The sequence below is a fragment of the Acidobacteriota bacterium genome (genome assembly GCA_016196035.1).
GTDB lineage: Bacteria > Acidobacteriota > Blastocatellia > RBC074 > RBC074 > JACPYM01.
The window spans coordinates 1-218,785 of sequence record JACPYM010000022.1; the positions used below are offsets into that span (position 1 = coordinate 1).

161 protein-coding genes, 1 tRNA gene and 2 pseudogenes are annotated in these 218,785 nt (G+C 58.1%); 85 read left to right on the forward strand and 79 right to left on the reverse strand.

Annotation, left to right across the window (positions count from 1 at the left end):
• Together HY011_07095 and HY011_07100 are read left to right on the forward strand one after the other, a co-directional pair.
• Nucleotides 1-141: hypothetical protein (locus HY011_07095; protein MBI3422690.1), on the forward strand; the 141-nt coding region annotated here is incomplete at its 5' end.
• A 102-nt stretch (nucleotides 142-243) separates the two neighbouring features.
• Nucleotides 244-1,881 (forward strand): M20/M25/M40 family metallo-hydrolase, encoded by a 1,638-nt coding sequence (locus HY011_07100; GenBank protein MBI3422691.1) that lies wholly within the window; start codon nucleotides 244-246, stop codon nucleotides 1,879-1,881.
• 101 nt (nucleotides 1,882-1,982) lie between these two features.
• Here HY011_07100 and thiS read toward each other — a convergent pair whose 3' ends face one another.
• Nucleotides 1,983-2,183, reverse strand: a complete 201-nt coding sequence (gene thiS / locus HY011_07105; GenBank protein MBI3422692.1) for a sulfur carrier protein ThiS — start codon at nucleotides 2,181-2,183, stop codon at nucleotides 1,983-1,985.
• A gap of 26 nt (nucleotides 2,184-2,209) precedes the next feature.
• Complete coding sequence (locus tag HY011_07110; GenBank protein ID MBI3422693.1) at nucleotides 2,210-3,529, reverse strand: amidohydrolase; 1,320 nt, start codon at nucleotides 3,527-3,529, stop codon at nucleotides 2,210-2,212.
• Between the two features lie 991 nt (nucleotides 3,530-4,520).
• On the opposite strand from HY011_07110, the gene HY011_07115 reads away from it, so the two are divergent.
• From HY011_07115 to HY011_07160, 10 genes are all read left to right on the forward strand, one after another.
• Nucleotides 4,521-9,341, forward strand: a complete 4,821-nt coding sequence (locus HY011_07115) for a proprotein convertase P-domain-containing protein (GenBank protein ID MBI3422694.1) — start codon at nucleotides 4,521-4,523, stop codon at nucleotides 9,339-9,341.
• A gap of 232 nt (nucleotides 9,342-9,573) precedes the next feature.
• The gene (locus HY011_07120; GenBank protein ID MBI3422695.1) at nucleotides 9,574-10,134 is read left to right on the forward strand and encodes a hypothetical protein; all 561 of its coding nucleotides are present in this window, start codon (nucleotides 9,574-9,576) and stop codon (nucleotides 10,132-10,134) included.
• A gap of 63 nt (nucleotides 10,135-10,197) precedes the next feature.
• The gene (locus tag HY011_07125) at nucleotides 10,198-10,716 is read left to right on the forward strand and encodes a hypothetical protein (protein ID MBI3422696.1); all 519 of its coding nucleotides are present in this window, start codon (nucleotides 10,198-10,200) and stop codon (nucleotides 10,714-10,716) included.
• Between the two features lie 42 nt (nucleotides 10,717-10,758).
• On the forward strand, nucleotides 10,759-11,289 hold the full coding sequence (locus HY011_07130; GenBank protein MBI3422697.1) for a hypothetical protein: 531 nt from the start codon (nucleotides 10,759-10,761) through the stop codon (nucleotides 11,287-11,289).
• Between the two features lie 218 nt (nucleotides 11,290-11,507).
• Nucleotides 11,508-11,795: a hypothetical protein gene (locus tag HY011_07135; GenBank protein ID MBI3422698.1), complete on the forward strand. Its 288-nt coding sequence runs from the start codon at nucleotides 11,508-11,510 to the stop codon at nucleotides 11,793-11,795.
• Nucleotides 11,796-11,867: 72 nt separating this feature from the next.
• Nucleotides 11,868-12,515, forward strand: coding sequence for a porin family protein (locus HY011_07140; GenBank protein ID MBI3422699.1), 648 nt, complete (start codon nucleotides 11,868-11,870; stop codon nucleotides 12,513-12,515).
• A gap of 24 nt (nucleotides 12,516-12,539) precedes the next feature.
• The gene (locus tag HY011_07145; GenBank protein MBI3422700.1) at nucleotides 12,540-13,256 is read left to right on the forward strand and encodes an alpha/beta hydrolase; all 717 of its coding nucleotides are present in this window, start codon (nucleotides 12,540-12,542) and stop codon (nucleotides 13,254-13,256) included.
• A 169-nt stretch (nucleotides 13,257-13,425) separates the two neighbouring features.
• A complete protein-coding gene (locus HY011_07150) occupies nucleotides 13,426-13,857 on the forward strand; it encodes a hypothetical protein (GenBank protein MBI3422701.1) in 432 nt (143 codons plus the stop codon).
• 84 nt (nucleotides 13,858-13,941) lie between these two features.
• Nucleotides 13,942-14,607, forward strand: a complete 666-nt coding sequence (locus HY011_07155) for a DUF998 domain-containing protein (GenBank protein MBI3422702.1) — start codon at nucleotides 13,942-13,944, stop codon at nucleotides 14,605-14,607.
• Complete coding sequence (locus tag HY011_07160) at nucleotides 14,604-15,014, forward strand: hypothetical protein (protein MBI3422703.1); 411 nt, start codon at nucleotides 14,604-14,606, stop codon at nucleotides 15,012-15,014. The genes HY011_07155 and HY011_07160 overlap by 4 nt, the downstream gene beginning before the upstream one ends.
• A gap of 152 nt (nucleotides 15,015-15,166) precedes the next feature.
• Here the strand turns inward: HY011_07160 and HY011_07165 are convergent, their stop codons facing one another.
• The 8 genes from HY011_07165 to HY011_07200 all read right to left on the reverse strand — a co-directional run bounded on the left by HY011_07165 (nucleotide 15,167) and on the right by HY011_07200 (nucleotide 36,525).
• Nucleotides 15,167-17,602: an ABC transporter permease gene (locus HY011_07165; protein ID MBI3422704.1), complete on the reverse strand. Its 2,436-nt coding sequence runs from the start codon at nucleotides 17,600-17,602 to the stop codon at nucleotides 15,167-15,169.
• A 317-nt stretch (nucleotides 17,603-17,919) separates the two neighbouring features.
• Nucleotides 17,920-19,098, reverse strand: a complete 1,179-nt coding sequence (locus HY011_07170) for a SpoIIE family protein phosphatase (protein ID MBI3422705.1) — start codon at nucleotides 19,096-19,098, stop codon at nucleotides 17,920-17,922.
• Nucleotides 19,099-19,467: 369 nt separating this feature from the next.
• Entirely contained in the window at nucleotides 19,468-21,939 is a 2,472-nt protein-coding gene (locus tag HY011_07175; GenBank protein MBI3422706.1) for an ABC transporter permease, read from the reverse strand.
• Between the two features lie 131 nt (nucleotides 21,940-22,070).
• Nucleotides 22,071-24,515, reverse strand: coding sequence for an ABC transporter permease (locus HY011_07180; protein MBI3422707.1), 2,445 nt, complete (start codon nucleotides 24,513-24,515; stop codon nucleotides 22,071-22,073).
• Between the two features lie 251 nt (nucleotides 24,516-24,766).
• Nucleotides 24,767-25,447 carry an ABC transporter ATP-binding protein gene (locus HY011_07185; protein ID MBI3422708.1) on the reverse strand — a complete coding sequence of 227 codons (681 nt, stop codon included), beginning with the start codon at nucleotides 25,445-25,447 and terminating at the stop codon, nucleotides 24,767-24,769.
• Between the two features lie 124 nt (nucleotides 25,448-25,571).
• Nucleotides 25,572-26,831 (reverse strand): HlyD family efflux transporter periplasmic adaptor subunit, encoded by a 1,260-nt coding sequence (locus tag HY011_07190; protein MBI3422709.1) that lies wholly within the window; start codon nucleotides 26,829-26,831, stop codon nucleotides 25,572-25,574.
• A gap of 417 nt (nucleotides 26,832-27,248) precedes the next feature.
• Nucleotides 27,249-31,901, reverse strand: coding sequence for a choice-of-anchor J domain-containing protein (locus HY011_07195; GenBank protein ID MBI3422710.1), 4,653 nt, complete (start codon nucleotides 31,899-31,901; stop codon nucleotides 27,249-27,251).
• 160 nt (nucleotides 31,902-32,061) lie between these two features.
• Nucleotides 32,062-36,525: a hypothetical protein gene (locus HY011_07200; GenBank protein ID MBI3422711.1), complete on the reverse strand. Its 4,464-nt coding sequence runs from the start codon at nucleotides 36,523-36,525 to the stop codon at nucleotides 32,062-32,064.
• 877 nt (nucleotides 36,526-37,402) lie between these two features.
• On the opposite strand from HY011_07200, the gene HY011_07205 reads away from it, so the two are divergent.
• Complete coding sequence (locus tag HY011_07205) at nucleotides 37,403-38,071, forward strand: TlpA family protein disulfide reductase (protein ID MBI3422712.1); 669 nt, start codon at nucleotides 37,403-37,405, stop codon at nucleotides 38,069-38,071.
• 78 nt (nucleotides 38,072-38,149) lie between these two features.
• On the opposite strand, the gene HY011_07210 is transcribed toward HY011_07205, so the two are convergent.
• The gene (locus HY011_07210; protein MBI3422713.1) at nucleotides 38,150-38,782 is read right to left on the reverse strand and encodes an NUDIX hydrolase; all 633 of its coding nucleotides are present in this window, start codon (nucleotides 38,780-38,782) and stop codon (nucleotides 38,150-38,152) included.
• Nucleotides 38,783-38,786: 4 nt separating this feature from the next.
• Here HY011_07210 and HY011_07215 point away from each other — a divergent pair, with 4 nt between their 5' ends.
• The 6 genes and pseudogenes from HY011_07215 (at nucleotide 38,787) to HY011_07240 (ending at nucleotide 43,895) form a co-directional block, all read left to right on the forward strand.
• Nucleotides 38,787-39,200: a Smr/MutS family protein gene (locus HY011_07215; protein ID MBI3422714.1), complete on the forward strand. Its 414-nt coding sequence runs from the start codon at nucleotides 38,787-38,789 to the stop codon at nucleotides 39,198-39,200.
• Nucleotides 39,201-39,338: 138 nt separating this feature from the next.
• Nucleotides 39,339-39,788: pseudogene (locus HY011_07220) on the forward strand (formylglycine-generating enzyme family protein).
• A gap of 351 nt (nucleotides 39,789-40,139) precedes the next feature.
• A pseudogene (locus tag HY011_07225) lies at nucleotides 40,140-40,388 on the forward strand (formylglycine-generating enzyme family protein).
• Nucleotides 40,389-40,422: 34 nt separating this feature from the next.
• A complete protein-coding gene (gene pruA / locus HY011_07230; GenBank protein MBI3422715.1) occupies nucleotides 40,423-41,988 on the forward strand; it encodes an L-glutamate gamma-semialdehyde dehydrogenase in 1,566 nt (521 codons plus the stop codon).
• A 21-nt stretch (nucleotides 41,989-42,009) separates the two neighbouring features.
• Complete coding sequence (locus tag HY011_07235) at nucleotides 42,010-42,720, forward strand: Uma2 family endonuclease (GenBank protein MBI3422716.1); 711 nt, start codon at nucleotides 42,010-42,012, stop codon at nucleotides 42,718-42,720.
• A complete protein-coding gene (locus HY011_07240; GenBank protein ID MBI3422717.1) occupies nucleotides 42,717-43,895 on the forward strand; it encodes a redoxin domain-containing protein in 1,179 nt (392 codons plus the stop codon). Before HY011_07235 ends, HY011_07240 begins: the two co-directional genes overlap by 4 nt.
• Before the next feature lie 102 nt (nucleotides 43,896-43,997).
• Here the strand turns inward: HY011_07240 and HY011_07245 are convergent, their stop codons facing one another.
• From HY011_07245 to HY011_07265, 5 genes are all read right to left on the reverse strand, one after another.
• Nucleotides 43,998-52,208: a putative Ig domain-containing protein gene (locus HY011_07245; GenBank protein ID MBI3422718.1), complete on the reverse strand. Its 8,211-nt coding sequence runs from the start codon at nucleotides 52,206-52,208 to the stop codon at nucleotides 43,998-44,000.
• A gap of 66 nt (nucleotides 52,209-52,274) precedes the next feature.
• The gene (locus tag HY011_07250) at nucleotides 52,275-52,634 is read right to left on the reverse strand and encodes a response regulator transcription factor (GenBank protein MBI3422719.1); all 360 of its coding nucleotides are present in this window, start codon (nucleotides 52,632-52,634) and stop codon (nucleotides 52,275-52,277) included.
• A gap of 146 nt (nucleotides 52,635-52,780) precedes the next feature.
• Complete coding sequence (locus tag HY011_07255) at nucleotides 52,781-53,437, reverse strand: response regulator transcription factor (GenBank protein ID MBI3422720.1); 657 nt, start codon at nucleotides 53,435-53,437, stop codon at nucleotides 52,781-52,783.
• Entirely contained in the window at nucleotides 53,427-56,489 is a 3,063-nt protein-coding gene (locus HY011_07260; GenBank protein MBI3422721.1) for a hypothetical protein, read from the reverse strand. Before HY011_07260 ends, HY011_07255 begins: the two co-directional genes overlap by 11 nt.
• Before the next feature lie 165 nt (nucleotides 56,490-56,654).
• The gene (locus tag HY011_07265) at nucleotides 56,655-57,206 is read right to left on the reverse strand and encodes a hypothetical protein (protein MBI3422722.1); all 552 of its coding nucleotides are present in this window, start codon (nucleotides 57,204-57,206) and stop codon (nucleotides 56,655-56,657) included.
• 269 nt (nucleotides 57,207-57,475) lie between these two features.
• Here HY011_07265 and HY011_07270 point away from each other — a divergent pair, with 269 nt between their 5' ends.
• The 8 genes from HY011_07270 to HY011_07305 all read left to right on the forward strand — a co-directional run bounded on the left by HY011_07270 (nucleotide 57,476) and on the right by HY011_07305 (nucleotide 67,550).
• On the forward strand, nucleotides 57,476-58,057 hold the full coding sequence (locus HY011_07270) for a sigma-70 family RNA polymerase sigma factor (protein MBI3422723.1): 582 nt from the start codon (nucleotides 57,476-57,478) through the stop codon (nucleotides 58,055-58,057).
• A gap of 9 nt (nucleotides 58,058-58,066) precedes the next feature.
• Nucleotides 58,067-60,928 (forward strand): serine/threonine-protein kinase, encoded by a 2,862-nt coding sequence (locus HY011_07275; protein MBI3422724.1) that lies wholly within the window; start codon nucleotides 58,067-58,069, stop codon nucleotides 60,926-60,928.
• A gap of 414 nt (nucleotides 60,929-61,342) precedes the next feature.
• Entirely contained in the window at nucleotides 61,343-62,584 is a 1,242-nt protein-coding gene (locus HY011_07280) for a DUF1015 domain-containing protein (GenBank protein ID MBI3422725.1), read from the forward strand.
• Nucleotides 62,585-62,658: 74 nt separating this feature from the next.
• Entirely contained in the window at nucleotides 62,659-63,861 is a 1,203-nt protein-coding gene (locus HY011_07285) for a hydroxyacid dehydrogenase (protein ID MBI3422726.1), read from the forward strand.
• Nucleotides 63,862-63,935: 74 nt separating this feature from the next.
• Entirely contained in the window at nucleotides 63,936-64,961 is a 1,026-nt protein-coding gene (locus HY011_07290; GenBank protein ID MBI3422727.1) for a PD-(D/E)XK nuclease family protein, read from the forward strand.
• A gap of 192 nt (nucleotides 64,962-65,153) precedes the next feature.
• Nucleotides 65,154-65,927 carry a cytosolic protein gene (locus HY011_07295; protein ID MBI3422728.1) on the forward strand — a complete coding sequence of 258 codons (774 nt, stop codon included), beginning with the start codon at nucleotides 65,154-65,156 and terminating at the stop codon, nucleotides 65,925-65,927.
• Nucleotides 65,928-65,970: 43 nt separating this feature from the next.
• Nucleotides 65,971-67,059, forward strand: a complete 1,089-nt coding sequence (serC, locus tag HY011_07300) for a 3-phosphoserine/phosphohydroxythreonine transaminase (protein MBI3422729.1) — start codon at nucleotides 65,971-65,973, stop codon at nucleotides 67,057-67,059.
• Nucleotides 67,060-67,103: 44 nt separating this feature from the next.
• Nucleotides 67,104-67,550 carry a vitamin K epoxide reductase family protein gene (locus tag HY011_07305; GenBank protein ID MBI3422730.1) on the forward strand — a complete coding sequence of 149 codons (447 nt, stop codon included), beginning with the start codon at nucleotides 67,104-67,106 and terminating at the stop codon, nucleotides 67,548-67,550.
• 91 nt (nucleotides 67,551-67,641) lie between these two features.
• On the opposite strand, the gene HY011_07310 is transcribed toward HY011_07305, so the two are convergent.
• From HY011_07310 to HY011_07350, 9 genes are all read right to left on the reverse strand, one after another.
• Nucleotides 67,642-68,334: a thioredoxin domain-containing protein gene (locus HY011_07310; GenBank protein ID MBI3422731.1), complete on the reverse strand. Its 693-nt coding sequence runs from the start codon at nucleotides 68,332-68,334 to the stop codon at nucleotides 67,642-67,644.
• A gap of 515 nt (nucleotides 68,335-68,849) precedes the next feature.
• Nucleotides 68,850-71,993, reverse strand: a complete 3,144-nt coding sequence (locus tag HY011_07315; GenBank protein MBI3422732.1) for a sialidase — start codon at nucleotides 71,991-71,993, stop codon at nucleotides 68,850-68,852.
• Nucleotides 71,994-72,304: 311 nt separating this feature from the next.
• Entirely contained in the window at nucleotides 72,305-73,063 is a 759-nt protein-coding gene (locus HY011_07320) for a hypothetical protein (protein MBI3422733.1), read from the reverse strand.
• A gap of 555 nt (nucleotides 73,064-73,618) precedes the next feature.
• The gene (gene miaA, locus HY011_07325; protein ID MBI3422734.1) at nucleotides 73,619-74,575 is read right to left on the reverse strand and encodes a tRNA (adenosine(37)-N6)-dimethylallyltransferase MiaA; all 957 of its coding nucleotides are present in this window, start codon (nucleotides 74,573-74,575) and stop codon (nucleotides 73,619-73,621) included.
• A gap of 111 nt (nucleotides 74,576-74,686) precedes the next feature.
• A complete protein-coding gene (locus HY011_07330; protein MBI3422735.1) occupies nucleotides 74,687-76,762 on the reverse strand; it encodes a thioredoxin family protein in 2,076 nt (691 codons plus the stop codon).
• Nucleotides 76,763-76,929: 167 nt separating this feature from the next.
• Nucleotides 76,930-77,367 (reverse strand): hypothetical protein, encoded by a 438-nt coding sequence (locus HY011_07335; GenBank protein ID MBI3422736.1) that lies wholly within the window; start codon nucleotides 77,365-77,367, stop codon nucleotides 76,930-76,932.
• 29 nt (nucleotides 77,368-77,396) lie between these two features.
• On the reverse strand, nucleotides 77,397-77,648 hold the full coding sequence (locus HY011_07340) for a hypothetical protein (GenBank protein ID MBI3422737.1): 252 nt from the start codon (nucleotides 77,646-77,648) through the stop codon (nucleotides 77,397-77,399).
• Nucleotides 77,620-77,910: a BrnT family toxin gene (locus HY011_07345; GenBank protein ID MBI3422738.1), complete on the reverse strand. Its 291-nt coding sequence runs from the start codon at nucleotides 77,908-77,910 to the stop codon at nucleotides 77,620-77,622. The genes HY011_07340 and HY011_07345 overlap by 29 nt, the downstream gene beginning before the upstream one ends.
• A 17-nt stretch (nucleotides 77,911-77,927) precedes the next feature.
• Nucleotides 77,928-79,622: an electron transfer flavoprotein-ubiquinone oxidoreductase gene (locus HY011_07350; GenBank protein MBI3422739.1), complete on the reverse strand. Its 1,695-nt coding sequence runs from the start codon at nucleotides 79,620-79,622 to the stop codon at nucleotides 77,928-77,930.
• A gap of 105 nt (nucleotides 79,623-79,727) precedes the next feature.
• Here HY011_07350 and HY011_07355 point away from each other — a divergent pair, with 105 nt between their 5' ends.
• Nucleotides 79,728-79,985, forward strand: coding sequence for a hypothetical protein (locus tag HY011_07355; GenBank protein MBI3422740.1), 258 nt, complete (start codon nucleotides 79,728-79,730; stop codon nucleotides 79,983-79,985).
• Complete coding sequence (locus HY011_07360; GenBank protein MBI3422741.1) at nucleotides 79,979-80,410, forward strand: PIN domain-containing protein; 432 nt, start codon at nucleotides 79,979-79,981, stop codon at nucleotides 80,408-80,410. Before HY011_07355 ends, HY011_07360 begins: the two co-directional genes overlap by 7 nt.
• A 31-nt stretch (nucleotides 80,411-80,441) precedes the next feature.
• On the opposite strand, the gene HY011_07365 is transcribed toward HY011_07360, so the two are convergent.
• From HY011_07365 to HY011_07380, 4 genes are all read right to left on the reverse strand, one after another.
• A complete protein-coding gene (locus tag HY011_07365; GenBank protein ID MBI3422742.1) occupies nucleotides 80,442-82,544 on the reverse strand; it encodes a serine hydrolase in 2,103 nt (700 codons plus the stop codon).
• 109 nt (nucleotides 82,545-82,653) lie between these two features.
• Nucleotides 82,654-83,637: an electron transfer flavoprotein subunit alpha/FixB family protein gene (locus tag HY011_07370; protein MBI3422743.1), complete on the reverse strand. Its 984-nt coding sequence runs from the start codon at nucleotides 83,635-83,637 to the stop codon at nucleotides 82,654-82,656.
• Nucleotides 83,638-83,825: 188 nt separating this feature from the next.
• The gene (locus HY011_07375; protein MBI3422744.1) at nucleotides 83,826-84,605 is read right to left on the reverse strand and encodes an electron transfer flavoprotein subunit beta/FixA family protein; all 780 of its coding nucleotides are present in this window, start codon (nucleotides 84,603-84,605) and stop codon (nucleotides 83,826-83,828) included.
• Nucleotides 84,606-84,727: 122 nt separating this feature from the next.
• Nucleotides 84,728-87,274: a HEAT repeat domain-containing protein gene (locus HY011_07380; protein ID MBI3422745.1), complete on the reverse strand. Its 2,547-nt coding sequence runs from the start codon at nucleotides 87,272-87,274 to the stop codon at nucleotides 84,728-84,730.
• Between the two features lie 214 nt (nucleotides 87,275-87,488).
• On the opposite strand from HY011_07380, the gene HY011_07385 reads away from it, so the two are divergent.
• Nucleotides 87,489-88,166, forward strand: coding sequence for an alpha/beta fold hydrolase (locus HY011_07385; protein MBI3422746.1), 678 nt, complete (start codon nucleotides 87,489-87,491; stop codon nucleotides 88,164-88,166).
• A 108-nt stretch (nucleotides 88,167-88,274) separates the two neighbouring features.
• Here the strand turns inward: HY011_07385 and HY011_07390 are convergent, their stop codons facing one another.
• Both HY011_07390 and HY011_07395 read right to left on the reverse strand, forming a co-directional pair.
• Nucleotides 88,275-89,057 (reverse strand): alpha/beta hydrolase, encoded by a 783-nt coding sequence (locus HY011_07390; protein MBI3422747.1) that lies wholly within the window; start codon nucleotides 89,055-89,057, stop codon nucleotides 88,275-88,277.
• Nucleotides 89,058-89,071: 14 nt separating this feature from the next.
• Nucleotides 89,072-89,710 (reverse strand): nitroreductase family protein, encoded by a 639-nt coding sequence (locus HY011_07395; GenBank protein ID MBI3422748.1) that lies wholly within the window; start codon nucleotides 89,708-89,710, stop codon nucleotides 89,072-89,074.
• A gap of 165 nt (nucleotides 89,711-89,875) precedes the next feature.
• Between HY011_07395 and HY011_07400 the strand changes: the two genes are divergently transcribed.
• From HY011_07400 to HY011_07420, 5 genes are all read left to right on the forward strand, one after another.
• On the forward strand, nucleotides 89,876-90,526 hold the full coding sequence (locus HY011_07400; protein MBI3422749.1) for a queuosine precursor transporter: 651 nt from the start codon (nucleotides 89,876-89,878) through the stop codon (nucleotides 90,524-90,526).
• Nucleotides 90,527-90,638: 112 nt separating this feature from the next.
• Nucleotides 90,639-91,736: a hypothetical protein gene (locus tag HY011_07405; protein MBI3422750.1), complete on the forward strand. Its 1,098-nt coding sequence runs from the start codon at nucleotides 90,639-90,641 to the stop codon at nucleotides 91,734-91,736.
• Between the two features lie 34 nt (nucleotides 91,737-91,770).
• A complete protein-coding gene (locus HY011_07410; protein MBI3422751.1) occupies nucleotides 91,771-92,445 on the forward strand; it encodes a hypothetical protein in 675 nt (224 codons plus the stop codon).
• A 57-nt stretch (nucleotides 92,446-92,502) separates the two neighbouring features.
• A complete protein-coding gene (locus HY011_07415) occupies nucleotides 92,503-93,717 on the forward strand; it encodes a PQQ-like beta-propeller repeat protein (protein MBI3422752.1) in 1,215 nt (404 codons plus the stop codon).
• A gap of 808 nt (nucleotides 93,718-94,525) precedes the next feature.
• Nucleotides 94,526-95,299, forward strand: a complete 774-nt coding sequence (locus HY011_07420; protein MBI3422753.1) for a response regulator transcription factor — start codon at nucleotides 94,526-94,528, stop codon at nucleotides 95,297-95,299.
• A gap of 722 nt (nucleotides 95,300-96,021) precedes the next feature.
• Here HY011_07420 and HY011_07425 read toward each other — a convergent pair.
• The gene (locus tag HY011_07425) at nucleotides 96,022-96,312 is read right to left on the reverse strand and encodes a hypothetical protein (protein MBI3422754.1); all 291 of its coding nucleotides are present in this window, start codon (nucleotides 96,310-96,312) and stop codon (nucleotides 96,022-96,024) included.
• A gap of 231 nt (nucleotides 96,313-96,543) precedes the next feature.
• Here HY011_07425 and HY011_07430 point away from each other — a divergent pair, with 231 nt between their 5' ends.
• The 3 genes from HY011_07430 (at nucleotide 96,544) to HY011_07440 (ending at nucleotide 101,252) form a co-directional block, all read left to right on the forward strand.
• Complete coding sequence (locus HY011_07430) at nucleotides 96,544-98,034, forward strand: hypothetical protein (GenBank protein ID MBI3422755.1); 1,491 nt, start codon at nucleotides 96,544-96,546, stop codon at nucleotides 98,032-98,034.
• A gap of 87 nt (nucleotides 98,035-98,121) precedes the next feature.
• Nucleotides 98,122-99,831 carry an AAA family ATPase gene (locus HY011_07435; GenBank protein MBI3422756.1) on the forward strand — a complete coding sequence of 570 codons (1,710 nt, stop codon included), beginning with the start codon at nucleotides 98,122-98,124 and terminating at the stop codon, nucleotides 99,829-99,831.
• Between the two features lie 38 nt (nucleotides 99,832-99,869).
• Nucleotides 99,870-101,252 (forward strand): TIGR03013 family PEP-CTERM/XrtA system glycosyltransferase, encoded by a 1,383-nt coding sequence (locus HY011_07440; protein ID MBI3422757.1) that lies wholly within the window; start codon nucleotides 99,870-99,872, stop codon nucleotides 101,250-101,252.
• A gap of 69 nt (nucleotides 101,253-101,321) precedes the next feature.
• Here HY011_07440 and HY011_07445 read toward each other — a convergent pair whose 3' ends face one another.
• Nucleotides 101,322-101,735: a hypothetical protein gene (locus HY011_07445; protein ID MBI3422758.1), complete on the reverse strand. Its 414-nt coding sequence runs from the start codon at nucleotides 101,733-101,735 to the stop codon at nucleotides 101,322-101,324.
• A gap of 145 nt (nucleotides 101,736-101,880) precedes the next feature.
• Here HY011_07445 and HY011_07450 point away from each other — a divergent pair, with 145 nt between their 5' ends.
• From HY011_07450 to HY011_07575, 26 genes are all read left to right on the forward strand, one after another.
• Nucleotides 101,881-102,567 (forward strand): polysaccharide export protein, encoded by a 687-nt coding sequence (locus HY011_07450; GenBank protein ID MBI3422759.1) that lies wholly within the window; start codon nucleotides 101,881-101,883, stop codon nucleotides 102,565-102,567.
• A gap of 526 nt (nucleotides 102,568-103,093) precedes the next feature.
• On the forward strand, nucleotides 103,094-103,372 hold the full coding sequence (locus tag HY011_07455) for a helix-turn-helix domain-containing protein (GenBank protein ID MBI3422760.1): 279 nt from the start codon (nucleotides 103,094-103,096) through the stop codon (nucleotides 103,370-103,372).
• Nucleotides 103,373-103,565: 193 nt separating this feature from the next.
• Entirely contained in the window at nucleotides 103,566-104,642 is a 1,077-nt protein-coding gene (locus HY011_07460; protein MBI3422761.1) for a polysaccharide deacetylase family protein, read from the forward strand.
• Nucleotides 104,643-104,650: 8 nt separating this feature from the next.
• A complete protein-coding gene (locus HY011_07465; GenBank protein ID MBI3422762.1) occupies nucleotides 104,651-106,273 on the forward strand; it encodes a lipopolysaccharide biosynthesis protein in 1,623 nt (540 codons plus the stop codon).
• Between the two features lie 34 nt (nucleotides 106,274-106,307).
• Nucleotides 106,308-107,939 (forward strand): O-antigen ligase family protein, encoded by a 1,632-nt coding sequence (locus HY011_07470; protein MBI3422763.1) that lies wholly within the window; start codon nucleotides 106,308-106,310, stop codon nucleotides 107,937-107,939.
• A gap of 18 nt (nucleotides 107,940-107,957) precedes the next feature.
• Nucleotides 107,958-109,154 carry a glycosyltransferase family 2 protein gene (locus HY011_07475; GenBank protein MBI3422764.1) on the forward strand — a complete coding sequence of 399 codons (1,197 nt, stop codon included), beginning with the start codon at nucleotides 107,958-107,960 and terminating at the stop codon, nucleotides 109,152-109,154.
• 209 nt (nucleotides 109,155-109,363) lie between these two features.
• Nucleotides 109,364-111,313 carry an asparagine synthase (glutamine-hydrolyzing) gene (gene asnB, locus HY011_07480; GenBank protein ID MBI3422765.1) on the forward strand — a complete coding sequence of 650 codons (1,950 nt, stop codon included), beginning with the start codon at nucleotides 109,364-109,366 and terminating at the stop codon, nucleotides 111,311-111,313.
• A gap of 9 nt (nucleotides 111,314-111,322) precedes the next feature.
• Nucleotides 111,323-112,525 (forward strand): glycosyltransferase, encoded by a 1,203-nt coding sequence (locus tag HY011_07485; GenBank protein MBI3422766.1) that lies wholly within the window; start codon nucleotides 111,323-111,325, stop codon nucleotides 112,523-112,525.
• A 281-nt stretch (nucleotides 112,526-112,806) separates the two neighbouring features.
• A complete protein-coding gene (locus HY011_07490; protein ID MBI3422767.1) occupies nucleotides 112,807-113,940 on the forward strand; it encodes a glycosyltransferase family 4 protein in 1,134 nt (377 codons plus the stop codon).
• A gap of 397 nt (nucleotides 113,941-114,337) precedes the next feature.
• Nucleotides 114,338-115,498, forward strand: a complete 1,161-nt coding sequence (locus tag HY011_07495) for an acyltransferase (protein MBI3422768.1) — start codon at nucleotides 114,338-114,340, stop codon at nucleotides 115,496-115,498.
• 83 nt (nucleotides 115,499-115,581) lie between these two features.
• Nucleotides 115,582-115,923 (forward strand): hypothetical protein, encoded by a 342-nt coding sequence (locus HY011_07500; protein ID MBI3422769.1) that lies wholly within the window; start codon nucleotides 115,582-115,584, stop codon nucleotides 115,921-115,923.
• Nucleotides 115,920-118,046, forward strand: a complete 2,127-nt coding sequence (locus HY011_07505; protein ID MBI3422770.1) for an alginate lyase family protein — start codon at nucleotides 115,920-115,922, stop codon at nucleotides 118,044-118,046. The genes HY011_07500 and HY011_07505 overlap by 4 nt, the downstream gene beginning before the upstream one ends.
• A 170-nt stretch (nucleotides 118,047-118,216) precedes the next feature.
• The gene (locus HY011_07510; GenBank protein ID MBI3422771.1) at nucleotides 118,217-118,876 is read left to right on the forward strand and encodes a class I SAM-dependent methyltransferase; all 660 of its coding nucleotides are present in this window, start codon (nucleotides 118,217-118,219) and stop codon (nucleotides 118,874-118,876) included.
• Between the two features lie 111 nt (nucleotides 118,877-118,987).
• The gene (asnB, locus tag HY011_07515; protein MBI3422772.1) at nucleotides 118,988-120,955 is read left to right on the forward strand and encodes an asparagine synthase (glutamine-hydrolyzing); all 1,968 of its coding nucleotides are present in this window, start codon (nucleotides 118,988-118,990) and stop codon (nucleotides 120,953-120,955) included.
• Nucleotides 120,956-121,261: 306 nt separating this feature from the next.
• On the forward strand, nucleotides 121,262-121,942 hold the full coding sequence (locus HY011_07520; GenBank protein ID MBI3422773.1) for a class I SAM-dependent methyltransferase: 681 nt from the start codon (nucleotides 121,262-121,264) through the stop codon (nucleotides 121,940-121,942).
• A 2-nt stretch (nucleotides 121,943-121,944) separates the two neighbouring features.
• Entirely contained in the window at nucleotides 121,945-123,183 is a 1,239-nt protein-coding gene (locus HY011_07525) for a glycosyltransferase (GenBank protein ID MBI3422774.1), read from the forward strand.
• The gene (locus HY011_07530; protein MBI3422775.1) at nucleotides 123,180-124,451 is read left to right on the forward strand and encodes a hypothetical protein; all 1,272 of its coding nucleotides are present in this window, start codon (nucleotides 123,180-123,182) and stop codon (nucleotides 124,449-124,451) included. The genes HY011_07525 and HY011_07530 overlap by 4 nt, the downstream gene beginning before the upstream one ends.
• Nucleotides 124,452-124,467: 16 nt before the next feature.
• Nucleotides 124,468-125,274 carry a hypothetical protein gene (locus HY011_07535; GenBank protein MBI3422776.1) on the forward strand — a complete coding sequence of 269 codons (807 nt, stop codon included), beginning with the start codon at nucleotides 124,468-124,470 and terminating at the stop codon, nucleotides 125,272-125,274.
• A gap of 77 nt (nucleotides 125,275-125,351) precedes the next feature.
• Nucleotides 125,352-126,158, forward strand: coding sequence for a class I SAM-dependent methyltransferase (locus HY011_07540; protein ID MBI3422777.1), 807 nt, complete (start codon nucleotides 125,352-125,354; stop codon nucleotides 126,156-126,158).
• On the forward strand, nucleotides 126,158-126,994 hold the full coding sequence (locus HY011_07545; GenBank protein ID MBI3422778.1) for a polysaccharide deacetylase family protein: 837 nt from the start codon (nucleotides 126,158-126,160) through the stop codon (nucleotides 126,992-126,994). Before HY011_07540 ends, HY011_07545 begins: the two co-directional genes overlap by 1 nt.
• A gap of 12 nt (nucleotides 126,995-127,006) precedes the next feature.
• Nucleotides 127,007-128,320, forward strand: coding sequence for a UDP-glucose/GDP-mannose dehydrogenase family protein (locus HY011_07550; protein ID MBI3422779.1), 1,314 nt, complete (start codon nucleotides 127,007-127,009; stop codon nucleotides 128,318-128,320).
• 103 nt (nucleotides 128,321-128,423) lie between these two features.
• Nucleotides 128,424-130,430, forward strand: a complete 2,007-nt coding sequence (locus HY011_07555; protein ID MBI3422780.1) for a hypothetical protein — start codon at nucleotides 128,424-128,426, stop codon at nucleotides 130,428-130,430.
• A gap of 88 nt (nucleotides 130,431-130,518) precedes the next feature.
• A complete protein-coding gene (locus HY011_07560; protein MBI3422781.1) occupies nucleotides 130,519-131,739 on the forward strand; it encodes a hypothetical protein in 1,221 nt (406 codons plus the stop codon).
• 40 nt (nucleotides 131,740-131,779) lie between these two features.
• Nucleotides 131,780-132,970: a GNAT family N-acetyltransferase gene (locus HY011_07565; GenBank protein MBI3422782.1), complete on the forward strand. Its 1,191-nt coding sequence runs from the start codon at nucleotides 131,780-131,782 to the stop codon at nucleotides 132,968-132,970.
• A gap of 15 nt (nucleotides 132,971-132,985) precedes the next feature.
• Nucleotides 132,986-134,299 (forward strand): GNAT family N-acetyltransferase, encoded by a 1,314-nt coding sequence (locus HY011_07570; protein MBI3422783.1) that lies wholly within the window; start codon nucleotides 132,986-132,988, stop codon nucleotides 134,297-134,299.
• Nucleotides 134,300-134,327: 28 nt separating this feature from the next.
• The gene (locus HY011_07575; protein MBI3422784.1) at nucleotides 134,328-135,236 is read left to right on the forward strand and encodes a cupin-like domain-containing protein; all 909 of its coding nucleotides are present in this window, start codon (nucleotides 134,328-134,330) and stop codon (nucleotides 135,234-135,236) included.
• Between the two features lie 14 nt (nucleotides 135,237-135,250).
• On the opposite strand, the gene HY011_07580 is transcribed toward HY011_07575, so the two are convergent.
• From HY011_07580 to HY011_07625, 10 genes are all read right to left on the reverse strand, one after another.
• Nucleotides 135,251-136,702: an APC family permease gene (locus HY011_07580; protein MBI3422785.1), complete on the reverse strand. Its 1,452-nt coding sequence runs from the start codon at nucleotides 136,700-136,702 to the stop codon at nucleotides 135,251-135,253.
• A 49-nt stretch (nucleotides 136,703-136,751) separates the two neighbouring features.
• Complete coding sequence (locus HY011_07585) at nucleotides 136,752-136,964, reverse strand: type II toxin-antitoxin system HicA family toxin (GenBank protein MBI3422786.1); 213 nt, start codon at nucleotides 136,962-136,964, stop codon at nucleotides 136,752-136,754.
• Complete coding sequence (locus HY011_07590) at nucleotides 136,961-137,167, reverse strand: type II toxin-antitoxin system HicB family antitoxin (protein ID MBI3422787.1); 207 nt, start codon at nucleotides 137,165-137,167, stop codon at nucleotides 136,961-136,963. The genes HY011_07585 and HY011_07590 overlap by 4 nt, the downstream gene beginning before the upstream one ends.
• A 69-nt stretch (nucleotides 137,168-137,236) precedes the next feature.
• The gene (locus tag HY011_07595) at nucleotides 137,237-139,903 is read right to left on the reverse strand and encodes a M20/M25/M40 family metallo-hydrolase (protein ID MBI3422788.1); all 2,667 of its coding nucleotides are present in this window, start codon (nucleotides 139,901-139,903) and stop codon (nucleotides 137,237-137,239) included.
• A gap of 159 nt (nucleotides 139,904-140,062) precedes the next feature.
• A complete protein-coding gene (locus HY011_07600) occupies nucleotides 140,063-140,518 on the reverse strand; it encodes a hypothetical protein (protein MBI3422789.1) in 456 nt (151 codons plus the stop codon).
• Nucleotides 140,519-140,729: 211 nt separating this feature from the next.
• Complete coding sequence (pyk, locus tag HY011_07605) at nucleotides 140,730-142,163, reverse strand: pyruvate kinase (GenBank protein ID MBI3422790.1); 1,434 nt, start codon at nucleotides 142,161-142,163, stop codon at nucleotides 140,730-140,732.
• 150 nt (nucleotides 142,164-142,313) lie between these two features.
• Entirely contained in the window at nucleotides 142,314-142,889 is a 576-nt protein-coding gene (locus HY011_07610) for a TlpA family protein disulfide reductase (protein MBI3422791.1), read from the reverse strand.
• An 86-nt stretch (nucleotides 142,890-142,975) separates the two neighbouring features.
• The gene (locus HY011_07615; protein ID MBI3422792.1) at nucleotides 142,976-143,656 is read right to left on the reverse strand and encodes a TlpA family protein disulfide reductase; all 681 of its coding nucleotides are present in this window, start codon (nucleotides 143,654-143,656) and stop codon (nucleotides 142,976-142,978) included.
• Nucleotides 143,657-143,715: 59 nt separating this feature from the next.
• Nucleotides 143,716-144,354, reverse strand: a complete 639-nt coding sequence (locus HY011_07620; GenBank protein MBI3422793.1) for a TlpA family protein disulfide reductase — start codon at nucleotides 144,352-144,354, stop codon at nucleotides 143,716-143,718.
• Entirely contained in the window at nucleotides 144,335-144,553 is a 219-nt protein-coding gene (locus tag HY011_07625; GenBank protein ID MBI3422794.1) for a DNA gyrase inhibitor YacG, read from the reverse strand. The genes HY011_07620 and HY011_07625 overlap by 20 nt, the downstream gene beginning before the upstream one ends.
• A 158-nt stretch (nucleotides 144,554-144,711) precedes the next feature.
• Between HY011_07625 and HY011_07630 the strand changes: the two genes are divergently transcribed.
• A complete protein-coding gene (locus HY011_07630; protein MBI3422795.1) occupies nucleotides 144,712-145,938 on the forward strand; it encodes a hypothetical protein in 1,227 nt (408 codons plus the stop codon).
• 31 nt (nucleotides 145,939-145,969) lie between these two features.
• On the opposite strand, the gene HY011_07635 is transcribed toward HY011_07630, so the two are convergent.
• Nucleotides 145,970-146,043, reverse strand: a tRNA-Ala gene (locus HY011_07635).
• Between the two features lie 183 nt (nucleotides 146,044-146,226).
• Here HY011_07635 and HY011_07640 point away from each other — a divergent pair.
• The gene (locus HY011_07640; GenBank protein MBI3422796.1) at nucleotides 146,227-146,640 is read left to right on the forward strand and encodes a YjbQ family protein; all 414 of its coding nucleotides are present in this window, start codon (nucleotides 146,227-146,229) and stop codon (nucleotides 146,638-146,640) included.
• A gap of 28 nt (nucleotides 146,641-146,668) precedes the next feature.
• Nucleotides 146,669-147,877, forward strand: coding sequence for a sodium:calcium antiporter (locus tag HY011_07645; protein ID MBI3422797.1), 1,209 nt, complete (start codon nucleotides 146,669-146,671; stop codon nucleotides 147,875-147,877).
• 102 nt (nucleotides 147,878-147,979) lie between these two features.
• Here the strand turns inward: HY011_07645 and HY011_07650 are convergent, their stop codons facing one another.
• The 3 genes from HY011_07650 to HY011_07660 all read right to left on the reverse strand — a co-directional run bounded on the left by HY011_07650 (nucleotide 147,980) and on the right by HY011_07660 (nucleotide 151,382).
• Nucleotides 147,980-149,383 carry a pyridoxal-phosphate dependent enzyme gene (locus HY011_07650; protein ID MBI3422798.1) on the reverse strand — a complete coding sequence of 468 codons (1,404 nt, stop codon included), beginning with the start codon at nucleotides 149,381-149,383 and terminating at the stop codon, nucleotides 147,980-147,982.
• Between the two features lie 94 nt (nucleotides 149,384-149,477).
• Entirely contained in the window at nucleotides 149,478-150,890 is a 1,413-nt protein-coding gene (locus HY011_07655) for an oxidoreductase (GenBank protein ID MBI3422799.1), read from the reverse strand.
• A 63-nt stretch (nucleotides 150,891-150,953) separates the two neighbouring features.
• A complete protein-coding gene (locus HY011_07660) occupies nucleotides 150,954-151,382 on the reverse strand; it encodes a YkgJ family cysteine cluster protein (GenBank protein ID MBI3422800.1) in 429 nt (142 codons plus the stop codon).
• 262 nt (nucleotides 151,383-151,644) lie between these two features.
• Here HY011_07660 and HY011_07665 point away from each other — a divergent pair, with 262 nt between their 5' ends.
• The 8 genes from HY011_07665 to uppP all read left to right on the forward strand — a co-directional run bounded on the left by HY011_07665 (nucleotide 151,645) and on the right by uppP (nucleotide 163,226).
• Nucleotides 151,645-153,873 (forward strand): FdhF/YdeP family oxidoreductase, encoded by a 2,229-nt coding sequence (locus tag HY011_07665; GenBank protein ID MBI3422801.1) that lies wholly within the window; start codon nucleotides 151,645-151,647, stop codon nucleotides 153,871-153,873.
• A gap of 62 nt (nucleotides 153,874-153,935) precedes the next feature.
• Nucleotides 153,936-154,352, forward strand: coding sequence for a XisH family protein (locus HY011_07670; GenBank protein ID MBI3422802.1), 417 nt, complete (start codon nucleotides 153,936-153,938; stop codon nucleotides 154,350-154,352).
• On the forward strand, nucleotides 154,340-154,708 hold the full coding sequence (locus tag HY011_07675) for a XisI protein (protein ID MBI3422803.1): 369 nt from the start codon (nucleotides 154,340-154,342) through the stop codon (nucleotides 154,706-154,708). The genes HY011_07670 and HY011_07675 overlap by 13 nt, the downstream gene beginning before the upstream one ends.
• 95 nt (nucleotides 154,709-154,803) lie before the next feature.
• A complete protein-coding gene (locus tag HY011_07680; GenBank protein MBI3422804.1) occupies nucleotides 154,804-158,019 on the forward strand; it encodes a tetratricopeptide repeat protein in 3,216 nt (1,071 codons plus the stop codon).
• Nucleotides 158,020-158,291: 272 nt separating this feature from the next.
• Nucleotides 158,292-159,443: a galactose mutarotase gene (locus HY011_07685; protein MBI3422805.1), complete on the forward strand. Its 1,152-nt coding sequence runs from the start codon at nucleotides 158,292-158,294 to the stop codon at nucleotides 159,441-159,443.
• 237 nt (nucleotides 159,444-159,680) lie between these two features.
• Nucleotides 159,681-161,396, forward strand: a complete 1,716-nt coding sequence (gene glyS / locus HY011_07690; protein MBI3422806.1) for a glycine--tRNA ligase — start codon at nucleotides 159,681-159,683, stop codon at nucleotides 161,394-161,396.
• Nucleotides 161,397-161,599: 203 nt separating this feature from the next.
• Entirely contained in the window at nucleotides 161,600-162,226 is a 627-nt protein-coding gene (locus HY011_07695; GenBank protein ID MBI3422807.1) for a hypothetical protein, read from the forward strand.
• A gap of 145 nt (nucleotides 162,227-162,371) precedes the next feature.
• A complete protein-coding gene (uppP, locus tag HY011_07700) occupies nucleotides 162,372-163,226 on the forward strand; it encodes an undecaprenyl-diphosphatase UppP (GenBank protein MBI3422808.1) in 855 nt (284 codons plus the stop codon).
• 123 nt (nucleotides 163,227-163,349) lie between these two features.
• Here uppP and HY011_07705 read toward each other — a convergent pair whose 3' ends face one another.
• The 8 genes from HY011_07705 to HY011_07740 all read right to left on the reverse strand — a co-directional run bounded on the left by HY011_07705 (nucleotide 163,350) and on the right by HY011_07740 (nucleotide 172,136).
• Nucleotides 163,350-164,000 (reverse strand): NUDIX hydrolase, encoded by a 651-nt coding sequence (locus HY011_07705; protein MBI3422809.1) that lies wholly within the window; start codon nucleotides 163,998-164,000, stop codon nucleotides 163,350-163,352.
• Between the two features lie 40 nt (nucleotides 164,001-164,040).
• The gene (locus tag HY011_07710; protein ID MBI3422810.1) at nucleotides 164,041-164,652 is read right to left on the reverse strand and encodes an isochorismatase family protein; all 612 of its coding nucleotides are present in this window, start codon (nucleotides 164,650-164,652) and stop codon (nucleotides 164,041-164,043) included.
• Nucleotides 164,649-165,191 carry a macro domain-containing protein gene (locus HY011_07715; protein MBI3422811.1) on the reverse strand — a complete coding sequence of 181 codons (543 nt, stop codon included), beginning with the start codon at nucleotides 165,189-165,191 and terminating at the stop codon, nucleotides 164,649-164,651. Before HY011_07715 ends, HY011_07710 begins: the two co-directional genes overlap by 4 nt.
• An 8-nt stretch (nucleotides 165,192-165,199) precedes the next feature.
• The gene (locus HY011_07720; protein ID MBI3422812.1) at nucleotides 165,200-166,573 is read right to left on the reverse strand and encodes a nicotinate phosphoribosyltransferase; all 1,374 of its coding nucleotides are present in this window, start codon (nucleotides 166,571-166,573) and stop codon (nucleotides 165,200-165,202) included.
• Nucleotides 166,574-166,694: 121 nt separating this feature from the next.
• A complete protein-coding gene (locus HY011_07725; protein MBI3422813.1) occupies nucleotides 166,695-167,081 on the reverse strand; it encodes a HEPN domain-containing protein in 387 nt (128 codons plus the stop codon).
• Nucleotides 167,062-167,520, reverse strand: a complete 459-nt coding sequence (locus HY011_07730) for a nucleotidyltransferase domain-containing protein (GenBank protein ID MBI3422814.1) — start codon at nucleotides 167,518-167,520, stop codon at nucleotides 167,062-167,064. The genes HY011_07725 and HY011_07730 overlap by 20 nt, the downstream gene beginning before the upstream one ends.
• Before the next feature lie 267 nt (nucleotides 167,521-167,787).
• Nucleotides 167,788-171,294, reverse strand: a complete 3,507-nt coding sequence (locus HY011_07735; GenBank protein MBI3422815.1) for a hypothetical protein — start codon at nucleotides 171,292-171,294, stop codon at nucleotides 167,788-167,790.
• A gap of 455 nt (nucleotides 171,295-171,749) precedes the next feature.
• A complete protein-coding gene (locus tag HY011_07740) occupies nucleotides 171,750-172,136 on the reverse strand; it encodes a metalloregulator ArsR/SmtB family transcription factor (GenBank protein ID MBI3422816.1) in 387 nt (128 codons plus the stop codon).
• Nucleotides 172,137-172,343: 207 nt separating this feature from the next.
• Between HY011_07740 and HY011_07745 the strand changes: the two genes are divergently transcribed.
• From HY011_07745 to HY011_07755, 3 genes are all read left to right on the forward strand, one after another.
• Nucleotides 172,344-172,811 carry a VOC family protein gene (locus HY011_07745; GenBank protein ID MBI3422817.1) on the forward strand — a complete coding sequence of 156 codons (468 nt, stop codon included), beginning with the start codon at nucleotides 172,344-172,346 and terminating at the stop codon, nucleotides 172,809-172,811.
• Complete coding sequence (locus tag HY011_07750; protein ID MBI3422818.1) at nucleotides 172,808-173,257, forward strand: GNAT family N-acetyltransferase; 450 nt, start codon at nucleotides 172,808-172,810, stop codon at nucleotides 173,255-173,257. The genes HY011_07745 and HY011_07750 overlap by 4 nt, the downstream gene beginning before the upstream one ends.
• A 277-nt stretch (nucleotides 173,258-173,534) precedes the next feature.
• Nucleotides 173,535-174,383, forward strand: a complete 849-nt coding sequence (locus HY011_07755) for a hypothetical protein (protein ID MBI3422819.1) — start codon at nucleotides 173,535-173,537, stop codon at nucleotides 174,381-174,383.
• A gap of 193 nt (nucleotides 174,384-174,576) precedes the next feature.
• Here HY011_07755 and HY011_07760 read toward each other — a convergent pair whose 3' ends face one another.
• The 8 genes from HY011_07760 to HY011_07795 all read right to left on the reverse strand — a co-directional run bounded on the left by HY011_07760 (nucleotide 174,577) and on the right by HY011_07795 (nucleotide 184,795).
• Entirely contained in the window at nucleotides 174,577-177,537 is a 2,961-nt protein-coding gene (locus tag HY011_07760) for an MFS transporter (GenBank protein MBI3422820.1), read from the reverse strand.
• Nucleotides 177,538-177,662: 125 nt separating this feature from the next.
• On the reverse strand, nucleotides 177,663-179,096 hold the full coding sequence (locus tag HY011_07765; protein ID MBI3422821.1) for a hypothetical protein: 1,434 nt from the start codon (nucleotides 179,094-179,096) through the stop codon (nucleotides 177,663-177,665).
• Between the two features lie 145 nt (nucleotides 179,097-179,241).
• On the reverse strand, nucleotides 179,242-180,459 hold the full coding sequence (locus HY011_07770; protein MBI3422822.1) for a phytase: 1,218 nt from the start codon (nucleotides 180,457-180,459) through the stop codon (nucleotides 179,242-179,244).
• A gap of 237 nt (nucleotides 180,460-180,696) precedes the next feature.
• Nucleotides 180,697-181,545, reverse strand: a complete 849-nt coding sequence (locus HY011_07775) for a hypothetical protein (GenBank protein MBI3422823.1) — start codon at nucleotides 181,543-181,545, stop codon at nucleotides 180,697-180,699.
• A 206-nt stretch (nucleotides 181,546-181,751) separates the two neighbouring features.
• Nucleotides 181,752-182,135 carry a GxxExxY protein gene (locus tag HY011_07780; GenBank protein MBI3422824.1) on the reverse strand — a complete coding sequence of 128 codons (384 nt, stop codon included), beginning with the start codon at nucleotides 182,133-182,135 and terminating at the stop codon, nucleotides 181,752-181,754.
• Nucleotides 182,136-182,175: 40 nt separating this feature from the next.
• Entirely contained in the window at nucleotides 182,176-183,378 is a 1,203-nt protein-coding gene (locus HY011_07785) for an MFS transporter (protein ID MBI3422825.1), read from the reverse strand.
• A gap of 94 nt (nucleotides 183,379-183,472) precedes the next feature.
• Nucleotides 183,473-184,309, reverse strand: a complete 837-nt coding sequence (locus HY011_07790) for an ATP-grasp domain-containing protein (protein ID MBI3422826.1) — start codon at nucleotides 184,307-184,309, stop codon at nucleotides 183,473-183,475.
• Nucleotides 184,310-184,318: 9 nt separating this feature from the next.
• Nucleotides 184,319-184,795: a hypothetical protein gene (locus tag HY011_07795; protein MBI3422827.1), complete on the reverse strand. Its 477-nt coding sequence runs from the start codon at nucleotides 184,793-184,795 to the stop codon at nucleotides 184,319-184,321.
• A 55-nt stretch (nucleotides 184,796-184,850) separates the two neighbouring features.
• Here HY011_07795 and HY011_07800 point away from each other — a divergent pair, with 55 nt between their 5' ends.
• Together HY011_07800 and HY011_07805 are read left to right on the forward strand one after the other, a co-directional pair.
• Nucleotides 184,851-185,219, forward strand: a complete 369-nt coding sequence (locus HY011_07800) for a DUF433 domain-containing protein (GenBank protein ID MBI3422828.1) — start codon at nucleotides 184,851-184,853, stop codon at nucleotides 185,217-185,219.
• An 8-nt stretch (nucleotides 185,220-185,227) separates the two neighbouring features.
• Entirely contained in the window at nucleotides 185,228-185,578 is a 351-nt protein-coding gene (locus HY011_07805) for a DUF5615 family PIN-like protein (protein ID MBI3422829.1), read from the forward strand.
• On the opposite strand, the gene HY011_07810 is transcribed toward HY011_07805, so the two are convergent.
• From HY011_07810 to HY011_07825, 4 genes are all read right to left on the reverse strand, one after another.
• Entirely contained in the window at nucleotides 185,559-186,353 is a 795-nt protein-coding gene (locus tag HY011_07810; GenBank protein MBI3422830.1) for a hypothetical protein, read from the reverse strand. The genes HY011_07805 and HY011_07810 overlap by 20 nt on opposite strands.
• Before the next feature lie 339 nt (nucleotides 186,354-186,692).
• Nucleotides 186,693-187,070 (reverse strand): VOC family protein, encoded by a 378-nt coding sequence (locus HY011_07815; GenBank protein MBI3422831.1) that lies wholly within the window; start codon nucleotides 187,068-187,070, stop codon nucleotides 186,693-186,695.
• Nucleotides 187,071-187,280: 210 nt separating this feature from the next.
• Nucleotides 187,281-187,493 carry a type II toxin-antitoxin system HicB family antitoxin gene (locus tag HY011_07820; protein MBI3422832.1) on the reverse strand — a complete coding sequence of 71 codons (213 nt, stop codon included), beginning with the start codon at nucleotides 187,491-187,493 and terminating at the stop codon, nucleotides 187,281-187,283.
• A gap of 14 nt (nucleotides 187,494-187,507) precedes the next feature.
• Entirely contained in the window at nucleotides 187,508-188,329 is an 822-nt protein-coding gene (locus HY011_07825) for an ATP-grasp domain-containing protein (GenBank protein MBI3422833.1), read from the reverse strand.
• 749 nt (nucleotides 188,330-189,078) lie between these two features.
• On the opposite strand from HY011_07825, the gene HY011_07830 reads away from it, so the two are divergent.
• A complete protein-coding gene (locus HY011_07830; GenBank protein ID MBI3422834.1) occupies nucleotides 189,079-191,403 on the forward strand; it encodes a SpoIIE family protein phosphatase in 2,325 nt (774 codons plus the stop codon).
• A 5-nt stretch (nucleotides 191,404-191,408) separates the two neighbouring features.
• On the opposite strand, the gene HY011_07835 is transcribed toward HY011_07830, so the two are convergent.
• The 9 genes from HY011_07835 to HY011_07875 form a co-directional block, all read right to left on the reverse strand.
• Nucleotides 191,409-193,958 (reverse strand): peptidase M14, encoded by a 2,550-nt coding sequence (locus tag HY011_07835; protein MBI3422835.1) that lies wholly within the window; start codon nucleotides 193,956-193,958, stop codon nucleotides 191,409-191,411.
• An 11-nt stretch (nucleotides 193,959-193,969) separates the two neighbouring features.
• Entirely contained in the window at nucleotides 193,970-195,457 is a 1,488-nt protein-coding gene (locus HY011_07840; GenBank protein MBI3422836.1) for a glutamate--tRNA ligase, read from the reverse strand.
• A gap of 223 nt (nucleotides 195,458-195,680) precedes the next feature.
• Entirely contained in the window at nucleotides 195,681-197,309 is a 1,629-nt protein-coding gene (locus tag HY011_07845; protein ID MBI3422837.1) for an L-lactate permease, read from the reverse strand.
• Between the two features lie 163 nt (nucleotides 197,310-197,472).
• On the reverse strand, nucleotides 197,473-200,856 hold the full coding sequence (locus HY011_07850; GenBank protein ID MBI3422838.1) for a TonB-dependent receptor: 3,384 nt from the start codon (nucleotides 200,854-200,856) through the stop codon (nucleotides 197,473-197,475).
• Between the two features lie 18 nt (nucleotides 200,857-200,874).
• Entirely contained in the window at nucleotides 200,875-201,849 is a 975-nt protein-coding gene (locus tag HY011_07855) for an MBL fold metallo-hydrolase (protein ID MBI3422839.1), read from the reverse strand.
• A complete protein-coding gene (locus HY011_07860) occupies nucleotides 201,849-202,259 on the reverse strand; it encodes a hypothetical protein (protein ID MBI3422840.1) in 411 nt (136 codons plus the stop codon). The genes HY011_07855 and HY011_07860 overlap by 1 nt, the downstream gene beginning before the upstream one ends.
• A 24-nt stretch (nucleotides 202,260-202,283) precedes the next feature.
• Nucleotides 202,284-205,181 carry a carboxypeptidase regulatory-like domain-containing protein gene (locus HY011_07865; GenBank protein MBI3422841.1) on the reverse strand — a complete coding sequence of 966 codons (2,898 nt, stop codon included), beginning with the start codon at nucleotides 205,179-205,181 and terminating at the stop codon, nucleotides 202,284-202,286.
• A 21-nt stretch (nucleotides 205,182-205,202) separates the two neighbouring features.
• Nucleotides 205,203-207,101 (reverse strand): hypothetical protein, encoded by a 1,899-nt coding sequence (locus tag HY011_07870; protein ID MBI3422842.1) that lies wholly within the window; start codon nucleotides 207,099-207,101, stop codon nucleotides 205,203-205,205.
• An 82-nt stretch (nucleotides 207,102-207,183) separates the two neighbouring features.
• Entirely contained in the window at nucleotides 207,184-209,364 is a 2,181-nt protein-coding gene (locus HY011_07875; GenBank protein ID MBI3422843.1) for a beta-galactosidase trimerization domain-containing protein, read from the reverse strand.
• 248 nt (nucleotides 209,365-209,612) lie between these two features.
• Here HY011_07875 and HY011_07880 point away from each other — a divergent pair, with 248 nt between their 5' ends.
• Nucleotides 209,613-211,817, forward strand: coding sequence for a PD40 domain-containing protein (locus HY011_07880; protein MBI3422844.1), 2,205 nt, complete (start codon nucleotides 209,613-209,615; stop codon nucleotides 211,815-211,817).
• Nucleotides 211,818-211,859: 42 nt separating this feature from the next.
• A complete protein-coding gene (locus HY011_07885) occupies nucleotides 211,860-213,176 on the forward strand; it encodes a DUF4147 domain-containing protein (GenBank protein MBI3422845.1) in 1,317 nt (438 codons plus the stop codon).
• Nucleotides 213,177-213,304: 128 nt separating this feature from the next.
• Here the strand turns inward: HY011_07885 and HY011_07890 are convergent, their stop codons facing one another.
• A complete protein-coding gene (locus HY011_07890; protein ID MBI3422846.1) occupies nucleotides 213,305-214,258 on the reverse strand; it encodes an OmpA family protein in 954 nt (317 codons plus the stop codon).
• A gap of 190 nt (nucleotides 214,259-214,448) precedes the next feature.
• On the opposite strand from HY011_07890, the gene HY011_07895 reads away from it, so the two are divergent.
• Both HY011_07895 and HY011_07900 read left to right on the forward strand, forming a co-directional pair.
• On the forward strand, nucleotides 214,449-215,234 hold the full coding sequence (locus HY011_07895; GenBank protein ID MBI3422847.1) for an AraC family transcriptional regulator: 786 nt from the start codon (nucleotides 214,449-214,451) through the stop codon (nucleotides 215,232-215,234).
• 86 nt (nucleotides 215,235-215,320) lie between these two features.
• On the forward strand, nucleotides 215,321-216,325 hold the full coding sequence (locus tag HY011_07900; GenBank protein ID MBI3422848.1) for a hypothetical protein: 1,005 nt from the start codon (nucleotides 215,321-215,323) through the stop codon (nucleotides 216,323-216,325).
• A gap of 16 nt (nucleotides 216,326-216,341) precedes the next feature.
• On the opposite strand, the gene HY011_07905 is transcribed toward HY011_07900, so the two are convergent.
• A complete protein-coding gene (locus HY011_07905) occupies nucleotides 216,342-218,090 on the reverse strand; it encodes a glutamine--tRNA ligase/YqeY domain fusion protein (GenBank protein MBI3422849.1) in 1,749 nt (582 codons plus the stop codon).
• A gap of 472 nt (nucleotides 218,091-218,562) precedes the next feature.
• The coding region (locus HY011_07910) for a VCBS repeat-containing protein (GenBank protein ID MBI3422850.1) at nucleotides 218,563-218,785 on the reverse strand (223 nt) is incomplete at its 5' end.

Genomic DNA, 218,785 nt, shown 5'->3' on the forward strand with positions numbered 1-218,785 from the left:
ATTCTGGGTACGGTAATCAACTTCAACGCCAGTGCGAATGCACAAGCGAACGCCTTCAACGGTGGCCGCAACATGCACAAGCTGACGTTGACGACGGGCACGACCACCGTGACCCTGCCGGTCTTCCCACCGAGCTGCTAGCGCAAAGGCGATGGCCAAATCTAAAAGGGGCGAGCAATCGCCCCTTTTTTCTTTCCCTATGCCTACAGCGCTAACTTAAATTATCTCCACAGGCATTCCTATATGAACCAACCGAAAAGTTCTTCGCTACAATCGGGGATAGCGCTCAAAGTGTTTGGCGTTATTCTGCTTACAGCGTTTGTGGTCTATCCGCAAAACACGCCGGAGTCAGAAGTACAAAGCAGTATCCGTAAAGAGGGTTTGGAAAGATCGCAAATCATGCGCACGCTGCATTTTCTGACAGATGTGTATGGACCGCGCTTAACCGGTTCTCCCAATTTGAAAGCAGCCGGCGAGTGGGCGATTAAGCAAATGCAGAGTTGGGAGCTGGAAAATGGACATCTAGAACCCTGGGACTTTGGCCACACAGGCTGGCTCAATGAACGGGCTGCCGGCCACGTGCTTTCCCCCTTCAAAGAGCCGCTTGTTTTTGAGACGTTAGCCTGGACGCCCAGCACGAATGGCGCCATTACGGGCCAGGCTTATCATTTGGTTCCTCCTGATTCACCTACCGAAGACGACCTGAAGGCATTCCTGGAATCACAAAAGGAAAAAGTTAAGGGGAAAATGGTGCTGGTGGGAAAGCACATCCTTATCCCGGTCAGTTTTGATCCGCAAAATAAACGCACTGAGGATGCGCGTGCCAAAGAAATGTATAGCGGTAATGCGCCCGCCGGGCCGCCCGTCGGATTTAGACAACAGCAACAACAGGCCCCACAACCGGGACAAGCGCGCAAGCTCTCAGGGCGCGAGGTCAATCAACGCGTCGGTGAATGGCTGGCACAAAACGGCGCGTTGCTGATGTTGACCGATACGGCGGTGGAAGGGCGCATGGAACAGCGCCGCGTGCGCGCCTTCAACAATCGCAATTTTGACCCGGATAAATTCCCGCCTGCCGTTGTCTTGAGCAATGAGGATTATGGGCGCATCACGCGCGTGATGGCGGATGGCGCGCCGGTCGAACTGGAATTCAACATCGTCAACCGGCTCTACCCGGAGGGCAAAACCGCCTATAACACGGTGGCGGAAATTCCCGGCTCGGACAAAAAAGATGAAGTGATCATGCTCGGCGGGCACCTGGATTCATGGCATTCAGCGACTGGCGCGACAGACAACGCCATCGGCTGCACGATCATGATGGAAGCGGCGCGTATCCTCAAAGCCATTGGCGTCAAGCCACGCCGCACCATTCGTGTGGCTCTTTGGAGCGGCGAAGAGCAAGGCTTGCTTGGTTCGCAAGCTTACGTCAAAGAGCATTTCGGCTCAGTTGAAAATCCGAAACCGGACTTCGCCAAATTCGGGGGCTACTTCAACATTGATTCCGGCACGGGCCGCCCGCGCGGTTTTGGCGTGTTTGGCCCGCCAGAGGCCGCCGAAGTGCTGCACAAGGCGCTCACGGGCTTTGAAGATTTGGGCTTTTACGGCGCCCGCGCCTCTGGCAGCCGTTCGCTGGGCGGGTCTGACAATACTTCGTTTAGCAATGCCGGCCTGCCGGGCATTGGGGCGCAACAAGACCCCATCGAATACTTCAACATCACCTGGCATACCAATCAGGACACCTACGAACGCATTGTCGAAGACGATGTCAAAAAGGCTGCCGTGGTGATTGCGGCGGCGGTGTACCACTTGGCGATGCGCGATGAATTGCTGCCGCGCTTTAGCAAAGAACAAATGCCGCCTGTGCCTGCTAGCCGCAACTAACAAAACACCATAAGCAAAGCGGCGCGCAGGTGAATGCACTTCCCTGCGCGCCGCTTTGCTTTTCGCTTCTCCTCGTAGTCGCCAATTCCCCGTAGCGCTCCTTAGCCGCCACCCACAAAATGCACAATCTCCAGTTTGTCTCCCTGGCGTAATACAGTCTCGTGCCAACGCGGGCGCGGCACGATGTCCAGGTTCAATTCAATCGCCAGGCGCTCTTGCGCCAAGCCTAACTGGACGATGAATGCATTTAGCGTAGCCTCGGCGGCGATGCGTTGCGGTTCGCCGTTGACTTGAATTTCGATGCTGTTTTCAAGCGTTGCTGCTTCCACTACTGGCCGCCTCCTTTCACCGCTTCCCGATCCAGGTAATCGAGCAGGACGTTCGCCATCGCGCGCACGCCAATGACCAGGCTTTCCTCATCCGCATCAAATTCCGGCGTATGAATCATTCCGGTAATCCCTTTGGCCTTGTTGCCGACGCCCAAAAAGTAAAAGAAGCCCGGAATGACTTTCTGATACATCGAGAAATCCTCCGCGCCCATCTGCGGTTTCGGTTCAGAGAGGTTGGCTTCGCCCAGCACGCGGCGCAAGGTCGGCAAGGTGGCGGCCACCAGCTTCGGATCGTTGTACGTCACCGGATTGCCCACACCCACAAATTCCAGTTCGTAGCTTGCGCCGTAAGCTGAGGTAATGCCCTGCAAGGTTTGTTTCATCTGCGCGATGGCCTGCGCGCGCACGTCTTCGCTCAGTGTGCGCAGCGTGCCTTCCAGCTTCACTTCGTCAGCAATGATGTTGAAGCGATTGCCGCCGTGAATGCTGCCGAGCGTAAGCACGAGCGGTTCTTGTGTATTGATGCGGCGGCTGCGAATCGTTTGCAAGGCGGTGACGCATTCGGCAGCAACGACCACTGTGTCAATGCCGTCGTGCGGATAAGCGCCGTGCACTTTTTTGCCACGCACCGTGATGGTGAAACGATCTGATGACGCCATCGCCGAGCCAATGTTGTAACCGACTTGGCCGACCTGGATATTCGGCATCACGTGCAAGCCAAAGATCGCCGAGGGGCGCGGATTTTCAAGCGCGCCTTCATCAATCATCAACCGCGCGCCGCCTTTCTCGCCTGCGGGCGGGCCTTCTTCGGCAGGCTGGAAGATGAACTTGATCGTGCCATGAATCTGATCACGCATCTTGCTCAGAACTTCAGCCACGCCGAGTTGCACGGTCATGTGAACATCGTGGCCGCAAGCGTGTTTGACGCCGTCATTACGCGATTTATAGGGCACATCCAGCGTTTCCTGAATCGGCAGCGCGTCCATATCAGCGCGCACGGCGACGACATCGCCCGCCAATTTACCTTTGAGCAACGCGACTACGCCATAACGGCCCACGCCGGTTTTGACCTCGTCCAACCCCAGGGCGCGCAGCCTCTCGGCCACGACGCGCGCGGTGCGTTCTTCGCGGTTGGAAAGTTCGGGGTGGATATGAAAATCGCGGCGTTGCGCAATTAAGGCGGGGCGCAATTGTTCGGCGGCCTGTGCTAGCGCATCAGCCCGTTTGTCGGCTGACACAGACTGTGCGCCCACGCGCTGCCAACGCCAGGCAACGACGGCCAAGACCAACACGAGCGCCATTGCAGCTTTGTTTTTCATCAGAATCTCCGCTGGATCAGATTGGATATTTCAGGTGAACGGTGGCTGCACAGTACAAAAGATTGCCGCACACGGTCAACACAGCTAGGCCGCCGAACGTTGTTGACGCATTCAGGCAAAAAAAAGCGTGAACAGGACTCACGACCTGCTCACGCTTGTAACTGTCATCGCGTTAGAAATAACCCTGGGCGTCTTTCAATCAACGCCCCCGACAGGAGATGGTGAACACAATTGCTTGCGTTCACCAAACTGTTTACAAGTGCTATGCCGCGCTGCCGCTTTCAGCAGGCTTTAACCATGGGGCGCTTGGCTAACCAACCCAAGCGACAAGGCAAATCACAGCAGAATTGAGCTTGCGTCATTTTTGGCGGCATTGCACTGGCCTTGGCTGCCTGCCTAAATCAACCAAGTTCGCTTTGGCAGCCTCAATCACTCGACATAAGGGTTTCTTTGTGTTGTCGCATGCCGCCACACCGCTGTCGTGGAATGTCTCACCTCGCCTCGCAGTGGTTGGGGCTAGGGCTAGGCTTTTCCGGGGGACGCCCGTCAAAGTTTTGCGCCCACGCCGCCACAACCTGTTTGGCGATGGTCGCGCCGCCTGTTTTCCCTGGTATCGCAAACGCGCGCAAAACTTCTTTTGGTAAATAATTCGGAACCAAACGTTCAGAGTTCACGCTTCAGCCTGTTTGCGGGCCGCCACGCACACGCTGAAGCGTGAACTCTGAACTGCCGTCACCGAAAATTTACAGAAAGCAAAACTTTGACGCACACCCTCTCCGGGGCACTCTATTGACAGCCCGCGCGTGGCTGATTAATTATTGCGTCCGGCGCGAACCAGCAATCCCATTCAATCTTTAGTGCAAGCTCGTCGCAATGTGCAACGCAGGCGCGTTGGCAGGCGCAGCAGTGAAGCAAGCCCCATCCGCTGCGTTTCTTTTATTCTCTTCCAGCTTGTCGCGTTTTCCTGTTGGACTTCTTTCGGAGTTAAGTGATGCCCCTGTCCGGCCCCCAATTTCGTTCGCCAGGCTTCCACCGCCGCACGTTATGGTTAGGGTTCTTTGTTTTGAGCGTCTTGTGCATGCTGTTGGTGCTGGGGCCTGCCTTCTCTTCGCTGGCGCAACGCCGCGTGATGCGCCGGGCGGAAAGCGACCCAAAGCGCAAACCCGCGCCGCCTGCGCGTGCTGCCGGCAACCTGCGCAACCTGCTGCCCCAGCAGAAACTCGCTCCTGACGGTTCGCTCCTCGGCGAAACCTGGACGGGCGCGGAAGCTGTCAGCGAATCCACGGCGGAAATTATGGAGCGCGAACGGCAACGCGCCGCGCTGCCGCAACGCCAGGAACCCATAAACGAACTCGAACACGCGCGCCCCAATCGCCAAAACCTGCCGCAAAATCCGAATGCTTTGCCCGGCGAACAATGGCCGCCGTTGAGCGCCGAGGAAACCAAGCAACTCGCGCCGGCGCGCCATCTCGTCGCCGCGCCGGCTGCGCCTCAACCCGTCACGCTCAACTTCACCGGCGCCACGCTGGCCGATTCCGGAGCCTTTCCGCCCGACTCAATGGGCGCCGTCGGGCCGACGCAATTTCTGCTGGTCATCAATGGGCGCATCCGCGTGTTTGACAAAAATACCGGCGCGGTGGGGCCGCTCGATGCCGACACCAATACGTTTTTCAACTCGGTCAGAGCGAATGCGACAGTCTCTGATCCGCGCGTGCGTTATGACCGGCTGTCGTCGCGCTGGTTTGTCGTGATGATCAACGTTCCGGCGTCGCTGGCCAACAACAGCATTCTGCTGGCTGTCAGCGATAGCGCGACGATTACGCCGAATACGGTGTGGCGCTTCTTCGGCTTCCAACAGCAACAACCCGCTACGTCAGGCGACTCAGGTTGTTTTTCCGATTACCCGACGCTGGGCATTGACGCACAGGCGCTTTACATCGGGACGGATCAATTTTGCGGCGTTGATTTCGCTGGCACAGCCGCCTTTGTCATTCGCAAATCTTCGGTGCTCTTTACCGGCCCGCTGGTGGTCACGGCCTTTCGCAATTTGACGGGCACGCCCGATGGGCCGGGCCTTTATACGCCGCAGGGCGTGGACAATTACGACCCAGCCGCGACTGAAGGCTATTTCATCGGCGCGGATAACTCGACGCTGGGCCGTTTGGCCGTGCGGCGCGTTAGCAACCCGGGCGGCACACCGACGCTGTCGGCAAACATCTTCGTCAACGTGCTCTCGACCTCGGTGCCGCTTAAGATTCGCCACGCGGGCAACAATAACGGCACGAATGGCTTTCTCGATTCGATTGACGACCGGTTGTATGCCGCGCACATGCGCAATGGCCGCTTGTGGACGGCGCACAACATCGCCGTCACCAACACCGGCTCTACTGAAGGCAATCGCACGCGCACGGCAGCGCGTTGGTATGAACTCAGCGATTTGAACACCGACACGCCCAAGCCGGTGCAAGCCGGAACGCTCTTTGCCGAAAGCGCGACGAATAGTTTTAACGACCGCAACTATTTCATGCCTTCGATTGTGGTTTCAGGCCAGGGCCACGCGGCGCTGGGCGCATCCAGCGCTGGCGCGAACGAAGCAGCCAATGCCGTGACCGCTGGACGGCTGGCGAGCGATCCGCGCGGTGCTCTGCGCGCGCCGGTGCTGCTGACCAATTCCAGCGCGGCCTACAATCCCGCGCGGAATACGGGCAATGATGATGGCTTCCGGCGCTGGGGCGATTACTCCTACACCAGCGTAGACCCCTGCGATGACATGACGCTGTGGACGATTCAGGAATTTTGCAACGCGACCGATTCCTGGGGCGTGCAGATCGCCCGCTTACAAGCGCCGCCGCCCGCCACACCCGCTGGCGTCAATCCGCCCAGTGTGCCCGCCGGTTTGGCTTCGACGACGATCACCGTCACCGGCATTGCGGCGAATGGCGCGGGCTTTTTCGATCCGGGCACGGGCTTCAATTGCCGTTTGCAAGCCCAGGTCAGCGGCGGCGTCACCGTCAGCGCGGTAAGTTATGTCAACCCGGCCACGGTGCGCCTGACGATCTCAACGACCAATGCCAGCACGGGTTTGAAGAACATCACCATCATCAACCCCGACGGTCAGAGCATCACCGCGAATAACCTGCTGACGGTCGGCAATTGCGCCTATACCGTCGCGCCAACGCAGCAAAGCTTCACCGCGGCGGGCGGTAATAGCTCGGTCACTGTGACGGCGGCGGCTGGTTGCGGCTGGACGGCGGTCAGCAACGATGCGTTTATCACAGTCACTTCAACAAATCCTAGCAGCGGCAATGGCACGGTCACTTACACCGTCGCCCCGACGGTCGCGGGCGCGCGCAGCGGCACGCTGACGATTGCGGGACAGACCGTGACGATCACGCAAAACGCGGGCGCGGGTTGCAACTTCACGCTCGCGCCCGGCAATGCCCAATTCAAAGCCGGTGGCGGTTATGGCACATTCAACGTCAGCACGCCGGTGGATTGTGTCTGGACAGCGGGCACGGCGAGTTCGTTTGTGAACCTGCTGTTCAGCACCGCCGGGCAAGGCAATGGCGCGGTCAATTTTTATGTCGCGCCGAACGCCACGCCCATCGCGCGCACCGCGACCATTGCGGCGGGCGGCCAGAACTTCAACCTGACGCAGGAAGCCGCGCCGCTCGAAATCGCCGTGGATGATGGTTCGTTGGAAACCGCGACCGGTTTGGGCGCGGGCGGCACCTCGGTACGTGTCAATCGGCTGACGCCGCCGTTTTATCCGGCGACGGTGGGCGCGGTGGCGATTTATTTTCCCGACGCGCTCGGCGTCAACGTGGGCGATCCGTTCACCCTGCTGGCCGGGGCAAATTTGGATGGCGATGAAAATCTGGACGGCACGCCGTTTCAGGAAACCGCCGTCACAGTCAAGGCGCTGGGTGATTTCAACGTTTATACCCTGAGCACGCCGTTGACGATCAACAGCGGCGATTTCGTGCTGGGCATGCGCTTGAACCACGCGGAAGGTGTGCGGCCCTTCGCGCGTGACACCACGCTGCCCTCGCGCCGCCGTTCGTATCGGCAAGTAGACGGTGCGACGGCGTTTCAATTGATTGACGACCCGCCCGTCAATACGCCCGGCAATTACGGCATCCGCGCGCAACTGATTCGCCCGGCCAAACTGCTGGTCAAAGGCGGTGCAGTACTGACGGCGGAAAGCTGTTTGCCCGCCAACGGCGTGATTGATCCCGGCGAAACCGTCACTGTCAACCTGACGGTGCAAAACAACGGTTCGAGCAGCACCGATAACTTAAGCGCCGCGTTGCAACCGACCGGCGGCGTGACGACGGCGGGCGTGACGCAAAGTTTCGGCGCGATTGCACCAGGTTCGGCGGTCACGCGCCCCTTCACCTTTGTCGCGGCGGGCAATTGCGGCAACACGCTGACGCTGACGGTCAACCTCAGCGATGCGGGGCAATCTTTGGGCACGCAAAGTTACAACTTCAGGTTGGGCGCGCCAGCTGCCAACAGCTCGACCTTCAAATTTACCGGGCCGCCCGCCGCCATTCCCGACGGCGACGCGCGCGGGATTAACGTGACGATTCCAGTCAGCGGCTTCACCGGCCCGCTGGCGGATTTGAATGTGCGCTTTGACGGTTCGCAATGCACCACGGCGGCGGGCGCGACAACGGTCGGCCTCGCGCATGATTTCGTCGGCGATTTGGTCGTCAAATTGACTTCACCACAAGGCACCACCATCGTGCTGATGGATCGGCCCGGCAGTGCCGCCAATAGCGGGCGCAATTTCTGCCAAACAGTCTTGGATGACGACAGCGCCGGCGCCACTTCGATTCAGCAGATTTCGCCATTGCTCACCTCGCCGGTCGGGCCGCCCTATTCCAGCACCTTCAACCCCGCGAATCCGCTCGCCGCCTTTGACGGCGAAAACCCGAATGGCAACTGGACGCTCAATGTCGCCGATCTAAGCCCGGAAGACACCGGCACCGTGCGCGGCGTCTCGCTGGTCTTGAGCGGTTTTGCCTGTTGTCAGAGCGCGCAACCGCAATTCGCCTACGAAGGCGATGTCGCCCCGCGACCCAACGGCAACGGCGCGGCGACCGCCGCCGATTGGACGATGCTGGGCCGCATGATTATGGGATTGGTCACGCCCACGCCCGGCAGTGAATTTCAACGTGCCGATTGCGCGCCGCGCGAAACGCTGGGCAATGGAGCATTGACAGCGGCGGATTTCACGCAAGCGGGCCGCTACGTCGCGGGCCTCGATCCGCTGACGCCCGCAGGCGGGCCGCTCGCGCCCAATGTGCTGTTTGAAACACAGGCGCGTTATGTGGCGGAACCGGCGGCACCCGCGCTGACCATCCCCGCGCGCGGCCAAAGCACGCGCGGCTTCACACTCACGCTGGCGGCCACCGGCGCTGAAAATGCGCTGAGCACGACCTTGCGGTTTGATTCCACGCGCTGGCAATTCGTCGCAGCCACGACGCCGCAAGCCGCTACGTTACTCGTCAACGAAACTCGCACCGCAGATGGGTTGCTGGGATTGGTGCTCGCACTGCCCGCCAATCAAACCTTCGCGGCGAGCCAGGTGGACGTGGTGCAACTGACGTTTCAAGCGCGCGCCGGACACAGCGCTGAACCGCTCACGTTGCAATTCTGCGATGAGGTCATCGGGCGTGAACTGGCGGATGTGCAGGCGCGTGTGTTGAAAGCTGGCAATGAATTTGGGCTTGGCGTAAGCTTCGCGCGCTTTACGCTGCCGGAACGGCAATCTCGAAAACAACCGGCAGCGCGCTTACGACAGTAGCGTGCAACACCCCGCCCTGAAAGGGCGAAATTTAATAGCCGGGGGCAAGCAACGCGCCGCCCCGGGTGACCTTGCGATGAATGGATAAGCCCTGAAAGGGCGAAATTTGAAAGCAGATTACGCCCTTTCAGGGCTTATCTATTCTTTCGGCTTGTCCGTGGGCGTTGCCCACGGCTATTGAATTTCGCCCTTGCAGGGCTTGCATTGGAACGATCTTTAATTCGGAGTATCTATGAGCGAAGAACTCGATCAGGTCTTTGTCGGCCTCGTCAAAGAAAGCTGGAAGCATTACAACGAGACGGTCAACAACACGCGCATGGATGACCTGCTGGTCGGCGCGGTCGTCACCGCGATGGTCGAACAGGGTTATGCGCTGATTGATCTGAATTCGGATGGCACGAATCATTATCTGCGCTTCGAGTGGTTGCAGACGCGCCAGCGCGTGATCTTCCAACTGCACAATCTGGCCGAAGACCTGGTCACAGCCAAAGTGCTGGGTCGCAAAGCCCGCGTCACGATTGGCTACGGCGAAAACGTGCAGAACAGCCAGGCCGTCTGGTCGGCCTTGCGCGCCGAGGTCAAAAGCCAATACTTGGACACCACCGAACCCGGCGTCATCACCTGCGACGCCGATCTGACCAGCGGCTACATCTACGTCCAAGTCCCGCTGATTCTCGACCTCGATCAGTATTTCACCGCCGACTGGACGGTCAATTATCAACTGCTGCAACGGCATCTGTATGCGACGGTGCAGGCCTTGGCGAAGTATTTGCGCGGAAGGTTGAACGCTTAAACTTGAGCCAACGGAAGCACTGCTAAGGACTAACAAAAGCTTTGGAAAGGGGCAGGCAAGCACATGACCCAGGTCTTCCTAGCACTATTGATTTCGTTACTTTTATTTGCGTGTGGGCAAACTCCGAACGATTTGCAGATCATTCAAGAACTCGCCCAAGAGTGCGTCACCTCAACTATTGACGGCAACTTCAACCGGCTTGTTGATCTGACATATCCGAAAGCAGTTGAACTGATGGGCGGTCGGGAGAAGATGATTGCGTTAATGGAGAAAGAATCGAAGAGTGCTAAGGAAGATGGGTTTGCCCCCTTACCAACCACGGTAAGCGCCCCTACCGAGGTGATAAAAATTGGCGCGCAAAGGTTTGTAATAGTCACCTACCAACTGAAGATGAAGGTTCCTGGTGGAAGATTGAAACGAGACTCCTTTCTCATCGGCGTTATTGATAAGCCCGGAGTTACGTGGACTTTCGTTGATGGGACAACTATGGACGAAGCGATACTTAAACGGCTCTTTCCAGCCGCTGCTAACAAACTCCCGTTGCCCCCGCGCTCAGAACCGGTGTTTGAGAAAACGCCTTAGGTGACAATCTCATAGTAAATAACTCATCAGAGGAGTAATCACATGTTGTCTTTTCTATCTCAATTCAAACACTCGCAGGAAATGCGCGAGAGCAAAGACGAGATCATGATCGGCGAAGTCGTGCGCGCGATGTCGCGGCTGCAAATGCCGGCCAATGGTTTTTTTGCCAGCACGGGCGAACAGACGATTCGCTTCAAGCCGCTCAGCGATCCGCTGCTGCATTCGGTGCTGATCCGCCTTGACCGCAAGACGGGCGGCTCGGCCATCCAACAGGCCATCATCGGCAGCAAAGCCACGGTCACCGTGCAAGCCGAAGTCAAAAACTATCTGGCTGACCCGGATGATCTGGTGCATATGTATCGCACCGACATCGCGAACATTTTCAAAATCCCGATGCTCGGCGATGTGCGGCTCGATCATCAGTTGAATTCGATCCTCGCCACCAAAAAGGTGATGATTGATATTGACGATTACATCCTGAAAGGCGAAGAGAGTGCCCAACGCATCGCCCAACTCCTAAACGGCCTAATCGCCGAATTGCGCCAGAAACTCGCGCCGTATAAGAAGGCGTAAGTGATGGCGAGGCGACAGCAACGCGCGCACCTCTTTCTTCGCGGCTCCAACCTCTGTTGTTTGGCGAAACATTGTGCTTGTTCCCTGATGCCTGATTCCCGCTTCCTGATTCCTGACAAGCTGAAAATCTTCAGTAATTTTCCTGCTATCAGGAGTCAGGAATCAGGCATCAGGCATCAGTTTGGAACTTGCGTGCTCTGCTCTTTAGGTTATGCGCTATGAACTTTGCTGAATTTCAGTCCACGTTCGACCACGATCAACTGCCCAACGGGTTATCGCCCTATCTGGCCGCGCTCTGGCATGAGGCCCACGGCGATTGGGATGCCGCGCATAAAATCGTTCAGGAGATTGACACTGCTGAGGCCGCCTGGGTGCATGCCTATTTGCATCGCAAAGAAGGCGACGTGGGCAATGCGCGCTATTGGTATCGCACAGCCAACCAACCGTTCCCTGCCGGGCAACCGCTAGGCGCTGAATGGGCCGCGCTCGTGCGTCAACTGCTTTGACTCCGCTGCGGAAGCCCTGTACCTTCTGCCCGTACCTTCCCCCCGCAAACAATCAAATCTATAGGAGACCTTATGCCGTCGCACAGATGCCCCGTCGTGACGCTCATGCTCGTCTTGTTCACTTTGCTTTGCGCGCCTGCCTTACAGGCGCAAGACACACCCAAAGTCGAAGTCGGAATCCAGGTAACGGCGCTTAAGCTTGGCGATTTCAAACTCGCCGTGCCCGATTTGGGCGGCTCGCAACGCGGCGTCGGAGGCCGCGTTACCGTCAACCTCTCCGATCACATTTCCGTCGAAGGCGAATTCAATACCTTCCCCAACGACTTCCGCATCACCATTCCGCAAATCACCAATCTCGTCCGGCGCGACATCACGCGCGACCGCGTAGACCAGTTTCTGCTCGGCGTAAAACTCGGCGGACGCTCCGAACACTGGGGCATCTTCGGCAAGCTGCGCCCCGGTTATGTGCGCAGCGTGTTGCAGGATCAAACCACGGGCAATACCAATACCTCTCTCAATACGCTGTTTCGCACTACTTCCGGTTTCGCGTTGGATGTGGGCGGCGTGCTGGAGTTTTATCCCTCGCACCACACGATGCTGCGTTTCGATCTGGGCGACACGATCATCCGTTACGAAACGAAGCTGCAAAGCGGCACAACCTCAACGAAATTCGTAAATCACAATTTGCAGGTGAGCGCCGGGTTTGGCCTGCGATTTTAAGCAGCAACGGCCAAGGGCAATTCAATGAAGAACCTCTTTGTGATTCTCGCGCTCGCAATTATGGCGGCCGTGGTGGCTTTTGGGAATGAAGACCAAAAGTCACAAGCTGCGGCAACACCGCCAGAACTGGTTTCCTTTCCGACGCAGGACGGCGGGATCGTTTATGCCAACCTGTATGGCAAAGGCGCGCGGGGCGTCGTGCTGGCTCATGGGGGCCGGTTTAATAAGGAGAGTTGGGAGAAGCAGGCGCAGGTATTGGTGCAAGCCGGATTTCGCGTTTTGGCGATAGATTTCCGCGGGCGCGGCCAGTCGAAAGGCGGGCCGCAGACCAATCCCAATGACGACAGTGTGCGCTTCGACGTGCTGGCCGCCGTCCGCTACCTGCGAAAGACGGGCGCGAAGACCGTCTCGGTGGTCGGGGGAAGCTTTGGAGCCGATGCCGCCGCCGAAGCGTCGGTTGAGGCCAAGCCGGGCGAGATAGATCGCCTGGTGCTGCTGGCAGGCGGGGCAATAGACAAGCCCGAGCAGATGAAGGGGCGAAAGCTATTCATCGTAGCCCGCGACGACCTCGGCTCGCGCGACATCCCACGCTTACCCAAAATTCGCGAGCAGTACGAGAAAGCGTCGAAGCCTAAAGAGCTGGTGATCCTCGAAGGCTCTGCCCACGCGCAGTTTATTTTTGAGACGGATCAGGGCGAGCGGTTGATGCGCGAGATTCTGCGCTTCCTTTCTAAGCCATAACCCTCCGTAAGCGTCCGTTGATTCGAGAGACTAGACCGATGCAGGTTGAGCGAACCGCGTGCTGAAATGTTGCGTAAAGTAGTAGCTGCTGAACGAAATTTGTTTCCAACTCAACGAAAGCAGCGCAGAACAGCGCAACCAGACGACCCGCAAGCGGAGGAAATGAAAGATGCCGGAGTCACATTCCATCTCCAATCAAGGCCCGAACAGCGTGCTAAAGGGCTCTCGCTCGACGGCACTAAAGCCGATCATCTGGATGACCGGCATTCTTGCCCCGACCACTGTGGTGGCTATTTTTCTCCAACTATTTTTGGGCGTGCCGAAGTGGACGAGTATCTTCTTTTGCACCGCAACCGGCCTTTCTGTGCTTCTTTACGTAGTCGCGTATCTGTACTTTATGATTAACGATCAGAACGCTTTGCGGTCTGAAGAGTATCTATTGGAAAAACTGCCAATAGAGAGAACCACGATTGGCGACATTCACATTCAACTCCAGCCAGAACAGCAACCGCCACAACTTAGAGAGACGACCGACCCTCTTCTTGAGCGCCGAGTGAAAACCCCTTTGAGCATTACAGAGAGGACAGTTCCACTCGAATAGCGGGCACAGATGATTCTGGGACTAAGCAGACGTTGTCTGCCCGTAGCGGCGATAGAACATGGAATCAGGAAGGAAGAAAACCTATTGACCAGCGAAGATTTATTGTCAGCTCAACGCCCCGAAACTAAGCGTGCAATTCAACTCGGAGCAAGCATCTGGCTGCTGGCCGTCCAGTTCTTTATTGCCCAGGCCGTCGTGCAATCAGCGTGGACGACGCCGTTCAGCCTGTCGCAGAATTTCATCAGCGATCTAGGGAACACGACCTGCGCGCCGTATCCGCTGGATTCCACCTCGTATGTCTGTTCGCCGTGGCACGCCTGGATGAATGCATCGTTTATCGTGCTGGGGCTGACGATTTTGGCGGGCGGCGCGCTGGTGCGTGCGGCCTTCCCGCGCGGCTGGGCCAAGGTAGCTGGTCTGGCGATTCTGGCGCTGGCGGGCTTGGGCATTATTGCCGTCGGCATCTACCCTGAGAACGAAACCATCGCGTTGCATCGCCTCGGCGCAGTGGGCCATTTCGTGTTGGGCAACTTGGGGCTAGCCGTGCTGGGGATCGCGCTGTGGCAGGCGCGTGACAAACGCAGGTTAGCGGTTTATTCCATCGTCTCCGGCGCAGTGGGTTTAGTAGCGACGGCGCTCTTCATCACAGACCATTATCTGGGGTTGGGCATTGGCGGGATGGAACGTGTGGCCGCCTATCCGTTGCCGCTGTGGTTGATGTTCACGGGCTTTTCCATTTTCAGGTCATGACGATTCAAACACTCACCAAATCGTTCTACGGATTCGTTGGCACACTCTTGCTGCTGGCTGGAGGCACGGTCTTGCTGTTGCGAACCGGCTTGTTGCCAGAAGCGCTTCAGAGTCTCATTTTCAACGTCGGGCGCGGTGATCTGAATGCCGTGCACATCCTGCAAGAGTTCAGCGCGTTGCTGGTGTTCGCGGGGTTGATGACATTCTGGGCAATCCGCCATTACGAACAAAGCCGACCTTTTCACTGGGCGCTGACGACGTTCTGGGGATTACTCGCGCTAGTGCATTGGGTGGACGCCAGGGGTGATTTCAAGTCAGTTGCTGGGCCGCTGATTAACACGATTCCTTTTGCGTTGTTCGTCTTGGTGGGGTTGCTGCGGCAGCGAGTTGAGAAGCAGGTAGCTTGAAATTTCCCTAAAGGAATGCCGCAGCCTGGGTACGCACCGCTTCTAGCGTGCAGGTGTGGGATTGGACGAATTGATGCCGAAGGAAAACCCTCCGGAATTGTCACGTCCGATGCCACACCTGCACGCTAGAAGCGGTGCGTACCCAGGCTTTCCTATTCGTACCGCAGCGCAATCATCGGATCAATCTTCGTCGCCCGGCGAGCCGGGATATAACAAGCCACGAGCGCCACCACAGCTAATAACAAAGCAATGGCGGCAAAGGTCAGCGGATCAGCCGCGCTGACACCAAACAGCAGATTGCCCATCAAACGTGTGAGCGCACCCGCAGCCACCGCACCAAGCACGATACCAATTCCTGTTAATACCATACCGTGCCCGACGATCAGTTTCAGCACGTCGGCGGTTTGTGCGCCGAGCGCCATGCGAATGCCAATCTCTTGGGTGTGTTGCGCGACGGTGTAAGAAACGACGCCGTAAATGCCCGTCAAGGTCAGCAACAAACCAGTCACGCCGAACAAGGCGAACAGCAAAGTATAAAACCGCGTCTCTGCGACGGTGATGGCGATGGCTTCGGTCAAGGGTTGCACGTTGGTGAGCGGCACGGCTTTGTCACCGTTGCGGATTTGCTCGGTAAAGCTGCGCGCGAGCAACGCTGGGTCATTGGTTGTGCGCACAAAGAAACTGCCCCACGTCCAACTGTTCTGTTGATAGGGCAAATAGATTTCGGGCCTTGCCGGGTTGGTCAGAGTGGCATGGTGCACGTCACCCGTGACGCCGACGATTTGCCAGCGCTCGGGGTCGCCTTCGTTTTGATTGGCGCCGATGTTGGTGATGTATTTGCCGAGCGGGTCTTCATTCGAGAAATAACGTTTGGCGAACGTTTCGTTGATGATGGCGACGCCGGGGCCGCCGCGCTGATCCTGTTCGGTGAAGTAACGGCCTTGGCGCAGTGGAATTTTCATCGCCTGAAAATACTGCGGGGTAACGCTGCGGTTGCTGGCGGATGGTTCTTTTCCAGGTTCGGGTTTGGGGCGGCCTTCGATGCTGAAATCGCCGAACACATTGCCGCCGCTAAACGGCAGCGGCACGGCGAAGGCGGCGCTCTCGACGCCGGGCAAAGCTTTGAGCCGTTCGAGTGTTTGGTTGATGTATTGCACGCGCGCTTCGTGCGTTGCGTAATTCGTGCGGGCCATGCCGATGCGCCCGGTCAAGACGTTCCTGGCATCGAAGCCCGGGTTTACATTCATCAATTGCCCAAAGCTGCGGATCATCAAACCCGCGCCGATGAGCAAGACCAAACCCAGCGCAACTTCGGCCACGACCAGGGCATCGCGCCACCAACGCAACGAACCGGCGGCGGTCGCCGTTTTTGAACCGGCTTTGAGAACTTCGTTGAGATCAGGGCGGGAAGCTTTGAGAATCGGAAGCAGGCTGAACAGCACCGCCGCCAGCACCGACACCGACAGCGTAAACAGCAACACCGGCGCATTGATCTGCACTTCATCCAGCCGTGGCAATTGGTCAGCGCCTATGAATTTGAGCGCGCCCAGGCCCCAAGCCGCCAGCAGCAAGCCCGCGCCGCCAGACAGTACGGCGAGCAGCAAGCTTTCGGTCAATAGATGCCGCGCGATGCGCCAGGTATTCGCGCCCAAAGCCACGCGCAAAGCCAATTCTTTTTGGCGGCTGCTCGCCCGCACCAACAGCAGGTTGGTCAGATTGGTGCAAGCGATCAGCAAAATGAACCCGACCGCGCCCAGCAGCAACCACAACGCGCGCCGCATTTCAGGGCCAACGATTTGTTCGCCCACGCCCACAAAATAAGCAGCAGTGTCGCGGCTGTATTGCGGATATTGCCGCGCCAGATTTTCCATCACATTGTTCAACTGCGCCTGGGCTTGAGCGTAACTCACGCCCGGTTTCAAGCGGCCTAGCACCCGCAAAACTTGTGCGCCGCGCTGGTCTAGATTCCCGCCTTCGCCCGCGATGGTCGTCAGCAAGTCGGTGCTCTGTGCGGCCAGCGGAAACTCAAACGTAGGCGGCAAAATACCGATGATCGTGAACGCGGCGCCATTCAACGTCAGCGACTGACCTACCGCCGCGAGGTTCCCTCCCAAACGGTTTTGCCAATACTGGTGGCTGAGAATGACAACGGGTGGCGCGCCGCGCCGTTCTTCATCAGGTTGAAAATCGCGGCCCTGTTGCACGCCGACTTTGAGCAACGAAAGGAAATTCGCCGTGACACGCATGCCCAGAATGCGCTCGGCCTGGCCTGCGTTGAGGATGGTAAAGCCATCCAGCTTGTAGCCCGCGATGGCCTCGAAGCCCGAATGCTGTGCGCGCCAATCCTGCAATTCCAAATAGGAGAGATAGCCTTCGACGCGCTTGTCTTTAGGTGTCCGCCAGAGTGCAACGACGCGTTCGGGTTCGGCAAATTTGGGCGGACTCAACACGAGCGCCTGGATGACGCTAAAAATCGCGGTGTTCGCGCCAATGCCCAGCGCCAACGTGAAGACAGCCAGCAAGGTGAAGCCGGGCTTCTTTAACAGCATGCGCGCGCCGAAGCGCAGGTCTGAGAGTAAGGATGACATTTCAGGCCCTCCTAGATCGGTTTTCATTTGCGTGTACGGTAGCCGCGCAGCGGGACAGTACCGCGCGCGTGAGCAAGCGGGGCTTACGTCGTTGCGCCAGTCTGCCGTACTTGACGCGCCGCTTGCTCACGCGCGCGGTACTGTCCCGCTGCGCGGCTTTTTGCCCTACACCGAAGTGAAAAGGATCGGAATTCAAGTACGGATAAGGGGAAGTAAACACAGGGCCGGGGAAAGCCGCACGGCCTGTCAATGTTGGGGTTTCCCCGTGTCCCCTATGCTCCCCGTGGTTGGCGCCAGACATTCATTTGCAAACTGCTCTAAGCGACCGCCAAGACCAACAACGTCGCATCGTCTTGAAAATCGCCGCCGCAAAACTCTGTCGCGGCGGCCAGCAGGCGTTCTTGCAAGGACATGGCGCTCAGCTTGCGGTGCGCCCGCACGAACGCCAGCAAGCGGTCTTCGCCAAACTCTTCGCCCGCCGCATTGACGACTTCGGTAATGCCGTCGGTGTAAAGCAACACGCGGTCGCCCGCGCCGAGTTGCACTTCGCCCTGTTCAAACCGGCTCTCGCTGAAAAGGCCGAGCACGGTGCCGCCCTTTTGCAACGGCACACACGCGCCGTCGCGCCGCACCAACAAAGGCGCGTTGTGCCCCGCGTTGGTGTAACGCAGCTTGCGATTGGCGCTGTCATAACAGGCGTAAAAGAAGGTGACGAACTTGCCGCTGTTGAGCTGGACGCTGAGCGCACGATTGACCTGCGCGCACAAATCGCGCGGCTCGCATTGCGGCGAGGCGAAAGCTTTGATCAGCGCCTGTGCATTCGACATCACCAGCGCGGCGGGCATCCCCTTGCCCGACACGTCGCCGATGCAAAAGGCCAGCTTGCGTTCATCGAATTGCAGCACGTTGAAAAAATCGCCGCTCACCGAACGCACCGGCTGCCAAGCCGTCGCCAATTCGCAGCCACGTAACGTCGGGATGGTATGCGGTAAGAGGCTCTTTTGAATTTCGAGCGCGGCGGCGAGCTCCCTGGCCTGCGCTTCGTCGCGTTGCGTTTGTTGCTGACGTTCCAACCGGCGCTGGCGGCCCGCGTCGAGTTGCGCGCGCAAGGTCTGCAACAGGCGCGCATTGTCCCAGGGCTTCAAGATGAAATCGCCGACCCCGCGCCGCATGGCTTCAACGGCCAGTTCGATACTGCCCCAGGCGGTCATCGCCACGATGGGCAGCGTCTGATCAAACGCGCGAATCCGCGCCAGCAAATCCAGCCCCTCCGCACCCGACGTGGTATCGCGCGTGTAATTCAAATCCATCAGCACCAGATCGAACGAACGCTGCGTCAAGGCGTCCAACAACCGCGCCGGCGAACTCACGGCTTCGGTCTGAAAGCCCGCGTTTTTCAGCAACAGGCGCAACGCCGCCAATACATCCGGATGGTCATCGGCGATTAAAGCAAGTGGGGCGAGCGGCGCGGTGGCGGTTACGGCATTGGCATTCATGATTTACCTCTTTTACATACTGACAACGGGAGACGCAGACACAGAGCGATAACCAAGCGGCGTGCCAGTGCAAGGTGAAAGGCTAACTTTTGAATTGGGATGGGTTGAGAGAAGGCGTATGAAAATGAGCGGAACGCCAAGTGTCCGCTGGTGGGATAGCGCATTCCCAAAAGTAACCAACAACCAAGCACCACCAAGCCCGTTTTGTTTGTACCGAGCCGTGCAGTTCATGTAGCGCAACCCGCCGAGGTGGTGCGGTTTCAGCAACTACGAAAACGGTTTCCGTTGTGCTTCCGGCTGTAGCTGCTGAAACTGCGCAACCTCGGCGGGTTGCGTTACTTCGTCAGAGAGCTTGCGTATTCGCGACAGCTACTCGCACCGCAGCGCAATCAGCGGATCAACCTTGGTCGCCCGCCGCGCCGGAATCCAGCAGGCCAGCAAGGCCACCGACATCAGCAGCAGGGCGATCCCGGCGAACGTGAGCGGATCAGCCGTGCTCACGCCAAACAAGAGGCTTTTCAGCAAATGCGTTAAGGCGAAAGCGGCGGTCAGGCCAATGGCCAAACCGATCAGCACCAACGTCATTCCCTGCCGCACGACCAGGCGCAAGACCGCCCGCGCATCCGCGCCGAGCGCCATGCGAATGCCGATCTCGCGCGTGCGTTGGGCGACGGCATAGGCCATCACGCCATAAATGCCCGCAGCGGCCAGCAGCAAGGCGACCAAGCCGAAGATGCCCAGCACACTGCCCGCCAGCCGCGCCGGTAACAGGGCGATGCCCAGGTGCTGCCGCATCGTCTTCACGTCAAAGAGCGGCAGGCTTTTGTCCAGCGCGGCGACTTCGTTGCGGACGGTCGCCAACAAATCGGTCGGATTGCTTTGCGTGCGAATGATCAGCGTCGGCGCTGCGACGTAGCGTTGCGCCAGATTCAGATAGAGAAACGGCGTGGCTTCTTCGCCCAGCGAAGTGTATTTGCCGTCTTTGACGACGCCGACGACGGTCAGATAGGGCGCGTCATTTGCGCCATTCGGGCCGCCTCCCATCTGAATGCGTTTGCCGAGCGGCGGCTGGCCGGGCCAGTAACGGCGCGCAAAGGCTTCGTTGATCAACACGACGCCGGGCGCTTCAGGGCGATCTTGGGCTGCAAAGGTGCGGCCTTGTAACAGCGGAATCCGCAGCGTTTCAACATAGCCGGGCGCGACGGTGGAGGAATGGATTTCCATGTCTTCGCCCGCTTGCGCGGCATAGCCTTCGATGGTGACGCTGCGCCGCGAACCGCCCAGACCTAAAGGCAAGTCATCAGCCAAGCTGGCTGAAATGACGCCGGGCAAAGCACGCGTGCGGTCGAGCAATTGTTCGATAAAAATTTTCCCGCGCGTTTCGTCATAGCCCTGTTGCTGCAAGTCCATAGACATTGCCAGCAGGTTATCGGCGTCAAAGCCCGGATCAATCGAACTGGCGTTGCGCAGGCTGCGCAAAAAGAGGCCGGCGCAAATCAACAGCAACAAAGACAACGCCACTTGCACGACAACCAACGCCCCGCGCAAGCGTCCGCGCCCGCTACTTGCGCCGCTATCATCCTTGAGCGCATGGGTAACATCGGGCCGCGACGCCGCCAGCGCCGGCACCAGCCCGAACACAACGCCGGTCAGCAACGACAAGCCGAACATAAAACCGAAGACGCGCCAATCGCCGTGCAAATTGAGTTCAAGCGGAAAAGGCACCGGCGGTTTGAAGGCCATCAGCAAATCTGCGCCCCAGGTCGCCAGCGCCAACCCCGCGACGCCGCCCAGCAAGGCCAGCAGCACGCTCTCGGTCAGCAATTGCTGAATCAAGCGTCCGCGTCCCGCGCCTAACGATAGCCGGATGGCAATCTCTTTGCGCCGCGCCGCCGCCCGCGCTAGCAGCAGATTGGCGACGTTGGCACAGGCGATCAGCAACACCAAGCCGACGACGGTCATCAGCAGCGCCGTAAAAATTACGAGCGGCGTGCGCACGCCCGGCATCACGCGCGCTTCGCTTTCGGGTATCAGGGAAACCTTGCGCCCCTGGCGGCGGATGTTGTCCCATTGCTGCGGCCATTCTTGGTAAAGCTGGGCGGCGAGGTTGTTGAACTCGGCCTGCGCCTGCGCGACGGTGACGCCGGGTTTCAAGCGCCCCATAACGAATATCCCGCGATTGCCGCGTTCGGTCAGATTCCGGCTGCCGGGCACGAGTTGATCGGCCATCATTGCGGGTACCCACCAATCCACCGCCAGGCCGCGCAACAATCCGCCATAGTTTGCGGGCGCGACGCCGACAATGGTGAAGGGTTGCCCGTTGAGTTTGACGTTGCGCCCGACCGTGGCCGGATCGCTGTTGAAGCGCGTTTGCCAAAGCTTGTGACTGATGACGGCCACCGCTGCCGCGCCGGGCCGCAATTCTTCTTCCGGTAAAAAACCGCGCCCCAAGGCGAGCTTCAGGCCCAGCACCGTGAAGTAATTGCCGCTGACGATTTCGCCAAAGGCGCGCTCATTCGCCCCATCAACATTGAGGCTGAGCGGTTGCGGCTGATAGGACACCAACCCCGTGAAGCTCTGATTACGGGCGCGAAAATCCGCGTAATCGGGATAGGACGAACCGCCGAAATCGCCGCTGCTGAAATCGCTGGTGAAGACCGCCGCCAACTCTTGCGGCTGCTCGACCGGCAGCGGACGCAGCAGCAGCGCGTTGATGAGACTGAAAATGACGCCATTCGCGCCGATGCCTAAGGCCAGTGTCAGCACCGCAATCAAGGTGAAGCCAGGCTGTTTCAACAATACGCGCACGCCGTAGCGCAGGTCTTGCCAGAGTGTTTGCATCACTATCTCCTCAAAAGTTGGCGGTTGGCGGTTGGCGGTTGGCGGCACAAGACTGGTGGGGTGCCCTCTGCGCCATCGCTTTGTGGCCGAATACCCAGGTCGCTGCACTTCAACCGCCAACCGCCAACCGCCTATTCACAACGCAACGCGATCATCGGATCAACCCGCATCGCCCGCCGCGCCGGGAAATAACATGCCAGCAAGGCGACCAAGGCCAGCAAGAACGAAACGCCGGCGAAGGTCGTCAAGTCGAGCGTGTTGACGCCATAAAGCAGGCCGCTCATCAGCCGCGTGCCGGCAATCGCCACAGCCAAGCCAATTCCTAGCCCGCTGGCTGTCAGCGTCAGACCGTGCCCGACCACCAGCCGGAAGATGCCGGTGGCATTTGCGCCGAGCGCCATGCGAATGCCGATCTCGCGCGTGCGTTGGGTGACGGCGTAAGACATCACGCCGAAAATCCCAATGGCCGCCAGCAGCAGGGCCAACAGGCCGAACGCGCCCAGCAAGGTCGCCGCCACCCGCGCCGGGAAGAGCGGCACCGCCATGTGTTCGGTCAGCGTTTTCATGTTGTAGACGGGCAGGTTGCCATCCAATTGCTGAAACTCATGATGCAACGCGGTCAGCAACGCCGGCGAATCGCCTGCCCCACGCGCGACCAGCGTCAGGTAACTGCCGCTCTCGGCGCGCAAGTTGACGTAAACGAAAGCCTCCGGCGCTTCGCTCAAACTGAAATACTTGCCGTCTTGAATCAGGCCGATGACTTCTACCCAAGGCCCTGCCGCGCCCTCAAAACTGAAGCGTTTTCCCAGCGGCGCTTGGCCCGGCCAGAAGCGGCGCGCGAACGTTTCGTTGATGATGGCGACGCGCTGCTTGTTTTCAGTCTCCTGTTCGGTGAAATCGCGGCCTTGCAACAAGGGCGTACCCAACGCCTGCAAGAAACCGGGCGTGGCGCGCGAAGTCATCGCCATCGGCACGTTCCCGCCCTTTTGCTCAGGCCGGCCTTCGACGTGAATCCCGTTGTTGTTCATGTTCATGCTCAGCGGAATGAAGTCGGTCAGCCCCACCGACTGCACGCCCGGCAAGGCGCGCGTCCGCGCCAGGATTTGCTCTTTGAACTGCTGTATGCGCGGCCCGTCGTAGCCTTGTAACCCCAGATCAAACGACAGCTCGACAGCGTTTTGCGTAACCATGCCGGGGCTGAGCCGTTGCGCGTTTTGCAAGCCGCGCAAGACCAAGCCCGCGCAAATCAACAGCACCAGCGACAGCGCGACTTGCATCACGACCAAGCCGCCGCGCAGCCACGAACGGCGATAGCCGCCAATATTGGTCTCGTCTTTCAATGCGGGCACCAGCTCTGGCTTGGTGGCCTGCAACGCGGGCAGCAGGCCGAAAACGAAGCCGGTCAGCGCCGACACCGCGAGGGTGAAGAGCAGTACGCGATAATCAATGTGCATTTCCGTCGTCAGCGGAATATCCATCGGCGGTTGAAACGCCATCACCGCATCCACCAGCCAATAGGCCAGCGCCAACCCCAGCGCGCCGCCCAGTGTCGCCAGCGCTACGTTTTCGGTCAGCAGTTGCCGCACCAGCCGTGCGCGGCCCGCGCCGATGGCCAACCGAATGGCGATTTCCTTGCGCCGTTCGGTCGCGCGCGCCAACAACAAGTTCGCTAGATTGGTGCAGGCCAGCAGCAAAACCAACCCGACCACCGCCATCAGCACGCCCGCAAAACCCATGACCGGCCCGCGCAGGAACGCGCCGAAGAGGCCCGGCGGCGAAAGCGTAATCGTCAGACCGTCGTTTTCTTTGGGAAACTCGCGCGCCAATTGTGCAGCGATGTTTTTGAGCGCGGCTTCGGCCTGTGCCACGCTGACGCCGGGTTTGAGACGGCCCTGCACGAAGTAGTTAAAAGTGTCACGGTCATCTAGTGAACTGCCGCCCGTCTCGATTTGTGGCTGCATCATCAGCGGGAACCACATCTCGGTTTTATAACCGACCTCGGTGCCGTAAAAGCCCGGCGCGGCCACGCCGATGATCGTGTAGCTGTGTCCGTTGATCAGCACATTCTTGCCGACCACATTCGCGTCACCCGCAAAACGCCGCTGCCAGCAATCGTGCGTGATGACCACCAGCGGATGCGCGCCCGGCGTCTTGTCATCCTCCGGCGTAAAGAAACGACCCAGCACCGGTTTCACACCCAACATCTGGAAATAATTGCCTGACGCCAGATACCCCCAGAGCCGCGAGTTGATCCCATTGTTACTCAAACTGATGGGCGCGATGCGGTAGGTCGCCAAACCCGACAGCACGTCGTTGCGGTCGCGAATGTCGCGGTAATTGGGCACCGAGAAGGTTGGGAAATTGCGTTTACCGTCGAACGAAACGCTGTTGAGGGCGACCAGTCGCTCCGGCTTCTCAACCGGCAAAGGCCGCAGGAACATCGTATTGACGAGGCTGAAAATGGCCGTATTCGCGCCGATGCCCAGCGCCAGTGAGAGCACGGCGATCAGTGTGAAGCCGGGCGTTTTGCGCAAGCGCCGCAGGCTCACGCGCAAATCTTGCAATAGGGTTTCCATGTCCGCTCCTTCAAAGAAAGTAAAGTGGGACGAACGCTACAGTACGGGGAGCGTGAGCGACCTAAACCCCGGCGCTAAAACGCTTGGCATTTCGCGTGTGTTTAATGCCGAGGCTCAGGTCGCTTACGCTCCCCGTACTGTACTAACGCGCTACCACGCGCCTGCTTACACCAAGCCATCACAGGAAACAGCACGCCAGGCAAGTGCGCGCTCAACCTTACTCATTGTGACCTTGACTTGATGCGCTTGGATTAGCCTTCTTCGACAATACGCCCGTCAAACAAATGCACTGAGCGGTCGGCGTGGTTCGCAAAGCGCTGGTCGTGCGTCACCATGCAGATCGTCGCGCCGCCGCGATGCAATTCGCGCAACAACTCCATCACGGCGTCGCCATTGGTCGAATCGAGGTTGCCGGTCGGCTCGTCCGCCAGCAGGATGAGCGGATCGCCGACGACGGCGCGCGCCACGGCCACGCGCTGTTGCTGACCACCGGAAAGTTGCGAGGGCAGGTGTTTGGCACGGTGGGCCATGCCAACGCGTTCGAGCGCGGCATTGGTGCGTTCGCGCCGTTCGGCAGAGGACATGCCGCGATAGGTGAGCGGCAGCTCGACGTTTTCATAAACCGTCAGGTCGCCGATCAGGTTGAAACTCTGAAAGATGAACCCGATCTCACGGTTGCGTATGCGGGCGCGTTCGCTCAACGAGAGCGATTGCACGGGCTTGCCGTTGAGTAGGTACTCGCCATCACTCGGCGAATCAAGCAGGCCGAGAATCGAGAGCAAGGTGGATTTGCCGCAACCCGACGGGCCGGCAATCGAAACATACTCACCCCTGGCGATTTCCAGGTGAATGCCCGAGAGCGCGTGCGTTTCGACCTCGTCGGTGAGGAAGACTTTCTTCACGCCATCCATACGTAACAATGATTCGTTCATAAGCTGTCTCTCCTGAGTAGTCAGTAGTCAGTAGTCAGTAGTCAGCCGTCAGTGTGACAGCACCCACGCCAAGCATCGGCTTTGGCGGCCGGCTACTGACTACCGACTACTGACTACCCGAATTTCAATTCAATTTGATGCGGTCGCCCTTGTCGCTCCATTGCGAGGTATCGGAAACGATGACCTTGTCACCCACGCGCAAACCATCGCGCACCTCAATCGAAGTCACCGAATCGCGCCCTAATGTCACCTTGGTGGCCGACGCGTGAATACCATCGGCTTCAAGCTTGAACAGCGTCACCGTGCTGTTGGGCTGTCCGAACGCGGGGCGTTGGATTTGCACGAGATTGGCCAGCCGTTCGAGTTCGATGGTGCCATCCACGCTCATATCGGGACGCGCGCCTTTGGGCAAAGCGCCCTCGAGCGCGACATCCACCGTGACCGTGCCGTTTTGAGCTTGCGGATCAAGCCGCGTGACGCGGCCCGTAATGATGCCGTTGCGCGTGTCAATTTCGGCGCGCAAACCGGGGACGATGTCCTTGGCCTGCGTTTCAGCGACGCGCACTTGCGCTTTCAAGCGCGAAGGGTCGGACACGCGGGCCAGATTGGTGCCCGGCGTGACCTGCTGGCCGACTTCGACCGCCCAGAGTTGCAGGATGCCGTGCATGCCGGCGCGCACGCGCAAATCAGCCACCTGACGGCGGCGTAAATCCACCAACGCGCGGCGCTGTTCCAAGGTCGCTTGCTGCACGGCCAGTTGCGTCTTGAGCGCTTCGGTATTCATCGCGATGCGCTTTTGTTCAATGTCGTAGCGGGTCGCCAATTCTTCGGCGCGGGTCCTGGACTGTTTGAGAATGATCTCTGAGACCAAGCCGTCTTTGGACAATTGTTCATTGGCTTCAGCCGTAAGCCTGGCTTGCGACCAATCGGATTGCACCGTCGCCGCCTGCGCGCGTTGATTGAGCAATTGCGCGTTGAGGTCAACCTCGCGGTTCTTGTATTCGGCTTCGGCGGAATGCAGCAACTGTTCGGCATCCAGCAATTGCTGCTGCAATTCGGGATCGCTCATTTCAAACAAGATCGTATCCGGCCGCACCTCGCTGCCGGGCTGGATCAGCCGTTTGTCAATGCGGCCCTTGGTCGTCGAGGTAATCCAGACGATGTCTTCGGGCACCAGCGTGCCCAGCCCGCGCACGTTGCGCAAAAACTCTGCCTGTTTGACCGTGTCAATAATCACTGTCGCGCGTTCGACGGTGGGCGCAGCGGGTTTGAGCCGCGAGACGCCCAGCGTCACACCGACGATAGCCGCCAAGGCCAGCACGATATAAACCGCTTGTTTGATTTTGCGATTGCGCGCGACCGATTTTGCGCGGGGGACATCCATACAACCTCCAAAAATAACGAACAGCCAAAAATAACGAATAGCAACTACTGGCTCTCGAAGCCTGCGTTTGAAGCGGTAGTGCCTCAGACAGAATTACAGCGTTCAGCTAATCCAATTCCCGTGCCAAGCGTGAAAGCGCGCTAAGTTGCTGCATTTGATAGCCAGCCGCAGCGCAGCGGCGAGGCCGCTCAATAACCGTTGTTCGCTTTTGGGATAGCAACTTCCCGAAAGCGAAATCAGCAGTCGAACCAGTTTTTGGATGGCATTTGGGCGGCGAGAAATTGCCTGTTGGTGGTGTGCCTGTGCTGGTTTGTCTGTGGCGAGCCATTACGCAAGCGCCGCCTGAAAAACAAAACAGGCCAGAGCGTATGCCCTGGCCTGTTTCCAGATTACTTCACCTTTTTCCGCTGTCCTGGGTTAGCAGGTCGGCGGGAACACCGGGATGGTGTAAGTCATCGTGCTGGTGAAGGTGATTTTGTGCAGGTTGTGCCCGCCGTTGAACGCTCCGCTCGAAGCACCGGAGTTCGGGTTGCGATTGATGGTCGCGCCGAAAATACCGATCTCTGAGGTGCCGGAGAGTTTGAACCAACCACTGCGACCAGCCGGGATGATCGAGGACAGACGCGGCGTGGTGCGCGGCGTCGAGTCGCTCAAACTGCTCACGAACTGGCAGAGGTTATTGGTCGGCAGGTTGAAGCTGTACGAGATTTCAGCGTCGTCGTACAAGGTGCCGAAGATCGGTACCAAGCGCCCCGGGCCGGTTTGCAGATCGCCGCCGATGCGATTGATGACGAGCAACGTATTGTTGCCGTCCGCAGTGCTTGGCAGGTTATCCGCCGCCAGCGTGTAAGGCACGTTGCCGTATGCCGTGCCGTTGAAGGGTAGCGTCGCCGTCGGTTGGCTGCCATCGCAGGACACCCAGAAGGTGCTGCCCGCAATCGCCGCAATCGCTTCGGCGCCCAGGTTCGCTGAATGGCCCGTCGAGAACTTCACGAACTCATCCCCGATCAGGTAGTTGAAATGCCGCGGGCAGCCCAGGGCATCAACCGCCACGGCCACGATGTAACCGCGCGTCCCCGGATCAAGATCCGAAGTCAGGAAGGTCGAGGTCTGGTTCGCCGTCAAGCAGACAAAGGCGTCAGACACCGAACAGGTCGAGCCGTCCACAAAGAACAAGTGGACAAAGGTGTTCAGCTTGTCGCTGATGTTGGTCAGGCTGATGCGCGCGTTTTGCGTGCTGCCGCCCGCCGCTTCCGAAGTGTAAATCGGATAGAGCAAGACGGAACCTGCACGTTGATCGCTCATCACGGTTCGTTCAGCAGCCGTGATGAACGGCGCACCTGCTCCGGCCAGGGGACAATTTTCGATAGTCGAAGCCCCCGCCGTCACCGCCGGCCCGCCGTTAAAGCTGGCCGAGACGCTAGAGGTCAAGACCGTGCCCGGCGCTACGCCGTCATTCACTTGCAGGATGTAAGAGACGGTTGCCGAAGCGCCCGCCGCCAACGTGGCAGTGTAACTGAGCGAGGCCTGGTTGGCGGCAATCGTGCAAGTGCCACTGCTGGCCGTACACGTCAATGCCAACAACCCCTGCGGCGGCCCGGTTGGCCCTAAGGTCACCGTCGCGCTCACCGATTGCTGGACATTGGAATTGTTGGTCACGGTGAACGAGCCGCTCAGCTTGCTGCCCGGCCCGGTGCAGGCCAGCGGATCGCTCAGCGAGCCAACCGTCAGCTTGTTGACGTTCACACGGAAGGCGCATGTCGTCGTGTTGTTCGCCGCGTCCGTCACCGTGCAAGTCACGGTCGTCGTGCCTAAGGGGAAGGCAAAACCGCTGGGCGGATTGCAGGTCGAAGCCAGCGTCGTGGGCGGGCAATTGTCAGTGCCGGTCGGGTTGGTGAAGGTCACGACGCTCGTCGTTCCCGCTGTGCCCACGTTGATGTCCGCCGGACAAGTCAGCACGGGCGGGATGTTGTCCACCACCGTGACGGTAAACGAACAACTCGCCGAATTCGCTGACGCATCCTGCACGGTGCAGTTCACCGTCGTCGTGCCTTTCTGGAAGGTCGAACCTGAAGCCGGAACGCAAGTCGGAGCACCCACGCCAGGACAGTTATCCGTGACGGTCGGCGCCGAATAGTTGACCGTCGCTGCGCACGTGCCTGCCGCGACGTTCGTGGTGATATTGGCCGGGCAAGTGATGACCGGCGCGATATTGTCGTTGACCGTCACCGTGAAACTCGTCGTGCCGCCGCCCGTGCTGCTCGTGCAAGTCACGGTCGTCACGCCCTTCGCAAAGGACGAGCCGGAGGCCGGCGTACAAGTCACCGTGCCGCAAGTGCCGCTAGTGCCCGGCGCGGCGTAATTCACCGTTGCCGCGCAGGTACCCGCCGCCACGTTGGTCGTGATGTTGGTCGGTGGCGTCAAGGTGCAAAGCGCACATGCTGCGCAGGTGGTCGGGAAGTTGACCGTCGTGAAGGAAATTGTCCAGCCGCCGGAAAGATTGCCGGTGTCGCCACCCAAATCGTCCACGGCGTATAAGCTCCACGTTCCGTTCGGACTCAACCCGCCGAACGTGCCCAGGATCGAAGCCGTCCCGGCGGAAGGCGCATTCTGGAACGTCGCGGGGGCAGGCGCGGGGAAGATGTCGCCCGTGCCGCTATTGCTTGGCCCGAAGGTTTGCGAGGCGGCCAGCGTAGTGGGCAGTAACACTGCGCCATCCTGGATCGTGAAGGTGGCATTGACGGCATCCGTACTGCCACCGACGTCTGACAGCAGCGTGTACCCAACCCCGGTCGGCCCAACCAGCAGGAAGTCCATATCCGAGGGGAAGGTGTGATTGACGCCGTTCAGGCTCACCACGATATTGCGGATCGAACCGCTCAAGCCGCTGACATTGATCGTTGAGGGATAGGGTGTCGCATTGCCCGAACCTGGCGGGTCCGCCGGGAAGGCAATGTTCGCCGCGTTCGTAAACGGCGTGGTGGCCACGGTCGGCACCACTGAAGTCGTCGTAAATTCGATGCTCCAGCTTGTGATGCTGCCGCCGTCGCCGCTGGCGTCATCCATCACGAACAAATTCCACGTCCCATTCGGATTCAAGCCGCCAAAGGTCGCATTGAGCGGCCCGCCTACCGGCACTGCAGGTGCGGGAGCCGAAAAGGTATCGCCCGTGCCGTAATTCGTCGGCGAATAGTTCCCAGAGGGGATCGGGTTGGGTGTGCTCGTATTCGTCAAGTAAGGCGCGCCGTCCACAAAGGAGAGATTCGTATTAACCAAATCCGCCGAACTGCCCGCATCCGACATCAGAATGACTGACGCGCCGGTCGGGCCCACCAGCATAATGTCCAGATCGCTGGTGAATGTATGGTTCGTGCCATTCAGGTTTACTTTGATCCCCGTCACCGTGTCAGTGACACCAGCGACAGTCAGGGCCGACGGATAGACCGACCCCGGATTGGGCGGCGCGGCGGTTGAAATCACGATCGGCGTATTTTGGGAGAAGGTCGTCGTCGTCATCGGCGCATTGGTCGTGCCGATGGGGAAGACATAATTAAAGGTGCCCGCGCTATTGCCGCCATCGGTCAACGCCAGTGGCACCGTCACGTTGCCGCCGCACACGGCGTTGGAGGGCACGGTAAAGGTGAAATTGCGGCACACCGGCGCGCCGCCGGTCGGCACAACACCATAGGTTTGCGCGCCACTCGGATTGAGAAATTGTCCGTTGGGCACCAGCGTGCCCACCACGCTGCCCGAAGCGCCCGTGCCCGAATTCGAGATGCACAAGCTGACGGTCACGGTCTCACCCGGATCCAACACGGTATTGGCCGGTACGCAGCTTTCGACTGTGATCGTGCCCGTCCCTTTCACCAGCACGGCCGGCGGCGGCGCCAGCGTATAAGAGAAGGTGTCAATGCCGATGAAGTCCGAGTTGGCACCCGACGGGCCGCCGTTGGTCACAAAGTAACGGAAGCCGACGCGCCCCGGCGTCTGGCCGGCAGGCAATCCGCTGATCGTCACCGTGAATTCCGTGAACACCGTCGGGTAGCTGGTGGTGTCGAGGCTCGGATTGACCGACAGCAAGAGGGTCGTGAAGTCGCCCACCGACGTTTCGGTCGTGCCGACATTGGTGCTCGCTCCGTTTTTGCTCAAGCGAACCTCGATCCGGTCGGGGAACGTCCCGGTCGTCGTGCGCGTCCAGAACTTGACCACGTCGCCGTTTTGGAAATTTATCTGCGGCGTAAGCAGCCAGTTGCTGATCGTTCCCGCTCCCGACGTGTTGTTGAAGTTGGCGCCGATATAGGAGTTCGTCGCGCCGCCCTGAGAGGGGAAAACCGCCGGGTTGCCCTGGAACCAGTTGGTTGTGCCGAGCGGGTTGCTGTTGTTCTGCAAAAACCATCCGGCGGGTGATAGCGTGGTGATGTCGTCGAAGCCTTCGTTAAAGGAGGCCGTCAACGGCGCATTGGGGACAGTGGGAGCCGTCACGGCTTTGACGCCCGCGCCCGCCACGCCACGCGCCGCGCCGCCTTTTTCGCCGCCCCCGGCCTCATCCAGAATCGTCCGGTTGGCCGCCGCCACTGCCGCCCGATACTGGGCCAAGAGCCGCGTCATACCTTTCGAATATGGACGCCTGGCCACGTACTCTTCATAAAGGACGCGGGACAAAAGCGTATCCACTTCAAGCTGCGTCAGTGCCTGACTGGCTTTGACTTTGCCGAGCAGATATTTTTCTTCCAACGAAAACTCGCCGGTATTGTTTTCCAGTTGTTCAAGCAATTCGCGGACAAGTTTGAGTTGTTCAGCCGAGATGCCGCCCTGCGCCATTGCCGCCAGACCGGGGGCCGCCAGACTGGGCAGCGGCTGGGCGTTGGTTTTCGCGGTCACGGTGAGTGCCTGGCCCAGGCTGGCGCGCGCCGCCTGATAAGCTTGCTTGGAGTAAGCGAGCGTGGCCGCGCCGATGGTCGGCAGGTGCCAGCCCAAGACACTCAACCCAAGAAAGAAGACCAACGTCAAGAAGTGACGCGCCAGCGGTCGGTGTGTGAGCCGGTGTGTGAGTTTGTGTAAGGTTCGCATTTTTAATTCCTCCTGAACGGATGAAATCCTGTTTTCAAGATTGCACTTCAGCCGAAACAATTGGTTATGAAGCCGGGAAGCGCTGGAAAACTTTGCATCCTGGTTAGCAGGCGCGCTTGAGGTTTTCCCAAACTCAAGCGCGCCTGCAACTCTGTTCCGACTACTGGCAGGTAACCGGGAAGACAGGGATGGTGAGCGTGCCGCCCGCCGACGAGTTCAACTTGTGCAGGTTATGCCCCTGGTTGAATGCGCCGGAATTCGAAGTGGCGTTCGGGTTGCGGTTGATCACCGCACCCAGAATCGGTTCCTGCGCGGCCGTGGTGGTGTTCACATAGAACCTGAACCAGGCGGAGCGGCCCGATGGCAGCCACGACTCAAAGCGCGGCGTGGTCTTCGGGAAGCTGTTATTGATCGTGCTCCGGAACTGGCAGGTCCCCGGCGCAAAGGTGAAGCTCAAGCCGATTTCGGCATCGTCATAAATGATGCCGAACAACGGCCTGAGCGTTTGCGCGAAGGCCCGTAAATCGCCACCCACCGAATTGACAATGAGGACAGTGTCATTCGCATCGCTGCGACTGCCCACGTTATCCACCGCCAACACGCGCGGCAGCACCCCATAGCTTGTGCCATTGAAGGCCAAGGTCGCTGTCGGGCTGCCGGGCGTACACGCCGTGAGACCGCCCGCCACCGCCTGGATGGCTTCCGCCGCCAGATTGGCCTGGTGCCCGGTCGTGAGCTTCACGAACTCATCCCCGATGAGATAGTTGAAGTTGATGGGGCAACCACTGCGGTCAACCGCCACGGCAATCAAATATCCCGTCGTGCCCGGATCGAGATCCGAGGCCTGGAAGCTCGCCGTTTGATTCGGCGTCAGACAGATATACCCATCCGCCACCGAGCAGGTCGCACCATCCACAAAGAACAGGTGGACATAGGCCGTGCGATTCGGCTCGATGTTGGTAATATTGATGCTGGTATTCTGCGAAGGCGAACCGACCGTCGAGGTATAGAGGTTGTAGAACAGCACCGAACCGGCGCGCTGATCGCTGACCGGACTGTTGTTGCTCGGCGGCGTGCCCGGCCCAAGCGGCTGACAGTTCACCGTGGTACAGGCGCGCACCGTGGCAATGCTGGTCGGGCCGAAATTCGCCGTGGTATCCACACACAATTGCGTACCCGCCGCCACCGAATCAACCTGTGCGTTGTAGGTGAGCGTCAGCGCCTGCCCCGCAGGTATCGCCCCTGTCCAGGCAATCGTTGATGGCAAGGTAATCGTGCAGGTACCGACAGCGATCCCGCCCGCCGTGGCCACGCAGGTGCCTGGCAAAGCCACCAACCCCGGCAAGAGCGTCGCCGTCACCGTGCCGTTAATCGCGTTTGCCGCCGGATTGGTGACAGTGGCAGTCACGCCGACCACGCCGCCAGGGCCGGTGCAAATCGCCGGATCGGCAATCTTCACGACCGGCGGAATCGGCGCCAGACAAGCACCGCCGCCCGTCGCGCAAGGCGCAACCGGTGCGGTAAAGCTCAGCCGTTGCCCATTCGTCAGCCCCGCAGTGTTGCACGAAGCTGAGGTGAAGAAGGTCGTCGGCGCATCGGCGGATTGCACACCCACCGAAGCACTCGCGCCGCCATCATCCAGAGTTCCGTAGATCACATCGAAGCGCTGTTGCCCTTCAAAGAGCCTGACCTCGTAGTTGATGGGCGTCGTCGCGCCGAAACGAACCCCACGCCATTCAATGTTGAAGATGCGATTCGGCGCGCTGCCACTGGTCGAGGTGTAGACGCCGTTATTCGCACCGCCCGGCGCGGTCGTGCGCAAATCCATGTCGTCCCAGTACGGCATGAGCGCCCGGCCCAAGGCATCAGTCGTCGTGCCTGGCAACGGACAGGTATTGCTGAAATCAGCGCTACCAGCCGCACCAAACTGGACATTGCCATTGGTACTGACAAAGGCCGTGGTGAAACTCGTACCATAAACCGAATAGGTAAATGGCAACGTTATCGCCAGCGCCGCGTCGTCGTCCTGGCTGCCCGGCACTAGCGTCGTGCCCGGCACCATGGCGTTACCGGCGCTGCTGGTAAAGGTGTATTGCGTCAACGGCGCAGGCGTGGTCGCGACCGTGAAGTTGAGCACGGTTGAGCCGCCGGTGTAGTTGACCGTCAAGGTGAAATTGATCGTCGTGCCGCAAATGAAGGTCGGCGCAGTGCTGACCTGGAAACCAGCCGTGCCATTCGCGCCGGCATTGATCGTCCCGTAGCTTTGCGTCGCGGGAGCAATAATCGTCACCCCCGGCGTGCTGGTGGTCAGCGTGCCGGTGACGTTGTTCGCCGCTGCGCCGCCATTGTTGGTGACACGCACGTTGAGCGTGTTGCACTCATCGGTTTCGATTGTGCCGTTGCCGTTGCCACCCGCGACAGTCGCCAACGGGGCTTCGATCATCGGCACGCCCGCCAGCGCGCAGTTGAAGGTCGCTGTCGCATTCGCCACCACCGTCACCGAACCGGAGGCAGTGGAGAACCCGGCCTTGCTGCAGGTTGCCGTGTAGGTGCCCGGCGCCAAGCCCAGCGTGGAGGCCGGAGCCGCGGCGGTGAAGGTGTAGTTGCCCGACGCATTGGTCGTGCGCGCGCCGCCGCCCGTGACGCTCACGAGCACGCCCGAGAGCGCCCCGCCGCCATTGGCGTTGGTGGCCTGACCCGCGAGCGAGCCTTTGGCCGCCGTGACGCAAGCCGGATTGACTTTGAAACTGAAGACGCGCGTGTTCCAGTCAAAACTCGCCGTCGGGGCATCCACATATTCAAATGCGCCCCAGAAAGTGCATTCATCCGCCGGGTCAACACTCAAGCTGCTGTAATCGCCCCAGCGATTGCCGGTGCCGGTTTGCACGCCGCGCGTGACGGCCGCCATCGCGTCCACTTCGCCTTGCGTCAGCGTGCTGGCGGCATCACCCGCCAAGCGGCCCGTATAGATTGCGGTTGGAATCAAGGTCGTGCTGGAGGCGCTGGCCGCCAGACCGATGTTGCCTTCGCCGTCTTGCGCGACGCTCGCCATCCAGAGGTTGCGGCCTGTCGCGCCATCAATCGCGCCAGGCGCGTAGGTCGCCTGCTGGTTGATCGTGACCACACCGGCGCCATCACGGCGCAACTCCATCCAGCGCACGCCCGCCTGATAGGTGGCGGCTGTGGTGCCAGCCCCGTCAACGTTGACGGTAAAGTTGAGCACGTAAGATTGCGTGCCGCCGGGCAGCGTGCGATAGGCCAGCCGATGCATCAGCCGGTCGGCAATCGCATCGAGATTGTCGGCGGCGGCGGACGGCGCGGGCTGTTCGATCACAGCCCGGCTGGCGGGTTGGTTGGCATCGAACGCCAACGTCGGAATGTCCGGACGCACTGTCACCGTCGAAGCGCCAGGATTGGCGAAGTTCGGGCGGAACTCAAAAACGCGGATCAGGTCCGTCGCCGCGCCAAATTCGGTCGCGTCGAATTCAACAAAGAGGTTCGGCGCGCCCACCGGGGGCGGCACCACACCATCAATATCGGTCGGCAGCATGCCACCATCCGCCGTGCCGGTGCTGAACCCGATCAGCAGCGCCGGCGCGCCGGCCAGCATTTTGTTGCGTTCGAACGCATACAAGCCCGCACCCAGGAAAGCGGTGAAGGCCGTATTAAAGTCGTTCGTGGACATGTAGTAGGCATCCGGCCAAACGCCTAAATGCGGATAGTCGCCCGCCCGGCCCGGCGCCAGCAGGAAGTCATAGGCGAAATACGCGCCCGTCGGGTCGCCAGTCTGCGAGATGGCGATAATCTCGTGCGTGCTGTTGTTGGTCACCGTCAAGCCAAACTGCGTGAGAATCCAGCGGTCAGCCAGCGGATCGTAGAGCACTACCGGGTCGCCATCATCACCCAAGGAAGCAGCAATACCCGGCGTCAATTGGCTCATCCTAAATTGCGGCACCAGCACCACACCAGTTTTGTTGTATATGGTGACGCCGCCATTCGTCGTGACTACGACGTGATTGGGGCCGACATCGGCATTGGTGTCGGGCGGCGCAAAGCGGCCACCGAACAATACCGAACCGATGTCCATGTCGGGGCCGTCGAAGTTCTGAATGGGATTGGTCACTGCATTCTGACCAGGAGAAATCGTGCTTTGCAGAGCCGCATCAGGGCTGCCCGGCGCGCTGGCCAGGGTGCGAATGGGCAGTTCGTTCTGCTCATTTTTGTTTTGCTTGAGGGGTTTTTCCCGCACAACAGGCGCGTTCTGTGTGATGGCGCTCACGGCTTGGGTTGTCACTGGGACAACCGCGTTGCTTACATAGGGGCTACTAAGGCCGCCACCCTGAGCGGGCACCGCCGGATCCCCTGGATGGGCCTTAAGGGCCGACTTGTAAGCAGCCAGCGCCTGATCAAATTTGGCGTTGTTTTCCTTGGAAGGGCGGGCCAGGTACTGCGCTTTGGCTTCCTGGAGCCGGGTGCGGGCGGCTTCAAAGCCATCCGCCTGCGCGGTCCAACCACCGCTGCGGACGGCGGCGAGGCCGAGCGCGCCGACCAGCAGCGTCAAAGCCAGCAATCGAAGCCAGAATTGCTTCGACCGTGTGTGTGTAAGTTTGTGCGAGGTTCGCATGTGTATTCCTCCTGAATCAGGATAGGGTTACGATCTTCAGCTAGCTACAAAGCCGATACTTCGCTCGACTATGTGCCAATGTTGATTGTCGAATCAAAGAGCGAATCGGCCAGTAGTCCCAAACTGCGGCCCTGTCAGGTTGATCTGAGCAGTAACCCGCCTTCACAGCTTGTGCAGAATGGTAGCTTCAGTGAAATAGTGAATTGATGATTATCTGATTGCTTAACAGTTGTACCGTTGAACTCGTATTAGGCGATAACTACCTACAATAGTACCTAATGGTTTGTGGAGGCTCGCGTAGTCTAGCCAATTGAATTGACCACCAGAAGCGCGCGCTTGCAGACATCTAAATTACACAGCGGATTGTGGGGGCTACGAACCGCTTGCCGAGAGGTCATCACCACCGATGGCGTGAAGACCAGTTCGCCCATTCAGCAAGCTGATCGAAATTGATGTTTGCATTCCCGTCGAGATCGCAACGGGTTTGAGTGCTAGTAGCGCTGGCAGTACAGCGTTTCAGCGCCTAGTCAATCCTGAATTCACTTTGCCGGTTAATGAGGAGTGCTTACTAGCGGGGTGGAGTCTAGTCTATAGACTTTGGCTGGTCAATAAGTAGGCGTACATGATTTGAGGAAAAGTTTCAAAATATTTCGCCAGCGCATTAATTGCCCGCCCTACTGTGCGCGCAACTTCACCAAACGGCCTTTGCCCGGCGAGATGCCGCGTCGCGCAGTGACGCGCAGAAAAACCCTGCGCGTCAGACAATCAGCTTGCCCCAGTCGGTATGCCGAAGCTATGCTAAGCTTCGTTCAAACACTACGATTCAAGTCAGGGCCTGGCGACAGTCGCTAAGCCGCTTTACCGAAGGAAGCAATTCATGAGCAATTCCGCCAATTCATCGAACAACTCATCCACGTGGAGCCTGACCAAGATTGGGCTGATGGGATCGGCCATTCTGCTGGCGACGGCTGTCGCATCAGCTTTTTACAAATCCAAAGATAGTGTGGTCGGCGAGGCGCCCGTGGCGAGCAATGGGACAATGTCGAACGCGGCGGGCGGGAATCGTTCGATGCCAGCCAGCCCGGCGAATCCGGTCACGTTGCCCGCTACCGTCAGTGAGGCCTCGATCAACCTACTCGACGGCGGCGCCAAAAAATTCTCCGATTACAAAGGCAAAGTGCTGGTGGTGGATTTGTGGGCGACCTGGTGCGGCCCCTGCCGGCAGGAAATTCCACACCTCATTGAATTGGCGAATAAGTATAAAGGCGAAGGCGTCGAAGTGATTGGCCTCACCAACGAAGACCCGACTGCCGATGTCGAGAAGGTTCGCGAGTTTTCCAAACAATTCAAAATCAATTATCCGATTGGCTGGGCCGATCAGGAACTGGCCATGAGCATTATGCGCTTGGGCGGACGCCCCGGCATTCCGCAAACGCTCATCATTGGACGCGATGGCCGGGTGCGCAATCATTTCGTCGGGTTTGCCGCGCAAATCAGCGTGCCTCAAATGACGGCGGCACTGGAAGAAGCGATGAAAGCCGGCTAAATGTCGCCAGCAACTATTTTGAAGCAGCCGCCAGCAAGAGCGCGCGGGAAGCCAGTTTCCCGCGCGCTCTTGCTGTTTTCAGCTCTGCCGCAGCGCGTAAGCCAAAATGGCAATCACACTCAGGGCATCGGTGATTCCCCCTGCCCTGACCATCCGCAACGCTTCGGTAAACGGCACGCGGCGCACCTGCAATTTTTCTGTCCCCTCCGGCTGCGCTTCCCCTTGGGTCAAACCGGTCGCCAGATAATACAGCGCCGCTTCATCACTGACGGAGTTCGATAAATGCGCCTGTCCGAGCAGTTCCCAATGCGCCGCCGTCAAGCCGGTTTCCTCCAGCAATTCACGCCGCGCCGCCGCTAACGGTTCTTCCTCCATCGGACAACCGCCTTCGGGAATTTCCCATGAGTACTCATTGAGCGTGTATCGGTATTGCCCCACCAGCCACGTATAACCGTCCGCATCTAACGGCAGCACACCAATCGCTTTGTTTTTGAAATGCACCACCCCGTAAATTCCCGGCTGCCCATCGGGCCGCGTGACTTCGTCGTGCCGCACGGCAATCCAGGGGTTGTCGTAAACGAGCTGGCGTGTTTGTGTCTGCCAGGGATTCTCTTCCAATTTTGATGGCTCGCTTTCTGTGCAAATGATTCGGTGTTGCTGGCGTTGCCGCTGGCGCAGTCTAGCCGATAAGATCACTAGCGGGAAAAGCATGCGTATGAATTTGCAATGGCTAAAACGGCTGCTTGACTGGCGCGGCGGGCGCACCGCCGCCCCTGACGCCAGCGAAGTTGACGCGGCTAACGAACCGGCTGATCCGTATGCGGAACCTGTCGAACTCGAAATCACCGCTGTCTTCGACCTGCATACCATTCCACCCAAACAAGTCAAAGCCGTCGTGACAGAGTATTTGTTCCAAGCCCACGCGCGCGGTTTCATCAGCGTGCGCATCATCCACGGCAAAGGCCGCGGCGTGCAGCGTGAACTGGTGCGCGCGCTCTTACAGCGCACGCCGTTTGTGCGTTGCTATGACGATGCGCCGCCCACGGCGGGCGGCTGGGGAGCGACCAGCGCCGAATTGCTGCCTGCACCGGACGAATCCACCGACGGCAGTGGCGTGCGCCACTTGTGAGAGTCTGCGCGCGCAGTTAAGATTCGGGCGCTTTACCGACAGGCCGTTGCGTTTCGCTCCGACATAGACTGGGGCACGGCGCGCCAATGACTAACCCAAACCAAAGGATCGAGATTCGTGAATCGTTTCCGTCAGCTTATGCAAATGGCGACTTACGCCTGCCTCTTGGGCCTCTGTCTCGCCCCGCTGCTGGCTTGCAAAGAAGCCGCCCCAGCGCCGAACAACGCCGCGCTGGATTCCCTGCTGGCCGACGCCAGTTACGTCACCATCGCGCCCGGTAGTTTTTTGATGGGTTCGCCCGAAACCGAAAAAACCACTGACGACCTGGAACTGCGCGAACGCCCGCAACACCGCGTGACCCTCAGCAAAGGTTTCGAACTCGGCAAATACGAAGTCACGCAAGCCCAATGGGAAGCCGTGATGGGCACGAACCCCAGCCAGTTCAAAGGCGCCACGCTGCCCGTCGAAAACGTTTCCTGGAACGACGTGCAACTCTTTCTCGAACGTCTGGCGCCGCTCGATGATAAACACAGTTACGCGCTGCCCAGCGAGGCGCAGTGGGAATACGCCTGCCGCGCTGGCAGCAGCGGCGATTTCACCGGTCAGGATTTCGAAGAAGAAGAGTTTGAGGCGGAAAACGAAGCCCATGAAAAAGCTGGCGGCAAACCCGCAGAGCCGACTCGCGAAAAGAAGGAAGAACGCGAGCGCGAAGAACGTGAACGTGAAAAAGAAAAACGCGCGATCAAGCCGAAAGTAAAATTCCCTGCGCCGCAACGCCAGAATCCGAACGACACCATTCTGCAATCGCCCAAGTCTCCGGCTGAACTGGCGCGCGAAAAATACTTTGAAACGCCCGCCTATTATGAGCCGTTGCTCAAGCTCGGCTGGTTCGTCGTCAACGCGCAACGGCGCACGCATCCCGGCGGCGAAAAGCAGTCCAACGCCTGGGGTCTTTACGATATGCACGGCAATGTGTGGGAGTGGTGCGCCGATTGGTATGACGTAAATTATTACCGCACCGGCACGGCCACCGATCCGCCGGGTGCGCCCAAAGGCGAATACCGGGTCAACCGGGGGGGCAGTTGGCAAATCCCGGCGCGCATGTGCCGCGCGACGATCCGCGGCTTTGATTTGCCCACCTTACGCACGGCGGTGATTGGCTTCCGGCTCTTGCGCCGGACGAAATGACGCTCTTCATCTTTTTTCAATAGGATTCCTATTTATGCTGAACTTACCAACCTTCAAAAACGAGACGTACCGCGATTTTTCTGACGAACAGAACGCCCAGGCCATGCTCAACGGGCTGGCCCTGGTCGAAGCGCAACTGGGCCGCAGCTACCCGCTCGTCATCGGCGGTCACCACATTGAAACCGGCGACCTGCTCGCGTCGGTCAATCCGTCGCAATTCGAGCAAGTCGTTGGCCGCGTCCATCACGCTACGCAAGCGCACGCCGATCAGGCCATCGCCGCCGCTTGGGCTGCGTTCAAAAGCTGGCAACACGTCAGCGCCGAACACCGCGCGAACTTCCTGTTTCAAGCGGCAGCCAAGCTGCGCCAGCGCAAAGATGAATTCAACGCGTGGATGGTGCTGGAAGCCGGCAAATCATGGCTCGAAGCCGAAGCCGACACAGGCGAAGCAATAGACTTCCTCGATTTCTACGCGCGCCAAGCGTTGAAATACGATGCGCCGCAACCGTTGACGCCTTCGCCACTGCCGCACGAAGTCAACGAGGTGAAATACCTGCCGCTCGGCGTCGGCATCATCATTCCACCGTGGAATTTCCCGCTGGCGATCATGGCCGGGATGACCGGCGCGGCCATCGTCACAGGCAACACAGTCGTGCTCAAGCCTTCGGATGACACGCCGATCATCGCGGCCAAGTTTGTCGAGTTGCTGGAATCCATTGGCCTGCCGCCCGGCGTCGTCAACTTCCTCCCCGCCGATGGCCCGACCGTGGGCGAGTATCTGGTCAAGCATCCGCAAACGCGCTTTATCTCCTTCACCGGTTCGATGGCGGTCGGCTTGCGCATCAATGAACTCGCCGCCCAAACACAACCCGGCCAGCGCTGGATCAAGCGCGTCGTCGCCGAGATGGGCGGCAAAGACACCATCGTCGTGGATGAAACCGCCAATCTGGATGAAGCCGCGCAAGGTATCGTCGCTGCGGCTTTCGGTTTTTCCGGTCAGAAATGTTCGGCCTGTTCGCGCGCCGTGATCGTGGATTCGGTTTACGATCAAGTCGTCAACAAAGTCGCCGCGCTCGCCAGCCAACTCAAAGTCGGCCCGGTCAAAGACGTCGGCAATTACACCGGCCCCGTGTCGAGCAAGAAGGCGTTTGAGAAAGTGTCCGGCTACATCGAAGTCGGCAAGAACGAGGGCCGCCTGCTCGCGGGTGGCGGGCAACACGAACGCGCAGGCGAAGGCTACTTCATCCCGCCGACCGTCTTTGGCGAAGTTGATCCGCAGGCGCGCCTCTCACAGGAAGAAATCTTTGGCCCCGTGCTGGCCTGCCTCAAAGCGGGCGACTGGCAGGAGGGAATAAACATCGCGAATAACACGATCTATGGCTTGACGGGCGCGTTCTATTCGTCGAACCGCGCACGCATCGAACAAGCCAAGCGCGACTTCCACGTCGGCAACCTGTACATCAACCGTAAATGCACGGGCGCGCTGGTGGATGTGCATCCGTTTGGCGGCTTCAATCTATCGGGCACGGATAGCAAGGCGGGCGGGCGCGATTACCTAGGCTTGTTTTTGCAGGCGAAGTCGGTGGCCGAGAAACTGTAAGCTAAGCAAGTGAGATGAACGATGTCTCTAGCATTTGCACCAACGGTTTACTCTATCGAAGAGTATCTGGACTTTGAACGCGCTGCCGAGGAGCGCCACGAGTACCTCGACGGCTACATCTACAAGATGGCGGGTGAGGGCGAAGAACACGCTGACATTTGCGCAAGTCTGAGTGGTTTACTTTATACGCAACTCCGCGGCACGCCTTGCCGTGGCCGCATCGCTAACACCAAAGTGCGCAGCGGGCCGTTGCCACTCTCGCCGCGCAGCAGCAAAGGTTTGTTCTCATACTCCGATGTTTTCGTGGTCTGCGATCCCATTCAATATCACGATGAATTTCGCGACATCGTGATCAACCCAGTCGTGATCTTCGAGGTGCTTTCGCCTTCGACCGAAGAGTTTGACCGGGACATCAAATTCGAGCGTTACGACCGCTGGAATCCATCTTTGCAGGATTACCTGCTGGTCGCGCAGAACGCGCCGAAGATCGAGCATTACACGCGCCAGGCTGACGGCAGTTGGCGCTATCGTGTTTATCGCGGGTTGGAAGCGGGTTGCGTCATCGAATCCATCAAGTGCAGTTTGAGCTTGGCCGATGTTTACGAGCGCGTAACATTTCCACCGCCACCCACGCCCAAGTTACAAGTCGTACCAAAAAAACAGCCGCGCACCAGGAAGCAAAAACCAGCGGCAAAAACCAGCAGGAGCCAGAAAAGGAGCAAAAAGAAATGAAAGCAATTTCCACCGTGTTTTTGATGGCCATACTTTGGCTGATGACAGGCACAGCTCACGCGACGACGACGCTGACCATCGGCCAACCTGCGCCTGACTTCACGCTCAAAGACCTGATCGGCGCCAAGCACGTGCTCAAAGACCAGCGCGGCAAGATCACGGTCATCGCCTTTCTCAGCGTACAATGCCCAATTTCCAACGCCTATAACGACCGTATCCGCGCGTTGGCGGCTGATTATGCGCAACAGAACGTGAGCTTCCTGGCGATCAACTCCAGCGCGAATGAGGACGTCGCCGAGATCAAGGCGCACGCTGAAAAGCAGGGCTTCCAGTTCCCTATCTTAAAAGACAAAGGCAACAAAATTGCTGATGCTTATGGCGCGGAACGCACGCCCGAAATCTTTGTCGTGGATGCGCAAGGCATACTGCGGTATCACGGACGCATTGATAACCATCACCTGTTGGTTCACGTCAAAACGCACGACCTGCGCAATGCGTTAAATGAATTGCTGGCGGGTAAGCCGGTCAGCGTCCCCGAAGCTAAGGCGCTTGGCTGCATTATCAAACGCGAGCAACAAGCCGTGCGATACGGTACCGGGAGCGGTAGCGACCGGGTCAGTCTGAGCCCCTCCAACAGTCTGGCATCCTTCGTTCCCGCATATGCCAATACATTCGCGCTACAACGCCGCACCAGCCCGACGGCGAAAAAGCCCATGCCCAAAGCCAAAAGCGCCAGCACAGGCGCGGCTTCAAACATCGCCCTGCTCAAACCCGCGGCGTTCCCCAAGCTGCGCGACTCGTACAAAGGCAAAGTCATCGTGCTGAATTTCTGGGCGACGTGGTGCGCGCCCTGTGTGGCCGAGATGCCCGAATTCATCAAGCTGGATGCGGACTATCGCGGCAAAGGCGTGCAAGTCCTCGCCATCAGCGCCGACGATACGACCGACCTGAAAACACTGGTGACGCGCTTCGTCAAAGAGAAAGGCATGACCTTTCCCGTCTATGTGCAAGACACCGACGATCCGCAACAGATGATTGACCTGATCAACAAAGACTGGCCCGGCGTCTTGCCCGCGACGTTCATTTACGACAAACAGGGCAAGCTGATTCTGTCGCGCTTCGGCATCATTGATCGCGACCTACTCGTCAACACGGTTGAACAAGCTTTGAAGTAAGCCAGCACAACGCCACGCCGCCGCGCGTTTGTAAACGAAGAAGCCGTCCGGAGTTCTTTACTCCGGACGGCTTCTTGTTTCAGCGGGCGGTGCCCAGGATGTTTACAACTTGGGCGAAACAGGCGTGTCCCCGCTACGCCCTTGCCCAAGCTGGCGCAGGCTGCTGTCGCGGCTACAGGCGATATACCAATTGGCTTCGCCGCCGCGCCACACTGCGATGTCCGCCTTGCCATCACCGTCATAATCACCTGCGGCCGTTTGATCGCCCGCCATCCCCCAAAGCGTGACGCGGTAATCATTCGTCGCGCTTTGCCAGATATACCAAGTGCCATTGGTGCCGCGCCAGACCGCCAAGTCCGTTTTACCATCACCATCGTAGTCATTCGCCACTGGCACATCCGTGCCCAAGCCCCACTGCTTGACGAGGTATTGGCCGTCACTGCTGCGCTTCACCAACCACGTCCCGGTGCCACGGCGGAAGACGGCCACGTCCGACTTACCATCGCCGTCGTAATCGCCCGGCACCGGCACATCGTTGTATGGCGCGGCGCTCGCGCCCCAGGTCACCGCATCAACCATCCCATCCGAACTGCGCCCTGAATAGAGGATGTACCAGACGCCGGTTGAACCCCGCCAAACCGCGATGTCCGTCTTGCCGTCGCCATCGTAATCGCCCGGCACCGGCACGTCCGTCGCCAAACCCCATTGCTTGATGAGGAAGCCGCCGTCGCTGCTGCGTTTGACATAGAACGTGGCGTCCGCCGGACGGAAAACCGCCAGATCGGTTTTGCCATCGCCGTCGTAATCACCGAGCAACGTCACGTCGCCTGCGGTCCCCCAAGTCTGATTCACGGCCTGTTGCGTGGTGCTCTTGAGAATGCGCCAGACGCCCTCATTGGCGGACCAGAGCGTCGGATCGGCCTTGCCATCGCCGTCATAGTCCGCCTGCAACGCCAGCGCCGCCGCCGCGCTACCGATGTTCAGCGTGTAAGCGCGCTGGCCCGAGCAGTTGTTCGCATCCGTTGCTTTAATGGTGAAGTTGAACGCGCCCGCCGCCGCCGGATAGCCATACAGCAAGCCCGCCGCCGCGATAAACGTCAGCCCTGCGGGCAACGCGCCCGCCGTCATGGCGTAGCTGTAACTCCCGCTCGGCGTAGCCGCGACCGCTTGGCTGTAGAGCTGCCCCGGTTGACCGTTCGGCAGCGACGCGGGCAAGGTGATCATCGGACACGTGCTGCCCACGATCGTGCCGCTATAAAGACGGCTGCCCGTGCACGCGCCAAAACTCGCCGCCGTGAGCGTGAAGTTGTACGCCCCCCCACCGCTGGAGATCGTCGGCATGCCGCTGATGACGCCGGTCGCCGCATTCAACGCCAAGCCTGCGGGCAACGCGCCCGCCGTCACAGCGAAGCTGTAGCCACCACCGGACGGCAACACGCTGACGGTTTGATCGTAAGCCGTGTTCAACACCGGCGGCGGCAACGCGGCCAGCGTGATGGAAGGACAGCCCACCACCAGCGTGTAGCTTTGCGTCGCCGCGCAGCCATTGGCGGTTTGCGCTTTGAGCGTGAAGTTGTAACTGCCAGTCACACTCGGCAAGCCGCCCAGCACGCCCGTCACCGCGTTGAGCGTCAGGCCGCTCGGCAAGCTGCCGGTCAACAGTGCAAAGCTATAACTGTCCGCAGGCGACACGCCGATGGTTTGTGCATACGCCGTGCCCGCCGTGCCCGCTGGCAAAGTCGCCGTGGTGATGGTCAGCCCGGCACAGGCCATCACAACCGTGTAATCGCGCGCGCCGCTGCAACTCCCCGCCGCCGCCGCCACGCGGAAGCTGAACGTGCCGCCTGTACTGGGCACGCCGCTGATGACGCCCGTCGCCGCATTGAGCGTCAACCCCGTTGGCAAGGCTCCGCTGCTCACGCTGTAGCTAGAACTCCCCGCCGGACTCGCGCTGACGGTTTGACTGTAGGCCGTGCCCACCACCCCACCCGGCAAACTCGCCGGATTGATCGTGATAGTTGGACAACTGATAGACACCGCATAGGCCTGTGTCGCCAGACAACCGTTGGCGGACTGAGCCTTGACCGTGAAGTTGAAACTGCCCGCCGCTGAGGGTGTGCCGGTCAACGAGCCGTCGTTGCCCAAGCTCAATCCTGACGGCAGCGTGCCGCCCGCCAGTGCGTAGCTGTAAGTGCCGCTGGGTGTCACGGTCAGCGTTTGGTTGTAGGGCACACCTGCCACTCCGTTGGGCAGAGAAGAGAGCGTGAAGCTCGGGCAGTTGACGGCCACGGTATAAGCCCGCGTGCCTTGGCAACCATTGGTATTGAGCGCTTTGATGGTGAAATTAAACGTGCCTGCTTGTTGGAGCGTGCCAGTCAAAGCCCCCGTTTGCGCGTTGATCGTCACCCCGGACGGCAAGCCGCCGCCCGCCAGACTGAAAGTGTAGCTGCCGCTCGGTGTCACGTTGATCGTTTGGTTGTAGGCTGCGCCGGGTTGCGCATTCGTCAACACATCGCTCAACGTAATGACCGGGCACCCGACCGTTAATTGGTAATCGCGGAAGCCACTGCATTGTCCGCCGAAGCTCGTGACGGTGAAGCGGAAGTTAAAGGTGCCGGTTTGTGTCGTCGTGCCCGTGAGCGCGCCTGCCGCCGACAAACTCAAACCTTGTGGCAAGGTGCCGCTGCTGATGGTGAAGCTGTACGAGCCGCCTGCCGGCTGCACCGAGAGGGTCTGGTTGTAAGCGACGCCGGGTTGCGGATTGGGCAGCGTCGCCGGACTAAGCGTGAGCGTCGGGCAAGTGATCGTCAGCGAGTACGCTTGCGTGCCCGCACAGCCGTTGCTGCCGTCGGTGGCTTTGACCGTAAAGTTGAACGCACCGGTTGTCGTCAACGTGCCCGCCAACAATCCATCCGCGGTCAGCGTCAGGCCCTGTGGCAGCGTCCCACTGAGCAGGCTGAACGTGAAACCCGTGGTGCTGGCGAACCTCGCCGGCCTGGCGGGCAATTCGTCGTAAGCCGCCGTGAGTTGCTGACTGTACGCCGCGCCGATTAAGCCGCCCGGCAAAGAGGCGGGACTGACAATGACGTTCAGGCAATTGATCGTCAGCGCATAACTTTGCATGCCTGTGCAGTGATTGGCGTCGGTGGCCGTGAGCGTGAAATTGAACGTGCCCGCAGTGCTCGGCGTCCCCTGCAACGTGCCATTCGTGAGCGTCAGTCCTGGCGGCAATGTGCCACTGACAGTAAAGCTGTACGGGCCGCTGCCGCCGCTGGCCGTGAAGGTCTGCGTATACGGCACGCCCGGCAACCCCGCCGACAATGCGCCGGGGCTGAGCGTGAGAGTTGGGCAAGGTGCGGGCAGCGCTTGCATTTCCACCGCGCCGATGTCGCTGCCGTCACCACTGTTAGCATTGGCAGTTCCCGGTTGATCGAAGGGCCGCGTTTGTCCGCGTTGGTCAGTCGTCACATTGAAGCTCTTGCCTTGATCCAGCGCCGGGCTGCCTGTCAGCAATGCGTGCGTTGGCGTGAATCCGCCGTTGTTTTGCAATGGGCCGAGTTGCGGATTGAGTGGCGCAGCAGCGGTGCCGGTCTGATCGCCCGGTTGATTGAAGGCGGTCACGGAACCGCGATTGCCAATGAGGTTGTAGCCCTGCGAGCTGATTCCTCCATTCCCATCGGCGATGTCCGGGATGACGGTGTTGTTCTGGTTGCCGGCAATAATCGAATTGCGCACCGTCGCGCTCTCCAAGTAAAACAGCACGCCACCCGCACTGCCTGCTCCGACCGCCACGTTGTTGGTAATCGTGCTATGGGTGATCGTGAGGTCAATTTGGGCGAGGATCCCGCCAGCATTGGTGTCGCCGCTGCCAGTCACACGATTGCCGCTGACAGTTGAGTTAATCAGGCTCAACGAATAACCGTCAATCCCGCCGCCCGCAACGCTGCCCGCCGCCGTATTGTTCGAGATCGTGCTGCGCTGCACGGTGAGCGTGCCGTTACTGTGAATCCCGCCCCCGGTCGCCTGCGCTGTGTTGTTGGTGATCACGCTGTTCGTGAGATTCACTGTGCCCGCCGACTCTATTCCGCCACCGGCTGAACCGGCAGTGTTATTGGCGATCACACAATCGTCGAGACTGAGCGTGCCAAATTCCTGGAAGATCGCGCCGCCGCTGTCGGCGTTGCCATCGGTTAGCGTCACGCCGCTGATGCTTACCGTGTAAGCTGCCGGATAGTTATAAGGAATGTTCAAAACGCGACTGGCGTGATTGCCGGAGATCGTCAGCTTGTCTGCGCCTGGACCAATGATCGTCAGGTCCTTGGCAATCACCAGCTCAGCCCCGCCGAGCGCGATGATGCGTGGCTGATTGAAATATGCCGGGTCGAAGTTGATCGTGCCGCCCGGACAGACATCGGCAATCGCCTGCCGCAAGCTTCCCGCGCCGCTGCCATTGGTATTCGTCACCGTGCGACTTGGACATGCGCTCACTTGGAAGGTCGCATCGGTCGTGGCACCGCAGTTGTCGGTAGCGCGAATCGTGATCGTGTGAGTGCCACTGTTGGCGTTGCCAAGCGTCACGATGCCGGTGGTGTTATTAACGGCAGCCGTGCCGGTGAAAGTGCCGCTGCTTTGCACGACGATGGAAACGACAGAGCCATTATCGCCGGGGCCGGTCGCCGGATTGAGCGTCGTGCCGGTGCCGGTGAGCAACAGCGGAGGATTGTTATAGCTCAAGGTGGGCGCGGTGTTGGCCGTCACGCCGACGCTTAAGATCGCCGTAGCGGCGTGCCCGGCGTTGTCCTGCGCGGTCAACGTAAAGCTGGCGTTCGCTGCCCCGCAGGCTGCCACAAGGTCAGCCGTGACGGTGTCGCCTGTTCTGACGATATTCGAGACGGTCACTCCGTTGGAGGGATTAGCGCTCGTCACGGTGACTGTCACGCCTTGCGCGCCGCTTTCGAAGGCGTTCACCAGGGCGATGACCGAATTGGAGGCCGAGCTTTGCTGTCGTGTCAGACCGGGCTGCGCGTTGACGAGCAGTGGGAGGTGGCTGGCGCCGTTGAGTTCAAACGCGCCGATGTCCGCGTTATCTCCGCCTGTCGCTGGCGCGCTGCCGGAAAGATCAAACGGGCGCGCCACGCCGCGTTGATCCGTGGTTGAGCCGAAGCTGTTGCCTTTATCGAGCGCAGGGCTGCCAGTCAGTAAAGCGTGTGTCGGCGTTGTGCCGCCATTCAGCGCCAAGGGCGCGAGTTGTGGATTGAGCGGCGCAGCGCTATTGCCGGTCTGATCGTTGACCTGGTTGAAAGCCGTCACGTTGCCGCGATTGCCAATCAGATTGTAACCGCCGGAGCTGAAGCCCGTGCCGTTACTGTCGGCCACATCCGGCAGCGCGGCATTGTTCCGATTGGCGGCGATGATCGTGTTGCGCACGGCCATCGTTCCGCCCGTCACATAGATGCCGCTCGCGCAGCAATTCCCGCTGGCATTCAAATTGTCGGTGATCGTGCTGTTTGTGATGGTCGCTGTGCCATTCGACCGGATGCCGTCACCGTTGTTGCCGTTCAATAAAACCTGGTTGCCGCTGATCGTCGAGTTGGTGAGGCTCAACGTGCCCTCGTTTTGAATCCCGCCAGCCGTGTGGTTGCCATAAGCGGTGTTATTCGAGACCGTGCTGCCATCCAGGGTCACCACGGCACTGTTGTAGATGCCTCCGCCCAGAGCCGCTCGATTCCCGGTGATGTGGCAGTTGGTCACCGTCAAATTGCTCTGGTTCCAAATGCCTCCACCCTGAAAACCGGTGCTGCCGCCGCTGATCGTCATCCCGCTCAAACTTGTCACGCCAGCTCTGATCCAAAAGACAATGCTTGCCCGATTGCCTGAGACGGTCAGCTTGTCGGCGCCCGGCCCCATCACCATCAGCGTTGTCTGGATGGATAGCTCTGACCCGCCAAGCGTGATCGTCTGCGGTGTGTTAAAGAGCGCGGAGAACTGAATCGCATCGCCCGCGGCAGCAGCAGCAATCGCTTCGCGTAGCGAGCAATCGCCGTCACACGCGCCATCATTGGTGTCAGCGGTTTTGGTGACGGTCAACAACCTCGTCTCAACCGCTCCGATGTCGGAGCCGTCACCGCCTGAAGCATTGGGGACAGTCGGATTATCGTAAGCCCGCTGGCGTCCGCGTTGATCCGTGATTGAGCCGAAGCTATAGCCACGGTCAAGCGCGGGGCTACCAGGCAGCGGCGTCTTGTTCAGCGTAATGCCGCCGTTGGATTGCAATGGGCCGAGTTTAGGGTCGAGCGGAGCCGTGCTATTCCCAGTCTGATCGCCCGTGTAATTGAACGCCGTCACGTTGCCGGGATTGCCAATCAGGTTGAACCCACCTGATGGAGCCGGAGCGCCACCGGGATCGCGCAGATCCGGAATGGTGGAATTATTTTGGTTCGCGGCGATGATCGTATTGCGCACCAACATCAGCCCGCCGGCATTCAGCAGCCCGCTGGCACTGCTTGCCCCGGCAGCCGCGTTGTCCGTAATCGTGCAGTGGGTGAGGTTCACCGAGAAATTTGATCGGATGCCCCCTCCGTTGGCGCCGCTGTTGCTGGTTGCGCGATTGCCGCTGATGGTCGAATTGGTGACAGTCATTAACGTATCGTTTTCAATCCCGCCGCCTGCATCACTGCCATTGGCCGCGTTATTCGCAATCGTGCTATTGAGAATCGTCAGCGAGCCTCGATTGGCAATGCCGCCACCAGTGCTGGCGGTGTTGCCCGTGAGATAACAATTGGTCAGCGTCAAAGTGCTGCGGTTCAGAATGCCGCCGCCCTGACCGCTGTTGGCGCTGCCCACGCCGTTTCCGCCGCTGACGGTCAGTCCGTTCAGGCTGGCCGTCACACTTGGGTTGATGCTGAAGACGCGGCTTGTATTGTTGCCGGAGATGTTGGGATTGCCCAGACCAGCCAGCGTCAGATTCTTGCTCAAGACGATTTCGCCGCTTGTTAACGCGATTGTGCGCGGCGCAGCAGCGAAGAAATCCGGATCAAAGAAGACATATCCATCAACCGCTGAATCTGCCACGGCTTGCCGCAGACTGCCCGGGCCGCTGTCGTTGGCGTTGGACACCATCGGCAGAAATTCGAAAGCGCCGATGTCCGCCCCCGCTCCGAATGGGCGGGTGAAACCACGCTGGTCGGTCGCGGGAGCGCCATTGCCATTGGCACTCAAACGCAACCAGTCAAGCGCCAACGAATTGGGTCTGAGCGCGTGCGTTGGCGTGGTTCCGCCGTAATCGCCAAGCGGATAAATGCGCGGGTCGAGCACCGACGATCCATCGTTACTACCCGTCAGATCATTCTTGGCGGCAGTGAAACTCGCTGCGAAATTCGGATTGCCGATCAGGTTGTAGCCATCTGAAACAATACTATGCGTGAGGTCCCAAAGGTCTTCGCTGCCTGTGGCATTGGCCGCGATGATCGTATTGCGCACCCGGACTGTCCCGCCAGAGCAAACGAGGTTGCCGGCATTCGTCACGATGGTGCTGTTGGTCAGCGTGACCGTGCCGGACGTCGTCGCGATGCCGCCACCGGCCAGGCTGTTATCCGCTTGATTGCCGCTGATGGTTGAGTTGGTGACGCTCAGCGCGCCAGCATTGTAAATGCCGCCGCCGCCAGTGGAGCCATTCCCTCTGTTATTCGAGAGCGTGCTGCCGAGCAGCGCCACTGTGCCTTGATTATTGATCCCACCGCCGGGAGCGCCGGTGTTGGCGGTGAGGTGACAACCGGTCACGGTCAGCACGCCTTCATTGTAAATGCCGCCGCCCGCGCCATTGGCGAGACTGCCTGCGCCGTTTCCGCCGCTGATCGTCATTCCGCTCAAGGCGACCGTCGCCCCCGAACTAATGGTGAAAACGCGGCTCGCCTGATTACCGGTAAGCGTCAACTTGTTCGCACCCGTCCCCGTGATCGTCAGGTTTTTGTTGATGAGAAGTTCCGCCCCGCTGAGAGTGATGGTGCGCGGCTGGGCGAAGAACGTCGCATCAAAAGCAATCGTGTCGCCCGATTGCGCGCTAAAAATGGCTTGCCGCAACGTGCAATTTCCGCCGGGGCAACTGCCACCGCCGTCCGTGTTGGTCGTTACCGTGATGGTATTGGCAAGCAGCGCCACTGTGGCTAGCTCGGAGTGCGCGGCTGGCAGATTTATCTTGTCTATCCAATTAAACCTTGAAGCTTGCCCCGTCCGCACTTGGGCAGAGCTGCTCCAGAGCGCCAAGCCAAACACTCCCGTGAGCGTCAACAATAGGGTCGTCATTCGTCGTTGCATACACGTATCCTCTGCTTGATGGTTGCCCACCTGCGTTATTCGTTGTTTGAGTTTTGCCGTTGGTTATTACGTTTGAGCTTCAGTTGATTGAAGCAGCCGTCTGATTTCGGCCAGATTCTCTTTCAGCACGTAGCCGCAAGCGCCCGCCGCGCGGGCCGATTCGTGCAGAATCGGCTGATCGTAATTGGTTACGATAATGACGCGTGCTTGCGGAAAGGCAGCCAGCAATTGCCGGGTCGCACTAATCCCATCCAGCACTTTCATCTCGATGTCCATCAGCACGAAATCGGGTTGATGCGTTTGATAGGCCGCGAGCGCCTGTGCGCCATCGCTGCATTCATAGACGACCTCGCCCAGCTTGCCCACCATTGCACGAATCAAGCGGCGCATTTCCGGGTTGTCATCTACGATCAAGACCTTTGCCATTGCTGTTTTCCTCGGCGGTGATTGTGCGAAAAACGGGCGGGGTTTTGAATAGCGAGAACTGCTCAATTTGGCTGAGTAGCTGTACTCAATTTTCTAGGTAGTTCTACTCAGACGCGGCGGCTGAGAGCGGCACCGAAAGCGCTGGCTTAGCTGAGTTCGGCTTTATGTTGCAAGGCGAATTTGACCAGCGCGTGCGCGCCGTGCAATTCGAGTTTGACGCAGATGTTGGCGCGATGATTTTCGATGGTGCGGGTGCTGACGCCCAGGTCGTTGGCGATTTCTTTGCTGGTTTTGTATTCAGCCAGCAGCGCCAGCACGCAGCGTTCGGTGGCGGTCAACGTCTGCAAGCCCGGCTGTTCTTGCGTCAGCGCAGCGTTGCGGCGACTGCGTTCGAGCAACAGGCCACTCAGTGCAGGACTGATGTAAGGCTGCCCGCTGGCTACCGAACGAATGCAATTGACCACATCGGCGGCGACGGAATCTTTGATCAGATAACCCAGCGCGCCGACTTCCAACGCTTCGTTAAAATGCAGCGCGTCTTTGTGCATGGTCAGGAAAATGACTTTGACGGGCGAGCGTGTTTCGCGCAAGCGGCGCGCGACGCCGAAGCCATCCAGACGCGGCATGTCCAGATCGAGAATCGCGATTTCCGCCTGGCAATCGCGCAGCAACACCAGCGCCGCTTCGCCATCGTCGGCTTCCGCAACGACTTTTAATTGCGCGTCGCGCTCGATGACCTGCTTTAGTCCCTGGCGAAAGATCGGGTGGTCATCGGCTACCAACAAACGAATTTCACGATTCATGTTTTTCTCCTGTCAGCGTCAACGTAATTTTGATCGTCGTGCCCGCCCCGGCGGCGGATTGCAGCGTGTACGTTCCGCCCAACATCCGCGCCCGCTCGGCCATCCCGATTAAGCCGAAGCCCCCAGCTTGTGGATTTGGCGCACCGTTGACTTGCTGGTTTCCAACCTCCACCTTCCGCGTTCCGCCCTCCACAATCTCAAAGCCCTGTCCGTTGTCGTGAATCACTAGCTGCAATTGCTGCCCCTGCTGGCGAATCGTCAAGCGCGCGGCGGTGGCGCGCGAATGTTTGATGATGTTGTTGATGCTCTCTTGCACGATGCGATAAAGATTGATTTCCGCTTCTTTGGCAAACAATCCGTCAAGCGGATCCAGTTCGGTGACAAATGCAATCCCCGACGACTGCTCGGCCTGCTGACAAATGGCCTGCAAGGTTTTCGTCAACCCAAAGCGATCAATCTGAAAGGGGCGCAGGTTATAGGCAATCGTGCGCGCCTCTTCAATAGCGTGCGTGGCGGAGTTGGTAATCTCTTCCAATTGCTCCACTGTGTTTTCAGCATCCTCGATGCCAGTGAGCGCCAGATACGCGCGATTCTTGATGATCAACAAACTCTGACCCAGGCTGTCGTGCAATTCGGCCGCGATGCGTTGACGCTCCTGTTCCTGCGAAGCGAGCAATTGACGTGAGAACCGCTCTTGCGCGACACGCGCATTATCCAATTGGTTCAGACGGAACCTGACCAAGCCAGCGATCCCGGCGGCTACGCCCAATCCGATCAGCGTGATGAACCACCACGTGCGATAAAACGGCGGCAGCACTTTAATGAGCAATTGCTGCCCCGTCTGATTCCACAAGCCGTCGCTGTTCGCCGCAATCACCTTGAAGGTGTAATTGCCCGGCGGCACATGCGGATAATAGGCCGTGCGCCGCGTGCCCGCGTTCACCCAATCCTGATCGAGGCCGACGAGTTGATAGCGGAATTGCAGATGTTCTGAGTTGATAAAACTCAGTGCGGTGTATTCGACCTCGAAGTTCTCTTGTCCAGGTTTGAGTTGCACTTCACGCTCAAAGGCGAGCGGCTTGCGGTCAACATTGAAGGCTTCGATCAACACAGGCGGCGGCTGCGGGTTTTGGTTGACGGTCGCCGGATCAATCACGGCCACGCCCTCCATCGTCGGGAACCACAGTTTGCCATCGCGTGCTTTGATGCCTGCGGGCCAGCGTCCGCCGTTGCATTCGACATTCAGCAAGCCGTCGCTTTTGCCGTAGGCGATCGAACTGATCGTCTTGATTTTGCCCGCTGCGAAATCATTCAGTTCCTGTTTGCGCACACGATAGATGCCGCGATTACAGCTCATCCAAAACCAGCCGTAATCATCTTCCAGAATTTGAAAAACGCCGCTATCAAATAGCCCTTCACGCGGCAAGTAAGACGTGAATTTCCCGTCCTTGAAGCGCCCCAAGCCGCCATCATACGTGCCAATCCACAACACACCGTCGCGGTCTTGATAGAGCGCCCGCACCGTATTGCTGGGCAAACCATCCTGCGCTGTCCAGGCTTTGAATTGCCCGTCTTTGTAATGCGTCAAACCACCATAGCTGCCAAACCAAAGACCACCCGCGCCATCAGGGATGACGACCTTTGTGTCGTTGCCTGCCAGCCCATCTTTGGTGGTGAAGTGCGTTGTCACGCCGTTTTCATAACGCAACACACCTTCCATCGCGCCGAACCAAAACGCGCCGCCGGTGTCTTCGTATATCGTCCAATAAGTTCGCAATACAGGCGGCGTAATTTTCGGGCTGACCGTTTCCACTCGTCCCGCGACCAAGCGCGAAACCTTATCAATCCCGCCCATCCACAAATTCCCCGCGCGATCCTGATACAACGATGACACCGTATTCCCAAACTGCTCCGTGCCCGTCGCAATGTTTTTGAAAGTCTGATCCTTGAACTGGAAAAGCCCGTTTGCCGCCGTTCCAATCCAGATTGCGCCATCGGCAGCTTCGTAAATCGGATAGACTTCAGTCCCCGTCAAACCTTGTGCTTTGGCGTAGGTCAGCACCGATTGTCGCCGCACGCGGTACAAACCGTTGTGCGCTGTTCCGATCCAGTAATTGCCTTCACGATCAGCAAACGCCACGATGATGTCCGCCAAATTGTCGAAGCCTTCCGGCATTTGCGGCGCGACCAATTGGCTTGCGCGTGATTCCAGCTCGGTGAGCCAGAGGCTGTTGTTGTTCCCCAGCGAAAACGCTTTGAGCGGGAATTGCCCGTAGACCAGCACCGATTTATTGCCTAACAAGCCATCCTGCTGGTCGAAAATTTTGATGCGATTTTGCGCATCAATACGGATCAAGCCTTTATCCCGTGAATAAAACCAGATGTCACCCTGGCGATCCCGCATTGGCGTGACACTATTGAAGTGATCCTTGCCATTCTGCGGTAGCAGCCAGGTGCGTTCCTGTCCGTTGAGAAAGAACGTCACTTCATTGTGAACCTTTGAGAAACACGGCAAGCGTTTCGCGTCATCTAAATGCGCGCTCGACATTCCATTGAGAGCGCTCGCTGGAGTAACCGTTGTCGGGACAAATTTTTGATCTACCCAACGCAGAATCATTTGCACATAAATGACAATCAGATTCCCCTGGCCATCGCCTCCGATGACCCCAACGGTATTGCCCGGCAATCCATTCGCAGTCGTGTAGGTGCTGAAGCGCCCCTGATGGAGGCGCGTGATGCCGCTATCCTCTGTGCTGGCCCATAAATCGCCGAAACCATCTTCGTAAAGCCAATTGAACCGGTTGCTGAGAATGCCCGGCGCATTGCTTTTGTTGAAGACGGTAAAGCGCACGCCATCAAAGCGCACCAGCCCGTCAAACGTCGTGAACCAGAGATAGCCATCGCGCGTTTGCACAATGTCGCGCACCGAGTTTTGCGGCAAGCCGTTGTCCGCCGTCCAATGATCGAAGCGATATTGCGCCTGGACCGCCGTGCTGAACAGCCAGAGCCAGAGCAAACAATAAAACCGGGTTAGACCTGCTCGTGCAGTCACCAAATAACACCTTGCGCTTGAGAGAAAACAAACGGATAGAGGGGGTGGGAAAACCGGCGGCACTCTAAAACAAAACGGGCAGGCCGACAATGACCTGCCCTTAGCAAACGTGATTTGGCTCCGTGCTTTCAGTGTGGCCCCGCAGGCCGGCCACCCGACTGTTCGCTAGGGTCGGCTCAATCGCAGGCCGTCGCTTGAGCACTGAATGAACCATGTGCTGGTGGCGGCCCACCACACCGTCACATCGGCCAGCCCGTCCTCGTCATAATCCCCCAGCGCCGCTTGATCAAGGAACCGCCAAGGCGGCTTCGATGATTTCGCCCGTGAATTTCTCTCCGTCAAGCGGCAGCGTTGGCGAGGCGCCGAGGCCCAAGTCCGCGCCTGTTTGATATTCGCCCGAAACAGTTCCTGGCTTGCCTGCTGCGCGGTCGCACGGCTGAACGCCTGTGCGTCAATACCCGCTTGGGCCGCGGCGGCTTGCCAGTTGTCATCACGATAATTTTCAGCCCGCGCCGCCAGATAAGCGCGATGCTGGTCGGGATAGTCGCGCGCCACGACGAGTTGCCGAATGTCTTCGTCAATTTCCGGCTGGCCGTGCAAGCTGTTGAAAACGACGCGCCCGGCGCGGCGCTCTTCGCCCGCGATGTAATTCGGCCAAAACTCAACCTGCTCGCCCAATTCCCGCACCAACGGCGCGACGGATTGTTCCGCCAGCACGCGAACGGGCCCTGGCTCGTGCGGCACGCGGCGGCAAAACCGGTAGAAAAAATTTCGTGGGGAAAGAAAATTTAGTTTGGCTGCTTCCTGGGTACGCCCGCGTCTTCACAGCAGTGGGCGTGCAGACTTGGCGCAAGACCGCTAGAGGCTGAAAGGAATCCCTCCGGCATCAATTGCTCTCACGCCAAGACCGCACGCTGGCAGCGGTGCGTACCCGGGTTGGCTCTGCTATACTCCGCCACGCAATCCCCACAATCCCGAAACAAGCGATGGCTTTCACTTCTCCACAAGAGATCACGCAACTGTTGCGCGCCTGGAATGGCGGCGACGCGGCAGCCTTGGAAAAGTTGACGCCACTCGTCTATCAGGAATTGCACCGGCTGGCGCACCGGCATCTGGCGCGTGAACAGCACGACTACAGCCTGCAAACATCAGCGTTGGTCAACGAAGCGTACTTGCGGCTGGTAGATGCGCAACAGGTAGATTGGCAGAATCGCGCGCATTTCTTTGGCGTCTCGGCGCGGCTGATGCGCCAGATTCTGGTGGATTTCGCCCGCCAACGCGACAGCCAGAAACGCGGCGGCGGGGTTTCAGTCATTGGTTTGGAAGATACACCGAATCAAGGCCTGGACATTGCCCAAGTCCCTAGCGCCGATCTGGTCGCGCTGGATGACGCGCTGAATTTGCTGGCCACGCTCAATCCGCGGCACAGTCAGATCGTCGAATTGCGCTTCTTCGGCGGCTTGGGTGAAGTGGAAATCGCCGAGGTGTTACAAGTCTCGGAACGCACCGTGCGCAGCGATTGGCGCATGGCGCGGGCCTGGTTGCAGCGCGAATTGTCGCGTGCCTGATGCGAGATAATGACTCCCGAACGGTATTTGGAAATCACCCGCCTCTGTCAGGCCGCGCTGGAATTGAACGCCAGCCAGCGCGCCGCTTTCCTGTCACAAGCCTGCGCCGGCGATGACGACTTACGCGGCGAAATCGAAGCGCTGCTGGCGGCGGACGCGCAAGCAAACAGTTTGATTGACAAGCCTGCGCTGGAAGTCGCCGCCAAGCTATTTGCGCGCGAACAGCGTTCACTCGCGGGCGAGCGGCTGGGCAATTATCAAGTGCTGTCGCGTTTGGGCGCGGGTGGTATGGGCGAAGTTTATTTGGCCGAAGACACGCGCCTCAAACGCAAGGTCGCGCTCAAACTGTTGCCCGCCGCGTTCACGCAGGACAGCGAGCGGGTCAGCCGCTTTGAACAGGAAGCACAAGCCGCCTCGGCGCTCAATCATCCAAACATCCTGACGATTTATGATTTCGGCCAGACGGCCACGGGGCAAGGCAGCTTGCATTACCTCGCCACCGAGTTTGTCGAAGGCCAAACGCTGCGCCAGCTTTTGCAAAGCGGGCCGCTGCCCGTCTCACCAGTCATCGAAATCGGCGTGCAATTGGCCGATGCACTGGCGGCGGCGCATCAAGCCGGGATTATTCACCGCGACATCAAACCCGAAAACATCATGCGCCGCCCCGACGGGTACGTGAAACTGCTTGATTTCGGCCTGGCCAAATTGACCGAGAAAGCGCACTCGCCAGCCCTGACTGACCCCGGCAAGGTGATGGGGACGGTGAGTTATATGTCGCCGGAGCAGGCGCTGGGCCAACCGTTGGACGCGCGCACAGATTTATTCAGCCTGGGCGTGGTGTTGTATGAATTGCTGACCGGGGCGCATCCTTTCACCGGCGCCAGCGAGGCAGCGGTTTATGACGCGCTCTTGCGCCAGCCGCCTGCGTCTTTGCGGCAATCGCAGCCTCATTTGTCCGCCGAACTGGAATGGATTCTCAAGCGTGCGTTAGAGAAAGAGCGCGAGTTGCGGTATCAGACGGCGGCGGATTTGAAAGCGGCCTTACTCGCGCTCAAACGCAATTCCGATGCAAACACCATCGCCGTCAACACCTCGAGCGCACAGCCTCGCGCGCCGCGCACAACCAAAAAGTTCGGACTGCTGAAAATTGCGGCGGCGCTCGTGGTGCTCATGGGCTTGGGTGTGGCTGGGCGGTGGTGGCAACGCGGCAAGCTTGAGGTGCGCAGCACTGCTACGCGCCCGCCAATTTCCTTTACCCGCCTGACTGCGCAAGCCGGGCAGGAGCTTTATCCCAGCCTTTCCCCGGATGGCAAACAACTCCTGTTTGTCGGTGACGAGTCTGGCAACCGCGACATCTGGTTGCAACGTGTGGGCGGCGCGACGGCACTCAACCTGACGCGCGATTGCATCGCGGAAGACACGCAACCCGCATTTTCGCCCGATGGTGAACAAATCGCGTTTCGCTCGGAACGCGACGGCGGCGGCATCTTTTTGATGGGTGCGACCGGTGAGAACCTGCGACGGCTGACCCATCAGGGATTCAATCCTGCCTGGTCGCCCGCAGGCAACGAGATTGTGTATGCCACCGGCTATTTCACCGATGTGCCTAATAATCGCAGTGCGCCGCCCAGTGCGTTGCACGTCCTCAATGTGCAGACAGGCACGACCCGCCAGTTGATTGAGGGTGACGCCGTGCAGCCCAACTGGTCGCCACACGGTCAGCGCATCGCGTACTGGGGGATTCATCGCGGCGGCCAGCGCGACATTTGGACGGTTCCCGCAGCGGGTGGCGTGCCTGTGCAAGTGACCAATGATGGTTCGGTCAATTGGAATCCGGTCTGGTCGCCCGATGGCCGTTATCTTTACTTTGCCAGTGACCGTGGCGGCAGCATGAATCTGTGGCGCGTGCCACTAGACGAACCGACCGGCCAAGTGCAGGACGCGCCCGAACCGGTGACGACGCCTGCCACCTATAGCGGCTTCATCAGCTTTGCGCGCGATGGCCGGCATCTGGTTTATGTGGAATCGAACTATCAAGTCAATTTGCAGGAAGTGGCTTTTGACCCCGTGAAGCTGCGCGTCGGCGGGACGCCGCAATGGATCACGCGCGGCGCGCGCATCGCCACGCAACAGCATGTTTCGCCGGATCAGCAATGGCTCGTCTTTGATTCACTGGGCAATCGGCAGGAAGACCTCTTCATCGTCCGCCGTGATGGCAGCGGTTTGCGCCAATTGACGAACGACCCGTTCAAGGAGCGTGCGCCGCGCTGGTCGCCGGATGGCAGGCACATCCTCTTTTTCACGGATCGCACGGGCCGCTATGAGCTGTGGCAGATTAACGCGGACGGCAGCGATGCCAAGCAATTGACCTTTACAACCGGGTCACAGATTCAAATGCCGCAATGGTCACCCGACGGACGCACCATTCTGTGCAGCTTGCAAAATCAACCACCGTTTCTGATGGACCCGGCGATTCCCTGGGCACAGCAAACACCGCAAGCGCTCCCGGCCAAAGGCTTCCCGGAAAATTTTTTGGTTTCATCCTGGTCAGCCGACGGACGGAAGTTGATCGGCTATCGCAACGGCATTTTTACTTACACGTTCGCCACGCAGCAATATGAACGGCTGGCCGATGCCGGCTACCTCCCCATCTGGCTCAATGACAATCGTCATGCGCTCTTTATCGCCACAGACAAACTCAACCTGCTCGACACCCAGACCCGGCAAATCATCGAAGTCCTCTCCGTTGCGCCGCGGCTGCTGAAATTTATCTCTGTCTCCAAAGATAACCGATTCATCAGCCTGAGCGTGGATACCAGCGAAGCCGACATCTGGCTGGCGGCGCTCACAGAAACACCTGCTCCCAAATAACGATGCGCCACCAACCAGAGCCTCCGGACAGCGCGCCAGTTGCGCCGCAATCGTGATTGGATTGTCAGCGCGCGCCAGCTTGTCACGAACACAAAAGCCGCTGGCCCGCACTTGCGCTTCAAACCAGGGTTGCAAAGCCCTCAAAACATCCGCCAAAGACCTCTGGCTGAGTCCCGATTCCCGGTTCCTGATTCCTGATAAACTAAAAATACCGGCTGATTGTCAATTTGTCAGGAATCGGGCGTCAGGATTCGGGAGTCAGCCAAACCGTTCGAGCGCTCTCGCTGGCGACTTTGCAAAAGCCCTGCGCTTCAAACCAACCAATGTGGCGCTGCTTTTCCACTCCCGCCTTCCGTGTTGTATCATCCGGCTTCCTACGCATCCGCTTTTATCCTCTAAAGGAGTTCGTCACCCGTGGCAATCGTCAAACCCTTTCGCGCGTTACGCCCGCATCCGGCCCAGGCGGCGCAGGTTTCCGCCGTCCCTTACGATGTCGTCAACATTGAAGAGGCGCTCCATCTGGCGAGCGACAATCCGCTCAGCTTCCTGCGGGTCTCGCGTCCTGAAATCGAATTGTCGGCAGGCCCCAATGGTATGGATGTATACGCCGACGCGGTTTACGCCCGCGCTGCCAGCAACTTTCAACGGTTGATCGAACAAGCGCCGCTCATCACCGAAGCCGAGCCGAGCTTTTACATTTACCGCTTGAAGATGGGCGAGCGCACACAAACGGGTCTGGTCGCCTGCTGCGCGGTGGATGAATACGACAGCGACATCATTCTGAAACACGAACGCACCCGCAAAGACAAAGAGGATGACCGCACGCGCCACATCCTCACCTTGCGCGCGCAAACTGGCCCCGTCTTCACCACTTATCGCGCCGATGCGACAGTGAACACGTTGACCGAAGCCAGCACGGCCAGTGCGCCACTCTTTGATTTCGTCGCGGCGGATGGCGTCGCCCATACGATCTGGCTGGTGCCGGTCGAACAGAATGCGGCCTTCGTCAACGCCTTTGCCGAAGTCCCCAAGCTTTACATCGCCGACGGTCATCACCGCGCCAAAAGTGCCAGCCGCGCGCGCGAAGAATTGAAACAACAGAATCCGCAACACAACGGACAAGAGGAATACAACTTTTTCCAATGCGTGCTCTTCCCTGCCGACCAGTTGCAGATTCTGGCGTATAACCGCGCGGTCAAAGATTTGAATAGCTATTCGGTGCAAGAGTTTTTGAATGAAGTCGCCGGGAGCTTTGAGATCACGCCGGACGCCACGCCCGTGCCCGCCAAACAGGCGCGCTTTGCGATGTACTTAAACGGGCGCTGGTATGGGTTGAAGTTGCGTAATGACATCACACGTTCGTTCGACATTACTGACCAACTGGATGTGAGCGTGCTGCAAAATCATTTGCTGGCGCCGGTGCTGGCCGTGCAAGACCCGCGCACCGACAAACGTATAGACTTCATCGGCGGCATTCGCGGCGCCGCCGAGCTGGAACGCCTCGTCAACGAAGGCCAAGCTGCCGTCGCCTTCTCGCTTTTCCCGACCACGCTGGACGACCTGATGAACGTCTCGGACGCGGGCGAAATCATGCCGCCCAAATCCACCTGGTTTGAACCGAAGCTGCGCGATGGTTTGTTGAGTCACTTGATATAGGGACTAGGGGCTTGGGGTTAGGGGCTGCTGTTTGAGTTCCACCCCTAGCCTCTGCCCCCTCTTCCCTGACCTCTATGAAAGTTTTGATTGCAGATAGATTCGAGCAAAGCGGCCTGGATGGCTTGGAAGCTCTCGGCTGTACGGTGATTTATAACCCCGGACTGAAAGAGGAGGGGTTGGCCAATGCGCTTTCTGAATCGCAAGCCGAAGTGCTGGTCGTGCGTTCGACCAAAGTCACCGAAGCCATGCTCGACGCCGGGCGTTTGAGCCTGGTCGTGCGCGCGGGCGCGGGCTTCAACACGATTGACGTGAAGGCAGCCTCGGCGCGCGGCATTTACGTCTCGAACTGTCCGGGCAAAAATTCGATTGCGGTGGCCGAACTGGCAATGGGTCTGCTGCTGGCGCTGGATCGGCGCATCGCCGACAACGTCGCCGATTTGCGCGCGGGCCAGTGGAACAAGGGCGAATACGGCAAGGCGCGCGGCCTATATGGCAAAACCATCGGCCTGATCGGACTGGGCCAAATCGGACGCGAGATGATCATGCGGGCACGCGGCTTCGGCTTGCGCGTCATCGGCTGGAGTCGCAGCCTGACGCCCGCAGCCGCCGAATTGCTGGGCATCACCTTTCGCCAAACCATCGCAGAGGTCGCCGATGACAGCGACATCCTGAGCGTGCACCTGGCGCTGACGCCCGACACGCGCGGCATCATCAATGCCGAGGTGTTCGACGTGCTGAAACAAGGCGCCTATTTCATCAACACCTCGCGCGCCGAGGTCGTAGACCAAACCGCGCTCGCCAACGCCATCAAACACAAGGGCCTGCGGGTTGGATTGGACGTGTTTGCCACAGAACCCGCCGGGGCAACCGGCGCATTCACCGACCCCATCGTGCAATTACCGAATGTTTACGGCACGCACCACATCGGCGCTTCGACCGAACAGGCGCAAGAGGCCATCGCCGCCGAAACCGTGCGCATCATCGGCGCGTTCAAAGAAACGGGCCGCGTGCCCAACGTCGTCAACCTGGCTGACAGCACCCCCGCGACCAACTTGCTGGTCGTGCGCCACCGCGACCGCCCCGGCGTGCTGGCTCACGTGTTGAACGAAATTCGCGCCGCGCACATCAACGTCCAGCGCATGGAAAACATCGTCTTCGCGGGCGCGGAAGCCGCAATTGCCCGCATCGAATTGGATGGCCCCTTGCACGACGCCACGCTGGAACGGGTGCGCGACGGCAATGAGGATATTATTGAAACAGCATTGCTTGTTCTTTGAACCACATGCTGAAGAAGAAGAACGCTTGCAATTCAGCAACGTGAGTAAATTCGGAGTGTTTCAACGCGAAAATCATGGCTAAGCATAGGAACCGGACTATACCTAAAAGTTTTTCTCAACGGTTAGTAACTTTGATCTCCGAGTCTGAATTTATCCGGTTTGAACACATTCTTGGAGAGCCAAACTTTTTTAGAATTGTTGGGCGAACTCATTATGAACGGTGGCATTCTTGCTTTTTAGGCTGGCTATTAGACCCCGGCGGGTCACACCTCTTATCGAACTACACCTTGATCCGGTTTTTACTGCTCTTGACTGACGAAAGGTGCTTGAAGCCAATAACGGCCCAAAGCCAAAACTTGCTCGACATATTACCAACACTGGAGTTTAACGATGTCGAGGTTACACCTAACGAATACGTGTCAACTGAGACTAGCATACAGGGGGTTGGCAGATTCGATATTTTCCTAACTGCCACTTATCAAAACACTCTTGGCTCCAATGGCAAGATAAATATCATTTTCGAGCTAAAGATTGACTCAAAACCGAACGGAGAGCAGTCAAGAAAATATGCCGACTGGCTGCTTTCAAATCATCCAAATGACTCAAACTTTTTAGTTTACTTGCTACCGAAACTCGGCCAGTCCTCTGAAGAGACCGTAGATGATAACAGGTGGCATTGCATCAACTATCAACTATTAAACGACAAGTTGCTATTACCATTATTGGATCACCCAAGTCTCAACGACAAAGTTAAGCCTTTTGTTGTTCAATACCTAAAAAATCTAAAAAGCCGGTACAGAGGGATAAAAATGGCTATTACCAATGAAGAAAAGAAAATGGCTATTGCCTTGTACGAAAAATACAGCGACGTATTTGACTCCATATACGACGCGCTGTTTGCTGAAGGAATAATTGACTACAGCACTTCTGACATACAAGAACCGAAAGGTAGAGTCGCAGGACGTATTGCGGCTAAGGTAGACGGGAAGGTGTTTTCGAGTGAAAATTTAAGACTGTTGTTTTCAGATGTCTTAAAGTATTTGGTGGATAAAGACCTTATCAAAAAACTTCCCTTGCCATGGGGAAGTACAAAACAATGATATATCATCACCAACGAAGATCAGCCCGTTCACCCTAATGGCAGAAACTTTTTTTATCCTGTTAAATACAATGGCTACACTTTAGAAAGTCACTATGCTCGCGAGAGGGGGCTACAGGTACTTAAAGACTTGTGCGAAAAGCTCGAAATCGATTTTGAGCCAATTGAAACGTAGCTTTATCCGTGATGCATCATGAACATTTCGCCCAGTCAAAATTACAATACCTACTTAAGCAAACACGTCACCAACCCGCTCCATCAAGCTAGGATGAGCGCCCTAAATGAGTTGAGCTTGACGAGTCTTCTTATGGCGCAAAACCCATATCTTTTGCAATCTAAGAAAGTCACGAACATAAAGCCGATCTGGGAGTTGGTTAAGGCCCTCATTGATGCCTTTCTCTTCTCGCAAGAGGAAGTAATTCTTGACAACTTGCTCAAGGGGTTCGCTATCCAAATCTCTAAAACTTTATACGGCGGCTTCAAGTCGTCGTTGAAAAGCGTTGACCTGGAATTCGAGCGCGACGGCCTATACCACATTGTTGGTATCAAGTCCGGCACGAACTGGGGTAATAGTGATCAGATCAATCGTATGCGCGACGACTTCAAAACCGCGCGTGAGTTGCTGCGTGAACGCGGCTTGGAGCAGGAAATCATTGCCGTCAATGGCTGCATTTATGGCAAAGACCGCAAACCTTTCAAAACTCACCAAGACCCCGACAAGCAATACTTCAAGTATGCGGGCCAGGAATTTTGGCGCTTTATTTCCGGCGATGACCAACTATACCGCGAGATCATCACGCCGATTGACCAGGAGGCGCGGCAGAAAGACGAGGTCTTCAAAAAAGCCTACGCCGCTAAGATCAACGAAATGACCCAACAATTCAGCGCCCAATTTATGACCCCGGATAATCAGATTGATTGGCTTAAGCTGATTGATTTTGTTTCCAAACGCGAAGCGGCGGGTTAGTCCTGTGCCTTTGCTCATTTCTTTAAAAGGAGTTTTCATTCTCATGACCGAACGTGTTTTCAACTTCAGCGCCGGCCCTGCCGTGCTGCCTGAAGCCGTACTCAAACAAGCGCAACAAGACCTCTTCGCCCTGCCCGGTGTTGGCATGTCCGTGCTCGAAATCAGCCACCGCTCGGCGGCCTTTGAGCAAATCATCGCCGAGGCCGAAGCCGACCTGCGCGCGCTGTTGGCGATTCCCGACAATTACAAGGTGCTCTTCCTGCAAGGCGGCGCGAGCATGCAATTCACGATGGTGCCGATGAATCTGCTGTCCAAAAGCGCGAGCGCCGATTACCTGACAACCGGCAGTTGGGGCCAGGCCGCAGTCAAAGAAGCTAAGAAGCTGGGCACGGTGCGCGAAGCCGCCAACACCAGCGACACCAACTTCAACCGCCTGCCCAACGCCGAAGAGATCAAGCTTGATCCGCAGGCGGCCTACGTGCATTTCACCTCGAACGAAACGATCTTCGGCGTCGAGTTTCAGGAAGAACCGCATTTCGGTGACGCGACGCTGGTCTGCGATATGTCCTCGAACTTCATCAGCAAGCCGGTGGATGTGGCGCGTTACGGCTTGATTTACGCGGGCGCGCAAAAGAATGCCGGCCCGGCGGGCGCGACCATCGTCATCGTGCGCGAAGACTTGCTGGCCAGCGTGCCGGAAGGTTTGCCCGCGATGTTGGATTACCGGAACCTGGCCAAGAACGGTTCGATGTACAACACGCCGCCCTGCTTCGCGATTTACCTCTGCGGCTTGGTGTTCAAGTGGGCGCTCAACGAAGGCGGATTGGCGGCAATGCAGGCAAAGAACGCGGCGAAGGCGAAGATTCTGTACGATGCCATTGACGCTTCGGACAATTACTATCGCGGCCACGCCCAACGGGATTGCCGCAGCCTGATGAATGTCACCTTCCGCCTGCCCAGCGAAGACCTCGAAAAGAAATTCATCAAGGAAGCCACCGCCGCCAAGCTGGACGGGCTGAAAGGCCATCGCTCGGTGGGTGGGTTGCGCGCTTCGATTTACAACGCGTTTCCACAGACGGGCGTGGAGCGGCTGGTGGAGTTTATGGGCGAGTTTCAGAGGAACAACGGGTAACTAGAAGTGTCAGTAGCTCGACAGCGTACACGACAATGATAACGATGATATTTCGAAAAAAACCGGCTTTGATGTATGGGCTGGCGATGTTCATCGCGCTCGTCGGCATGTTCGACGCGCTTTATCTCACCGTCCAGCACCTAACCGGCAAAAGCGTCAAATGCTCCGTCACGCACGGCTGCTCGGTCGTGCTCAGCAGTGCGTATGCCACTATTGCGGGCATCCCAACGGCGGCGTTTGGCATATTGGCGTATTTCACGGCGTTCAGTTTGGCGACGCTGGCGGCGTTTGGTTACGGCTGGGCGCGCCTCGGATTGCTGGCGGTCGTCGTGCCGATGGTGTTGACCTCGCTCTGGCTGTTTTATTTGCAAGCCTTCGTGCTGCACGCCTTCTGTCAGTTTTGTTTGCTGTCGGCGGCACTGACGGTGCTGCTGACCTGTCTGGCGCTCGTGGGCAAATTCAAAGTACCTGCGCCTGCGCGGGACGTTTGACCACGACATTCCACTACACAAATGCAAAGAGCACGCAGAGGCCTTCACCGCCCTTTCGTGCTCTTTGCATTTGTGCGGCAAAGCCTTGAAGTTATTTGCGCGGCGCCAGGCGCAGATTAATTTCTTTGCGCAACTCTTCCAACGTGAACTTTTCGTTGGGGACCTGCACGCCATTCAGAAAGAGCGTCGGGGTGGAATCCACTTTCAACGAGGTGGCGCGTTGCATATCCGAAGCAATCTGGGCGCGCACGGCGGGGCTATTCACATCGCGCTTGAACTTTTCCATATCCAGCCCGATCTGGTGCGCGTAATCCATGGCAATCGGCGAAAAATCCTCCACTTCACTCCAGACCTTCTGCGTGTCATAGAGCAGGTTATGCATGTCGGCAAAACGCCCCTGCAGCGCGGCGGCCACCGAGGTCATGGCGGCCGGCACCGCGTTCTTGTGAATCTGGCTGAGCGGGAAATGATAGAAAGACAATTGCATGCGCCCGCCGAATTCGTTCTTCAGCGATTTGAGAATGGGGTGCAACGCGCCGCAGGGCGGGCATTGATAATCACCGAATTCCTCAATGGCGACGACATCTTTTTTCACCAGCGCAGGCGTCGGACTCAGTTCGGTTTTGGCCGCGCCTTTCGCGGGCGTTGCAGCAGGACTGCCGCTGGCGGCGGGGGATTCGATTGGTTGCGGTTTGGGCGAAGACGCGCTGAATAACCAGGCGCCCGCGCCCACGATGACTAACAGCGTGACGCCGATGATGACAAAGGGTAAATAGCGTTTCATCTAATTCGATCCTGTGAATAAGGTGCAGGCCGTAAGGATGACCTGTGGTGCGGCATACCTTACTGCAAGCGGCGCAATTCTCAAAGTTCCACCCAGCTTGAAAAGCTACGCTTGTGTAACCATTTTTTCTGGTGAAGCGCTCGGCCCAATCGCTGGCGCCAGTGGCCGCCAGCAAGCAGCGGTTTGGGGTTCATTGCGGCAGGTGTACGTAACGGTAAAGCGCGCTGGCCAGTAGCAACGTGAGCAGCAACCATGCGCCGAGTTGTTGGGTGCGGGTGAAATTCATTGTGGAAACAAGTTCGTAGTACCGGCTGTGGCCGGAAACCTTTACGCTTTCAGCTCTCCGGCTAAAGCCCAATGAGGTTGAATTAGCAATGTCCGACAAGCTGCCAGCTTGTCGGCGACTCCGAATTTACACAATTGGAAGCCTCGACAAGCTGGCAGCTTGTCGGACATTGCGGCACGCGGCGCTTAATTCAACCTCATTAAGCTAGCGCCGGTACTACGAACGTTTGCTATTTCTTTGTATCCGCGGCTTCCCACTCCGCGCGCGTGAGCGGGTTGACTGGTTCCAGCTTTTTGCCGGTCAGCGTGGCGTTAAGCTTGGCCAAATCCTTGGCGGCCCAATCGTCAAACGCTTTGACCACATCGGCCAACTCGCGGGCCAATGCGTCGGCGCGTTCGATCTGGGTTTGCGCGGGGCGGCCTTCGTAAAAAACCACGTCCGAATAAAGACTCGCCAGGTATTCGCGCAACCGTTCTTCGCCGGTGATCGCACCGCCCTCTTTGGTGGCGACGATTTTCTTGCGCAATTCGTCGGCTTGGGCGGCGGCGGCTTGCAATTGCGCGCGCAGCGGATCGCTGACCGGAAGCTGCGCCGCGCGCTCTTCCAGTTTGAGCCGGGCGCTGTTGATGCGTTCGACGGCGAAGGTCATTTCGCTGAGTTGGGCGTGCAGCTTCAGCGCCAGGTCGAATTGGGCTTTGCGATCCGCCGCGCTGTGTTTGGCGCGCGGGTCTGCCGTGATTTGCAGTTGCGTGGTGTAAACGTTTTTGTCTTTGGTCAGCTTGACTGTATACATACCGGGCAACAGACGCGGGCCGACGCCGGGGCCAGCCGCCGTCGCACCGGGCGGCGTTTTGGGCGGCGGCACACGCATGCCCCACAACGCGCGATTCAAACCGCGCCGCTTGCTGCTGGGCAGTGTGCCGAGCGATTTGCCGGATGCATCAAAGATTTCGAGTTTCAGATCGCCGAAGATGTGGCGTTTGCGCTGGTAATAGGTGATGACGGCCTCGCCGGTCGGATTCGCGCCGACAAAGGCCGCATCGCCATTGACCCAGCCGCCAAACGCCAGCAACTTCTGTTCAGTGGGCCGCGCCTGCACGAAACCCGCTTCCTGCGCCAGCAGCGCGGGCGTCAACGCGCGCAACGGCGTGATGTCGTCCACGATCCAAATGCCGCGCCCATGCGTGGCGATGACCAGATCGTGTTCGCGCGGGTGAATTGCCAAATCGCGCACCGCGACGTTGGGCAAGTCGCCGCCTTTGTACTGCGCCCACTGCTGGCCGCCATCGAGCGTTATCCACAAGCCGAACTCGGTGCCGACAAATAGCAAATCACGGTTGACCAAATCTTCGCGCACGACGTGCGCATAGCCACGAACACCCGCGTCATTTGCTACCAGCTTCGTCCACGTCTGGCCGAAATCGGTGGTCTTAAAAACATAAGGCCGCAGATCGCCGAAGGTGTGCAAATCGAACGTTGCGTAAACCGTGCCTTCGTCAAAGTGGCTGGCATCCAGGTATGAGACCCAGGCGTTTTTGGGCAGCCCCGCAATGTTGGCGACGACGTTCGTCCACGTCTTGCCGCCATCGCGCGTTAGTTGCAGATTGCCGTCATCAGTGCCCGCCCAGATTACGTTGGCGTTCTTGGGCGATTCGGCGATGGCATAAATCGTCGTGTGCATCTCGGCGGCGGAATTGTCGGGCGTGATGCCGCCGGATTGTTCCTGCTTCTGTTTTTCGGGATCGTTGGTCGTCAGGTCGGGCGAGATGCGTTCCCAGCTTTGGCCGTGATCGCGCGAACGAAACAGAAATTGCGCGCCCAGGTAAAGCACGCCTTGCTGCGTCGGACTGAGATGGATCGGCGTGTTCCAATTCCAACGCAGCTTGCCTTCTTTGTACTGCGGCAGCGGTTGCACGGGACGCGCTTCAAACGTCTTGCGATTCACGCGCGCGATGTAACCGCCCTGCGATTCGGAATAAACATAATCGGCGTCGCTGGGATCAGCGAAGACCCAGAAGCCGTCACCGCCGCCCACGTTTTCCCAACGGCCATTCGTGATGCCGCCCGGGTATTGCGAATCGCCGACCCACGAACTGTTGTCCTGCAAGCCACCGTAAATGTGATAGGGCCGGTCGTTGTCCAGGCTGACGTGATAAAACTGCGAGACGGGCAGGTTCTCCGCCTTCCACCACTTGTTGCCGCCGTCGTAGGAGTACCACAAACCGCCGTCATCGCCCGCGATCAGATGATCGGTGTTCGCCGGATCAATCCACACATCGTGATGATCGCCGTGCGTGCCGCCGCCCGAAATGCTGCTGAAGGTTTTGCCGCCATCGGTGCTGACGATCAGGTTGTAGCCTTCCTTGTAAACCTTGTTCTCATCCTGCGGGTCTACGATCAGGTTGGCGAAGTAAAACGGGCGCACGATCACGCCCGGACTGCGGTCGAGCAACTGCCACGTCTTGCCGCCATCAGCCGAACGATACAATCCGTCTTGCGGGATGACGGCTTCGATGGTGGCGTAAACGACATTCGGGTTGGATGGCGCGACCGCGATGGCCACGCGCCCCCAGGGCTTTGGCGGCAAACCTGTGGCGGTTTCGGTTTTCAATTCATTCCACGTCGCGCCGCCGTCGGTGCTTTTGAAGAGGCCGCTGCCACTGGGAACTTCGGCAGAATCGCCGCCCGAACGAAACGTCCAGCCTTTGCGGCGGAAATCCCACAGCCCGGCATAAATTGTTTTCGGGTTCTGTTTGTCCAGCGAGATCATCGAACAACCCGTTGAACGATTTCCACCTTTCAACACTTGCGCCCACGTCTTGCCGCCATCGGTGGTTTTGTAAAGGCCGCGCTCATCGCTGTCGCTCCACAGTTTGCCCGGCGCACAGACGTACACAGTGTTGGTGTCGGATGGGTCAACGGCGATCTTGGCGATGCGCTCGGTATCTTTCAGCCCGACGTTCGTCCAGTTTTCGCCGCCGTCAATTGATTTATAAACGCCATCGCCAACGGATGTGCTGTTGCGCGTCCACGGTTCGCCCGTGCCCGCCCAGATGACTTTGGGGTTTTTCGGATCAATCGTGATGGCGCCGATGGATTGCACCGGCTGTTTGTCGAATACCGGCTTGAAGGTCGTGCCGCCATTGACCGACTTCCACACGCCGCCGCTGGCCGAGCCGACATAAACCGTCAGCCGTTTGCCTTCCTGCACGGCGTCGAGCGCGGCGATGCGCCCGCTCATGGTGGCCGAGCCGATGTTGCGCGCGCCCAAGCCGGAGATGGTTTCGGAATCAACTTTGATGGCGGGTTTGACGGCGGGTGTTTGGGCGAGAATAGGCCCACAAAACACCAACAAAACAGTGGCCCAGAGCATAGTCTTCAGCGTCAGGGGCTTTGTGGATTTCAGCCCGTGAACGCGGGCGGCAGCATAAAGCCCAGGGTGTAGCGCGACAGCGCGAAACCCTGGGAACGGTGACGAAAAACCAGCCAGCCCGCGAACGCGGGCGGCAGACTTTGGCTCAGCAAACAATCTCTGTCGCCCGCTTCGCGGGCTTACGAACTCGCTTGGACGCCTACCTGGGGTTGCGGCTGCGCCTTCACCCCAGGCTTTATGCTGTCGCCCGCCTTCGCGGGCTGCGAGACCTTCATGCACAGACAGATTGCGGTCATTATCCAAACGCGGAATCATTTGCTCTTCCCTCCCTCTGACTGAGTCGGTTTGGCGACCGGCGCTTTGAACCGGCTATCATCCAGCGCCATGTTCGCTTCGATCTTTGCGTAAGTGATCTGCGATTTGTTTGGGCTGCCTTTCAACCCGCTCTCAAATGAAAACGGGAAATAAACACCCGCGACCTCTTTGTAATCGCCAAGCACGGTTTCCGATTCCTGTTCGGCCCCGCGCACGATGCGCTTGGTTTCGATCTTGATCGGCACGTAATAATCCGTGTCCATGAAGTAATAACTCACATCGCCGTTTTTGAGCGTCACCTTGAGTTTATAGGTGTCGGTGCCTTCGATGGGTTCGGTGCCGGCGAATTCGACCTTGTGGCCTTTCTGCCGGTAATTGACGAGCGGCCCGTCGAAGTCAGCGTCTTCGACAATGCTCTTCAGTTCTTCTTCGCTGAGCGATTCGACATCTTTTTTGCCGCCCCAGGGTTCGATCTTCCAGCCGGTCTTGCCGTCATACGCATTCACGCCAGTCATGCCCTGAAAGGTGAATTCTTCGCGCACCAATGCGCCGCGTTTATTTTCCTGCACGACGACCGCTTCAAACCCGCCACCACCGGTGAATTTGCCGGTGCGGCGCAGCGTTTTGAGCGCTTCGAGCTTGGGCGCGCCGCCGATGGTTTTGAGGTACTTGGCAATGATCTCGTCAGCGGTTTGCGCGGCGGCGGGCAGGGCGAACAGCGCCAACCCTGCCAAGGCGAGTAAACATTTCCGCATAAGCTTGCTCCTTGTTGTGATTGCGTGCGGTGACTTGCGCACAACTGGTAATGAAAATTCGAGACTGCTCAATCAACCCGGCGCAGTATGAGCAATGGCGGCGGCATCAAGCAACCAGGGAAGCCCAGGAAAAGCTCTGACAAGCGCGAATGCGCCGATCTTTTGCATGCCCAATTCCACATTCCCCACTCTCCTTTCCAAAGCAGCGTGGCAATCTTCCGCCGGTTTTGCCATTCAATGCACGGTCAGGGTGCTAGTACTCCATCAAGCTGAAAATGAGGGATGTAGGGCGGGATTTAATCCCGCCCTACATCCCGGATGCGCTCTCAGCATCCATCACTTACAGCTTGATGGAGTACTAGATCAGTTTGCACTTGCGTGTACGGGAAACTTCATGCGCCGGGACAGTACCGCGCGCGTGAGCAAGCGGTGTTGCTGCGTGAGACCTCTGCGTGTACAGGGCGAGCGCCGCTTGCTCACGCGCGCGGTATCGTCCCGCTGTCCCACCCCGTACACGCAATTGCAAACCGATCTCAGCGTCAGTTCGTTCATAGCTCAACTTGCCTTCAACAACTGCGCTGCCTGCCGTTCCGCTTCGGCAATGATCTCCGGCTCGAAGCCGAAGCCCGGCAACCAAATCGTATTCGATTGCGCGCGCCACCACGTCCATTGGCGTTTGGCGTAATGCCGCGTGTCGAGTTTCATCTGTTCGATGGCCGACGCCAGCGTGCGCGCGCCTTGCAGATATTCGACAAAGCGTTTGTACCCGTGCGCCTGAAAGGCCTTGGCGTCGAGCGGCACCCCGGCGGCCACGAGCCTTTCGATTTCGGCCAGCAAGCCGTTGGCGACCATCAGGTCTACGCGGCGATTGATGCGGTCGTACAACACCTCGCGCGGCGGTTGCAGCACGAAATAATGCAGCCGCGTGGCAAATGCCGTTGGCGCTTCCGGCGTTTGCGCTTGCCAGTAAGAAAGTGGCTGGCCGGAGGAGAAATAGACTTCGAGCGCCCGCGTGACGCGCGACCAATCCTTGGGCGCGAACCTGGCGGCGAGCGGCGGGTCAACGCGCTGCAACAGCCGATGCAAATGTTCCGGCCCCTGGCGGTCGAGCAGTTTGAGCAAGCGCGGGCGCAACCGTTCGTCAATTTCCGGCGCGGCAAAAAACTGCGTCGTCAGCGCGCGCAGATAAAACCCCGTCCCGCCCACCAGCCAGGCGGTCTTGCCGCGCGCCTCGATGTCGGCGCTGACGGCGCGCGCCTGTGCGGCCCAGGCCACGGCGGTGAAATTCGCGGTCGGTTCGACCAGATCAATCAGATGATGCGGAATGCCTTGCTGCTCTGCCGGCGGGACTTTGGCGGTGGCGACATATAGGCCGCGATAGACCTGCACCGAGTCGCAATTGATGACTTCGCCGTTGAAACGCTGGGCGAGCGCGATGCCCAAATCGCTTTTGCCTGAAGCGGTCGGGCCAACGATGGCGATCAGGGGTTGGTTGTGCGGCGTGGAAGTCACAAAGGCAGGTGTTCGTAATGGGAAAGCAAGCGGGCGACGAAAACATCCAGCGACAGCCAATCGTCCCATGTTTGGCTGCGATGCGCGGCATCGCAGATTGCAACTGCGGAATCAACGACTCGCCATTTGTTGCCCGAACCGGCTCGCGCCCGCTTGCAGGAAACTGACGAACTCCTGCTTGTCGCGCGTCAGGCCAGGAAACTTGGCGAGCGTGTTGCCCTCCGGCGTGATGACGACATAGAGCGGTAAGGCGACTGTGTTGAACTTGGTGGACATCAATTCGGCGTTTTTCACATCACCCGCTTCGTGTTCGGGCGTTTCGCGGTCAGTGTAAAGTTCGGCGAGCACGAATTTTTCCAACTCTTTGCGCACCGCCGGATCGGGAAACATGTTCTTTTCCATCCAGCGGCAATTGGTGCAAGTCACGCCGGTGAAATTCAAAAAGACCGGCTTGCTCTCGGCCTTGGCTTTCGTCACGGCAGCGTCATAACTCTCCAGCCAGGCGTGCGCATTCGCATTGGCCGTGGTTGTGCCGCCGCCGCCGTTCAAGGTGTTATAAATCGCCGCGCTGGTTGTATCCGGCGGCAGCCACGCATCCAGTTCGCCGAGCGGCGCGCCGAACAAGCCGGTCAGCAAATAGAAACTCGTCCCCAGAAAGAATACGCCAGCGAGCATGCGTTGCACGCTCAGCGTCTTCATAGGCGAATCCAACGGCAGTTGGAATTTGCCGAACAGATACAATGCCGCGCCCAAGGCCAGCCCAATCCACGCCGCCAGCACCAGGTTGCGCGAAACCGTATTCCAACCCCAAACCAGATCAACGTTGCTCAAAAACTTGAAGGCCGCGCCGATTTCCAAAAAGCCCAGCACGACCTTGACGCTGTTCATCCAGCCGCCCGATTTGGGCAGTGCTTGCAGGAAGCGCGGAAAGAGCGCGAACAAAAAGAACGGCGCGGCAAAGGCTGTCGCAAAGGCCGCCATCCCGATCACCGCCCAAAACCAATCGCCTTGTGTAGCGTAGATCAGCACCGAACCAACAAACGCCGTCGTGCATGTGAACGAGGTCAGCGTGAAGGTCACGCCCATCAGGACGGTCGCAAACAGCGTCGAATCCTGCGATTGCTTATCCAGTTTGGTCAGCAGTGCCGAAGGAATGCGAATCTCGAACATACCGAATAGGTTCAGCGCAAAGACGACAAACAGCGTCGTCAAAAACAGATTCATCCACGGATTCGCCGCCAGTTTATTCAGCCCCGTCGGCCCCGCGATCAGCGCCAACGCCAGTCCCAGCACCGTGTACGTCAGGATGATGCCCAGGCAAAAAATCACGGCATCGCGCATCGCTTTGGCGTGCGAATCGTGTTCGCGTTTGGTGAACACCGAAACCGTGATCGGAATCATCGGGAAGACGCAGGGCGTCAACAGCGCCAGCAACCCCGCGCCCAGGGCGAACCAGAGATAACCCAGCAACCCGCGCTTTTTCAGATCATTTGTCAGGTCGGGCGTCAGATTAGGCGTTTGGGCGGAAGGTGCCGTTGGTGGTAGTTGATTGCTCGTAACCGGCGCAACGCTGGCCGCAGATGCGCTCGGCGAAGGTTCCGCCGTAGCGGCGGGTGAAGCGCTCGGCGTTACACTGGGCGTCAATTTTGGCGTCGGGCTGGCGCTGGCAATTTGTGCTGGTGCGGGCGCGGGTGTCAGCGCCGCCGCCACAATCGTTGCATCCAGCACGAGCGGTACTTTTTTCGGCGGCAGGCATTGATGCTCATCGCACACCTGATAAGTGAAATTGACCGTCAGCTTTTGCGCGCCCGCCGCCGCGTCCGCCGCCAGTTTGACCGGCTGCGTGATCGTCACGGCATTCTCAAAGGTCTGGGTATTGATCTCGAAGTTCGGATCGAAGGCGGTCTTCGGTTTTGGCTGTTGCGGCGCGCCATCGGCCTTGAACGGGCCGCTCTCATCCACGGCCACTTTCATTGCGCGCGGCGGCGGCGGTTGCGTCAGCGCATAGACGTGCCAGCCCGGTTCGAGTTTGAGATTGATCAGCACTTTGGCCTTACCGCCCGCTTTGACTTGCGCCGGTTCCAGCGTGGAAGTAAGGGCGACCGGGTTCAGGCCCTGCGCCGCGGCGGGCAGCGCCAAGGCCAAAAGGGCGAACACAACGCGCGCGAATTGCTGCATACGATTCATAAAGTTGCTACCTCAGCTTGAGTGCGATGGGGTCAGGTGCTGGATTCTATCTCGCCGACTGCCTGCGGCGCTGTCAGTCAAGCTACAAAGTGTATGCCGAAGACAACGACGCGGCAACCTGTCGCTACAAGCTACCGCGTCGAATGCTACGTTGCGATGATCGCGCGTTATTTCCCAGCCCGCTGTTCCATCATCTTGGCAAAACGCTCGCGCATCATGTTCACACGCGCCTCACCATTCGGAGCCGCCTTGACCAGCTTTTCCAAACTGACCAGATATTGCGGCCCAAAAAGCTTGCGCAAGTCTTCGATCAAGTGGCCGATCTTGGCCCAGATGGCGAAAAACTCGCCATTGGTGTCGAAAAACAATTCGCGATCAATCGCGCCGTGATTGACCATCGCCGCGGCCATTTCCCAATAACTGGTCGCCTGGCGGAAGTAAGCATTGAGTTCGGGGTGTTCCCGGTCGGCAAACAACGCCTGCACGTCGGCCATGCTTTGCGGGAAGAATTCCATGATCGTGAAGTTGCGTGCCCTGCGCATCGTCGCTTCGGTGCGCAGTTCATAAAGTTTCAGAATCAGTTCAGCGTCTTGAGCGGTTGCCATTTGCTTGTCTTTCTCCAGTTATCGGCCAGTTATCGAGTTGATGTTTGGGTTTCAGCGTTGTGCGCCGCACGAGCTGCGATGAGTTCGCGCAACGCTTGGTTGACCGCCTCCTCATTAGGAAAGGCGGTAGCAACATCAGGCGCGAGTCTTACGAAACGTCGGCGCGTTTCATAGCCAGCCTGACGAGCCGCTTCACGCATTGCCGCAATGTCGTACTCAGGTGCGATGTCGTCTTCCAGGTCGTAATCGTCGTCAGTCAATATAGTTACTTCGTGCTGCATAGTACTCAAGCTCCTCTCGCCGGGTTGCTAATCTGACACTGATGATTCGTGTAACATTCCTACGTTCTGTGTATATCACAGCCAAGACGCGCCCGCGCTCGGACATTCCTAAACACAAGAAACGAATCTCGCCCACAGAGTGTGCCAAGTCCGGGAGGTTCTCTTGAAACGGATCATCAAAGATTGTCTGCGCTTCCGTAAAGGAAATGCCATGTTTCACCAGATTATACTCAGCCTTAGACTCGTGCCACTCAAATTTCATTACAACCCTGCCTTGCGTCAGAGATTGATGTAATTCGGCCCGCCACCACCTTCCGGCGTCACCCAATCAATAATCTGGTACGGATCCATAATGTCGCAGGTCTTGCAATGCACGCAATTCGAGAAATTCAGCTTGGGCCGGCGTCCGCCTTCGACTTCTTCGATTTCATAGACTGCCGCCGGGCAGAAATACTGGCACGGATTGCCGAACGCCTGTGTGCACTGGTTGACACAGATGTCGGGCGCGAGGATTTTCAGGTGCGGCGGCTGGTCTTCGTTGTGCTCGGTGCCCGAACGGTACACGTCGGTGACTTTTTCAAACGTCAGTTTGTTATCGTACTTCGGCGCCTCGGCCTGAATGTATTCGCCCGCGTGTTGCGGCTGGCGGCCATACACGTGCTGCTTTTTCATGTGCTCGTGCCCGGCCTCGACGTGCAAATCGCCAAAGAGGCCGAAGCCTTTGGTCGCCATCTGCACGCCGCTCTCAACCAAGCCCCACAACCGGCCGTGCCGGAACGCCTGGTGAAAGTTGCGCACCTCGTACAACTCTTCGTGCACGTAGCTGGCTTTGACTTTCTTTTCAAAGCTCTGCAACTGCGCTTCGTCAAAGCGCTCGGCCAGCAAGGCTTCAAAGATCGTCGCGGCGGCGAGCATGCCCGTCTTGAGCGCCATGTGAATGCCTTTGAGCTTTTGCGAATTCAGGAAGCTGGCCGCATCGCCGATGATCAGGAAGCCGTCGCCGTAATACTTCGGCTGCGACAGCAAGCCGCCTTCGGGAATCGTCTTCGCGCCGTAATGCAGCATCTTGCCGCCTTCGAGCATGGCCGCAATCGCCGGGTGCTGTTTGAACTCGTTGAAGAGGCGATGTGGGTCGGTAAAGGGATCGCTGTAATCCAACCCCGCCACCAAGCCGACATCGAGCAAATCGTTTTGCATCCCATAAACAAAACCGCCGCCGAAGACATCGTTGGGCAGTGGATAGCCTAATGTGTGCATCACGGAGCCAGGCACGACGCGGCCTTTCGGCAATTCCCAAATCTCTTTAACGCCGCAGGCATAGACCTGCGGATTGCGGTCTTTGTCCAGGTTCAGCTTCTGCACCAGCTTCTTGGTCAGCGAACCGCGCGAGCCTTCGCCCAGCACGGTGACTTTGGCAAAGATGTCCGCGCCCGGCTCGAAATTGGATTTCGGTTCGCCATCCCGGCCAACGCCTTTGTCGCCCGTGCGCACGCCGACGACGCGATTTTGGTCGTCGTAAAGCAGCTTGTCGCCGGGAAATTCAGGCAAGAGCATAATGTCTTCGGCCTCGACGATGGGCGCGAGCCAGCGAATCAGCTTGTTCAAACTGACGACGTATTTGCCGTGGTTGTTGAGCGGCGGCGGGATGATGGGGAATTTCAGCTTGCGGTGCCTGGTCAGGTACGAAACGTCTTCTTCGGTCACTTCGGCTTCGACCGGCGCGCCGCGTTCCAGCCAATCGGGCATCAGTTCGCGGATGGCGCGCGGATCGAGCACCGCACCTGAAATCATGTGCGCGCCAACTTCACGGCCCTTTTCGATCACGGCGATTTGCACTTCGCCGAGCGCGTCGTGGTGGGCGGCGTTATGGGCCTTGATGAGTTGCCGCAAGCGCAAGGCCCCGGCGAGTGAGGCCGGGCCTGCGCCGACAAAGAGCACATCCATTTCCAAGCTATCGCGTTCGATGTTGTCCATAGGTATTTGCTATTTTGCGGAGATGAGTCATTGACTCCTCTTTGCAGAATTGTTTCGTCGTACTAAAGTCATCGCCTAGAATGTGTCAGCGTTTGGAGGAATTTTGTGATGAACACCGTAACACTTGAAATCCCTGCCGCATTAAGCCTCAAACTCCTCGAAGCCGCCAGCAAGCGCGGGGCATCGGCTCGCCAACTGCTCAGCGAAGCTTTGGAAGAATATCTGGCGCGTGAAGAGCAGTTTCCTGCCACCGCTTCATTCGCACAACTAGCGGCAGCAATCCTTGATACGCCTGGCGATGAAACCAGCCCGGCGGATCTTTCCACCAACAAAACCCATCTGGAAGGTTATGGGCAATGCTGACCTCCACGATCATCATTGACACTGACCCGCTGGTCGCGTTGACTGATGAAAAAGACCTACAACATCACTGGGCGCGGCAAACCTCTGAACAGTTCAAAGCGCCACTGCTGACCTGCGATGCCGTCCTGTCTGAAACATGGTTCTTGCTACGACACTTGCCAAAAGCTCAGGCTAAATTGCTCGCGTTGCTGAGACAGGGACTGATTCATTCACGGTTCGACTCACTTGCCGAAACAGACAGCCTCATCGAACTGCTGCAAAAGTACGCTGATCTTCCCATGTCCTTTGCCGATGCCTGTCTGGTGCGGATGTGCGAGTTGCATCCCGACAGCTTGATCTTCACGCTAGACAGCGATTTTACGATTTATCGCCGCCGCCGCACGGAGCTGATTCCCCAGATCAGTCCGGCAAATCCAACACACTGAAAGCCTGCTTCTGCCGCTTCAATCTGCGTTGTTATTTTGCCGGTTTGCGCTTCGCATTCAACACGGCCCCGCGCTGCCGCACTTCAATACCAGTCACCTGCCCCTGCCCATCAGTCGTGAAATACCACGTCTGGGCACGCGATTGTTTCAGCGTGAAGCCGCCATCCACGCCGGGTATCAATTCCTGCGGCGGTGCGCCCGGCGCTTGGGCAATCAGCGTATTGCCGCGCAAGCTGACGCTGATCGTCTGATTGATCAACGTGTAATCGCCGACGAAGCGCGCCAAATACGCCGCCTCGAACCATTGCGCGGCGGGTTTCTTCTTGAACACAATCTCGTTGACGGATGGTTCCATCAGCGCCGACAGGTTGACGACATTGCCGTTGGCGTCGGTCTGGAAGGTCAGCTTCGCATCTTCAAACGTAGGGTCTTCGCCTTTGAGCGCGTTAAACGTCTCGTAATGCCAATGCTCCAGCGGCGCGTTGATGCCGTTGTAGGTGAATTGCAACTTGCCTTCGCGCAACGCGACTTTCAGCACACCATAACCAGGATGTTCGTAATCACCCGCGTAGTCGTCCAGCTTGTGCGCCGCCTGTGTGCCGCTGACGCGCGCCACTGTCTTGCGCTGACTGCCTACTTTCAACGCGGCCTCACTCATTGCCAACTCACCTGCGCCCGCGTTCAGCCAGGGCACGGCTTCCAGTTTGAAAAGCCGGTCGGCAAGCTCGCGCACGATCAGTTCGCGTAACGGCGTGCCGTTCAGATTGGTCAGCACGACGATGCCATAGCCGTCATTCGGGAACAGCACCGCGTTTGCCGAAAAGCCGTCAATGTTGCCGCCGTGATGCACGCGCTGGTGGCCGCGATAGGTGTCAATGAACCAGCCCATGCCGTAATCCTGCGCCGAAATATCGGGCCGCGTGCTGGGCGCGCCCGTCGCCATTTGCGGCTGATGCAGTTCGTTGACAGTCGCGGCGGCAGCGACTCTTTTGCCGTTGTACTGGCCGCCGTTCAAATGCGTGATCACCCAATGCGCCATCTCGTTCGCGCTGGAATTGATCGAACCCGCCGGGCCGATGTTAGTGATCGGACGGAATGGAAGCTTGACGACTTTGTCATCACGTTTGGCATACGGATAAGCAAAGTCGGCGTCCTTTTGCGAATCGGTGACCGCAAAGTTTGTGCGTTGCATGTCCAGCGGCGCAAACACGCGTTCGCGCACGGCGGCTTCCCAGGTCTTGCCGGTCAGAACTTCGGTCAAGTAGCCCGCCGTGACGAACATCAAATTGTTGTATTGAAAGCGCGCCCGCAGATCGGCGCTGAGTTCCAGATAGGGCAAGCGCCGCACCAACTGTTCGCGGCTCGCGTCGTAGTTGTTGTACCAAACCAGATCGTGGCGCGGCAGGCCCGAACGGTGCGTTACCAGATCGCGCACGCTCAACCGTTCAGTCACGCTCGCCTCATTCATCCTGAACCACGGAATGTACGTGCGCACCGGCTGATCCCATTCGACCTTGCCGTCGTCAACCAACGTCCCCAGCACAAAGGTCGTAAACGCCTTTGAACACGAACCAATCGCGAACAGCGTATCCGGCGTCACCGGCAACTGTTTCTCGACATCGCGGTAGCCGAAGCCTTTGGCGTAAATGATTTCCTTGCCCTTCACGACAGCGATGGACATGCCGGGCACGTCAAACTTTTTCAGCCCATCGTTGATGAGCGCATCCAGCGAGGCCAACATCGCTTTCGTGTCCGTGCCCGGATCGGCCTTGCGTTCGAGATTGCAGGGGAAGCTTTGTCCGCTCTGCGTAAAGGCGCCGAGGATTTTATCCTTGCTGACAAAGGAGCCGCGAAACTTCGGCTCACCAGGTACGTTTGGCAAATCGAACGAAAGATCATCAATCCCGGTGGTGAAGTTTGTCAGCGGCAAGTCACGTGCGCCTTGCGCCGGAATGGTAATCGTCGCCGCCAGTTTGCCATCCGCACCGACCTTCACATCCACCTGAATGGCGAGTGGTGCGCCGGGCAGTTGAATTGCACCTTCCCAGTGGCCGGGGATCTGCGACTGTGCAAAAGCCAGCGCACTCAATAGACAAAGCAATGTGACGAAACGAAACGGGTACAGGCGGGACATAGGGATTCTCCTTGCAGAGATAAAGTAGGGCAACCTGCCGAGGTTGCCCTTGCTTGGGTGTACCACAATAACGTAGCAGCACAACCTCGGCAGGTTATGTTACAGGGGGTTAGCCTTTCAGCTTTTCGGCTTCCGCCGTCAGCGCGGGCACGATCTCGAACAAATCGCCCACGATGCCGTAATCGGCGATCTCGAAGATCGGCGCTTCGGCGTCTTTGTTGATCGCGACGATGGTGCGCGCGCCTTTCATGCCGACCAGATGCTGAATCGCGCCGGAAATGCCGACAGCGAGATAGAGCTTCGGCGCGACGGTTTGGCCGGACGAACCGACCTGACGATCCATCGGCAACCAGTCGTTGTCGCAAATCGGACGCGAAGCCGCGATTTCGGCGCCCATCGCTGCGGCCAGTTTTTTGACGATTTCGATGTTTTTCTGTTCCTTGATGCCGCGCCCGACCGAAACGATCAGCGGCGCTTGCGTCAGGTCAACGGCGGCTTTGGCTTCCTTGAAGCGTTCTTCCGGCTGCTGCCGCACGCCAGCGGCATCCAGATTGACGGTCAAAGCTTCGACGGACGCGTTGCCCGCTTCGCATTCATCGCCCCGGAACGAACCAATTTGGAAGCTGGCGAAATGCGGCGCGTCGCCGACCGGCACGACATCGGCGGCCAGCTTGCCCTGGAAGACCTGGCGCGTGAAAACGAGTTCGCCGCCCTCGTGTTTATAAGCAACGTTGTCGCCCAACAACGCCTTCTTGTGCGCGGCTGCCAACTTCGGCGCGAAATCGCGGGCTTCATACGTATGCGTCAATAACACCAGCGCCGGTTGCAATTGGGCGATGACTTGTTTCAATGCCTGTGTGTACCCATCGGCGGTATACGACTTCAGCCATTCGCTCTCGACGGTGTAAACGCGGTTGAGCTTTTTGCCCGCGATTTCCTGGGCCAGCGCGCCGATGCCATTGCCCAGCACGACGGCTTCGGTTTCTTGGCCGGTTTGCGCGCTAATGAGTTGCGCCGCGCGCACGGCTTCGAGCGAAGCTTTGTTGAGCTTCCCGTCAACGTGTTCGATGAAAACTAAAATTGCGTTTGCCATGATTTCTCCATGAGAGGCTAGTACTCCATCAAGCTGAAAATGAGGGATGTAGGGCGGGATTTAATCCCGCCCTACATCCCGGATGCGCTCTCAGCATCCATCACTTACAGCTTGATGGAGTACTAGGGACTAGGGGTTAGGGGCTAGTTTGATTTCAACACTAGCCCTAACCCCTAGTCCCTAGCCTCTCAAAACACTCTCGCCTCGTTCTTCAATTTCTCGATCAACTGCGCCGCGACCTCTGACGCGGAGCCGGTGAGGAATTGCGTCTGTTTGCTCTTTTGCGGCACGTAAACCTTGCGGAAAGCCATACGCGGGGCGAGCGCGGTCGCATCCAGACCGAGCGCGGCGGCATCAAGTTTCTTAATCTCTTTTTTCTTCGCGGCCATGATGCCTTTGAGCGTGGCGTAACGCAGCGTGTTGATGCCGGATTGGATCGTCAGTACGGCGGGCGACGGCATGCGCACCCATTGGAAGAAGCCGTTCTCCAATTCGCGTTTGACACGCAGGCTGCCGTCATTGACTTCGACATCCATCACGATGGTGGCGTGCGGCAGGCCGAGCAATTCCGCCGCAATCACGCCGGTTTGCGCGTAGCCGTAATCGTCCGATTGCAAGCCGGTCAGCAGCAGATCGAAGCCTTCCGCTTTGGCCGCCGCCGCAATCACGGAGCTGATGCCGAAGGCGTCGAGGCCGTCAAACGCGGTGTCTTCCAGAAGCAAGCCGCGATCAGCACCGCGCGCGAGGGCTTCTTTGATGACGGTCTGGACGCGCTGGGGCCCCAGCGAAAGCGCGATGACTTCGCCGCCGTGTTTCTCTTTGAGTTGCAGTGCGGCTTCCAACCCGTACTGGTCAGACTCGTTGATCTCGTATGTCAGGTCACGCTCCTGAATCCACGTGCCCTGTTCGTTGATACGCAGCACCGAATCGTTTTTCGGCACCTGCTTGAGACAGACGATAATTTTCATGACGACTCCCTGTCGCTGGTGAAAGTTGAATTGGGTTAGGATAAAGCCTGTGTAATGCCGGGTTGAATGAATGCTCATTCAGCCGCACTTTTATACTGTACGGCCTGGTTTTCGGCAAATCGTTATTCCTTCTTTTCCAGCCCTGCAATCGCATCCAGCAATGCGCCCCGCAACTGATCCAGGCACTCGCGCTGCTGCATTTCGCGCAAGGGGCCGAGCGCGCGTTTATTCCCAACTTTGCCCAATGCGCGCACCGCCGTCACGCGGGCGCGGATGTTTTTGTCTTTGAGCAATTCGCACAGCGCGTCCACGAGGCGGTCGGCTTGGCCATCTTTGTGCAACTCTTTGCCGAGCGTACCGAGGCAGCCAATTGCGGCTAACCGCAACGGCACAGGTTTACCGTAGACGCTGTATTCGAGCGCCAGATCCACCGCGCGTTTCTCTTTGGCCTGTGCCCAGCCGTGAAAGACCGACTGCGCAATCACCTGTTGCCAGGAAGGGCGCGCCAGCGTTTCTTTCAACAACTCGAAGCTGCGTTCACCGCCGCGTTTGGCGAGTGCGCGGATGGCCGCGACCGTGACGAAATAGCTTTCGCTGTGTTGCAAAGCGTCGCTCAGTTGCCCCAGGCTGCCATCGTCTTTGAACTGGCCCAGCGCATAAATGCAAGCGCGTCGCACGGCTGGATGTAATGTGGCCGGTGATGTTTCTGAGAGCGCTTCCAAAGCGTCCTCGGTACCGATTTCACCAAGCGAAATGGCGGCGGCCATTTGCACGCCGTAATGTTCGGCGGCTTGCAGCGCGTTGAATAAGGCCGCGACGGCTTCAGTGCTTTTATAGACGCTGAGTTCGCGGGCAGCACGGATGCGACCCAGCAAGTCTTCATCGTGGTTGAGTTGGAAGATCAGTTCCTGTGCCGACTTTTCAAAACGCATCAGTTTGAAGAGGCGATGGCCTTTGTCGAAGAGCACCAGGCGCGGTTTGGTTTCGCAGGGGAAATAAAAATCCTGCGTTTGCTGCTCCAGCCAGACACGCACGGTTTGGCGTTCCGGCGCAGCCTCTGGAGCGGGGGTCGTCACGATTTCGACGTCAACCGGGAATTTGAAGAGGGACGCGCCGTCTTTCAGTTCCTGCACCTGTTTTACTGAGAGCTTTAACAGGTGACTTTCACGGTGCCATTCATAACTCGCTTCCAATTCGGGATAGCCCGCGCCGTGCAGCCAGTTGTCGTAAAACCAATAGAGGTTCTGCCCCGTCGCCGTTTCCACCGCGTCTTTGAAGGCCTGGGCATCGCCGTTGCCGTGCGCGTGCGTTTCCAGATACAACCGCAAGGCGCGGAAGAAGGCTTCATCGCCCAGCACCCAGCGCAGCATGTCCAGGATGCACGCGCCTTTTTCGTAAGCGTGCCGATCCATCAATTCTTCAGAAAAGCGGTAGCGGTTGCAATCCAGCGCGCGGCGGTGGCTGGTCAGGTCTTCGCGCAGATAGGTCAGCCAATCCTGAAAGAGCACGAAGCGCGCTTCATCGCGGCCCCGCGTGTGTTCGCGCCAGAGATATTCGCTGTAAGTGGCGAAGCTCTCGTTGAGCCAAATCTGCGTCCAGTCTTTGCACGTCACCAAATCGCCGAACCAGTGGTGCGCCAGTTCGTGCGCGACGATGTCTTCGTAATTCACGTCGAGCGCGGCGCGCGCGTCCAGCAAACAGCGGTCGGTGAAAGTCGAAGCCGTGGTGTTTTCCATCGCGCCAAACAGGAAATCATCCACCAGAATTTGGGCATACTTGGCGTAGGGATAAGGCACGCCAAACTTCGACTCGAATAATTCAATCATTTCGGGCGTGCGTTCAAAGAGCTTCGCGCCTGCTTCCTTGCGGTCGCGATAAACGTAATAAGCGAGCGGCAAATCTTTGTAACGCGCTTCGATCAATTCGTATTCGCCAATGACAACCGTGACCAGATAGGCCGGCTGCGGCTGCTCCTGCCGCCAGTGATAGGTTTTGGTGCGTGCGATTTCGTTGTCACTGACGGCGACGAGCGTGCCATTTGAGAGCGCAAAATACTTGGCGTTGACCGTGGCAATCAGTTCGGTCGTCATCTTCTGATTGGTCACGTCGTGACAGAGGAACCACCAATGCGCGTCTTCGTTTTGGCCTTGCGACCAGATTTGGCGCGGTTTGCCGGGGTAGGCCTCGTCGGGCTTGATGAAATAGAGGCCCTTGCGCGGATGGCAGGAATAGTTGATCTCGACGGTCAGTTGGTCGTAACGCGAATAGCTGCGCGGCAATTCGATTGCCAGCGTCTCGCGGTAGGTCTCGAATTGCAGCTTGCGCGAGACCTCGGCGTTTTCGACCACCTTGCCACCGTCAACACGGGCGTGGCGCGTCAGCCGCACGCTGCGCACATCGAGTTCGGCGGCGTCGAGTTCGACCAATTGCAAACCATCCTGCAAGGGCGCGAAGGTCAGGCTGGCGCTGCCGCTGACGGCTTCCTGTTCGTCATCGAAATACAGTTCAAGTTTCAGGTGTTTGACGGCAAAGCGGCGGTCAGGCGTATGCTGCACCGCGCCTTGCACGGGGTCGCGGTCAACGTTGAGCGTCGCGTCGTACAGATCAACGCTGCCCCATTGGCGCGGATCGAGCAGTGCCGGGTGCATCAATTTGTCTTGGAGGATCATGGCCGTAGTTTCATTTTTCAGCGCCGGAGTTGCAAGCGCTGAATAGGGGGGGTTAGGGGTTAGCAAACGATCAATAGTTGCGGTTGCTTATGGGATGACAACTCCGCTCCACAACATCAGCCCTTAGTCCCTAGCCCCTAGCCCCTAGCCCCAAATCCCCTTGACGCGCTCGCCGTCCATCGCGCACCCTGGCGTCCATTCCAAAGGACAACCCATGCACGAATCATCGTTCTCACTCTTTCACCACTCTGCGCCGCCGAAAACTGGAGGTGACGAAAAAGCGCCGCTGCTGTTGCTGTTGCACGGTTACGGCGCGAATGAAGACGACCTGTTCGGACTCGCGCCGTATGTGGATGAGCGCTTCCTGGTCATCAGCGCGCGCGCACCAGTGCGGCTGGGTTTGGGAATGCACGCCTGGTTCCGGCTCGGTTTCACGCCCGAAGGCATCCTGATTGATCCGCACGAAGTCGAACAGGCGCGCACGATCTTGCGCCGCTTTCTCGACGAATTGCTGGCCGCTTATCCTGTGGATACCAACGCGATTTATCTGTTGGGGTTCAGCCAAGGCGCGATGATGGGCCTTGATCTGGCGTTGCGCGAACCGGAGTTGATTGCCGGTGTCGCCGCGCTGAGCGGGCGCATCATGCCCAGCAGCCTGGAAACGCTTGCCGAGCCTGACCGTCTGATCGGCCTGCCCGTCTTTGTCGCTCACGGTACCGAAGACAACATCCTGCCCATCAGTCACGGGCGCGCGACCCGCGAACGGCTGGGCGAGTTGCCCGTGTCCCTGACTTATCGGGAATACGAGATGGGTCACACGATTTCAGGGGATTCGCTGCGCGAGGTGGCGGACTGGCTGAAAATGCAGTTGAGCCAGCAGACGATTCATTGAGAAATAGTGGTCAGTGGTCAGTGGTCAGTGGTCAGTAGCAGATTCTGGCTGCACTTGCAGGCTAAATTACCGACCACTGACCACTGACCACTGACCACTGACCACTGACTATTTTGCCGGAAACAAAAATTTCAGTGCCGGGCCGACGCGCTTGGCCCAGGCGCTTTCGGTATGCCGCGCGCCACGCGCTTCGTGGTAATGCAAATCGGCCTTCAACTGCCAGCCTTGGGCCAGCAACCGGTCGCGCAGCATGCGCGCCTGTTCCAGCAGGATGTGCCCTTCCCTGCTGCCCATATCCAGCCAGATGCGCGTCGGAGGTTTGGCGCGCAACCATTCAACTTCACGCAGGATCACGCCGCGATCCCACCAGACCGAAGGGGACATCACCAGCAATTTGCCGAAGTATTGCTGATAGCGCAGCCCCAGATGCAGCGTCACCAAGCCGCCTAACGATGAGCCGCCTAAACCTGTGTGTTGCGGTTCGTGCCGCGTGCGATAACGCCGGTCAATGAAGGGCTTGATCTCTTCGACCAGCATGCGCCCGTACAAACCTGCCTGACCACCCGCGTGTTTTCGTTCGTCGTGCGTCTGGGTGTATTCGTTGATGCGCTGCTCGCCCGTGTTGTAAATGCCGACGATGATCAGCGGTTCGATCTTGCCTTGTTCGATCAGGGTCTGCGCCGTCTCGTCTACCTGCCATTCCTGCCCCATAAACGCCGTCGCACGATCAAACACGTTCTGTCCATCGTGCAGGTACAACACCGGGTAACGGCGCTCCGCTTCGTAGTCATAACCGGGCGGCAGATACACGATCAGCGTGCGTTGATTGCCGAGGAATTGCGAAGCAAAGTTTTCGTGATAGCGAAACTCGCCGGTAAGTGTGTGCTCCATAGATACTGCTGGCACTATCCGCCAAACGGCGCACCGCCAAATTTCTCGCAAACCGCGAACTCCGCCACTGGCAGCCGCTTTAGCCTGGTCACCTTGGCGCCCGGCGCGGGATAGCCAATGGGCACCAGCGCGGCAAAGGCGTAATCATCCGGCAATTCGAGCAACCGCCGCACTACGGCTTCGCGCGTGCCGAGCAGCGTGGTCAACACCGTGCCCAGGCCTTCGGCGTGACAGGCCAGCAGCAGGTTTTGCACGAAGGGATAGACCGACGCGCCACCCGTGATGCTGGGATTGGCCTGCGGGTCGGTCACATTGAGCGCCGAGCGCTGCACACAAACCAGCAAATGCACGGGCGCGTCATCCAGATGCGCGGCGAATTCGTTGGAGCGTTGCAGCTTGGGCGGAGTTTCAGCGCCCGGCGCAAGCGGATACCAGCGCGCGACATACTCGCCCCAAGGTTCCTGATAAAGATCGCGCAAAGCTCGGCGGGTGGCGGCTTCGCGCACCACGATGACGCGCCAGCCCTGGCGATTGCCGCCGCTGGGGGCATAGCGCGCGGCGTCCAGGACGCGCGACAGCGTTTCATCCGGCACCGGCTCGGTCAGAAAGCGCCGCGTCGCGCCTGCCGTCGTCATTGCTTCATAAAGTTCCATGTGTTTCTCCTGTGGGAATAGCGGCTGGCTGTACAAGCCCCGCGCCGATGCAGAATAATACCGGCTCATCTCACATCATGCGAATCCGGAAAGAGGAGAACCCCACGCTTGAACAATTCTGATTCAGGGCCGTTGCGCCGCCAGTACAAATACTACGATCTGGTGATGGCGGCGTTTGTGACGGTGCTGCTGTGCGCCAACATCATCGGCGTGCAAAAACGCAGCACTTTCTTTGGCTTCACCTTCGGCACGGGCATTCTGTTTTTTCCGCTCAGTTATGTGTTCGGCGATGTCCTGACCGAAGTCTATGGCTATGCGCGTTCGCGGCGGGTGATCTGGGCGGGTTTTGGCGCAGAGGTCTTTGCGGCGTTCATGGCTTACGTCATTGTCGCGATGCCGCCCGCGCCCGGCTGGGACGGACAGCCAATGTATGAGCGTGTGTTCGGTTCGACACCGCGCATTGTGCTGGCTTCACTGTGCGCTTTCTGGGCGGGCGAATTCGCCAATTCATTTGTGCTGGCGAAAATGAAAATCCGCACCGACGGGCGCTTTCTGTGGATGCGCACGATTGGCTCAACCATCGTGGGCGAGGGCGTAGATTCATTGATCTTTTATCCGCTGGCGTTTTATGGCGCGGCGGGCTGGACGCCGCAGCAGGTGCTGGCGGTGATGGCGACCAATTATGTGCTCAAGGTCGGCTGGGAAGCGGTCGCCACGCCGGTCACGTATCGCGTGGTCAATTTCCTCAAACGGGCCGAGAACGAAGACTATTATGACCGCGAGACCAAGTTCACACCCTTCTCGCTGGAAGCATAAGCCAAAAGTATTAGTTGGAAACCGAATCATCGCCAGTGGCGTTTTTAGTTACAGTTTTAGCGCTGACCAATTCCCAATTACTTCAACGTCATTCTAAAAAGGCAGGCAAGCAATGAGTGCAGCATCACCGACATCCACCGATCTTCAAACCCGCATCAACAACGCCCGCGCGGCGCTCGACATCTGGACGCGCGAAGTCGTCCAGTGGCATTTCCATCCCGACACCGGCACGCCGTTCTGGCTCGAACGCGCCAAGACGCTGGACTTCGATCCGCTGAAAGACGTCAACAGCTACGCCGACCTGGACAAGTTCGGCTTCTTTCAGGACGAATGGCTGCGCGGCGGCCCCGTGCGGCGCTGGGTGCCGAAAGGCTTGGGCGACAAACCGATTTACACCTTTGAAACCGGCGGTTCGACCGGCATCCCGAAATCGCGCATCGCTTCAGACGACTTCCGCATTGACTATTCCAACTTCAGCGAAACGCTGCCCGATGAATTCTTCCCGAAAGGCGCTGACTGGCTGATGCTCGGCCCGTCTGGCCCACGCCGTTTGCGCCTCGCAGTCGAGCATCTGGCCCAGGTGCGCGGCGGCATCGCGTTTTGCGTTGACCTCGATCCGCGCTGGGTCATCAAGCTCATCAAGATGGGCGAGATGCAGATGATGGAAAAATACAAAGCCCACGTCATCGAACAGGCGCTCACCATCCTGCGCGCGCACGACACGGTCAAATGCATGTTCGCCACGCCCAAGCTGCTCGAAGCACTGTGCGAAAAGATTTCGCTCAAGAAAGCCGGCATCACCGGCGTCTTTTGCGGCGGCACCGAGATGACCCCGCAATTCCACCGCTTCGCCGTCGAAGAGTTGATGGAAGGCGCATATTTCGCCCCGACCTATGGCAACACCCTGATGGGCCTCGCCACGCACAAAGTGCCCGACCCGGAAGACAACTGGGCGATCATCTATTATCCGCCCGCGCCACGCGCGATGATCGAAGTGATTGATCCCGACAATCCGACCGAGTTGGTCGAGTACGGCAAAACGGGCCGCGCGCGCCTGACCACGCTGACCAAGGAATTTTTCATGCCGCGCTTTCTGGAACGCGACGAATGCGAACGCGAAGCGCCGTGCGAGCAGTATCCGTGGGATGGCGTGCGCAATGTGCGGCCCTTTTCGCGCTTCCAGACGACGGTGGTTGAGGGTGTGTATTGAACGCTGAACATTTCAAGGATTCCAAGGAGGAGGTATGCACAAACTTGTATTGACCTGTGTCACGATTGGCTATTTGACCATTTGCGGTTCCATTGGGTTGGCACAACAACCAGCCCCTACTCCGACGCCATCTAACATTCGCCAATTCAAATGTGGAAAGATCATCACTACTTATAACAAAGACACCGATGAAACCACTGTTCAGCTTTTTCCTCGGCTGATCTATGGAACGATCAATACTGGGGTAGGAAGGTTTCTCACATCGGAACCGCCCCGCCCAACCCGGCAGTTTGGTGAGCCGCCAATTTCCGATGAACCACAACGCGGGTTGATGTTACAGACCTTCTTCACTTATCACGGCAAAACTCCACGCGCGCCAGACAAGGTTGCGCTGTTGTTTACTTCACAAGATACCGCCCCTAGATACAACGTTGGGCGGCGCGTAATTTTCGAGATTGATGGCGAAAAGCTGGATATTGGGGATGCAGAAATTATTCAATCTCGTGCCGAAAACTATGGGGTAGGAGAGAAACAGCCTGACAGCTACAGCTACCACAAAGAATTGCTTGGTATCTCAATGCCCTTCGAGACTTTTCTCCGCTTGGGCCAGGCCAAGAAGCTAAAGCTAAAACTGCATACAACAGAAATCCCATACAACGCCTGTAATATTGAGGCGTTGAGAAATCTTGCCAGCCAAACAACCAAATAACTGCGCGGGCGACAACTCAATATGAAATTAAAAAGAGCAAGCAGCACGTTTCGGTTTTTGAGTTATCTGCTTTTGGCGATCAGCACTCCGACCACACTAGCCCAAGATTGGCCACAATGGCGCGGCCCGCAACGCGACGGCGTCGTCAACGATTTCGCCACGCCTGCCGTCTGGCCCGAAAAGCTCAAACTCGTTTGGAAAACACCGGTCGGCGGCGGTTACTCTTCGCCCGTCGTCAGCCAGGGCAAGGTCTGGCTGCATTCACGCAAAGACGAAACCGAAGTCGTTTCCTGCTTCGATTACAACATCGGCAAGCTGCTGTGGAGCCAAAGCTACCCCTCCGGCTTCAATAAAAACCAGTACGCCACGCAAATGGGCAAGGGGCCGTTCTCGACGCCGGTGCTTTATCAAGGCCATCTGTACACGTTGGGTGTCAGCGCAGTGCTCTCGTGTTTTGACGCCGCGACCGGCGTGTTGAAATGGCGCAGGGATTTCGGCGTGCCCAATACGTCAAAGATGTTTTGCGGCACGGCGATGTCGCCGCTGATTGACGGCGGCAACGTCATCGTCCACGTGGGCGACGACATTCGCGACGGCCAGATGATCGCCGTCAACGCCAAGACCGGCCAAGAAAGTTGGAAGCTGGATTGCGACGGCCCCGGTTACGCATCGCCGATTCTGGCGACGCTGGGCGGCACGCGGCAATTGGTCACGATGACGCGCAAGTCGGTCATCGGCGTCGCAGCGCAAACCGGCCAACTGCTCTGGACGCTACCCTGGGCTGACGATTGGGACGAGAACATCGTTACGCCGCTGCAATACAAAGACCTGCTGATTCTTTCCGGCGTCCGCAAAGGCACGCTGGCCGTGCGCGTGACGAAACAGGCCGCACAATGGCAAACGCAACAGGTCTGGCACAACGCCGAACTGACCATGTACATGAATTCGCCCGTGCTTTCCGGCGAACACTTCTTCGGCTTCACCAACAAACGCAAAGGCCAGCTTTTTTGCCTGGAAGCCGCGACCGGCAAAGTCTTGTGGACGACCGAAGGCCGCGATGGCGCGAACGCCGCGCTGCTCAATACGCCCGCTGCGCTGTTGATGCTGACTGCGGACGGCAATCTGTTCGCCGTGCAAAAGAGCGCGCAGGGCTTCAAACAACTGGCCAAATACGCCGTCGCCGACAGTGCGACGTATGCGCATCCGGTGGTGGGCGGGAAACGGATTTTGGTAAAAGATGAGGCGGCACTGGCGTTGTGGAGCTTGGAATAACTCGCGCCTTTAGCCCGCGCCTATAGAAAGAAAAGACATTCACCACGAAGAAGCGAAGCGCCGAAGGATATTCCAGCCAATTTTTGAGTCTTGCTGAACACTCTAGACGAAAGCATTTCAAGCATAGCGGGAAAAGCGCTGTGTGTCTTATGTCTGGGTATGCATGCCTATGAAGAATTAAATTTCAAGGCCATAACAGGCAGATGGCTTATAGCAGTAGCGCGGTAGCGCTATCTGCTTGTATTAGACCGCTTGTTCCTACCATAAGGTGTAATGTTTCGTTAGCTCTTCCACTATTGAGTGTCTGTGGATTTTCAGGGACTAGAGCTTCAGTTGGATTTAGGAATCCAGCTTGAGCTTTGCAGTGTCGGCGGGTCAAAGCTTCGAAGCGGGTTGCCTTATCATCACTGGGCTTTATAAGCAGATAAGGTTTTGATCGCCAACTTCGCAGTCAAGGCTAGCCAACACATTCTGCCGTTCTTGCAAGGGAAGCCAGTACATTACCGATCGTAATTGTAACAGCTCCCTTGCAGGGATTTTTTCCCGGTTGTTATCTAATCAAGCTGACACCATCCATCCCCCAGCTTGCCGTGGTTTAAGTCGCTGTTTCAGCACTTAAATTCTGAACTCTGTGCCTTGTGCCTAAGTTTGGGATAGAAGACCCCTCTCCTCTATTTGGCCCGTTACCTAAAGAGGTAAGTCGCCATACCCTGTAAAAGCGTAGCGCTTTGGCTTATCCGCAAGTCACTAAACGCTGTTCGCCACCTACTTAAATCCTGCTCTCGAGCTTGAAAGAAAAAGTGACATTATGAAACCAATGCCCGGCTCAGTTGCCCAACCGATTCGCATACAGTTGATTGACGATCAAGTCATCGTGCGCGAAGGTTTACGCTTGCTGCTGGAATCACAATCAGGCTTGCACGTGGTCGGTGATGCGGCAAGTTGTAAGGAAGCCGTGGCCTTGGCGCAGTCCGAACAGCCGGATGTTATCTTATTGGATTTAGACCTCGGCGACAGTCATGGCCTTAATTGCCTAAGTGAACTGTTAACGGTTGCGCCCAAAGCCAAAGTTCTCATTCTAACCGGCGTATACGATCTCGATGTACATCACGCCGCCATTAGCAGCGGCGCCATGGGAATTGTCCGCAAGCTGGAAGCCGGAGATGTATTAGTCAAAGCAATTCGTAAGGTTTCGGCGGGTGAGGTGTGGCTTGATGGCGTGCTTATGGCGCGCGTGCTGAGCGACCTTTGGAATACGCGCACGCCCTCCGCAGATACTCCGGCAGCGGCGCCCGCCCTTTCAGAAAAAGAACGCCAAGTGGCTGAAATGTGGCGTCCGAAAAATCAACCGCAAGATGATTACGAAGCGGTCAAGATTGCACGTTTAACCGAACGTGAGCGTGAAGTCGTCACCTTAATCGGAGAAGGGCTGCGCAACCAACAGATTGCTGATCGTCTTTGCATTAGTGTGATCACCGTGCGTCATCACCTCTCTTCGGTCTTTTCAAAACTGGAAGTTGGCGACCGTTTTGAGCTAGCAATCTATTCTTATCGTCACGGCTTAGCCAAGCCTCCCATGTAGTTTTGGCTTAGCAATGAACCTCTGATTGGCACCAAACAAATAAAATTTAGCAGTCTTTATCCAATCATTCTTTGCCCTGTTCGATTTGCTGCGCTACTACTTCCAAACAGCAGTGCTGCCAATTTAACTTTACTTGATGGTAACCTGCCAACAAGTACGAAAGCTTCCAGTCATTTCCCAAACCCAGACAGTATTTTTAATTCAAGTTATTTGTTGTCTGCATAATTAAGGCAACAATGTAGCTCTTTGCCAATATCAGCAAACGGGACTGCCAGCCGGATAGCACAAACAGCCTTATTGTTTGCTGGCCTCACCTATTTAGACAGTAACCCACACATATCTGCTATACGGGGGTCACACATGAGTACTAAATACTCGACAATAGCAGCACTTAGCCATGCATTGCGCGCTTAAAATAGTCACGCTGGCCGATGTCCACCGAGAACAAATGATGTATTCATATAGCCGTCAGAGGCAATCATAAGTTAAAGCGGTAAGGCGCTCCCGACTTCTTACTTTAGCAGTGAGGTCGGTAACCCTTCTCCTATACTCGGAGTGTGTGGAGATTTTCGCCTAAGCCAAGTTTGTGATGCCTGCTAATTGAAAGCGCGCGTTGTGGCGTGACAGGTGCTAGGGAGCCTCGTGGTAACGAAGTTTGGCGGTTAAACTATCGAGCGGTGGATAAGGCAGTAGTTGATTCCAGGGTCAGCCCAGTTCAGCGGCTAGTTTTGTTTCTGCTCTTCCACTTCACGAATAGTTGCACAAACTCCGATAGCCTGGCTGGTAACAGTGAGGCTACTAGCTACCCCCACACAGCGTCCTAATGACGCGCTCTCCGGAGTACAAAGTACCCCCAATGCTTCCGCTTCTGTTATGTCAGGTGGCACTGTATTGCATCGCTTATCTATCAAGAGAGGCAGAGAGGTTTCAATGTTCGCTTTTTCATCATCCCTTGCTGAGCCAATGTGGCTGTTATTTTTTGGTATTGTTTTTTTGGCAGTGGCGACCGGCATCCAAATGCGCCTAACAAAAAAGCAACGCCCTACGGGCGAAGAGATTGATTTACTGCAATCCGAACCGAATTCCATGCAAAGCCGGTAACAAGAATTAGATTTCGTCAGTTATGGTTGAGTAGCTATTTAATGTGAGGTGATAGGATGGCAAGTTTCAGGCCCCGAAGCTTAGGTGATTTCAGCGCGATTCTTTGGCGACGAAAAGGCTTGCTTCTTTTAGTAGCCGCCGCAATGTTGCAAGCATCATGGCTAGTCATTAAGAAGCTGCCGGATGTCTTTGAATCCCGCGCGCAACTGGCAATTTTAACCAAGCCTAGCGATGAAACTCAGTCGCTGGCAGCGCAAATTGCCGCGTTAACACAACGCGCGGTCAGCCGCGAAAGTCTCGCGCCGTTGATCAAAACTTATAAGCTGAATAAGGGTGATGAAGACTTGGAAGCTACTGCCACACGCTTACGCAAAGAGATTAAGATCGAGATCAAACTGCGCCAGTTTTATCCGGAATTTCCCGAAACAATCTTGGTTTCGTACCGGCACACTGATCCTGAAATTGCCAAGCAAGTCGTGGCTGACATGGTCGCCAATTTCACTGATACCAATGAATCGTTGCGGCAACAGGCTGCCAAAGAGATCAAAGATATTGAGTTGCAACTGGGCGAAATGGAAAGCCCCTTGGGCAAAATTTCCAGTCAACGCTTAGCGACTTTGCGCTCACAAACGACGGCCACTGGCGGGGCGGCGCTAGAAGACCCCCGCATCTTGCGGCGCACGCTCTTGTCTGAAATCAATGCCCTCAACGATAAACAGTTTCAACTCGATAAACAGATTGCCTTACAGCAACAGCAAATTGCTGAACAGCAAACAGTGGCGAAATCCGCTACTGTCGTCGCAAGCGGCGCCACGGCCAACAGTTCCTACGGGGTGTTAATCACCAAAAAGGCTGAACTCGACGCGCAGGTTAAGGAGTTTGAAAAACAGTACACCAACGAGAACCCCAAGCTGAAACAGGCGCGGGCGCAAGCACAGGAACTCAATTTACAAATTGAGAAGATGGAGCGCAGCACCCCGGGTTCGCAGGCGGTGGCGGCCACGCCGGAAGGCCGTGAATTGCGCGGTTTGGAACGCGAACTTGAGCGACAAAAAACCGAGTTGGCCATTACCCAACGCAATCTTGAAAGTAAACGGCAAGAGTTGGCCAACCTGCCCAATGCTGGCCCTAGCGCAGCAGCGCCAAATAGCGCGGCAATCCCTGATCCGGCGACGGACGCCGAGTATGAGCGGCTGAGCAAGCGTTATATTCGTTTGCTGGATAAGCAGGAAGCGTTGCAACAAGCCACGAACAACATGCATATCGGCCCGAATTTGAACTTGTTTCGGGTGATTGACCCGGCTTTTTTGCCTTCCAAACCAGCCGCGCCCAATCGCACGCTGCTCAAATTGATCGCGTTGGGCCTGGCGCTGGGGATGGGCTTATTAACTGTGGCGGTGCTTGAGGCGCGCCAGTTCTTCCGGATTCAGGATGAGCGCGACGTCGAGTATTACCTCGGCGCGCCGGTAATGGGATTGATTCCCGAAACACTGACGCCGGTGGAGCATAGCTTGATGCGGCGTCAAAAAGTTACACGTGTCGCCTTGGTGGTGATTATCGTGGCCGCCTGCGTTCCCATCTTTGCGCTGCTGCTCAACGGCAGCGGGCTTTTTGAAGTACTGGGGAACAAATAACTGGCAAGCCGCAGGGTGAAAGAGGTGGTCATGGATAAAGGTGCAAGGACGCAAAGATCGCAAAAAGGCAAAAGTAGAAAGCTGACCGTGAACAGCAACCAATCGCTTCCAAAAGAATTTTGGGCCGACGACGAAAACGTGCTGCCGGTACTTGATGAATCTCTAGCGGCGCCGAGCCGTAACGGCGCGTCTTATCAAGTGTCTGGCGATGACGTACTGCAATTATTCGATGCGCCTTCTGTCAGACGAGTGGGGAATAAAGTCAGCGGGTTGCTTAACGCAGCGGCGACGGCGGAAACCTCGAAGGTTGCGCAATTGAACGAATATCAAAAATCACCAGCGGATGGCCCGCCCGCGCGCCAGGTCGCGGGCGAATACATTGCGCCCCCACCAACGCATCCTTCGCAACGCAGTCAAGGGCGCAAGGCGACGGCCAAGTTGGACTACTACAAGAAACTGGCTGAGTTGCAACAGATGAACCTGGAGTTTGGCCGCAGCATACGCGCGGCACGGAATGAAGCGCGCACCGAGGTCAATGGCAATAACGGCAATGGCAATGGTTACGCGAATCCCGAACTGGTCAATGGCAATACACACGCCCAGGCGTTTGAAACGCGCCAGCAAACGGGGCGGCGCGAGCTAACGCATCCGTTGACAACGTCGTTTCACGTCGCCACCAAACGCGGCGAAGCGCGCCCCGTCAGCGCGCAGCCGTCGGTAAAACAACCGACGCCGCATCCGTTGCCGGCCCATCAACAGCGCGTCACGGCCAAGCTGGATTACAACCGGTTGCTGGAATTTCAGCGCCGCTACGAAGAGACGCAACCGCATGCGCCGACGATTGAAGACCGGTTGGCCAACAATCTGACGCAGCGCCAAGCCGCTGATTTTGCGCGCGAGACCGTGCGCCTGGCCGAGCCGCTCCGCCCGCGTTTGCCGGTGCGCGAAGTGGAGCCCCGGCAGGCCTTGCCCGAAATGCGTGATTGGCAAAACACGGCCAACCACGAGGCTGTCGTGCGGCGGCAACAGGCTGAACAGGATTTGCAACGTCACGCAGCGCCCGTGTTGACGCCGCAAACCGGCGGATTACGGCGCAGTACGCCGGAGCAACTCGCGGCGCAATTGCGCCAGCCGGTTGAGCGCGTGCGCGAAGTCTTGCTCGATCCGACACGGATTGACCCGCATCTGATCGCGCTCTCGGATTTCAATCCGCGCGCGGCCCGCTATTTCGATCAAGTGGCGGTTTCTTTGATTTCGGTTTCATACAAACGCCTGTGCAAACGCGTGCTGCTGGCTTCGGCCCTGCCCGGTGAAGGGCGCACCTGCGTGGCGCTCAATTTGGCGGGCGCGCTAGCGCGAGCGCGGCAACGCGTCTTGGTGGTGGATTGCGATTTGGCGAATCCTTCGGTGCTGCGACTGTTGGGCATTGACGCGCCGCTGGGGTTGAGCGAGGCCGTGCATCGTGGCCTGGGGCCGAACAGCGCGGCGCTGCGGGTGCAACCGGCGGGGTTCAACATTTTGCCGACGCGCGAAAAAGTTCAGCATACAGCGGAGTTGCTGGCCGCGCCGCGCTTTCACGAAATGCTGCAAATGTGCGAGCCGGACTACGATTTTATTTTGTTCGATTCGTCGCCGCTGCTCGAGAGCGCCGATGCCAATCTGTTGGCGGGACTGACTGACGCCACCATGCTGGTGATCCGCCCAGGTATGACCACGACGCAACAGATGGCCAAGGCCGTGTCGCTCTTCAATGAAAAAGACATTTGCGGCGTGGTGCTCAACCGCGTGGCGAAATAACGGGTGCGGGTGAAACTGGTTAGAAGGAGTCAGGCGCGATGAAAGCCAAGCACTGGAAACGAACGTTCCTGTTGATGCTGTTTGAAGGAGCTTTGATCTACGGTTGCGGCCTCATGGCGATCCTGTTGCGTTTTGGCGCTGACGCGGGCGCAGTGCTGACCCAGCGCCAAGGGTTGTTGAAACTGCTGGTGGCGATGGCCGTGACGCAAGGCGCGTTTTATCTTTTTGATCTTTACGATTTCGGCATGATCCGCCGCTTGAGCGTGCTGGCGATTCGCCTGTGCCAGGCCTTGGGTTTGGCGGCGATGTTGTTGGCGCTGCTCTTTTACCTGCTGCCGCATTTGATGCTGGGGCGCGGCGTTTTCCTGACGCAGTTGGCGTTGATGCTGACGATTATGACGGGCTGGCGCCTGATTGCGCGCTGGTTGCTGGGCCATCCACGGCTGGCTGAGCGCGTCATTATTCTGGGCACTGAACAGCAGGCGATAGATTTAGCACGTGAGGTTTTGAATCGGCGCGAAGCAGGTTATGAGGTCGTCGGCTTCATCGGCGATGACCCGGCGCTGATTGGAAAGAGCCTGATCAACCCTTGCGTGATCGGCACTGCCGACGATTTGGAAGCCGTCACACGCCGTTATAACGCCGACCGCATCGTGGTCGCGTTGACCGACCGGCGGGGCCGCATGCCGCTTGATACGCTCTTGAACCTGAAGCTGCGCGATGATGTCGTGGTTGAGGACTGGGCGAATTTCTTTGAACGTCTGACGGGCAAAATCAGCACGGATCGCTTGCAACCGAGCCAATTGATCTTCGCTGATAACATGCGCTGGATACGCTTTTACCGCCGCGTGCGGCGCGTGGCCGACATCATCATCGCCTCTATCGGGTTAGTCCTGAGCGCGCCACTGATGTTGCTAACCGCGCTGTTGATCAAGCTGGAATCGGCGGGGCCGATCTTTTATTCGCAGGAGCGCGTGGGGCAGCACGACCAGCCGTTCCACATCATCAAGTTCCGCTCGATGCGCACTGATGCCGAAAAGAACGGCGCGGTGTGGGCCAGCAAGGATGACCCGCGCGTCACACGCGTGGGCCGCATCATTCGCAAGCTGCGCATAGACGAGTTGCCGCAATTCATCAACGTGCTGCGCGGCGAGATGAGCATGATCGGGCCGCGCCCTGAACGCCGCCAGTTCGTCCAGCAGTTGAGCGAAGTGCTGCCGTATTACTCGCAGCGCCATTTGGTGAAGCCGGGCATCACGGGCTGGGCGCAGGTTTGTTATCCCTATGGCGCGTCGGTCGAAGATGCGCGCATGAAGCATCAATACGATCTTTACTACATCAAGAATCAATCGCCGCTGCTCGATGCGGTGATTCTTTTCGAGACGTTGCGGGTGGTGTTTTTCGGCAGGCTGGGCCGCTAACGCTATAACCGAAGATTAGACTTCCGGTGATGGTGAAACAGGACGGGAAGAACGTATGAACAGCAATTTCTATAACAAGTTTGCGGCGCAAATCAGTTGCGCGGCGGTGCTGGCGGTGATGACGGCTGGTGCGCCCCTACAGGCGGCACAGCGTTCGACCGCCGCCCAAAGTTTGAGTTCGGAGCCACAATCGCTATCTGTGGCTTCAGCGGCGCAGGTGCAGATGTCCTGGGGGGGAACGTCTGCACCTGCCGTTTCGCTCACTGAAGTTTTGAGTTCGAGTTTGAAGCTGTGGGCAAACGCGCCCGCCGCTTCAGCGTTGCAGGCGCGGAGGTCCTGGGGGGGAGCGTCCGCGCCTGTCACAACGTCTTCAACGAGTTTGGGGTCACCGGTAACCGTGCCGGCGGCTTCAGCGTTGCAGGCGCGGGAGTCCTGGGGGGGAGCGCCCGCGCCTGCTACAACGTCTTTTATGAGTTTGGGCACGAGTTTGGAGCCGCAGGCAGTTGTTCTTGGGAATGAACCGGCGGCTTCAGCGTCGCAGGTGCGGAGGTCCTGGGGGGGAGCATCCGCACCTGCCACACGCAACCAACGCCCGGCTCGATCATCCGCCAATCCCGTTAGCACTGATGTGAATGACGACAAAACCGGGAAAAGCAATCAGACTAAAACCAAAGAGGCCGCGCCCACTGTGCAAGTGCCGGATGATCCGCAAGTTTTTGAATTGATGTATGAGAATTTCCGCCGTACCTACCGGCTCGGCCCCGCCGACGAGATTGCAGTGCGGGTGCGCCTGGAGCCGGATTATTCGATTGACCGGGCCAAGATTTCGCCCGATGGACGCGTCTTTCATCCGCTGCTCGGCGATGTCGTCGTGGGCGGGCTGACCGTTGAACAATTGACCAGGAAACTCAAACAGGATTTGCTGCGCTATATCAAACAACCCGAAGTGAGCGTGCAATTGCTGGAAGCCAGGAGCGCCAAAATCGGCGTGCTCGGCGAAGTCGGCCACCCCGGCATTTTGCCGATGGTCGGCCCGATGACGGTGTTGGACGCCATCACGCAATCGGGCGGCTTTGCGCGTACCGGCAGCCGCAGCAATGTTTCGTTGATACGGCAAAGTCAAACCGGCAAATACCAAACCTTAAACGTGGACGTGAAAAAGCTGCTGGCCGGCAAGGCTGATGCGGAAGAAAACCTGCCGTTGCAACCGGGTGACACGGTCATCGTGCACGGCAATTTTTTGAAGAAATTGGAATACGTGACGGCGCTGACAGGGTTTACTCAGTTCCTCGCCTTTGTCGCCCTGACGCGCTGAAAACCAAATTCCGCTCGGATGTGCGTGGGTGGTGCGCCCGCGCGCATCACCGGTAGTAAAGCTCTCTTTACGGTTCCGGCTGCCACGCAAGCCACGAATCCCTCACTCCCCTGACCGGACCGCTGGATGGCGCAAAGATAAACCAGGGGGTTGTTGCACAACCAATTAACAGAATAACAAGCAATCACCCGTCTGACTGAAGGCGGCCAGCGGTGCCGTTGGCTAACTAAAACAAAAGGTAACTTGTGCGTATACCTAGATCCGAAAATCCATAGAGGCTAAGTTAACAATGAAAAACTCCGAACTCCTCCTGAATACGGGGATGAGTGAGCGAGGTGCTTGGGAAGGTGTTGCAGAGGAACAGAACGCTCCACTAACAAATTCAACCGCTGTCACGGGTGTGGCAACAACCGGCTTCCGTCCGCTGCCGGTGGCGCCGCAAATGACGCTGTCAAATGCGCATGGCACACACGGGCCAGCTCCTAACGGTACCCTCTGGCGGGTGCCGCCCAAAAAGAACAATGAAATGACCCAACTGGCCGCGCTCGTCCGCGAGCGGCTGGCGCAGATGGGCGTGCGGCAATCGGAATTTTGCCGGTTGTATCGCTTTGATCAGGGCTTGCTCTCCAAGATTCAAAACTCCGTCATTACCAATTTGAGTCTGGAAAGCGTCTTGCGGCTCTCGGTCGGCCTTGCGGTGCCGCCCCAAAAGATTCTGGCACTGATTGAACGCCCGGATTTACACGACCTGGTCTTGCAAGCCTACGGCAAGGAACTGACGCCAGACGACAACCGCGCAAATTGAACTTTGCCGCATCAATCAATGCTCCAGGGCAAGGCTCTACGGCAAGGCTCCACGGCGTCCAACCAGCGTATACCAACGTAATGTTGGCAACGCCAAGCCACTGTTAAAGGGGGCTGTCTGCGCTTCTGCTGAGTTATTGCTGCCGGCCGCAGAGCCCCTTTCAACTTTCGCGCGTTTGGGATGTAAAGAACGTATGCTGAAACAAACCGTGCTCAATCTGATGCGGGTGACTGGCGCCTTTGCTCCGTTTCGGCTGGCGAACCGGACTAAAGTGCTGATCCTGACCTACCACCGGTTCAGCGAACAGGAGGAGCCAAACAAAACCTCGGCGCAGGCTTTTGCGGAGCACCTGGAATACTTGACCCAGCATTACCGGCTGTTGCCGCTGTCGGACATTGCCGACTGTCTGGCGACGGGCCGCACCCTGCCGCCCGCCACCGCCGCGATCACAATTGATGACGGGTACCGCGATTTTTACGAAGTGGCCTTTCCGCTACTCTTGAAATACCGCGCCCCCGCGACGCTTTACGTCGCGACGGATTTCATTGATCACAAGACCTGGCTGTGGACAGACAAATTACGCTTCCTGACGGAGCGCACACCGGCTAGCGAGGTCGTGGCGGTCTTAAAAAGCCGCACGCAGCGCTTCGCCCTCACCGATCATCTGTCGCGGTTGCGGGCCGCCGATAAAATCAATGCAGCCCTGAAAACGCTGCCGAACGACCAAAAGGAAGAAACGATCAAACGCATCGCCGCCACTTTGGACGTACTGGTGCCGCCCTTGCCCCCGCATGAATTCGGCGGGCTGACCTGGGCGCAAATACGAGAGATGGATGCCGAGGGCATCGAAGTCGGCTCGCATACCGTGACGCATCCGATTCTGCCCAACGTCACGGATGATGAAGTGCTGCAATATGAATTGGCCGCATCCAAAGCGCGCCTAGAAGAGATGCTGGGCCGCCAGGTGCCGCTGTTCTGCTATCCCAATGGCCGCAATGATGCGCGCGTCCAACGCGCGACGGCCACCGCCGGGTATAGTTGCGCCGTTACCAACGTGCCGGGGATGAATACCAATCTTACGCCGCTCTTGGCGTTGCGCCGCATTTGCCCCCAACCCGATCTGGCGCACTTCGTGCAAAGCACCAGCGGATTTGAACAATGGCGGCGCAGCCTGGCAGGCGCCGATACAGCCCCCACGGCCCAGACATTGCCAGCGGCAGCTTTGGCGGCGGTTTCTAAAGAATTGGCGCATCAAGTCCGGCAGGTGTAGGGCCAGCTATGAGTCAGATCACCGAGCAGCAGGCGGCGGCGCTTGAAAATAACTTGTTGAATGACGCTGCGTTGTCCCTGCCAACCCCTGCGCCGCGGCTTCAGCAATCGGGCGAGCACGCCAGCAACAGCCCCAGTTTTGCCCAACGCACTCTCTGGCTTTCGGCAGCGCGCTTGGTTTCGCTGGTACTCTCGTTTCTGCTGCCCTTCATCCTGGTGCGCAAACTCAGCACGGCGGAATTCGGTCTTTACAAACAGGCGTTTCAGATTTTGCAAACGGCGCTGGGGTTGTTGGGCTTGCAAGTCAGTGGCGGCATTTACTACTTCATCCCGCGCTATCCGGACAAGAAAGCCCAGGTGGCGATGAATGCCGTGCTGTTTTATGCCTTGTTGGGCGCGGCCGTGGCGCTCTGGTTCGCCTGGCATCCGGCCTGGGTCACGCAGGCGTTCAAAGGCGACGGGCTGGTGCCCATCGTACCGCTGTTGGGCTTGGCGATCATGCTCTGGCTGATCGCTTCGGCGTTTGAGAGCGTGATGATCGCCGACAACGATGTGCGGCGCGCCTCGCTGATCACGGTGCTGCTGCAACTGGCCAAAACGGTGCTGCTGATTTCGGCTGCTGTTTGGCAAGGCGACATTCGCACGATGATCACGGCGGCGCTGCTTTTCGGAGCGGTGCATTGCCTGGTGTTCTTTGTTTATCTGTATCGGCGCTTGGGGCGTTTTTGGTGGCCGTTGGATGGCGCGTTATTGCGCGCACAACTCGCCAATGCCCTGCCCTTTGGCTTGGGCGCGTTTGCTTTTAGTTGGCAGTACGACCTGCATAACTATTACGTGATGCACTATTTCGACGCGGCGGCCTATGCGATCTATTCGACAGGCTGTTTTCAATTGCCGCTGCTGCTGGTGCTGCTGGACGCCACCGACACGATCATGATTCCGGAAATCGCGCGCCTGGAAAGCGCGGGTGCGTACCGGCGTATCGCCGAGACCTGGTTGGGCGCGATTCGCACGCTGGCGTTTTGTTTTATGCCCGCCTGCGCGCTGATGTTTGTGCTGCGGCGCGAATTAATCGTCGGCTTATACACCGACAAGCTCGCGGCGGCAGTCCCGATCTTTGCCATTGCGCTGTTGAATACGCTGCTTTTGATGAATCTGACCGGAGCGGTGATGCGCGCGTTTGAAGACCTGAAGTTTTACCGCATGAAGCTTTACTTGTGCCTGATGCCGTTCACCGCCGCGCTGCTTTACGCGGGCGTGCGCTTGGCCGGGCTGGTGGGCGTCATGCTGGCCGTGGTGATCGCGCGTGGCATTGATGTCACGCTGACGACGCGGCGGTTGGCGCAACGCATCGGCATGACGCGACACGATTGGCATTACGCGACGCCGCTGTTGCGCATTGCGGCGGCAGCGGCCCTGGCGGCGGGCTTGACCCAACTCGCAAAACCGTTGCTGCCCGGCGGGCATCCGCTGGTCACGTTTCTGGCGGGCGGCGTGGTCTTCGGGCTGGCGTATCTGCCGCTGGCGTTTCTGGTCGGCGCGGTGTCGGACAAAGAGAAAGAATGGCTGCGCGGTTTGTTACGTAAGTTCGAAGGTGCATGGGCGCGATTGCGCTGGTCAGCGGCGGCGTAGGCGGCAAGGGCCGCGGCAGGGTGGTGAAAGAACAATGGCTGGAGCTTTCTTCAAACCGAAAAAAACGGCAACGCTCTTTCAGGACGCGCCGCCGCCGAGCGGGCTGACTTGGCGCGCGAATGAAAGTGATTTTGGCGGCGCGCTAGTGCGCGAAAAGCTGCTGCACTTCGATCTCAAACAGAACAGCTACCGCCTGGCTTTTGTCTTCGCCTGGCTCTTTACGCTGGTTTTGTACGTGCGCCCGCAGGAGCTGTTTCCGCACCTCTTTGCGGCCTACCCGATTCAGCTTCCGATGCTCTTTGCCACGGCGGCCCCGGTGGCCTTTTTTGCCGCGCGCGCGCTGGGCGGCGAGCGGCTCTTTCTGTGGACGAAAGAGTTGCAGATGGCCTTTGTGATTCTGGCGCTGGCGATTTTGTTTTACCCGCTTTCGATTGATAAAGCCGTCACGTGGAAGGAATGGAACGAGAACTACCTGCGGGTGTTTCTGATCTTCGGCATCCTGATCGGCACCTTGTATTCGCGCGCGCGCATTTACTGGATGATGCGGGTGACGGTGCTGAGCGGGGCCTGGATCGCCTTTGATTCGATTCAACGCTACCGCGCCGGCGAGTTCAACGATCCCAAAATGATCAACCGCATGGTGGCTTCGGTGGGCGGAATGTTTGGCAATCCGAACGATCTGGCGACGACCTTCGGGATGTTGCTGCCGCTGGCGGTGGTCTTGCTGATCGTGAGCCGCAGTTACGCCAAGCTGCTTTACGCGCTTTGCATCGTGCTCTTTCTGGGCGCCACGATTGTGACCTTTTCGCGCGGCGGCTTTCTGGCGCTGGCGGCGGTGGTGGGCGTGCTGCTCTGGAAGTTCCGCAAACGTCACCGCGCCATCCCCTGGGTCGCGGGAGCCATGTTGGGCGGGGTGTTGTTGTTGGCGACGCCGGGCGGATTCGGCGACCGGCTCTGGACGATCATCAAGCCCGACGCCGATTCGACCGGCTCGGCGCAGGAACGCCGCGACAACTTGAAACGCGGCGTCGTGATTTTCCTGCGTCATCCCGTTTTCGGCATCGGCATGGGCACCTTTTATGTGATGGGCATTCGCGGTCGGCGTGCTCACAACTCCTACTTGGAGATTGCCACCGATTTGGGGGTGCTCGGTTTGCTGGCGTATCTGGTGCTGATTTTTAAGCCGCTCAAGGCGCTGTGGAAGATCGAGGCTGAAACCGTGGGCGCGCGCGACCCGCAGGATTTTGAAAACTATTTATTGAGCGTGGCCTTGCAGGCGGCGTTGGTGGCGTATTACGTCAACAGCTTTTTCGCCTCGATCCAGTATATGTGGTTCGTCTACTTCCCCATCGCTTATGCCGTCGGATTGCGGCGCATTTACGAGCGGGAACAGGCGATTCGCACCCAAATTGACGCGCCCGCGCATCTCGCCGATTTCCATGTCGGCGAGGAAGACAAGGGCACTTTATGGAAAGCACGTCCGCTCGGACGTCTTTTTCAACCGACAGTGAGACAACCAGACAGCGCGACAACCAACCAGCAAGACGGGGAAACGGAACAAGCCGCGAGCGTTCCGGCCCCCCGACTCGCGGTTTCGCCTGTTGCTGTTCAACCCCCGACTCCGGCTACCCATAGACAGTTGCCACCCCCGTCCACGAACGGCTAGGCAGCAGGAGTTCGCACAATGACAGTCGTATTACTTGCGCAAATTATTTTCTGCGGCGCCTTGGCGTTGCTGCTTTATACCTACATTGGTTACCCAGTGTTGATGTTTGTGTTGAGCCGCGTGTACGCCTTACCGGTCAAGCGCGTCAACATCTTTCCGCGCGTTTCGATGGTGATCGCCGCGCATAACGAAGAGTCCGACATTGCGGCCAAACTCGAAAACGCGCTGGCGCTAGATTATCCCAAAGAGAAGTTCGAAATCGTGGTCGCGTCGGATTGCTCGTCAGACCGCACCGACGAGATCGTCAAAAGCTACGCCGCGCGGGGCGTCAAGCTGTACCGGCAGGAACAGCATTACGGCAAAACCATCGCCCAGAACTCGGCAGTCAAAATCACCAACGGCGAAATCCTGCTTTTTTCGGACGCGACGACGATGTACCGCCCCGATGTGGTGCGCAAGATCGTGCGTCCCTTTGCCGACCCGACGGTTGGGTGCGTCGCGGGACAGTTGATTTATGAAGACCGCACATCCACGGTCGTGGGCGATGGCTGCAAGTCCTATTGGGGCTACGAGAAGCTGATCAAACAGTGCGAAAGCGTGGTGTGTTCGCTAATCGGCGTCAGCGGCTGCCTCTATGCCGTGCGCCGCAGTTGTCATCAAAAGCTGGCGAACGACATGATTGATGATTTCGTCATCGCCACTGAGATTCGCCTGCAAGGCTTGCGCACAGTGTACGAGCCGGAAGCGATCTCGACAGAAGATACGAATAAGAAGGGCCAAGACGAATTCCGCATGCGCGTGCGGGTGATTCAGCAAACGTTCAGCGCCTTGCAGCGTTACAGCGAAGTGCTCAGCCTGCAAAAGCAAGGGATGTATGCCTTCCAGATGATCTCGCACAAAGTGCTGCGTTATCTGGTGCCGGCGTTTTTGCTGGCTGCGCTGCTGGCGAACGCGCTGCTGGTGCACGTGCATCTGGCCTATAGCGTTGCTTTCTTCGCGCAACTCGCCTGTTACCTGCTGGCCGCGCTCGGCTGGCTCGGTGACAAGCTGGGCCTGCGCTTAGGTTCGTTCTCACTGCCATATTATTTCGTGCTGGCGAATGCGGCGATTGTCCGCGCCTTCATCAAATACATGCGCGGCGAATCCCGCGTGGTCTGGCAGTCGGTGCGCGACAATAAATTGCCGGCGGAAGCCAAGGCCGGGCAAACGGCTTGAGCCTGTTTGCAGTTCGGTTCGACGTTTGAGTTCTCTGAAGTAATCCAATTACGTAGCAGACGGGGGAACCATTCCCCGGCTGAACTACCAATCAGGCGCAGCGGCTGTTTCAGAGATTGACCCCACATCTGTAAGGTCAGCCGCGCGTCAATCAATGACTCTCTGGAATCCTGGCAGACATGAGACACGCCCCAGGTATTTGAGGAATTATGTGTGGAATCGCAGGTTTTTTTGAGCCTCAAGCGGCTCTGACTGCGATTGAAAGACGCGACGTCATCCAACACATGTGCGACGTAATCGCCCATCGGGGTCCGGATGACGAGGGGTTTTATGTCAGCGGTGGTGTGGCGATCGGGATGCGGCGGCTTTCAATCATTGACCTGGCGACAGGTCATCAACCGATCTCGAATGAAGACGGTTCCGTGTGGCTCGTCTTTAACGGCGAAATCTATAACTACGCCGAGTTGCGCGCGGGTTTGCTGCAACGCGGCCACCAGTTCCGCACCAACAGCGACACCGAAACCATCGTGCATCTATACGAAGAGTTGGGCGACCGCTGTGTTGAAAAACTGCGCGGGATGTTCGGCTTTGCCATCTGGGACGCGCGCGAACACAAGCTGCTGCTGGCCCGTGACCGGCTGGGCAAGAAGCCCATGCATTACGCCCACCAGGGCGACGCGCTGATCTTTGGCTCGGAAATCAAATCGCTCTTGCAGCATCCCTCCATCCAGCGCGCGGCCAATCTCGAGGCGCTCTCTGATTTCCTCTCGTTCGGCTATGTGCCGGGTTCTCAGACGGCCTTTCGCGGCATTCACAAATTGCTGCCGGGCCACACGCTGACGTTCAAAAATGGGCAGGTCAGCACGCGCTGTTATTGGGATTTCAACTACAACGGCGACGGCGCACACCACAAAGACGAGCGCACCTATATCGAAGAGTTGCGGCACGAAATTGACGAGGCCGTGCGCATCCGTTTGATGAGCGAGGTGCCGCTCGGCGCGTTTCTCTCCGGCGGCATTGATTCCAGCACCATCGTGGGCACGATGGCGGGCTTGATGGAGCAGCCGGTCAAGACCTTCTCCATCGGCTTTTCCGAAGCGAGTTTTGATGAATTGGAATTCGCCCGGTTGACGGCGAAACGATTCAACACCGAGCATCACGAATTCGTGGTCACCCCCGATGTTTGCCATCTGGTCGAAGAGATTGTCTGGCATCACGATGAACCTTTTGCGGATGTTTCGAGCATCCCCACCTACGTCGTGTCAAAGATGGCGCGCGAACACGTCACGGTGGTGCTTTCCGGCGATGGCGGCGACGAAGTGTTTGCCGGCTATGGCCGCTACGCCGTCCACAAACGGCGCGAAGTGTTTGAACGCATCCCCAGTGCGGCACGGCGCGGTCTGATGTTGCCGTTGAGCCACTCACTGCCGCGCTTTACGCCCGGCAAAAACTATCTGCGCAACATCGCGCTCGATGCGGCGGCACGTTATGTAGACAGCCTGGCGTTCTTTGACGAACGGGCCAAACGGCGCCTGCTGTCTGACACGACCGCGCGCCTGTTGCGGCATCACGATTCGACCGCCGAGTTCCGGCAGTTGTTCAACGTGCCGAGTTCGCTCGAACGCATAGATCATCTGATTTACCTGGACAGTAAAACCTATTTGCCCGGCGATATTCTGGCCAAAGTGGACCGCATGAGCATGGCGCATTCGATTGAAACGCGCGCGCCGCTGCTGGATCACAAACTGATCGAGTATGTGCAAACGATTCCCGGCTCGCTGAAATTGCGTGGCATGGAAACCAAGCACATCCTCAAGCGCGCGGTCACGGGACTGGTGCCGGATGAAATCATTCAGCGCCAGAAGAAAGGCTTCAGCGTGCCCATTCGCCAGTGGTTCAAACGCGAATTGAAAGACATGCTGAATGACACGCTGAGCGATCAGCGCACGCGCGAGCGCGGGTTATTGAATCCAAACGCGGTGCGGGCGCTGGTCAATGAACATCAGATCGGTCGCCGCGATCATGCGCATAAGCTCTGGGGGCTTTTAACGCTGGAACTCTGGCACCGGGCCTTTATTGACCAGCAACCCGAAATGAGTTTTGAAGGCGCCAAAACGCTGAGCTTGAGCCAACTCACGCCCATCGCGCCCGCCGCCTAAAGATCAAGCATGGAAGCGTTGTTGAACAAAACTGTCGTGGAACCGAGCCTGACGCAAGCTGCCGCCAGCACACGGCGGCGGCTCCGCGTGCTGCATCTGCTCAACAGTTTTGAGTTGGGCGGCACCGAACGGCAGGACATCGAGTTGCTCAAGCGGTTGGATCAAACACGTTTTGACGTGCGGCTGGCGGCGCTGCAACGCCAAGGGCCGCTTTATGACGAAGTGGCGACCCGCTATCCGCGCCTGCTCGAATTTCCGCTCAACAGCCTTTACAACGCCCAGGCGCTGCGCCAGATGCGGCGACTGCGTGCCTGGCTGTTGGAGGAACAAATTGACATTTTGCACGCGCACGATTTTTACGCGGGCTGGCTGGGCACGCTGGCGGCGCAATTCACCGGCGTAAAAATCATCGCCTGCCAGCGCCACCTGCGCCTGTCAGATCGCTGGGTGCACGCCGCAGGCCGCCGCGTCATCAACCGTCTGGCCCATCGCGTCGTCGTCAACGCTGAGTTGATTCGCAAACACGTACTCGAAACCGGCACGGCCCGCGCGGACAAACTCATCGTCATCCGCAACGGGTTGATCTATCAGGCTGAACCCGCCGCGCGGAATGCAGTGCGGGCGGCGTTATTGGCTGAATTGCAGCTTCCGGCAGACGTGTTGCTGATCGGCAATGTCGCCAATTTACGCCCGGTCAAAGGGCATCGTTATTTGTTGCAGGCGGCGGCCACCGTCGTGCGCCAGTTCCCCCACGCGCATTTCCTGCTCATTGGCAAAGGCGAATTACAGGTGGCGTTGCAGGCGCAAGCCGCCGCATTGGGCATCAGCGCCAACGTGCATTTCCTCGGACAGCGCTCCAACGCCGCGCAACTGGCCCAGGCCTTTGATCTCGCGGTGCTGGCCTCGCTGCACGAAGGGCTGCCCAACACCGTGATGGAAGCAATGGCAGCAGGCGTCCCCGTCGTCGCCACGGCGGTGGGCGGCGTCTTGGAAATGATTACCGACGGCGAAACCGGCTATCTCGCGCCTGCGGCGGATGCCGCGCATTTGGCCGAAAAGATATTGCAGGCGCTCGCCGATGAAGCAGGCCGCGCCCAACGCGCCGCGCATGGCCAGGCCTTCGTGCTGGATCAATTCAGCATGCAACGTATGGTCGCGGCGACTGAACAGCTCTATGACGAAGTGTGTGGTAATCCGCACACGGCAAACTAGATCGGTTTTACTTCGGTATATGGGAAAAACCGCGCAGCGGGACAGTACCGCGCGCGTGAGCAAGCGGCCCGTTGGCAGTTCAGCCAAGGGGTAAGTTTGACGGGCCGCTTGCTCACGCGCGCGGTACTGTCACAGCGTCAACTGATTCCCATAACCGCAATTGCAAAGCCATCCCCCCGCTGTAACGTTTGCCGCGCTTTCCCCACTAGAAGCACAGGCACCAGACACAGGGCTTACTTTGCCCTACGCATTGGCAAGTCATCCCTTGAATGAGTGAAGCGATGTCCCAAGTCGAAACAATTCGTGTCTGCCTGGTCGCGCCTTCGCTGGAAATCACCGGCGGCCAGTCGCGGCAGGCTGCGCGTTTGCTCGCCGCTTTCCAACACGAACGGACGCTCGCCCTCGGTTTCATCCCGCACAATCCGCGTTTGCCCGCCCCCTGGCGCAAGTTGCAACGACTCAAATTCGTCCGCACGGTCGTAACGACGTCTTATTATTGGTGGTTGCTGCTGACGCAACTGTGGCGTTACGACATCGTCCACATCTTTTCAGCGTCTTACTTTTCCTATCTGCTTGCAGTCGCGCCGGCCATCCTGATCGGCAAGCTTTATGGCAAACGGGTCATCCTGAATTATCGCAGCGGCGAGGCCGAAGACCATCTGCAACACTGGCCGCTGACGACCAAGCCGATCATGCGCTTGGCCGACCGCATTGTGGCGCCATCCAGCTACCTCGTGGACGTCTTCGCCCGCTTCGGCTTGCAGGCAGAGTCTATTTTCAACATCGTCGAACTCGACCGCTTCCGGTTTCGCGCGCGCGCGCCATTGCAACCGAAGTTTCTCTGTTGCCGCCTGCTTGAACCGCTTTACAACGTCGGTTTGGTGCTGCGCGCGTTTCAACAAATTCAGCAACGTTACCCCAACGCCAGCCTGACGATTGCGGGCGATGGCAGCCAGCGCGCCGCGTTGGAGCAGTTGGCGCGGACTTTGGCAGTACGCCAGGTCGCCTTTCGCGGCATCGTGCCGTTTGAACAGATGCCGCAACTTTATGACGAACATGATGTCTGTCTGATCGGCAACGACATTGACAACATGCCCGCGACAATTCTGGAAGCCTGCGCCAGCGGGTTACCGGTCGTCAGCACCGAGGCAGGTGGTATCCCCTATTTGGTCAAACACGAAGTGAGCGCGTTGCTGGTGCCGTGCGGCGATCATGCGGGGCTGGCGCGTGAGGCCATGCGTTTGCTGGAAGATGCGACATTGGCGCAGCAGTTGAGACAGCAGGCGCACGCTCTTGTTCAACAATGCACCTGGGAAAGCGTGCGCGGGCAGTGGTTAAAGCTGTATATGGATTTGATGCAGGCGCAAAACGCGCCGCGCCGCGCCAGCCGCGCGACATTGCCGCAGCGGAGCTAAACCCGGTAACGCCGGCGCGCTTTCGTAGCGCTGGCGTTCGAAACGTCGCGCTTTGAACCTTTATGTGAAGACCCAAAAGCGCTGCGTGCTTTTGGGTAAACTTGATAGATAGAACGCTGGAATGCAGGAAGGAAGGGTGAGAAGTAACCAGGGCAACTCCAGCCTGAGCACGAGGAATTCATGTCCTTTCCGCATCAGGCCCAAGCAGTATTTGCCTGTCAACCAACACAATCCCGACAGCGGCGGCGGTCTGGCCTAATGCGCCATCGCGCGCCAAAACGGGCTTGGTCTTTGAAAACATTTTTGAAAACATTGCAGTGTCGCGCACCGGCAGTACGCGCGGCCCGTATTTCCGGCTTGAACATCCCCCCTCAAGCGATTCAAAAGGAGTCTTGAGGTGGTCGCATACGAAGGTCAACTGCCCTTACCCGGACGTGTCAAAGCACGCACCGCCGCACAGGTGTTGAGTCAAGAGCACGTCCCCGAATTTGACGGCGTGCGCGCCCTGGCCATCTGGCTGGTGTTGCTGACACATATTTTTCTCGCCTATCCGAATCCGGCGGGCGCGCTGGACGCCATCCCCCGTCCGCTGTACGAAATCATCAATCGCGGCTGGCTCGGGGTGGATTTGTTTTTCGTGCTATCGGGTTTGCTGATCACAGGCATCCTGCTCGATGCCAAAGGCAAGCCACATTATTACCGCAATTTTTATGGCCGCCGGGTGCTGCGCATCCTGCCGCTGTATCTGGCGTGCATCGCGGTGATGAGCCTGTTTTATACCGGCTATGGCAGCTACTTTTTGTTGAGCCTGCCGTTCCTGGCGAATTTCGCCTCGGGCTTTGGCATTGCGACGCCGCACGGGCCGGGCGTGTTCTGGTCGCTGTGCGTCGAAGAGCATTTTTACCTGCTCTGGCCGCTGGTGGTTTCGCTGCTGCCCCGGCGCGCGCTGGCGGTGCTGGGCTGCCTGCTGCTGGTCGTTTCGCCGTTGCTGCGCGCCTGGGGCGTGCAACGTGGAATGAGCATTGATATGGAGGTTTATCAATACTCGTTCTTCCGCTTTGACGGTCTGGCATTGGGCAGCTTGTTGGCAATTTGGCTGCGGTCGGATTACGCGGCGCGCCGCACTTCGCTGGGGTTGGCGGCGTCAATGATTGGTTTGGCGGTCGTGGTCACCCTCGCGGGCTTGCCTTACGGCATCTTGAGCAAGTCGGTCGCGGGCGTGGCGCTGCGTTATACGCAGATGAATCTGCTGTTCGGCGCATTCATCGTCACGGCTTTTGCTTTGCGCGGCACTTGGGTTACTGACGTCTTGCGCAGTTCGTTCGCGTCGGTCAGCGGCAAGCTGAGTTATTGCTTGTACCTGATCCATCTGGCGGTAGGCGATGCTTATTACCATTTGACGGCCCCTTACGCGGCGGTGCTGGTGGCGCGGTTGGGCAGCTTGGGCAGTGTGCTGGCGCGGGCGGCGACGATTCTGTTGCTTTCGTTTGGACTGGCCTGGCTGTCGCAACGTTTTTTGGAAGGCCCGGCGTTACGGTTGAAAAGGTATCTGGTTTGAATTGGCGGGTGCTCGTCCTCGCCCACATTGGCGCTGCGCTTGCCACCGGTGAGCGCGCTATTTGTCGCTGGAGATCACAGACCATGAACAATGAATTGATGGCCCGCTGGCTGGATGATTCGCGCGCGCGTGCGCTAGCGCTCGTGAACAACTTGCATCACAAATTGGAACAGCGGCTGGCCCCGTCAGCACCGCCAGAAACCATGCCCGAACGCGCGTTGATTTTGCCGTTCGATCCGCACTCGCCCTCGACGCGCGCGGTGCAGGTGTTGCGGCTCAACGCGCTGCCCGTCCAGGAAACGCGCGACGAACCGCCGACCGAGAGCTTTTTGCCCGCGTTGCACAAACTGGCAACCAACGAGCGCCGCGCCACGCTTTCAGAGGCGCTGAGCCGTCATAGTTTTGTGGTGAAGTCGAAACGGTGAAACGCAGCAAACTCGACAAACTGCGCGGCATGAGTCCGCACGAATGGCGGACGCGCAGCGCACAGGAACTGGCTAAGCTCAGCGAACGCTATCTTGGACGCGGCACGCGCGAGTTGACCGACAGCGAGTTCCTGCGCGAATGGCAAGCGCCAGCAGACGCCAGGCCCGTCAATACGGCACAGGCAGCAGCAGCCGACTTGCTGAAACGCTTGCAACAAAGGCCGCGCTTCTTCCCTGCTCTTTCTCAACGAACGACGGTCGTGCAAACGCTGCAAACACGCTTTGCAGCTGAGTGCGAACAACTGCTGGCCCGGGCTGACCGCGTGCTGGCAAACCGCTTCGACATCTTTGCATGCTGCGGGGAGCACGCAGGGCTGAGCTTTGGCGAACCGGTGAACTGGCGCTTGGAACCAAGCTCTGGCAAAGCCACGCCGCTTGCGCATTGGAGCGCCATTGATTTTCTGAACCCGGCGGTCGCGGGCGACAAGAAATTCACCTGGGAACTCAATCGCTGCCAGTTTTTCATCACGCTAGGCCAGGCCTATTGGCTGACTGGGGATGAAAAATACGCCGAGCAGTTCGTCGCGCTCACCACCGCCTGGCTCGACGCCAATCCGCCCAAACGCGGCATCAATTGGGCCAGCAGTTTGGAATTGTCCTTCCGCGTCATCGCCTGGCTGTGGGCCTTGCATCTCTTTGCGGACGCCAAAGCCTTGACGCCGGAATTCACCACGCGCGTGTTGAAATCACTGCTCGCACAAGGACGCCACATCGAAACGTACCTGTCGCTTTATTTCAGCCCGAATACGCATCTGACCGGCGAAGCGCTGGGCTTGTTTTATCTGGGCGTGGCCTTGCCGGAATTGTGCCGGGCCGAGCATTGGCGGCAATTGGGTTTGCGCATCCTGCTGGAACAGTTGCCGGTGCACGTGCGGCGCGATGGCGTTTATTTCGAGCAGGCGTCGTATTACCACCGCTACACGGCGGATTTTTATACGCATCTGCTGTTGCTGAGCCGGGCGAGTGACACGGCGTTGCCGCCATTGGTCGAAGAGAAGCTGATTGGCTTGCACGAGCATCTGCTGTGGCTCACGCGGCCCGACGGTACGTCGCCGTTTTACGGCGACGATGACGGTGGACGCACAGTGATGCTGAGCACGCGGCGCGCCGACGATTTCCGCGACACGCTGGCGACCGGGGCGGCGCTCTTGCAACGTCCAGACTGGAAATTCGTCGCGGGTGAAGCCGCCGTTGAAACACTGTGGTTGCTGGGCGCAGATGGCTTGCGAACCTTTGATGAATTGGCCGCGCACGCGCCGACAGCGCGGCACAAAGCATTCGCCGACAGCGGCGCTTACGTCATGCGCGACGGTTGGACGCCTGATGCGAGTTATCTGTTCATTGATTGCGGCCCGCACGGCGTGTCGAATGGCGGCCACGCTCACAGCGACGCTTTGTCCTTTGAATTTGCGGCGGGCGGCGCGACCTGGTTGGTTGACCCGGGCACGTTCAGTTACACCGGCGATTTGCAGCAACGCAATGAAATACGTTGCTCGCAAAACCACAATACAGTGAGTGTGGATGGTCTGTCGCAATCCACGCCCCAAACCGCGTTCACCTGGGCACAGACGGCGCGCTGTTTGCCGCGCGAGTTCCGCGCAAGTGACGAAGGTCTTTTTTTTGCGGGCCAGCAGGACGGTTACACGCGGCTGGCTGACCCGGTGCGGCAGCAACGCGCGTGGCTGTTGCATCCGGCGGAGGCCGGCGCGCCGTTGTATCTGCTGATGACTGACCGGCTGGAAGCGCAAGGCGCGCACCAGTATCAATGGCATTTTCATTTTGCCGCCGGTTGCCGCACGCGACTTGACGGCAACCTGGTGCGGGTCGTGGCGGCGACGGGGCAAGAGTTGTGGCTGGCGGCGCGCGTGACGGGCGACAACGAATTGCACTTTGCCGTAACGGAGGGCTGGGTCTCGCGCTGTTACGGCCAACGCGAGGCCGCGCCGACGGTCACCATCAGCACCGTGGGGCGCGGCGGGTTGACGGTTGAGACATTGCTCGTGCCGCTGGCTGACAAGCAGGCTGAAGAGTTCGTGCGGGAGTGGCCGACGCGCATTCATTGAGCACCGGCGCGGCAAGCGTTTAGAGTTCCGCCTCGCGTAGTGCCCAATTGACGCGCCTGCGGCGCGCTGACCGCCTAAAGGCGGAACTCTAAACGCTTGCCGCGCCACGCTTGCATTTTTCAACCACGGCTCCAAATTCGGTTGTTTCGATTTCGTGGAATGGGACGACGATGAGCACACTCGAATACCATCGGGCCGAACTGGCGATTGCCAAAGCGAAGGATGACCCGCGCCGTGTGATGCCCGCGCTGCCCGCCGCGTTCGGCAGCATCCTCGATCTCGGTTGCGGCGCGGGACAGACGCTCATCGCCTGTGAATTGCCGCCGGAAGTTTTCGCTTGCGGGGCTGATGTTGATGAAGAGGCGCTGCGCTATGGCCGGCAACTGAGTGGTGAAATTCATTTCGTGCGCGCGGGCGGCGAAGCCTTGCCGTTCGCCGCGCAAACCTTTGATGTCGTGATCTCGCGCGTGGCGATCCCGTATATGCACATCCCGACGGCGCTGGACGAAATCGCGCGCGTCTTGAAACCGGGCGGGCACGTCTGGTTCACGCTGCACCCGCTGGCGCTGGTGCGGAAATGGCTGTGGAGCGCCTTGCGCCACGGCCATTTGAAAAGCGTCATTTACCAGAGCTACACGCTCGTGAACGGGCTGCTCCTGCATTGCTTTGGCAAACAGGTGCGCTTCCCGCTCAACCGCGCGCGCTGCGAATCGTTTCAGAGCGAACGCGGCATCACACGCGCCCTGCAAGCGGCCGGCTTAACGCGTGTCGAAACGGAATTGAACGAACAGTTTTTTGTCGTCAAAGCGGTAAGACAAAGTAGTCGGTAGTCAGTAGTCAGTAGTCAGCAAGAAACGGCCCATTGCTACTGACTACTGACTACTGACTACTGACTACTGACTACTGACTACTGACTACTGACTACTGACTATTGGTTTTTTATGTGTGGCATTTGCGGAACGGCGATTCCGCGACAACTCAATCGGCGCGTTAATGCCGACAGCTTGACCCGGATGCGGGATGCGCTGGTGCATCGCGGGCCGGACGATGCCGGGTTGTGGCTGAACGGTTCGGTCGGGCTGGGCCAGCGGCGGCTCTCCATCGTGGATTTGGGCGGCGGACATCAGCCGTTGTCTAATCAAGGCTGTGCGGGTGGTGAGGACGGCACGGTTTGGATCGCCTTTAACGGCGAGATTTATAACCACGCCGAATTGCGCGCACAGTTGGAAAGCCAAGGCCACGTCTATCGCACGTCGAGCGACACCGAAACCATCGTGCATCTGTACGAAGAGTTCGGCCTGGCAGGCGTTGAACAATTGCGCGGCATGTTCGCCTATGCCATCTGGGACGCGCCGCAACGCCGCCTGGTGCTGACGCGCGACCGCGTCGGCATCAAGCCGCTGTATTACCTGCTGACCGAAGACGGCACGCTGCACTTCGCCTCGGAAATCAAAGCGCTGCTCGCCGGACGCGCGCTCAAACCGGAGTTGAACTACAACGCGCTGAGCGACCAATTCGCCAACCGTTATACCTCGGGCGAAGAGACGTTGTTCAAAGGCGTCAAACGACTGCTGCCTGGGCATACGCTGGTGTGGCAGGACGGCCAAGTCGAGCTTAGCCACTACTGGTCGCTGAGTTTCAGCAAGCCCGCGCAACGACTCAGCGAAGCCGACTACATAGAGCAATTCCGCGCACTCTTCCGCGATTGCGTCGCCTCGCACCTGATGGCCGATGTGCCGCTGGGCATGTTCCTGTCGGGTGGCATTGATTCGAGCGCGATTGCGGCGGTCATGAGCGGCTTGGTCAAAGATCGCATCAAGACCTTCTCGGTTGCTTTCGCCGAGCGCGAGGCGAACGAATTGGATTTCGCGCGCACCGTCGCGCAAGCCTACAACACCGACCATCACGAAATCGTCGTCAGCCCCACAGAGTTTTTCGCGGCGCTGCCCACGCTGATCTATCAGGAAGACGAACCGCTGGCGCATCCGTCCAGTGTGCCGCTCTATTTCGTCTCGCGGCTGGCGCGCGAACACGTCAAGGTCGTGCTGACCGGCGAAGGTGCCGACGAATTGCTGGCGGGTTACAACAAATACCGCGTCACGCGCTACAACCTGCAATTGGGCGGCGTATACGAACGCCTGCTGCCCGGCTTCGCGCGGCACGCCATCAAAGGCGGCATCGAACGGCTGGACGGCGCGACGCGCGCGCGGCAAATTTTGCAACGCACGTTTCTGTGTCTGCCCGCGAGCCTGCGCGACATTTACTTCGACAATTTCGCGGTCTTTGCGCCGCCGTTGCAACAGCGTTTGTTCACGGCGGAAACGCGCGCGCGGCTGACCGACACCGACCCATACCGCACGATGGTGGCGTATGCCGCTGAGAGCGACGCCGACAATTTGCTGGATCAATTGCTGGCGGCGGACATGCAATCGTACCTGCACGAACTGCTGATGAAACAGGATCAGATGAGCATGGCCGCCTCAATTGAGAGCCGCGTGCCTTTCCTGGATCACCGGCTGATTGAATTCGCCACGCACTTGCCGGTGGAAATGAAGCTGCGCGGCACGACGACGAAATATATTTTGCGGCAGGCCATGCAAGGCGTCTTGCCCGCTGAGATTCTGACGCGCAAGAAAATGGGCTTCCCCGTGCCGCTGGGCGCGTGGTTCCGTGGCCCATTCAAACACGTCGTGGACGAATACGTGCTGGGCGAACGCGCGCTCGGACGCGGTTTTTTCAATGCCGATTACGTGCGCGAATTGGCGGCGCGGCAACAGGCGGGCGAAAACCACGCCGAACGGTTGTGGGCGTTGCTGAATTTTGAATTGTGGCAGCGGCGCTTTTTCGACGGCGAGGCGCTTGCAGAAAACACAGCAACGCCTGCAATGGCGCGCGCGGTAGCTCTTTGAGTTGGAGGTACAGCAGGCTGCCAGCCTGCTGGGAACTGGCGATGTAAGAACTCGATTGCCAGTTTGTTCTTTAGCGCAAGTACAGCAGACTGGCAGTCTGCTGTACTTCAAATGGTACCACTTCCCCCCGGAAGGTGAGTTCGATGCAGAAGCTGACTGAAAAGGGTTTTTGGAATCGGGTCTACGCCAACAATCAAGCGCAGATCAATATGGGGGGGGGTAAAGAGTGCGGCCAAACGCTGGTTCAAAGCGCGTTTTGGCGAATACTTGCGCGATTATCGGCACTATCTGGAATTGGATGTTCTTTTGAAAACCCATTTGCCGCCACAAGCGGGTTTGCAGGTCTTGGAAGTCGGCAGCGCGCCGGGTGAAAACCTGGTGAGACTGCGGCGGAAATTCGGCTATGACGTTTACGGCGTCGAATATGCCGAGGTGGGCGTAGCGATCAACCGCGCGAACTTCGCGCAAGCTGGCATCGCGGACGACCGCGTCATTCAGGCAGATTTTTTCGCGCCGGAGTTTCAGACGCGCTACCGCGAGCGTTTCGACATTGTCGTCTCGCGCGGTTTCATCGAGCATTTCGATGACGTGACGGTAGTGCTTGAACGGCATCTGACACTGCTCAAAGCGGGCGGGCGACTGGTGGTCACCATTCCGCGGCTGACCGGCATCAATTATCCGCTGTGCCGCTTTTTCGACGCGGAACTGCTGGACAAGCACAACTTGAAGATTATGGAGCAGGCTGCGTTCGCGGCTTTGTTCGCGCCGCTGCCGTTGCAACCGCAGTTTTGCGGCTACTTCGGCACGTTCAGCTTTCAGTTGTTCGACACCAAAGCGCCGCGCGGCGCGCGTTTCGCGCTCTTGCGGCTGAGCTGGAAAGTACAGCTTGGGTTAAACCTGCTCTTCCGGCTGCTGTTGCGCGAACGGGGCTGGGAGAGTTGGTTGGGCAGCCCGCATCTAATGTATGTGGGTGTGAAGAAGAGTTGATTATGCGCATTCTCTGGGTCAAAGCCGGTAAGCTCCTGCCCGTGGACACGGGCGGCAAAATCCGGTCGTACAACATCCTGAAACATCTGGCCGCGCGCCACGAACTGACGCTGCTGTCATATTACGGCGGGCCGCGTGACATGGCGTATGAGCAGGCGATTCAAGCGGAATTGCCCGGCACGCGCGCCGTTCACACCGGCGCCGCCGAGGGCAACGCGCTGGATTATCTGCGCCGTTTGCCTTCGCCCGCGCCCTATGCCGTCAGCAAATTCACCGACCGTGAAGTCAGACGCATCGTCACGGTTTGTTTGCAAGAACAACGTTACGACGTAGCGGTGTGCGATTTCCTGAGCGCGACGTTGAACTTTCCGGCGCATGCGGCCACGCCGACCGTGCTCTTTCAGCACAACGTCGAATCCATTCTCTGGCAGCGCCAGGCCAAGCACGAACCCAATTTGCTCAAACGCCTCGCCTTCAAAATCGAAGCCGCCAAGATGACGCGCTACGAAGCGCGTGCCGTCGGCCAGTTCACCCACGTCATCGCCGTATCGGATGCCGACCGCGACCTCATGAAACCGATGACGGAGGCCGCGCGCCTGAGCGTCGTGCCCACCGGCGTGGATTTGGCGCAGTATCGCGCGGCGGCGGCGAGCGACAGCGCGGCTGAACCGTTAGTGATGTTCCTGGGTTCGATGGATTGGGAAGCGAACATTGACGGCGTCGAGTATTTCCACCGCGAAATCTGGCCGCAGGTCAAACAGTCCGTACCCAACGCGCGTTTCCGCGTTGTCGGGCGCAACCCGCATGCACGCATCCAACGGCTCGCAGCAGCAGCTGTCGAAGTCACAGGCACCGTGCCTTCGGTGCTCGAACATCTGCGCGCAGCGGCGGTCTTTGTGGTGCCGCTCAGAATCGGCGGCGGCACGCGGCTGAAAATTTACGAAGCAATGGCGCTGGGCAAGGCGACGGTCTCGACCACCATCGGCGCCGAAGGGCTGGACGTCAATCACGGCCAGGACATTTTGCTGGCCGATGATCCCGCCAGCTTTGCGCAAAGCACGATTGCGCTGTTGCAAGACGCGGCCTTGCGCCAACAACTGGAACAGGCGGCGGCGGCCCAAGCGGCGAAATTCGATTGGCCGCTGATCGTGGATCGGTTTGAAGAAGTGCTGGCGCTGGCGATGCGGCAAGCTGGCACGGCAACGCAAGCCGCACCCACAGCAGTCCCGGTGAACGCATGAATGTTTTAGTGCTCGATGGCAACGAAAATCAGGCCGTCGCCAGCGTGCGTTCGCTGGCGCGCGCCGGGCATCGTGTCGCCGTCGGCGCGGCTACGTCGTGGTCAAAAGCGGGCTGGTCGCGCGACTTCGCCGAGAGTTTTGTTTATCCCGCGCCGCAACAGAGCGCGGCGGATTTCGTCGCGTGCGTTGCGGAACAAGTGCAACGCAGGCCCGGCGCATTGGTGCTGCCGATGACCGAGCGCACGACGCTGCCGCTGTCCGCCGCGCGCGAACGCATTCTGGCAGCGGGCGGCAAGCTGGTGCTGCCGCCGCACGCGACAGTGCTGCGCGCCTTTGACAAAGAGCAAACCACGCAACTGGCTGCGCAACTGGGCATCGAAACCCCGCGCACGTGGACGATTCGTGATGACGTTTCCTTGCATGAGGCCGCGCGGGCCATCACCTTTCCGGCGGTGCTCAAGCCGCAATCGTCCGAAGAAGTTTCCTGCAACGGCCAAGTGCGCGCGACGGGCGCGCCGGTCTATGCGCGCAACGCGGCGGAGTTTGCGGCGGCTTATGCCGAGTTGCGCCAGCGTTGCAGCGTCGTGCTGGCGCAAGAATTCATCGCAGGCATAGGTTGTGGCTATTTCGCGTTGCTGCGCGAAGGCGAATTGCGCGCGGAGTTCGCGCACCGCCGCATCCGCGACGTGCGCCCGACCGGTTCGGGCAGCGCCGTGCGTGAGAGCCTCGAACCCGACGCAGCGTTACGCGACGCCGGTCTGGCAATCTTGCGAGCGTTGCGTTGGCACGGCGTGGCGATGGTCGAATTCCGGCGGCGGCCCGACGGTTCGCTGGTCTTTCTGGAAGTCAACGGGCGGTTCTGGAATTCGCTGCCACTGGCGGTTTACGCGGGCGCGGATTTCCCGGCGTTGCTGGCGCAGTTGGATGCGCGCGGCGATTGCGACCTGTTGCCGCCCGCGCGCGCGGGTGTGCGTTGCCGCTGGCTGTTGGGCGATGTGCGGCACATGCTGGAAGTCTGGCGCGGCGCACCGGCGGGCTTTGCCGGTGAATTCCCCAAACGCGGGCGCACCTTGTTGGATTTTCTGACGCCCGTGCCAGGCACGTATCACGACAATTTCATGTGGCGCGATCCGTGGCCGGAGCTAGGCGATTGGTTGGATTTTGCGTTGCGCAAAGTGCCTGCGCAGCGGCGCAAAACGCGCGCCGCGCAGGCATCCCGGACGAACGGTTTGCCAGCGTCTGCGTTTGGCTCGCAATCTGAAATTTGAGATTTGAAATTAGGGTTTGAAAGCAAAGATGTTCAAAGGCGTCATTCACACGCACAGCACCTACTCCGACGGCGAATTCACATTGGCCGAATTGCGTGTGGTCTTGCTGGCCGCCGGTTGCGGCTTTGTCTGCATGAGCGACCACGCCGAAGCCTTTGACGCCGCGAAGCTCAAAGAATACGTGGCCGAATGCGCGGCGCGTTCGGATGAGCGCTTCCAATTCATCGCGGGGCTGGAATTTGAATGCGAGCAGCGCATGCACGTGCTGGGTTATGGCGCGCCCGCGCTGGCGACGACGCAAGACCCGCAAGAAGTCATCCGGCACATCCGGCGGCACCAGGGCCTCGCCGTGATCGCGCATCCGAAAGACGAATTCTTTCCGTGGATCGAATCTTTCACCGAATTACCGGACGGCATCGAGACGTGGAATTCGAAATACGACAGCCGCTATGCGCCGCGCATCGGCACCTTTCGTTTGCTCGAACGCTTGCAGCAGCGGCAGCCGCAGATACGCGCGTTTTTCGGCGTGGACTTGCACTGGCGGCGGCAGTATCGCGGGCTGTTCAACGAGGTCGAAGCGGTCAGCAACAGACGCGACGACGTATTGGCGGCCTTTGCGCGCGGGAGCTATCGCGGGGTGAAAGAAGAATTGGCGCTGCCGTCAAGCGGCGTGTTGACGGCTGAACAAGTGGCGGCGTTTGAGGCGCGGCACGCCCAATCGGATCGTCTGCGGCAGTGGGTCAAACGCATCAAAGGCGTAGTCAAAAGCTCCGGCTTGCAGGTGCCCGCGCCGCTGAAGGCGCAATTGCGCCGGATTTTCTAGTCGCGGATTTCTCCGCAGCAACCATTGATAACCAACGACAGGCCAAGCGGTAACGGTCTTTTTCCCTGAGTAACTATATGGCAATGGCATCCCTTTTTGCCGCACTGGACGGTGTAAATTTCCAGGGTCTCCGCTTAGCGCTGCGTGACCGTGAACGTGCGCGCGTGTATCTATCCCGCAGCGTGCGGCTATTTGACGAGTTGAGCGGACGTGGGTTGACGGGCCGCGATCCTCTGCGGTTCGTTTATCAGCAAGGTTGGGCGAGTCGCTCACCTGAGACGCGGGTCGTTTTTCCCGCCACGCTGGAAACGGGCGGTGGCACGCAACTCAATGAGCAGGTGTATTTGGCGACCATGGCGCAGGTGTTACGCCCGCGCAAGGTGTTTGAAATCGGCACGTATCGCGGCCACACCACCAGTTTGTTCATTCTGAACACCCCGGCGGAAACCGAGGTATGGACGCTGGACCTGCCGCCGCAAGTCGCGCTCGGTGACGCGGAGTTAGCCAGCTATCTTGACTCAGACGTAACGCTGGTGCGCCAACGCGCGCTGGCGCATTACGTGCGCGAGTTGGGTTTGACCGAACGTTGCCAGCAGGTGTTTGGCGATTCGTTGCAATTCGACCCCGCGCCGCATCGCGGGACGGTGGAGTTGGGGTTTATTGATGGGGCGCATGCGCGGCGCTACGTCGAAAGCGACACGCGCAAGATGGCCGTGATGATGGCTGAGCGCGGTCTGGTTTTTTGGCACGATTACGGCGGCAAGGGCGATTTCAAACCCTTGACTGATTACCTGGATTCGCTGGCGCGCGAGATCGAAATTTTCCGCGTGCCAGAGACGTCGCTGGCCTGGGCGGCAGCCAGCGAAGTGCGCAAGCTGGCGTGATGATCGAAATGCAGCTAAGCAATAAACACCGCACCTTTACGTTGATGTATCACGATGTGGTTGCGGCGGAAGCGCACACCGCCAGCGGGTTCGATTGGCCCGACGCGGCGTTGTACAAGCTAACGCCCGCACAATTCGACGAACATCTGGCGGCGCTGGCAGCAGCGACCGGCGCTGCGCCCGCGTTGGTGAGGGGTAACAAAACGGATTTGCCGTCACCTCGACAATGCCCATCCTGGCTGCTGACTTTTGATGACGGGGGCGTGAGCAGCTACACCGAGATCGCCGGGCGCCTGGAAGCGCGCGGCTGGCGCGGGCATTTTTTCGTCACGACGGGCGTCACCGGCACGGCGGCGTTTTTGAGCCCCACACAGATTCGGGAATTACATGCGCGCGGCCACGTGATCGGCTCGCATTCTGAAACGCATCCCTTGCGGATGGCGCGCTGCGGTTGGGACGAATTGCTGCGCGAGTGGCAGGTGAGCACCGAGGCATTGTCAGCGATCATCGGCGAACCGATCCGCGTGGCCTCAGTGCCCGGCGGGTGGTATTCACGCGAGGTGGCGCGGGCGGCGGCGGCGGCGGGCATCAAAGTGCTGTTCACCTCGGAGCCGACCGCGCGTTGTCATACCGTGGATGGTTGCGTGGTCTTGGGGCGGTACGGCATTCAGTCCGGCACGCCGGCGGCAACAGCGGCGGCAATGGCGGCGGGCGCGCGGGCGCCGCGTTGGCGGCAAGCCGCGTGGTGGCAGGCGAAGAAGGCCGTCAAAACTTTGGGTGGCACGGCGTATTTGAATTTTCGCCGGGCGTGGGCAGCGCGCGCGCTGACACAGTAATCAGGGAGTTATATGCGTATCAGTATTTTCGGATTGGGTTATGTGGGCGCAGTCTCAGCCGCGTGTTTTGCCGAGAGCGGCCACGAAGTGATTGGCTGCGACACCAATGAACTGAAGGTCAAGATCATCAACGAAGGCCGTTCGCCCGTGGTCGAACCGGGCGTCGAAGACATGATGGCCCAAGGCGTCAAAGAAGGCCGCCTGCGCGCGACGACGGAAGCCGCCGAGGCCGTGCTGGCGTCGGATGTCTCGCTGGTGTGCGTCGGCACGCCGGGCAATCACAACGGCAGCCTCGATCTCGCCCACATCAAAGGCGTCTGCAAACAGATCGGCTCGGCGCTCGAAACCAAGTCGCGCTATCACGTCGTCGTGATGCGCAGCACGATGCTGCCCGGCACGATTCACGATGTCGTGATCCCGACGCTGGAAGTATGTTCTGGCAAGAAAGCCGGACGCGATTTCGGCGTGGCGATCAATCCCGAATTTTTGCGCGAAGGCACTTCGATTTACGATTTCTATCATCCGCCTTTCACGCTGGTAGGCGCGGACGATGAAGAAGCCGCCTTCCTGGTGCGCAAGCTTTACGCGCACATTCAAGCGCCGGTGCTGAGCGTCAAGGTCAAAGAAGCCGAGATGGTCAAATACGCCTGCAACAGCTTCCACGCGTTGAAAGTCACCTTCGCCAACGAAATCGGCAACATCTGCAAAGCGCTCGGCGTGGACAGCCACAAAGTAATGGACGTGTTTTGTCAGGACACCAAACTGAACCTGTCGGCCTATTACATGAAACCCGGCTTCGCATTCGGCGGTTCGTGTTTGCCCAAAGATGTGCGCGCGCTGACTTACAAAGCACGCTCGCTGGATGTCGAGACGCCGATGTTGAATTCGCTGATGCTCAGTAATCGGCTACAGGTCGAGCGCGTCGCCGATATGATCGCGCAAACCGGTAAGAAGCAGGTCGGTTTGCTCGGCTTGAGCTTCAAAGCGGGCACCGACGATCTGCGCGAAAGCCCGTTGGTGGCGTTGATCGAAATGCTGATCGGCAAAGGCTATCGGCTTTCGATCTATGACAAAGAAGTCGAATTGGCGCGCCTCTTCGGCGCGAACCGCGAATACATCGAGCGCGAAATTCCGCACATCGCCTCGCTGATGCGCGAGGATATTCATCAAGTGATCGAAGGTTCCGAAGTCATCGTGATCGGCAAGAAATCGGAAGAGTATCGCGCCGTGCACGATTACCTGAACAACGGTCGTGTCGTGATTGATCTCGTCCGCCTGGTCGAAGGCGGCGAACAATCAAAATCGTATCAGGGGATTTGCTGGTAGCCCCTAACAGCAAGTCTCTTCATTTCAAACACTCCCCCCCAACAGAAAGGGAGTGCAGATGCAGTCTTCATCCTCACCCGCAAGCGGGGTCCTTGCGGCGGTTTTGTTCTTTGTCATTTTAGGTTTGGTGAGCTTTTCAAGCGGGCCAGCTTCGGGCCTGTGGCCGGTGGCCAGCGCGCAAACCAATTACGGCGTGCTCGACACCGGGCAAGTGAAACTGCCGGACAATTACACCGGCTTCACACCGCCCGCCTTAGGCGCGACTTTCACCGACAGCGCCTATGGCACAACGATTCGGCGCGTGAGCAACGGGCTGAGTCAGTTCATTGACGCCGTGCATCACGAATACGCGACGATTTCTCCGTTCAACCGCGACAACACGCGCTTGCTGCTGGTGAAAGGGGGCGATTATTACGTCGCCGATCTGAGCGGCAACGTGATTATCAGCCCGACTGATCTGGCGCTGGGCCGCTTGCCCGAACCGCGTTGGAGCACGACGGATGCGAGCATCTTTTACTTTCATCAGGGCAATCAACTCTTCCGCTACGATTTGCGCACCCGGCAAAAAACGCCGCTACGCACCTTTGCGCAATTCGATTCGATTGGCTTCGGCGTGAATGACGGCGAGCTTTCGGCGGATGGCGATGCCCTGCTGATCATTGGTTACAAAAGCGGGCAATCCGTGCTTAGCGTTTATCGTTTGAGCACTGACGCACTCAGCGCCACGCTGGATGTCGGCGCGCAAGGCGGCATCGTCTTTTCGGATTTCACGCCCAGCGGCAACGTCGTGGTGCGCTGGGGCGGACAGGGCGCGGGCCGTTACAAAGGCTTCGAGTTGTTCGACCCGAACATGAATTTCCAGCGCCAGCTATACGGCTACAACGCGCGCGCCGATTTGGGCCGCGATGTGAATGGCGATGAAATCATGGTCTTCACTGCCGAAAACGATCCGCAACCCGCGGCGGGTTGCGAAACCAGCGGCATTCAGAAGCTGCGCTTGGCGGATGGGCAAAAGACTTGTTTGCTGCCGCTGTTTTACAACTTGGATGCCAGCATCAGCGTGAACAATTCCGGCGGCCATCCGTGGGCCTTGATTACCACCACCGATGCCAGCGGCACCGCCAAACCCAACGACACGCTGCCCGGCAATTGGCAAAGCTTGTGGAAGGCGCGCTACAACGAAGTGTTGCTGGTCAAGCTGGACGGTTCGGAGCGCCGCCGCCTGGCGCATCACCGCAGCCGCGACCGCGAGGATTATTACTGGACGCCGCGCGCCAGCCTCAGTCGCGACGGACGCTATGCGCTCTTTGATAGCAATTTCGGGACGTATCCACTCCCGTTTTACGCCGATGCGTTTCTGCTCCCGCTCAATCCGGGCAGCAACGTCAGCGCGCTGGCAAGCGTTTCGGCGGCGAGTTTTAGTAACGCCGCATTTGCGCCGGAGACGATCATTGCCGCGTTCGGCACGAATCTAGCGACGGGCCGACAAGCAGCGACAACGCAACCCTTGCCGACGACGCTGCTAAGCACCACCGTCAGCGTGCGCGATGCGGCGGGAACCACGCGCAATGCGCCATTGTTTTTTGTTTCGTCGGGTCAGGTGAATTTCATCGTGCCCGCCGGAACGGCGGCAGGTAGCGCGACCATCACCGTTACCAGTGGCGATGGCAGTCAAGCTGCCGGAACGGTGCAGATCGAACGCGTGGCGCCGGGTCTTTTCACCGCCAATGCCAACGGACAAGGCGTCCCGGCGGCAGTGGCGCTGCGCATTCGCAACAGCGCGCAGAGCTATGAGTCGGTGGCGCGGCTCGACGCCGGCACGAATCGTCTCGTGACCAGTCCGATTGATCTGGGGCCGGCCAGCGATCAGGTTTACCTGATTCTGTACGCCACGGGCGTGCGCAATCGTACTGGATTGACGGCGGTCAATGTAAAAGTCGGCGGCGTGGAGGCGCCGGTCAACTTCGCCCAGGCGCAAGGCAGTCTGGCTGGTTTGGATCAGATCAACGCGTTGATCCCACGTTCGTTGATCGGCAGGAATGCCGATTTGGATGTGGTGCTGACCGTGGACGGCAAGACGGCGAACACGGTGCGCGTGAACATACGCTGACGACAGCGCGCTCGCAGGTGCCAGGCACTTTGGCGCGCGGCTTCGGGCGGTGCGCCAAAGTGCTTTTGTGCATGTGAGCGACAACCCAATGAACAGAAATTTCGAGCAAACCTGGTCCAACAAAATCAAATGGTCGCTGCCCTGGCTGGTGCGCTATCCATTCTGGCGGCTGGGCGAACGCCTGCGGCGGCTGACAGATGGCAACGAACTGCACCATTTGATTTTCATCGTCTCCAACCATTACGAACCCGGCTGGTGCCCGCAACGTGGGCAACTAGACACGCTGCCCAATCAAATCAAGAAGGTCGAAAGCTGGTGCCGCGAGGCCAAGCTCACCGGCGATGCCGTGCGCGACAGCGATAGCGCGGCCTTTCAGCATACGAACTATTACCCTGGCGAACAGTACCACCGCGACATCCTCGATCAACTGGCCGAATTGCAAGCGGGCGGTTATGGCGAAGTCGAAATCCATTGGCACCACGGCGTCAATGCGCCCGACAATTCGGCCAACTTTCGCGCCGGAATCACCGAGTTCCGCGATGTGCTGGCCGAGCGCCATCGCTGTTTGGGTAGGTTTCCTGATGACCCGCAACCCAAGTACAGCTTCGTTCACGGCAACTTTGCGCTGGCCAATTCGCGCGGCGGCTTTGCCTGCGGCGTAGACGACGAGATGCAGATTTTGCGCGACACCGGTTGTGTTTCCGATTTGACGCTGCCCTCGTTCCCCTGGAGTTCGCAGGTTGCGCAGATCAACGACATTTACGAATGCGGTCATCCGCTCGACCAACCCATCCCGCATCGTTCGGGGCCACACACGCAAACCGGGCGGCAGCCTTCTTTTCCGGTCTTGCTAGCCGGCCCGCTGGTGTTCGATTGGAAGCGGCGCAAACGAGGCATCCCCGTGCCACGCGTCGAAGACGGCGTGCTGACCGCCAATTGCACGTTCAATCGCACGCGCTTCGAGTTGTGGCGCAACGCGAACATCGCGGTCAAAGGACGGCCCGAATGGGTGTTCGTCAAATTGTATTGCCACGGTTTTTTCCCCGGCGACCAGGAGGCGACCGTCGGCGCAACGGCGCGGCGTTTCTGGACAGAGATGCTGGAACTGAGCGAGCGCACCGGACAATTCAAGCTGCACTTCGCGTCAGCGCGTGAGGCGCTCAACATCGTGCTGGCGGCAACGGATGGCCACAGCGGCAATCCGGGGCAATACCGCAATTACCGCTTGCGGCAGATCATGGAATTGGAAGCGCAACAGCGGCCTGCGGCTATGACGTTGACAGCGGCGCGCGCGCAATCGGCAGCATAGGTTTTGATCGCAAGAGGCATTGATGCAAAGCAGTCTGGCATTGGCTGAACCCATCCTTCACACGCACTTCAAGCTCGCTTCGGCGGCGGCGTTGCAGGTGCAAGTGCACCACGACGACGCGGCGCTAGATGCGTTGTGTGAAGACTGGGAAGAGTTGATCGAGCATTGCGCGCAAAGCAGCTTCTTCCTAACTTGGTCGTGGGTGCGGCTGTGGTGGCAAACCTATGCGCCGCCCCAAAGCAAGCTGTATTTGCTCACCTGCCGTGACAGCGAGAATCGTTTGATCGGGTTGGCGCCGTTTTACTGGCAACAACGCCGCTTCTGCGGCGTGCCGCATCTGCGCGATTTGAATTTTCTGGGCACGGGCGCGGGCCTCAAAACCAGCGAACATCTCGACCTCTTGGCGCGCCGCGGCTGTGAACGCCTGTTCGCCGAAACGTGCGCAGCCTTTCTGTTGCAGCGCCGCGATTGGGATCGGCTGTGGCTCTGGAATATCCCAGAGCAATCGAAAACGCTCTCGCATTTGCAACCAGCCTTCGGTCAAGCCGCGCGCGTCGGCGTTTGCGATCATCCGCATCATCTTGATGTCAGCGCCGATTGGGAAACCACGCAACAAAACTGGACGCGCAAATTCGGCAGCAACAACGACCGCTGTGCGCGCAATTTGCAAAAGCAATTCGCCACCGAGTTTCGCCGTGTCGAGACGGAAAGCGAGTTGGAAACTGGGCTGGATGATTTCGTGCGGCTGCATCAGATGCGCTGGCAAGCCAAAGGCGCAAGCGGCTCGTTCGCTTATCCCAGGTTTGAGAGCTTTTTGCGCGCGGCCATGCGGCAGGCCTTGCGCGAAAACCGGCTGGCGTTCTGGACGTATAAATTCGATGGCAAGTGTGTCGCCACCTTAGTCGCCTTTCTGCACAACGGCGTCGCGCATTACTTCCAGGGCGGCTTTGATATGGAATACGCCCGGCACAGCCTGGGCAGCGTGATGCTCACGCATTGCATTCGGGATTGCGTCACAGACCCGCACCTTCGTGAATTCGATTTCATGGGCGGCGGTGCGGCCTACAAAGATTCCTGGACGAAGACGACGCGCGCGGCCTTTGAATTGGAAGTCTTCCGCCCGACCTTAGGCACGTTGCTCTATACGACCGGCATGAAAACCCGCAAGCTGTTGTCACGCGCGCGCCGCGCCGTGCGGGCGCGTTTGCAGCAAAGCAAACCGACAAGTTGAGCGCATTGAAAACCCATGTACGCAAGCAGCATTCAACTCATCACTGAACCGCGCCCCGGCCCTGCGCCAAAGTTACAGGCAGTCGCGCCCGCCGCACACCCGGCCACACGCCCGCCCCGCAAATGCCAGTTCGCCTCCGAAGGCCAGCGGATGTCGCTGACCATTGTGCACAGTGCAGCGGAACTGGCGGCGCACCTCACGGCCTGGGATGAATTGGCGGCCAACACCATCGAACCGAATGTCTTTTATGAATCGTGGATGCTGTTGCCCGCATTGGCCGCCTTTGGCGCTGAAGCGCAACTCAGCTTCGTGCTGGTATACGCGACCGGCCCCTCGAACGAAGGCAGCAAGCCGGTGCTCTGCGGCTTCTTCCCGTTGCAAAGGCATGCCCGTTTCCGAGGCTTGCCGGTCAGCTATACCAGCCTCTGGAAATATAAATACTGCGTGCTGTGCACACCGCTGCTCCGGCCCGAATACGCGGGCGATTGTCTGGCCGCTTTTTTCGGCTGGCTGGGCCGCGCGCCTGAGACGGGCGCGTTGCTGAAACTGGCATACGTCACGGGCGATGGCCTCTTCCAGCAATTGCTGACGGATTATTTCAACCGGGCGCGCACCCTGTTGAGCGTCGAAGAGCGCTTCAACCGGGCCTTGCTGGAACGCATGGGTGTGGGTGCCGCCGCCAGCGAGGCGTATATCAACGCCGCGCTCTCTGGCAAACGCCGCAAAGAATTACGCCGTCAGGAAAAGCTGCTGCGCGAACAGGGCCAACTCGAATTTGTCTCGTTCCTGGCGGACGCACCAATGGACACTGAGGCTGACACCGAAGTCTGGCTCGAACAATTTCTGCAACTGGAAGCGCAGGGTTGGAAAGGCGCTGAAGGTTCGGCGCTGGCCTCGGCCCAGGCCTCGCGCGAATACTTTTTGCAAATCGCGCGCGCGGCGGCCAAACGCGGCCAATTGATGTTTCTGGCGCTGCGACTCGACGGCCAGCCCATCGCCATGAAATGCAACCTGCTCTCAGGCGCGGGCGCGTTCGCCTTCAAGATCGCGTTTGATGAAGCCTTCGCCAGCTATTCGCCGGGCGCGCAATTGGAATTGGAAAACATTCGCCGCGTGCACGAATCAACTGACATGGCCCCACTGGAATGGATGGATTCGTGCGCGACAAGCAAACATTTCATGATCAACCGCCTGTGGCTGTCGCGCCGCACCATGCAAACCATGCTGGTGGCGACGGGCAAAGGGGGCGGCAGTTTCCTGGTCTCAGTCGCACCGCTCTTGCGCTGGGTCAAACGCAAATTCTTCGCGCATCTACCCGCGCAAAGTTAGCCGAAGACTGTCAACGGAGGTAACAACGATGGTCGCCACCCAACTGCAAACAGATTTTTCTGAAACCCCAACAGCCTCAAAAACAGGCCCGTACTTGACCCTCGAACCGGCTGCCTGGCAGGCCAATTTCCCGCAGCGCCCGTTTATGATCCGGCACTATCTGGCGGGGCATGAATTATTCTCGCTGCCCCGGCTGATTGAATTGGCGCAACGCCTGCCGGCAGAGCGCGTCGAATACAACGCCGGCAACATTCCGGTCAGCCAAGACCCGGCGACGACGCCACAAAACGGCTTGAGCATTGCAGAAACGATTCGCCGCATCGAAGAGTGCCGTTCCTGGCTGGTGCTGAAAAACGTCGAACAAGACCCGGCCTATGCGGCGCTGCTCAATGCCTGTCTGGATGAAATCAAAGCGTTCTCAGAACGCAGCGTGCCGGGCATGTCAAAACGCGAAGGCTACATCTTCATCACTTCGCCGGACTCGGTCACGCCCTATCACATAGACAACGAATACAACTTCCTGCTGCAAATTCGCGGACAGAAACAGATCAGCCTCTTCGACCGCGCCGACCGTTCGATCCTTTCCGAACTCGAATTGGAAAAGTTCTATACCGGCGGCCACCGTAATCTGACCTTCAAAGACGAATACCAAGCCAGCGCACAGGTCTTTCAACTCACACCCGGCGACGGCTTGCACTTCCCCATCACCGCGCCGCACTGGGTCAAAAACGGCCCGACGGTTTCGATCTCGTTCAGCATCACGTTTCGCACACCTGCTTCGGAAAAGCGCGAGATGGTTTTTCGGGTGAATGCGGGGCTGCGCAAATTCGGCCTGACGCCCACGCCAGCAGACGCGGTTCAATGGCAGGATGTGCTCAAAGCCAATGCCTATCGCGCGTGGCGGCGGGCACAAACGCTGTTCAGGCGCGCCGCCTAGCGCGCGGTACTGTCTCACTTCGCTGAAACGTGTGCGCGCCGTTTCTTTTCAGCCACCAGAAAAAACGCCGCGCCCGCCAGATTCGCCACAATGGCGACCGTGCCGACCTTGAGCGAGAAAGACGCCTGGCTTCTCACTTCGACAATCGGAAAGATCGAAAGCGCCAGATTCAGTAGCGTCATCAAAAACCCCGACACCGCCGCCACGCGCAACCACAGCGGCGGACGCGGTTCGACGCCGCGCAAGCCAATGATCGGGACGGCGAACATCACCAGATAGGTCGAGCCGTAAAAAATCACCGAACCGCTTTGCAATAACTGATACGCTTCCTGCTCGCCCACGCCGGTCACGCCCGCCAAGCCAACGCCCAGCATCATCGCGCCGACAAACAGGATCGAATTGACCGGCGTTTTGCGCACCGGATGCAAGCGCGTGAACCATACGGGCAGCAGATGATCCCAGCCCGCCACCATCGGCAGCCGCGCGTTCGCCGTAAAATTCACGCTCGCCTGTGCCAGCCGCATACACATCACCATCAGGATCGCCACCGGTACGATTTGCGCCGCGATGCCGAACGGGCGCGCGCCGAGGCTCAAGACCTGTGGAATCGGGCCGATCAAATCAATCTGCGCGGGCGGCAAAAACGCCAGCATCGAACTCGTGCCCAGAATAAACATCACCGCGATGATCGGCGCGGCGATCAGCACCGAGCGGCCAATCGTGCGCACCGGGTCGCGGCATTCGCCCGCCAGGATGGCGACGTATTCAAAGCCGCCCAGTGCGCCAAAACCCAGCTTGCCCAGGATGTTCAAACTAAACAGCGTGAACGCCGGCATTGCCAGCGGCAACGGCTGATACGACGGAATCGCTCCGCGCCACACATTCAACAACGGCAACGCAATCAGCGCCGCAAAGATCACCAGCATCATCACTGCGCCCGTGTTGTGCACCCATTTGCCGACGCCCAATCCCAGCGTAGACACCAGCACCAGCGCGCCGATGACGACGCAACTCGCGGTCACGATGAACCATTTGCTGCCCGCCAGCCACGCCGCGCGCGGCCCCAGCGCGTATGACAAATACGTCGCCACTTGCAGCCCGATTTCCGACGTGAGCACGATCACATACAGCCACAGATTCCACGCCACCAGAAAGCCGATGAATTCGTTGAAGCCCAGCTTGGCCCACTGATACAACCCGCCTTCGAGCGGCATCAGCCGGTTCAGATAAATCACGACCACCGCCGACGGGATGTAAAACAGGATGATTGCCAGCAACCAAAATACTGTATGCGACGGCCCCAGCTTCGCCGCCGCGCCGACCCAACTCAGTCCGACGATAAACAGGATTTGCGTGAGCACGAGGTCGGTCAGGCCGAGTTCTTTTTTGAAGACGGCGGAGTGGGCTTCGATGGATTGTTCGGCGATGCGGAGTTCGGTTGCGGCGGAATCGCGGTCGGTATTCATCCATTCGCTCCTGCAAACTTGACGGGGAAAGGCGCATCTCCAAGCGTGGTTAGAGGTCTTCTGGTTTGAGGCCCGTTGACTTGGCAATGCGCGCCAGCATGCGCGGGCCAATCTCTTCGTTATCGTGAAACGCAAAAACGAAGTCGGCCCAACCTGAACGCGCCAGCACGCGATGCGAGCCGGATTGCCGTTTGACACTCCAACCCAGCCGTAGCAACGCGGCCAATAGGCGTTTGGCTTTTGTCGTCGGCCACTGTTTCATGCAGCTTTGAAAGAAACGCTCAACATTTGCGGGATGCGCTCGCCGTGTTCGAGCCGGTCAGCCAGCACGCGCAAAGCCAGTGCTTGCACGCGCGCCAACGCTTCGTCAGAGCTTTGCCCATAGACCAAAACACCAGGCATGTCGGTTACTTCGGCCAGCCAACGGCCATCCGCTTCCTGCTCAAGTTCAATCGTAAAGTTCATAGCATTACCTCAAGCTACATTCATACTGCCTTCATTCGTCGTGATGTTGCGGTGATTATAGTCTGATTTTCAACGCCCGCTGGCAGTCGCTGACACAGCAATCGCCACCCGCGCCCAATCCCAACTTTCCAACCCCCGCGCATTCACCGCCTTCACACTCACCACCGTGCCCGGCGCGACGTTGGGCAGCGACACACGCGGGGCCGTGACTTTCACGCGCGGGCCGTTGCCGACGGTCACGACATACGACTTCACACTCTTTTCCGGCGCGGCGGCCCAACTTAATTCCGCCGTCTTGCCGTTGTAACTGACGACCTTCAAATCTTTGAGCCGCGCCGGACTGGAAGCCAGCAGCATCAGCGTGGCGACGGTGGTCTTGCTGGTTTCGGTGATGAGTTGGTGGTTGATGCCTTCCAGCCAATCGTGCGGCTGGTGGTAGTGCGGATTGCCCAGCACCGGGTAAGAGCCGATGCCGCCGACGATGTCGCCGTAGGCTTCAAAAAAGGCCGTCGCGTCGGTGCTGCGGTGATAGCGCGAATCGTAGGTAATCAGCCGCGTGAATTGCAGCGCCGCCGCGTGCTGGATGTCGCGGATGCCGTCGTTCGAATAGCGAATCGTGTTGTCGAGCCGGTTGTCGTTGGCCCAGCCGATCATGTCGTTGTTAAGCGCGCCGGCGATTTGCAGCTTGTCGGCTTGGGCGCGCCGCACGAATTCGCGGCTGCCCAACAGTCCCGCCTCTTCGCCGGTGAACGAAGCGAAGATGATCGTCGCGGGTTGCGGATGTTTGGCGAGCACGCGCGCGGCTTCGAGCAAAGCCGCCGTGCCGGAAGTGTCATCGTCAGCGCCGGGGCCTACGGCAACCGAATCGTAGTGGCTGCCGACGACGTAAATCAGTTCAGGGTTTTCAGTGCCGGTCAGCTTGGCGACGACGTTGGCCGTCTTGCCGCCCAGCGCGCCGCGCGGCTCGAACCATTGATATTCCGGCTCATAGCCGAACGACTTGTATAGGCCGAACAGATACTCCGACGCCAGCTTGTTGCCGGGCCGCGAGATGTGTTTGGAATCGAAATCAAATAACATCTTTTCGTATTCAAAAATGCGATTGGTCGAGGCTTGCGCGACAACGCCGCGCACATCAGCGGCGATGGGCGCGTACATCTTTTGCCCTTCGGTTTGCAGCGCGACTTCGGCGGCCAGGTTCTTTTCCAGCCGCGCCAGCAACTCGGCTTTGGTCACGCGGCGGCTCAAATCCATCAGATAAACGCCGCGCTCATTCGACACCGTGTCGCCATCGCGGTCGGCCTGAATCAACAGCTTCGTGCCATCGGGCGAAGCGGCCCAATTGTATTCCGGCGCAATCGTGCGGACGGTGTTGTTGTGAAAGAGGCGCAGGCGCTGATTGGTTTTCAGGTCGTAAAGATACGAACGGCGATGGCGCGGCTCGCCGATGACGCCGAGCAAGCGATCAGGGCCGAGAAAGCGCGGCAACAGATCGTGCTGAATCTCGCGCGTCAGCCGCGTCTCGTTCTTGCCATCGCGCTGAATTAGATAGACCTCCCAATCGTCGCGCGTCATTCGTTGATAGGCCAACCGCTGTCCATCAGGCGCAAAGGCGGGCGCGTCGAGCCGGTCGGTCGTTTTCAACACCGTGGATGGATCACCGCCGCTTGTGGGGATGACGTTGAGGCTGTTCTCCTGTCCGTTGCGGGTGAGATAGGCGACCGTCGAACCATCATCGGCGAGCGTGAAGGCTGTGCCATCCAACGCCCTCACCTTACGGGTGGCGAGATCAACAATGCCAAAACGCGTCGCACCACCAAACCCGCCGCCTCCGCCTCCGCCTCCGCGGCCTTGGCCCCCACCTTGACCAGCTCCTTGTCCAGTATCGGCAGCAGCATTACCGGCAGGTTGATTGGGCACGGGGCGCGGCGCAGCGAAAGGGTTCGCGTTCGGCATCGTGACCAGCAAGACTTTGCCATTTGGATCAACAACGGGCGCAGTTTTGAATCCCTCGGCATCGGTGACAACAACGGGTTGCAACGCGCCGGGCGCGAAGGCGTAAACATCATTGCGATTGGTTTGCGTCTCTTGCACGCCGACGAAAAACACCGTTTCGCCATCGGCGGCAAAGACGGGCGAAGTCTTGAGCAAGCCAGCGGTCGGCAATTCAACCTCTTGTCGCGTCGTCAGGTCGCGCACGATCAATTGCGCCAGTTTCCCTTGCAAGCGTGTCAGTGCCTGTTGTGCGCCGATTCGCGCAATGCCTTGGGCGCTGTCGAGGGCGGCTTGGGCTTTGACGAGTTCGTCGCTGGCGGGCAATTTCAGATAGACAACCTTGCGGCCCGCGGGTGCGATGGCTGCGCCGATGCCGGGCAATTCGGCGAGCGTGGCGGCAGGATTGGCGACTGCCACGACGCGCGTCACCGTCGCTTTGGCCGGGCCGGTTTCATAAACGATGAGCTTGCCATCGGGGCTGAGCTTCGGATTGCGTCCATCGGTGGTGAGTTCGGTGGTTTGAAACAATTCGCCCGTTTGCAGCGCAATCGCTTCGAGAAATTGTTCGCTCACCGAACTTTTGAGCAAACGCTGATAACCGCGCAAGGCATCGGCATACTGGCCGTTTTGCCAGGCATCGTTAGCCGCGCGCAGGTCAGCCAGGTTTGGCTCTTGACTGTGGCTGCCTTGCGTAATGCACAAGAGCAACCAGGCCAGCGTGAACACAAGCAGTTTTTTCATGGTGAAGGTCTCCGCCAATTGATGAATATGATGTTGGCTCTCTTCTCGCTTTACTGGGCTGAAAAGTCAATTGGCGGCACAAACAGGCGGCTAAAAAGAAAGCCGCCCACCGGCTTGGAACCGGTGGGCGGCTTGGCATGTTGCGGTGCTGACGCAGGCTCAGTAACGGCGGCGGTCACGGTTGTAACGATCATATTGCCGGTAGCCTTGCCGATAGCCATCGCGGAAGCCATCGCGATAGGCTTCGTTGCCGCTGCGATAATGGCTGGAATTGTTCGGGTCAGGGTTGCGGCGCGATTGCGCGTCTTCCTGCCCACGATTCAACCCATCGCGGAAGCCTTTTTGCTCCTGTTCGCGATACCAGTTGCTGTTGCGGCCGCGATTGCCCAAGCGGTCATCACGACGATCATCCCAACGATCATCCCGCCGGTCACGGCGATCTTCCCAACGGTCATCACGGCGCTCGTCGCGGCGGTCTTGTTGATCGCGCCAGATGTCAGGCCGCTGCCAGATTTGCGCGTAGGCAATTGAAGAACTCGCCGCGCCTGCGGGAATCAGAAACGCCGTTGCCAAAGCCAATTTCAGAGCAGTTTGTTTCCACGTCTTGAAGTTCATATTCCTCCTTACGCCTGAAGACTGCGTTGCCCCTCTGCAACTGCGTTTCAGGAACTCGGCCTGCCTAATTGCATCTGCCGTGCCAGTGGCTGAAACGTTGTTAAATTGCTGATTTACTTTGAAATTATTGACGTGAGGAAAATTGCGAGGAACTTGCCATACCCCAAATCGAACAACACCAAACGATATGGTTTAGGCTGACCGTCGTGGCTCAATTGGCTTCAATCTCACCGACGCGATGCAACTTCATCATCGAAGAGAGCGTCGGTTTTTCCGGCACCCGCCCGGCCATCTCAACAATCATTTCGCCGCGTTGCACCAACCCGCGCGTCAGCAACGCTTCATCCACACGGGCGAGCAATTCAGAACTGTGTCCGCTGAAATCGAGCACGTATGGTTCCAACCCCCAAATCGCCGCCAGTGCGTTGCGCGTCAGCTCGTTCGGCGTGAGCGCAATGATGCGCTGGGCCGGGCGCAACGCCGCCAGATGCCGGGCCATCGTGCCCGATTTGCTAAATACGACGATGCATTTGGCGCGCAACTCCTGCGCGGCATATATCGCAGCCTCAGCAATGGCGCGGCCCTCAGTGCCCTTTTGCTGATGGTGAATCAGCGCGCGCGCTTGATCGAGCGGGCAGTTGCTTTCGGTGAAACTGATGATGCGGGCCATCGTTTCGACCGCCGCCACAGGGTATTGCCCGGTCGCCGTTTCCGCCGAAAGCATCACGGCGTCGGTACCGTCGAGGATGGCGTTGGCGACGTCAGAGGCTTCGGCGCGCGTGGGACGCGGTTCGTGGGTCATGGATTCGAGCATCTGGGTCGCGGTGATGACCAGTTTTTCGGCGGCGTTGGCTTTGGCGATGATTTGCTTTTGGTGGAAGGGCACGCTCTCGACTGAGGTTTCAACGCCCAAGTCGCCACGCGCGACCATCACTCCGTCGCAGGCTTCGATGATGTTATCGAGGTCGTCGAGGGCCTCGCGCTTTTCGATCTTGGCGATGAGTGGGACGTGGCTGCCGAGGAATTCGATCAGGGTCTGCGCGCCGATACAATCGCGGGCGCTGCGCACGAACGAGAGCGCGACGTAATCCACGCACTGCTGCAAACCAAAGGTCAAATCGGCGCGGTCTTTCTCGGTCAGCGAAGGCGCTGAAAGTTTCACGCCGGGCACGTTGATGCCTTTGTTTTCACCCAGCAGCCCGCCGTTGATGACACGGGTCGCGACCTCGGTCTTGGTGGTTTGTTCGACCTTCAGTTCAATCAAGCCATCCGCCAGCAAAATGCGGTCGCCCGCGTTCACGTCATTGGGCAAATGCACGTAGCCGGTCGAAACGATGGTCGCATCACCTTCGATTTCGCGCGTGGTGATGAGCAATTGTTGGCCGGCTTCCAACAGCACGGGTTGGTGGTCGCGCAACTTGCCGGTGCGGATTTTGGGGCCGCTCAGGTCGAGTAGGATGGCCAGTGGATGGTTGAGTTCAGCGGCGATGGCGCGCGCGGTCTGGATGGTTTCGGCGTGCGATTCGTGGGAGCCGTGCGACATATTCACGCGCACGACATCCATCCCGGCCTGCATCAAGGCACGCAGCGTTTCGGGCGCGCGCGAGGCTGGCCCGATGGTCGCAACAATCTTAGCTTTTTTCATTGTGTCTTTCTGATGGTGGTCGTGATTGACCGAAGGGGAACGAGTGATCGTGAAAAGTGCTCAGGTTGTTGGTCGCTCGCATCTAATTCGTGCAGGCAATTCGTGCTGGCGGCTCTTGGTGGCCGTTTCATCATCAAGGTGTGTGTGTGTTTAGAGCTTCTTATCCAATTCCTGTTTGATAAACGCCGTCAGGTTCGCATCCAGATTGGCATCCTGCCCTTCAAAATGCCCGGCCAGCCGCCCGCTGCGGCCATAAATCAAAGTTTGCGGCACGCCCGTATCCTTTGACTCGATGAATTTCTCGAACGTGTCATAAGAGAGCATCGTCAGCGGAAATTCGATCTTTTGATCTTTGATGAATTGCTGCACGCGCTGTTGCGAAGTCTCGGTGTCGGTCAGCATCACGCCGATGATCTTTAACCCGCGCTCGCGATCTTCGTCATCAAACTTGTTCAGCGCGGGCACCTGATCGCGCGAATGCACGCACCAGACGGCCATAAATTCCAGCACTACGACCTGGCCGCGCAACCCAGCCAAACTGTACTCGCGCCCGTCCAGCGTGCGCAGCGGATGTTTGGCGGCGGCATCTTTGGGGAAATTACCGATTTTGATTTTGGCTTGTGCCACTGGAATGGCAGGCAGCCCGGCCCCTAATAACAACGCAAATAATGCGGACGTGGCGAGCAGAGACAATCTTGCAGCGCGGGCGGCGGAATGAAAACGCATGGTGAACCTCGTGGGAAACAGTGGTCGGTAGTCGGTAGTTCGGTAGCCATTTGAAATGGCTACCGAACTACCGACTACTTTTTCAACTAGCCTTGCTTGGTTTTTTGCGCGACCGGTTTGGCCGTCGCTTTGCTGCCAGGTTTGACGGTGGCAGGCGCGGGAGCAACTTTCTTCAATTCTTCTTCAATCGCCTGTTTCATCTCTTCGCCGAGCTTCTCGTTCCAGCCGATGGTGCGCTTGACCATTTTGCCGTCCGCGCCAAAGAGAATCATTTGCGGCACGCCATGATCGTGACTGTCGGCGTAATAGGCCACCACCATATTCGTGATGAAGGCGACCGGGTAAGGAGTTTTCGCCTTTGCCATAAACGAGCGCACGCTGGCGAGGTCTGTTTCCTGATCGGTGGCCAGTCCCAAGATGTTCAGACCGCGTTTGCTATACGCCGTGTTCCATTCCGTCACGTGCGGCGCGTGTTCCTCGCAATGCGGGCATTTCGACCAAAACATATCCAGCAACGTGACCTTGCCGCGCAAGCTGGAAAGCTTAATCGCCTTTTGCGCGCCCACCACCGGCCCGGCATTGGGGGGCACCAGTTTCAGAATCATCTCAGGCGTATCGCCCGACCCATCCGCCAGCGGCAATTCGGGGATGTCATCCGCCCCCAAACGCGGCGCGGCGCTGACCATTAAGGCCAACAACAAACTGGCCATCAGTGCGCCCAGAGCGCGCGCGGAAGAGAAAAGTTGGTGTAGTGTCGTTGCTGCCATTGCCAAATTACTCCTTACAGAAGTGAGAAATTAGTACGCCACGGCGGTGGCGGCCAGGTTTATGTGGTGCCCAGTTGCTTGGTGACAACCTGTTCGAGATAGGCCAGCCCTTTTTCAGGACGTTCGCCGACCAGATGATCAACCAGCTTGCCGTCTTTGCCGAAGATGAAAAGTTGCGGAATCGGCGGCGAGCCGCTGTCGTCTTCGGTGCCTTTCAGAAAAGAATCGGTCACGATGCGGCTCGGATAAGCGATGGTGTAATTGATGCCGACTTGTTTGATGAAATCGTTGACGAGCTTTTGATCGGTCTTTTGATCGTCCAGGCTCATGCCGATGACGGCCAGCCCCTTGGCACCGTAGCGTTTGTTCAATTCAGCCAACTGCGGCGCTTGTTTGCGGCAAGGCGCGCACCAGGTGCCCCAAAAATCCACGACGACGACTTTGCCACGATACTCATTCAGTTTCAGCGAACCGCCCGCGTGCTTGGGCACCAACAACGCTTGCGCGGTTTCGATGGCCTCGCCGCTGGGCTGCCCCGTGGATTTGGGCATCGCGCTGGCCGGAATGGCGTCGCTGGTTGAGCTGGCGCCCGAACTCGCCACCGGTTTTGGCGCGGCGGCGTTGTCGCAGCCCAGTGTGCAAAACGCCGCACTCAACAAAAGCGCGGGCAGGAATTGTTTAATAGCGAAATGCTTCATGCTCATCATCAAAAGACTGCGCGACCGGGTCGCGGTCAAAATCAGTGGTTAAACCATCAGAACTTTCCATCAATGGCACCCGATATTCCTCTGAGGCCCAACGCCCCAAATCAATCGTTTGGCAGCGTTCGGAACAAAACGGGCGAAACTCGCTTTGCTCCCAATCTACGGGTTGGCGGCACGTGGGACAACGGCGCATCGGTACAATCCTCGGCAGAAACGGTTAGTGTTGAACGAAACCGTATGATACCGAATTTTGTCTGAAGTCCAAACCGGTTTAGTAGCCAGCCGCGCAGGCTTGCGTTAGAGTGGCGGCACCGCTGCCGTTGATTCGTCAACAGATCATGAGGAGAACGTATGCGATTGCTGCTTTTTGCGCTGCTTTTCGTCAATTTGGCCGTGCCTGCGCAAGAACCCGCGCGCCTTACCAGCGCGCACGAAACATCCACGCAAAATCCACCGCGCAACCTCCGGCCACGCGAGGCGAAACCTACTGCACCAGAAACCGCGCCCGCACCCTCAGAGGCTACCGCCAAAGAAAAACGGATCGCCGCCCAATTTGCGCCCATTTTTCTGCAAGGGCTGGGCGACAACCCGCGCGCCGATTACATCACCAACTTCGATTTTGATGGCGACTGGAAAGGCGACAACAATTGGTACAACCTGGATAAACGTAACTTCGCGTTGCGCGCCTATATCTACTACTCCGTCGCCGAAACTGAAACGCATTATTTTGTGCACTACGCTGTCTTTCACCCACGCGATTACAAAGGCGGGACGGCCACTTCGATGATTCTGGACAGCGCCATCCGCCTCTCACTGCCCCAACTCGGCAAGATCAAAGACCCCACTGTGGACAAGGTCAACGATGTCGCGCTCTCACACGAAAATGATTTAGAGGGCTGTCTGGTCGTGGCCGAAAAACATGGCGAAGACTTAACCCAGGCACAGGTGCTGTATGTCGAAACGATGGCGCACAATGGCTATTACAAGTACCGCACAGCGGCGGCTCCCGGCAGCATCGGTGATCCGCTTGAGTTGAGCGGCGCGCATCCGCGTCTTTACGTCGAACCCAAAGGGCACGGCCTCTATCGCTACACTGGCGATAGCACACAAATCAATCCACGTGTCGCCGGGTTGCTGACCTATCAATACACCGGCACGGCGGAAGACCACGAAACGCTGGGCGAGAAGGCGGATGGGAAAACCATCGGCTACGATCTGCTCTCGATCTATGACAGTTTTTGGGCGCGCGCGACCAAAGGCGAGAATGACACCTTTGGCGAAACGCTGGATTATCAAAAACGCAGCGCGATGAAATTCCAAACCGGTCAAACGCCATTGAGCACTGAACACGAATTCGGCCAGCTCGGCGCGGCTTTTCGCGGCAGCGTAGGATTCAAAAACAAGGCCCGGCCACCGTGGGCCTGGTTTGATGAAAGCGAGCGGAACCGCCCACGCGGCGAATGGTTTTTTGACCCGGCGGCGGTCATTGCGCGCCATTTCGGCAACGACATCAAAGACGGCAAATTCTCAGACGTCTATCGCTGGAATCGTTATTTTGGAATTGAAGAAGGAAAGTGAGCGCGGGTTGCGTTAGCGGAGAGTTAGGGAGTGGAGCTAGTCGGGCTCGAACCGACGACCTCTGCAATGCCATTGCAGCGCTCTTCCAAGCTGAGCTATAGCCCCACATTTTCAAAGGATCGTGATCAAAATGCTTTCGTGCGAAAGCGGGGGCATCTTAGCCAACCGACCCAACTCCGTCAAGCCACCCTTTGGATTGAAGCGCTGCTAGCCAGTTTTGAAAGCCAAGTGGAAAGATTCCCGCCGGTTGGCTAAGATGTCGCCGCATTCATCCCCAAGAGCAGCAACATGAAGTCTTACACCAAGTATCTGACGTTTCAGACCAAGAAACGGCGCGAGTATCTCAATATCACTGACGAAGTGGCGGCGGCGCTCCGTGCCAGCGGCGTGCAGGAAGGCTTTGTTTTGGTTTCAGCCATGCATATCACGGCATCGGTGTACATCAACGATGCTGAAGATGGCTTAATTGCCGACATTGATGAATGGTTGGAGCGGTTAGCCCCGATGCGCGCCGATTACCGCCATCATCAAACCGGCGAAGACAATGGCGATGCGCATCTGAAAAACCTATTGATGCATCATCAAGTGCTGGTGCCGATCACCAAAGGCGAGTTAGACCTGGGCACCTGGCAACAAATTTATTACGCGGAGTTTGACGGCCAGCGCCGCAAACGCGTCATCATCAAAATCATCGGCGCATAACCTTTGATCAATCGAACTACGAACACGCATGCGAACTTTAATTTGGTTATTTCTAGCCATCGCTATCACCCTGCCTTGGCTTTTCTTTGTCTTGACTGGTGAGGGCCATCACTTGGTTGCCAGCCATCCCGCCCAGGTTTCGGCGCTCTCTGGTCTGGCCATCATTGGCGCGGCATTTCTGTTGAGTTGGGGCGCAGAGCTTTCTGAACGCGACATCCCCCGGGCGCTGGCGTTGATTGCATTAGCACTGATCAGCGTCCTGCCTGAATACGCCATCGGCTTGCATTACGCTTGGGCCGAAGGCCGGGCGGGCACGCACGAAGGCTTGGCCGTGGCCAACATGACCGGCGCAAACCGCATCCTCATCGGCGTTGGCTGGGCCTTGGTGGCAATTGTCTATTATTTCAAGCACGGTAAAAAAGCGGTCGAACTGGATCATTCGCAAGGGTTGGAACTGAGCCTGCTGCTGTTGGCCACGGTGTATACGCTGGTGATTCCGCTAAAGGGCACGCTTTCGCTGTTCGACACCGTAGTGCTCTTCGCCCTGTTTCTTTTTTACGCCGCCCGTGCTTCGCAGGGCGAAAAACACGATGAGCCGGATTTGGAAGGCGTCGCTGGTGAATTGGATCAGCGGCTCGGCGATGGCGCGCGGCGCTTGGCCGTGTTGCTGATGTTCGGCTTCGCCGGACTGGTCATTTGGTTTTCTTCCGAACCCTTTGCCGAAGGGTTGAAAGCAACGGGTACGGTTTACGGCGTCAATCAGTTTCTGCTGGTGCAATGGCTCGCGCCGCTGGCCTCGGAATCGCCCGAAGGCTTGGTGGCGTTGCTCTTCGCCTTAAAAGGCAAAGGCTCGACGGGCCTCGGCGCGCTGATTTCGTCAAAGGTCAATCAATGGACGCTACTGGTCGGCGCGATTCCGCTGGTTTACGCGCTGGCGGTCGGCGCGTGGGTGCCGATGGAGTTGAGCAGCTTGCACAAAGAGGAATTGCTGCTGACCTCGGCGCAATCGCTGTTTGCCGCTGTTATCATTTCTGATTTCCGTTTGGCATTGTGGGAAGGCGTCTTGTTGCTCGTGTTGTTTCTAGCGCAATTCTTCTTTCCACAGCCAGAGATTCGCTACATTTTCAGCGGCATCTATTTGGTGGCGGCCACTGCAATGATCATGACCTCGCGGATTCGGCGGCAGATGATGTGGAATGCGTTGTTGTTGCGCAGGTGCGATCCGTCGAAGTTTTGACGCAACTGGTGCAGTACCGCGCGCGTGAGCAAGCGGGGCCGTCACCTAATGCTCATTGGGTGAGAGAGACAGCGCCGCGTGCTCACGCGCGCGGTACTGTCTTCAGTGATCGAACATCGGCCATGCCCGCCCATCAATTACCGAACGGCTATCAATATCAATCACATCGTGGCGCGTGATGATGCCGACGATGCGTCCGTATTCTTCGACCAACAACGCGGGCGATTCTTTCAGGTACTTCATCGCGCGCTCGACGTCCACCGTCTCGCTGACGACTGGGAAGGCTTCATCCATTACGGCGCGCACCGGCTCATTGAGCAGCGAACGTTCATCCAGCAAGCGCGCCATCAAATGGCTTTCGCGCACACTGCCCACAGCCTTGCCGTCATCCAGCACCGGCAATTGCGAGAGGCCACGCTCGTTCATCAACTTCAAAGCATCACCGATCAACGTATCGGGTGAGATGGAAATCAGGCGCGGCTTCCCGGCGTGCAGCTTCGATTCGTTGAGCAAACTCAGCGTCATGCGCTCCGGCCCCAGCAATTGTTTCTCTTTCAGCCATTCGTCCGACAGGAATTTTGACAAGTAGCGCTCGCCTGTATCGCACACGATGAACACAATGATGTCGTTTTCACCCGCCGTCTCTGCCGCCTTCAACGCCGCCCAGGCGTTCGTGCCCGTGCTGCCGCCGCAAAAGATGGCTTCCTCGCGGCACAGGCGGCGTGCCGTGCTAAACGAATCGCGGTCGGTCACATTGATGATCTCGTCCACGTATTTCAGATGGACGTTTTCGGGGATCAATTCCTGCCCAATGCCTTCGACCAAGTATGGCGAAGCGCTCATCAGCTTGCCGGTCTCTTTGTAGGTCTTGAACACCGAACCAACCGGATCAGCGCCGATGATTTTGATATTGGGGTTCTGCTCTTTCAGATAACGCCCCGTGCCGCTGATCGTGCCGCCCGTGCCCAGGCCCGCGACAAAATGCGTAAGGCGGCCTTCGGTTGCTTCCCACAACTCCGGCCCGGTCGTTTTGAAATGCTTTTCGGGATTGGCTGGGTTGGCATATTGATTGGTCAGGATGGCATTCGGCGTCTCGCGCGCAATGCGTTTGGCGACGCTGACGTAATGCTCCGGCGTGTCAGGTTTGGCCGCCGCCGATACGACGATCACGTCGGCGCCCAGACCTTTCAGATAACGCGCCTTTTCCTGACTCGCCTTTTCCGTCATTACGAACACGCAGCGATAGCCTCTGATCGCACTGACCAACGCCAGCCCGATGCCGGTGTTGCCGCTGGTGGCTTCGACAATCGTGCCGCCGGGTTTCAGATCGCCCGCGCGCTCGGCGCGCTCGATCATCGCAATGCCGATGCGATCTTTGACGCTGCCGCCGGGGTTGTACGATTCCATCTTGGCCAGCACAAGCGGCTTCAGGCCTTTGGTCAGCTTGTTGAGTTTGACGAGCGGCGTATTGCCGATAAGTTCGAGGACGTTGTTTTTATAATTCATGCCATCTCCAAAAAACGACAGGATTCACTTGGATGGAGATTCAAAGATCACCAATCCCGTGAATCCTGTCAATGATGACCGGCTTGTTTTTTGGTTACTTTCCCGCCGTGGTCGCGCGATAGCCCAACTCCAACCCTTTTGTCGTCGTGTAGTACTTGGCCAGCATATTGGCCTTCTCCCACGCGGGCAGCGTTTGCGGGTCGCGCATATAGCTAAAGAAGCGCGTCGCCACCTGTCCGAAGTGCGCTTCGTGTCCATCGCGGTATTTGTCGGGGAAGGTCACACGCAATTTGTCGCCTTCGTCCACCGCCGCCACGCCCGGATACTTGGCTTGTAGCGCCGCGACTTTCTTTTGCAGCGCAGCCCAGATCGCCGCTTTGTCCGCCGCGTTATTCGGGATCACCTGAATCGTGTGCTGTTGCGCTTGCCGCACTTCGATACGCGCCTTGGTGCCCTTGAACCAAGCCACATGCGTATCGCCGCTTCCAGCAGGGGCTTCGTAATTCCAGATCACATCCAGCTTGGCGTGCACACCGCGCAGCGCGTAGGTCAGCGAACCGTTGCAGAAATACTCCAGCTTGTCGTCTTTCACATTCGGCGCAAGAAAAGCCGGGAAGTTCGCCTCGCCCGTCACGCGCTTGAAATCATCCTTGGGAATCACCGTCGGCCAGCGTTTGCCGCTGAGCACGTTGACGTCTTTGCGATAGTCGAGCGCCTGTTCGGGAAACACCATCCATTGCACCAAATCCACCAGATGCACGCCCACGTCAGATACGCCTTCGCCTTGCTGCTTTACGTCAAAGAACCAGGCCGGACGAACGTTGACCGCGCCCGACACGACTTTGTAAAGGTGATGCAGGCTTTCCATATAAATGGCCGGATCACTTTCGGAGCCTTTCTGCATCGTGCCGAAAATGCCCGCATCATTGATCAATTCGCGTTGCAGGATCGTCGTGATCTCTGACCGTTCGGTCATGATGTCGTAAGCAATCAGCCGCTTTGCCTCAGCCGTATTCAGCGTGGCTTCCAGCTTGGGAAACTCGCCCGCATTGATGATCCACGGTTTGTCTACCAGCGCATTGATACCGCCTTCGACACTCGCTTTGATGCGATCAATCTTGCCGGCATTGCGTCCGGCGATGACGACGACGTTACCCGGCTTTTCGCGCAGCATACGCGCCAGCGGGTCGCCGCCGGTGTGAATCTCTAACTGCCACTGCGTCGGGTTGGCCGCCCGCGTATTGAAGCCATTGATGCGTTTGAGATGTTCGTAGAGATCAAACCCCAGCGGCGCATAAACGTGCACGATTGGGGAAACATCGGTGAGGGGTTCTTTTTGCACGAGCGCCGCGTGGAAGTGTCCCGGGTCGAGCGTCATCAGGCGGATGTCAGACATAGCTTTGCCAGTGGATTTTTGCTGCGCGCGGGCGTGGAAAAGCAGCGACGTCGCCGCGCAGCCCAACGCAACAAGACAACCAAGGAGAGTCAATCGAATTCTATGTTTCATAGCAGTCCACAACTTGACGAAATTCAGCGCCGAAAGTGCGCAGCAGCAGCGAGCAACAGCCTGTTACCGCTGTAACGGAATAAAGTCGGGATCATCCTGGTGCTCGCGTTCCCACATCAGGAAGTCGTAATACCCGCAGCGGCTCTCTTCAGGATGTTCGCGGCAGGTGCGTGGGCGGTGTTCATACGCCGTGCAACGCCGTTCCGTCTGATCCAGAAAACGGCAAGCGCTTTTATAGATAGTGTCCTTGCGGTGGCGCAACACGCGCTGCCCACCTTCGTATTCCGGCACGAACTTCGTAAACTTGCGCTCGGCCTCTTCGTAGCTCAGGCCGAAGCCTTTTGCCAGCCGCTGAATGTCGGCCTTGTTGACGCGAATCCAGTCGTAGGTGCAGCAATAGGCCACGCATTTCGTGCAGTCGTATTTCAAACGCGGTGTTTTGGCCTTGCTCGACCCGTTGGCCTGCAAGACAGGGAGTTCTTTTTTAGCCATAGTGTTTTGTGTTGAATGCTTGCAGCAGCTTGATTGCAGTGTCGTGCTAAAGCGGGACATACTTACCATCATCAACAAACAACGGCAACCGCGCCGCTGCAAAACCACGAACTACGACTCACGCAAGGCATTGTCACAGAGGCACAGGGCCACAGAGAAAACGCTTGGATACGGCTCCCTCTCTTTCTGCTCCTCTTCCTCTGTGCCTCTGTGGCAATTGTCTTTATTCTTGCGTCTGTCCAACGAGATTCAAACGGCAACCATGAGCAAACCCGGTTGGAACCCCAAACACTGGGCCGGCTTCGCCCCCAACGGCCTCGGCCAGGTGAAGCCGAATCACTATCTCGATATGGCGAAGATCGTCTGGCGCAACCGCGATCAACTGCCGTATGCCTGGCGCATCCTCTCGCAAGGCGTTTGCGACGGTTGCGCGTTGGGCACCAGCGGCTTGCACGATTACACGATGGACGGCGTGCACTTGTGCATGGTGCGGCTGGAATTGCTGCGGCTGAACACCATGCCTGCACTTGATGTGCGCGTGTTGGAAGACGCCGACAAGTTGTCGCAAATGACAGCGGCGGAATTGCGCGAACTGGGCCGCCTGCCGTATCCGATGTTGCGGCGGCGTGGCGCACGCGGCTTCACGCGCGTGACGTGGGATGAAGCGTTGCAACTAGCGGCCAGCAAAGTGGCCGAAACCGATCCCAAACGCCTCGCCCTTTACGTAACCTCGCGCGGGCTGACGAACGAGGCGTATTACGTCGCGCAAAAGGTCGCGCGCTTCCTCGGCACCAATAACGTAGACAACTCCGCGCGCATCTGCCACGCGCCCTCGACCGTCGCGATGAAACAGGCCCTCGGCGTCGCGGCTTCGACCGTGTCTTACAAGGATTGGATCGGCACTGACCTGCTTGTCTTTTTCGGCAGCAACACGCCGAACAACCAGCCGGTGACGACCAAATACATCTACTACGCCAAACAACAGGGCACGCGCGTCGCCGTCGTCAACCCTTACCGCGAACCGGGCCTCGAACGTTATTGGGTGCCGTCGGTGGCCGAAAGCGCGCTCTTCGGCACCAAGCTGGCCGACGAATTTTTCCAAGTCCACACCGGCGGCGACCGTACCTTTATCGCGGGCGTGCTCAAACACCTGATCGAAAACGAATGGACGAACGAAGCGTTCATCAATACGCACACCAACGGCTTTGCTGAATTGAAGGCGAAGCTGCGCGCTTACGATTGGAAATTGCTGGAAGCCGCCGCAGGCATAGCGCGCGCAGAGATGCTGCGTTTCGCCCGCCTGCTGGCCGAGGCGAAAACCGCCATCTTCGTTTGGTCAATGGGCATCACGCAGCACGCCGATGGCGTCGCCAATGTGCGCGCCATCGTTGACCTAGCCTTGGCGCGCGGTTTCATCGGCCAGCCCCACAGTGGCCTCGTCCCGATTCGCGGCCATTCCGGCGTACAAGGAGGCGCCGAAGTCGGTTGCGTGCCGAATCAATTTGCGATGGGAACCGCCGCTGATGCCGCAGGCGCGGCACACATGCGCACAGTCTGGGGCTTCGATCCGCCCACCACAAAAGGCTTGAACGCCGTGCAGATGATTGAAGCGGCGCACGCGGGCGAACTGGATTGGTTCTATCAGAGCGGCGGCAACTTTTTGGAAACGTTGCCGGAGCCTGATTTCGTGCGCACGGCATTGACGCGCGTGCCGTTGCGCGTGCATCAGGACATTGTTTTGAGTCCGCAGATGTTCGTTGAACCGCGCGAGACCGTGTTGCTGTTGCCCGCGCGCACCCGCTATGAACAAAGCGGCGGCGGCACCGAGACGACGACCGAACGCCGCATCCTCTTCAGCCCCGAAATTCCTGGTCGCCGCATCGGCGAGGCAAAGAACGAATGGGAGATTCCGATGTTGATCGCCGAACGCGCACACCCCGCTCGCGCACACCTGATTCATTTCACCGACGGCCAAGCCATCCGCAACGAAATCGCCCGCGCCGTGCCCGCTTACACAGGCATCGAAACGTTGCAAACAACCGGCGATCAGGTGCAATGGGGCGGCGCGCGGTTGTGCGAGTCGGAACAGGGCCAGCCAGCCTTCGCCACCGCCGACGGGCGCGCGCAGTTTTCGGTGCTCGAACTGGCGGCGGAAACTCCAGCGGGCAAGCTGCGGCTTTCGACGCGGCGCGGCAAACAGTTCAACAGCATGGTGCAAAGCGCGCGTGACCCCTTGAATGGCGCTCATCGCAATGACGTGCTGATGAATGCGGACGACGCGCGGCGGCTGGGGTTGAAAGAAGGTGATGCCATTCGCTTGCACAATGAAAGCGGCGAACTGCGCGGACGCTGCCGCCTCGCGCCCATCGCGCCCGGCAACGTGCAAGTGCACTGGCCCGAAGGCAACGTGCTGCTCAAACGCGGCGTGTGCGACCCCGAATGCGGCATCCCGGATTTCAACGCGTTGGTTGAGGTCGAACGTCTTGCCTAAGCTCCGATTGGCGTGTGGGTGAATTGATTGCCGTGTTTTTCTGTCAGGCTTATACTCCGGCTATGTCACGACGTGACAAAATCCACGACGCGGTCAGACAGGCGCTCACCAAGGACGGCTGGACGATCACGGCTGACCCGTTTGAAATCGAGTACGAGGAAGCGCGGTTGCGCGCAGACCTAGCCGCTGAGCGCATGCTGGCCGCCGAACGCGCTGAGGAACGCATCATCGTCGAAATCAAAAGCTTTCTCAGCCCTTCACCGCTGCACGAACTGCAAGCCGCCATCGGCCAATATCAGATGTACTTGATGTGCCTCGAAACGGCGGCCCCGGAACGACGATTATTTCTCGCCATCAGCCAGCCAGTTTGGGAGAGCTTGTTTACGCTGAAAATCACCCAGGATTTTATCCGCCGCTTCCCGCTGCGCCTCTTTGTCGTCAACCTGCAAACCGAGGAGATTGTGTTATGGAAAGAGTAACGGAATACCGCCGCCTCATCCGGCAAATTATGGAAGCCCACGCCCGCCCCGCCGCCGCCAGCTTCCCCGCCACAGGCGTCGAAAAGCTGTTGATTATGGATGAGGAACGCGGCCATTACCTGTTGCTGAAATTGGGCTGGCAAGGGCATCAGCGTATCGAGTGGACGCTGCTGCACGTCAGACTCAAGGACGGCCAGATTTGGATCGAACACGACCTGACCGAAGACGGCATCGCCACGGAATTGCTCGCGGCCGGTGTGCCACAAGACGACATTGTGTTGGCTTTCCACCTGCCGGAACTGCGGCAGTACGTCGAATTCACGCCTGCCCGCACGGCGGCGGCGCTTGGCGCTTGAAGCCACTTGCTTGCCGTGTCTGCCCTGCCATTGCGCCTTTATTGCTATCAACCGTTGTAGATGGGTTGAACCATTCACCAACCAGGAGGCTTAAGATGAATCCCTCAACGACCCTCTCCGCGCTTGCCTTGTCCTTTCCCCGGATCTTTGCTCGACCACTGCGCGCGTTGTGTCTGCTGTTTTGGTTGCCGCTCTGGCTGCTGCCGTCGTCGCTGGTGCAGGCGCAAACTGGCGTGGGCACATCGCCAACCGCACCAAGTCAGGCTGAGGAGCGCACGTTGAAGCTGGGCGAGCCGGTCGAACGCGAGTTGGCGGGCGGGCAGCAGCATGCTTATCAGATCACGCTGAGCGCTGGGCAGTATCTGAACGTAGTGGTGGAGCAGCGCGGGATTGATGTGGTCGTGACGCTGAGCGGGCCGGATGGCAAGCAATTGCTTGAGGTAGACAGCCCAAACGGATCACAAGGAACTGAACCAGTACTGTGGGTTGCGGAGGTCGGCGGGACCTATCGGCTTGAGGTTCGTTCGTTGGAGAAGACCGCGAAGACTGGGCGTTACGAAGCAAAACTCAACGAAGCGCATCCGGCAACCGCAAGTGACCGCGCTCAGGTTGCAAAATCACTCGCCTTGTTGGAAGTAACGCAACTGGATGCTGAAGCGAGTACACTTCGTAATGCAGGTCAATACGACAAAGCTTTGCCTTTGGCTGAACGCGCGCTGGCGGTCTGTGAGAAAGCACTCGGCGCGGAGCATCCCACCACCGCCACCTCGCTCAAAAACCTCGCCGAACTCTACGACGACAAAGGCGACTATGCGAAAGCCGAGCCGCTCTATCAACGCGCATTAGCGATCCGTGAAAAGACGCTCGGCCCCGAGCATCCCGCCACCGCCACTGTGCTCAACAACCTTGCCTTGCTCTACTGCCACGACAAAGGCAACTACGCGCAAGCCGAGCCGTACTATCAACGCGCGCTGGCAATCTATGAAAAAACGCTCGGCCCGGAACATCCCTACACCTCCACCGCACTCAACAACCTCGCCGAACTTTACCGAAGCAAAGGCGACTATGCGAAAGCCGAGCCGCTCTACCAACGCGCGCTGGCGATCCGTGAGAAGACGCTCGGCCCTGAGCATCCTGACACCGCCACTGTGCTCAACAACCTCGCCTTGGTCTACGAAAGCGGCCGCGATTACGCCAAAGCCGAACCGCTTTACCAACGCTCGATGGCGATCAAAGAGAAAACACTCGGCCCTGAGCATCCCTACACTGCACAATCGTTTGACAATCTCGCTTTGCTTTACACGGATAAAGGCGATTATGCGAAGGCTGAGCCACTCTATCAACGCGCGCTAGCGATCCTTGGGACTGCACGCGGCCCTAACCATCCGGATGTGGCTACCGTGCTTAACAACCTCGCAGTGCTTTACAAAGATAAAGGCGATTATGCGAAGGCCGGGCCGCTCTATCAACGCGCGCTGATGATCCTGGAGAAGGCGCGCGGCCCCAATCATCCTGATGTCGCCACCCTGCTCAGAAATCTCGCTTGGCTTTGCCGCGCTAATGGTGACATCCAACAAGCAATAACCATTGCTGCACGTGCGGCTGAGAGCAGCGAGTTCAGTCTCAATCAAACTCTCGTCATTGGCTCAGAGCGCCAAAAGCTCCTCTTTTTGGCGCTCTGTGAGCGGGAAACCAACCTTATCTTGTCGCTGCACAAATCCGCACCCACTGATTCGCAAGCCTTGAAGCTGGCCCTTACCACGCTCCTGCGCCGCAAAGGCCGCGGGTTGGAGGCGGCAAGCGATGCCATTGCGACCCTGCGCCGCCGTGCAAAACCCGAAGACCAAGCCTTGCTCGACAAGCTCGTTGCTACGCGCTCACAGTTGGCGGTTTTGACCCTCAAAGGGCGGCAACAAAGCGATCCTGTCCAATTCAAAGCGCAACTCAAGCAATTGGCGGATGAAGCTGACAACCTGGAAGCCAATCTCAATTCACGCAGCGCTGAACTCCGTGCGCAAGCGCAACCGGTGACGATTGAAGCGATTCAAGCAGCGCTTCCCGCTGAGGCGGCGCTGATCGAGTTCGCCACCTATCGCGCCTACGATGCCAAGACCAAAAAGAATGGCCCACTGCATTACGTCACCTATGCGCTCGCCGCACAAGGTCAGCCACGCTGGGTGGAGCTAGGCGAGGCCAAGCCGATTGATGCTGCGGTCGAAAGATTACGGCAAGCCTTGCGCGATAAGAATCGGTTGGATGTGAAACAACTGGCGCGCGCGGTGGATGAAAAAGTAATGCGACCGGTACGCGCACTGCTCGGCCAGACGCGGCACGTCTTCATCTCGCCGGACGGCGCGCTCAATCTGATCCCCTTTGCTGCGCTGGTGGATGAACACAATCGTTACCTGGTGCAGCGGTACGACTTCAGCTACCTGACCAGCGGGCGCGATCTGTTGCGCTTGCAGGTCAAACAACCCGGCAAGCAAACGGCAATGGTCGTCGCCAATCCCGATTTCGGCGAAGAGGCCAACGCGGGCGCGGCGCGGCAACGCGGCTTGGTCTACCACCCCGGCACCAAGGCGGCGACGGGCGAAGGCGCGGTGCTGGCGGGCTATTACTTCCCGCCTCTGCAAGGAACGGCGGGCGAGGCGCGCGCGCTCAAGGCCATGCTGACGGACGCGACCGTGCTGACCCAGGGGCAAGCGACCGAAGCCGCGCTCAAACAGGTCAGCGGCCTGCGCATTCTGCACATCGCCACGCACGGCTTCTTCCTCGAAAATCAGAAACCTGCTGTGGCGGAAGAGCGCGGATTGAAGATGGTCGGTCTGGAAGAACCAATGGCGGTCGGGCAGATCGAGAATCCGTTGCTGCGGTCGGGCTTGGCGCTGGCGGGCGCGAATCGGCCAACGAGTGGCGCGGGCGATGACGGCATCCTCACGGCGCAGGAAGCCGCCGGCCTCGATCTGTGGGGCACCAAACTGGTCGTGCTCTCGGCCTGCGACACGGGCGTGGGCGAGGTCAAAAATGGCGAGGGCGTTTACGGCTTGCGGCGCGCGCTGGTGCTGGCCGGCAGCGAAACGCAGGTGATGAGCCTGTGGCCGGTCTCGGACAAGGGGACGCGCGATTTGATGATTGATTATTACCGCCGCTTGCTGCGGGGAGAAGAGCGCAGTGCGGCGTTGCGGCAGGTGCAATTGCGCATGCTGGCATCCAACAGAGCCGCCAATGCTCAGCGGACAGCGCGTGATTACAGCCATCCGTATTACTGGGCCAGCTTCATTCAATCGGGCGAATGGCGGAAGCTGGATTGAGCTTGGGAACCTGCTGCTCTTCGATACGTGACGGTGGCCGAGACGAGCGCAGCCTTAAAGCGAAGCAACCGAGCTTGGAACACCGGTTGAAAAGTACGCTGTGGCGCCCAAGCGTTCAGAGTTCCGCCTTTAGGCGGCTGCGGCGCGCCACCGCCTAAAGGCGGAACTCTGAACGCTTGCACTTGCTGCGCTCAGTTGTACTTGAGTGTTCCAAGCTCGAATGTCCTGATTTAGATTTAGAGAAACTTGGCGGACGATAACCGTGGAAGACAATGAGAGATTCAGCAAATAACAAAAGATTGATAATCGTGCTCGCGCTAGGCGCTGTACTGGCGCTCGGCGCAGGCTTTCAGAACAAACCCAAAAGCAAAGCCGCGATCAAGCAAGAAGCTTTCGGCCAACTCCCCGACGGCACGCCCGTTGAACTGTTCACGCTGACCAACCGCAACGGCATGGAAGCGCGCATCACCAATTACGGCGGCATCCTCGTCTCGCTCAAAACGGCGGATCGCAGCGGGCAATTCGCCGACGTGGTGTTGGGTTATGGCACGCTGGCGGCGTATGTGAAACGCAACCCGATGTTCGGCGCGCTGGTGGGCCGCTATGCCGGACGCATCGCCAAAGCCAAATTCATGCTGAACGGCACGGAATACCAACTGGCGCGCAACAGCGGCGAAAACCACATCCACGGCGGGCCGAAAGGCTTCGACAAACAGGTGTGGCAGGCGAAACCGATCACCCGCAAAGATGGCGTCGCGTTGGAGCTGAGTTACTTGAGCAAAGATGGCGAGGAAGGCTACCCCGGCAATCTGGCGGTCACGGTGACCTACACGCTGACCAATGACAATGCCTTGCGGCTGGATTACGGCGCGACGACGGATAAGGACACGGTGCTCAACCTGACCAATCATTCCTATTTCAATCTGGCTGGCGCGGGCGATGTGTTGCGCCACGAAATCATAATCGCTGCCGACCGCTTCACGGTTGGGGATGACAAGCTGATTCCGACCGGCGAAGTGCGCGCGGTCAACGGCACGCCGCTCGACTTCCGGCAAATGACGGCGATTGGGGCGCGCATCAATGATTCGTATGAGCAGATCAAGTTGGCACGCGGCTACGATCACAACTACGTGCTGAATCACAAACCGGGTGTGCTGGGGCTGGCGGCGAAAGTAAGCGACCCCGCGTCAGGTCGCCTGATGGAAGTCTATACGACCGAGCCGGGCGTAGTCTTTTACACGAGCAATGGATTCAACGGCAGTCTCATTGGCAAAGGCGGCCAAGCCTATGTGAAGCACGCGGGTTTCTGTTTAGAGATGCAGCATTTCCCCGATTCGCCGCACCATCCTGAGTTCCCTTCGACGGTGCTCAAAAAGGGCGCGAAATATCAGGCGACGACGGTCTTCAAGTTTTCGGAGAAGTAGCGAAAACAGTACGGGGAGTGTGCGCGACCTGAGTCTTGGCATGAGGCGTACTGGTTTCTGTCAGCACTTTAGCTTGCGACGGCTCAGGTCGCTCACGCTCCCCGTACTGTTCACACAGTACGCAAGCCTACCTGCCATCTTCGTCTATCCCGCCAAGTCATTGGTAGACCGTCCAGCGGCCCTCTGCTAATATCCGCCTTCGTTTTTTTCATCCAACAGAGAGGTAAAGTAACAACGATGGCAGCATCGAGCATGGAAAAGATCGTCAGCCTGTGCAAACGGCGCGGTTTCATTTTTGCCAATTCGGAAATTTACGGCGGCATCGGTTCGACCTGGGATTACGGGCCGCTGGGCATTGAACTCAAAAACAACGTGATGCGCGCGTGGTGGCGCGCCGTCGTTTATGACCGCGAAGACATGGAGGGCCTCGACGCCGCCATCCTGATGAACCGGCTGGTCTGGAAGTATTCCGGCCACGAGGCGACCTTCTCTGACCCGCTGGTTGACTGCCGCGAATGCGGCAAGCGCAGCCGCGCCGATCACCTCAAAGACGGCAAGTGTCCAAGCTGCGGTTCGACCAATTTGACGGAGCCGCGCAACTTCAATCTGATGTTCAAAACGACCGTCGGCCCGGTCGAGAGCGACGAGAACATCGCTTACCTACGCCCCGAAACCGCGCAGGGCATCTTCGTCAACTTCGCCAACGTGCAACAGGCGATGCGACGCAAACTGCCGTTTGGCATTGCCCAAATCGGCAAGGCCTTTCGCAACGAGATCACGCCCGGCAACTTCACCTTCCGCACACGCGAGTTCGAGCAGATGGAGATCGAATACTTCTGCAAGCCGCCGCAGTTTTTGCAGCCGGATGAGAAGAACGATGTGGAATTGCACGCCGAATGGGTCGAGCAGCGCTTCAACTGGTACGTCAACCTCGGCCTCGATCCCGAAAAGCTGATCAAACGCGAACAGGCCAAAGAGGAATTGGCGCATTACGCCAAAGCGACGGTGGACATCGAATACCGCTTCCCCGGTTCGCTCGGTTACAGCGAACTAGAGGGTATCGCCAACCGGCAGGATTACGATTTGTCAGCCCACAGCCGCGACATTCCTGAAGCGGACTTGCAGCGGTTGAAGCTGGAAGCCAACGCGCACACGACCACGAAGCTGGATTATTTCGACGATCAGTTTGTTGATCCGGCCACGGGCAAGAGGGGCGCGAAGTATGTGCCGTATGTGATCGAACCTTCGGCGGGCGCGACGCGGGCGACGCTGGCGTTTTTGTGCGAGGCGTATAACGAAGAGTTGGTGAGCCATCCAAGTGAAGAAGCCTTGAAGCCGTTGCGCGAGGCGCTTGCCGCAGCGGTCAAAAACATTGCGAAAAAGATCGCTGAAGCGGACAAGCTCACGCAAAAAGGCGAGTCTGCCAATCCCACGGCGGAGCAACTCACGACCATCCTCACGGCGCTTGGGCAAGCCGAAGTGGGCTTGCCGCAAACGCTGCTCGATGTAGAAGACGCTTGCAATCTGCCCGGCGCTGACCGCGTTGAATTGCTGAAAAAAGCCCGGCCCATCGCGGCCAAGCTTTGCGACGAATTCACGCGCGTGGTACTCAAGCTGCATCCCACGCTTGCGCCAATCAAAGTCGCCATCTTCCCGCTCAAAAAGAACGAGCCACGCATCGTCGAAATCGCCAAGCAGATCAAACGCAATCTGCAACCAACTATGCGCGCCGTATATGACGATTCGGCGGGCATCGGCAAGCTCTATCGCCGCCAGGACGAGATCGGCACGCCGTTTTGCATCACGGTGGATTTCGACACGCTGGGCGAAGGCAAAGACGCCAATAGCGCCGACAGCAAAGGTACTGTGACCGTGCGCGAACGCGATTCGATGCAGCAGGAGCGCGTGGCGATTGCGCAACTCGAAAGCTATTTGCTAAGCAAGCTGCGTTGAGCCACCTGGGAACGCACGCGCCCCCCGTGCCTAGTCGCGTGAGATGGATTTGGCCTGCGCGTAAAGCCTCTGGTTCGAGTTCGTCTGGCGCCACTCAGCACGCGAGGGCGCGTGCTGAGTGGCGCTGTCATGCTCACTTTTTTGACTGTCACTGCACATTTCCATTCGACCAACCCAGTATCCCCAATTGACGGAGAATCTGTATGCGAATCAAGTTGTACGTTTGTTTGTTTTGCTTGTCATTACTTGCCTTGCCCGCGCTGGCGCAACGACCAGAATTAAAAAACCAGCCGGCTACCGGCAAGTCCGCAATACCTGGTTTTGAGTTCCGCGTATTGGCGACGAACAAAACTTCCACGATGGAAAAAGAGATGAACGAAACTGCCGCCGCAGGCTTTCGCTTTGCCAGTGTGATGGGCGGCGAGACCAGTTTCGGCGGCAACGAGGCCGTCGTCGTGATGTCGAAAAAGCTGGAAGACGCACCCGCCAATGGCCGTTACCAATACAAGTTACTGGCGACAAACAAGACTTCGACGATGCAAAAAGAGATGGGCGAAGCGGGCAACGGCGGTTTCACCTATGTCGGCCAAACCGTTTTTAACAGCACTTTCGGTGGGCAGGAAGTCGTCGTCATCATGGAACGCGACAAAGAGGCGGGCGGCATCACCTATGATTTCCTGTTGCTCGCGACCAAACGCACCGGCACGATGCAAAAAGAGATGGTCGAGTCCGGCAAGGAAGGCTACGAAGTTGTCGGTATGACCGTCGCCAAAACCGCCTTTGCCGGGGCCGAACTCGTCGTGATTCTGCGCCGTCCGAAAACCCGTTAAAACTTCGCGAAAAATTGCCACAGAGACACGGAGTCACAGAGCTTTTTTGTCGATTGGAGATGTTCTTTGTCTTCCTCTGTGTCTCGGTGACTCTGTGGCAAGTTCCTTCTTACAGACTGCCCGTTGACGCTCCCATATAACCAACATGAATCTTATCCAAGCCCTCATTATCGGTATCGTCCAGGGATTGACCGAATTCATTCCCGTCAGCAGCAGCGCCCACATGATCCTCGCCGAACGCGCGATGAAGCTGGATCAGACGCTGACACCACAGGCGATCACCGCCTTCAACGCCGTGCTGCAACTCGGCACGCTGCTGGCCGTCGTGCTGTATTTTCTGCCCGACATCTTCAACATCACGCGCGATTTCGTAGCGGGCAATTTGGCGTGGCTGAGCGGCAAGCGCAACCAACCGGCGGGCGAGGGCTTCCGGCTGGGCTGGCTGATCATCCTGGGATCGCTGCCGATTGGCACCATCGGCTTGTTGGCGAAAAAGATTGTCGAAGGCAGCCTGACCAAAAACTTATTCGTCATCAGCATCAGCATGATCGTCTGGGCTGTGCTGTTGGGATTGGCCGAACGCCTGGGCAGCGGGCGCAAAGCCATGACCGATCTGGGCGTGAAAGAAGCCTTGATCGTCGGCTTCGGACAAATCTTTGCGCTCATCCCTGGCTCTTCGCGTTCGGGCACGACCATCGCCAGTGCGCTGTTCGCTGGAATCAAACGCGACACGGCGGCGCGTTTCTCGTTCCTGCTTTCAATCCCGGCGATTGCGGCGAGCGGCTTGTTGGAATTGAAGGAAGCGGTGCATTACCTGGGCGACATCGGCATGCTGAACTTGATCAACGGCACCATCGCCGCCGCCATCGTGGGTTATCTGAGCATCGCGTTTTTTCTGAGCTATTTGCGGCAACGCACGATGGGCATTTTCATCGGCTATCGGCTGATCGTGGGGATTGCCATTCTCGTGATGGTTTATCAAGGCGTCATTCGTCCCTAAGCTGTTTTGCCGCAGCGGCACGGAGACACAGAGCAAGAGCCGCAGCGAGAGATTTTCAAAGAGGCGTTTCGCGCAAATTCTCCGTGCCTCTGTGCCGCTGTGGCCAATCTTCTTATAGCTCAATTAGGACTTGGCTTTGAATGAATACAACCGCGCTGGCCGATGCGCGCCGTCGTTGCGAGTTTCGTTCAGTTCCCGAATTTGGCCTTGGGCGAGGATGCGTTTGCGGAAATTGCGCTTGTCCACGGGCTTTTGCAGGATGATTTCGTAAACGCGCTGTAACTCAGACAGCGTAAATTTCTTGGGCAACAGTTCATAGCCCACCGTCGTCCATTCGATTTTGTTGCGCAAGCGCCAGACGGCATAAGCCAAAATCTGGCGATGATCGAAGGCCAAACGCGGCGGTTTGAAAACCGATTGCCAGCGTGCCTCGGCGGCATCATCGGCGGCGCGAATCGTCTGCCGCGTAGCGTCCACCAACGCAAAATATGCCACGCTGATCGTGCGTCCGCGCGGGTCGCGTTGAGGCTCGCCAAAGGTGTAAAGCTGTTCCAGATACACATCACTGACGCCGACTTCTTCTTCCAACTCGCGCGCGGCAGCCTTTTCGAGCGCCTCATTCATCTCGACAAAACCACCCGGCAGCGCCCATTTGCCTTTGAAAGGGTCTTGCGCGCGGCGAATCAACAGCACCTTCAGATCGTTGTCAGCGATTGTGAAAATCACCAGATCAACCGTAACCGCTGGACGCGGATATTCATAGGTATAAGCCATGCTGTCTGTGTTGCTCCTCGCTTTGAATCCTGCTGAGACTTCAAATTGCAGCAGCGAGCCGTTGCAAGACTTCATCTGTAGTCGTCATGCCAACCCCGGCGGCGCGCATTTCAGCCATCGTCTGCGCTGTCGTCTCGGACGCCACGCCGCGCACTGCGTCCTCAACCAGCCAAACGCGCGCGCCCGCTTGCGCCAGCCCCAAGGCCGCCGCCCGCACGCAATAATCGGTCGCCACGCCGAACACCACGCAATCCTGCTTGGCAAAGACGCCCCGCGCGCGCAATGCGTTGAGCCAGGCATTCGCAAAAAGGTCAAAGACGTTTTTCTTCACTACGTAATGGCGACTCGCGGCGAGCGCGGCTGAACTGTCGGGCCAGGCGTCAACCGCAATCTCAGTACGCGGCAGTTGCGGCAGGGCGGCATAAACGCGTTCGGCACCTGGCGTCCCTTCCAAACAGTGCGGCGGAAAAATCGCAAACTCTGCATCGCCCGGCGCGTGGGCGCAACGCGAAGAGATCGTCGTGAGATGGTGTGCACCCGCCGCGCGCAATAACCGTTCGAGTTGCGGTTTGATGACCTCGGCATCCGGCACGGCCAGCGCGCCAGCGGCGTCAATAAAATCGTGCTGCGTGTCTATGTCAAAAAAGATCATGGCCGTTCATTGACCCGGCTAAAGGTGTCAAAATCGTCTTCGGTGAATAACACGAAGACGACCAATTCAACTGAACTGTTCGCGTGGGCGGCCACGTATTCGCGCACGGCGCCGAGCATGACCTCCGCGCATTCGTCCATCGGGAAACCCGCCACGCCGGTGCCCAAGGCCGGAAAGGCGAGCGATTTCAGCTTGCGCTCTTCGGCGCGGCGCAAACTATTCAGCGTCGCGTCGCGGATGATGGCGGCGCTCGTGCCCGTGCCGGGTTTCTTGGGCACCTTGGCGTCTTCTTTGGTATAGCCCATCGCCGCCGCGTGAATCACGCATTTGTAGGGCATGGCGCCCGCCGTCGTCACCGCCGCTTCACCAAGCTTGATAGGCGCTTGCGACTTTCCTTCGCGGTCAATGATGTGACCGCCTTTGCGCCGAATCTCGCCTGCCACGCCGGAACCGAGCGAGAGCCAGGTATTCGCCGCGTTGACGATGGCCTCCACATCCGGTTGTTCAGTAATGTCGCCCTGTCGTATTTCAATTTGCATAAGTGTCTTCATTTCCGCTCAAGTGTTTTGAGCAAGTTTAGCCGTCGCTGTTCGAGTGCTGGGCTATATCGTACCTGATATTGCGCCGGTTCGCTCAATACTTTGAACCGTGCGGGCAAGGCGGCGAGTTGTTGTTGAGCATACCGCTGTGTTTCAGCCAGTTCCGGCAGCGGTACGAGCAACTGGCCAGCACGCATGACCGGCTTTAACAACGGCCAATCTGAAACCGGCGCTTCGTCATTAGCCGCAATCACATCGCCCAGGAAACTGCCGTCACGCGCCAGTGTGCGCCAGACCTGTTTGCAATAGGGATAGGTCGCCTTCTCCTGGCTGAGTTTCATTTTGGGTTCGTGCCGGCCGTTCTTTTCGAGTTCGACCAGTTTATAAACCCCGCCCAGCGCGGGCGCATCGCGCGAAGTCGAAAGCTCAGTGCCGACGCCGAATGAATCGAACGGCGCGCCCGCCGCCAGCAAGGCCACAATCTTGAACTCATCCAAATCGCCGCTCGCCATAATCTTTGTTTGTTGCATCCCGGCGGCATCTAAAATTGCGCGCACCTGTTTGCACTGCGCCGCCAAATCGCCGCTATCCAACCGCACGCCGCGCAACCGTGTGCCAAATTCAGTCGCCAAGCGCGCCGCGTGCACGGTGTCGTAAGTATCAAGCAATAACGTCGTGCTGTCAGGAAAAACTTCGTGATAGGCGCGGAAGGCGTCCGACTCGCGCTCGAACGACATCACGAACGAATGCGCCGAGGTGCCATAGACCGGCAAGTCGAACAGCTGCCCGGCTTCGACATTCGACGTGCCGACGCAACCGCCGATAAAAGCCGCGCGTGCCGCATAAATCGCCGCGCCAAAACTGTGACAACGCCGCGCGCCAAATTCGATGATGCCGCGCCCCTGTGCCGCTTCGACCATACGCGCGGCCTTGGTCGCAATCAGCGTTTGAAAATTGAGCGTCGCCAGCAGGAAGGTTTCGGCCAACTGCGCTTCGATCAAGGGCGCGGTCACGCGCAAGAGCGGCTCGTTGGCAAAGGCCACCGTGCCCTCTGGCATCGCCCAAACGTCGCCGCTGAAACGAAAGCCGCGCAGGTAAGCCCAAAAGCTCGGCGCGACGTGCGCAAAGACGGGCAGGCTTTGCAAATACGCAATCTCTTCCGCCGAAAAACTCAAAGCGCGCAAGTATTCCAACGCCTGCGCCAACCCCGCCACGACCAGATAAGAACGCTCCGGCGGCAAACGGCGCGCGAAAAGCTCAAAGCTCGCCCGTTCGCTGCGCCCGTGCGCGTGATAGGCCGCCGCCATCGTCAATTGATAGAGATCGGTCGCCAGCCCTGAGTAGCGCGGTTCTTTTGGTTGGATTGCTGAATCAATGTGCATACTGCTTGTCTTAGTGTAGGAAGCACACTAAGCCTAGCTGGCAAAGGTAACGGCTGTCAAATACAAATTTCAGCCGCCAATACGTGTGCACTAGGGAAACTTTGCTGTCACGATCCTCCGTTTAGGTGGGCAATCCCCATGCGGTTCGCACCGCCCGCCGTAATTTGCGGCAATCTCTGAGGGCGTCTTTGGCTTTGGCTTTTGTGGCGGAGACGCCGGGGTAACGGTAGCGCACGGCGAAATCGGCGAGATAGAGCACCTGTGGTTGCAAGGCCGCCCAGGCTGGTTCAACCGGCAGAATCAGACCCAACAGTTTGACCAGATCGTGCGTCTTGCTGAAGCTGATGCTGTCTTCATTCAACCGCGCCTTCAAATACTTTTCCACGCACTGCTGGCAATGAAAACAGGCCACGTCGTAGAGCGGCCGCGTGCGCGCGCGGTAAACCCGCCGCGCGGCCTCCCAATCGTCTTCAGCCTTTTCAATCCATTCAAGCGTGCTGGGTTTCATAGAAAACTTTGCCGCGTTCGACGACCTCGCGGATGAACATATCCCCTTCGCGCACGCGTTGCTCGACCTCTCCCGCCGTGCGGATGTGCAAATCCACCGGGGCATAAAGTTTCAGTGTTTGGCGTATCTGGTACGGCGACGGCAACGGCAACGGCCCGTCTTTTAGCACAATCAGCAAATCCACATCCGAGTCCGGCGTGGGCTGGCCGTAAGCGTGCGAGCCGAACAAGATGATTCGCGCCGGTTGATAGGCTGCGGCAATCTGTTGGCAGATGCGGCGGATGTAGGCGTTGCGCCGCGCGCGCGTCTGGAAGCTGGCTTCCCATTCGCGCAATTGCCGCCGCAATTCCCGGGCGGCAGGCGGCAATTCCGCTTCGGTGAAAGGCTGGCGCGGTTTGACTGGTAAGCGTGGTAACGTTGTTTGAACTGTTGGTTTCATTGCTACCTCTGTTAGCAACCAAAAAATCCAGGCGGTTGAATGCACCGTAGTCTAAGCCATCGTCTTTGCAAAACAAATCCCGGCCTGCTGCCACCATGAGCCTGTCAGCCCTCATCCCATTCACGTCAGCGTGGACAAAACCGACGGCCACGTGTGGAGCGTAGCCGAGTTGGAACACTATGCCCAACCCCGCGCGGGCCAGCGGGATGCGGCGCGGCGAGTGGCTTGAGCGGTTGCCCGCAGTCACGCCAGCGTGTTTGCATCGCCTCACGGCAACGGCCTCACAAAAACACCATTGCCATTTGTGCCTGCAAACAAATTGTTGCCGCTGACAGCAAGCGTGAAGACGACCAGATTGGTCAATCCTTCATTGAATCCTGCCCAATTCGCGCCGTTGTCAGTCGTGCGATAGACGCCGCCAGTTGTTCCGGCAAACAAGGTCGTGAAATTCACAGTCAGGGAGAGAACAATCTGATTGCCTATGCCGTTGTTGATTTGTGTCCAATCCGCCCCGTTGTCAGTTGTGCGGTAGACGCCATTGCCATCTGTCCCAACAAATATATTTGTGCCACTCACGGCCATGGAACGAACACGCCGATTGCTCAGGCCATTGTTGACCGGTGTCCAATTTGTGCCGTTGTCGGTCGTGCGGTAGACACCGCCAAAAGTTCCAGCAAGCAGGGTCGTACCGCTTACTGCTAAGGCATAAACAAACTGATTGTCCAGGCCGTTGTTGATCTGTGTCCAATTCGCGCCATTGTCGGTTGTACGGTAGACACCGCTGCTATTTGTCCCGGCAAACAAGGTCGTGCCGCTCACGGCCAGTGAGAGAACAATCTGATTGCTCAGGCCATTGTTGATCTGTGTCCAATTCACACCATTGTCGGTTGTGCGATAGACGCCATTGCTATTTGTCCCAGCAAACAAGGTCGTGCCACTCACAGCCAGAGAGAAAATAAACTGATCGCCCAAGCCGTTGTTGACTGGTGTCCAATTGTTACCCCCATTTGTTGAACGAAAGACGCCACCCCCCACAGTCCCAGCGTACAAAGCTCCGCCACTGACAAGCAAAGAACTAATAGTCCTCGCATCCCCAGTGGGGCCAGTCGTCATCCATTGCGCCGCTATTCCACCGTTGATCGTAATTGCCACCGTCTTCGTATCACTCCCCACCGGCACCCCGTTATCACTCACCCCAAAACTCACTGTCACACTCCCCACTTGATTCGCACTCGGCGTCCACGTAAAGCGCCCCGTCGTTGCGCTCGTCTGGCTAAACGCCGCGCCGCTCGGCAAGCCTGTCGCCGTCAGCGTCAACGGCTGCTCCACATCTGGGTCAACCGCAAAAACATTGAATGCGAGTTGCTGCCCCACCGTCGCTGTTTGCGCGGGCGGCACGGTCAGCACTGGTGGACGGTTGCGATTGACCGTCACGGCGACGGTTTGCGTCGTGACGGCATTCTGGCTGTCGGTCGCGCGCAACGTCAGCGTATACGCGCCCGCCGTATTCGCGCCCGGTGCCAGGCGCAAGTTGAAGACGTTCTGCAACGACACAATCGTGGCAAAGGTCGCGCCGCTCACCGTCACCGTCACCGTTTGATTCGGGTCGGGATCGCTGACCAGCAGCGGGATGTTGCGCGTCTGGCCTTCGGTGACGGTCAGCAACGGCGGCGCAATCAGCGTCGGTGGCAGGTTGGGCTGCGTCGTGGGCGAAGGCAGCACCAGATCGGGCGTCACGCGCGTCAGTCCATTCACCACAGCGGCGATGTTGTTGCGCGTCACGCGGTCGGTGCGGCCCGTGGGGCGCGTGAAGCTGGCTTCGAGACTGATTTGGTTGTTGCCGTTGACGGCCACATTGCGCAGCGTGAAGCTGCCATTGCCGTCAGTGAACGTTTCTTGTCCGCTGACTCTGACCAACGCGCGGCGCACCGGCGTTACGTTGTCGCTATCCACGACACGGCCCGTGACGGTGGTCAGCGCGCGCGGTAATGCGGCAAAGTAAATGCTGGTTTCGGTGATCGCATTCGCGCCCGTTTCGATGCGCGTGCCATCAGCGGATACGGTGGCCGCGCCTACGTCAACGAATTGGCCGAGCGTTGCGCTGCCCGTAGTTTGATCGAGTTTGTAAAGCCGTGCCTGTGCATTGGCGGGCAGGCCGTCGGGATTCGGAAAAATCAGTTTAGCGCCGGGCGTGAGCTTGACCCCAAAGGGCGAAAGTTGCGCGATGGCCGAACTGAACACACCGGCAGGAAACGGCGCGGGCGTGCGGCTGTTGGAAACCAGCGTCAAGTAAAGGCGGCCCGCCATCACGCCGGGCGGGAACACACCCGTGATGTTGTCGGGGAAGCTGAACGTGAGGCCGTTGGTGCTGATGCTGCCCGTCGGTGCGAGCACACGTTGCGCTGTCGCTACGTTTTCAACCACGCCTTCAGCCGTGCCGCCGGTTTGCGTTTGTATCGAAGCGGCCACGCCAGTGATGGGTTGCAGCGCTGCGGTGGCTTGCAGGTTGTCGCGATTGGCGGTGGCTGTGGCGAGTTTGCTGTAAGGCTGAATCGCCGGTGTCAGCGGCAGTTTTGACGGATCAAGTTTGAGCACGCCGAAACCGGCGCTCACATCACGCAGCAAATAGGTGCCGTCATTGCGCGTCGCGGTTTTGATTGCGCCGTAGCTGACTTCGACGCCGGGCAGCGGGTTGCCATTGGTGTCGGTGACTAGGCCGCTGATGGTCGTGCGCAAAGCGACGTTGTTGGTGCTCGCGCCTTCGCCTTGTGTCGAACGCACGGCAATACGCCCCGTTTCCGCGCCATAAGGCACGCGCACGACCAATTGCATGGCCGTGGCGGATTCAATCGCCGTGGTTTCGAGGCCGTTGATGAGCACCAGATTGTTAGCCGAAAAACCGGTGCCATTGATCGTGAGCGTTTCGCCTGCCGTCGCCAGCGCGGGCGTAAAGCTGGTGACAGTGGGCGGATTCGCACCCGTCGTACCCGCGATTTCGATTTCGGTTTCGTTGGAGGCGAAGCCGCCGCCCAAGACCGTGAGCTTCACTCGCCCGCGTCCAAGCAAGGCGCGCGGCACTTCGACGTTGATTTGGTCTACGCCCGCCAGGCTGCCTTGTTTGGCGGCAAAGCTGGGCGTGGTTTCGATCCCGCCAATCAGCACGCGCACGTTTTCGGCGACGCCATTGCCACTGTTGCCATCGCTGTTGGGCAGGTTGCGAATGCCGCAAAGAAACAACATCAAGAACACACGCTCGCCGGTCGGGCCCAGATTGATCGCTTTGGTCGTCCAGCGATTGTTGATGAGTTGCGCGATGGTCTCGGTGGTTTGCGCGTTGTTGGCCGCAACGCGCAAGGCGATGGCGGCGGGGACGCCCGCGCCGTTGGCATTGGCCGTGAAAATGGCAGGAGCCGCGTTGGTGATAGTCAGCTTGCCAGAGTGCGTGAGCGTGCCGTTGCGCAACACGTTGATGATCGCTTCGCCCGCAGTGGTGCCGGGTGGAATCAGGTAGTTGACCTGCCCCGCCGAAACAAAGAACAAGCCCGCGTTGACGCCGTTGACGGTGACCGCGACGCCGCCCAGCGTAGTTGGCAATGGTGTTGTCGTGGCCGTGGCGTTGCCGGGCGCGAGGTTCGTGCCGAAACCGGCGGCGATGCCTTCAGGTGTGAGTGCGGTTTCAAAACTGGCGGCAGAGATCGAACTGAGGGGCGGCGAGGTTTGCAACGGCGCAGTCAAGCCGTGCAAGCGGCTGCCGAAACTAAACGCGGCAAGCAACGACAGGCAGATAAACGAAAGCGCGAAAGCGCGAAAGCGCGAAAGCGCGAAAGCGCGAAAGTATGGATGGGATATTGTGGCATTGCTGAAAACCTCCTGTTGGCGTCGGCGTGAATGGCGATTCCGATACAAGCTGGAACCGAGGTGCTTGGGGCGAGCGGGAAAATACCTTGGCGTTCAGCAACAGTCAATCCGATTTTAGGCGCATCGGGGATTCATTCGCCTCGCGTTCGGGGCTTTGCCTGTAGTCCAGTGAAGCTGAGCCTGCGCGTAATTAAAACTCAAGCCTGCAAGCAGTTGAAGAGGCAGGGCCGCCTGGGTACGCACCGCTTCCAGCGTGCAGTCGTCAAGTCGGAGCCGCTGGCCGACACCGTAATCTGCCCAGTCTGCACGCTGGAAGCGATGCGTACCCAGGCGGCCCGCGCTTTCCACAGTACGCACGGGCTTCACTTAGTTTATGCGGCAGCGGCCGTGCCTGGCCCTTTGTCACGTGCCGCGCGGCTGGTCAATTTTACGATGGGTTGGGCAGCGCAAACCTTGCGCAATTTGGTGAGATCGCGCTGCATCTCTTCCGCTTCACTGCAACAGGTGTTCAGGCAATCCAAAACGCGCCGCGCGTGTTCTGACAGCGCGTCAGTCAAGCGGTAATGCACCCAGAGGCCGTCTTTGCGGTCGTTGATCAGACCAGCGCGTTTCAGATAAGCGAGATGGCGCGAAACCTTGGGCTGATTGGCGCCGAGCACATCCACCAAATGACAGACGCAAACCTCGCCTTCGCGGGCCAGCAGATGCAACAGCCGCAAGCGCGTCTGATCGGCGCAGGCTTTCAATAAGGCGGCCATTTGTTGCGGCCATTGGCGGGTTTTGGCGTCAAGCGCTTTCTTTGCAGTTTCCGGCATGCACTACCTCTTTGAAAAAAAATCGCGCCGAAAGTAAATTCGGCTTGACGAATATACTCACTGACAGTATCTTGCACCTGCATACGGCAAGGCGAATGTAGCCTAGCATAACCAAGGACGACTTTTGAAACCGAATTTGGAGGGAAGCTTATGAAACCGAAACTGCATGTGGCCTTGAACGTCAACAATCTGGCGGAATCACTGGCTTTTTATAAAGCTTTTTGGGGCGCTGAACCGGTCAAGGTGCGCACGGGTTACGCCAAGTTTGATTTGGACGAGCCGGGCGTAAACCTGACGCTGAACGAGCGGCCCGTCAAAGAGGCAGGCGGCCTCAATCATCTTGGCATCCAAGTGGGCAGCACGGATGATGTGTTGGCGACTAAGCTGCGTTGGAAAGCCGCTGGCTTGTTGACCGAAGATGAAATGCAAACGAATTGTTGCTATGCGATTCAGGACAAGGTCTGGGCGACCGATCCGAACGGGTATCGCTGGGAAGTTTTCGTCGTGCTGAAAGATCAATTGCCCGAAACCGCGACGAACACTCAGGCCACGGCGTGTTGCGCGCCGCTGGCGCAGCCGGTGCAATTGAGCGGGCTTGCGCAAGGAGCGGTGCAATGAGCGGTGTTGTAACCATTCGGTCAGCCCACGACTCGGATTACGCCGAAGTGGCAGCGCTGCTTCACGCGGTCAGCTTGCCGGTGAATGGAGTGCAAGAGCATTTCGGCGATTTCCTGGTAGCCAGCGCTGACGCGGGTGAGTTGGTGGGCTGCGTGGGTCAAGAGCGTTACGGCGACGTAACGCTCTTGCGTTCATTGGCGGTCAACCCGGCGCACCAGGGGACGGGATTGGGCCGCGAACTCACGTTGGAATTGCTCTCAGCGGCGCGGGCTTATGGCATGCGCGAAGTCGTTCTATTAACCAACACTGCCGCTTCATTTTTCCAAAAGCATTTCGGGTTTGCGCCGGTTGAACGTGCCCGCTATGACCAGACGCTCGGCGCTTCGGTGGAATGGACGCTGCCGCGTTGTGCGTCGGCCATCTGCCTGATGTTGCCGCTGGTTTGAGCAACAATCAATGCAGTACAGGGGGCGGGTAGCAACTTGGTTCCTGCGCACGGGGTGGACAGCTTGTAACCATGTCGCTTGGATGTGCGACAAGCTGCCAGCTTGTCGCAGTCTCGACTGGCAGCCGATTGATTGAACGGCCACGCCGCGACAAGCTGCCAGCTTGTCGCACATCCAGGTCGTTATCGTTCTCTGCACCCCATTGAACTTTGGCTGCGCTTTCGACGTAAGCTATGATCGCAACGGCATGATTCAATCTTTTTTGGAGGAACCAGCGATGAATAGCATCTTCGATCAAATGCGCGACGCGGCGCGGCGCAAGGCCGCCGAACTCGACGAAAAGTACGACCTCAAAACCAAACTCGAACAAGGCGTGAATACGGCGGGCGATTTGGCGCGCAAGGCGGGCGAGACGGTCAATGAGGCCGCCCAGGTCGCGCGCGCCAAAGCCACCAAAGTTGATGAAGAGTTGCGCGTGACCGAGAACGTCAAGACGGCCGCGAACAAAGCCGGCGAGACCATTCGTGAAGGCGCACAGACTGCGGAGCAAACCGCCCGCGACGAAAAGACACGCCTCTGGCTCAAAGACAATCCGGGCAAGGCGACATTCGTGACACTCTCTTTGGTAGCCGGGATTCGCGCGGGTTCAGCGTTGCCGGGCTTGGGCGCGACCGTGTTGGGTTCGACTATCGCGGGCAATTGGTTCTTTCATAGTGCGCTGCCGATAGTCGGAATGCGCAAACTGATTGAGAGTTACACCGGCTATTTGAAAGAGCAGGAACAGCGTTTAGCAAATGGACAGATGGATGAGGCGGAACGGGCGCGGCTGGAATTTCAACGCAACATGACCAAGTATGTGGGTGCGCCGTTGCTGGGCGCCTTTAGTGTGGCGGCGGGGGCGACGATGATCGGCTCGGCGCTCTCGGGCGCAACGGTGACGGGCTTCCCGCTAAACCTGATCATTGGCGGCAACCCATTGCTCAATGGCATCTGGTTCTTTGCCAATGGCGTGATCTGCATCAGCGAAGGCTACAAATTCTTCATGATCGCGTTGGCCGATGAGGCCGAAGTGCAACGCGTGGTGCGCGAGATCAAAGGCTTGTTGCCAGCGGCAGCCACGGCGTAATCGAAAGACTGCTTCACCGCAAAAAAGCGCAAGAGACGCAAAAGGATTGCGGTAGTGGCGCAAAGAGGAGAGGTCTGGCCGCGGATGAACGCTGGAAAACGCGGAGCAGTCCTGTTAGCCAATTGAATTGCTCGGCGTCGGTCGGCGTTGATCTGCGGCGTGGCGCTCTCCCCATTGACCCACTACCGTTTCGCTAAATCTTGTACTTCTTCATCAACAAATGCCCGTAAACCTCCGCCCCCAGCGCCAGCACCGCGCGCACCAGCATCAACGGCCCCAGCGACAGGTATTGCAGCATCACCCCGGCGAGTACCGGGAAGACCAGATCGGAGGTGTCCACGCCGCCTTCCAAAATGCCCATCGTCTTGCTGCGGCTGGAAAGATTGAAGCTGGAAACCTTGGCGGCAATCGCGCCCCAGGTCGGTTTGAAGGCGGCCTTGCCGACTTCGTCAATCGCACGCGCCAGGCCCATCATCACACCCAGCAGCGCCGTCCCCGCAAACCAGGGCACCATCCAGAACAACACCGAGGTCGCTAGATTGGCGATAGAACGCAATGCGATCACTTTGCCCGCGCCGATGCGATCCGCCAGCCAGCCAAAGAAGGGGCCAAAGAGCAGCGGCACCATCGTTTCAGAAACGACTTTGATCCAGCCCAACGCGCCGGGCGTGACTTCGAGCTTGACGGCCAGCACGGTGAAAAATTCGCCGGTGACCATGTAGGCTGGGGCCGTCAACGCCGCGCCCAAAAAGGCGAACGAATAGACGTTGGGCTGTTGTTGCGGCGCGTGCAGCAGTCCAGTCGGCGCTTGGGCTTTGCCCTTGTCCTTCTTCTCTTTCTTTTCCTTCTTTTTCTCTTTGATGAAGACGGCGACCAGCACCAGCGAGCAGAGCGAGAAGAAGGTCGCCAGCCAGAAGATGACGGTCAGCGCCTGGCGCAACGGCGTATTCTCGACGACTTTCGGCAAATCTTCGATGGGGATGTCGCTGAGCGGCACGGTGCGCTGTTCGACGCGCAGCACCTTGTGCGGCTTGGGATCGGCTTCGTTGCCGGGCAATACGCCGTTGACGACTTCGGTTTGCGACTTGATGACCTGTTCGACTTGTTTGCCGGATTTATTAACTTTGTCGAGCACCGCGAAGTTGGCCGTGACGGTTTGCGTACCGACATAAAACCCAATCAACACTGTCAGCACGAAGGCAGCGAGCGCTTCGCCGATGCCGCCCGAAGTGGATTTCGCCGTCGTGTACCAGGAATAGGCTTGCGCGATGTGTTTCTCGTCGGTGGCGTCGGCGATCATCGCGGACGCCGAGGGGCCCTTGGCCGAATCGGCAATGCCGCGCACGACGCTGACGACGAACAGCAGCGGCAGGTTGGCGAAAGAATAGAGCAAGCCGACAATCGTGCGGATCGTCAGCGAGGTCATAAACACAGGCTTCTTGCCATATTTGTCGGCCAGCGTGCCGAAGACCGAACGCAGCAGGAGCGGCACGATATTCTGGATCAGCACCAGCCCCATCACCGAAGAGATATTCAAGCCAAAGACCAGTAGCGCATAGAGCGGCACAGCGGTTTTGATCAGACCGCTGGAAATGCGCGAAAGACAAGCTTCGATCATCAACGCAATGACGACCGTGTTGAAGGCGCTGCCGCCTTTGTCTTCGGCCTTGGCGACAACCGAGGGCAAAGCGGCTTCGCCCGCCGGAACCTGCGCGGCTTCACGTTGCACAATGACGGGCGCGATGGGCAAGACGCCCGTCATCTTGTTAAAGGCCCGGCCCAGCACGCCCGCGCGATTGCCGGAAACGGCTTCGAGTTCGCGCGCCAAATCCAGCACCGTCGGCTGCCGCCGGTTCGGTTCTTTTGATAGCGCGCGGGTGATGACGGCAGCGACGTCTTCATCAATTTCCGGGCGGCCAAAATCGCTGAGGTCGGGCACGGGCGCAGTCAAATGCATCTGCGACAGTTCCATCGGATTGGGCGCATCGAAAGGCGGCGCGCCCGCCAGCAATTCAAAGATGATGACGCCCAACGAATAAACATCCGCGCGCGAATCCAGCGGTTTGTTCAACCACTGTTCGGGCGACATATATTGCGGCGTGCCGAAAACGCCCAAGGGGCCGGTCAGTTTCGCGCCGCCGCTGATGGATTGATCCACTTTGGCGAGGTTGTAACCGCCGACTTTGATCAGTTCTTTGCCGTTGGGGGCGGTCTCGACAAAGATCGTTTCGGGTTTGAGATCGCGCACGACGATGCCGTTCAAGTGCGCCGTGTGCACCGCGCCCGCAATTTGATTGACGATGCTCACGACGCGCGACAGGCTCATGCCGCGCTCTTTCAAAATCACGTCGCGCAACGTGCGGCCCGAAAGCAATTCTTCGACGATATAAACCACACCGTCTGACGTGTAGCCGAAATCGTAAAACTGCACCGAGTTGGGATGGCGCACGCGCGCGGCGACCTGGGCCTGGCGGCGAAATCGTTCCGCCGCGACCGGGTCATTGACCAACTCCGGTTTCAGCACGCGCACAGCCACTTTGTCGCCCAACATCACACGCCGCGCGCGATACAGCGTGCCGCTGGCATCCTGCCCGATCTTCGTTTCCAGTTCATAGCGGCCATCCAGTGTGAGTGTGAGCGCTTCGGGCGTGGGCATGTTTGACGGCGGCAGCAATTCGCCACTGGCGGCCACGCGCAAGGCGGGCGGCTTTGGCACTGGCGGTTTTGGCCCAGCAGGCTGGCCGCCACGCGGCGGCGCCGGTATTTGCCCGATATTGGTCGCGTAGGAATGCGGTTCGTCAATGTGCGTTGAGAACACATCGCTTTGCACCGCGCCGGTGGGCACTTCTTCGAGATGAAAGAGGATTTTGACGCGGCCCAGTTGCACCTTATCGCCATCCATAAGCGGGCAGGCTTCCTCAGCCGGGACTTTGCGGCTGTTGACATACACACCGTTCAGGCTGCCCAAATCGCTGATGGAATACTGGCCGTTCTGCAACCGAATGTTGGCGTGTTGACGGCTCACGCCGCTATCGTTAATGAGGATGTCGGCGCCGGGAGCCTTGCCAATGATGACGGGATAACCCGGCAACACGGCCTCCTGTTTTGTGCCATCGGGCAGCGTAATGTAGAGCTTCGCAATGATCTTTGGCATGGATAATGTCAGGGATGAAAATCAGCGGGCAAAAAACAAAAGGCAAAAGTGGCACAGCAGTTTTTCAGAAATAGAAAAGACGGTACGGCCCTTTTGCCTTTTGATTTTGCCTTTTGATTTTTGATTTACTGGCCTTTCTTCTTGCCTTTCTTCTTGCCGCCCTTGCCGCCCTTTTCGGCAGCCGGTTCGGCGTCGGTGGCTGGTGTGCTGGCAGGCGCCAGCGCAGCAGCCGGCCCATTGCTCAACGCGCGCGCAATATCTGACCAACGATAAACGGCTAGGCGGTAATTACACTGGTCGGCAACAGCGATATAAGTTTCGCCGCTGGCTTTGTCTGTGTAGGTAGCAATCGAATCAGGCGAACAGAAATACCCGGGCGGATTGGCTTGACCCGGAATAATCTCGCCCAGTTTGACTTTGTTTTGCAGCGCTTTATTGGTCTTGTCCTCGAAGTCCACCTGCGGCGAATGGCCGACGAAACCTTTGTAACCGCCGCTGCGCGCATGCAGTGTCGGCCCAAAGCCCAGCAGGTCGCGGTTAAACGCCCCAGGACTATTCAAATCGAAAATCTGAATGTGGCCGACGCTCTCATCCACGGCAAACAGATGTTTGTTGGCAATCGCCAGCCCTTCGACCGAGCCGGAGAAAACGGATTTGCCCAGCGGCTTGCCCGCCCCATCGTTACGCGCGCCCACCAGCTTGCCTTTGTACGCGCCCGTCTCCCAATCGAAGACCTGGATGATCGAATCCTTTTCGCTGGCGATGTAAATGTTGCCCGCCGCTTCGTCAATGGCGATGCCTTCGCAACCGTGCAGGTAGGTGTCGCCGTCGCCGCGCTGTTTGGCGAATTGCCACGCCGGATCATCCGCGCCTTCGGGCGTGTAGCGGAAGACTTGATTGAGGTGCGCGTCCACGGCATAGACGCGATTCTTCGAGTCAATCGCGATGCCGCCGAGCTTGTCGAAATGGCGCTCACCGAAGCGCGTGCCTTTGAACACGTAATCATACGGGCCAAGCGGGCGGCCCTTGTCATCTTTGTCGCCGGGTTTGGGCGGCACGTAGGCATACGCCAAGTTCAAAATCTGATCGGTGACGAGCGCCATGCCATTGGGCGCGACGGCGATGTCCACGATCTCGCCGCCCATTGTGCCGTGGCCGAATTCGCCCAGATGGGTCTTGGTTTTGACATCCCATACCTGCACGCGCCGGTTCTTGGCGTCGGTGGCAAACAGCCAACCCTGCGGGCCAAAGGCGACGCCATCGGGTTTGTCGAAATCAGCCACGGCCTTGCCCGGCCGCCCGCTGCCAAGAATGGCGTAAGGCTCAACATTGATGCGCCAGCTTTCGCGCGCGGGGTCTTTTTCTGCCGCCGGACCTTCCACTTTGGCTGGCGGCGCGCCTGGCGCTTTGCCAGTTTCTGCCGGCTCAGCCGCCGTTTCACCAGCCGCTGCGGCTTTCTTTTTCTTCTTTTGCGGTGCGGCCTGGGTGGATGCCAACAATGCCAAGCCGGTAATGACGGCCAACACAATCACAAAGAGTTTGCGAGGGAGGGGCTTCATAGATGAACTCCTTTGCTGCGTGATGCGGGGAAATAAGATTCGATACAGCACCGAAAGCGGTAATGACCGGCTTCTCATTCCTGAGAAGCCCGGTCACTACCGCTCTCAACACTATACCAATTGTCCGCCGGTCAGGGCGGGCTTGCTACTTAATAATTGCGTCGAAAGGCACCAACTTGAAGTTTTGATTCTTGCTGCCTTTGTCGTTGAAGCCATCTTGCACGACGAACACGCCTTTTGAAAATTGGCCGCCCAGATTGGCCGTCGTCACATCAATGCCGTCCGTCTCTTCGACGCCGTCAATCGCGCCGTCGCCGATGCGGAACTGCTTGACGAATTCGTTGCCGCCCTCGCGTTTGTAGACGACATAGGAGTAATTGCCTTGGCTGGAGGCAATCAAATACCCCGTGCCGTTCGGGCCGTAAGCAATCGTCAAGCCTTCAACATCAGCGTGCAGGTGGCCGTCGCCGACTTTGCCGACCGCCACGCGCGTCGTGCCGCCTTCGGGTTCGGCGCTATACTTCCAAATGCCGACCGGCTCTTCGCTGACGTAAAAATGACCGAGTTCGTCATCGGCCACGCACCCTTCGACCACGCCGCCAACTTTGAACCGGCGCACCGAACGGGCGTCCACCTTGCCCTGGCCGTTGTCGGTCAACTCAAATTGTTCGACCTCGCCGGATTTACTGGTCGCAAAATAAAAAGTCTTGCCGCTCAGCCGGCTCTGGTACATACACGCGCCATACACCTTGACGCCGTGCGTGACCTTGCCCGCAGCCACATTTTCGAGTTGGCGCGTTTGCGGGTTGACCTTGTAAATGGCAATCGAATTGTCGCGCCGGTCGCCCGCCGTCACCAGGGTGACTTTCTGGCCGCCCAATTTGAACCCGTTGCGTAAATCAACGTTATCCATCAACCCATCGGCGACATATTGCAATTGTTTGCCGTTCAGGTCGTACACCGCCAGGCCGCCCATTTTGTCGGTGCCAATGATGGTGCTCAGTGAGGGGTCGGCGGGATGAACCCAGATGGCGGGATCGTCGGCGGCATCACCCCCGTGAGGTACAGGCTCGGTCTCGACGGCGGCGTGGATGGTTTCAAGCTCGTTGCCCATTGCCAACGGCGCAGCCACACGCGCCTTGTCGGTGTCTACTTTCTTGCTGTCGGATTTACTGAGCGAACGACTCTCAGATTTATGCTTGTCTTCTTTGTCTTTGTTTTCGTCTTTGTCTTTTTTGTCCTGACTCTGTTTCGCCCCCTCTTTGCTGCCGGACGGCTTGGCGTTGGTCGGCAGGTTGTTCAATTGCGCGAGTGTCGTGCCGGAAATGAATGCGACTACGAGTGCCGCCATTTGCACCAACATCCAAACATCTCTTTGCACCGGTCTTCCAAATTTCAACTGCATATACTTCTAAGTCCTCCAACTTCACTTTAACTACTGTCGCTTTTAGGCCGGTTTCCGCGCCGCACCGGCGTTATCGTTATATCAAAACTTTGCGCTGCCTCCGAGTACAAAATCTCCGGGCCGGCAAGTTCGGCCTTCGATGAGGGGCGCCCGCATCCGTGTTGCCAAGCCCGCACGCCCGGCAAAGATATTTCCTTAGCCCAGCCGCTCCATCACAAAATCGGCGATGCGTTCCCCGCCCTGCGGCACGCCTTTGTAACCGGGGAAGCAGTTGACCTCGATCACCGAATAGCCCTTCGGCGTCTTGACCAAATCCACGCCATAAAGCTCCAACCCGAACAGCTTGCCGCAACGGCGCACCAGTTCTTCCAACTCTGGGTCATCCCCAACCGGTGTGCCCAGCTTTTCTTCCTTGGTCTTCGCCGGAAAGATGCGCTTGATCGCGTGCACGTAATCGCCGATGGCGTAGGCCTTGTAATCATACGGCTCGTGCTCTTCGTATTCCTGCGCGTAAATCAGCCGGTCGCCCAGCGCCGTACCGTCTTCGCCCCCGCCATCGTCGTCAGCGACTTCGCCATCCGCCGCCCGTCGCGCCACCAAGGCATCGAATGCGGCCTCGTCCATGCACACCTCAATACCCATCCCGCGCCGCCCGCGATAAGGTTTGACCACGATGGGCATCTTTTGCACGACCGCGCGCAGCGTTTCCATCGAATCGGTCACAAAGGTGCGCGGCGTCGGGATGCCGCCCTGCAACAGCAACGTGCAAGTCAGCACCTTGTCGCGCACTTTCATCGTCGCCGGGTATTCATTGAGCAGCTTGGCCCCGGCATAGTGCGCCGCCGCCGCCAGCGATTCGGCCAGCGGCGAATGCGATTTGAACAAGTAGGCATCAAACTCGAACTTGAAATTTTCCAAGTCAATCAAACCGCTGCGCTCGGTCACGATTTCTACATCCGCGCCACGCGCTTTCAACCCGTTCAGCACGTCGTAAGTCACCGACGTTTGGCTGCGCGGTGGTTCCATCAAAAAGCAGATACGCATACGTTAAAGCTCCGATCAGATATTCACTGTGGAAAATACAGTGGAAAAATTGTTGAAAAGCCTGTGAAGATCAATTGGATTTCGCGTGGAAATCCTGTGAATGCGTGTGGAAAACTCAGTGACGATCTTCCCACGAAGGCACACGAAGAAGACACGAAGGATTGTTTTCTGCCTGGCATTCCTTCATTTGCGTCCAGTGGGACAGGTCATTTGACGAGTCTATGCCACTCGAGTTTGCCGCGACTGCCAAAGTTGATCAGCACACCAACCCGCAGGCCAGTAGCATTCAGATAGTTCAGGATTTGGGCTTCTTCCCTGCTTGTTAGCTTCTCCAGCGCCTTAAGTTCGACAATGATCTGGCCGTAACAAACCAAGTCAGCCCGGTAATCAACGCCAAGTCTTTGCCCTTTATAAAAAACCGGCAGGGACTTCTCGGCTTCAAAGGGGATTTGGCGATTCGCCAGTTCAAGTTTTAACGCCGCGTGATAAACCGCTTCCAAGAAGCCGTTTCCCAACGCGCTATGCACCTCCATCGCGGCGCCTACGATGGCATAGACTTCATCGCGCAAAAGCAATTCCTTCACTTCCATCTTCGTGTCTCCTTCGTGTGGCTTCGTGGGAGGACAATTCCTAGTCAGATTTCGCATTCGCGCCCCGCGCCACCACCACCGCATAAATCTCCGCCACCACCGCCATCCCCACGCGCACGCCCAACATCACCGCCACGCCCCAATGCTGCCACAAAAAACCGCCCAGCATCGGCCCGACGGTTTCGCCAATCCCTTCGCCCAAGCCGAAATAGCTCATCACGCGCGCGCGCCGTTTGCGATCCAGGCTGGCCGCTTGCGCCATCAATGCGCCCCAGGCCGGACGAAACGCCGATTTGCCAAGCGCGTCAATGCAACTGCCCGCCGCCAGTCCCGCAAACGTCGGCACAAAGATAAACAGTAGCGACGAACAAATGTTGGAAACTCCGCGCACCAGCAACACCAGTTTGTGATTTACGTTATCGGCCAGCCAGCCAAACAGCGGCCCGCCCACAATCGTCACCAATGGCCCGAAAGTGTAAATCCACCCGGCCTGCGCCGCCGTCAGGTGCGCGTATTCGGTCGCCAGCACCGGGAACAGGTTGTTCATCATCATCGCGGTGCTGGTAATCAAAGAACCCAAAATCAGTACGGGCAAGAATGATCTGCCGGTTTTCGCGGCCACCGGTTCAGCCTCGTCCGCCGCCTTGCCAGTCAACGGCGTGTAATGGGGCGGCTCTTCCAGATAACGAGCCACCACGAAGAGCGGCAAAAACGACATCGCAAAGGCGATCAGGAAGACGTTTGAATAACTATCCAGCGTCCACCACAACAACCAACCGCCCAGTGCCTTGCCCAGCGAACCGGCGGACATCTTCGCCGTCGTGTACCAACCAAAGGCCGACGCCATCTTCTTTTTATCGGCGTGTTCGGCAATCAGCGCACTGACCGACGGGTCGCGCAACGATTCCGAAAACCCGTGCAGCATCTTGATCACATACAAGTGCCACGGAGCGTTGGCAAAGATCAGCAACAATGCCATCACCGACCGCAACGCAATCGCGATGGTGAACGACGGCTTCAACCCGATACGGTCGGCCAGCCAGCCCATCGCCGGTTTGAACGTCTGCTCGACGATCAGATTGACTGAAAACAGGAAGCCCGTCGCCGTCAGGCTCAGGCCCATCTTCCGGTATGCAAAGAGCGGCAGCGCGAAGCTGATAATCCCGAACGCTAGGCGCGATAAAAAACCTTCGGCCAGGATGACGAGCAGCGAGGGCGAAACTTTACCGGACGCTTGATTCATCAAACAAAAAAACCCTCCCACGAAGCCACACGAAGAATCACGAAGAGACTAACGATCTTCGTGTGCTCTTCGTGTGTCTTCGTGGGAGAACCTCTTATTGCGCCAGATTCGCCGCTAAGTTTGGAGGACTCAACGTCGTCTTGCCCTGCGCATAGGCGTCAATGTAATCCGCAATCATCCCCGCCGCGCCCTCTACGCCCTTGTAGCCGGGGAAGTAGTTCACGTCCACCACAAACGGCCCGCGCTCGCTCTCGATGATGTCCAAGCCGTACAAGCCCAAGCCGCAAACCTTGCCGACTTTCAAGGAAATCTCGCGGACTTCATCACTGATGGGTACTGGACGGCCCGGCACTGAGAAGCTGCTTTCAGAAAACGGCTTCTGCACGCCGTGGACTTCTTCACCCGCGACGTAGATTTTCAAATCCTCGCCGTGCCCCGGAATCGCTTCCTGAATGATCATGGGCGTGACGGGTGCGGGCAGCTTGTCAATGTCTTCGGGCGTCCGGCACAGACTGACGCCCGCGCCGCGATGGCCCATGTGCGGTTTGATGATGAGCGGATGCTGGCTGACCAATTCTTTGGCCAGACTCAGATCGCCCGTCGTCCAAGACTTCGGCGCAGGCACGCCGCCTTCCAACAACAATCGCGATGTGATGATCTTGCTCTGAATCAGCGAGCATGACGCATACGGATTCAGAATGTTCGCGCCCTGCACGTGCAAAATGCCCGCCAACGCCAGCGCCAATTCCGTATGCGATTTCAGCACATACATATCGGCTTCGGGCCTGAGCGTGTCGGGACGTTGCAGAATCTCTTCCGCGATGTCTTCGGTAATGGTGTAACCGCGCCCCCGCAAAATCTCGTACATCTCGACCAACACGGGCGAGGGGACGGGCGGGACGCGGCGAACGATCATAAAGTGGAGTTTCATCAGTTCACCTCAAAAGTTATAAAGTTGCTTAGGGACACCCAACGCCAGCGCAAGCAGCAAGCTGATCAATAGCCAAGCAATAGATGAAATCATAGGTGAGGGTAGATGCTCCCCTAGCATCCCAATGCGATAGCGAATAATCCAATATGCAGATTGCAACGTGACAAAAATTGGCAGCCCGTAAGCCCAACCACGTGGAATAAACAAGCTCAGTAGTTCTGGTACTCCCCATAAAACTATCAGGAGCAAGCAGGCAACAACCAGCAAAAACCCGATATATTGGGTGAGGCTTTTATTCTTTGGTTTAAAGTTCGGCGACAGCCAGTAAAGCGGAAGAAGTACCACAGGAAGAACCAAACATTTGCTGACAATTGTCGGTAGATGCCAGATTCGAGCTGGAATATCTCCTAAATACACAGACAAGAAAATGGCGACAAATTCCGCCCAACCAAGCTTTGAGCGAGTTACTGTTTTTGCGTCTTCCATAGCCTTAACCAAACAACTTTGCAGTAAGAGCGGCCGGCGTTAGAATGTCGCCGCTATGTCAACAGCACCTTTAATGAGCAAAGAATATGTCACCAAACTTGAGTTCGAGTTTGAAGGCCAGCCCCGCATCGCCTACCGCATCGCGGGCACGCGCATCTCGCTCGATTCGGTTATTTACGCCTGGCGGCAAGGGGAATCGGCAGACGGCATCGTGGATTGCTACCCATCGCTCACTCAGGAACAAGTCCACGGGGCGCTTGCGTTCTACCTTGCTAACCAAGCCGAATTTGACGAGTACTTGCGGCAAGGTCAAGAAGACTTCGAGCGGATGCGCCAAAAAAGCCAGGAAGATATGCGTCAAAATCGCCCGGAGCTTTACCAAAAGTTGCAAGCAGCCAAAGCGCAACGCCGCCAAGCCGCGTGATGCCCCTTATGCCAATTCGTTTCCAAGCCGATTACGACTTCAACCACAGAATCATCCGCGCGGTGCGCACTTGTGTTCCGGCCATAGATTTTCAAACTGCCCACCGCGCCCAACTCATCGGTTTGCCTGACAGAGAGGTCTTATCCGTTGCTGCGTTTGAAGGGCGCATTCTGGTTTCGCACGATGTGACCACCATGCCCAGCCACTTCGCTGCTTTCATCACTCAACAAAACAGCCCAGGCGTACTGCTTATTCCGCAAAGCCTCTCCATCAGCCGGGCCGTCGAAGACCTTGTGATCATCTGGAGCGCGTCTGAGCCTGAAGAATACGCCAACACCATTACTTGGCTACCGCTTTGAGAATGTAATCCGCCAGCAACTCCGCCGCATCCGGCACGCCCTTAAACCCCGGAAACGTGTTGATGTCCACCACGAACGGCTTCCCTTCTGACGTGATGATGTCCAGGCCGAACAGGTCAATGCCGAACGCCTGCCCGCACGCCAGACAAATCTGCCGCATCTCTTCGGGCACCTCGAAGGCTTCGCCCAGCTTGTCTTCCAGCGTCTTGGGCGGCCAGACGCGGCGCACGCCGAAGACCTTGTCGCCGATCACGTACAGCTTGTAATCGCGCCCGTCCGGCTTGTGCAGCCGTTGCGCAAAGAACAGATCATCCGAGGTGACGTTCGCCAGTTCGTCCGCACTGTGAATCATCTGCACGCCACGCCCTTGCGAAGCGCCCCAAAATGGTTTGACGACCAGCGGCCCACGGGTGAGCAAGCCCGCCAACTGTTCGGCCTTCCCGGCGAAAAAGGTCGCGGGCAACGGCACGCCCGCGCGTTGCAGCACTTGCGTAGACAGAATCTTGTCCTTCATCAGCACAACAGTCGGGTACGGATTGAGAATCCGCGCGCCCAGCCCGTGCAGCAATCCAGCGTAACCAAGCGCTGTCTCGGTGCCTGCTTTGAGCAAATACAGATCGTGCGTGTTTTGGATAGCGGCGACGTCATTGCACTGCGCGTCTGGATAGATCATCTCGACGACATGGCCGCGCGCGGTCAGCAAGTCCGCCGCCTGTTGCATCACGGAGCCGCTGCGGCCCGCTTTTTCCTGGGTAGAGATAACGCCGATTTTCATGGGTTGCTATGTACTCAAGCCCCAACGGGGCGAAATTCAATAGCCAGGGGCAAAACGCAGTGACGCCCCTGGTTGGTGGCGGTAAATTTGACAAGCCCTGAAGGGGCGAAATTCCGCTTATGTATTGCGCCCTTTCAGGGCTTTTCAATTGCTTGACCTGCTGACCTAGTACTCCATCAAGCTGTAAGTGATGGATGCTGAGAGCGCATCCGGGATGTAGGGCGGGATTAAATCCCGCCCTACATCCCTCATTTTCAGCTTGATGGAGTACTAGGGCGTTGCCCTAGGCTTTTCTATTTTGCCCCGTTGGGGCGGCAGAACATTTGCGCCGAACCACAATTACGGCAACCGCCACGGTGGGTTGAGCCGATTCTCGCCTGCGTAATACAGACAAATCTGGTTGCCATCGGGATCGCGCAAATAACATTCACGCCAAAGCCAGGGTTGATCCACTGGCTCGCTTTCAAATTCAATGCCTTGTTCTTTCAACTCTGCCACCCGCGCATCCAAATCAGCACACTCGAAATAGACCACGACACCGGGTTGCACTGGCGCGTGCTCTGCCAAATGAATCGAGAAGGTCGCGCCGCCTTCCGGGCATTCAAACCGTGCGTATTTCGGCAGGTCTTCGACAATCTGCCGCAAACCGAGCTTGCAGTAAAACTGGATTGCGGCGGCTACGTTGGTGGATGGCACGGTGACTTGGTTTAAGTTCATCTTGACGCTACTCATTGCTCCCGGCCTGCTTCAGCGGTGGGATGCCCAAGTCTTTGCAAATCTTCAAGACCAACACATCTTTGATTTCAGTATGGCGTGGCACGGACGAACGGCGGTTGAGCGCTGGATTTTGCCACCAGGAATGGCGCGCACCTTCACGCACCAACTCACAGCCTTATTCGCGCAGATAGCGAAGTAAGGCGTGTCGCTTCATACGGCCAACTGCTCTTGTTGGTAGCCAGCGCCAGCGGCCAAAAAGGCTTCCTGGCGATTGAACTCTAACGCCTCCTGCAACGTGACTTTGAGGCTTTCCAGCAATTCCTCGCGTGTGGCTTCCTGGCAATTGACGCCTGAAACTTCGGCAATCCAGCCGATCCACCAATCGCCGTCCTGTTGCACAATCGCGGTGTATTCGTTTTTCATCACTTCCTCCTCAATCATTGCGTGGTCACCCGCCGCTCTACAAAATCCGCCAGCAACTCGCTGCCATTCGGCACGCCCGTGTAATTCGGATAATCGTTGATCTCGATCACCAGCGGCCCCTCGTCCGTAATGATCGTGTCCACGCCAAACAGTTCCAAGCCGAACAGCTTGCCACAACGGCGTCCCAGGTCTTCCAGTTCGGGCGTAATCTTGACCAGCCCGGCGCGCGAGGGTTCGCCTTCCACACGTGGATTGAAGGGTGATTCTTTGCGCACGCCCCAAACCTGCTCGCCCGCGCCGTACAGTTTCAAATCGTAACCATCCGTCTTGAAATAGCGTTGCGCCAGCGCGACGGGTTCGACCCAATCGGTCGCGGCCATTTCTTCCGGCGTTTGCACGACCAGCAAGCCGCGCGAGTTGTCGCCGAAGATCGGTTTCAGAATGATCGGGTAATCAGCGGCGGGGATGTTGGCGGCCAGTTGCGCGATGCTGCCGAAATAGGTTTGCGGAACGGGAATGCCCGCGTTGGCGAACGAGACGGACATCTGCGCTTTGTTGTGTACCGCAGCAATGGAGGCGCGCGTGTTGATGGTCGGGATGCCGCGCTCTTCGGCCCAGCCCAACAGGCAAAGCAGCGCCCAACTGCGCCCGCGTCCGACGATCAAATCCAGCCCGTCAAGCCAGGCTTGATCGCCCATCAGGTAATAACTTTGTTGTGGGTCAATTAAGGTGATGTGGTGGCCGCGCGCTGCGAGCACATCTTTCAGACCGGTAGGCTGGCTCTGGGCCAGATAGCGCGCTTCGGCCATCAGGCCAATGCGAAGAGGGGAAGGCATAACGCTTCTATTTTCCTTTTTCAAGCTGGGCAGGATCGCGCCTCAAACCTGCAAGTTTTGGGGAGTCTGGTGAAACAGCGCGGGCGATTATAGTCTGCGGCCAATGCCGGTCAAGCAAATTATCTGGTGCCTTGCAGCTACCACTTTCACATGCGGAATCGCAGGTGAAAGTGGATCAGCGAACTGAGGAGATCTGGCCGTTTGGGGCAGCGTAGACGGCACCGGCTCGAACCGAAGAAGGGTTAGCCGCAGATGAACGCAGTGAAATACAGCCAGGCACTTGGTTTTATCCACATTTTTCAGCGTTCATTTGCGGCTAACGCTCTGCTTGAAACTGCTTCACACCGCGTGTGCCGGGGCGATAGTCACTTGCCAAATTCGCCTTGATCTCGGCCAGATTCGGCCACTGCGACGAAAGTGTTGCGAGAAATACTGTACTCGCATCCGTTTTGCCTAAGATGTGCGGCACGCCGAAATTGTCTCAATATGATGATAACCGAAAACAGCAGTTTGGTGATCTGTGCCTTTGCCACAAGAAACAGCACCAACACTAGCCAGCCGCTTGACGCTAACCATCTATCTCGCATGGCCTGCATTTTTTACAGCAACTATTGCCCCGGTCTGTAACTGCCAAGTATACTGCGCCCCCGTCATTGCATAGCCGTACCATTGCAAATTCAGGCGCTAAGATAATGCTAGTTTTGCTTGCTAGCAGTTTGAGTCTTCTCAAAAGAAAGGGGCAGCCGCCAATGGCAACAAACGAATCTGACAAGTACCAATCTATTCTCAAAGCCGGTCTGAAAAATTTAAAAGCCAGTTCTTGTACCTTCTATGTGCGTGACCCCTGGTGGCCAAACCAATTGCGCTTGGCGTTTATGCATGGCGTTAAGATCATTGAGCCCATGCATGGTTTTTTGCTGCCCGCCACTAGCTCATTGCGAATTACAGGAGCCAAAAACGAGCGCTTTTCTATCTTCGAATATGCGCAAAATGAGCAAAGACTATTCGACCAGGTTTCACCGAATCTCGCACGGTTAGTTGGGCAGAATAAACTATTTGGCAATTTCGCCCAACGTGAAGAGGTTCGCGCGTGCGCCCGTTTGCGTCACATTGATGGGGCGGGTGATTTGCAAGCCGTACTCTGGGTCAACTATTGCGATGCGGATACCATACCCAAAAACAAAAAACGCAAGTTCAACGAGTTGTTGAACGAAATGGTCGGCTACCTGCCCGACATTCAAGATAGTTTGTGCAGCAAGAATCCGATTCCACCCCAGCTTGCGCACATCTTGCAATTGGCCGAGGGCCTGAATCTCAACGACCCGGCTTTTGCGCATGAGTTCGCGTCTAGCCTACTCAAAGCGATGTTCGAGATTTTGAAAATTAACGACAGCAACGGCTACGGCAGTATTTATCTTTTCGACTCCAAATTGCAGACTTTGAAAATGGAATATTGCGAAGGCGGGATTCAGCCTCAATCCGCCAGAGAAGCTGATGTTGCCAGAGGCGAAGGCATCATTTCATGGGTAGCCTTAAAACGCCGCGCGTTATTGATCGCAGAATTGGCGAGGTCTGAATACCGAAAGCTGTACCGCCAAGCCGCACCTGAAATCGTGAGCGAATTGGCTGTGCCAATGGTGGCTAACGACCAACTGCTGGGCGTGATTAATTTGGAATGTAAAGAGCCTTTCCGCGACTTGGATCAGGAAGCCGTGCGTTCGATCTGGTACGGCGCGAACCAAGCCGCAATGGTTTACTACTTAACTCAGCAAGTAGAACGCACTAGAAAACTCCTGAAAATCGCGCACAATGCCCTCGATCCAACCGCCTCAAATAACCCGTTAAATGAATTGGCGGTTTTGGCCAGTGGTTGGTTTGACGCTGCCGACTGTGAGATCTGGCCCTACTTGCTCGAATATGACCGGTTTGCTGAACCGGGTTCCAGCTATGACCGGAATTTGGGTGATTCGACACGGCCTGATGGCTGGTGTCAATTTGTGCGCCAAACCAAAATCTGGGTGTGGATTCATGACGTGTCCGCTTCCACCGAGTTCAACTGCCGGTATTGGGATTCGCAGGAACACCGTTGGCGCACGCTCCTGCCACACCAAAATCATCCGAAAACCCTCAGCACCAATGCGGTCAATCTGGATGTGACGGGGGCGTTGGGTATTCCGATCACCGTAAACAACAAATGCATTGGCGTTGCCTGGCTAAAATACAAACAAAACCACGAGGCAGAGCCGAGTTTGGAACGGATGAGCCTGCTGGAAGGCTTTGCCGCTCAATGCGGGTTGGTTTTGGATGTAGTGCAGCATAATCAGGAACTGGCAGAGATTAGTGTTAAACTCCACCACTACCGGAAAATTACTTCTCCGACGAAAGCGATCGACGAGTATCCGCGCTTGAAGGGCTATGTTCTTACTAAACCGCACGGCGACAGCGAAATTGGTGGGGATTTCACCGCCCACCAAGCAATTGATGCTACACGCACGGCTTTTTTAGTCGGTGATGCCAGAGGTCACGGCTTGATGGCTGCCTTTAGCATGTTGCCCATGAGCACCGTCTTTCGAACCTATTCGCGTGAATCCGTTTCCGCCAAACACTTGCTATGGAAATTACTCCCCGTATGCAACGAGTGGAAACTAGAAGGCACGGCTATCTGTTTCATCCTGGACATGACTGAAAAACTAAAGCCCCGGATATTTGCCTCATCCGCTGCGCATCCATCCTTGATTATCTATCGGAATGAAAAACTGATTTTTTTACCGGATCCAAAAGGCGTCGCCAACATCGGGGGCCTGGGGCACGGCTTGAATTTACCGATTGGAGAGGAGGTTATGGAACTCGAACCCGATGATTTAATTATCGCCTATACGGACGGTATTACTGACGCTGGGGAAAATACCGCGAAGAAGAGTTTCGGCGTAGCTGGCATTAACAGTGTGGTGTATTCTCATTCCGAGAAAGAACCCGAAGAGATTGCCCGGGAGATCGAAAAAAGTGCCCACGCGCATGCCAACTATCAATTCGAAGACGATGTAACCATCATGGTGTTGAAGGTTATGAAGTAGCCGGTTCAGTTCCGGCTCGTCAAAATCGCATTGAACAACAACGGCAACGTCGCCAGACTCTGCCCGCGATATTGCGGGCGAAAACCAAACAAAATTACGCGCCCCTTACCCAGCCTCACCTCGACCAGCGCCGCTTTGCCACGCAAGCGCTGGTCGCCCAGAATCCAACCGCTCAGCAGCGACGAGCCGGTTTCGGGATACTTGGCAATCGCCTTCGCTGCCTGTGCGTCCACGATTTCAAACGCCGGGCTTTGCTCGAACCAGGCGATGGATTCGCGTTCAAGTCCAAACGTCAGCGGATTGTCTGCCACCATTTCCGTGCGCAGGATTGAGCCGGGGCAGTAAAAATCCTTGTTCGCCACGCCGCGCAACACATCGCGCACCGGCAGCCGCAGATAATCAATCGCAAAGTTCGACGCGCTGTTAAGCGCGATCAGCGTGCCGCCCGCTTCGACGAATTCGCGTAACGCTTGCACGCCCGCGTCGCCCAAGCCGCCCGCGTACTCCGCCGGATAGCTGCCCGCATTCTCGCCGCCACGCCCTTCGGGATTTTGCTGGCCCGGCCCTGACAAGCCGTTGAACAAAGCGCGCGGCGCTTGGTCAGGCAGCAGAATCGCGTCGAATTTCTCATTCAGTCTGCCCGCCCGCGCTTCGCCATCCAACAAGGATTGATATGGGAACTTGTATTGATCAAAGACCCAGCGCGTCCAGCCCTCGTCCATCGCGGCGGCGTAGCTTTTATACATGCCCAGCCGCACCGGCGAATTGCTGCGTTTGAGCGATTGGATCACCGTGCCGAACGGCTCCGGCTTGGTTTCGACCGTGAAGGGAGCTTTGGCAAAAACGGCTTGGACGTTCATCAGCAAGGTCAACGAATGCGCCGTCACGTCGTAAGGGCGTTTGGGCGGCCCGCCCGGGTATTCGCGCAAATCAGGATAGCGCTGGGCTTCGAGCAGCGTTTTCGCAAACGCGCCGTAAGGCTGTTGCAACAGCACCAAATGCGTGCCCGCCAGATAGCGTTTGCCGTCGGCGCTGAAATCCTGGCTCGCGCGCTGCACTTCGACGCCACCGCGTTTCAGGATGGCCAGCACGCGATCCAGCCCTTCGGTTTTGAAGTAGTAGCTGACCTCGGCGCTGGTCGAAGGTTCGTTGCTGATCTGGCTCACGAGCGCCGACTCCTGTTCGTGCTGCTCTTTGTCGGTGCCGCTGGAATTGGCCGTCTGCTTGATGCCCGCTTTCAACCGCGCGACCGCGTCTTTCAACGACGGCGGCAATTCAGGTTCGGGCAGGATGATCGCGTAGGGCTGTCCCTTGGCTTCAACCGCGCGTTTGCTGACTTCGTAAAAGTTGCGCAGGTGCTGCTCGCGGTACTTGGCCGCGTGCGTCAACAACGCCATTGCGCCCGCCATCTGGTAATCCACAATGTCGCGCAACGTCCAGCGTCCACCCGGCCAGGGCTGCGGGAAATTCCAAGTGGCGACCTTGCCGTCGTAGCCAATCCCCGCCGCCAACCGCTGAAACGGCATCTCAATCGGCGTCGCCAGCCGCGCGCTGGCCGTCTCGCTCAACACGCGCAAGCCCGCGTGGTAATGCGTGTAAGCGCGCGCCGGTGACCACGCGTCGTAAACGCCGTTGATGACCACGCCGCTTTTGCCCTGCGCGGTCACGTCCCAAGCCATCGCTGTGCCCAGCGCGTTCACGCCCGCGATGATCGCGGGATCAATGTTCGGCTCCCACGGTTCGGTGTAAGGCGGGACAAAGAAGCGCGCGGCCGTCGCGCCCATCTGATGCACGTCGTGCAGAATTTGCGGACGCCAGATATTCAGAATTTTATCCACCGTCAATTGCGTCTCGACCTGCGTGAAGGCGTACCAGTCGCGGTTGTTGTCGTGGCCGGTGTAATAGTGATACAGCTCCGGCGGCGCGCTGCCTTCGCTGGACGTGCCGAGCGTTTTGAAATACCACTCGGCCACGATGTCTGTGCCGTCAGGGTTGAGCGACGGCACCAACAAAATGACTGTGTTATCGAGAATGCTTTTGATCTGTTCGCTGTTCTCACTGGTCAACCGGTAAGCAAGTTCGGTGGCGGTGAAGGTGCCGCCGACTTCGGTCGAATGGATGCTGCACGTAATCACGACGACGGTCTTGCCGGACTGAATCAAAGCGTTCGCCAACTCATCGGTATTGCCCTGCTTCGCCAATACGCGCGGATCGCCGAGCTTGCGTTGCTGCTCTTTGATCTCGGCCAACCGCTGCATATTTTCCGCCGAGGTGATCGTCGCCACGACAAACGGACGGTCCAGCGTCGTCTTGCCCACTTCATCCAGCTTGATGCGATCACTGGCCGTCGTCAGTTTGCGGAAGTAAGTGACAAAGGTTTCCCACTTCGCCAGCTTGCGCTCAGCACCGACTTTGAAACCCAACACCATTTCAGGCGCAGGGACAGCGGTATTGTTGGACGGAGGCAGAACACGACCAGCCTGAGAAAACGCGCTGGTTCCTGTCAGTGCCAGCGTAAGCGTGAACAGGGCTAGCAAGTACAGCTTCTTTTTCATAAGCATTCTCCTTAAATCAGACTCGCCGCGTGCCACAACCGTTCAACCGTGCGCGCCCTTCCAATCGCAGCCACAACTTCAAACAAGCTCGGCCCGACGGCCTGGCCCGTCAGCGCCGTGCGCGTCGCATTGATCAGCAAGCCCGGTTTGACGCCTTTGGCTTCGGCAAAGCTGCGCAAGGCCGCTTCAGTGCCGTCGTGGGTGAATTCAGTTGTAGCCGCAAAGGCGTCGGCTAACTCCGGCAACAACGTTTTCAGCGCCTGATCTTTTTGCAGATTCTTTTTGACCGCCGCCTCATCGAATTCAAAATCTACCCCGTCCACAAAGTACGGGCGTCCGTGTGCGGCAAAGTCTTTCAGGGTGCGCGTGCGTTCACGCAACAAGCCCAGCGTGTGGTCGTACCAGCCGCGCCGTTCGCCTTCGTATTCATCGCGCCACAACTCCGCGCTTTGTAGTTCGGCTTTGACATACGGCAACAGCTTTTCCAGCGGCCAAGTCTTGATGTACTCGAAATTCATCCAGAGCGCCTTTTGATCCGTCCAGTTGCGCACGTCGCCTTCGGTGAAGTTGAACACGGCATTGGCCTTGTGAATGCCTTCGAGCGTGAACAGTTCAATCAACTTCTCGCGGCTGAAAATTTCCTGATCCTGTGTCCCTTCGATCCCGGCGGGCGACCAGCCGAGCAACGCCAGGAAGTTGACGAAGGCATCCGGCAAAAAGCCACGATTCCGATAGGTCGTCACGCTGACGATTTCGCCGTGCTTGCGTTTAGAGAGCTTGCCTTTGTTCGGCGCGAGTATCAGCGGCAAATGGGCGAACTTCGGCACCTTGGCGCCAAGCGCCTGATAGATCAACACCTGTTTGTGCGTGTTCGACAAATGATCTTGCCCGCGCACGACGTGCGTAATGCCCATCTCGATGTCATCCACCGTCACGCTCAAGTTATAAAGCGGATGCCCGTCCGAACGCAGCAGCACCAAGTCTTCGGTGTCTTTGTAGGCACGCTCTTGTAAGCCAAAGACGGCGTCCTCGAATTGCGTCTGGCCTTCTTCGGGCACTTTGAAGCGAATCACGAACAGTTCGCCTGCCTTAGCGCGCGCGTCGGAGTCCTCCTTCGACAAAGTGCGGAACGGATTGACGACTTTCTCTTTGGCGATCTCTTGTTTGATGTCAGCGTCGGCGCGTTCCCGCTTCGGCGTGAAATCGCGATAGGCCCAGCCACTATCAAGCAACTGAAAGGCCGCCGCGCGATGTTTTTCGGCGTAATCGGATTGATAGAACGGGCCTTCGTCATAATCCAAACCCAACCATTCCAGCCCTTCCAGAATGCCGCGCACCATTTCATCGCTCGAACGTTGCAGGTCGGTGTCTTCGATGCGCAAGATGAATTTGCCGCCCATCTTGCGGGCGAAAAGCCAATTGAACAGGGCCGTGCGCGCGCCGCCGACGTGCAAATAGCCGGTGGGCGAAGGCGCAAATCGAACTCGGATGTCGGACATGATTGCTGTGTGCTCTCTTTTGAATGGTCTTGTTAAATCAGAGAGCCACTATACTGAAAGGTTTGGCAATGTCACAAACTACTTCCCAAAGGTACGCGCTGATTCCTGATTTCCGCTTCCTGGTTCCTGAACAATAAAAATCACCGCATTTTCCGTATCAGGAATCAGGAAGCGGGAATCAGGAATCAGCAAATAGCCCTTAGGCTCGCTTCAGCTTCAACGCTTATGGCACGGTGGACGGAAACACATAAGCCTGCATCATCACAAAAATGCCGACGAGCACAGCAAGCGCGATGCTATGAAAGAACACATAGCGCAGGATCGTGCCTTCGCTGCCGTGCTGTTTTGTCGCCATGCTCGCCACCACGATGGATTGGGCGTCAATCATCTTGCCCATCACGCCGCCCGTGCTATTTGCCGCCGCTGCCAGCACTGGCGGCAAGCCGAGTTGTTGCGCCGTCACTTGCTGCAAGTTGCCGAACAGCACATTCGATGAGGTATCGCTGCCCGTCAACGCGACACCTAACCAACCGAGCAGTGGCGAGAAGAACGGAAACAACCAGCCCGTGCTTGCAAACGCCAGGCCCATTGTCGAATCCAAGCCGCCAAAGCGCGTCGTGAAACCCAGCGCCATCATCGCCGCAATCGTCAGCAACGAAAGCTGTGCGCGTTTGAACGTGCCAATGAAAATTTGCACCAGCTTGCCGGGCGAGAGCCTGAGCAAAAGGCCCGAAATAATGCCTGTGATGAGCAAGGCCGTACCGGAGGCCGACAGCCAATTGAACACAAAGCGCGCCTCTTCGGCTTTGGGCACGCTCACGACAGGCGGTGCGCGCAGGATGGCTTTGTCCAGAAAAGGTACTGCAAACTCGATTTGCGTAAAGCCGTTCAAGAACGTTTTGGTTTGCGGCATGCCCCAGATGAAAACGAGCACGGACAGGATGATCCACGGCATCCACGCGCGCAGGGCGATGCTGTTGGAAGGCTTTTCGGTGGCAATGACCGGAATGGCCGCTTCGTGGTCAAAGCGCCAAATCTCGCGCGGCTGCCAGAATTTCAGCAACACGATGAGCGAGAAAATCGAAGCGAGCGCGCCGGCGATGTCTACGATCCAGGGGCCATGATAATTGCTGATGAGAAATTGGGCGAGGGCGAAACTCGCGCCCGCCGTCAAACACGCCGGCCAAACTTCGAGCATGCCTTTGCGTCCGGCCATCGCCCAAATCAGCCAGAACGGAATGATCAGCGAAAACAGCGGCAATTGCCGCCCCGCCATCGCGCTGAGTTGTTCGAGCGGCAGCCCCGTCACCTTCGCCAGCGTGATAATCGGCGTGCCCAGCGCGCCAAACGCGACGGGCGCGGTGTTGCCGATGAGTGAGAGACAGGCGGCTTGCAGCGGTTTGAAACCCAAGCCAATCAGCATCGCGGCGGAAACGGCGACCGGCGTGCCAAAGCCAGCGGCGCCTTCGATAAACGCGCCAAAGCTGAAGGCGATCAACAAGGTTTGGATGCGCCGATCATCGGCGAGTCCGGCAATGGTTTGTTTGACGATTTCGAACTGCCCGGTTTCGACCGTGATGTCATAGACAAAAATAGCGGCGAGCACGATCCAGCCAATCGGGAATAGCCCAAAGGCCGCGCCATTGGCGGCAGCGGCCAGCGCCAGTTTGGTGGGCATGCCGTACATCCCAATCGCGACGAGCATGGCCAAGGCCAAACCGATCAGCGCGGCGAGGTGCGCACGCACATGAAAAAACGCGAGCAAGCCTAACAAAATCACGACGGGGATGGCGGCGATGAGCGCCGAGAGCAAGAGATTACCGGCGGGGTTATAGATTTGAGTCCAGGTCATCAGGTGTGTTTCTCAGGGTTGTGCGGCAATAGCCAGCAGCTTTATTGGAGATTACGGAACAGCCGGAAATAACGGAACAAACTGAAAAGAAACAATGCCCACGTGCCTTTCCGTCTGTTCCGTTATTTCCGGCTGTTCCGTAATCTCTCTTCCACGTTCAGCGTTAGAACACCAGCTTCAAGCCAAACTGTATCTGCCGCCCCGTTGCCGAAGACGCCGTGAGCTTGCCGAAATTTGGATTGCCAATCGTAAGCGCCGGACTGGCCGCACTCGGCAAAAAGAAACTGGGTGTGTTGGTCAGATTGAATACTTCTGTACGGAATTGCAGCCGCATCTTCTCACGCAACGAGAAAACACGGAAGACCGAGAAGTCTACGTTGTTCGTGCTTGGCCCACGCCCGGCGCGCCGCGCCAGCGTGCCGAATTTCGTCAACGCCACGCCTTTGGCATTCGTCACGGTGCCCGGTTCGGCAAACGCCGCCGGATTGAAGTAGCCATCCGGGCCGCCTTTGGGCAGATACAACGATTGCCCCAACACTAGGTCAGGCACGCTGAATGTCGCGAACAACTGATTGGTCGCGGCGACGCGCGAGCTGCGAATATCGGTCGGGAAACCGCTTTGGCTGACAAAGATGCCATTGAGTTGCCAGCCGCCGAGCAAGGCACGCGCAACGGCGTTTTCGCTCGCAAACGGCTTGCCTTTGCCGAAGGGCAATTCATAGCCGCTGCTCACAACAAACACGTATGGCAAATCCATCGCCGAGACGGATTTCTCTTTGCGCAAATTCCAACTGTCGAGCGGATTGGTCGTGCCGCCGTTTTGCGCCATCGCGCTGTTACCGCCCGAACCGCTTTCGAGGTTCTTCGACCAGGTGTAATTCACCAGGAAGTTCAACCCGTAACTCAACCGCTTCTCGGCGCGCAGATTCAGCGCGTGGTAATGGTTGTTGCCCATCGCCGAATCCATCACGACCTGATTGCCGACGTTGGGGAACAGGCGGTCGGCTTGCGAGGTGAAGCCCGCCAGCGCGCGTTCCCACGGGATTTGATTCAAATTCACGCGCGTCGTCAGTCGCGTGCCGCGCGTCGCCGCGTAAGCCGCTTCCAACAACGTGTCTTTCGTCAGTTGATATTGCAGGCCCAAATTCCACTGATAGAGTTGCGCCGGGCGGCTGTTGGTGAAATCCGCCGTGCGAATCAGCAGGCCCAGGCTGTTGGTCGGCGTGAAGGTACTCAAGTCCGCCGTCGCCGGGCCGACTTGAATCGGCGTGCTGATCGTCATCGGCGGCGTCACCGTCGCGTTCGCGCTCACCGTGGGCGTAATCACTGCGGGCGCATTCGGCGGATTGGAGCCGAAGACCGTCGTTTGCTGATTGGGCGAACGCTGGCCGTAAAACACGCCCGCGCCGCCGCGCACCGTCAGGCGGCTCGACCAGTTGTACGCAAAGCCAAAGCGCGGCGCGAAGTTCTTGTTGAAAGGCTCCACGATGGCGCGCGAATAGCCATTCTGGCCCGGCACCACAAACTTGCCCGTGCGCGTATCGAACAGCGAACCGCGATCACGGGCGTCCGTCGGTTGCGCGAACCGTTCGTAACGCACACCCAGATTCAGTGTCAGCTTGCTGTTCACTTTCCAATCGTCCTGAAAGTACGCGCCGAAATAGCTGTCGCGCATGCGCGCCCAATCCAGCAATTGCGTGCCGGTGACCTGCGACGGGTACCCCAGCAAAAAATCAGCCAACGGATTGCCTGAACCGGCATCGCCTGACGAGGAACTGAAGATCGAACCGAACACGGTTTGCCCGCCGCCGAAATTCACATCGAACTGGCGGCGGCGCACGTCCATACCCATTTTGAAAGTGTGGCTGACCTTGCGCCACGTCAGGTCGTCGGACGCCTGATAGTTATTCTCGATATTCAAATTCGGCCCGCCCGAACCCAGCGCCGTGAACGAATTCGAGCCGCTGGTCAACCCCGACGGCGAAAAGACGATGTTCGGAAACATGCGAATCGGGAACGGATAGACCGCAATGTTGTTGGTCTCGGCGAATTTCAGCCCGTCGTCAATGCCCGCGACCTTAAAGCTGCCATTGTGGCGCGAATACCCGATACGCGCTTCGTTGACGATGTTTGGCGAGAAGACGTGCGTGTCGTTGATCGTCGTGTGCACCGAGTTATTCAAATTATCGGTGCCGCCGCCGATGAAGCCGGTGAAGTTGCCTGGATTCACGCTGGTTTGCAGCGCGCGCGAGTACCGGCCAAAGATCGTGTTCTTGTCGTTGATTTGATGGTCTACGCGAATGTCGTATTGGTTGCTGTCGAAGGGTTGCGAACCCAGGAACAGATAGTTCGCCGCTTGCGCGCCCGCCGCGCCGAAATTCGGTTCGGGCAAAAGCTTGAGCGTCGCGACCGCGCCCGGGTTGAGCAGGTTCGTAGGAATAATGTTGTTGGGGAACGGATCGGCGACGACACGACCGTTGACCAAACGGCGTGTGCGCGGATCATAAATCTTGCGATTGAAGGCCGAGAAATCGCCGTTGCGGAATGCTGTGGGCGGCACGTCCTTCAAGCTCGAAGACGCGCTCGTGCGGCGGCGCAACCCTTCATAATCCACAAAGAAAAACGTCTTGCCATGCCCGTCGTAAGCCTTCGGGACCCACACCGGGCCGCCGAAAGTAGCCCCGAATTGATTCTGTTTAAACGGCGAACGTTTGGCTTTCTGCCCCACTGGTTGCGGCGCGGCGTTGGTGAAAAAGTTATTCGCGTCGAATTTCTCGTTGCGCAGAAACTCCCACGCCGTGCCGTGATATTGATTCGTGCCCGACTTGGTCGTCGCGCTGATGATCGTGCCAGCCGAACGGCCAAACTCCGCACTGTAATTGTTGGTTTTGACTTTGAATTCAGCGACTGCATCAACCGAGGGTATGTAGTTGATGCCGCTCACGCCGATGCCGCCGCCGGTGGACATCGTGTTGTTATCCACGCCATCGAGCAACACGTCGTTGTTCTGCCAACGTCCGCCGCCGCCGATGAACGGCAGATTCGAGGCGACGCCTTTGACCGGCGCGGTGAAACCGGTGAGCAAGCCCAACGCGAACGGATTGCGTCCATTCAACGGCAGGTCAATGATTTTCTTGTTATCAATCACCTGCCCCAGCGATGACGTAGAGCTATCCAGCAACGGCGCGGCAGCGGTGACCTCAATGGATTGCTCGACTGCGCCCGGTTGCAAAGCGGCGGACAGATTGAGGGTTTGGTCTACGGCGAGAATGATGCCGGTGAAGGTGCGGCCTTGAAAGCCGGTCGCCGTCACCGTGATCGAATATTCACCCGGTCGCAAATTGGGCGCGAGGAATTGGCCGCGCTCATCGCTGACGGTTTCGCGCGACACGGACGTAGCCGTTTGCGTGACTTTTACTTTTGCGCCTGCAATCACGGCATCATTGGCGTCGCGGACAGTGCCGGTGATCGTGCCGGAAGAAACTTGCGCGAAGGCTGCGAAGCTGCAAGCCACCAGGAAAACAAGACTACGAAGTAGCGGTTTCATAACGAAGAACTCCTGATTTCATTTCGAGGTTAGTTGCGCGTATGCGTCCGACACCTGACGCGGCAGCCGGTCAGGGCTGATCCAGTTTTTCACTGACGCAGGCAGTTGGACGGTGGTTTGCAAGTTTCCCAGCATAAATTTGGGGTCTTTGTTGGGGTCGGTGAAAACCAACTCCTCCAGTTTTTTGCCCCGCTTGATTTCGTTTTGGACGGCTTTTTGTAATTCCGTGAAGAACAGCATTTGTCCGGTGAACAACTCTGCGCCGCCGGGGCGTCCGTGACCGGGCAGGACGTGTTTGGCTCCTAATGCTTTGGCTTTCGTCAGCACGCTATTCCAGTTGCGCAGGTTGCTGTTACCGACGAAATTGAAACCGCCATTCGCCAGCGCATCGCCCGTGCAAAGCACTTTTTCTTTCGGCAGAAACACAAAACCATCGCCGCGCGTATGCGCCCAGCCGAAATGATGCATCTCGACGCGCCGCTGGCCGTCATCCAGCACAAAAGGCTTGTCATCGAAGGTTTGCATCGGCGGTTCGGCGGCGGGCGGCGTCATTGCGGCTACGTCTTTGCGCCATTTGGCGGCGTTGTTGTAATTGGTTGGCTCATAGCGTTTCAACTCGTCAGCGATGCCGATGTGCCCGACCGTTGTCGCCCCCGCCTTGCGCCATTCGGCAGCGCCATACAAGTGATCGCCGTGATGATGCGTGATGAACACATATTTGACGGGCTTGGGCGAAACCGTTTTGGCGGCGGCCATAATCAATTGCGCGCCGCTCGGATAATTAGCGTCTACGATGACCAGATAATCTTTCATCTCGATGATGATCGAGTTGGGATTGCCCATCTCATCGGGCCTGCCCGGATTGCGTGAAATCGGTTCGCCTTCGCGGAACCAGACACCGGACGCGATTTTTTCGAGCTTGCCCGCTTGCGCGTGCGCGACCGAGGCCAACGCAACCAAGACGCTGATTGCAACGAAGATTTTCTTTTTCATCAGAACCTCAGCTTCAAACCGAATTCGAGCGAACGTCCCGGCCCCGAAGCATTGACCGAACCGAAGCCATTCGTCGGATTGCCGCTGGCGTCAAAACTGACGTTCGTATTCAGCCCCGTGAAATCGGTGTGATTGAACGTATTGAAGGACTCCGCGCGGAATTGCAGGCTCGTCTTTTCGCGCAACACGAAATTTTTGACTAGGCTGATGTCCCAATTCTGGAAGCCCGGGCCGCGCAAAATGTTTCTGCCGCTCGTGCCGAATTTGCCTGCGGTCATTTGCGCGACGGGCAGGAACGCCGCCGTGTTGTACCAACGCGCCGGCGTGCGATTGCCGCTCGCCAGATTCGGATCGCCGATCACCGACGCACGCGACGAGGCTGCGCCTACGCGGGCGATGTCGGAAGGCACCGTCACCGTGAAGGGGAAACCGGCCTACGCCGTCGTGATGCCTGAAATTTCCCAGCCGCCGAGGGCCGTGCGCAAAAACGGATTGCCGCTCTTCTGGAAGAAAGGCACAGCGTAAACGTAATTGACGGAAAGGATCTGCGGCACATCAATGCCCGCCAGCGCCAAGTTGTAACTGTCGAGCGGCGTGTTGCCGCCGATGTTGCCTGCCGCCGTCGTGCCTTGCCCGATCTTATCCATCGTCTTTGAGAACGTATAAGACACGCCGAATGACAGGCCGTTCGTGAAACGCCGATTGAGCGACGTTTGCAAACTGTTGTAATTCGACGTGTCGCTCAGGTCGCGCAGATTGATGTCGGCGTAACCCAGAAACGGGCGCACCGAGTTCACGTTCGCGGTGTTGTTGAGCAACGTGCCTTCGGGCAATTGATTGAGGTTGCGTGTGAAGGGCAAGTGGCGCGCGACATTGCCGACGTAACTCACGTTCAAGATCATCGCGCCAGGCAATTCTTTCTCAATGCCCAAGTTGTATGAAGTGACGCTCGGCGCTTTGCCGGTTTCTGAAATCGCACTGATCGTCGAGGCAAAGCGCGTCGCCGTGCCGCCCGCCGGATTGTCTATGTTGCCGTTGAAGATGCTCGCCGCATTGATGAACGGCGCGTTCTGCGAATAGGCGGAAAGGTTCGAGCCGAGCCGATCATAAAAGATGCCGAAGCCGCCGCGCACCGCCAGCTTGCCGTTGCCGAAGACGTCGTAAGCAAAGCCCAGGCGCGGCCCCCAGTTGTTCCAGTTCGTCGTGGAACCGCCCGTCGGCAAGCCGCGAAACAGGCGTTGCAACGAACTGTCGCTGACTTGCGGCAGACGGCCTTGCGCAAACTTGGGAAAGCCCTCACCGAGAATGACGATGCCGTTATAAATGTCGCCGGTTCCCACCGTGATCGCGCCATTCGTGCGACTGACTGTCACAGCGTTCGCGGCACTGTAAAAACGCGGCGAGAAGCTGGAGATATTGCCCTGTGCATTGATCGCCCACGGCAGAATGTTGTAGCGCAAGCCCACGTCCACCGTCAGCCGCCGCGACGCGCGCCATTTGTCCTGCGCATAAAATTCGGAGGTCGAATAACGCGAATAGTAATAAGTGTCCGCTTCGGTTTCGGTGTAGCTCTGAAAATTGCCGAGCAACACATCGGCGATGACGTTGCGCGTCGAGTTCGCCGCCGAAGTGTTGAAGGTGACCGAGCCTTCGTCGCGCACGTTGGTGTTTTCGTTCTGGCGCACACGTCCGATGAGCGCGCCAAATTTGAAAGTATGCGCGCCCGCGACTTTGGCGAAATCGTCGCGCACCTGAATGTTGCCGTTGCCGTGTTGCAAGCGGTCGCCCGCGTTGTAGTTGGCAAAACCCGCGATGACGACTGCAGGGCCGACGGCGGAACGATTGGCCGGGTAGAGTTCGGGATAAGTCACGCCGGTCGCAGAACGTTTGAGCGAGGTCAAATCAGGCACGCCGTTGATGCGCGCGTGCGAAACGCTGACGCTGGCGAAGTTCGTCATCGTCGGCGACAGCACCGATTGCACGCTCAGCGTATTCAACGAGCCGGGCCGATCCCGCCGATTCGGCACGATGGGCAACACGTTCGTCGGCCCCGGCGCGCTGCGATACGGAAACAACAAGTCCCACTTGTCGAAGGCGAAGCGGTGCGAAATTTGGTTGTTGGTGTTGAGGTGATAATCAATGCGCCCAAGCTCCTGCCTGAAGTCCGTCGTCGTCATCCCTGCGCCGCCGAAGTTGCCGCCTGGCCCGGCGAAAGTGGGCAGCGGATACGGCTTCAGCAAGCCGGGGCCGTTGCGTGAAAAGCGCGTGGTCGGAATGATATTGTTCAGAAACGCCTGCCCCGTCGTCGGATCAATCGGTTTGACGGCGGAGTTTTGAAAGTTTTGAAAGTTGCCGTTGCGCTCGGCTTCGGTCGGTACGACGGCGACGGAGACTTGCCCTTGCCGCACGTACTTCCATTCCTGACTGTAAAAGAAAAATAGCTTGTCGCGGCCTGTATTGAATTTGTTCGGAATGAACACCGGCCCGCCCAGCGTGAAGCCGAAATCATTGAAGCGCAGCGGCAATTTTTTCGCGGTAAAGAACGACCGCGCATCCAGCACATCGTTACGAATAAATTCAAACGCCGTGCCGTGAAAATCGCGCGTTCCGCTTTTGGTCACGAGGTTGATGACGCTGCCCGCACGTCCGCCGAATTCCGCCGCAAAGCTCGACGTATCGAGTTTGACTTCGGCAATCGCATCCAGGTTCGGATTTACGACCGTGTTGGAATTCGCGCCGTTGTTCATGTTTTCTGCGCCGTCCAACAAAAAGTAATTCGACCCCGAACGCACGCCGTTCACTGCTTGCGTATTCGTCGCCAGTTGCGGATTGAAAACGTTTAGCGTCGTCGCCGCCGCGCCCGGCGCGAGCCGCAACAACTGAATGTATTCGCGGCCATTCAACGCAAGCTGATTGACCTGTTGTTCGGTAACCACCGTGCTGACGCTGCCCGACGTAGTTTCGACCTGCTGCGTCGCGGCGGTGATATCTACTGATTCGCTGACTTCGCCGGGCGTCAATTGAAACGTCAGCGAACGCGTGCCCGCCGCATCGAGCTTGACGCTATTCTGATTGCTGGCCTTGAAGCCACGCCCTTCGACGCGGATGTTGTATGTGCCCGCTTCCAACGCGGGAAAAACGAACGCGCCCGAATCATCAGAGGTCGCCTGTCGCTTTACGCCCGTCGCGGCATTCGTCGCCGTCACCGAAGCGCCCACCACCGCCGCGCCGGAAGCGTCTTCAACGAGGCCGGAGATACGGCCAAAATTCGATTGCGCCGAGCAGACGACCGCCAGCAGCAAGCTTAGCAACACGGAAGAAAACAGTTTCATAGCAACCTCCTCTTTGGTTGGTTATTCAAGCACGACCACTTCGTAATCCTTGAGTTGCGGCAGCGTGAATTCGGCGTAACCGTTTTTCACGTTGACCGCCAGCGTTCCCGGCGTGCGCAAAGTCTTCGCCGTTTTGAATGCGCCGGCGATTTGCAACTGAATGTCGCTCATCGGAATCGGCGCGAAATAACCGGTGGACGAATGCCCGCTCACATTCACCAGATGCAACAGCGTGCGTCCGTTTTGTTTCATCAACGTCATCTCAACCAACGGATGCGCATTCGTTTTGATCTGGCGCGGCACATTCAATTTGTTGAAGACATCGCGGAACAAGCCCGCGTGCGAAGTCAGGCTGTGGCGGTAATACATCCCGCCCAGATTCCACGGAATCCACGCGACAGTTCCCTTGCCCAGCGGCTTGAACACGATGGCCGCCGTGTCGGTGTCTTTCATATCAATGTGGATGAATTCCGGCGGGCCGAACATCGAAGGCGGCACGAGCGACAGCAAGGGTTTCGCACTGTCGCGCACTTCGGTGAAGGCTCCGTTGAGCATCAACAGATCGGTGTCTTTCAGCGAAGGAAACGCCGCGTGATCGCGCACGCGCACGTAGCCGCGAATTTCGGGAATCGTTTTGACGACGGGCGCGACTTCAAATTCCGGCGGGTTCGCGCTGACGATCAATACGCGCCCACCGTTCTCGGCGTATTGCTTCAACGCAGCAGGCGTCCAATCGGCGGCAATCACCAAATCGAATTCGCGCTTGCCGAGCCAGTCGGTGTTGTCGGCGACGGCGAAAGGAATGTGTTCTTCGGTCAGCAAGCGAAACAGACCGCGATAAGGCTCCGCGTGAAAATCGCGGCCTGAACCTGGAGGCGCGCCCATCAGCAATACGCGCGCGGCGCTGGTTTGCTTGACGTAATACTGTTCATTCGCCGCCACCCAGCGAAAGATCGGTTTTGAAGTTTCAAGCACCTGCCGATCCTGTTGCTCAAACGTGCCGTTCATCTCAAACGTCAGCGCGCCGCCGTGCGCAATGTTCTGCCACGAACGCAACGCGATCTCGCCGCGCGGCACGGTCGCAAAGCGCCACCAGAAATCTACGAATTGCATGTTCAGGTCTACGGACATTTTGGTCGGCTGGCTGTTGCGCGCGCGATTGACGTTGTCGCTCGCCGTATAAGGCCACAACGGCAGCGGACGCGCGACGGCTGTATTCGATTCCGACATAATGCCGTCGGTGTATTCCTGAATGTAATTGAAATAGCCCGCGTTGGGACGCGTGGCGTGAATCAGCTTGCCGATGTCGGCGGCGACTTCACGCGACGAGGTGAACATGAATTTGCGATAGTCGTCGCCGGCTTCCTTGGGAATGTCTTTGCCAAATTCTTTGCGGTATTTCGCTTTGCACACGTCGCAATGGCACAAGCCCACATAGTTGCCGCTGTAATCGCGCGCCTGATTGCCGAATGCATTGAAGAACAGACCGTCTACGTCGTATTTCTCTAAGCCTTCGGCGAGGATTTTCATGGCCTGATCGCGGTAATAGCCGCCGTTGATACAAACCGAATACAAGCCGTTATAAATCACGGGCGCGCCATTGGCCTGGCGGAAGAACCATTCGGGATGCGCGTCGAATACGTCTTTGCGCGTTTTGCTCAGGTCGTAACGGCCTACGACGCGGACGTGGCGCGCGTGGCATTCGCGCAAGACATCGCCAAACATATCGCGTCCGGCGGGCATATCAGGGCTGGGATAGTGATAGGCGACGTTCGTCGGGTAATACGAAACGATGCCGCCCATTCCCATCAGCACGACATTGGCGCGCATGTCGGCGAGTTGTTCGGCGAGGTGTTTGGCATCGAGCGTCGCATCCACTTGCCGCAAATTGTTTTGCACCCAGCGAATCGGTTCGCGCATCCACCAACCTTCTTGAGCTTGAGCAAAAGCAGTCAGCAGAGCGAGCAGAGAAAGCGTTTTGATGAATTGTTTTTTCATACGTTTAGGCAAGATCGAGCGCCACGACCTCATGCAACTCGATTGATGGCACGGTCACAGTCACCGCATCACCTGTTTGCCGCCAGTTGGGCGTTGCGCCGCTGACGAGGAAATGCGCCTTGCTGACGCGGCGTCCATCAGGTATGTGAATGCGCACCTGTTGCGCCGACAGCGGAATGATTTCGCGGATCGGCCCTTTCATCATCATCGGATTCGTCAGGTTCACGAGATGCGCGGCGATGGAACTTTTCTGCATCCACAACGACACATCCAACACACCGCGTCCTTTGACGGTCAGCGGCTGCTCTTCCTGATGCACCCACACGACGGCGTTTTGCAAAAGTTTGAGATGGTCTGCCGCCAACACTTCCCAGAAGGTGCGATCAAGATCGAAGGGAAAATATACGACGCGGCCTTTGCCAATTTGCCGCGCAAACACCGCAGGCGTATCAGTACGCGGCACGCGCGCCCACACCTGTTCCATCGGCAAATCGGGATAAGAAGGCACGAGCGTCAGCGGCGCATAGGCTTTCGCATGTGCTTTGACGTGTACCCAATTTGTCCCATTAATAATTCGCGTAGCGTCTTCCAGCCCACGCACGATTGGATGAAACGCGCCGGTCTGTGGGTCTTTGTCTACATTGAGGTAAGAGTTGCGAATGTTCTGTTCGACGCGGCCATCGAACGAAGCGCCGAACAATTCCGCCAAGCCGAAATCCTTGCGCCGCTTGCCCCACTCGTCATAGAGCGAAGTCTCATGCGTAGCGATCAGATTGCCGCCGCTTTCAACAAACGCCTTGAGTTGCGCACATTGCTTGTCAGACAGCGCGGCGATGTTTGGCAGAATCAACGTGCGATAGGGCTTCAACCGTTCGGCCTCCATCAACTGGTCATGCACCATGTCGAACGGCACGCGCGCTTCGACCAGGGCTTGATAAAAACCGAGCGCGTGGTCTTCGACTTTGGCGCGCGCCTGTTCGCCGCCGTAAAACGAAGCGGTTTGCTGGGAATAAACCATTGCCACGCGCGCCAATGACTTTTCGTTGCGCAGGTATTTTTCGTTGCGGTAATGCCAGCCGTATAAATCTTCGACGACTTTCAGCCAACGCTTATCAATCACCTTGCCGTTGAATTTCGTGAACCACGGACGCAGGTTGTGCGCAACGCCGTCAACCACCCACAACCGAATCTCTTCGGCGTTCTGCACCGAGTCTTTCCAGCGATAAGGTTCTTCGATGCCTACACTGAAAATGCCGCCGATGGCTTTGCGCCCCATCGTCGCGCCGTATTCCTTGCCGTTCTTGCCATTCGCCCACGGCGGCATCAAGCCGCGCCGCGCCTGCCGATCAGCAAACAACGTATGCGCCAATTCGCCGATGGTTTTCATATCCAAATCGCTCAACGCGCCGCCGCCTGCGTTCGCAATGTAGCTCGCATTCGGATTGATCTTTTTGATTTCGCCGTCCCACAGCCGCCACAACTCAAACAGTCGCGCCTGCCGCCAGACGATGTATTGCCGCCGCGCTTCGTCTTGCGGATCGCCGGTGCGCGGCAAATCGAGGCCGGAATGTTTTTTGAAATTCGTCTGGCAATGCTGGCAATAACACATGCCCGAACCGTCCCAACGATTGCTGAAGATGCCGTCTATTTTGTACATCTGCATAATCTCGCGCGTGATGGCGGTCATGTGCTCGAAGTTATAAGGCCCCAAACCGCACGTGACCCAGAGCGTCGGGTCAGCCCAATGCTTGCGCGGCTTACCGTCGGCGGTGACGGCGATCCAGTCGGGATGCGCTTCATAAATCGCCTGCGTCGCCGCATGCGGGTCGGTGCGCGCGATGACGTTCATGCCTAGCTTGCGCGCGCCCGCGACCAGTTCACCGAAACAATCGCGGTCGCCGAGGAACTTGCTGCGGTAATGCAGCGGCACTTTAGTCGGGTAATAGGCTACGCAACCGCCCGCCGACAGACAGGTCGCGTCGGAATGCGTGCGCTTGAAATAGTCGAGCCAGAAAGCCGGGTCGTAATTGCCGGGGTCGTCTTCGACCAGCGTCAATTGCGCCCAGCGCATCGGACGTTCGTACCAGTCGGCGGCCAGCGGCTGCGCGGTCGCAAGCGACGGCAACACGGCGGCGGAAGCCAAAGCCAACGTAGATTGTTGAATAAATTCGCGGCGTGTATTCATAAATGGTTTTTCAGGCTTGGTGATTAGACAGCGAAAGGCGGCAGCAAACCTGACACTTAGGCTGGCAAGGATTGCTCCCCTTTCGGGCCTCATTTACTATTGGGAAAAATTTCTCCCCCAGTATTTCAGGTCAAATTTTCGCGTGTTCCAGCAAAGACTACTTTAGTTGACGGAACTTTAGCGAGACGGGCTACAAGAAGTCCTCAAGGCGCGCTCAAATCTGGCTCAAAGATATTCATCAAAGCGATATGACGCAGCAAACAAAACACTTTTACGAATTCTCGCACTTCCGCGTTGACCCGCAGGAGCGCTCACTTTTTCGTAAAGGCAAGCTGGTGGCGCTCACGCCGAAGGTGTTCGACACCTTGCTGGCGCTCGTCGAACACCGCGCCATGGTGGTCAGCCGGAATGAATTGTTGAAAGAGGTCTGGCCGGACACCTTTGTTGAAGAAGGCAATCTCACTCAGAACATTTCTATGCTGCGCAAGCTGCTGGGCGAACACCCGGACGAGCCGCAATTCATCGAGACCGTACCCCGGCGCGGCTACCGTTTCGTCGCCGACGTAACCGAAGTCGCCGGAGAGAAATTCGAGCTTCAATCACACCGCGCCGCTGACTCGACGCAACCGCACGCACTGCCCGTTTACCCAGAGGTTGAACCTCCCGCACTTACGCGCAAGTCCAGGCTTGGCTGGGCTGCCTTGCTGGCTTTAGGCATCGCTGGAATCGCCTTTGCGGCTTACCAGTGGATGACGCCGAAACCGACTGCGCATCGGCCACTGGCGGTCAATCGGCTCACCTATACCGGCAAAGTCGCACACGTCGCCATTTCGCCCGACGGAAAATACGTCGCGCAGGCCGTAGCGGAAGGCGGCAACCAAAGCTTGTGGCTGCGGCAAACAGCTGCGCCCAGCGAAATCGAAATCGTCCCGCCTGCCGAAGCCGCTTATCTCAGCCTCACATTTTCAGCCGATGGCAATTTTTTATATTTCGTGCGCGGGCATCAGGACGTTTCCGGCGAAGGAAGTTTCAGCGAGCGCGGAACGTTGTTTAAGATGCCGGTGCTGGGCAAAAACGAAAAGAAGCTGCTCGATAACGTAGACGGCCACCTCTCGCTTTCGCCCGATGGCGCGTGGCTGGCGTTTGTGCGCCAAACGCCCAAGCAAGGCAAGTCCGCGCTGATGCTGGCCAAAACAGACGGCAGCGAAGAGAAAGAACTCGCGCTCCGCAAATTCCCCGACAACTTTTTGCCCGGCGGCCCGGCCTGGTCGCCCGACGGAAAAGTCATCGCCTGTTCAACCAATAACTTTTCGGCGGAAACACCTTATCGCGGCATCGTCGGCATCCGCGTGGCTGATGGAGTCGAAACGCCCATCGGTTCAAAACACTGGTACGGTGCGACGCGACGGCTGGCGTGGCTGGCCGACGGCAGCGGCTTGTTGGTCTTGGGGTCGGAATATAGTCGCGGCTTGAATCAAATTTGGCGGCTTTCTTATTCTGCCAACGAAGCGCAAAAAGCAGCGCAAAAAATCACCAACGATCTGAACGATTACACCGATTTGAGTATGACCGCTGACGCGCAAACGATGGCGGTCGTCAGCGCCAACCGTGGCGTCAACCTCTGGGTAGCGCCTGCTAACGAAGCCACTCGCGCCAAAGCCATCACTTCCGGCTCAGGCCGCGAAGACGGCGTGCGCGGTCTGGCGTGGACGCCTGACGGCCGCATCGTCTATCGCTCGATGTCGGGCGAAGCGCCGCAAATATGGATCATGAATGCCGACGGCATGGGCGCGAAACAGCTTTCCACTGACAGCGCAGAGCATTTCGATCCGACGGTCTCGCCGGATGGTAAAGTCCTCGTATGGAGTTCCAGCGCCGCTGGCCGTCGCAATCTCTGGCAGATGAATTTGGATGGCAGCAATCCGCGAAAAGTCACCAACGGCAACAATGAATGGCACCCTGAATTTTCGCCAGACGGCCAATGGCTGATTTTTACGACGATGGTCTATTCGCTGGCAAAGGTTCCCGTCAACAGCGGCCCAATAGTGCGCTTGACGAACGGCTTATCGTGGCGCTCGGCCATTTCACCAGACGGCCAATGGATTGCTTACAACCGGTTGGACGAAGCGAATGGATATTGGCAAATCGGCGTCATCCCGTTTGAAAGCTCGGCGGAACAAGAACCATCACCTAAAATTTTCAACGCCCCCAGCGCCTCGGTTTTTCGCGCCTTGCGCTGGACGGTAGACGGCAAGGAAATCGCCTATCCCGTTACTGTCGGGAATGTTTCCAACCTCTGGAGCCAACCGTTGGCAGGCGGCCCGCCGCGCCAATTGACCAACTTCAACGATCAACTCATCTTTGATTTCGCCTGGTCACGAGACGGAAGACAACTTGCGTTGTCACGGGGCATCGTCAATCGCGACGTAGTCATAATCAGCAATTTCCGCTAGGATGCCTGTCCTGACAACGAGCCTATTTGCAGGGAGCCCAACATGAATCTTCGCACCATTGCGGCGGATATTTTCGCGCGCGCGCTGGCGGCTATCGAAACCGAAGCCGTTATCAACCACGCCTTGCAACGCGATGGCGACACGCTGCACGTCTGCGGTAACGAAGTGCAACTGCATCAATTCGCGCGCCTCTTGGTGGTGGCCATTGGCAAAGCCGCGCTGCCGATGGCGCGGGCTGCCGAACGTTCTTTGGGCGACCGCATCACCGAGGGCCTCGTGGCGACCAACGCCGTGACCGGCGCAGTGCCCCAACGCTTTCAGGTCTTCACCGGCGGCCATCCCCTGCCCAACCAAGGCAGCCTGGACGCCGCTGCCGCCGCGTTAAAACTGCTGCGCGCGGCAAATGACGAAAAGACCTTGGTGCTGTTTTTGATTTCGGGCGGCGGCTCGGCGGTCTTTGAAAAACCGGTCAACGATTCGATGACGCTGGACGATTTGCAAACCATCAATCGCGTGCTGGTCGGCTGTGGCGCGGTCATCAATGAGATGAACCTCGTGCGGCGCTTTCTGTCTGCCGTGAAAGGCGGGCGCTTGGCGGAAGCGGCCTGCAAAGCGCGGCAGATTTCGCTCTACATTTCGGATGTGAATAGCGACGATTTGGCAACGGTGTCTTCCGGCCCAACCTTGCCCAGCACCGCGACCCGCACCGATTTTGACCGCGTCATCGCCAAATACGATCTGCTCAGCAAGTTTCCGCCGCACGTCACCGCGCTGATTACCTCGGGCGATTTGCCTGAAATGCCGCCGATGATGATGACTGGCGCACGCGCACACCACCTCTTGCTGGACAATCGCGTCGCCCTGCGCCACGCCCGGCAAATCGCCGAGCAGTCGCATCAATGCGTGGTTGAAATTGCGGATGACTTGATCGAAGGCGAGGTTGAGGAAATGGCCATGATTCATCTGGCGCGGCTACAGGCCTTACACATCGCCCATCCTGGCAGAACCGTCTGCTTGCTCTCCGGCGGCGAAGTCATCTGCCCGGTGCGCGGCAATGGACAGGGCGGACGCAATCAGGAATTCGTCTTGCGCGCGGCGTTGCAATTGAACAAGCACAGCGCCTTAACATCCGTTGCCATTCTCAGCGCAGGCACCGACGGCATTGACGGCCACAGCCCCGCCGCAGGCGCTATTGCCGACGAAACGACGCGGCTGCGCGGCCAACAACATCAACTCTCGCCAGCGATGTATTTGCAAAACAGCGATTCGTACAATTTCTTTGCCGCACTTGGCGATGCGATCATGACCGGCCCGACCGGCAACAACGTGCGGGATTTGCGCATTCTGCTAGCGCGTTAATTGAGGCGGACTTGGCCACAGAGGTACGCAGTCACCGAGAGAAAACGAGAAAGGTTCAGCACAAGCTTCTCTCTCTAATTTTTTCTCTGTGACTCCGTGCCTCTGTGGCCAACGCTCTTGTTTCGCAGTTATTGCCTTGGCGTCGAGGTCGCCGATTGCGTTTGGCCCAAGCCACGATTGAGCAGGATTTTGACTTCCACCCGCCGGTTTTGCGCGCGGCCCGCGGCAGTGGTGTTGTCGGCCACGGCGTCCGCTTTGCCGTAACCCATCGGCGTAATAAACCGGCGCACCGGAATTTTGTGCGTGATCGTCAGGTATTGCACCACCACCTCGGCGCGCTCGCGGCTGAGTTGAAAATTCTTGGCCGCAGCACCGGACGAATCGGTGTGGCCCGCCACTTCGATCATAAACCCCTTGGCACTGAGCGCCTTTTGCGCCAAAGCATCGAGTTGCTGTTTGGCCTCAGGCGAAAGCAGCGCGCTGTTGACTTTGAAATTGACGGTGACCGTTTGATCCACGTCGAAATCATCGAGCGCCGAGATGCGTTCGTTGGCGACGCGCACTTCCTTTTTCGCCTCTTCGGCCACGGCGTAAAGCTCATCCATCTGGCCCGACATGCGCTCCTGATTCGCCTCTACGGGATTGACGCGCGTGTCGGTCGTAACGGCGGCGCGCATATCCGCATCCTTAAACCGCACCTTGTCGGCCACGAGTTGCCCCTGCGCATCGCCGCGCCCTTCGACTTCGACAATCAGCCCGCGCAGGATGTCGGTGACCGCGTATTTCTTGCCGAAGCGCAGGAACCCGCCATAGGTTTTGATGCTCGTGTTGTCAGTCAACAGCACCTGGTAATCCTTGCGGTTGCGATCCCGGATCGTAAACGTATCGGCATCACGGCTGATGACCACACCCTTAAAATTCAGCTTCGCACCATTCGGCACGGGCTGTGTGCTAAGCGTTTTTTGTGGCGCAGGTTGGAGCCTTACGTTTTGCCCAACCACCAGCGAAGTCGTAACCAACAACAACGCCCAACTCGCCACAAGCGTGACGGCCCGCCCTTGCGTTCTTCCATTCACGTGCATAGTTACCTCCGTCTATTCCAATAAAAACTGCAATAGACAATTCCGAACATCGTTTCATCTGGGGGAAACTAGATTGACTGGGGGAAAGAGCGAGAAAATCGTACTCAACCCTGGCACAATAAGCAACGAACCTTTACGGTAAAATTCAGAGTTTGATTATCACTATCTAGTGCTCGCTTAAAAGAACTCCATGCGCAGTTACAACTATCTGCCCAGCGCACCGCTCAATGATTTCATTGCATCATTCTGGCACCTCGAAGACTGGAACCTTCCACACCAGCATGAGCGCGTATTGCCCACCGGAACGATGGAGTTGGTCATTGATCTCAACCCTGCGCACTCAGCGACGCAGACACCTTTACTGAGCGGCATTTTTTCTCAACCCAGCACGATTGGAATCGCTCCTCAGACCACGATGATCGGCGTAAATTTCAAACCCGGCGGCGCCGGGCCTTTTTTACGCGTGCCGGGCGCCGAGTTACACAATCAACGTATCTTGCTGAATGAGTTTTGGGGCCCGGAGGCAGCGTTTTTGCGCGAGCGTCTTTTGATGCTGCCCAGCGTCGAGGCTCGCTTTGCCGTACTCGAACAAAACCTGCTCGCCAAATTTGATCAGGCGTGGCGGCTACATCCGGCAGTGGCTTTTGCCTTACGCGAGTTTCAACGCGCCGATCAACAGCCTGCTGTCGCCGAAGTGACTGAACAAACCGGCTATAGTAATCGCCATTTCATTCAACTCTTCCACGAACAGGTAGGATTGACGCCCAAGCTCTTTTGCCGTGTGCAGCGATTTCAGCAAACGCTGTCTGCGCTTAACACTGCCCGTCCAATTGATTGGGCTGAACTCGCCATCACGCTGAGCTATTTCGATCAGGCACATCTCATCAACGAATTCCGGGCTTTTGCCGGGTTAAGCCCGACAGCTTGGTTGGCGCGACGGGGCGAAAACCCAAATCACTTGCCGCTGTTTGATTGAGGTCATTTTTTTCCAAGACAGCACACGCTTGCGCTCGCCAGAATGCGGCTTTCCACTCTCAACCCGTAAGAAGGAGCACAACAGCAATGAAAACTTCGGACAATCTCGCGCCACTTGTTTTTGGCATCTATCCCGGCGGCGGGGCAGGCTCCGATGAAGGTGAAATCACGGGGCCACCCGATGATCCAGCGCAGATCGAAGCCGCGCTGCGCTTGCTGCAAGGCCAGGTTCAGCCGTTCATCATCCGTGCCTACGAACGCCACAGCGACGCCGAGGCGCCCTCGCCGTGGTCAGCGCGCACGCCGGATCGTTATGAGCAATACTTGCATGCTGGCCGCCAGCTCGATCTGGTCGTGATGTTTCAATCGGCGCGGGGCGATGTAGCGGGCTACCTGGAATTTGTTCGGGCGCTAATCCGCCAGCACGGCCAGCATTTGTATTCCATCCAAATCACCGAAGAAGCCAATTTCACCGATGGCCCCACAGCCATTGATGGCCCCTGGCCCAACGTGCGCGAAGCGTTGGTGCAAGGCGTAATAGCGGCGAAAGAGGAATTGCGCATACTGGGTGGCAACGCGCGCGTGGGATTCAATTCGACGCCAACCTTTGGGCCAGCAGCGGAATTCTGGACAAGCATCGGCGCGCTCGGTGGTCAGCCGTTTCTCAACGCGCTCGATTATGTTGGTTTGGATTTCTTTCCCGATGTCTTTCGCCGGGTGGCGCCGGATGGAGAGCCCGGCGATTTGGCGACGGCCACGCTGGCTGTACTCGAAACACTGCGGAATGTCTGGCTACCAGCGGCGGGCATCCCGCCCACGCTGCCGATTCACATCACGGAACACGGCTGGGCGACTGATCCAACGCGCCCGCCAGCACGGCAAAATGAAGTGGTCGAGCAAGTCATACGTATCGTCCACGAGGCGCGCCAGCGTTTGCACATTGCCCGTTACTCGCTGTTCGGACTGCGCGACACCGACAGCAGCAAACCGAATTTCTTTTATCAATTTGGCTTGCTGCGGGACGACTACACACCAAAACCTGCTTTTCAGACCTATGCTCGGCTGATTGCGGAGTTGAGCGGTGCAGCGTAGACGTAACCGCTAAAGGTTATTGCTTCGCCCGCTGCTCGATCTTCGCCCACGCATCCCGCAATCCAATCGTCCGGTTGAACACCAGTTTGCCGGACGCGGAATCGGTGTCTACGCAAAAGTAACCCAGGCGTTCAAACTGATAGCGCGTGCCCGGCACAGCCTCTTGCAACCCCGGCTCGACCTTGCTGGCGATGACTTCCAACGAGTTCGGATTCAGATTGGCGGTAAAGTCCTGGCCTTCGGCGACGTCTTCAGGGTCTTCTTTGGCAAAGAGCGTTTCGTAAAGGCGAACCTCGGCGTCTATAGCGTGCGCGGCGCTGACCCAGTGAATGGTGGCTTTGACCTTGCGGCTGCTGTTGACGCCGCCGCTGCGGGTTTCGGGATCGTAACTGCAATGCAATTCGACGATGTTGCCATCAGCGTCTTTGACGACGTTCTCGCATTTGATGATGTAACCGTAGCGCAAGCGCGCTTCCTTGCCCGGCGAGAGACGATAGAACTTGGGCGGCGGCACTTCGCGGAAGTCGTCCTGCTCGATGTAAAGCACCTTGGAAAACGGAATCTTGCGTGAACCAGCGCTGGCGTCTTCAGGGTTATTGACGGCGTCCATCTCTTCGACTTGATCGTCGGGATAATTCGTCAGCACGACTTTCAACGGCTTGAGCACGGCCATTACGCGCAGCGCGTGCTTGTTCAAATCCTCGCGGACGTAATACTCAAGCTGCTGAAGCTGCGTGATGCCGTTCGTTTTAGACACGCCGAGGCTGGCGCAGAAATTGCGAATCGCTTCGGGCGTGTAACCGCGCCGCCGCATCCCCGTCAGCGTGGGCATGCGTGGATCGTCCCAGCCGTTGACCAGTCCTTCCTGCACCAGCCGCAGCAGCTTGCGCTTGCTCATCACGGTGTAGGTCAGGCTGAGCCGGTCGAATTCAAATTGCTGGGATGGGAAGATGCCGAGCTGTTCGATAAACCAGTTATACAGCGGGCGATTGTTGTCGAATTCGAGCGTGCAGATCGAATGCGTGACCTGCTCAATCGAATCGGATTGACCGTGCGCCCAGTCGTACATCGGATAGATGCACCAGGTGTCGCCGGTGCGGTGATGATGCATGTGCAGAATGCGGTACATCACTGGGTCGCGGAAGTTCGGGTTCGGCGAGGCCATATCAATTTTCGCGCGCAACGTCCGCGTACCGTCCGGGAACTCTCCGTTTTTCATGCGCGCGAACAAATCAAGATTCTCTTCAACTGAACGATTGCGATAGGGGCTTTCCTTGCCCGGTTCGGTCAGCGTGCCACGATGTTCGCGGATTTCGTCCGCCGTCAGGTCGTCCACATACGCCTTGCCGTCCTTGATCAGTTGCACGGCCCAGTCATAAAGCTGTTGGAAGTAGTCGGAAGCATAAAACAAGCCGTCCCAATGGAAGCCCAGCCATTGCACGTCTTCCATAATGGCGTCTACGTACTCGGTTTCTTCTTTGGTGGGATTGGTGTCGTCGAAACGCAGATTCGTCTTGCCGCCGAATTCATCGGCCAGCCCGAAATCGAGGCAGATGGCCTTGGCGTGGCCGATGTGCAAATAGCCGTTCGGTTCGGGCGGGAAGCGCGTTTGCACGCGCCCACCGTGTTTGCCGGATGCGAGGTCTTGCAGAATGATGTCGCGAATAAAATTCGACCGGCCTGCCGTTTCACCGACTGCTTCAACTACTGTTTCCGTGGGCGCATCAGCAGATGGCGCACCGGATTTAGCTTCCAACGAATTCATTTGGTTGTGTGATCTCCTCTAAGAATACTTTTCAGAATGGGGCGTGAAGCTAGGCGGGTTCTGACGCCGGGGTAGTTGGCCTAGCGCAGCAGCGCCAGCAGGTCTGCCATAAACAATCAAAGCCTGTTCCGAAAGTGCGGTAACGAACACGCACTATAATCAATCGCTTCGCGCATCGGCAAGCAGCGGGCTTTTGGGTAGCGTCCTAAAGTTGTGTTGCCAGCGAGTGCAAGCTTTTTCCCACGAAGCCACACGAAGAAAACACGAAGAACGCCAAGCATCTTCGTGTTTTCTTCGTGTGGCTTCGTGGGAAAAACAGCTTTGTTTTAGGCAGCAACACAGGAATAGGACACAACCGCTTTTTGCGTTGTAATCGCGCGGCGCTGACAGACCAATTGAATGAAACAGGCGGCCCGGATGCTCCTGTTGCCGCCTGTTTCATTCAATTGATTTGAAGCGTTACGCGCGCTGCTCAACGCGGTTTGGCCCCGACCGGCACATCGCCGTTTTGCCCCAGCAAACGCTGCTGCGCCACTTGCGCGCGACTATTGAGGATGTACCAGGTGTGGTCAGCGGCGCGCCACACCGCCAGATCAGCCCGGCCATCGCCGTCGTAATCGCCCGCGCCCGCCTGATCGTTCAGCGTGCCCCATTGCACGATCCGGTAAGCCTGCGTCGCGCTTTGCCAGAGGTAC

Bases quoted from the DNA above. Each gene is read 5' to 3' on its own strand.
- HY011_07100 (MBI3422691.1), top strand. From the start codon at position 244: ATGAACCAACCGAAAAGTTCTTCGCTACAATCGGGGATAGCGCTCAAA.
- HY011_07110 (MBI3422693.1), bottom strand. From the start codon at position 3,529: ATGAAAAACAAAGCTGCAATGGCGCTCGTGTTGGTCTTGGCCGTCGTT.
- HY011_07115 (MBI3422694.1), top strand. From the start codon at position 4,521: ATGCCCCTGTCCGGCCCCCAATTTCGTTCGCCAGGCTTCCACCGCCGC.
- HY011_07120 (MBI3422695.1), top strand. From the start codon at position 9,574: ATGAGCGAAGAACTCGATCAGGTCTTTGTCGGCCTCGTCAAAGAAAGC.
- HY011_07125 (MBI3422696.1), top strand. From the start codon at position 10,198: ATGACCCAGGTCTTCCTAGCACTATTGATTTCGTTACTTTTATTTGCG.
- HY011_07130 (MBI3422697.1), top strand. From the start codon at position 10,759: ATGTTGTCTTTTCTATCTCAATTCAAACACTCGCAGGAAATGCGCGAG.
- HY011_07135 (MBI3422698.1), top strand. From the start codon at position 11,508: ATGAACTTTGCTGAATTTCAGTCCACGTTCGACCACGATCAACTGCCC.
- HY011_07140 (MBI3422699.1), top strand. From the start codon at position 11,868: ATGCCGTCGCACAGATGCCCCGTCGTGACGCTCATGCTCGTCTTGTTC.
- HY011_07145 (MBI3422700.1), top strand. From the start codon at position 12,540: ATGAAGAACCTCTTTGTGATTCTCGCGCTCGCAATTATGGCGGCCGTG.
- HY011_07150 (MBI3422701.1), top strand. From the start codon at position 13,426: ATGCCGGAGTCACATTCCATCTCCAATCAAGGCCCGAACAGCGTGCTA.
- HY011_07160 (MBI3422703.1), top strand. From the start codon at position 14,604: ATGACGATTCAAACACTCACCAAATCGTTCTACGGATTCGTTGGCACA.
- HY011_07165 (MBI3422704.1), bottom strand. From the start codon at position 17,602: ATGTCATCCTTACTCTCAGACCTGCGCTTCGGCGCGCGCATGCTGTTA.
- HY011_07170 (MBI3422705.1), bottom strand. From the start codon at position 19,098: ATGAATGCCAATGCCGTAACCGCCACCGCGCCGCTCGCCCCACTTGCT.
- HY011_07175 (MBI3422706.1), bottom strand. From the start codon at position 21,939: ATGCAAACACTCTGGCAAGACCTGCGCTACGGCGTGCGCGTATTGTTG.
- HY011_07180 (MBI3422707.1), bottom strand. From the start codon at position 24,515: ATGGAAACCCTATTGCAAGATTTGCGCGTGAGCCTGCGGCGCTTGCGC.
- HY011_07185 (MBI3422708.1), bottom strand. From the start codon at position 25,447: ATGAACGAATCATTGTTACGTATGGATGGCGTGAAGAAAGTCTTCCTC.
- HY011_07190 (MBI3422709.1), bottom strand. From the start codon at position 26,831: ATGGATGTCCCCCGCGCAAAATCGGTCGCGCGCAATCGCAAAATCAAA.
- HY011_07195 (MBI3422710.1), bottom strand. From the start codon at position 31,901: ATGCGAACCTTACACAAACTCACACACCGGCTCACACACCGACCGCTG.
- HY011_07200 (MBI3422711.1), bottom strand. From the start codon at position 36,525: ATGCGAACCTCGCACAAACTTACACACACACGGTCGAAGCAATTCTGG.
- HY011_07205 (MBI3422712.1), top strand. From the start codon at position 37,403: ATGAGCAATTCCGCCAATTCATCGAACAACTCATCCACGTGGAGCCTG.
- HY011_07210 (MBI3422713.1), bottom strand. From the start codon at position 38,782: ATGCTTTTCCCGCTAGTGATCTTATCGGCTAGACTGCGCCAGCGGCAA.
- HY011_07215 (MBI3422714.1), top strand. From the start codon at position 38,787: ATGAATTTGCAATGGCTAAAACGGCTGCTTGACTGGCGCGGCGGGCGC.
- pruA (MBI3422715.1), top strand. From the start codon at position 40,423: ATGCTGAACTTACCAACCTTCAAAAACGAGACGTACCGCGATTTTTCT.
- HY011_07235 (MBI3422716.1), top strand. From the start codon at position 42,010: ATGTCTCTAGCATTTGCACCAACGGTTTACTCTATCGAAGAGTATCTG.
- HY011_07240 (MBI3422717.1), top strand. From the start codon at position 42,717: ATGAAAGCAATTTCCACCGTGTTTTTGATGGCCATACTTTGGCTGATG.
- HY011_07245 (MBI3422718.1), bottom strand. From the start codon at position 52,208: ATGCAACGACGAATGACGACCCTATTGTTGACGCTCACGGGAGTGTTT.
- HY011_07250 (MBI3422719.1), bottom strand. From the start codon at position 52,634: ATGGCAAAGGTCTTGATCGTAGATGACAACCCGGAAATGCGCCGCTTG.
- HY011_07255 (MBI3422720.1), bottom strand. From the start codon at position 53,437: ATGAATCGTGAAATTCGTTTGTTGGTAGCCGATGACCACCCGATCTTT.
- HY011_07270 (MBI3422723.1), top strand. From the start codon at position 57,476: ATGGCTTTCACTTCTCCACAAGAGATCACGCAACTGTTGCGCGCCTGG.
- HY011_07275 (MBI3422724.1), top strand. From the start codon at position 58,067: ATGACTCCCGAACGGTATTTGGAAATCACCCGCCTCTGTCAGGCCGCG.
- HY011_07285 (MBI3422726.1), top strand. From the start codon at position 62,659: ATGAAAGTTTTGATTGCAGATAGATTCGAGCAAAGCGGCCTGGATGGC.
- HY011_07290 (MBI3422727.1), top strand. From the start codon at position 63,936: ATGGCTAAGCATAGGAACCGGACTATACCTAAAAGTTTTTCTCAACGG.
- HY011_07295 (MBI3422728.1), top strand. From the start codon at position 65,154: ATGAACATTTCGCCCAGTCAAAATTACAATACCTACTTAAGCAAACAC.
- serC (MBI3422729.1), top strand. From the start codon at position 65,971: ATGACCGAACGTGTTTTCAACTTCAGCGCCGGCCCTGCCGTGCTGCCT.
- HY011_07305 (MBI3422730.1), top strand. From the start codon at position 67,104: ATGATATTTCGAAAAAAACCGGCTTTGATGTATGGGCTGGCGATGTTC.
- HY011_07310 (MBI3422731.1), bottom strand. From the start codon at position 68,334: ATGAAACGCTATTTACCCTTTGTCATCATCGGCGTCACGCTGTTAGTC.
- HY011_07315 (MBI3422732.1), bottom strand. From the start codon at position 71,993: ATGCTCTGGGCCACTGTTTTGTTGGTGTTTTGTGGGCCTATTCTCGCC.
- HY011_07320 (MBI3422733.1), bottom strand. From the start codon at position 73,063: ATGCGGAAATGTTTACTCGCCTTGGCAGGGTTGGCGCTGTTCGCCCTG.
- HY011_07330 (MBI3422735.1), bottom strand. From the start codon at position 76,762: ATGAATCGTATGCAGCAATTCGCGCGCGTTGTGTTCGCCCTTTTGGCC.
- HY011_07335 (MBI3422736.1), bottom strand. From the start codon at position 77,367: ATGGCAACCGCTCAAGACGCTGAACTGATTCTGAAACTTTATGAACTG.
- HY011_07340 (MBI3422737.1), bottom strand. From the start codon at position 77,648: ATGCAGCACGAAGTAACTATATTGACTGACGACGATTACGACCTGGAA.
- HY011_07345 (MBI3422738.1), bottom strand. From the start codon at position 77,910: ATGAAATTTGAGTGGCACGAGTCTAAGGCTGAGTATAATCTGGTGAAA.
- HY011_07350 (MBI3422739.1), bottom strand. From the start codon at position 79,622: ATGGACAACATCGAACGCGATAGCTTGGAAATGGATGTGCTCTTTGTC.
- HY011_07360 (MBI3422741.1), top strand. From the start codon at position 79,979: ATGCTGACCTCCACGATCATCATTGACACTGACCCGCTGGTCGCGTTG.
- HY011_07365 (MBI3422742.1), bottom strand. From the start codon at position 82,544: ATGTCCCGCCTGTACCCGTTTCGTTTCGTCACATTGCTTTGTCTATTG.
- HY011_07370 (MBI3422743.1), bottom strand. From the start codon at position 83,637: ATGGCAAACGCAATTTTAGTTTTCATCGAACACGTTGACGGGAAGCTC.
- HY011_07375 (MBI3422744.1), bottom strand. From the start codon at position 84,605: ATGAAAATTATCGTCTGTCTCAAGCAGGTGCCGAAAAACGATTCGGTG.
- HY011_07380 (MBI3422745.1), bottom strand. From the start codon at position 87,274: ATGATCCTCCAAGACAAATTGATGCACCCGGCACTGCTCGATCCGCGC.
- HY011_07385 (MBI3422746.1), top strand. From the start codon at position 87,489: ATGCACGAATCATCGTTCTCACTCTTTCACCACTCTGCGCCGCCGAAA.
- HY011_07390 (MBI3422747.1), bottom strand. From the start codon at position 89,057: ATGGAGCACACACTTACCGGCGAGTTTCGCTATCACGAAAACTTTGCT.
- HY011_07395 (MBI3422748.1), bottom strand. From the start codon at position 89,710: ATGGAACTTTATGAAGCAATGACGACGGCAGGCGCGACGCGGCGCTTT.
- HY011_07400 (MBI3422749.1), top strand. From the start codon at position 89,876: ATGGCGGCGTTTGTGACGGTGCTGCTGTGCGCCAACATCATCGGCGTG.
- HY011_07405 (MBI3422750.1), top strand. From the start codon at position 90,639: ATGAGTGCAGCATCACCGACATCCACCGATCTTCAAACCCGCATCAAC.
- HY011_07410 (MBI3422751.1), top strand. From the start codon at position 91,771: ATGCACAAACTTGTATTGACCTGTGTCACGATTGGCTATTTGACCATT.
- HY011_07420 (MBI3422753.1), top strand. From the start codon at position 94,526: ATGAAACCAATGCCCGGCTCAGTTGCCCAACCGATTCGCATACAGTTG.
- HY011_07425 (MBI3422754.1), bottom strand. From the start codon at position 96,312: ATGCCGGTCGCCACTGCCAAAAAAACAATACCAAAAAATAACAGCCAC.
- HY011_07430 (MBI3422755.1), top strand. From the start codon at position 96,544: ATGTTGCAAGCATCATGGCTAGTCATTAAGAAGCTGCCGGATGTCTTT.
- HY011_07440 (MBI3422757.1), top strand. From the start codon at position 99,870: ATGAAAGCCAAGCACTGGAAACGAACGTTCCTGTTGATGCTGTTTGAA.
- HY011_07455 (MBI3422760.1), top strand. From the start codon at position 103,094: ATGACCCAACTGGCCGCGCTCGTCCGCGAGCGGCTGGCGCAGATGGGC.
- HY011_07460 (MBI3422761.1), top strand. From the start codon at position 103,566: ATGCTGAAACAAACCGTGCTCAATCTGATGCGGGTGACTGGCGCCTTT.
- HY011_07465 (MBI3422762.1), top strand. From the start codon at position 104,651: ATGAGTCAGATCACCGAGCAGCAGGCGGCGGCGCTTGAAAATAACTTG.
- HY011_07470 (MBI3422763.1), top strand. From the start codon at position 106,308: ATGGCTGGAGCTTTCTTCAAACCGAAAAAAACGGCAACGCTCTTTCAG.
- HY011_07475 (MBI3422764.1), top strand. From the start codon at position 107,958: ATGACAGTCGTATTACTTGCGCAAATTATTTTCTGCGGCGCCTTGGCG.
- asnB (MBI3422765.1), top strand. From the start codon at position 109,364: ATGTGTGGAATCGCAGGTTTTTTTGAGCCTCAAGCGGCTCTGACTGCG.
- HY011_07485 (MBI3422766.1), top strand. From the start codon at position 111,323: ATGGAAGCGTTGTTGAACAAAACTGTCGTGGAACCGAGCCTGACGCAA.
- HY011_07490 (MBI3422767.1), top strand. From the start codon at position 112,807: ATGTCCCAAGTCGAAACAATTCGTGTCTGCCTGGTCGCGCCTTCGCTG.
- HY011_07500 (MBI3422769.1), top strand. From the start codon at position 115,582: ATGAACAATGAATTGATGGCCCGCTGGCTGGATGATTCGCGCGCGCGT.
- HY011_07510 (MBI3422771.1), top strand. From the start codon at position 118,217: ATGAGCACACTCGAATACCATCGGGCCGAACTGGCGATTGCCAAAGCG.
- asnB (MBI3422772.1), top strand. From the start codon at position 118,988: ATGTGTGGCATTTGCGGAACGGCGATTCCGCGACAACTCAATCGGCGC.
- HY011_07525 (MBI3422774.1), top strand. From the start codon at position 121,945: ATGCGCATTCTCTGGGTCAAAGCCGGTAAGCTCCTGCCCGTGGACACG.
- HY011_07530 (MBI3422775.1), top strand. From the start codon at position 123,180: ATGAATGTTTTAGTGCTCGATGGCAACGAAAATCAGGCCGTCGCCAGC.
- HY011_07540 (MBI3422777.1), top strand. From the start codon at position 125,352: ATGGCAATGGCATCCCTTTTTGCCGCACTGGACGGTGTAAATTTCCAG.
- HY011_07545 (MBI3422778.1), top strand. From the start codon at position 126,158: ATGATCGAAATGCAGCTAAGCAATAAACACCGCACCTTTACGTTGATG.
- HY011_07550 (MBI3422779.1), top strand. From the start codon at position 127,007: ATGCGTATCAGTATTTTCGGATTGGGTTATGTGGGCGCAGTCTCAGCC.
- HY011_07560 (MBI3422781.1), top strand. From the start codon at position 130,519: ATGAACAGAAATTTCGAGCAAACCTGGTCCAACAAAATCAAATGGTCG.
- HY011_07570 (MBI3422783.1), top strand. From the start codon at position 132,986: ATGTACGCAAGCAGCATTCAACTCATCACTGAACCGCGCCCCGGCCCT.
- HY011_07575 (MBI3422784.1), top strand. From the start codon at position 134,328: ATGGTCGCCACCCAACTGCAAACAGATTTTTCTGAAACCCCAACAGCC.
- HY011_07580 (MBI3422785.1), bottom strand. From the start codon at position 136,702: ATGAATACCGACCGCGATTCCGCCGCAACCGAACTCCGCATCGCCGAA.
- HY011_07585 (MBI3422786.1), bottom strand. From the start codon at position 136,964: ATGAAACAGTGGCCGACGACAAAAGCCAAACGCCTATTGGCCGCGTTG.
- HY011_07590 (MBI3422787.1), bottom strand. From the start codon at position 137,167: ATGAACTTTACGATTGAACTTGAGCAGGAAGCGGATGGCCGTTGGCTG.
- HY011_07595 (MBI3422788.1), bottom strand. From the start codon at position 139,903: ATGAAAAAACTGCTTGTGTTCACGCTGGCCTGGTTGCTCTTGTGCATT.
- HY011_07600 (MBI3422789.1), bottom strand. From the start codon at position 140,518: ATGAACTTCAAGACGTGGAAACAAACTGCTCTGAAATTGGCTTTGGCA.
- pyk (MBI3422790.1), bottom strand. From the start codon at position 142,163: ATGAAAAAAGCTAAGATTGTTGCGACCATCGGGCCAGCCTCGCGCGCG.
- HY011_07610 (MBI3422791.1), bottom strand. From the start codon at position 142,889: ATGCGTTTTCATTCCGCCGCCCGCGCTGCAAGATTGTCTCTGCTCGCC.
- HY011_07615 (MBI3422792.1), bottom strand. From the start codon at position 143,656: ATGGCAGCAACGACACTACACCAACTTTTCTCTTCCGCGCGCGCTCTG.
- HY011_07620 (MBI3422793.1), bottom strand. From the start codon at position 144,354: ATGAAGCATTTCGCTATTAAACAATTCCTGCCCGCGCTTTTGTTGAGT.
- HY011_07625 (MBI3422794.1), bottom strand. From the start codon at position 144,553: ATGCGCCGTTGTCCCACGTGCCGCCAACCCGTAGATTGGGAGCAAAGC.
- HY011_07630 (MBI3422795.1), top strand. From the start codon at position 144,712: ATGCGATTGCTGCTTTTTGCGCTGCTTTTCGTCAATTTGGCCGTGCCT.
- HY011_07640 (MBI3422796.1), top strand. From the start codon at position 146,227: ATGAAGTCTTACACCAAGTATCTGACGTTTCAGACCAAGAAACGGCGC.
- HY011_07645 (MBI3422797.1), top strand. From the start codon at position 146,669: ATGCGAACTTTAATTTGGTTATTTCTAGCCATCGCTATCACCCTGCCT.
- HY011_07650 (MBI3422798.1), bottom strand. From the start codon at position 149,383: ATGAATTATAAAAACAACGTCCTCGAACTTATCGGCAATACGCCGCTC.
- HY011_07655 (MBI3422799.1), bottom strand. From the start codon at position 150,890: ATGAAACATAGAATTCGATTGACTCTCCTTGGTTGTCTTGTTGCGTTG.
- HY011_07660 (MBI3422800.1), bottom strand. From the start codon at position 151,382: ATGGCTAAAAAAGAACTCCCTGTCTTGCAGGCCAACGGGTCGAGCAAG.
- HY011_07665 (MBI3422801.1), top strand. From the start codon at position 151,645: ATGAGCAAACCCGGTTGGAACCCCAAACACTGGGCCGGCTTCGCCCCC.
- HY011_07670 (MBI3422802.1), top strand. From the start codon at position 153,936: ATGTCACGACGTGACAAAATCCACGACGCGGTCAGACAGGCGCTCACC.
- HY011_07675 (MBI3422803.1), top strand. From the start codon at position 154,340: ATGGAAAGAGTAACGGAATACCGCCGCCTCATCCGGCAAATTATGGAA.
- HY011_07680 (MBI3422804.1), top strand. From the start codon at position 154,804: ATGAATCCCTCAACGACCCTCTCCGCGCTTGCCTTGTCCTTTCCCCGG.
- HY011_07685 (MBI3422805.1), top strand. From the start codon at position 158,292: ATGAGAGATTCAGCAAATAACAAAAGATTGATAATCGTGCTCGCGCTA.
- glyS (MBI3422806.1), top strand. From the start codon at position 159,681: ATGGCAGCATCGAGCATGGAAAAGATCGTCAGCCTGTGCAAACGGCGC.
- HY011_07695 (MBI3422807.1), top strand. From the start codon at position 161,600: ATGCGAATCAAGTTGTACGTTTGTTTGTTTTGCTTGTCATTACTTGCC.
- uppP (MBI3422808.1), top strand. From the start codon at position 162,372: ATGAATCTTATCCAAGCCCTCATTATCGGTATCGTCCAGGGATTGACC.
- HY011_07705 (MBI3422809.1), bottom strand. From the start codon at position 164,000: ATGGCTTATACCTATGAATATCCGCGTCCAGCGGTTACGGTTGATCTG.
- HY011_07710 (MBI3422810.1), bottom strand. From the start codon at position 164,652: ATGATCTTTTTTGACATAGACACGCAGCACGATTTTATTGACGCCGCT.
- HY011_07715 (MBI3422811.1), bottom strand. From the start codon at position 165,191: ATGCAAATTGAAATACGACAGGGCGACATTACTGAACAACCGGATGTG.
- HY011_07720 (MBI3422812.1), bottom strand. From the start codon at position 166,573: ATGCACATTGATTCAGCAATCCAACCAAAAGAACCGCGCTACTCAGGG.
- HY011_07725 (MBI3422813.1), bottom strand. From the start codon at position 167,081: ATGAAACCCAGCACGCTTGAATGGATTGAAAAGGCTGAAGACGATTGG.
- HY011_07730 (MBI3422814.1), bottom strand. From the start codon at position 167,520: ATGAAACCAACAGTTCAAACAACGTTACCACGCTTACCAGTCAAACCG.
- HY011_07740 (MBI3422816.1), bottom strand. From the start codon at position 172,136: ATGGCCGCCTTATTGAAAGCCTGCGCCGATCAGACGCGCTTGCGGCTG.
- HY011_07745 (MBI3422817.1), top strand. From the start codon at position 172,344: ATGAAACCGAAACTGCATGTGGCCTTGAACGTCAACAATCTGGCGGAA.
- HY011_07750 (MBI3422818.1), top strand. From the start codon at position 172,808: ATGAGCGGTGTTGTAACCATTCGGTCAGCCCACGACTCGGATTACGCC.
- HY011_07755 (MBI3422819.1), top strand. From the start codon at position 173,535: ATGAATAGCATCTTCGATCAAATGCGCGACGCGGCGCGGCGCAAGGCC.
- HY011_07760 (MBI3422820.1), bottom strand. From the start codon at position 177,537: ATGCCAAAGATCATTGCGAAGCTCTACATTACGCTGCCCGATGGCACA.
- HY011_07765 (MBI3422821.1), bottom strand. From the start codon at position 179,096: ATGAAGCCCCTCCCTCGCAAACTCTTTGTGATTGTGTTGGCCGTCATT.
- HY011_07770 (MBI3422822.1), bottom strand. From the start codon at position 180,459: ATGTTGGTGCAAATGGCGGCACTCGTAGTCGCATTCATTTCCGGCACG.
- HY011_07775 (MBI3422823.1), bottom strand. From the start codon at position 181,545: ATGCGTATCTGCTTTTTGATGGAACCACCGCGCAGCCAAACGTCGGTG.
- HY011_07780 (MBI3422824.1), bottom strand. From the start codon at position 182,135: ATGGAAGTGAAGGAATTGCTTTTGCGCGATGAAGTCTATGCCATCGTA.
- HY011_07785 (MBI3422825.1), bottom strand. From the start codon at position 183,378: ATGAATCAAGCGTCCGGTAAAGTTTCGCCCTCGCTGCTCGTCATCCTG.
- HY011_07790 (MBI3422826.1), bottom strand. From the start codon at position 184,309: ATGAAACTCCACTTTATGATCGTTCGCCGCGTCCCGCCCGTCCCCTCG.
- HY011_07795 (MBI3422827.1), bottom strand. From the start codon at position 184,795: ATGGAAGACGCAAAAACAGTAACTCGCTCAAAGCTTGGTTGGGCGGAA.
- HY011_07800 (MBI3422828.1), top strand. From the start codon at position 184,851: ATGTCAACAGCACCTTTAATGAGCAAAGAATATGTCACCAAACTTGAG.
- HY011_07805 (MBI3422829.1), top strand. From the start codon at position 185,228: ATGCCAATTCGTTTCCAAGCCGATTACGACTTCAACCACAGAATCATC.
- HY011_07810 (MBI3422830.1), bottom strand. From the start codon at position 186,353: ATGAAAATCGGCGTTATCTCTACCCAGGAAAAAGCGGGCCGCAGCGGC.
- HY011_07815 (MBI3422831.1), bottom strand. From the start codon at position 187,070: ATGAACTTAAACCAAGTCACCGTGCCATCCACCAACGTAGCCGCCGCA.
- HY011_07820 (MBI3422832.1), bottom strand. From the start codon at position 187,493: ATGAAAAACGAATACACCGCGATTGTGCAACAGGACGGCGATTGGTGG.
- HY011_07825 (MBI3422833.1), bottom strand. From the start codon at position 188,329: ATGCCTTCCCCTCTTCGCATTGGCCTGATGGCCGAAGCGCGCTATCTG.
- HY011_07830 (MBI3422834.1), top strand. From the start codon at position 189,079: ATGGCAACAAACGAATCTGACAAGTACCAATCTATTCTCAAAGCCGGT.
- HY011_07835 (MBI3422835.1), bottom strand. From the start codon at position 193,958: ATGAAAAAGAAGCTGTACTTGCTAGCCCTGTTCACGCTTACGCTGGCA.
- HY011_07840 (MBI3422836.1), bottom strand. From the start codon at position 195,457: ATGTCCGACATCCGAGTTCGATTTGCGCCTTCGCCCACCGGCTATTTG.
- HY011_07845 (MBI3422837.1), bottom strand. From the start codon at position 197,309: ATGACCTGGACTCAAATCTATAACCCCGCCGGTAATCTCTTGCTCTCG.
- HY011_07850 (MBI3422838.1), bottom strand. From the start codon at position 200,856: ATGAAACCGCTACTTCGTAGTCTTGTTTTCCTGGTGGCTTGCAGCTTC.
- HY011_07855 (MBI3422839.1), bottom strand. From the start codon at position 201,849: ATGAAAAAGAAAATCTTCGTTGCAATCAGCGTCTTGGTTGCGTTGGCC.
- HY011_07865 (MBI3422841.1), bottom strand. From the start codon at position 205,181: ATGAAACTGTTTTCTTCCGTGTTGCTAAGCTTGCTGCTGGCGGTCGTC.
- HY011_07870 (MBI3422842.1), bottom strand. From the start codon at position 207,101: ATGCGCGAACCGATTCGCTGGGTGCAAAACAATTTGCGGCAAGTGGAT.
- HY011_07875 (MBI3422843.1), bottom strand. From the start codon at position 209,364: ATGAATACACGCCGCGAATTTATTCAACAATCTACGTTGGCTTTGGCT.
- HY011_07880 (MBI3422844.1), top strand. From the start codon at position 209,613: ATGACGCAGCAAACAAAACACTTTTACGAATTCTCGCACTTCCGCGTT.
- HY011_07885 (MBI3422845.1), top strand. From the start codon at position 211,860: ATGAATCTTCGCACCATTGCGGCGGATATTTTCGCGCGCGCGCTGGCG.
- HY011_07890 (MBI3422846.1), bottom strand. From the start codon at position 214,258: ATGCACGTGAATGGAAGAACGCAAGGGCGGGCCGTCACGCTTGTGGCG.
- HY011_07895 (MBI3422847.1), top strand. From the start codon at position 214,449: ATGCGCAGTTACAACTATCTGCCCAGCGCACCGCTCAATGATTTCATT.
- HY011_07900 (MBI3422848.1), top strand. From the start codon at position 215,321: ATGAAAACTTCGGACAATCTCGCGCCACTTGTTTTTGGCATCTATCCC.
- HY011_07905 (MBI3422849.1), bottom strand. From the start codon at position 218,090: ATGAATTCGTTGGAAGCTAAATCCGGTGCGCCATCTGCTGATGCGCCC.